Origin of the sequence: Microbacterium sp. T2.11-28 (assembly GCF_950097975.1) — a bacterium.
Taxonomy (GTDB): Bacteria; Actinomycetota; Actinomycetes; order Actinomycetales; family Microbacteriaceae; genus Microbacterium.
The window spans coordinates 1-228,002 of record NZ_CATNHF010000023.1 but is presented as its reverse complement, the minus strand read 5'-3'; the positions used below and the strand labels follow the sequence as shown (position 1 = coordinate 228,002).

General features: G+C 72.0%; 196 protein-coding genes, 1 tRNA gene, 1 pseudogene and 1 riboswitch (1 of these 199 running past the window's edge). Of the genes and pseudogenes, 76 read left to right on the top strand and 122 right to left on the bottom strand.

What is annotated here, in order from left to right:
* The 9 genes from QQZ13_RS10670 to QQZ13_RS10630 all read right to left on the bottom strand — a co-directional run.
* Window positions 1–858, bottom strand: the 5' portion of a protein-coding gene (locus QQZ13_RS10670) for an aldo/keto reductase family protein (RefSeq protein WP_284529053.1). 156 nt of this gene lie to the left of the window's left edge; the window shows 858 of its 1,014 coding nt (coding positions 1–858); the start codon lies at window positions 856–858; its stop codon lies off the left edge, out of view.
* A 29-nt stretch (window positions 859–887) separates the two neighbouring features.
* Window positions 888–2,111, bottom strand: coding sequence for a 23S rRNA (adenine(2503)-C(2))-methyltransferase RlmN (rlmN, locus tag QQZ13_RS10665; RefSeq protein ID WP_284529051.1), 1,224 nt, complete (start codon window positions 2,109–2,111; stop codon window positions 888–890).
* Window positions 2,112–2,140: 29 nt separating this feature from the next.
* Window positions 2,141–3,766, bottom strand: coding sequence for an ABC transporter ATP-binding protein (locus tag QQZ13_RS10660; protein ID WP_284529050.1), 1,626 nt, complete (start codon window positions 3,764–3,766; stop codon window positions 2,141–2,143).
* The gene (locus QQZ13_RS10655) at window positions 3,763–4,272 is read right to left on the bottom strand and encodes a GbsR/MarR family transcriptional regulator (RefSeq protein WP_284529049.1); all 510 of its coding nucleotides are present in this window, start codon (window positions 4,270–4,272) and stop codon (window positions 3,763–3,765) included. The genes QQZ13_RS10660 and QQZ13_RS10655 overlap by 4 nt, the downstream gene beginning before the upstream one ends.
* Before the next feature lie 5 nt (window positions 4,273–4,277).
* On the bottom strand, window positions 4,278–5,702 hold the full coding sequence (locus QQZ13_RS10650; protein WP_284529048.1) for a serine hydrolase: 1,425 nt from the start codon (window positions 5,700–5,702) through the stop codon (window positions 4,278–4,280).
* A complete protein-coding gene (locus tag QQZ13_RS10645; protein WP_284529047.1) occupies window positions 5,699–6,589 on the bottom strand; it encodes an ABC transporter permease in 891 nt (296 codons plus the stop codon). Before QQZ13_RS10645 ends, QQZ13_RS10650 begins: the two co-directional genes overlap by 4 nt.
* Complete coding sequence (locus QQZ13_RS10640) at window positions 6,582–7,514, bottom strand: ABC transporter permease (protein ID WP_284529045.1); 933 nt, start codon at window positions 7,512–7,514, stop codon at window positions 6,582–6,584. Before QQZ13_RS10640 ends, QQZ13_RS10645 begins: the two co-directional genes overlap by 8 nt.
* Window positions 7,511–8,857, bottom strand: coding sequence for a M14 family zinc carboxypeptidase (locus QQZ13_RS10635; protein WP_284529042.1), 1,347 nt, complete (start codon window positions 8,855–8,857; stop codon window positions 7,511–7,513). Before QQZ13_RS10635 ends, QQZ13_RS10640 begins: the two co-directional genes overlap by 4 nt.
* Window positions 8,858–8,929: 72 nt before the next feature.
* Window positions 8,930–10,516 carry an ABC transporter substrate-binding protein gene (locus QQZ13_RS10630; RefSeq protein ID WP_284529040.1) on the bottom strand — a complete coding sequence of 529 codons (1,587 nt, stop codon included), beginning with the start codon at window positions 10,514–10,516 and terminating at the stop codon, window positions 8,930–8,932.
* A 232-nt stretch (window positions 10,517–10,748) separates the two neighbouring features.
* Here QQZ13_RS10630 and QQZ13_RS10625 point away from each other — a divergent pair, with 232 nt between their 5' ends.
* From QQZ13_RS10625 to QQZ13_RS10615, 3 genes are all read left to right on the top strand, one after another.
* Window positions 10,749–11,663 carry a PRD domain-containing protein gene (locus QQZ13_RS10625; RefSeq protein ID WP_284529038.1) on the top strand — a complete coding sequence of 305 codons (915 nt, stop codon included), beginning with the start codon at window positions 10,749–10,751 and terminating at the stop codon, window positions 11,661–11,663.
* A gap of 199 nt (window positions 11,664–11,862) precedes the next feature.
* Window positions 11,863–13,728, top strand: a complete 1,866-nt coding sequence (locus QQZ13_RS10620) for a beta-glucoside-specific PTS transporter subunit IIABC (protein WP_284529037.1) — start codon at window positions 11,863–11,865, stop codon at window positions 13,726–13,728.
* A 100-nt stretch (window positions 13,729–13,828) separates the two neighbouring features.
* Entirely contained in the window at window positions 13,829–15,247 is a 1,419-nt protein-coding gene (locus QQZ13_RS10615; RefSeq protein ID WP_284529036.1) for a glycoside hydrolase family 1 protein, read from the top strand.
* Window positions 15,248–15,269: 22 nt separating this feature from the next.
* On the opposite strand, the gene QQZ13_RS10610 is transcribed toward QQZ13_RS10615, so the two are convergent.
* Window positions 15,270–17,243, bottom strand: coding sequence for a sigma-70 family RNA polymerase sigma factor (locus QQZ13_RS10610; protein WP_284529035.1), 1,974 nt, complete (start codon window positions 17,241–17,243; stop codon window positions 15,270–15,272).
* A 254-nt stretch (window positions 17,244–17,497) separates the two neighbouring features.
* Between QQZ13_RS10610 and QQZ13_RS10605 the strand changes: the two genes are divergently transcribed.
* Complete coding sequence (locus QQZ13_RS10605) at window positions 17,498–18,403, top strand: hypothetical protein (protein ID WP_284529034.1); 906 nt, start codon at window positions 17,498–17,500, stop codon at window positions 18,401–18,403.
* Window positions 18,404–18,440: 37 nt separating this feature from the next.
* Here QQZ13_RS10605 and QQZ13_RS10600 read toward each other — a convergent pair whose 3' ends face one another.
* Window positions 18,441–19,307 carry a helix-turn-helix domain-containing protein gene (locus tag QQZ13_RS10600; RefSeq protein WP_284529033.1) on the bottom strand — a complete coding sequence of 289 codons (867 nt, stop codon included), beginning with the start codon at window positions 19,305–19,307 and terminating at the stop codon, window positions 18,441–18,443.
* A gap of 121 nt (window positions 19,308–19,428) precedes the next feature.
* Between QQZ13_RS10600 and QQZ13_RS10595 the strand changes: the two genes are divergently transcribed.
* Both QQZ13_RS10595 and QQZ13_RS10590 read left to right on the top strand, forming a co-directional pair.
* A complete protein-coding gene (locus QQZ13_RS10595) occupies window positions 19,429–20,067 on the top strand; it encodes a LysE family translocator (RefSeq protein ID WP_284529031.1) in 639 nt (212 codons plus the stop codon).
* An 81-nt stretch (window positions 20,068–20,148) separates the two neighbouring features.
* Window positions 20,149–21,030 carry a Cof-type HAD-IIB family hydrolase gene (locus tag QQZ13_RS10590; protein ID WP_284529030.1) on the top strand — a complete coding sequence of 294 codons (882 nt, stop codon included), beginning with the start codon at window positions 20,149–20,151 and terminating at the stop codon, window positions 21,028–21,030.
* 126 nt (window positions 21,031–21,156) lie between these two features.
* Here the strand turns inward: QQZ13_RS10590 and QQZ13_RS10585 are convergent, their stop codons facing one another.
* The 3 genes from QQZ13_RS10585 to QQZ13_RS10575 are packed head-to-tail and all read right to left on the bottom strand — an operon-like array spanning window position 21,157 to window position 23,566.
* A complete protein-coding gene (locus tag QQZ13_RS10585) occupies window positions 21,157–22,020 on the bottom strand; it encodes an NAD(P)-dependent oxidoreductase (RefSeq protein ID WP_284529029.1) in 864 nt (287 codons plus the stop codon).
* Window positions 22,017–22,793, bottom strand: coding sequence for an enoyl-CoA hydratase/isomerase family protein (locus QQZ13_RS10580; RefSeq protein WP_284529028.1), 777 nt, complete (start codon window positions 22,791–22,793; stop codon window positions 22,017–22,019). Before QQZ13_RS10580 ends, QQZ13_RS10585 begins: the two co-directional genes overlap by 4 nt.
* 11 nt (window positions 22,794–22,804) lie before the next feature.
* Window positions 22,805–23,566, bottom strand: coding sequence for an SDR family NAD(P)-dependent oxidoreductase (locus tag QQZ13_RS10575; protein ID WP_284529026.1), 762 nt, complete (start codon window positions 23,564–23,566; stop codon window positions 22,805–22,807).
* A gap of 106 nt (window positions 23,567–23,672) precedes the next feature.
* On the opposite strand from QQZ13_RS10575, the gene QQZ13_RS10570 reads away from it, so the two are divergent.
* Both QQZ13_RS10570 and QQZ13_RS10565 read left to right on the top strand, forming a co-directional pair.
* On the top strand, window positions 23,673–24,398 hold the full coding sequence (locus QQZ13_RS10570) for an aminoglycoside 3'-phosphotransferase (protein ID WP_284529025.1): 726 nt from the start codon (window positions 23,673–23,675) through the stop codon (window positions 24,396–24,398).
* A gap of 23 nt (window positions 24,399–24,421) precedes the next feature.
* On the top strand, window positions 24,422–24,829 hold the full coding sequence (locus QQZ13_RS10565) for an MmcQ/YjbR family DNA-binding protein (RefSeq protein ID WP_284529024.1): 408 nt from the start codon (window positions 24,422–24,424) through the stop codon (window positions 24,827–24,829).
* A 43-nt stretch (window positions 24,830–24,872) separates the two neighbouring features.
* Here the strand turns inward: QQZ13_RS10565 and QQZ13_RS10560 are convergent, their stop codons facing one another.
* From QQZ13_RS10560 to QQZ13_RS10550, 3 genes are all read right to left on the bottom strand, one after another.
* A complete protein-coding gene (locus QQZ13_RS10560) occupies window positions 24,873–25,661 on the bottom strand; it encodes an energy-coupling factor transporter transmembrane protein EcfT (RefSeq protein ID WP_284529023.1) in 789 nt (262 codons plus the stop codon).
* A complete protein-coding gene (locus QQZ13_RS10555; protein ID WP_284529022.1) occupies window positions 25,658–27,139 on the bottom strand; it encodes an ABC transporter ATP-binding protein in 1,482 nt (493 codons plus the stop codon). Before QQZ13_RS10555 ends, QQZ13_RS10560 begins: the two co-directional genes overlap by 4 nt.
* Window positions 27,140–27,146: 7 nt before the next feature.
* Window positions 27,147–27,776, bottom strand: a complete 630-nt coding sequence (locus QQZ13_RS10550; protein ID WP_284529021.1) for an ECF transporter S component — start codon at window positions 27,774–27,776, stop codon at window positions 27,147–27,149.
* A riboswitch (TPP riboswitch) is annotated at window positions 27,769–27,878 on the bottom strand. (Overlaps the previous gene by 8 nt.)
* A gap of 39 nt (window positions 27,879–27,917) precedes the next feature.
* Between QQZ13_RS10550 and QQZ13_RS10545 the strand changes: the two genes are divergently transcribed.
* Complete coding sequence (locus QQZ13_RS10545; protein ID WP_284529020.1) at window positions 27,918–29,465, top strand: D-alanyl-D-alanine carboxypeptidase family protein; 1,548 nt, start codon at window positions 27,918–27,920, stop codon at window positions 29,463–29,465.
* Between the two features lie 42 nt (window positions 29,466–29,507).
* Here QQZ13_RS10545 and QQZ13_RS10540 read toward each other — a convergent pair whose 3' ends face one another.
* From QQZ13_RS10540 to QQZ13_RS10505, 8 genes are all read right to left on the bottom strand, one after another.
* Entirely contained in the window at window positions 29,508–31,103 is a 1,596-nt protein-coding gene (locus QQZ13_RS10540; RefSeq protein ID WP_284529019.1) for an SLC13 family permease, read from the bottom strand.
* Window positions 31,104–31,259: 156 nt separating this feature from the next.
* A complete protein-coding gene (locus QQZ13_RS10535; protein ID WP_284529018.1) occupies window positions 31,260–32,216 on the bottom strand; it encodes a DnaJ domain-containing protein in 957 nt (318 codons plus the stop codon).
* 3 nt (window positions 32,217–32,219) lie between these two features.
* Window positions 32,220–33,299 carry an enoyl-CoA hydratase/isomerase family protein gene (locus QQZ13_RS10530; RefSeq protein ID WP_284529017.1) on the bottom strand — a complete coding sequence of 360 codons (1,080 nt, stop codon included), beginning with the start codon at window positions 33,297–33,299 and terminating at the stop codon, window positions 32,220–32,222.
* A gap of 63 nt (window positions 33,300–33,362) precedes the next feature.
* Window positions 33,363–34,571, bottom strand: coding sequence for an FtsX-like permease family protein (locus QQZ13_RS10525; protein WP_284529016.1), 1,209 nt, complete (start codon window positions 34,569–34,571; stop codon window positions 33,363–33,365).
* Window positions 34,568–35,188, bottom strand: coding sequence for an ATP-binding cassette domain-containing protein (locus QQZ13_RS10520; RefSeq protein ID WP_284529015.1), 621 nt, complete (start codon window positions 35,186–35,188; stop codon window positions 34,568–34,570). The genes QQZ13_RS10525 and QQZ13_RS10520 overlap by 4 nt, the downstream gene beginning before the upstream one ends.
* Window positions 35,185–36,096: a hypothetical protein gene (locus tag QQZ13_RS10515; RefSeq protein ID WP_284529014.1), complete on the bottom strand. Its 912-nt coding sequence runs from the start codon at window positions 36,094–36,096 to the stop codon at window positions 35,185–35,187. The genes QQZ13_RS10520 and QQZ13_RS10515 overlap by 4 nt, the downstream gene beginning before the upstream one ends.
* Window positions 36,089–37,678, bottom strand: coding sequence for a hypothetical protein (locus tag QQZ13_RS10510; protein WP_284529013.1), 1,590 nt, complete (start codon window positions 37,676–37,678; stop codon window positions 36,089–36,091). Before QQZ13_RS10510 ends, QQZ13_RS10515 begins: the two co-directional genes overlap by 8 nt.
* Entirely contained in the window at window positions 37,675–38,169 is a 495-nt protein-coding gene (locus QQZ13_RS10505) for a hypothetical protein (protein ID WP_284529012.1), read from the bottom strand. The genes QQZ13_RS10510 and QQZ13_RS10505 overlap by 4 nt, the downstream gene beginning before the upstream one ends.
* 393 nt (window positions 38,170–38,562) lie before the next feature.
* On the opposite strand from QQZ13_RS10505, the gene QQZ13_RS10500 reads away from it, so the two are divergent.
* The gene (locus tag QQZ13_RS10500; RefSeq protein WP_284529011.1) at window positions 38,563–39,792 is read left to right on the top strand and encodes an ATP-binding cassette domain-containing protein; all 1,230 of its coding nucleotides are present in this window, start codon (window positions 38,563–38,565) and stop codon (window positions 39,790–39,792) included.
* Window positions 39,789–40,619 (top strand): ABC transporter permease, encoded by an 831-nt coding sequence (locus QQZ13_RS10495; protein ID WP_284529010.1) that lies wholly within the window; start codon window positions 39,789–39,791, stop codon window positions 40,617–40,619. The genes QQZ13_RS10500 and QQZ13_RS10495 overlap by 4 nt, the downstream gene beginning before the upstream one ends.
* A gap of 13 nt (window positions 40,620–40,632) precedes the next feature.
* Here the strand turns inward: QQZ13_RS10495 and QQZ13_RS10490 are convergent, their stop codons facing one another.
* The 6 genes from QQZ13_RS10490 to QQZ13_RS10465 form a co-directional block, all read right to left on the bottom strand.
* Window positions 40,633–41,109 carry a hypothetical protein gene (locus QQZ13_RS10490; protein WP_284529009.1) on the bottom strand — a complete coding sequence of 159 codons (477 nt, stop codon included), beginning with the start codon at window positions 41,107–41,109 and terminating at the stop codon, window positions 40,633–40,635.
* An 89-nt stretch (window positions 41,110–41,198) separates the two neighbouring features.
* A complete protein-coding gene (locus QQZ13_RS10485) occupies window positions 41,199–42,002 on the bottom strand; it encodes a uroporphyrinogen-III synthase (RefSeq protein WP_284529008.1) in 804 nt (267 codons plus the stop codon).
* A gap of 197 nt (window positions 42,003–42,199) precedes the next feature.
* On the bottom strand, window positions 42,200–42,517 hold the full coding sequence (locus QQZ13_RS10480) for a hypothetical protein (protein WP_284529007.1): 318 nt from the start codon (window positions 42,515–42,517) through the stop codon (window positions 42,200–42,202).
* Window positions 42,507–42,917, bottom strand: a complete 411-nt coding sequence (locus tag QQZ13_RS10475; protein ID WP_284529006.1) for a phage holin family protein — start codon at window positions 42,915–42,917, stop codon at window positions 42,507–42,509. The genes QQZ13_RS10480 and QQZ13_RS10475 overlap by 11 nt, the downstream gene beginning before the upstream one ends.
* Window position 42,918: 1 nt before the next feature.
* A complete protein-coding gene (locus QQZ13_RS10470) occupies window positions 42,919–43,359 on the bottom strand; it encodes a hypothetical protein (protein WP_284529005.1) in 441 nt (146 codons plus the stop codon).
* A 99-nt stretch (window positions 43,360–43,458) separates the two neighbouring features.
* On the bottom strand, window positions 43,459–44,898 hold the full coding sequence (locus tag QQZ13_RS10465) for an NAD(P)/FAD-dependent oxidoreductase (protein ID WP_284529004.1): 1,440 nt from the start codon (window positions 44,896–44,898) through the stop codon (window positions 43,459–43,461).
* 51 nt (window positions 44,899–44,949) lie between these two features.
* Here QQZ13_RS10465 and QQZ13_RS10460 point away from each other — a divergent pair, with 51 nt between their 5' ends.
* Together QQZ13_RS10460 and QQZ13_RS10455 are read left to right on the top strand one after the other, a co-directional pair.
* Entirely contained in the window at window positions 44,950–45,522 is a 573-nt protein-coding gene (locus tag QQZ13_RS10460) for an HhH-GPD-type base excision DNA repair protein (RefSeq protein ID WP_284529003.1), read from the top strand.
* Between the two features lie 119 nt (window positions 45,523–45,641).
* Window positions 45,642–48,044, top strand: coding sequence for a S8 family serine peptidase (locus QQZ13_RS10455; RefSeq protein ID WP_284529002.1), 2,403 nt, complete (start codon window positions 45,642–45,644; stop codon window positions 48,042–48,044).
* A gap of 68 nt (window positions 48,045–48,112) precedes the next feature.
* On the opposite strand, the gene QQZ13_RS10450 is transcribed toward QQZ13_RS10455, so the two are convergent.
* Entirely contained in the window at window positions 48,113–49,501 is a 1,389-nt protein-coding gene (locus QQZ13_RS10450; RefSeq protein ID WP_284529001.1) for a glycine--tRNA ligase, read from the bottom strand.
* A 159-nt stretch (window positions 49,502–49,660) separates the two neighbouring features.
* On the opposite strand from QQZ13_RS10450, the gene QQZ13_RS10445 reads away from it, so the two are divergent.
* Window positions 49,661–50,743, top strand: a complete 1,083-nt coding sequence (locus QQZ13_RS10445) for a class I SAM-dependent methyltransferase (RefSeq protein ID WP_284529000.1) — start codon at window positions 49,661–49,663, stop codon at window positions 50,741–50,743.
* On the opposite strand, the gene QQZ13_RS10440 is transcribed toward QQZ13_RS10445, so the two are convergent.
* Entirely contained in the window at window positions 50,736–51,059 is a 324-nt protein-coding gene (locus QQZ13_RS10440; RefSeq protein WP_284529171.1) for a DUF4870 domain-containing protein, read from the bottom strand. The genes QQZ13_RS10445 and QQZ13_RS10440 overlap by 8 nt on opposite strands.
* A gap of 234 nt (window positions 51,060–51,293) precedes the next feature.
* Between QQZ13_RS10440 and QQZ13_RS10435 the strand changes: the two genes are divergently transcribed.
* Complete coding sequence (locus QQZ13_RS10435) at window positions 51,294–51,902, top strand: hypothetical protein (protein WP_284528998.1); 609 nt, start codon at window positions 51,294–51,296, stop codon at window positions 51,900–51,902.
* Between the two features lie 16 nt (window positions 51,903–51,918).
* On the opposite strand, the gene QQZ13_RS10430 is transcribed toward QQZ13_RS10435, so the two are convergent.
* The 3 genes from QQZ13_RS10430 to QQZ13_RS10420 all read right to left on the bottom strand — a co-directional run bounded on the left by QQZ13_RS10430 (window position 51,919) and on the right by QQZ13_RS10420 (window position 54,578).
* Complete coding sequence (locus QQZ13_RS10430) at window positions 51,919–52,707, bottom strand: hypothetical protein (RefSeq protein ID WP_284528997.1); 789 nt, start codon at window positions 52,705–52,707, stop codon at window positions 51,919–51,921.
* A 142-nt stretch (window positions 52,708–52,849) separates the two neighbouring features.
* A complete protein-coding gene (gene menC, locus QQZ13_RS10425; protein ID WP_284528996.1) occupies window positions 52,850–53,983 on the bottom strand; it encodes an o-succinylbenzoate synthase in 1,134 nt (377 codons plus the stop codon).
* 37 nt (window positions 53,984–54,020) lie between these two features.
* On the bottom strand, window positions 54,021–54,578 hold the full coding sequence (locus QQZ13_RS10420) for a cysteine hydrolase family protein (RefSeq protein ID WP_284528993.1): 558 nt from the start codon (window positions 54,576–54,578) through the stop codon (window positions 54,021–54,023).
* A gap of 344 nt (window positions 54,579–54,922) precedes the next feature.
* Here QQZ13_RS10420 and QQZ13_RS10415 point away from each other — a divergent pair, with 344 nt between their 5' ends.
* A complete protein-coding gene (locus QQZ13_RS10415) occupies window positions 54,923–56,938 on the top strand; it encodes a PKD domain-containing protein (RefSeq protein WP_284528992.1) in 2,016 nt (671 codons plus the stop codon).
* 25 nt (window positions 56,939–56,963) lie between these two features.
* Here QQZ13_RS10415 and QQZ13_RS10410 read toward each other — a convergent pair whose 3' ends face one another.
* Both QQZ13_RS10410 and QQZ13_RS10405 read right to left on the bottom strand, forming a co-directional pair.
* Window positions 56,964–57,344 carry a hypothetical protein gene (locus QQZ13_RS10410; RefSeq protein WP_284528990.1) on the bottom strand — a complete coding sequence of 127 codons (381 nt, stop codon included), beginning with the start codon at window positions 57,342–57,344 and terminating at the stop codon, window positions 56,964–56,966.
* A 176-nt stretch (window positions 57,345–57,520) separates the two neighbouring features.
* On the bottom strand, window positions 57,521–58,237 hold the full coding sequence (locus tag QQZ13_RS10405; protein WP_284528988.1) for a GNAT family N-acetyltransferase: 717 nt from the start codon (window positions 58,235–58,237) through the stop codon (window positions 57,521–57,523).
* Between the two features lie 101 nt (window positions 58,238–58,338).
* Between QQZ13_RS10405 and QQZ13_RS10400 the strand changes: the two genes are divergently transcribed.
* Window positions 58,339–59,772, top strand: a complete 1,434-nt coding sequence (locus QQZ13_RS10400) for an MFS transporter (protein ID WP_284528987.1) — start codon at window positions 58,339–58,341, stop codon at window positions 59,770–59,772.
* 82 nt (window positions 59,773–59,854) lie between these two features.
* The gene (locus QQZ13_RS10395) at window positions 59,855–61,381 is read left to right on the top strand and encodes a peptide MFS transporter (protein WP_284528986.1); all 1,527 of its coding nucleotides are present in this window, start codon (window positions 59,855–59,857) and stop codon (window positions 61,379–61,381) included.
* 24 nt (window positions 61,382–61,405) lie between these two features.
* On the opposite strand, the gene QQZ13_RS10390 is transcribed toward QQZ13_RS10395, so the two are convergent.
* Window positions 61,406–62,632 (bottom strand): hypothetical protein, encoded by a 1,227-nt coding sequence (locus QQZ13_RS10390; protein ID WP_284528985.1) that lies wholly within the window; start codon window positions 62,630–62,632, stop codon window positions 61,406–61,408.
* 115 nt (window positions 62,633–62,747) lie between these two features.
* Between QQZ13_RS10390 and purU the strand changes: the two genes are divergently transcribed.
* Complete coding sequence (gene purU / locus QQZ13_RS10385) at window positions 62,748–63,629, top strand: formyltetrahydrofolate deformylase (protein ID WP_284528984.1); 882 nt, start codon at window positions 62,748–62,750, stop codon at window positions 63,627–63,629.
* Window positions 63,630–63,734: 105 nt separating this feature from the next.
* Here purU and QQZ13_RS10380 read toward each other — a convergent pair whose 3' ends face one another.
* The 3 genes from QQZ13_RS10380 to QQZ13_RS10370 all read right to left on the bottom strand — a co-directional run bounded on the left by QQZ13_RS10380 (window position 63,735) and on the right by QQZ13_RS10370 (window position 68,621).
* Window positions 63,735–64,631 carry a serine hydrolase gene (locus QQZ13_RS10380; RefSeq protein WP_284529170.1) on the bottom strand — a complete coding sequence of 299 codons (897 nt, stop codon included), beginning with the start codon at window positions 64,629–64,631 and terminating at the stop codon, window positions 63,735–63,737.
* Window positions 64,632–64,769: 138 nt separating this feature from the next.
* Window positions 64,770–66,755 carry a M13 family metallopeptidase gene (locus QQZ13_RS10375; protein ID WP_284528983.1) on the bottom strand — a complete coding sequence of 662 codons (1,986 nt, stop codon included), beginning with the start codon at window positions 66,753–66,755 and terminating at the stop codon, window positions 64,770–64,772.
* Between the two features lie 54 nt (window positions 66,756–66,809).
* Window positions 66,810–68,621 (bottom strand): lipase family protein, encoded by a 1,812-nt coding sequence (locus QQZ13_RS10370; protein ID WP_284528982.1) that lies wholly within the window; start codon window positions 68,619–68,621, stop codon window positions 66,810–66,812.
* A 134-nt stretch (window positions 68,622–68,755) separates the two neighbouring features.
* Here QQZ13_RS10370 and QQZ13_RS10365 point away from each other — a divergent pair, with 134 nt between their 5' ends.
* On the top strand, window positions 68,756–70,075 hold the full coding sequence (locus QQZ13_RS10365) for an MATE family efflux transporter (protein ID WP_284528981.1): 1,320 nt from the start codon (window positions 68,756–68,758) through the stop codon (window positions 70,073–70,075).
* Between the two features lie 210 nt (window positions 70,076–70,285).
* Here the strand turns inward: QQZ13_RS10365 and QQZ13_RS10360 are convergent, their stop codons facing one another.
* Complete coding sequence (locus QQZ13_RS10360) at window positions 70,286–70,927, bottom strand: TrmH family RNA methyltransferase (protein WP_284528980.1); 642 nt, start codon at window positions 70,925–70,927, stop codon at window positions 70,286–70,288.
* 159 nt (window positions 70,928–71,086) lie between these two features.
* Between QQZ13_RS10360 and QQZ13_RS10355 the strand changes: the two genes are divergently transcribed.
* Together QQZ13_RS10355 and QQZ13_RS10350 are read left to right on the top strand one after the other, a co-directional pair.
* Complete coding sequence (locus QQZ13_RS10355) at window positions 71,087–72,382, top strand: Nramp family divalent metal transporter (RefSeq protein WP_284528979.1); 1,296 nt, start codon at window positions 71,087–71,089, stop codon at window positions 72,380–72,382.
* Window positions 72,383–72,390: 8 nt separating this feature from the next.
* Window positions 72,391–73,029 (top strand): metal-dependent transcriptional regulator, encoded by a 639-nt coding sequence (locus QQZ13_RS10350; RefSeq protein WP_284528976.1) that lies wholly within the window; start codon window positions 72,391–72,393, stop codon window positions 73,027–73,029.
* Window positions 73,030–73,137: 108 nt separating this feature from the next.
* Here QQZ13_RS10350 and QQZ13_RS10345 read toward each other — a convergent pair whose 3' ends face one another.
* Complete coding sequence (locus QQZ13_RS10345) at window positions 73,138–74,091, bottom strand: SDR family NAD(P)-dependent oxidoreductase (RefSeq protein ID WP_284528975.1); 954 nt, start codon at window positions 74,089–74,091, stop codon at window positions 73,138–73,140.
* A 42-nt stretch (window positions 74,092–74,133) separates the two neighbouring features.
* Here QQZ13_RS10345 and QQZ13_RS10340 point away from each other — a divergent pair, with 42 nt between their 5' ends.
* A complete protein-coding gene (locus QQZ13_RS10340; RefSeq protein WP_284528974.1) occupies window positions 74,134–74,943 on the top strand; it encodes an HAD-IIA family hydrolase in 810 nt (269 codons plus the stop codon).
* 113 nt (window positions 74,944–75,056) lie between these two features.
* Here QQZ13_RS10340 and QQZ13_RS10335 read toward each other — a convergent pair whose 3' ends face one another.
* A complete protein-coding gene (locus tag QQZ13_RS10335) occupies window positions 75,057–75,959 on the bottom strand; it encodes an ROK family protein (RefSeq protein WP_284528972.1) in 903 nt (300 codons plus the stop codon).
* A gap of 83 nt (window positions 75,960–76,042) precedes the next feature.
* Complete coding sequence (gene pyrE, locus QQZ13_RS10330; RefSeq protein WP_284528971.1) at window positions 76,043–76,621, bottom strand: orotate phosphoribosyltransferase; 579 nt, start codon at window positions 76,619–76,621, stop codon at window positions 76,043–76,045.
* A gap of 133 nt (window positions 76,622–76,754) precedes the next feature.
* Here pyrE and QQZ13_RS10325 point away from each other — a divergent pair, with 133 nt between their 5' ends.
* Both QQZ13_RS10325 and pntB read left to right on the top strand, forming a co-directional pair.
* Window positions 76,755–78,308, top strand: a complete 1,554-nt coding sequence (locus QQZ13_RS10325) for a Re/Si-specific NAD(P)(+) transhydrogenase subunit alpha (protein WP_284528970.1) — start codon at window positions 76,755–76,757, stop codon at window positions 78,306–78,308.
* Window positions 78,305–79,720, top strand: a complete 1,416-nt coding sequence (gene pntB / locus QQZ13_RS10320; RefSeq protein ID WP_284528968.1) for a Re/Si-specific NAD(P)(+) transhydrogenase subunit beta — start codon at window positions 78,305–78,307, stop codon at window positions 79,718–79,720. The genes QQZ13_RS10325 and pntB overlap by 4 nt, the downstream gene beginning before the upstream one ends.
* Before the next feature lie 135 nt (window positions 79,721–79,855).
* Here pntB and QQZ13_RS10315 read toward each other — a convergent pair whose 3' ends face one another.
* Complete coding sequence (locus QQZ13_RS10315) at window positions 79,856–80,278, bottom strand: hypothetical protein (RefSeq protein ID WP_284528967.1); 423 nt, start codon at window positions 80,276–80,278, stop codon at window positions 79,856–79,858.
* A 96-nt stretch (window positions 80,279–80,374) separates the two neighbouring features.
* On the opposite strand from QQZ13_RS10315, the gene QQZ13_RS10310 reads away from it, so the two are divergent.
* Window positions 80,375–81,214, top strand: coding sequence for an exodeoxyribonuclease III (locus QQZ13_RS10310; RefSeq protein ID WP_284528966.1), 840 nt, complete (start codon window positions 80,375–80,377; stop codon window positions 81,212–81,214).
* A gap of 210 nt (window positions 81,215–81,424) precedes the next feature.
* Here QQZ13_RS10310 and QQZ13_RS10305 read toward each other — a convergent pair whose 3' ends face one another.
* The 3 genes from QQZ13_RS10305 to QQZ13_RS10295 all read right to left on the bottom strand — a co-directional run bounded on the left by QQZ13_RS10305 (window position 81,425) and on the right by QQZ13_RS10295 (window position 82,984).
* Window positions 81,425–82,051, bottom strand: a complete 627-nt coding sequence (locus tag QQZ13_RS10305; protein WP_284528964.1) for a dihydrofolate reductase family protein — start codon at window positions 82,049–82,051, stop codon at window positions 81,425–81,427.
* 49 nt (window positions 82,052–82,100) lie between these two features.
* Entirely contained in the window at window positions 82,101–82,361 is a 261-nt protein-coding gene (locus QQZ13_RS10300) for a hypothetical protein (RefSeq protein WP_284528962.1), read from the bottom strand.
* Between the two features lie 71 nt (window positions 82,362–82,432).
* The gene (locus tag QQZ13_RS10295) at window positions 82,433–82,984 is read right to left on the bottom strand and encodes an NADPH-dependent FMN reductase (RefSeq protein ID WP_284528961.1); all 552 of its coding nucleotides are present in this window, start codon (window positions 82,982–82,984) and stop codon (window positions 82,433–82,435) included.
* 114 nt (window positions 82,985–83,098) lie between these two features.
* On the opposite strand from QQZ13_RS10295, the gene QQZ13_RS10290 reads away from it, so the two are divergent.
* The 4 genes from QQZ13_RS10290 to QQZ13_RS10275 all read left to right on the top strand — a co-directional run bounded on the left by QQZ13_RS10290 (window position 83,099) and on the right by QQZ13_RS10275 (window position 87,156).
* Window positions 83,099–84,367 (top strand): sensor histidine kinase, encoded by a 1,269-nt coding sequence (locus tag QQZ13_RS10290; RefSeq protein ID WP_284528960.1) that lies wholly within the window; start codon window positions 83,099–83,101, stop codon window positions 84,365–84,367.
* A complete protein-coding gene (locus QQZ13_RS10285; RefSeq protein ID WP_284528958.1) occupies window positions 84,364–85,056 on the top strand; it encodes a response regulator transcription factor in 693 nt (230 codons plus the stop codon). The genes QQZ13_RS10290 and QQZ13_RS10285 overlap by 4 nt, the downstream gene beginning before the upstream one ends.
* A 127-nt stretch (window positions 85,057–85,183) precedes the next feature.
* Window positions 85,184–86,068, top strand: coding sequence for an ABC transporter ATP-binding protein (locus QQZ13_RS10280; RefSeq protein ID WP_284528956.1), 885 nt, complete (start codon window positions 85,184–85,186; stop codon window positions 86,066–86,068).
* Window positions 86,065–87,156: an ABC transporter permease gene (locus tag QQZ13_RS10275; protein WP_284528955.1), complete on the top strand. Its 1,092-nt coding sequence runs from the start codon at window positions 86,065–86,067 to the stop codon at window positions 87,154–87,156. Before QQZ13_RS10280 ends, QQZ13_RS10275 begins: the two co-directional genes overlap by 4 nt.
* A 201-nt stretch (window positions 87,157–87,357) precedes the next feature.
* Here QQZ13_RS10275 and QQZ13_RS10270 read toward each other — a convergent pair whose 3' ends face one another.
* Together QQZ13_RS10270 and rraA are read right to left on the bottom strand one after the other, a co-directional pair.
* The gene (locus QQZ13_RS10270; RefSeq protein WP_284528954.1) at window positions 87,358–87,738 is read right to left on the bottom strand and encodes a VOC family protein; all 381 of its coding nucleotides are present in this window, start codon (window positions 87,736–87,738) and stop codon (window positions 87,358–87,360) included.
* 97 nt (window positions 87,739–87,835) lie between these two features.
* Window positions 87,836–88,303 (bottom strand): ribonuclease E activity regulator RraA, encoded by a 468-nt coding sequence (gene rraA, locus QQZ13_RS10265; protein ID WP_284528953.1) that lies wholly within the window; start codon window positions 88,301–88,303, stop codon window positions 87,836–87,838.
* 97 nt (window positions 88,304–88,400) lie between these two features.
* Here rraA and QQZ13_RS10260 point away from each other — a divergent pair, with 97 nt between their 5' ends.
* Entirely contained in the window at window positions 88,401–88,982 is a 582-nt protein-coding gene (locus tag QQZ13_RS10260; RefSeq protein WP_284528951.1) for a nitroreductase family protein, read from the top strand.
* Window positions 88,983–89,114: 132 nt separating this feature from the next.
* Here QQZ13_RS10260 and QQZ13_RS10255 read toward each other — a convergent pair whose 3' ends face one another.
* Window positions 89,115–89,657, bottom strand: coding sequence for a transcriptional regulator (locus QQZ13_RS10255; RefSeq protein WP_284528950.1), 543 nt, complete (start codon window positions 89,655–89,657; stop codon window positions 89,115–89,117).
* A gap of 56 nt (window positions 89,658–89,713) precedes the next feature.
* Here QQZ13_RS10255 and QQZ13_RS10250 point away from each other — a divergent pair, with 56 nt between their 5' ends.
* The 5 genes from QQZ13_RS10250 to QQZ13_RS10230 all read left to right on the top strand — a co-directional run bounded on the left by QQZ13_RS10250 (window position 89,714) and on the right by QQZ13_RS10230 (window position 94,786).
* Entirely contained in the window at window positions 89,714–91,102 is a 1,389-nt protein-coding gene (locus QQZ13_RS10250) for an MFS transporter (RefSeq protein ID WP_284528949.1), read from the top strand.
* A gap of 70 nt (window positions 91,103–91,172) precedes the next feature.
* Window positions 91,173–92,330, top strand: coding sequence for a type III polyketide synthase (locus tag QQZ13_RS10245; protein ID WP_284528947.1), 1,158 nt, complete (start codon window positions 91,173–91,175; stop codon window positions 92,328–92,330).
* Window positions 92,327–93,031 carry a methyltransferase domain-containing protein gene (locus tag QQZ13_RS10240; protein ID WP_284528946.1) on the top strand — a complete coding sequence of 235 codons (705 nt, stop codon included), beginning with the start codon at window positions 92,327–92,329 and terminating at the stop codon, window positions 93,029–93,031. The genes QQZ13_RS10245 and QQZ13_RS10240 overlap by 4 nt, the downstream gene beginning before the upstream one ends.
* Window positions 93,024–94,202 (top strand): NAD(P)/FAD-dependent oxidoreductase, encoded by a 1,179-nt coding sequence (locus QQZ13_RS10235; RefSeq protein WP_284528945.1) that lies wholly within the window; start codon window positions 93,024–93,026, stop codon window positions 94,200–94,202. The genes QQZ13_RS10240 and QQZ13_RS10235 overlap by 8 nt, the downstream gene beginning before the upstream one ends.
* A 5-nt stretch (window positions 94,203–94,207) precedes the next feature.
* Entirely contained in the window at window positions 94,208–94,786 is a 579-nt protein-coding gene (locus QQZ13_RS10230) for an NAD(P)/FAD-dependent oxidoreductase (RefSeq protein ID WP_284528943.1), read from the top strand.
* Window positions 94,787–94,836: 50 nt separating this feature from the next.
* Here the strand turns inward: QQZ13_RS10230 and QQZ13_RS10225 are convergent, their stop codons facing one another.
* The 7 genes from QQZ13_RS10225 to QQZ13_RS10195 form a co-directional block, all read right to left on the bottom strand.
* Window positions 94,837–95,676, bottom strand: coding sequence for a UbiA family prenyltransferase (locus tag QQZ13_RS10225; protein ID WP_284528942.1), 840 nt, complete (start codon window positions 95,674–95,676; stop codon window positions 94,837–94,839).
* Window positions 95,677–95,837: 161 nt separating this feature from the next.
* On the bottom strand, window positions 95,838–96,296 hold the full coding sequence (locus tag QQZ13_RS10220) for a hypothetical protein (RefSeq protein WP_284528940.1): 459 nt from the start codon (window positions 96,294–96,296) through the stop codon (window positions 95,838–95,840).
* 124 nt (window positions 96,297–96,420) lie between these two features.
* The gene (locus QQZ13_RS10215) at window positions 96,421–98,586 is read right to left on the bottom strand and encodes an ATP-dependent Clp protease ATP-binding subunit (protein WP_284528939.1); all 2,166 of its coding nucleotides are present in this window, start codon (window positions 98,584–98,586) and stop codon (window positions 96,421–96,423) included.
* Between the two features lie 178 nt (window positions 98,587–98,764).
* Complete coding sequence (locus QQZ13_RS10210) at window positions 98,765–99,748, bottom strand: GlxA family transcriptional regulator (RefSeq protein ID WP_284528937.1); 984 nt, start codon at window positions 99,746–99,748, stop codon at window positions 98,765–98,767.
* Between the two features lie 375 nt (window positions 99,749–100,123).
* Window positions 100,124–101,218, bottom strand: coding sequence for a glycosyltransferase family 1 protein (locus tag QQZ13_RS10205; protein ID WP_284528935.1), 1,095 nt, complete (start codon window positions 101,216–101,218; stop codon window positions 100,124–100,126).
* A gap of 7 nt (window positions 101,219–101,225) precedes the next feature.
* Window positions 101,226–102,434, bottom strand: a complete 1,209-nt coding sequence (locus QQZ13_RS10200) for a glycosyltransferase (protein ID WP_284528933.1) — start codon at window positions 102,432–102,434, stop codon at window positions 101,226–101,228.
* Between the two features lie 118 nt (window positions 102,435–102,552).
* Entirely contained in the window at window positions 102,553–103,770 is a 1,218-nt protein-coding gene (locus QQZ13_RS10195; RefSeq protein WP_284528932.1) for an endonuclease/exonuclease/phosphatase family protein, read from the bottom strand.
* A gap of 30 nt (window positions 103,771–103,800) precedes the next feature.
* On the opposite strand from QQZ13_RS10195, the gene QQZ13_RS10190 reads away from it, so the two are divergent.
* On the top strand, window positions 103,801–104,406 hold the full coding sequence (locus QQZ13_RS10190; protein WP_284528931.1) for a hypothetical protein: 606 nt from the start codon (window positions 103,801–103,803) through the stop codon (window positions 104,404–104,406).
* A 5-nt stretch (window positions 104,407–104,411) separates the two neighbouring features.
* Here the strand turns inward: QQZ13_RS10190 and QQZ13_RS10185 are convergent, their stop codons facing one another.
* Window positions 104,412–105,389: an FUSC family protein gene (locus tag QQZ13_RS10185; RefSeq protein ID WP_284528930.1), complete on the bottom strand. Its 978-nt coding sequence runs from the start codon at window positions 105,387–105,389 to the stop codon at window positions 104,412–104,414.
* Window positions 105,390–105,478: 89 nt separating this feature from the next.
* Here QQZ13_RS10185 and QQZ13_RS10180 point away from each other — a divergent pair, with 89 nt between their 5' ends.
* A complete protein-coding gene (locus tag QQZ13_RS10180) occupies window positions 105,479–106,204 on the top strand; it encodes a potassium channel family protein (protein WP_284528928.1) in 726 nt (241 codons plus the stop codon).
* 4 nt (window positions 106,205–106,208) lie between these two features.
* Window positions 106,209–107,558 carry a DUF2252 domain-containing protein gene (locus QQZ13_RS10175; protein WP_284528927.1) on the top strand — a complete coding sequence of 450 codons (1,350 nt, stop codon included), beginning with the start codon at window positions 106,209–106,211 and terminating at the stop codon, window positions 107,556–107,558.
* A gap of 84 nt (window positions 107,559–107,642) precedes the next feature.
* Here QQZ13_RS10175 and QQZ13_RS10170 read toward each other — a convergent pair whose 3' ends face one another.
* From QQZ13_RS10170 to dnaK, 4 genes are read right to left on the bottom strand one after another with little or no spacing between them, the layout of a single operon-like run.
* On the bottom strand, window positions 107,643–108,080 hold the full coding sequence (locus tag QQZ13_RS10170; protein WP_284528925.1) for a heat shock protein transcriptional repressor HspR: 438 nt from the start codon (window positions 108,078–108,080) through the stop codon (window positions 107,643–107,645).
* A complete protein-coding gene (locus QQZ13_RS10165; RefSeq protein WP_284528923.1) occupies window positions 108,077–109,063 on the bottom strand; it encodes a DnaJ C-terminal domain-containing protein in 987 nt (328 codons plus the stop codon). The genes QQZ13_RS10170 and QQZ13_RS10165 overlap by 4 nt, the downstream gene beginning before the upstream one ends.
* Before the next feature lie 7 nt (window positions 109,064–109,070).
* Window positions 109,071–109,670, bottom strand: a complete 600-nt coding sequence (locus tag QQZ13_RS10160; protein ID WP_284528921.1) for a nucleotide exchange factor GrpE — start codon at window positions 109,668–109,670, stop codon at window positions 109,071–109,073.
* 2 nt (window positions 109,671–109,672) lie between these two features.
* Window positions 109,673–111,532, bottom strand: a complete 1,860-nt coding sequence (gene dnaK / locus QQZ13_RS10155) for a molecular chaperone DnaK (RefSeq protein ID WP_284528920.1) — start codon at window positions 111,530–111,532, stop codon at window positions 109,673–109,675.
* A gap of 324 nt (window positions 111,533–111,856) precedes the next feature.
* Between dnaK and QQZ13_RS10150 the strand changes: the two genes are divergently transcribed.
* A complete protein-coding gene (locus QQZ13_RS10150) occupies window positions 111,857–112,438 on the top strand; it encodes a GNAT family N-acetyltransferase (protein ID WP_284528919.1) in 582 nt (193 codons plus the stop codon).
* Window positions 112,439–112,523: 85 nt separating this feature from the next.
* Window positions 112,524–113,918: an MFS transporter gene (locus tag QQZ13_RS10145; protein ID WP_284528918.1), complete on the top strand. Its 1,395-nt coding sequence runs from the start codon at window positions 112,524–112,526 to the stop codon at window positions 113,916–113,918.
* A gap of 132 nt (window positions 113,919–114,050) precedes the next feature.
* Here QQZ13_RS10145 and QQZ13_RS10140 read toward each other — a convergent pair whose 3' ends face one another.
* Window positions 114,051–114,653 carry a MarR family winged helix-turn-helix transcriptional regulator gene (locus QQZ13_RS10140; protein ID WP_284528917.1) on the bottom strand — a complete coding sequence of 201 codons (603 nt, stop codon included), beginning with the start codon at window positions 114,651–114,653 and terminating at the stop codon, window positions 114,051–114,053.
* Window positions 114,654–114,795: 142 nt separating this feature from the next.
* Between QQZ13_RS10140 and QQZ13_RS10135 the strand changes: the two genes are divergently transcribed.
* The gene (locus tag QQZ13_RS10135) at window positions 114,796–115,488 is read left to right on the top strand and encodes a MarR family winged helix-turn-helix transcriptional regulator (protein WP_284528916.1); all 693 of its coding nucleotides are present in this window, start codon (window positions 114,796–114,798) and stop codon (window positions 115,486–115,488) included.
* 84 nt (window positions 115,489–115,572) lie between these two features.
* On the opposite strand, the gene dcd is transcribed toward QQZ13_RS10135, so the two are convergent.
* The 3 genes from dcd to QQZ13_RS10120 are packed head-to-tail and all read right to left on the bottom strand — an operon-like array spanning window position 115,573 to window position 118,970.
* Window positions 115,573–116,178, bottom strand: coding sequence for a dCTP deaminase (dcd, locus tag QQZ13_RS10130; RefSeq protein WP_284528915.1), 606 nt, complete (start codon window positions 116,176–116,178; stop codon window positions 115,573–115,575).
* A 9-nt stretch (window positions 116,179–116,187) separates the two neighbouring features.
* Window positions 116,188–117,975: a glycoside hydrolase family 2 protein gene (locus QQZ13_RS10125; protein WP_342395265.1), complete on the bottom strand. Its 1,788-nt coding sequence runs from the start codon at window positions 117,973–117,975 to the stop codon at window positions 116,188–116,190.
* Window positions 117,972–118,970 carry a LacI family DNA-binding transcriptional regulator gene (locus QQZ13_RS10120; protein WP_284528914.1) on the bottom strand — a complete coding sequence of 333 codons (999 nt, stop codon included), beginning with the start codon at window positions 118,968–118,970 and terminating at the stop codon, window positions 117,972–117,974. The genes QQZ13_RS10125 and QQZ13_RS10120 overlap by 4 nt, the downstream gene beginning before the upstream one ends.
* Window positions 118,971–119,125: 155 nt before the next feature.
* On the opposite strand from QQZ13_RS10120, the gene QQZ13_RS10115 reads away from it, so the two are divergent.
* The 4 genes from QQZ13_RS10115 (at window position 119,126) to QQZ13_RS10100 (ending at window position 123,627) form a co-directional block, all read left to right on the top strand.
* Window positions 119,126–120,457, top strand: a complete 1,332-nt coding sequence (locus QQZ13_RS10115) for an ABC transporter substrate-binding protein (RefSeq protein ID WP_284528913.1) — start codon at window positions 119,126–119,128, stop codon at window positions 120,455–120,457.
* 82 nt (window positions 120,458–120,539) lie between these two features.
* Entirely contained in the window at window positions 120,540–121,505 is a 966-nt protein-coding gene (locus QQZ13_RS10110; RefSeq protein WP_284528912.1) for a carbohydrate ABC transporter permease, read from the top strand.
* Window positions 121,505–122,386 carry a carbohydrate ABC transporter permease gene (locus tag QQZ13_RS10105; RefSeq protein ID WP_284528911.1) on the top strand — a complete coding sequence of 294 codons (882 nt, stop codon included), beginning with the start codon at window positions 121,505–121,507 and terminating at the stop codon, window positions 122,384–122,386. Before QQZ13_RS10110 ends, QQZ13_RS10105 begins: the two co-directional genes overlap by 1 nt.
* Before the next feature lie 29 nt (window positions 122,387–122,415).
* Entirely contained in the window at window positions 122,416–123,627 is a 1,212-nt protein-coding gene (locus QQZ13_RS10100) for a family 1 glycosylhydrolase (protein ID WP_284528910.1), read from the top strand.
* 28 nt (window positions 123,628–123,655) lie between these two features.
* Here the strand turns inward: QQZ13_RS10100 and QQZ13_RS10095 are convergent, their stop codons facing one another.
* Genes QQZ13_RS10095 through QQZ13_RS10080 form a run of 4 tightly spaced genes read right to left on the bottom strand, consistent with a single transcriptional unit; the run spans window position 123,656 to window position 128,949 of the window.
* Window positions 123,656–125,794 (bottom strand): glycoside hydrolase family 2 protein, encoded by a 2,139-nt coding sequence (locus tag QQZ13_RS10095; protein ID WP_284528909.1) that lies wholly within the window; start codon window positions 125,792–125,794, stop codon window positions 123,656–123,658.
* Window positions 125,795–125,800: 6 nt separating this feature from the next.
* Window positions 125,801–126,667 (bottom strand): carbohydrate ABC transporter permease, encoded by an 867-nt coding sequence (locus tag QQZ13_RS10090; protein ID WP_284528908.1) that lies wholly within the window; start codon window positions 126,665–126,667, stop codon window positions 125,801–125,803.
* Window positions 126,668–126,670: 3 nt separating this feature from the next.
* Window positions 126,671–127,579 carry a carbohydrate ABC transporter permease gene (locus tag QQZ13_RS10085; protein ID WP_284528907.1) on the bottom strand — a complete coding sequence of 303 codons (909 nt, stop codon included), beginning with the start codon at window positions 127,577–127,579 and terminating at the stop codon, window positions 126,671–126,673.
* 5 nt (window positions 127,580–127,584) lie between these two features.
* Window positions 127,585–128,949 carry an ABC transporter substrate-binding protein gene (locus tag QQZ13_RS10080; protein ID WP_284528906.1) on the bottom strand — a complete coding sequence of 455 codons (1,365 nt, stop codon included), beginning with the start codon at window positions 128,947–128,949 and terminating at the stop codon, window positions 127,585–127,587.
* Window positions 128,950–129,026: 77 nt separating this feature from the next.
* Between QQZ13_RS10080 and QQZ13_RS10075 the strand changes: the two genes are divergently transcribed.
* A complete protein-coding gene (locus tag QQZ13_RS10075) occupies window positions 129,027–130,040 on the top strand; it encodes a LacI family DNA-binding transcriptional regulator (RefSeq protein ID WP_284528905.1) in 1,014 nt (337 codons plus the stop codon).
* A 45-nt stretch (window positions 130,041–130,085) separates the two neighbouring features.
* Here the strand turns inward: QQZ13_RS10075 and QQZ13_RS10070 are convergent, their stop codons facing one another.
* The 9 genes from QQZ13_RS10070 to QQZ13_RS10030 all read right to left on the bottom strand — a co-directional run bounded on the left by QQZ13_RS10070 (window position 130,086) and on the right by QQZ13_RS10030 (window position 140,048).
* Window positions 130,086–131,018 (bottom strand): phosphotransferase, encoded by a 933-nt coding sequence (locus QQZ13_RS10070; RefSeq protein ID WP_284528904.1) that lies wholly within the window; start codon window positions 131,016–131,018, stop codon window positions 130,086–130,088.
* On the bottom strand, window positions 131,015–131,932 hold the full coding sequence (locus tag QQZ13_RS10065) for a hypothetical protein (protein WP_284528903.1): 918 nt from the start codon (window positions 131,930–131,932) through the stop codon (window positions 131,015–131,017). Before QQZ13_RS10065 ends, QQZ13_RS10070 begins: the two co-directional genes overlap by 4 nt.
* The gene (locus QQZ13_RS10060) at window positions 131,929–133,353 is read right to left on the bottom strand and encodes an amidase family protein (RefSeq protein WP_284528900.1); all 1,425 of its coding nucleotides are present in this window, start codon (window positions 133,351–133,353) and stop codon (window positions 131,929–131,931) included. The genes QQZ13_RS10065 and QQZ13_RS10060 overlap by 4 nt, the downstream gene beginning before the upstream one ends.
* Entirely contained in the window at window positions 133,350–134,069 is a 720-nt protein-coding gene (locus QQZ13_RS10055) for an HAD family phosphatase (RefSeq protein ID WP_284528898.1), read from the bottom strand. Before QQZ13_RS10055 ends, QQZ13_RS10060 begins: the two co-directional genes overlap by 4 nt.
* A complete protein-coding gene (locus tag QQZ13_RS10050; RefSeq protein ID WP_284528897.1) occupies window positions 134,066–135,424 on the bottom strand; it encodes an aspartate aminotransferase family protein in 1,359 nt (452 codons plus the stop codon). The genes QQZ13_RS10055 and QQZ13_RS10050 overlap by 4 nt, the downstream gene beginning before the upstream one ends.
* Window positions 135,425–135,493: 69 nt before the next feature.
* Window positions 135,494–136,534, bottom strand: coding sequence for an ABC transporter permease (locus QQZ13_RS10045; protein WP_284528896.1), 1,041 nt, complete (start codon window positions 136,532–136,534; stop codon window positions 135,494–135,496).
* Entirely contained in the window at window positions 136,531–138,000 is a 1,470-nt protein-coding gene (locus QQZ13_RS10040; protein ID WP_284528895.1) for a sugar ABC transporter ATP-binding protein, read from the bottom strand. Before QQZ13_RS10040 ends, QQZ13_RS10045 begins: the two co-directional genes overlap by 4 nt.
* An 84-nt stretch (window positions 138,001–138,084) precedes the next feature.
* A complete protein-coding gene (locus tag QQZ13_RS10035; RefSeq protein WP_284528894.1) occupies window positions 138,085–139,062 on the bottom strand; it encodes a substrate-binding domain-containing protein in 978 nt (325 codons plus the stop codon).
* A 209-nt stretch (window positions 139,063–139,271) separates the two neighbouring features.
* Window positions 139,272–140,048 carry a GntR family transcriptional regulator gene (locus tag QQZ13_RS10030; protein ID WP_284528893.1) on the bottom strand — a complete coding sequence of 259 codons (777 nt, stop codon included), beginning with the start codon at window positions 140,046–140,048 and terminating at the stop codon, window positions 139,272–139,274.
* A 155-nt stretch (window positions 140,049–140,203) separates the two neighbouring features.
* Between QQZ13_RS10030 and QQZ13_RS10025 the strand changes: the two genes are divergently transcribed.
* Window positions 140,204–140,274, top strand: a tRNA-Gly gene (locus QQZ13_RS10025).
* Window positions 140,275–140,593: 319 nt separating this feature from the next.
* Here QQZ13_RS10025 and QQZ13_RS10020 read toward each other — a convergent pair.
* A complete protein-coding gene (locus QQZ13_RS10020; RefSeq protein WP_284528892.1) occupies window positions 140,594–142,225 on the bottom strand; it encodes an amidohydrolase family protein in 1,632 nt (543 codons plus the stop codon).
* A complete protein-coding gene (locus tag QQZ13_RS10015; RefSeq protein ID WP_284528891.1) occupies window positions 142,215–142,886 on the bottom strand; it encodes a hypothetical protein in 672 nt (223 codons plus the stop codon). The genes QQZ13_RS10020 and QQZ13_RS10015 overlap by 11 nt, the downstream gene beginning before the upstream one ends.
* Window positions 142,887–143,054: 168 nt before the next feature.
* Here QQZ13_RS10015 and QQZ13_RS10010 point away from each other — a divergent pair, with 168 nt between their 5' ends.
* From QQZ13_RS10010 to QQZ13_RS09995, 4 genes are read left to right on the top strand one after another with little or no spacing between them, the layout of a single operon-like run.
* A complete protein-coding gene (locus QQZ13_RS10010; RefSeq protein ID WP_284528890.1) occupies window positions 143,055–145,811 on the top strand; it encodes an MMPL family transporter in 2,757 nt (918 codons plus the stop codon).
* Window positions 145,808–147,805 carry a YhgE/Pip family protein gene (locus tag QQZ13_RS10005; RefSeq protein WP_284528889.1) on the top strand — a complete coding sequence of 666 codons (1,998 nt, stop codon included), beginning with the start codon at window positions 145,808–145,810 and terminating at the stop codon, window positions 147,803–147,805. The genes QQZ13_RS10010 and QQZ13_RS10005 overlap by 4 nt, the downstream gene beginning before the upstream one ends.
* A 12-nt stretch (window positions 147,806–147,817) precedes the next feature.
* Entirely contained in the window at window positions 147,818–148,516 is a 699-nt protein-coding gene (locus QQZ13_RS10000) for a response regulator transcription factor (RefSeq protein WP_284528888.1), read from the top strand.
* Window positions 148,513–149,904 (top strand): cell wall metabolism sensor histidine kinase WalK, encoded by a 1,392-nt coding sequence (locus QQZ13_RS09995; RefSeq protein WP_284528887.1) that lies wholly within the window; start codon window positions 148,513–148,515, stop codon window positions 149,902–149,904. Before QQZ13_RS10000 ends, QQZ13_RS09995 begins: the two co-directional genes overlap by 4 nt.
* A 256-nt stretch (window positions 149,905–150,160) precedes the next feature.
* On the opposite strand, the gene QQZ13_RS09990 is transcribed toward QQZ13_RS09995, so the two are convergent.
* From QQZ13_RS09990 to QQZ13_RS09970, 5 genes are all read right to left on the bottom strand, one after another.
* Complete coding sequence (locus tag QQZ13_RS09990; RefSeq protein ID WP_284528886.1) at window positions 150,161–155,509, bottom strand: polysaccharide lyase family 8 super-sandwich domain-containing protein; 5,349 nt, start codon at window positions 155,507–155,509, stop codon at window positions 150,161–150,163.
* 195 nt (window positions 155,510–155,704) lie between these two features.
* A complete protein-coding gene (locus tag QQZ13_RS09985) occupies window positions 155,705–157,006 on the bottom strand; it encodes a sugar ABC transporter substrate-binding protein (RefSeq protein ID WP_284528885.1) in 1,302 nt (433 codons plus the stop codon).
* 258 nt (window positions 157,007–157,264) lie between these two features.
* Complete coding sequence (locus QQZ13_RS09980) at window positions 157,265–158,341, bottom strand: glycosidase (protein ID WP_284528884.1); 1,077 nt, start codon at window positions 158,339–158,341, stop codon at window positions 157,265–157,267.
* A 51-nt stretch (window positions 158,342–158,392) separates the two neighbouring features.
* Window positions 158,393–159,148, bottom strand: a complete 756-nt coding sequence (locus tag QQZ13_RS09975; protein ID WP_284529168.1) for a carbohydrate ABC transporter permease — start codon at window positions 159,146–159,148, stop codon at window positions 158,393–158,395.
* Between the two features lie 158 nt (window positions 159,149–159,306).
* On the bottom strand, window positions 159,307–160,278 hold the full coding sequence (locus QQZ13_RS09970) for a carbohydrate ABC transporter permease (RefSeq protein ID WP_284528883.1): 972 nt from the start codon (window positions 160,276–160,278) through the stop codon (window positions 159,307–159,309).
* Between the two features lie 278 nt (window positions 160,279–160,556).
* On the opposite strand from QQZ13_RS09970, the gene QQZ13_RS09965 reads away from it, so the two are divergent.
* Genes QQZ13_RS09965 through QQZ13_RS09950 form a run of 4 tightly spaced genes read left to right on the top strand, consistent with a single transcriptional unit; the run spans window position 160,557 to window position 163,825 of the window.
* Window positions 160,557–161,570 carry a LacI family DNA-binding transcriptional regulator gene (locus QQZ13_RS09965; RefSeq protein WP_284528882.1) on the top strand — a complete coding sequence of 338 codons (1,014 nt, stop codon included), beginning with the start codon at window positions 160,557–160,559 and terminating at the stop codon, window positions 161,568–161,570.
* 19 nt (window positions 161,571–161,589) lie between these two features.
* On the top strand, window positions 161,590–162,354 hold the full coding sequence (locus QQZ13_RS09960) for an HAD-IIB family hydrolase (protein WP_284529167.1): 765 nt from the start codon (window positions 161,590–161,592) through the stop codon (window positions 162,352–162,354).
* Complete coding sequence (locus QQZ13_RS09955; protein WP_284528881.1) at window positions 162,355–162,540, top strand: hypothetical protein; 186 nt, start codon at window positions 162,355–162,357, stop codon at window positions 162,538–162,540. It begins immediately after the preceding gene.
* Between the two features lie 34 nt (window positions 162,541–162,574).
* Window positions 162,575–163,825: a sugar MFS transporter gene (locus QQZ13_RS09950; protein ID WP_284528880.1), complete on the top strand. Its 1,251-nt coding sequence runs from the start codon at window positions 162,575–162,577 to the stop codon at window positions 163,823–163,825.
* Here the strand turns inward: QQZ13_RS09950 and QQZ13_RS09945 are convergent.
* The 6 genes from QQZ13_RS09945 to QQZ13_RS09920 all read right to left on the bottom strand — a co-directional run bounded on the left by QQZ13_RS09945 (window position 163,794) and on the right by QQZ13_RS09920 (window position 168,367).
* On the bottom strand, window positions 163,794–164,255 hold the full coding sequence (locus QQZ13_RS09945) for a hypothetical protein (RefSeq protein ID WP_284528879.1): 462 nt from the start codon (window positions 164,253–164,255) through the stop codon (window positions 163,794–163,796). The genes QQZ13_RS09950 and QQZ13_RS09945 overlap by 32 nt on opposite strands.
* Before the next feature lie 17 nt (window positions 164,256–164,272).
* Window positions 164,273–165,010, bottom strand: coding sequence for an SDR family oxidoreductase (locus QQZ13_RS09940; protein ID WP_284528878.1), 738 nt, complete (start codon window positions 165,008–165,010; stop codon window positions 164,273–164,275).
* Window positions 165,011–165,123: 113 nt separating this feature from the next.
* Window positions 165,124–166,104, bottom strand: a complete 981-nt coding sequence (locus tag QQZ13_RS09935) for an aldo/keto reductase (protein ID WP_284528877.1) — start codon at window positions 166,102–166,104, stop codon at window positions 165,124–165,126.
* A complete protein-coding gene (locus QQZ13_RS09930; protein WP_284528876.1) occupies window positions 166,101–166,592 on the bottom strand; it encodes a MerR family transcriptional regulator in 492 nt (163 codons plus the stop codon). The genes QQZ13_RS09935 and QQZ13_RS09930 overlap by 4 nt, the downstream gene beginning before the upstream one ends.
* Window positions 166,593–166,660: 68 nt before the next feature.
* A complete protein-coding gene (locus QQZ13_RS09925) occupies window positions 166,661–167,377 on the bottom strand; it encodes an SDR family NAD(P)-dependent oxidoreductase (RefSeq protein ID WP_284528875.1) in 717 nt (238 codons plus the stop codon).
* A gap of 153 nt (window positions 167,378–167,530) precedes the next feature.
* Window positions 167,531–168,367, bottom strand: a complete 837-nt coding sequence (locus tag QQZ13_RS09920; RefSeq protein ID WP_284528874.1) for a sugar nucleotide-binding protein — start codon at window positions 168,365–168,367, stop codon at window positions 167,531–167,533.
* A 65-nt stretch (window positions 168,368–168,432) separates the two neighbouring features.
* On the opposite strand from QQZ13_RS09920, the gene QQZ13_RS09915 reads away from it, so the two are divergent.
* Entirely contained in the window at window positions 168,433–168,690 is a 258-nt protein-coding gene (locus tag QQZ13_RS09915; protein ID WP_284528873.1) for an RNA-binding S4 domain-containing protein, read from the top strand.
* A gap of 22 nt (window positions 168,691–168,712) precedes the next feature.
* Here QQZ13_RS09915 and QQZ13_RS09910 read toward each other — a convergent pair whose 3' ends face one another.
* The 4 genes and pseudogenes from QQZ13_RS09910 to QQZ13_RS09900 all read right to left on the bottom strand — a co-directional run bounded on the left by QQZ13_RS09910 (window position 168,713) and on the right by QQZ13_RS09900 (window position 173,649).
* On the bottom strand, window positions 168,713–169,201 hold the full coding sequence (locus QQZ13_RS09910) for an FBP domain-containing protein (RefSeq protein WP_284528872.1): 489 nt from the start codon (window positions 169,199–169,201) through the stop codon (window positions 168,713–168,715).
* Between the two features lie 1,368 nt (window positions 169,202–170,569).
* Window positions 170,570–170,752: pseudogene (locus QQZ13_RS16330) on the bottom strand (hypothetical protein); the annotation flags it as partial.
* 516 nt (window positions 170,753–171,268) lie between these two features.
* On the bottom strand, window positions 171,269–172,585 hold the full coding sequence (locus tag QQZ13_RS09905) for an Nramp family divalent metal transporter (protein WP_284528871.1): 1,317 nt from the start codon (window positions 172,583–172,585) through the stop codon (window positions 171,269–171,271).
* Between the two features lie 128 nt (window positions 172,586–172,713).
* The gene (locus tag QQZ13_RS09900; RefSeq protein ID WP_284528870.1) at window positions 172,714–173,649 is read right to left on the bottom strand and encodes a dihydrodipicolinate synthase family protein; all 936 of its coding nucleotides are present in this window, start codon (window positions 173,647–173,649) and stop codon (window positions 172,714–172,716) included.
* Between the two features lie 155 nt (window positions 173,650–173,804).
* Between QQZ13_RS09900 and QQZ13_RS09895 the strand changes: the two genes are divergently transcribed.
* Window positions 173,805–174,818 (top strand): LacI family DNA-binding transcriptional regulator, encoded by a 1,014-nt coding sequence (locus tag QQZ13_RS09895; protein ID WP_284528869.1) that lies wholly within the window; start codon window positions 173,805–173,807, stop codon window positions 174,816–174,818.
* 209 nt (window positions 174,819–175,027) lie between these two features.
* Entirely contained in the window at window positions 175,028–175,645 is a 618-nt protein-coding gene (locus QQZ13_RS09890) for a dihydrofolate reductase family protein (RefSeq protein WP_284528868.1), read from the top strand.
* Here the strand turns inward: QQZ13_RS09890 and QQZ13_RS09885 are convergent.
* From QQZ13_RS09885 to otnK, 7 genes are all read right to left on the bottom strand, one after another.
* Window positions 175,615–176,934: an ROK family transcriptional regulator gene (locus tag QQZ13_RS09885; protein ID WP_284528867.1), complete on the bottom strand. Its 1,320-nt coding sequence runs from the start codon at window positions 176,932–176,934 to the stop codon at window positions 175,615–175,617. The genes QQZ13_RS09890 and QQZ13_RS09885 overlap by 31 nt on opposite strands.
* 17 nt (window positions 176,935–176,951) lie before the next feature.
* On the bottom strand, window positions 176,952–178,379 hold the full coding sequence (locus QQZ13_RS09880) for a glycoside hydrolase family 5 protein (protein WP_284528866.1): 1,428 nt from the start codon (window positions 178,377–178,379) through the stop codon (window positions 176,952–176,954).
* Between the two features lie 13 nt (window positions 178,380–178,392).
* Window positions 178,393–179,247 (bottom strand): carbohydrate ABC transporter permease, encoded by an 855-nt coding sequence (locus tag QQZ13_RS09875; protein WP_284528865.1) that lies wholly within the window; start codon window positions 179,245–179,247, stop codon window positions 178,393–178,395.
* A complete protein-coding gene (locus tag QQZ13_RS09870; protein ID WP_284528864.1) occupies window positions 179,234–180,112 on the bottom strand; it encodes a carbohydrate ABC transporter permease in 879 nt (292 codons plus the stop codon). Before QQZ13_RS09870 ends, QQZ13_RS09875 begins: the two co-directional genes overlap by 14 nt.
* A gap of 73 nt (window positions 180,113–180,185) precedes the next feature.
* Window positions 180,186–181,433, bottom strand: coding sequence for an extracellular solute-binding protein (locus QQZ13_RS09865; RefSeq protein WP_284528863.1), 1,248 nt, complete (start codon window positions 181,431–181,433; stop codon window positions 180,186–180,188).
* A 142-nt stretch (window positions 181,434–181,575) separates the two neighbouring features.
* Window positions 181,576–182,250, bottom strand: a complete 675-nt coding sequence (locus tag QQZ13_RS09860) for a class II aldolase/adducin family protein (RefSeq protein WP_284528862.1) — start codon at window positions 182,248–182,250, stop codon at window positions 181,576–181,578.
* Window positions 182,247–183,506 carry a 3-oxo-tetronate kinase gene (gene otnK, locus QQZ13_RS09855; protein ID WP_284528861.1) on the bottom strand — a complete coding sequence of 420 codons (1,260 nt, stop codon included), beginning with the start codon at window positions 183,504–183,506 and terminating at the stop codon, window positions 182,247–182,249. Before otnK ends, QQZ13_RS09860 begins: the two co-directional genes overlap by 4 nt.
* 96 nt (window positions 183,507–183,602) lie before the next feature.
* On the opposite strand from otnK, the gene QQZ13_RS09850 reads away from it, so the two are divergent.
* On the top strand, window positions 183,603–185,066 hold the full coding sequence (locus QQZ13_RS09850; protein WP_284528860.1) for a GH1 family beta-glucosidase: 1,464 nt from the start codon (window positions 183,603–183,605) through the stop codon (window positions 185,064–185,066).
* A gap of 33 nt (window positions 185,067–185,099) precedes the next feature.
* Here the strand turns inward: QQZ13_RS09850 and QQZ13_RS09845 are convergent, their stop codons facing one another.
* The 6 genes from QQZ13_RS09845 to QQZ13_RS09820 form a co-directional block, all read right to left on the bottom strand.
* On the bottom strand, window positions 185,100–186,851 hold the full coding sequence (locus QQZ13_RS09845; RefSeq protein ID WP_284528859.1) for an ABC transporter ATP-binding protein: 1,752 nt from the start codon (window positions 186,849–186,851) through the stop codon (window positions 185,100–185,102).
* 4 nt (window positions 186,852–186,855) lie between these two features.
* Window positions 186,856–188,733, bottom strand: coding sequence for an ABC transporter ATP-binding protein (locus QQZ13_RS09840; RefSeq protein WP_284528858.1), 1,878 nt, complete (start codon window positions 188,731–188,733; stop codon window positions 186,856–186,858).
* A gap of 10 nt (window positions 188,734–188,743) precedes the next feature.
* On the bottom strand, window positions 188,744–191,269 hold the full coding sequence (locus QQZ13_RS09835) for a hypothetical protein (RefSeq protein WP_284528857.1): 2,526 nt from the start codon (window positions 191,267–191,269) through the stop codon (window positions 188,744–188,746).
* Window positions 191,270–191,335: 66 nt separating this feature from the next.
* A complete protein-coding gene (locus QQZ13_RS09830) occupies window positions 191,336–192,721 on the bottom strand; it encodes an ABC transporter substrate-binding protein (protein WP_284528856.1) in 1,386 nt (461 codons plus the stop codon).
* Between the two features lie 160 nt (window positions 192,722–192,881).
* Window positions 192,882–193,826 carry a carbohydrate ABC transporter permease gene (locus tag QQZ13_RS09825; protein ID WP_284528855.1) on the bottom strand — a complete coding sequence of 315 codons (945 nt, stop codon included), beginning with the start codon at window positions 193,824–193,826 and terminating at the stop codon, window positions 192,882–192,884.
* Window positions 193,826–194,701 (bottom strand): carbohydrate ABC transporter permease, encoded by an 876-nt coding sequence (locus QQZ13_RS09820; RefSeq protein WP_284529166.1) that lies wholly within the window; start codon window positions 194,699–194,701, stop codon window positions 193,826–193,828. The genes QQZ13_RS09825 and QQZ13_RS09820 overlap by 1 nt, the downstream gene beginning before the upstream one ends.
* Window positions 194,702–194,968: 267 nt before the next feature.
* On the opposite strand from QQZ13_RS09820, the gene QQZ13_RS09815 reads away from it, so the two are divergent.
* Window positions 194,969–196,501, top strand: coding sequence for an FAD-dependent oxidoreductase (locus tag QQZ13_RS09815; protein ID WP_284528854.1), 1,533 nt, complete (start codon window positions 194,969–194,971; stop codon window positions 196,499–196,501).
* Between the two features lie 10 nt (window positions 196,502–196,511).
* On the opposite strand, the gene QQZ13_RS09810 is transcribed toward QQZ13_RS09815, so the two are convergent.
* On the bottom strand, window positions 196,512–197,264 hold the full coding sequence (locus QQZ13_RS09810) for a DeoR/GlpR family DNA-binding transcription regulator (RefSeq protein ID WP_284528853.1): 753 nt from the start codon (window positions 197,262–197,264) through the stop codon (window positions 196,512–196,514).
* An 83-nt stretch (window positions 197,265–197,347) separates the two neighbouring features.
* Between QQZ13_RS09810 and QQZ13_RS09805 the strand changes: the two genes are divergently transcribed.
* The 4 genes from QQZ13_RS09805 to QQZ13_RS09790 are packed head-to-tail and all read left to right on the top strand — an operon-like array spanning window position 197,348 to window position 201,891.
* On the top strand, window positions 197,348–198,928 hold the full coding sequence (locus QQZ13_RS09805) for an FGGY family carbohydrate kinase (protein ID WP_284528852.1): 1,581 nt from the start codon (window positions 197,348–197,350) through the stop codon (window positions 198,926–198,928).
* The gene (locus QQZ13_RS09800) at window positions 198,861–199,760 is read left to right on the top strand and encodes a hypothetical protein (RefSeq protein WP_284528851.1); all 900 of its coding nucleotides are present in this window, start codon (window positions 198,861–198,863) and stop codon (window positions 199,758–199,760) included. The genes QQZ13_RS09805 and QQZ13_RS09800 overlap by 68 nt, the downstream gene beginning before the upstream one ends.
* A complete protein-coding gene (locus QQZ13_RS09795) occupies window positions 199,757–200,419 on the top strand; it encodes an aspartate/glutamate racemase family protein (protein WP_284528850.1) in 663 nt (220 codons plus the stop codon). Before QQZ13_RS09800 ends, QQZ13_RS09795 begins: the two co-directional genes overlap by 4 nt.
* The gene (locus tag QQZ13_RS09790; protein WP_284528849.1) at window positions 200,416–201,891 is read left to right on the top strand and encodes an alpha-amylase family glycosyl hydrolase; all 1,476 of its coding nucleotides are present in this window, start codon (window positions 200,416–200,418) and stop codon (window positions 201,889–201,891) included. The genes QQZ13_RS09795 and QQZ13_RS09790 overlap by 4 nt, the downstream gene beginning before the upstream one ends.
* Here the strand turns inward: QQZ13_RS09790 and QQZ13_RS09785 are convergent, their stop codons facing one another.
* Window positions 201,892–203,463, bottom strand: coding sequence for a beta-N-acetylglucosaminidase domain-containing protein (locus QQZ13_RS09785; protein WP_284528848.1), 1,572 nt, complete (start codon window positions 203,461–203,463; stop codon window positions 201,892–201,894).
* A gap of 29 nt (window positions 203,464–203,492) precedes the next feature.
* Between QQZ13_RS09785 and QQZ13_RS09780 the strand changes: the two genes are divergently transcribed.
* From QQZ13_RS09780 to QQZ13_RS09750, 7 genes are all read left to right on the top strand, one after another.
* On the top strand, window positions 203,493–205,271 hold the full coding sequence (locus tag QQZ13_RS09780; RefSeq protein WP_284528847.1) for a hypothetical protein: 1,779 nt from the start codon (window positions 203,493–203,495) through the stop codon (window positions 205,269–205,271).
* Window positions 205,268–207,127, top strand: coding sequence for an MBL fold metallo-hydrolase (locus tag QQZ13_RS09775; RefSeq protein ID WP_284528846.1), 1,860 nt, complete (start codon window positions 205,268–205,270; stop codon window positions 207,125–207,127). The genes QQZ13_RS09780 and QQZ13_RS09775 overlap by 4 nt, the downstream gene beginning before the upstream one ends.
* Entirely contained in the window at window positions 207,124–208,143 is a 1,020-nt protein-coding gene (locus tag QQZ13_RS09770) for a LacI family DNA-binding transcriptional regulator (RefSeq protein WP_284528845.1), read from the top strand. The genes QQZ13_RS09775 and QQZ13_RS09770 overlap by 4 nt, the downstream gene beginning before the upstream one ends.
* Window positions 208,144–208,320: 177 nt before the next feature.
* Window positions 208,321–209,283 (top strand): ROK family protein, encoded by a 963-nt coding sequence (locus QQZ13_RS09765; protein WP_284528844.1) that lies wholly within the window; start codon window positions 208,321–208,323, stop codon window positions 209,281–209,283.
* Window positions 209,276–209,854: an SIS domain-containing protein gene (locus tag QQZ13_RS09760; protein WP_284528843.1), complete on the top strand. Its 579-nt coding sequence runs from the start codon at window positions 209,276–209,278 to the stop codon at window positions 209,852–209,854. Before QQZ13_RS09765 ends, QQZ13_RS09760 begins: the two co-directional genes overlap by 8 nt.
* The gene (locus QQZ13_RS09755; protein WP_284528842.1) at window positions 209,851–212,442 is read left to right on the top strand and encodes an alpha-mannosidase; all 2,592 of its coding nucleotides are present in this window, start codon (window positions 209,851–209,853) and stop codon (window positions 212,440–212,442) included. Before QQZ13_RS09760 ends, QQZ13_RS09755 begins: the two co-directional genes overlap by 4 nt.
* Window positions 212,439–214,301, top strand: coding sequence for a hypothetical protein (locus QQZ13_RS09750; protein WP_284528841.1), 1,863 nt, complete (start codon window positions 212,439–212,441; stop codon window positions 214,299–214,301). The genes QQZ13_RS09755 and QQZ13_RS09750 overlap by 4 nt, the downstream gene beginning before the upstream one ends.
* Before the next feature lie 363 nt (window positions 214,302–214,664).
* On the opposite strand, the gene QQZ13_RS09745 is transcribed toward QQZ13_RS09750, so the two are convergent.
* The 4 genes from QQZ13_RS09745 to QQZ13_RS09730 form a co-directional block, all read right to left on the bottom strand.
* Window positions 214,665–215,684: a Gfo/Idh/MocA family protein gene (locus QQZ13_RS09745; RefSeq protein WP_284528840.1), complete on the bottom strand. Its 1,020-nt coding sequence runs from the start codon at window positions 215,682–215,684 to the stop codon at window positions 214,665–214,667.
* Window positions 215,685–215,702: 18 nt separating this feature from the next.
* The gene (locus QQZ13_RS09740) at window positions 215,703–216,701 is read right to left on the bottom strand and encodes a Gfo/Idh/MocA family protein (RefSeq protein WP_284528839.1); all 999 of its coding nucleotides are present in this window, start codon (window positions 216,699–216,701) and stop codon (window positions 215,703–215,705) included.
* A 121-nt stretch (window positions 216,702–216,822) separates the two neighbouring features.
* A complete protein-coding gene (locus QQZ13_RS09735; RefSeq protein WP_284528838.1) occupies window positions 216,823–217,692 on the bottom strand; it encodes a DMT family transporter in 870 nt (289 codons plus the stop codon).
* Window positions 217,689–218,909, bottom strand: coding sequence for a serine hydrolase (locus QQZ13_RS09730; RefSeq protein WP_284528837.1), 1,221 nt, complete (start codon window positions 218,907–218,909; stop codon window positions 217,689–217,691). Before QQZ13_RS09730 ends, QQZ13_RS09735 begins: the two co-directional genes overlap by 4 nt.
* A 137-nt stretch (window positions 218,910–219,046) precedes the next feature.
* Here QQZ13_RS09730 and QQZ13_RS09725 point away from each other — a divergent pair, with 137 nt between their 5' ends.
* Window positions 219,047–219,358 carry a DUF2470 domain-containing protein gene (locus QQZ13_RS09725; RefSeq protein ID WP_284528836.1) on the top strand — a complete coding sequence of 104 codons (312 nt, stop codon included), beginning with the start codon at window positions 219,047–219,049 and terminating at the stop codon, window positions 219,356–219,358.
* Window positions 219,359–219,425: 67 nt separating this feature from the next.
* Window positions 219,426–220,082, top strand: coding sequence for a heme oxygenase (biliverdin-producing) (locus QQZ13_RS09720; RefSeq protein WP_284528835.1), 657 nt, complete (start codon window positions 219,426–219,428; stop codon window positions 220,080–220,082).
* Between the two features lie 16 nt (window positions 220,083–220,098).
* On the opposite strand, the gene QQZ13_RS09715 is transcribed toward QQZ13_RS09720, so the two are convergent.
* Window positions 220,099–221,484: an ATP-dependent RecD-like DNA helicase gene (locus QQZ13_RS09715; RefSeq protein WP_284528834.1), complete on the bottom strand. Its 1,386-nt coding sequence runs from the start codon at window positions 221,482–221,484 to the stop codon at window positions 220,099–220,101.
* Window positions 221,485–221,528: 44 nt separating this feature from the next.
* Between QQZ13_RS09715 and QQZ13_RS09710 the strand changes: the two genes are divergently transcribed.
* On the top strand, window positions 221,529–222,644 hold the full coding sequence (locus tag QQZ13_RS09710) for a hypothetical protein (RefSeq protein ID WP_342395264.1): 1,116 nt from the start codon (window positions 221,529–221,531) through the stop codon (window positions 222,642–222,644).
* On the opposite strand, the gene QQZ13_RS09705 is transcribed toward QQZ13_RS09710, so the two are convergent.
* The gene (locus tag QQZ13_RS09705; RefSeq protein ID WP_284528833.1) at window positions 222,551–224,692 is read right to left on the bottom strand and encodes an MMPL family transporter; all 2,142 of its coding nucleotides are present in this window, start codon (window positions 224,690–224,692) and stop codon (window positions 222,551–222,553) included. The genes QQZ13_RS09710 and QQZ13_RS09705 overlap by 94 nt on opposite strands.
* 81 nt (window positions 224,693–224,773) lie before the next feature.
* On the opposite strand from QQZ13_RS09705, the gene QQZ13_RS09700 reads away from it, so the two are divergent.
* Window positions 224,774–225,277, top strand: coding sequence for a MarR family winged helix-turn-helix transcriptional regulator (locus tag QQZ13_RS09700; protein ID WP_284528832.1), 504 nt, complete (start codon window positions 224,774–224,776; stop codon window positions 225,275–225,277).
* Between the two features lie 6 nt (window positions 225,278–225,283).
* Here the strand turns inward: QQZ13_RS09700 and QQZ13_RS09695 are convergent, their stop codons facing one another.
* Together QQZ13_RS09695 and QQZ13_RS09690 are read right to left on the bottom strand one after the other, a co-directional pair.
* Window positions 225,284–227,254 carry a cytochrome c oxidase assembly protein gene (locus QQZ13_RS09695; RefSeq protein WP_284528831.1) on the bottom strand — a complete coding sequence of 657 codons (1,971 nt, stop codon included), beginning with the start codon at window positions 227,252–227,254 and terminating at the stop codon, window positions 225,284–225,286.
* A 133-nt stretch (window positions 227,255–227,387) separates the two neighbouring features.
* Complete coding sequence (locus tag QQZ13_RS09690) at window positions 227,388–227,666, bottom strand: HU family DNA-binding protein (RefSeq protein WP_284528830.1); 279 nt, start codon at window positions 227,664–227,666, stop codon at window positions 227,388–227,390.
* Between the last annotated feature and the right edge of the window lie 336 nt (window positions 227,667–228,002).

The following is a 228,002-nucleotide window of genomic DNA, read 5'->3' as shown; positions in this document are numbered from 1 at the left end:
GCCGACGAGCGCGGCGGCGACGTTCGGATTGTGCAGCACCCACGCGATCGCCAGCTGCGGCATGGTGAGGCCGGCCTCCTCCGCGATCGGCTTCAGCTTCTGCACGGCGGTGAGCACGTCGTCGTCGAGGAAGCGCTGGATGAAGTTCGCGCCGCTCTTCTCGTCGGTCGCGCGCGACCCCGCCGGCACCGGCTGGCCGGGCAGGTACTTGCCCGACAGCACGCCCTGCGCCATCGGCGACCAGACGATCTGCGAGATGCCGAGCTCCTCGGAGGTCGGGATGACCTTGCCCTCGATCACGCGCCACAGCGCGGAGTACTGCGGCTGGTTGGAGACGAGCTGGAAGCCCAGCTCGGTCGCGAGGGCGTGCCCCTCGCGCAGCTGCTCGGCCGTCCACTCGCTGACCCCGATGTAGAGCGCCTTGCCCTGGCGGACGATGTCGGCGAACGCCTGCATCGTCTCCTCGATGGGGGTCTCGTAGTCGTAGCGATGGGCCTGGTAGAGGTCGACGTAGTCCACTCCGAGGCGACGCAGCGACCCGTTGATGCTGTCGAAGACATGCTTGCGGGAGAGGCCCTGATCGTTGGGGCCCTTCTTGCCCGTCGGCCAGTAGACCTTCGTGAAGAGCTCGAAGTCGGGGCGGTCGAGCCCCTTGAGCGCCTTGCCCAGCACGACCTCCGCGGCGGTGTTGGCGTACGCGTCGGCCGTGTCGAACGACGTGATGCCGAGATCGAGCGCCTTGTGCACCGTCGAGATCGCGGCGTCGTCGCCGACCTGCGAGGCGTGGGTCACCCAGTTGCCGTAGGTGATCTCCGAGACCTTGAACCCGCTGTTGCCGAGATAGCGATAATTGACCATGTCTCCACGCTAGTGGCGGTGGAGGGCACTCAGGCCGTGGCAGCCGCCGCGCGATCCTCTTCGGTCGCGACGAGCTGCCCGCAGGCGCCGTCGATCTCCTTGCCCCGAGTGTCGCGCAGGGTCGTGGGGATCCCGGCGTCGTTGAGCCGTCGGACGAACTCGTTCTGCACCGGCACCTCGGACGCCGTCCACACCGAGCCCGGCGTCGGGTTCAGCGGGATCGGGTTGACGTGCACCCAACCGCGGCCGCGTGCGTTGAGCTTCTCGGCGAGCAGGTCGGCCCGCCAGGCGTGGTCGTTCATGTCCTTGATGAGCGCGTACTCGATCGAGACCCGGCGACCCGTCTTCTCGAAGTAGCCGCGGGCAGCGTCGAGGGCCTCATCGACCTTCCAGCGCGAGTTGATCGGGATCATCTCGTCGCGGAGGCCGTCGTCGGGGGCGTGCAGCGACAGCGCGAAGGTCACGGGGATGTCCTCGGCGGCGAGCTTGTTGATCGCCGGCACCAGGCCGACCGTCGAGACCGTCACTCCGCGCGCGCTCATGCCGAGGCCGTGCTTCTGGTCGACCATGGTCCGCACCGCCTGCATCACACGGTTGTAGTTGGCCAGCGGCTCGCCCATCCCCATGAAGACGATGTTCGTCACCCGCTCGCCCTCGTGGTGGGCCGGGCCGAACGAGCCGTCCGCGATGAGGCGGTTGGCGCGGACGATCTGCTCCACGATCTCGGCCGCCGACATGTTGCGGGTGAGCCCGGCCTGTCCCGTCGCGCAGAAGGGGCAGTTCATGCCGCACCCGGCCTGACTCGACACGCAGAGGGTGATGCGGCCCGGGTAGCGCATGAGGACGGACTCCACGAGTGCGCCGTCGTGGAGCTTCCAGAGGAACTTGATCGTGTCGCCCTTGTCGGTCTCGAGCCGGCGCACCTCGGTGAGGAGCGGGGGCAGCATCGCCCCGACGAACTCCTCGCGCCCGGAGGCGGGCAGGTCGGTCATCGCGGCCGGGTCGGACGTGTAGTGCTGGAAGTAGTGCTTCTCGAGCTGCGCCGCGCGGAAGCCCGGCATGCCGAGCTCCTTGAGGCGCTCGACGCGCTGCTCGGGGGTCAGGTCGGCCAGGTGCGCCGGCGGCATCCCCTTCTTGGGGGCCGCGAACTGCAGGAGCGGCTTGCCGTCGGCGTCAGTGCGCTGCGTCCACCCCTCGGTGCGCGGGCGCACCTGGCGGGGTCCGGTGGCGCGCACGGGCGTGGATTCGGTCATGGATCCAGGGTAGACGAGCCGCCTGAGGATCAGCCTGCGAGGGCGGCCTCGCGGCGGCGCGCCTGCTCGACAGGGTCGGGCACCGGCGCTGCGGCGATGAGGGCACGCGTGTAGGGGTGCCGCGGGCGCCGCAGCACGTCGCCCCGGGAGCCCTCCTCCACGATGCGGCCGCCCTGCAGCACCACGATGCGGTCGCACAGCTCATCGACGACGGCGAGGTCGTGGCTGATGAACAGGCAGGCGAAGCGCAGCTCGCGCTGGAGGTCGCGCAGCAGGTCGAGCACCGTCGCCTGCACCGAGACGTCGAGGGCGCTCGTGGGCTCGTCGGCGATCAGCAGACGCGGCCGCAGCGAGATCGCGCGGGCGATCGCCACCCGCTGCCGCTGACCGCCCGACAGCTCGTGCGGATAGCGACGGTGCCACCCCGACGGCAGGCCGACCGCGTCGAGCAGCTCGGCGACCCGGGCGTGGAGCGTCGCGCCGCGGAGGCCGCCGTGGACGTGCAGCGGTTCGGCGATCGAATCGCCGACGGTGCGGCGCGGGTCGAGCGCGGCGGTGGAGTTCTGGAAGACGACGCCCACGCGCCGCTTCACCGCCACGGCGCGGCGGCCGCGCACCCGCGCGAGGTCGACGCCGTCGATGCGCACGGCACCCGCCGAGATCGGCGCGAGGCCGAGGGCGCATCGGCCGATCGTCGACTTGCCCGACCCCGACTCGCCGGCGAGGGCGACGATCTCGCCTTCGCCGACGCGGAGGCTGACGCCGTGCACGGCGGCGACCGCGCGTGCCCCGCGCCCGTAGACGACGGAGAGGTCGTCGACGTCGAGCACCGCCGACGCGGGGATGGGCGCGGGTCGCTCGGGAGCCCCCAGCCGGGGGACGGCGGCCAGGAGCCGCTGGGTGTATCCCGCCTGCGGCGCCGCGAACAGCGTGCGCACCGCCGCCGCCTCCTCGACACGGCCCTCCCGCATCACGACGACGCGGTCGGCGATGTCGGCGACGACCCCCATGTCGTGGGTGATCATGATGATCGAGGTGCCGATGCGCTCGCGCAGCCGGCGGAGCACGTCGAGCACCTCGCGCTGCACGGTGACGTCCAGCGCCGTCGTGGGCTCGTCGGCGATCAGGATCTCCGGCTCGCACGCGAGCGCGATCGCGATCATGACCCGCTGGGCCTGACCTCCCGACAGCTGATGCGGATAGCTCGACATCCGCCGCTCCGGGTCGGCGATCTCGACCTGCTCGAGGAGTTCGATCACCCGTGCGCGCCGCTCGGCCCGGGTCATCTCCGGCCGGTGGACGATCAGCATCTCCTCGATCTGCGAGCCGACCGTGAAGACGGGGTCGAGCGCGCTCCCCGGGTCCTGGAAGACGACGCCGATGCGGGTGCCGCGGATCCGCGCCCGCGCGGGTGCGCTCATGGCCAGGAGGTCCTCGCCGTCCAGCAGCGCCTCGCCGCGCACGCGCGCGCCCCGCGGCAGGAGGCCGACGAGCGAGAGCGCCGTGACGCTCTTGCCCGAGCCCGACTCGCCCACCAGAGCCAGCACCTCGCCGCGATCGAGCGAGAAGGAGACGTCGCGGACCGCGCCGACCGTCTCGGTGCCGACGACGAAGTCCACGGACAGGCGGCGGACCTCCAGCAGCGGCGTGCTCATGCGTCCGCGTCCTCGTCGGCGCCGGAGTCCCGGTAGGCCTCCCAGTCGCTGAGCATCTTGCGGTGATAGCCCACGAGCCAGATCATGTACCGCCGCGCGTTGTTCAGTCGCGTGCGCGGGCCGACGGCATCCTCCGAGACGACGTCCAGACCGTAATCGATCGTCGAGGTGATCCGGCGGGCGTAGTCGCGCTCCCCGGCCAGGAAGCTCCCCCACACGTCCTCCTCCACGCGGAAGTAGCGGCTGCGGTCTCCGGGGAGCGAGTGGGGCTTGAGGAACCCGAGGCTCACCAGCGCACGGGTGGACATGGAGACCGCACCGGCGCTCGCGCCGAGCATCTCGGCGATCTGGGCCGACGAGAGGAACGGCCGGTCCACGATCAGCAGGAGCCCGAGCACGCGCCCGTCCATCCGGGGGTTGCCGGCGGCGCCCCACGCGAAGGCGAAGTCCTCCACGAAGGTGCGCAGCTCCTCGGCGAGGTCGAGCGCCGCGTCGTCCTTCTCCACGTCCGTCACAGTGCCATGCCCTCCAGGATCCGTCCGGGGTCCGGCTGAGCCATCGCCTCGGTGAACACGTCGAACGGCCACATCGACATGCCGCTCCACGTGATCGATTCCACCGCACCCGACCCGTCGCGCGCCACCTCCACCTGCTCCCCCGCCGCGCCGAAGCTGGCGCGGGAAGGCTGGCGGAGGGTTCCGTCGGCAGCGGTCTCCACCTTCTCGGCCAGGCGCGCCGGGTCGTCGAGCTGCGGGTGGAGGGCGAAGGTCGCCCCGCCCAGGTGGGCGAGATCGAGCACCGACCACAGGCTCGCGTAGCGACCCTCGACGCCCTCGATGCGGTCGTCGTCGTCCGCGTGGGCGAGGGCCAGACGCAGGAGCGCGATGGCGCCCGTGGCGAGGAGGTCGGCGGGCCCGTCGATCGCATTGGTGAAGACGCTGACCACGAGGTCGTTCTCGGGGTCGAGCCAGGTCCGCGTGATGTGGCCGGGGTATCCGCCGCTGTGACCGACGAGCAGCGCGCCGTCGAGCTCGAACAGCTCGAACCCGAGGCCGTAGTGCCGGTGCGCGCCGCCGATCTCGATGCGCGAGACGCGGTACTGGGCCTGCCGCTTGCTGTCGTCGCCCAGGAGCCGGTCGTCGCCCAGCGCGTGCGCGGCCAGGTACGCGCTCGTCTCGGTCGCCGTGGAGAACCAGCCGGTGGCCGCCGCCATGGCCCGCGTGTCGACGTGGGGGATCACCCGCCGCCTGCCGCCGAGGGCGAAGCGCGCCGTGTGGCCCGACGCGTACTCGTCGGCGCGCGCCGCCTGCCACTCCGAGCCCGAGCGCTCCAGCCCCAGCGGCACGCAGATGTTCTCGCGCGTGAACGTGTCGTAGTCGGAGCCCGACGCGGCCTCGACGACGAGACCCAGCACCGAGTAGGCGATGTTGGAGTACTTGAAGTGCTCGTTGCGCGCGAAGATCCGTCCCTCGGTGCGACAGATGTCGACGATGCGCTGCCGGTCGGGGAAGGCCGCACCCCGCTGCCAGTAGTCGGCGTCTCGGCCGTCGCGCACGATCCCGCCCTGATGGGCGAGCAGCTCCCGCACCGTGACGGCGGCCAGCTCCGACTCGGCCAGCTCCGGCACCCACTGCGCGACCGTGTCGTCGAGCCGCAGCGCTCCCCGCTCGGCAAGCTGGAGGACCGCGGTGGCGGTGAAGGTCTTGGAGTGCGAGGCGATGCGGAACAGGCTCCGGGAGGTCAGCTCCTCCCCGGTCTCGAGGTCGGCGCGACCCCACGCGAACTCGCTCACGAGCTCGCCGCGGTAGCGGATCGCCGCCTGGATGCCGGGCACCTGGCGGGTCTCCCCGGCGAACGCGAACCACCGCTCCGCGTACTGCGCCGCGTCGCGCACGGCGTCCCGTCGACGGGCATCCTCGGGAGGGCTCACGGTCACAGTCGGCGTCCTTTCGGGTCGAGCGCATCCCGCAGGATGTCGCCAAGGGTGATCAGCGCGAACACGGTCACGCTGAGGAAGAGGGCGGGGAAGACGAGCATGTGCGGCGACGAGCCGAAGTACGACTGGGCGTTCGCCATCTGCAGCCCCCAGGAGATCGACGGCGAGCGCAGCCCCACTCCGAGGAAGGTGAGCGTGGATTCGGCGACGATGATGCTGCCGACCATCGTCGCCGTGATCGCCAGGACCGGGCCGATCGCATTCGGCACCACGTGGGTGAGGAGCGTGCGGGTGTGGGAGATCCCCATGGCGCGGGCGGCGCTGATGTAGTCCATGTTCCGCACCGTCCGCACCGAGGTGCGCACGAGACGGGCCAGGGTCGGCCAGCTGAAGGCCGCGAGCACGACCGCCACCATCAGCGGCGTCCGCTCCCCCACGCTGTTGAGCACGATGATGGCGCCGAGGATGAAGGGGAACCCGAGGAACACGTCGGTCAGTCGCGAGACGAGGACGTCGGCGAAGCCGCCGAAGTAGGCGGCGATCGTGCCGACGACGATCGCGATGGCGAGCGCGATCAGCGTGGCCGTCACACCGATGAACAGCGACGTGCGCGCACCGTGGATGACGTTCGCGTAGATGTCGCACCCCTGCAGGTCGGTGCCGAACACGTGCGCGGCGCTCGGCGGCTGCGTGCTGTCGCGCAGCTCGCACGCGCGCGGGTCGGGCTGGCCGAACAGCCCTCCGACGACCTCCGGCAGGAGGGAGATCACCGCGAGGACGGCCAGGATGGCCGCGCTGATCCAGAACAGGACGCGGCGTCGCAGGCTCGTCCACACGCCCCGGCTCACCGTGACGTGCTCGAGGGCGGCCGCTGCGGTCTCAGTCATGACGGCTCCGGGGGTCCAGCAGCGAGTTGAGGAGATCGACCACCACGTTCAGCACGAGGAAGATCAGGATGAGCGTGGTGCCCACACCGACGACGGTCGGGCCCTCGTGGGTGCGGATCGCGCTGAAGAGAAGCTGCCCGATTCCGGGGAGGTTGAAGATCCCCTCGACGACCACGGCGCCGCCGAGGAGGAAGCCGAGGTCGATCGCGACGAAGGTCAGCACGGGCGCGACGGAATTGCGCATGACGTGCAGCCCGACGATGCGCGAGCCCGGCATGCCCTTGGCGCGGAGCGTGCGCACGAAGTCGGAATCCATCGAGTCGATGACGCTCCCGCGCATGAGACGCGCAATGGAGGCGAGACCGAAGAGTGCGATGACGGCGGCGGGAAGGAGGTACGCCACGGGCCAGCCGGCGTCGGTGCCCGCGATCGGCAACCACCCGAGGTGCAGCCCGAAGAGCAGCTGCGCCGAGACGGCGACCACGAAGATCGGGATCGAGGTGGCGAGGATGGTGCCGAACAGGACGGTGCGATCGATCGCGCTGTCGCGGCGCAGGCCGGCGATGAGCCCGAGCGCGACGCCGAGCGCCACCTCGATCACCCAGGCGGTGAGCGCCAGCGTGATCGTGACGGGCCAGCGGGAGGCCATCCGGTCGGCGACAGGGACGCCCGAGAACGTCGTGCCGAGGTCGCCGGTGAGGAGTCCGCCGAGGTAGCGCAGGTACTGCTGCCACAGCGGCTCGTCGAGGTGGAACTGCTCGCGCAGCTGTGCCACGACGTTCTCGGGCAGCGGCCGGTCGCCCCCGAGGGCGCCGATGGGGTCGCCGGGCAGCGCCCAGACCGTCGCGTAGATGATGAAGGTCACGCCGAGGAAGACGAGGAGGAACTCCGCGACGCGTGCGCCGATCCGGCGCGCGAGGATCATCCGTTCCTCCGTCGCACGGTCGCCAGCACCGCGGCGAGCTGGACGCCCACGAGCGCCGAGACCGGCGCCGGCACCAGCTCGGTGTCGGCCTCGGCGGCCAGCCATCCCCGGAATGCGGTGTCGATCTCGGCCCACGCCGCCCGCACCGGCTCGCGCGCCACGCCGGCGTCGATCTCGGCGGCGAGCGCCCGGCGCAGGATGCCGCCGAAGCGCAGCCGGAAGGTGCGGGCCACCTCGCGGTTGCCGAAGACCTCCGCCACCGTCGCGGGGCGCTGGAGAGCCGGATCGCGCAGCCGCGCCCGCTCGGCCTGCGCGGCCTCGCCCATGCCGGGCACGAACGCCTCGCTGGCCCGGCGGAAGGGCGTGTCGATCGTGAGCGCCGGACGGACGTCGTCGAGCACCCGCTGCAGCAGCAGGTGGAGTTCCTCCAGCTCGTCCGCCTTCTGGGCGACGACGTCGCGGTAGCTGCGCGACGTCGGGCTCGTGTCGGCGGCGTCGGGGTGCGTCCAGTACGGGAGCTCGGCGATCATCGTCGTCGTTCCGTAGCGCTCGAGGTAGTCGGCGGTGCCCGCGCCACCGGAACGGGTCTCGGGGGGAAGGCCGCGCGCCTCGCGATGGTCGTACCGCTCGCGGGCGAGCGGCGCACGGAAGACCGCGTCGTCGAGACGCGCCAGGCCGTCCATCTCCGGCTCTCCCACATCCAGCGGCAGCCCGAAGGCGGCGGGCAGATCGCGCAGCTCGCGGGCCAGAACCGCGTCGTCCTGGTTGAGGTAGAAGTACACGCCGCCGAACTCGGCGTTGTGGAGGCCCACGAACACGTCGGGCCGCACGCGGTCGAACAGCGCCATCAGCGCGCGCGTCTCGGGGATCGGACGGTCGAACCACGCCTCCTTGTAGTCGAACGGGAACGACCACTCGACCTGCTCCCCCGGCGCCGGGCGGTAGAAGCCCGTGAAGTACGCACGGCGGTCGGCTGTGGCGAACCAGGACTCGTTCAGGCGTGCGCCGTCGGGGTCGACGCACGGGACGATGTGCCAGGTGGCGTTCAGCGCGGTCAGCTCGGGGGCCTCGAGCAGCAGCCGGACGAGCTGCTGGACCGTGCGGAAGCCGATCGGCTCGTTGGGGTGGACGCCCCCGGCGACGACGACCTGCAGGGGTCCGTCGCCGACGGCGACGTGGTCGATGGGACCGCCGAGCCGGGAGCGGCCGATGACCGCGTGGCGCAGCCGATCGGGGTGCGCGTCGCAGAGGGCGAGCAGATCGGCTCGCAGCTCGTCGACGGTGGGGAAGCCGTCGATCGCGGGCAGTCGCTGCGCGAGCGAGAGGAGGGGATCGTGCGTCATGGAAGCTCTCGTGGCTGGGTGGTCACGGGGGGTGCGGAGCGCCCCGGGGGGTGGACGCTCCGCACCGCGGTGTCAGTCGTCGAGGACGATCGACCGGTAGGTGGGGTTGCCGACCGGTGACGTGACCAGATCGGCGACCCGCTCCGACGTGACGTAGGAGTACTTCTCGAAGAACAGCGGCACGGCCGGGAACTCCGCCTGGATCAGCTCCTGCACCTCGGCGTAGGCCGAGCCGTCGGTGGACAGATCCGCGTCGGCGGCCGCGATCGCATCGGCGACCTCGTCGCTGTACCAGGGGATGCAGTTGGTGCATCCCCCGCCCTCGATGAAGAACACGCGGAGGGTGGCCTGCTGGCTGGGGTACAGCGCACCCCAGCGCGAGAAGAACGGCCCGTCGATGTTCTCGTCGTTGCGGTTCTGGAGGAACTCCGCCCAGTCGGCGCTCGGCTTCGCGGTGGCCTCGATGCCGAGGTTCTGGCGCAGCTGGTTGGCGATCGCCTCGTACAGCGGGTCGAGTCCGCCGCCACCCGGGAAGTAGATCTCGAGCGAGCCGTCGAAGCCGCCGGCCTCGTCGAGCAGCGCCTTGGCCGCCTCCGGGTCGTACTCGCAGTACTCGCCGCAGATGCCGGTCGGCGTCCCGGGCTCGATCGCCGGGGTCCATGCCGTGGCGGGGTCGTAGGTGCCGCCGTAGATCACGTCGATGATCGCCTCGCGGTCGATGGCCATCGAGATGGCCTGACGCACGCGGATGTCGTCGTACGCGTCGTTCCACAGCGGGAGTCCGAGGAACGAGATCCCGGGGGCCTCGAACGAGTACAGCCGGTCGCCGAAGTCGCCGCCGGCCTGGGTGAGCTTGGAGGCGGGCACGCCCGCCACGTCGAGATTGCCGGCGAGCACGTCCGTGTAGGCGGTCTCGCTGTCGGTGTACGGGACGAAGGTGATGCGGTCCACCGTGGGCTTCTCGCCCTGGTAGTCGTCGTAGGCCTCGAGGACGATCGGCTCGTTCTCGACGTAGTCCTCGGCGAAGGCGAACGGCCCGTTGCCGATCGGATGCGTGTTGTAGGCGTCGAAGTCCTCGAGCGCGGACTCCGGCATCGGGAACATCGCGGTCTGGGCCTGGGTCACCTGCAGCGGGAACTGGCTGTCGGCGCCCGTGAGCTCCACGGTGAAGGAGAGCTCGTCGACGACCGCGAGACCCGACATCTCCTCGGTCGACGGCTCGCCTTCGGCGGGGTTCAGGTCGGCGTAGCCCACGATGTTGGCGAGCTGACCGGAGTTCTCGAACGCGTTGGGGCCGTAGGCGACGGCGTTCCAGCTGTCGACGTAGGCCTCGGCCGTCACGGGCGTGCCGTCCTGGAACGTCCACCCGTCGCGGAGGGTGACGGTCCAGGTGATCGCGTCGTCGGACTCGATCGACTCGGCCTGGACGTAGTCGAGCGTCCCGTCGGAGTTCAGGAACGCCAGCGGGGCCCACACCGCCATGTTGACGTCGTAGGCCACGGACTGACGGCCGGGGATGATGAGCTGCGGATCGGTCGCCGCGACGCGGATCTCCGTGGGGGCGTCGCCCTCGGTCGGAGTGGTGCCGGCGCTGCAGGCGGAGAGGGCGAGGGCGGTGACGGAGGCGGCTGCTGCCGCCGCGAGGAGCCTCTTTTTCATTTTTCCTCACAAGGAATCGCTGAAACACGGATGGTGCGGGAAGAGGGTGCCGGGTTGGAGCACGGGCCGGGCTGCGCGGGCCTGGCGACGGTACGGGTGAGTACGTACGCTCACCATAGGGGCTGAGCTTTTCGAACTTTCAGTACGAAATGAAACCTTTACAATCCGGAAACGCGACCTGGATGTCGCGGCGCCGGCTCCCCTGACGCGGCGACCTCCTAGACTTCTGCGCATGAGCACCCCCGGCGAGGCGGCCCGACGGGCGCCCGCCGTGCGCCCCGTGCCGGTGCATCGGGTGCTCAACAACAACGTCGTCATCGCCATCGACGAGTCCGGCAGGGAACGCGTGCTGATGGGCCGAGGGCTCGGGTTCCAGCTGAAGCCCGACGACGTGATCGACCCGGCGAAGGTCGAGAAGACCTTCATCCTCGACGGCGGGGCCCAGGGCGAGCGGGAGCGCCGCCTGCTCGTCGACGTGCCGTACGCGACGATCGAGGCCGTCACCCGCGCGGTCGACGAGGCCGAGCGGATGCTGGGGCGCCATCTCGACCGGCACCTCACGATCGCCGTCATCGACCACGTGCACTACGTGATGGAGCGTCTCGCGCAGGGGCTCCGGATCCCGACGACCACGATGCCGGAGCTGCGCGTGCTGTACCCGCACGAGTTCGCCGCCGCCGACCGCATGGCCGCTTCGCTGGCCGACTCGCTCGGGCAGGCGCTGCCGCCCGAGGAGGCGGTCTTCCTCACGATGCATCTGCTCAACGCCACCCGCGACGAGCCGAACGGCACCGCCGCCCTGCTGCTGCGGCGTCTCCAGCACGTCGTCGACGTCGTCGAGCAGCGCCTGGGGGTGAAGCTCGACGCCGACAGCGCCGACTACGCGCGCTTCATCCTCCACGTGCAGTTCCTGCTGCAGCGCCTCGTCAACCGGACCATGCTCGTCGGCAACGACAGCTCCTTCTTCGAGTTCGCCAAGCACAGCTACCCCCAGGCCCACGCGATCGCCGAGGAGGTCAAGCGCTACGTGTTCGCCGCGACCGAGGCGGCGCTCACCGACGAGGAGGTGCTCTACCTCATCGTGCACGTCGAGCGGCTGCGCACGCATGTGACCAGTGGCGACGCCGGTGAGCCTGTGGTAGGTTGACCTCCGCAGGACCACCGTCCTGCCGAGATCTCCGGATCGTTACCGCGACTGCGGGCGAAACCTGGACTCACATCACCACCGATTCCCGATCGGTGGGGTGAACGAGTCCAGGTCTTTTTTTTGCCCTGACGCGGGCGATCGGACCTCGCGAGAACCACAGAACTGCCGCAGAGCTGCGGCGAGAGGAAGGCGGATCCCAATGGCGGATTACGCGAAGACCGCGGCCGGCGTCCTCGCCGGTGTCGGCGGCGAGGAGAACGTGCAGTCGCTCGTGCACTGCGCGACGAGGCTCCGTTTCGTCCTGAAGGACGAGGCGAAGGCGGACGCCACGGCGCTGAAGGCCACGCCGGGCGTCATCACCACGGCGCAGTCCGGCGGCCAGTACCAGGTCGTGATCGGCAACGACGTGCCCGAGGTGTTTGCCGAGATCGGCAAGATCTCCGGGATCGGCGGCGGCTCCGCGGAGGCGGCCTCCGGCCCGAAGGGCAGCCTGTTCAACCGCTTCATCTCCATGATCTCGGCGATCTTCACCCCGCTGCTGTGGGCCCTGGCCGGCACCGGCCTGCTGAAGGCGTTCCTCGCCGCGGCGGTGACTTTCGGCTGGATCGATACGACGACCACCACCTACGTCATCCTCAACGCGCTCTCCGACGCGTTCATCAACTTCCTGCCGCTCGCCCTGGCCTTCACGGCCGCGCGGTACTTCAAGGCGAACGAGTTCACCGCCTTCGCGATCGCGGCGGCGCTGCTGTACCCGACGATCACCCCGCTCGTGGGCCAGCCCGACCTCACGTTCTTCGGCATCCCCTTCACGATGGTCACCTACGTCTCGAGCGTCATCCCGATCATCGTCATCGTCTGGCTGCAGTCGCACGCCGAGCGCTTCCTGTACGCCACGCTCCCCGGCGCCGTGCGCCGCTTCGTGACGCCGATGATCGTCGTCCTGGTCGGCGTGCCGATCGTCTTCGTCGTCATCGGCCCGATCTCCGCGGTCGTCAGCGGCTGGCTGGGAGGCGGCATCGGCTGGCTCTTCGAGTACCTCCCGTGGCTGGGCGGCGCCGTGATGGGCGGTCTCTGGCAGGTCTTCGTGATGTTCGGCCTGCACTGGGGCCTCGTCCCCCTCTTCACGCTCGAGTACCAGACCACCGGCCAGATCATGCTCATCGGTCCCGTGTTCGCCGCCGTCCTCGCGCAGGCCGCCGCCGTCGCCGGCGTCTGGGTGCGCGCGCGGAACAAGAACCTCAAGTCGCTCGCCGCGCCGGCCACCCTCTCGGGCTTCCTCGCCGGCATCACCGAGCCCGCGATCTACGGCATCAACCTGCCGCTGAAGCGGCCGTTCGCCTTCGGCATCGCCGGCGGTGCGCTCGGCGGCACGATCATCGCCCTCGGCGGAGTGTTCTCGACCGCGTTCGTCGTGCCCTCGGGGCTCGCCCTCCCGGCGCTCTTCGGCAACGGCAACATGCTGATGCTCGTCCTGGGCCTCGCCGTCGCGATCCTCCTGCCGTTCCTGCTCACCGCCATCGTCGGGTTCCGGGAGCCGGAGGAGGTCGCCGCGCCGGCGCCGGCCGCGGCGAACGACGTCGCCGTGCTGAGCCCGGTCGACGGCACGGTCGTGCCTCTCAGCGAGGTGCCCGACGCGGCCTTCGCCGACGGTTCGCTGGGTCGCGGCGTGGCCGTCCAGCCGCGCTCCGGCGCCGTCTACGCCCCGTTCGACGCCACGGTGGTCGCCGCGTTCCCGACCGGGCACGCGTTCGGACTGCGCCACGCCGACGGCGCCGAGGTCCTGATCCACATCGGCATCGACACCGTCAAGCTCGGCGGTCAGCACTTCACCGTCAAGGTCACCGCGGGCCAGCAGGTGAAGGCGGGCGACCTGCTGGTGGAGTTCGACGGCGACGCGATCGAGAAGGCCGGCTACGACCTGACGACGCCCGTCATCGTCACGAACCTCGACCTGTATCCCGAGATCGCCGCCGCGGCCACCGGCCCGATCGCCCACGGCGACTCGCTGTTCACCGCCGTGTCGGTGGACTCCCTCGCCACGGCCGCACCCGCGGCGAAGTAGCACGTCGCGCCCCGCAGCCGGCAGCAACCGGTGGGCGGGATGGCCGGCACGACGCGTGCGCGGCATCCCGCCCGCCCCCGAACAGGAGACACACCCACCCATGAGCACCACCCGATTCCCCGACGGCTTCCTCTGGGGCGGCGCGACCGCCGCGAACCAGCTGGAGGGCGCGTACCTCGAAGACGGCAAGGGCCTGTCGATCCAGGACGTCATGCCGAAGGGCATCATGACGCCCCGCACCGAGGGCCCCACCGACGACAACCTCAAGCAGGTCGGCATCGACTTCTACCACCGCTACGCGGAGGACATCGCCCTCTTCGCCGAGATGGGCTTCCGGACCTTCCGCTTCTCCATCGCGTGGAGCCGCATCTTCCCGAAGGGCGACGAGACCGAGCCCAACGAGGCCGGCCTCGCCTTCTACGACCGCGTGCTCGACGAGCTGGAGAAGCACGGCATCGAGCCGCTCGTCACGATCTCGCACTACGAGACGCCGCTCCACCTGGCAGAGCAGTACGACGGCTGGGTGAACCGCGACCTCATCGGCTTCTACGAGCGCTATGTCCGCGTGCTGTTCGCCCGCTACGGCGCGCGCGTGAAGTACTGGCTGACCTTCAACGAGATCAACTCGGTGATCCACGCGCCGTTCATGTCCGGCGGCATCAACACGCCCAAGGAGCAGCTGTCGAAGACCGACCTGTACCAGGCCGTGCACCACGAGCTCGTGGCCTCCGCGCTCGCCACCAAGGTCGCCCGCGAGCTCGCGCCCCACGCGCAGATCGGCTGCATGGTGCTGTCCATGCCCGTCTACCCGCTGACCCCGGACCCCGACGACGTGTTCGCCGCGCTCACGACCGAGCGCGTCAACCTCGCCTTCGGCGACATCCACGTGCGCGGCGAGTACCCCGGCTACTACCTGCGCAGTCTGCGGGAGCAGGGCGTGGAACTCGACATCAGCGACGAGGACCGGGCGCTGCTCAAGGAGCACACGGTCGACTTCGTGTCGTTCAGCTACTACTCCTCGATCTGCGAGACCGTCGACGAGAGCAAGCGCGTGGTCGGCGAGGGCAACCTGTTCGGCGGCGTGAAGAACCCCACGCTCAAGGAGTCGGAGTGGGGCTGGCAGATCGACCCGGTGGGGCTGCGCCTCGTGCTCAACCAGTTCTGGGACCGCTGGCAGAAGCCGCTGTTCATCGTCGAGAACGGGCTGGGCGCGAAGGACGAGCTCGTCGAGGTCGACGGGGTGAGGACCGTGATCGACGACTACCGCATCGCGTACCTGCAGGCGCACCTCGACGCCGTCGGCGAAGCGCTCGAGGACGGCGTCGACCTGCTCGGCTACACGACGTGGGGCTGCATCGACCTCGTCTCGGCATCGACCGCCCAGCTGAGCAAGCGGTACGGCTTCATCTACGTCGACCGCAACGACGACGGGTCCGGCACGCTCGAGCGCTACCGGAAGAAGTCGTTCGACTGGTACGCCGAGGTCATCCGCACCAACGGCGCGAGCCTGCGCGCCTGAACGGCGCACAGGCTCGGCGAGGTCACGGCCCGTCCACTCCGGCGGCCACGATGAGGATCGTGACCTCGCTCAGCCGGCCCAGCCGCCCCGAGTCCGGATCGACGTAGCGCACGCCGAGGGTGTGCTCGCCCAGGGCGACGTCGGGGATGTAGCGGTTCAGCGGCTCGCCGGTGAGCAGATGGCGGCGTCCGGTCGACACCCCGTCGACCGCGATGACGACCGACAGACCGGACTCGCCCGACAGCACGACCGCCGCATCGTCGGCCTCGCCGTCGCCGTCCTCGTCCGTGCGGGCGACGGTGAGGCCCTCGCGTCCGGTGACATCGGGCGCCGGCAGGGCGTACGGGCCGACCGGGCCGGCCGTCGAGTGCTCCGCGCCGTCGACCAGCTGACTCACGCGCACCGTCGATTCCCGGTCGAGCAGGTCGACGTCGAGCGGGATCGCCCAGGTACCGTCCGCCGCCACGACGGACTCCCCGACGCGCGCTCCGCTCGAGGACACCGCGGCGACCGCCGCCCCCGGCTCGCCCGTTCCGCTCAGCGGAGCGGGCACTGCGGCGGCCGTGTCGACGGGGCCGAGGGCGACCGCCACCACCGGCGTCGGCGTCGGAGTCGGCGTCGGTGTCGGCGTCGGTGTCGGCGTGGGCGTCGGAGTCGGCGTCGGCGTCGACGTCGGGGTCGGCGTCGGGGTCGGCGTCGGGGTCGGCGTCGGCGTGGGCGTCGCGGTCGGCGTCGGCGTCGCGGTCGGCGTGGGCGTCGGCGTCGGAGTCGGAGTGGGCGACGCGGTCGGCGTCGGCGTCGCGGTCGGCGTGGACGTCGCGGTCGAAGTCGGCGACGGCTCGGCGGTCGGCGTCGCGGCCGGCTCAGCCGTCGGAACCGGTTCGGCGGACGGAGAGCTGAGGGGTGCGACGGGGAAGGGCGGAGCGGGCGTCGCGGACGGGCTCTCGGTGATGCTCGGCGTGAGCCCGGGGACAGGCGTTCCGACGGGCTCGACGGCGGACGGGGAGACGGTCGCCGGGATGGGGCCCGGGCCACCCGCGCCCGCGACGGGGCGGCCGGCGCCCGGTCCGGCGACGGAGGCGCTCCACACGATCGCCGCAGCGGCCGCTGCCACCACGACGACTCCCCCCACCGCCGTGAGGACACCGGCTCCGCCACCCAGAGGCGCCGGAGCTGCGGCGGCCGAGGCGGGCAGAGGATGCAACTGAGCGTAAGCTGCGGCGGCCGCGCCGCCCAGCACGCCGACCAGCAGCACGGCGCGCAGGTTCTGACGGGCATCCGCCCCCGCGCCCGCGACCACACGGCACGACGCGCAGTCGTCGAGGTGCTCGTCGAGGCGGCGGCGGGTGGAGCGGGACAGCGGCTCGCCCTCCGCCCTGCCGAGCTCGCCGGTAACCCAGCGGCACTCGGCCGGCCGGTCGCCGTCGTCGACGTGCTGCGCCAGCCAGGCCTTGCGGAATCCCTCGCGCGCGCGGTACGACAGCGCGGCGACGGCATTGGGCTTCATGCCGAGCATCGGGGCCATCTCACGGGGAGAGAGCCCCTCGACCTCGAGATACCAGAGCACGGTGCGCCACCGCTCGGGCAGCGTCGCGAACGCACGACTCAGCGAGGTCCTCTCGGCGATAAGCGATCCGGGATCGGGGATGCTGTCGTCGGCGCTGTCGTCGAGGGTGTCGATCGAGACGGTGCGCTGGTCCTTGCCCCACGTGGTGGCGATGTTGCGGATCGTGGTGAACAGATAGGGGCGGAAGGCCTCGGTCGGCCCGCCGCCGGCGGAGGTCGCGCGCAGGATCCGCGTGAACGCCTCGGACACGAGGTCGTCGGGCTCGCTGGTCCAGGCGACCGCCCGGGCCACCCGGTGGGCGGCGTCGGCATGACGCGCCCAGAGCGCGGCGAAGGCGGAGCGATCGCCGCCGCGCGTCGCCTCCACGAGCTCGGCATCGGACACGTCGGCCGCACGCCATCCCCTGCGCAGCGAAGGCTCATCCGTCATGGCGTGTGTCGTTCCTCGGGTCGGAGCGGATGCGCCCGTGTTCGGGAGAAGGCGCATCCGAGCGCGTGACATCCGGCACCGGCCGGAATCGCCCTGTGATCCGGGCGGTACAGATAGAGACGCCGCCGGGACGCGATGATGACGGGGCGCGGCGAGAATCTTCTTACCGACCCGCGGCGCGTCATAGCGCGACGGGAGCGGAGTCCCCCAGGCGACGGATCGGACCCGAGATCCCGCCGGAAGGGAGGCCCTCGATGCCGGATGGCGACGCGCCGACGCACTCGGACGCACAGCTCACGCGGCTGGTCAGGAACGGCGATGCGGCAGCCTTCGCCGCGCTCTGGGCACGTCACGAGGGCGCTGCGCGACGCGCGATCGATGCCGTCGGAGCCGCACCGGACGAAGACCTCGCGCTCGTGCGCGCCGCGACGGCGACGGCCCTGCGCCGCCGCGCCGACCCGGCCGATCCGGTCCGCCGGCACGTGCTGCGGATCGTCGGCCGACTGATCCTCGCGCAGGGCACGTTCGACCGGCGGTCGCCGATCCTCCGGGCCTACGCCGCCCTGCCCGCCCGCTCGCGCACGCTCCTCTGGTACACGGCCGCCGAGCACCTCGATCCGTGTGAGCTCGCCGTCCTGCTGGGGATCCCCGAGTCCCGCCTCGCCCGCCGGGTGGCGGCCAGCCGGCGGGCGCTCTACCGGCGCTGGCTGACCCTCGCCCGCGAGCGCGGGCTTCGCGGGGAGTGCGCACGGGTCCGCCGGCACGAGCTGCTGACCCCGCGCGGTCCGCTCGCGGCGCGCCTGCGGGAGCACGCGTCGGGCTGCCCGCACTGCGTCATCGCGGCCGGGTGCGCCGGCGCACTCCTCGCCCACCTCGGGGTGCTGCTGGTGGACGCCGAGATCGGGCCCGAGGCCGGCGTGCGCTACCGTGCGGGCGCGGCGCCGGCGCGGGCGCGGCGCCCGACGACGGCCGCCGTGTTCGACGACGTGCGCTTCACGGGGAGGTCACCGGAGGAGCTCCCCGCTCCCGGTCTCACGCGATCGGCCCTCACCGTGCTCGACTGCGACGGGTTCGAGTACTCCCTCGGGCCGGTGCTCGTGCCCGAGCACCGGGTGCGCCACCTGCTGGCCGACCTCGCGGCGGCCGAGGAGTCCGTCTGATCCCTGTGCCGGACGCCGCCGGCGGCGACCGCAGCGGTCAGAACTGCCACCACAGCGAGTGGGCGCCGCGCCGGGGGCGCTCCAGCGCCAGCAGGGCGCTGCCCGCGCGCGACAGCGGGACCGCCCGCACCGCGCGACGCTCGGCGAAGGGCTGGTTCTGGGTGCACTGGTGCACGCGCTGCGGGAGGGCGTGCACGTCGAAGCGCACGCGCAGGGTGTACAGCTCCGTCGGGGTCTGGAATCCGCACCCCGCGTGATCCACCGCGGGCGCCGCCGCCTGCGAGGGCCGGCGCAGCTGCGTGTACGAGAGCGTGAAGACGTCGTGCTCGCGCGTCGGCGACTCCAGCGCCAGACGCACCACCCGCACGCCGTTGCCCGCGGTCTCGTCGGCGCTGACGGCGCACCCGTCGAGGTCGGCGAGATCGAACACGGCCGGACGCGGATCGGGCTCCGCCACGAAGTAGGCGTGCGTGACCGTCCCCCACCGGACGCGCCCCGTCAGCCGCGTCGTCGTCGCGAGCTGCGTGCGCAGCGGCCCGACGCTCACGGTCTGGTCGACATGCAGCAGCGTCACCGCCGACGAGAACCGCCGCGCCTCGTCGAGCAGCGACGACCGGCCGAACGAGAACGGCTCGACCCCCGGGTCGTTCCGGTGGCCCCAGGCCGCCATCACGCGCCCGCGGCTGACGGCGTCGAGGTCGAGGGCAGACGCGATGCGCGACAGCGTGTCGGCGCGCGGGCTCTCGGTCGCCGACAGCTCGAGCGAGCGGATGGTGCGCACGCTCACCCCCGCCCGGCGCGCGAGCCGCTCCTGGCTGAGTCCCAGGTGCTCCCGCGTGCGCCTCATCGCGTGCGCGGCCTGTGCGCGTTCGGCGGTCGCCGAGCGCGGCGTCGTCTCGTCCACATCTCCCCCTGTCGACCCGTCCGGATCGGTCGCGCGGTGCCGGTCTGCGCGCGCGCACCTGAAAGGACTCCGAACCGTCGGACGTATGACGCCGCCGGGAGTGCGGTCTACGCTGAGCGCTGTGGTCCCGCTCGACAACCTCCTCGCCTTCACGCTCGCCGCGATCGTGCTGATCGTGATCCCCGGCCCGGCGGTGCTGTTCTCGGTCGGCCGCACCCTGGCGCTCGGCCGCACGGGGGGCCTGCTGAGCGTGGCCGGGGTGACCCTCGCGCTCGTCCCGATCGTCGCGCTGGTCGCCCTCGGGGTCGGCGGCATCGTGGCCCGTTCCGTCGAGCTGTTCACCGCGCTGAAGATCGCCGGGGCGCTGTACCTCGTGTATCTCGGCGTGCAGGCGATCCGTCACCGCAAGGACGCCGGCCGCGAGGTGGAGATCGCAGGCCTGCCCCGTTCCCACGGCCGTCAGCTGTGGCAGGGGTTCCTCGTGGGTGTCACCAACCCCAAGACCATCGCGTTCTTCGTGGCCGTGCTGCCGCAGTTCGTCGACGTCCGCGCGGGCGGCGTGCCGTGGCAGATGATGGAGCTCGGCCTCGTCTTCGCGGTGCTCGCACTCGTCTCCGACAGCGTCTGGGTGTTCGCGGCCGCAGCGGCGCGCACCTGGTTCGCGCGGTCCCCGCGACGCATCGAGACCCTGACGGCGACCGGCGGCGGGATGATGATCGGTCTCGGCGGCGTCCTGCTGGTCACCGGACCCAGGCACTGAGCCCGTTCGCCCTCCGCCGGGTGCGGCCGGGAGCCGCCCGCGTGCAGGAGCCGTTCATCCGGGGCTGAGAGGATGGAGCATGTGACTTCCCCGGCATCCCCCTCGCGCATCGTGTTCATCGACGTCGACGGGACGATCCTCGAGCACGGGACGGTCATCGCCCCCTCGACGGTGTCGGCGATCCGCGCCGCCCGGGCCCGGGGGCACCTCGTCTACCTGTGCACGGGACGCTCGGACGGCGACATCCATCCCGACGTGCGCGCGATCGGGTTCGACGGCGCCATCACCAACGGCGGCGGGTTCGCCACCCGCGGCGGCGAGCTCGTCCTGCAGCACACCATGCCGCGCGAGGACGTGGAGCGACTGATCCGCACCTTCGAGGAGGGCGGCATCCAGTACTTCCTGCAGTCGCACGAGGGCGTGTTCGCCAGCCCGGGCATCCTCTCCCTGATGTCCGGCTTCCTGCGTCAGCGCGCCGCGCGCCGAGCGGAGGACCTGCAGCACCTCGGCGTCGACGACGACGACCTGCTCGACGCGGTGCTGCGCGAAGCCTCCGACCGGTACCGCCCGCTCGCGGAGGCGCCGATGGACGCGATCGCGAAGGCCGTGTTCGTCAGCGAGCGCTCCGACAGCGTCGACCACATGCAGGCGGAGCTGGGCGAGCGCTTCCACGTGATCCCGGGGAGCATGCCGATGCCCGGGGGCTCCAACGGCGAGATCTCGCTGCGCGGCATCAACAAGGGCGCGGCCATCCTCGAGATCCTCGATCAGCTCGGCCTCGACGCCGCCGACGCGGTGGGCATCGGCGACAGCTGGAACGACGTCGAGATGTTCCAGGTGTGCGGCACCTCGGTGGCCATGGCCGGAGCCGATCCGCAGCTGCAGGCACTCGCCGACCACGTCACGACGGGTGTGCTCGACGACGGGGTGCACAACGCGCTCGTCGCACTCGACCTGATCTGAGCACCCCGGCCAGCCCGCGACGTGGCAGTCGTCGTCGCTTCCGGCGCGCCGAGGCGGCAACGACTGCCACCACCTCACGTCGAGGCGGCAACGAGTGCCACCCACTCGAGCCGAGTCGCCGCGCGGTCAGAGGAAGATGTCGGGGAACAGCTCCGAGTCGGGGGTGCCGGGCGTCGCGGCGTAGCCGGAGAAGTCGGTGACACCGGCATCCCGCAGCACGTCCTCGACGATCAGCGTCTGACCGGTGTACTCGCGCGACGGCCGGCGCAGCACTTCGTAGGCGGCGTCCGCATAGATCTCAGGGGTGCGGCTGACCTTCATCATCCGGTCGCCGCCGAGGGCGAACTGCACGGCGGCGGTGGCGATCGTCGTCTCGGGCCACAGCGTGTTGGCGGCGATGCCGTCCTTCGCGAACTCCGCGGCGATGCCGAGGGTCGCCATCGTCATCCCGAACTTCGCGAGCGAATAGCCGGTGTGCGCGCCCAGCCAGCGCGGGGTGGTGTTCAGCGGCGGCGAGAGCGAAAGGATGTGGGGGTTCTCGGCATCCTTGAGGATCGGCAGCGCCGCGCGCGACAGCAGGAAGGTGCCCCGCACGTTGACGTCCTGCATGAGGTCGTACTTCTTGGCGGCCAGCTCGAGCGTGCCGGACAGATCGATGACCGAGGCGTTGTTGACGACGACGTCGATCCCGCCGAACTCGCCCTGGGTCTTCAGCACCGCCTCGGTGATGTCGTCGTCGTTGCGGACGTCGCCGACGATCGGGAGCGCCTGGCCGCCGGCGGCGCGGATCTGCTCGGCGGCCGTGTGGACGGTCCCCTCGAGCTTCGGGTGAGGCGTGTCGGTCTTGGCCAGCAGGGCGATGTTGGCGCCGTCGCGCGCCGCGCGCAGTGCGATCGCCAGGCCGATGCCGCGGCTGCCGCCCGACATGAGGATCGTCTTGCCGGCGAGGGATCCGCCGGTCGGGGTGCTGCTCGGGGTGCCGCTGCTCATCGGTTCTCCTTGGGGGTGCGGGATGCCGCGGCGAACGCCGCCACGCGCACCCGGGACTCGTCGGTGTCGAAACGGGTGCCGATCGAACGCGCCTCGTCGTCGAGGTTCTCGGCGAAGTCGCGCCCGGCGCCCGCGCGCACGAGGCGCTTGGCCTGCCCGAACGCCGCGGTCGCCCCCGACAGCCAGAAGCGCGCCACCTCCTCGGCACGGGCGTCCGGGTCGGCTGCCACCTCGGTGACCAGGCCCCACTCCTGCGCGGTGCCGGCATCGATCGTCAGGTCCTGCAGGAGCAGGCGCAGCGCGCGACGCTGTCCGATCGCGGCCGGCAGCAGGGTCGAGACGCCGAGGTCGGGCGTGAGCCCGATGTTCGCGTACTTGCTCACGAACTTGGCGTCCGGCGACGCCACGATGTAGTCCGCGGTGAGCATGAGGCCGAGCCCGCCGCCGGCGACGGCGCCGCGGACGGCGGCGACGATCGGCTTGTCGGAGGAGACCAGTGCGCGGATGCCGTCGTGGATGGTGCGGGCGGCATCGGTGACGTCGGTCCCCGTCGCCCCCGAGGTCGCCATCTCGACCACGTCGCCGCCCGCGCAGAACGCCGGGCCGTTCGCGCCCAGGAGGACGGCACCCACCGACGGGTCCGCGGCGATCTCGTGCGCGAGGTCGCGCCAGCGCCTCCCCATCTCGAACCCCATGGCGTTCAGCGACGCCGGCCGGTTGAACGTGAGGCGCGCGAGCGCCCCGTCACGGGTGTACAGGATGGAGTCGCTCACGGTGTCCTCGCTCACTTGGGTGCCATGCGGATCGCGCCGTCGAGGCGGATGGTCTCGCCGTTGAGATAGCCGTTGTCGACGATCGACATCACGAGGGCGGCGTACTCGTCGGGACGCCCGAGCCGTGCCGGGTAGGGCACCTGCTGGCCCAGGGAGTCCTGCGCGGCCTGCGGGAGGCCGGCGAGCATGGGCGTCTCCATGATCCCCGGCGCGATCGTGCAGACGCGGATGCCGTGGCGCGCCAGCTCGCGGGCGATCGGCAGCGTCATCGCGTGCACCCCGCCCTTGCTGGCCGCGTAGGCGGGCTGGCCGATCTGACCGTCGAACGCGGCGACCGACGCGGTGTTCACGATCACGCCGCGGTCGCCGGACGCCGTCGGATCGGTGGCCGCGACCGCGGCTGCCGCCTGGGCGACGACGTTGTAGGTGCCGACGAGGTTGACGCGGACGATCCGCTCGAAGTCCGCCAGCGGCGTCGGCGTGCCGTCGCGGTCGAGGACCTTCGCCGGCGGGGCGATGCCGGCGCAGTTGACGACGACGCGGAGTGGGCCGGCGGCCGACGCGGCGGCGACGGCGGCGGCAATCTGCTCGGCGTCCGTCACGTCGGCGGGGGCGAACGTGCCGCCGAGCTCTTCGGCGATCGCCCCGCCGGCGGACGAGGGGAGATCGACGATCACGACGTGGGCGCCTGCAGCGGCCAGCCGCCGGGCCGTGGCGAGGCCGAGGCCGCTCGCACCGCCGGTGATGAGGGCGGAGGTCCCGCTGATGTCCATGCGCTCTCCTTCGAACGGGTGAAACCGCATCCCAGTCTAGCCGGGACTGCGTCCCGCGCGAGAGAGCAGCCCCCTCGAGCGGGTGCGGCAGTGCAGGATGGGTGCCATGTCGATCCCCACGGAGGCTGTCCCCATCCCCGATCGCGTGCGAGAGCTGGCCGCGGGCGCCGGTCTGGTGCCGGTGTGGCGCAATGGCCTGGGCGGGCGCACCTATCGCTCCGACGACGACCGCTACATCAAGCACGGACCCCGGAACCCCGAGACGACGATGGCCGGCGAGGCCGAGCGGCTGCGGTGGGCCCGGCCGTACGCCGTCGTCCCGGAGGTGCTCGAGACCGGCCACGACGCGACCTCCGAGTGGCTCGTGACCCGCGCGCTGCCCGGTCTCTCGGCGGTCGACCCGCGCTGGGTCGCCGAGCCCGCCGTCGCCGTCGCCGCCGTCGGTGCGGGCCTGCGGGCCCTGCACGACGCACTTCCCGTGGACGCGTGCCCGTTCGACTGGACGGTGCCCGCGCGCCTCGCGAAGGCCGCCGCCCGCGGCATCCGGGTTCCCGACGCGCTCGGCTCAGCCCCGCCCGTCGATGTGCTCGTGGTCTGCCACGGCGACGCGTGCTGCCCCAACACCCTGCTCGACGATCGCGGCGCGCCGCTCGCTCACGTCGACCTCGGCGCACTCGGGGTCGCCGACCGCTGGGCCGACATCGCCGTCGCCGCGATGAGCACCGAATGGAACTACGGCCCCGGCTGGGAGGACGCCCTGCTCGCCGCGTACGGGGTCGAGCCCGACCCGGAGCGCCTCGCCTACTACCGCGATCTGTGGAACGCGACCTGAGCAGCGGGGAGGACGGACCGCGCATGAGTGATACCGGCAGCAGCCACCCGAGGATGTTCGACGACGACGATCCCGTGCTCGCTCGCGTGCGCGAGCTCGCCCTCGCGCTTCCCGAGGCGGACGTCAAGGTCAGCCACGGGCGACCCGCGTTCTTCACCAGACGCGTCTTCGCCTACTACGGCGGGACGGAACGCAGCGACGACGACCGGGGGCGTCACGACCAGGCGATCATCATCCGGGCCGACCCCGACGACGAGCCCGCGCTCCGACAGGATCCGCGCTTCTGGGTGCCCGCGTACCTCGGCCCCTCCGGCTGGCTGGGATTCGACGTGGCCGAGCACAGCGACTGGACGGAGGTCGCCGAGCTCCTCGACGCGTCGTACCGGGTCACCGCGACGCCGCGACAGGTGCGGCTGCTCGACGAGCGCTGACGCGGCCGCCGACAGTGCGCGATCAGGACGGGTCAGGGCGGGGTCAGGACGGGCCGAGGATGAAGTTCCAGGTTCCGGCGAGCACCGCCGCGCTGATCGCGATCGCCGAGATCGCCGCCCCGACGGCGATGAGCGCCCACTCGCGTGCCCCGAACCGCGACTCGCGGGCCCAGGTGCGGGCACCGGGCGCGCCGAACCCGCGCGCCTCCATCGCCGTTGCGAGCTTCGCACCGCGGCGGATGGAGAGCACGAGCAGCGCGAACGCCATGCCGACGAACCGGCGCACGCGTCCTCGATCGGCGACCCCGCGGGCGCGGCGGGCGAGCTCGAGGGCCCGCCAGTCGTCGAGGAAGAGCCCGACCATCCGCAGGCCCGCGAGGGCGCCGAGGACGAAGCGGGCCGGCAGACGGACGATCTGGGCGAGCCCGTCGGCCAGGTCGGTCGGATCGACGGTCACGAACAGCACCACCGACGGGAGGGCGACGGCCAGTACCCGGACGAGGGTCGCCCCGGCCAGCGCCAGCGACCCCTCGCTGATCCGGACGACGAACCACTCGACGTAGACCTCGCCGGCGGCCTCGCCGTAGAGGGCGATCGTGACCGCCGTCAGCGGTGCCGCGAGCCACACCGGCCACGTCCGCAGCCAGAACTCCCGCCACCCGAGGCCGGCGAAGAGGAACAGCACGCACTCCAGGGCGAGGGCGACCGCGGCCGACACCACGTCGAGGGTGAGGATCAGCGGCACCGCGATCAGGGCGCTCGCGGCGAGCTTCGCGACGGGGTTGATCGCGGCGACCGCACCGGTGCGCGCGCGGGACTCGAAGAGCGTCACGAGGCCTCCTCCCGCCGAGGGAGCGCGAACCGCCGGGCATGCAGCGCCGCGACGACCGCCTCGTCGTGGGTGATCGCGACGATCGCCGCACCGTCGTCGCGGAGCCGTGCGAGCAGGCCCACGAGCTCGGCCCACGTGCGGGCGTCCTGCCCGAACGTCGGCTCGTCGAGCACCAGTACGCGCGGGGCCGTCGCGAGGGCGGCGGCGACCGTGAGCCGCCGCTTCTCGCCGCCCGACAGCGTGTACGGGTTGGCGCGGGCGAGCGGTGCCAGCCGCAGGCGGTCGAGCAGCTCGTCGACACGGGCCGCGGTCGCCGCGGCGTCGAGGCCGAGCGCGCGCGGGCCGACTTCGAGCTCCTCCCGCACGGTGCGGGCCAGGAGCTGGTGCTCGGGGTCCTGGAAGACGGTCCCGATGCGGGTGAGCAGCTCGCGGGAGCGCCAGCGGACCGGGGAGGGGCCCGCCCCGGCGGCGAGCGGATCGGTCGCGGTCAGCTCGCCCGCCGCCGGCGGCAGCAGCCCGGCGATCGTGAGCCCGAGCGTCGACTTGCCCGCCCCGTTGGGACCGACGACGGCGAGCGCCTCACCGGCGGCGACCGAAAGGTCGATGCTGTCCGCGACGCGGACGCCCCGCACCCGCTCGACGGCCAGCCCGTGCGCGGACAGCAGCATCTCTCCGGCCGCGCGCGCCGGAGGCGGAGGCGAGGCGGGCGGGATGCCGGGGACCCACACGCCCGCCTCCGCGAGCTGCGTCCGGCGACTGCCGGCCCGGTCGCCGAGCACGTCGCCGGGAGCGCCGTCGGCGATCACGCCGGCGGGTCCGATGACGATCACGCGGTCCACCAGCGGCAGCCACACGTCGACCCGGTGCTCGACCACGACGAGCGTCGCGCCCGTCCTGTCGAGCACGCGACCGACCGCTTCCCGCACCTCGACGACGCCCTCCGGGTCGAGATTGGCCGTCGGCTCGTCCAGCAGCAGGAGCCCGGGCTGCATCGCGAGCGCCCCCGCGAGCGCGAGCCGCTGCTTCTGACCGCCGGAGAGCGCCTTGGTGGGCCGGTCCAGTGGCACGTCGAGGCCGACGGCATCCAGCGCCGCGCCGACCCGTCGCCAGATCTCGTCGCGGGGAACACCGAGGTTCTCGCAGCCGAAGGCGACGTCGTCGCCGACGCGGGCGAGGATCACCTGCGAGTCGGGATCCTGCAGCACGAGACCGGCGCGGCCGCGCGACGCGGTCGCCGGGCTCCCGTCGACGAGCAGTTCGCCCGCCGATTCGCCTTCCTCGTCTCCGCCGAGCACGCCCGCGAGACCGTGGAGGAGGGTCGACTTGCCCGCGCCCGAGGCTCCGAGCAGCAGCACCCGCTCGCCCGTCCCGATGCGGAACTCCACGCCCGAGAGCGCCCACGCCCGCCGGGACGCATGCCGCCAGCCCCAGCCGCGCGCCTCGACGGCGGCGGGAGCGCCGACGACGCCGCCTGTCATCGCCGCGTCAGACGCGTTCGCGTCGCTCGCGCCCCGCGGCGAAGCGGTCGAGCGCGCCGGTGGACGCGAGTCCTCGGGCGAGCACCCACGACAGAGCGCCGGCGATCACCGCCCCCGAGACGATCGTGCTGATGAGGTAGACGACGATGAAGGTGAGATCGGCGCCCGGCCACCACAGCAGCAGGTTGTTGATCCCTCCGGCCAGCGCCGCCCCCGCGCCGGCGAGGACGGCGACCGGCAGCGTCCACGCCCGGTAGAGGAAGAGCAGGAAGACGAGCTCCGCGCCCAGTCCCTGGACGAGCCCGGCCTCGATGGTGAGGAAGCCGCCCCATTGGTTGCCCACGAGCGCCGACAGCACCGCGGCAACCGTCTCGGTGTAGAGCGCGGCGCCCGGCTTGCGGATGATCAGCGCGCCGAGCACGCCGGCGAACAGCCAGGGCCCGTCGAGCAGGCCCTGGAGCCCCGGCAGGAGCGGCTCCAGCAGCAGCTTGGGGCCGACGTAGCCGAGACCCCACGCCCAGAAGATCAGACCGGAGGCGACGCCGAGGACGCTGGCGACGACGATGTCGACGACGCGCCAGCGGAAGCGACTCCCTGCGACGGGACGGACGGTGGATGTGGACGCGGACGCGTGCATGTGTTCTCCTCCCTGCGCCGGCATGATCCGGATCAGGTTCGACGGTCGAAGCGTGGATCGCTTCCTCTCAGCCCGGCTCACCGGACTCCCGTGGTTCTGTCGATGAGTATAGTCAGCCGGCGCCGGGGTACGTTGGAGTGCGTGAGTTCGTCCGACGCACCCCCCACGTCGCGGCGCGAGATGCGCGCCCAGGCACAGGAGCGCGCGCGCACCGAATCGGCGCCGATCCCCGCCGTCCCGGCCGCTGCCGAACCGATTCCGGCCGAAACCGTCCCGGCCGCACCCGTCCCGGCCGCGAGGGCCGTTCCGGCAGAACCCTCCTCGGCGGAGCGTGCCGTTCCCGCGCGACCGGTGGCGCTCGCGTGGGTCGACGACGACGCGGTCGGCCTCCGACGCGCACCCGGAGACCTGACGGCGGCGACGAGCCCGTACGTCCCCGTGCTGCCCGACCTCCTTCCCGCGCGGCGGCGGCGCTCCGTCGTGCCCGCGCTCGTCGTCCTGGCGATCGTGCTCGCCCTCGTCGGCGGCTACACCGCGGCGACCCAGCTGTGGACCCTCGACAACGTGGCCCCGGCGGCCGCCCCCGCCGAGGCTCCCACGGTGCGCGCACCGGACACCGAGATCTCCTGGCCCGCCGAGGGCCTGGGAGCCGTCGGCATCGGCGGCGTCACGACGGTGGAGGCATCGTCGGGCGACGTGGACGCCATGGCGAGCATCACCAAGCTGGTCTCCGTCCTGATGGTGCAGGACCAGGATCCGATCGCCGAGGGCGAGGAGGGTCCCGCGCGCGAGATCGCGTACGCCGACCGTGTCGACTACTGGAGCTTCCTCGGACGGGGCGAGTCCGCCATCGATGTGCCCGTCGGGGAGACCCTCACCCGCTACCAGCTGATGCAGGGGGCGCTCATCGCCTCGGCCGGCAACTACGCCGACATGCTCGTGCGGGAGTTCTGGCCCACCGACGAGGAGTTCGCCGCCGCCGCGCGCGAGTGGCTCGACGCGCACGGGCTGAAGGGGATCACCGTGGTCGAGCCCACCGGCATCGATCGCGGGAACACGGCCGACGCGGCCTCGCTCGTCCGCCTCGGCGAGGTCGCCCTCGCCGACCCCGTCGTGGCCGAGATCGTCGCCACCCGCACCGCGGAGCTGCCGGGCGCCGGGGAGATCGACAACACCAACCCGCTGCTGTCGGACGACACCGTCGTGGGGATCAAGACCGGCGGGCTGTTCGGCCACTACAACCTCCTGGCCGCGCGCGACGTCGCGGCGGGCGACACGACGGTGCGGGTCTACGCCGCCGTCGTCGGGCAGCCGACCGAGCAGCTGCGCGCCGACGAGACCGCGGCGCTGCTCGACCAGATCGCCGCCGAGGCGTCGGTGCGCCAGACGATCCCCGCCGGGACGCGCGTCGGGAGCGTCACGACCGCCTGGGGCACGACGGCCGGCATCGTCACGGCGGCCGACGCGTCGGTGCTCCTGTGGGACGGCGCGGGCGCGACCGGCTCGGCCGAGCTCGAGCTGGGTGACGCGCGCGCTGCGGGAGACGTCGTGGGCACCATGACCCTCGCCGGCCCGCTCGATTCCGCGTCGACCGACGTGACCCTCACCGCCGCTCTCGGCGAGCCCGACGCCTGGTGGCGCTTCACCCATCCGCTCGAGCTGTTCGGCCTGGCCGGCTCGTCGTCCTGACCGGCGCCTCCGGCGCGTCGTCGTCGCGACCGCCGTCGTCCGTCAGAACGGCCAGACGAGCGGGACGTAGAGCACCGCGACCGCCAGGAACACGGCCATGAGCGGCAGCCCCAGCCGCCAGTAGTCGCCGAACCGGTAGCCGCCGGGCTGCATGACCATGAGGTTCACCGGGGTCGCGATCGGCGTGAGGAACGCGGCGGCCCCGGCCACCGTGATCGCCATCATGAACGGCAGCACGCTGGCGTCCAGCTCGGCGGCCACGGCCACCGCGATCGGCGCCACGACCAGCACGGTGGCGATGTTGGAGATGAACTGGCCGAGCACCATGGTCAGCAGGCACAGCACGAGCAGGGCCAGATGCGGCGACGCCGAGCCGATGACGCCGAGCACGCGGTCCGCGATCATCCCGGCGGCACCGGTCGTCACGAACGCCGACGACAGCGGCACCATGCCCGCGATGAGGATGACGGTCGTCCACGAGATCGCGCGGTAGGACTGCGGGACCGTCAGCACGCGGGTGAGCACGATGGCGCCCGCCGCCAGGAGCCCGGCCACGACCGGCGGGACGGCTCCGGTGGCGAGGAGGACGACCATGAGGGCGAGGATGACGAGGGCGCGTCGGGCGCCGCTTCCGAGCGGGACCGCGCGCTGCAGCGACTGGGGCGGCGTGACGGCGATCACGTCGGGCGAGGCGGCATAGCGCTCGAGCGCGTCCCACGGTCCCTGCACGAGCACCGCGTCTCCGGCGCGCAGGGTCAGCGAGCCGGCGACCGCGGTGCCGCGGGACGCGTTGGGGCCATCCTCCTCGCCGCGGCGCAGCGCGAGGATCACGAGGTTCTCGTCGCGTGTGGTCATCCCGGCGCACACCGTGCGGCCGATCAGCGGCGACCGCGGAGCCACGAGCACTTCGAGGGCGCCCTCCCGCGCGCTGAAGAGCGTCCCGGTGTCGAGGTCGACGTCGTACGAGGAGCGCAGCACGCGGGCGTGGTCGCGCGGGTCGGGTGCGGCCGACAGCAGGCGCTCGGCCACCCGGACGGGCAGGAGCCGGTCGCCGAGGAGCACGACCACGACGGTGGTCAGCACGACCAGCGGAAGGCCCACGAGTGCGAACTCGAAGAAGCCGAACGCCCGCCCGCCGGCGGCGGCCGCGGCATCCGAGACGACGATGTTCACGGGCGTGCCGGTGAGCGTCAGGAGCGATCCCGCACTCGCCGCGAACGCGAGCGGGATGAGCATCTTCGACGGCACGATCCCCGCCCGCACCGCGACGACCACCACGACCGGCAACAGGGCGGCGACCGCGCCGTTGATGCTGATGAACGCCGAGAGCGCGGCGGCCAGCAGCACCACGATCACCGTGAGCGTGCGACGTCCCGTCCCCGCCCGGGTGATGACCTGGTGGCCGAGCCATGCGGTGACCCCCGTGGCATCCAGCGCCTCGCTCACGACGAAGAGGCTCGCGATGAACAGCACCGTGGGGTCGCCGAAGCCGGCGAGCGCCTCGGGGAGCGTGAGCACCCCGGTCGCCCACAGCGCGACGGCGACCCCCAGCGCGACGACCGCCAGCGGGATCCGCGAGCTCACGAAGGCGACGACGGCGGCGCCGAGGATGACGAACGTCCAGGCTGCCGGGTCCATGCCCCGACTCTAGGCGCTGAGGCACCCCGCCACCGGTGCCTCCCTCGTTCCGCCGAGCCGACATGTTTTCGCCGAGCCGACACGCTCCATGCGGTGCGTAGCGTGTCGGCTCGGCAAAAGCGTGTCGGCTCGCGGAGGGGGAAGCCGCCGCGGGCGCTAGACGAAGCGGACGGTCTGCTGCAGCCGGGTGCGCACGTCGAAGAGCTCGTTGCCGCCGATCTCGCGGGCGCCCTGCACGCCGCGGCGGAGCACGGTCGCCAGCGCCGAGCGCGACACCACCGCGACGGCGATCCCGCGCACCCGGCCGAGCTCCTCGATGGCGGTCGTGACGTCGTCGTCGGGCAGCACCACGAGCGCACCGCTGAACTTCACGCGCGCGGCGCGTCCGACCGCGCGCGTGCGGGCCACGAGGGATGCCACGGGGGCGCCCCGGCCGACGGCGTCGCCGATCAGCTCGCCACGACGGGTGCGCACCGGCCCGCCGAAGTCCTCCGAGAGCACGGAGTACAGCCCGCTCGGACCGAGCACGATGTGATCGAGCTTCGCGTCGGGCTCGCGGGGGTCCGCGGCCACGTCGTGCCACACCGTGTAGCCCATGCCGAGATCGCCGACGATCCGCGCGGTCGCCTCCTCGGCGAGGGCGTCCGCGAGGAGGCGTCGCAGCTCACGCGGGGCGGTGCGCACGAGCGCCGGATCGTAGGGGTTCTCGAGCGCGACCCCGCGGCCCACCCACTCGCGCATCAGCGTGAGGTAGCGCTCGCGGCGCCAGCCTCCGGGCTGCCCGAACGAGCGGGCGCGGGGGCGCGTGTCGGCTGCGGCCGACGGCGGGCGCCACGTGGGGGCCTCGCCGCCCGCGCCGCCGGCACCTCCCGGGGCGAACGACCGCGGCGCGTCGCCGAACCCGTGCCCGCGGTCGTAGGCGGCCCGCGCCTCCGGCGTGCCGATCAGCTCCCACGCCCGCTGCACCTGCACGAATAGTGCGGCGTCGCCGCCGGTGTCGGGATGGGTCTGGCGCAGCCGCAGGCGGTAGGCGCGCCGGAGCCCTTCCTCATCGACGTCGGGCGCGACGGCGAGGACCTCGTACGCCGAGGCGGACAGGGGGCTGTCGAACACGGTTCAGCTCCAGAGCGCCACGTCGGGCCGGTACGCGAGCGCCTGGGCGCCGATGTCGGACGGCAGCTCGGCGAGGGTCGGCGGGTTCCACACCGGCGACCGGTCCTTGTCGATCAGCTGGGCGCGGATGCCCTCGACGAGGTCGGGCTGGCTGGTCGCGAACCACATCACCAAGCCGTACTCCTGCGCCAGCGCCGCCCGCAGACCGGGAAGCCCTCGCGCCGACCGCACCGCGGCCAGGGTGACCGCCAAGCCCGCGGGGGCCAGCGCCGAGAGCGTGTCGGCCGTCGCCCGCGCGTCGGCCTCGGGTCGTTCGCGCAGCCGGTCGATGATCTCCGCCACCGTGGCGGCCGAGAACGCGTCGTCGATCCACGGGCGTGCCGCCTCCAGCGCCGAGGCGGGCGCGGTCTCGTCGAACAGCAGCACCAGCTCGGTCGGGGTGTGCGGGTCGGCGCGGGTGACGAGGGCGTCGTGGAGGTCGCCGAGGCGCTCGGACGGCACGAGGTGGTCGGCGAAGCCCGCGTAGATCGCGTCGGCGGCGTCCATCGTCGCACCCGTGAGCGCGAGGTACTCGCCCGTCCGGCCCGGGGCGCGGGCCAGGAGCCAGGATCCGCCGACATCGGGGGTGAAGCCGATCCGGGTCTCGGGCATGGCGAGCTTCGAGCGCTCCGTCACCACTCGTACGGCGGCGTGGCCGGCGAGGCCGATCCCGCCGCCCATCGTGATGCCGTCCGCGATCGCGACGATCGGGCGGGGGAACTCGGCGAGCCGTGCGTTCAGCGCGTACTCCGCGCGGAAGAAGGTCGCGGTCTCGTCGGCACGGCCCGCGACGATCTGCGCGTGCAGGCCGCGCACGTCACCTCCGGCGCAGAATCCGCGCTCGCCCGCACCGTCGAGCAGTACCACCTGGATGTCGGGGTCGCGCTCCCACCGGTCGAGCGCTGCATCGATCTCGTGGATCATCGCGAGATCGAGCGCGTTGATCGCCTCGGGCCGATCGAGGGTCAGATGACCGACGCTGCCGTCGGCGTGCGCCCGCACGCGGGAGGGAGACGGATCGGCGGTCGTGGCGGGTTCACTCACTCCGCTCACGCTACCCGAGCCGGCCCGGCGGAGGCCGACCGCGGCGCCGGGGGAACGGGGTCGTCACGCTCCGTCCCGGCCGATCACGAGGTACGGGTCGGTGCGCAGCGAGCGACGCGCGGCCAGGCGTGCGACCACGGCGCTCGCGCCGACGCTCAGGAGGACGACGACCACCGAGACGACCGCCGGGCGCCACGCGAGCGCGGCGATCCCCGGATCGCTGCCGAGGAGTTCCGCGGCGGCGGACGCGACGAGAGGTGTCGCGAGGGCCGCGAGGACCCCTCCGGTGAGCGCTCCCCCCACTGTCGCCAGGACGCTCTCGGCGACGACGAGGCGGCGGATGTCGGCGACGCTCCAGCCGTTGACGCGCAGCAGGGCGAGGTCGCGCACCTGCCCCCGCACCATGGTCGCGATGCCGGTGGCCGTTGACGCCAGCAGGATGAGGAGGCCCAGCCCGGCGGCGACGCCGGCCGCGAGGGGCAGGAGCGTGAAGACGGCGGGGAGTCGCCCCAGCCGGTCCGCGAGGGGGCTCGCCGCGAAACCGAGCGCGCGGAGCTCCGCGGTGAGCGGGCCCACCTGCGCAGGGCTGCGCGCCACGACGAGCGCCGAGACGACGCCGGCGCTCTCGAGGTAGCCCTCCGGCGTCATGCCTTCGCGAGCGGCCACGATCTCCAGCGCGGTCTCGAACGACAGGAGGGCCACTCCGGGTCCGTAGACCTGCCAGGCCGGGTCGTACGCGCCGGACAGCGTGAGGGCGATCGGGGTCGAGGCCCCCTCCTCCGCTCCGGTCCGGGTGGTGATCTCGAGGTCGAGCTGCTCCCCCACGCGGGCGGCGAAGTCGGCGCCCTGCGCCCGGGCGGGTGCCAGGAAGGCACCCGGCCCCGGCGGCTCCGTCACGCCCGGTGGCGGCTGGGACGCCTGGAACGCCGCGATCGGGAGCACCCATCCCCCGTCGGCCGCGTAGAGCGACGCGCCGTCGAGTGCCGGTTCGACGGAGCGGACGCCCTCGAGCTCGGCGATGGCGCCGAGCGCCGTGGCGGTCAGCGGGCGCGCGTCTGCGGCGTCGGCGCCCACGTCGATGACGGCGAGACTGCCGTCGACGAGGTCGCTGGCGATCGTCGCCTGGAGGTTCCAGGCGAGGCCCCCGAGCGCGGCGACCAGCAGGGTCGTCGCAAGCGCGGCGACCATCGGTGCGGCGCGCTGGGTGCCCCGCCGGATGCGCAGCAGCGCCCACGCGAGGATCTCGCCGCTTCTCCGTCGCTGCCCGTTCATGCCGTGCCTCCCGGGGTGAGTTCCACGACCCGGTCGCACCGGAGCCGCACGTGGTCGTCGTGCGTGGCGACCACGACGGCGCGTCCCCGGCGGGTCGCCGCCTCGAGCGCGTCGAGCACGCGGGCGGTGTTGACCGCGTCGAGGCTGCCGGTCGGCTCGTCGGCGACGATGACATCGGCACGCGATGCGACCGCCCGCGCCACCGCGAGCCGCTGGCGCTGACCGCCCGACAGCTCGTAGCCGCGACGATCGGCGAGGGCGCCCAGGTCGAACGCGGCGAGGACGCGCTCGGCGCGCGCCCACATCGCGCGGCGGGGAAGCCCCCAGGCCGTCGCGACGTTCTCCCAGACCCTGAGGTAGGGATGGACGGCGTGCGTCTGCAGCACGTATGCGGATGCGACTGACCCGCGGGACGTCCGCACGCCCGCGGTCGGCTGGAGGAGGCCTCCGATCAGTCCCAGCAGTGTGCTCTTCCCCGCTCCGGAGGGGCCGGTGACGCCGACGAACTCACCCGCGCCGAGCGCGAGGGTGAAGGGGCCGAGAACCGGCGCGCCCGGGCCGCCCGGGTACTCGAAGAGGACGTCGTCCAGTCGGACGAGGCACGACGATGGCGTCACGTCAGCTCCACACTCAGATCGAAGGACACCTGGCTCAGCATCCGGGTCACGTCGACGGCGCCGCGGCCGCTCGCTCTCGAGCGGTACCAGCCACCGGACGACCGAACGAAGCCGGCGGAGACCGCGGCGTCGAAGGGCTCCTGGAGCCAGTCCTCGTCGCGCTCGGGGGTGGCGCCGGCGGCCGCGGCCGCGAGCCCGGAGCGGCACAGCGCCTCGTCGACGTCTCCCCGCCTCAGCGCGGCGAGCACGGCGTCGGCGAGCGCGCGCGGGTCGGCGACCGTCCGGCGCTCGCCGAGGCGGTCGAACCGGACGAGGTGACGGATCACCGCGCTGCGGACGCAGTCGTCGTCGGTCTCGCGCGCCAGCGCGCGGTGCAGCGGCGTGCCCGGGACGCCGTCGAGCACGCCGAGATCGGACGCCGTCTCGATGAGGCTCACCGGGTCGGCGGTGTCGAGGACGTCGGCGTCGGGTTCCCCCAGCAGCCTGGTGGCGGCCGACACCGCCGCCCGGCACCCGCCCGAGTCCCGCGACGACAGGGCGCACACCCTTGCGGCGCCGAGCAGCCGGTGCGGTGCGTGCGTCGTGACGGAGGCGGCCTCGGCGACGTGGTCGATGCGGGCGGCGGTGTCCGCGTCGAGGCGCGGCTCGATCCCCTGGGTCTGCAGGAGCCTCACCGCCGCCGCCGTCGTCCAGAGCCCCTCGTCGAGACCGCCCTCGGCGAGGACGGCACCGTCGAGGCCGCGCACGTCGTGGTCGTGGAGCAGCCCGTCCTCACTGCGGAAGCGGTCGAGGCTCGACGCGTCGAACGCGGGCGCGGGAGCGCAGCCGCCCAGGAGGATCGTCGCGAACAGCGCGGTCACGGCGGCCACGGCGGTCAGGGCGCGAGGCCGCCGGGTCGGGTCAGTCATCGTCGGGTTTCCCTTCGTACAGGTCGAGGTCCGCGGCGGCCGCAGCGACCGACAGCGGGGCGGGCTCGTCGCCCCACAGCAGGAGGCCGCGGGCGCCGGCCCGGACCGGCTCCTCCGGCTGCCCGCCGGCGAGCGCGGCGCTCGCGGTGCCGGCGTCGCGCGGCGCCAGTCGCGCGGCCCAGGAGAGGTCGCAGTAGCCGGTGAGGTCGGCCGCTCGCGCCGCCTCGCGGAACGCGGCACGTGCGGCGGTCCGCTCCGCCGGCGGCCAGGTGCCGATGGTCGCGACCTCGCGGAACACCGCGATCTGGACGCGCGCGCACCCGTCGAAGGGGCGTTCCGACAGCGAGGCCACGATCGCATCGACGCGCTCCGGGCCTGCCGGACGAGCGAGCGCGAGGGCGGCGAGCAGGCCGTCGAGCGCCGTGGCGGTGAGAGGGGTGCCCGCCGCGACCGCCTCGCCGGCGCGGAGTCCCGGCTCGACGAGCGCACCGCACGTGCTGCGCAGCGTCGCGCAGGCCGCGAGGACGAGCAGCGCGTCTCCGGATGCGGCACGGGCCTCGCGCGTCATGAGGTCCAGCACCTCGGCGGCCTCAGCATCGCCGAGGGCGCGCTCGCCGGCGGTCAGGAGACGCAGCCCCGCGAGCGTGCCGTTGAGCGAGCCCGAGACCTGCGCCGGACGACGGTGGGTGCCGTCCGCGGCACGACGCTCGGCGACGACCGTCGTGATCGCCCGGACCGCATCGGCACGCCGCCCGGATTCGTCGCGCGCCGCCACGCGCAGCGCGGAGAGGAGCACCTGGGGGTCGTCGCTGTCGAGCGCGTCGTCGATCGCGCAGCGCTCGAGCGCCCCCATCGCCGCGGACGGCGTGAGGAGGAGCGCGGCGGCGGCCTCGAGGGAGGTGCGGTCGTCGCACTCCTCCGGCGCGCCGCCGGCGAGGTAGGCGCTGGCCACCTCGATGCGGGCCGGCGACCGGTCCATGTCCGTCAGGACGTCGACCCACTGGAGCGCGAGCGCGGCGTTGGACGACACGGCGGCGAGGATCCGCTCGACGGACACCCTCCGGCCGTCGAGCAGGTCGTCGTCCGCCAGGCACCACGCGACGTGGACGGCGGCGAGGACGTCGAGTGAGACGGCCGCCTCGTCGATCCGCGCGAGTCCGGCGCCCTTCGCCCGCGCGTCGGCGACGATCGCGGCGGCCTCTGCGTCGATCACGGCGCGCGCTGCGGCGGGCCCGAGCGCCGAGCACACCGCATGCGCCTTCCACAGCGGGTCGTCGGCATCGTCCCGCCACAGCTGCCGCCAGCGAGCGAGCGAGGGCGCGTCGTCATCGTCCGTCCGGCGCCGGTCCCGGAGGTCACTCGGAGTCAGCCGGTCGATGCGCACGGCGTAGGCGGTGTCGGCGACCGTCGCCGCGTCGAACGCCGCCACAGCGACGTTCGACAGCAGTCCGTTGCCGCCGCGGTACGCGTCGAGCTCCGCCAGAGAGGCTGTCCGGGCGGGCCCCGCCGCGGGCGCGCATGCGCTGAGCGCACCTGCGATCACGACGAGGCCGGCGCACAGCGCACCGGCTCGGGCTCTCACACCCCGACGCAGGCGCTCGAGCTCGCCCGCACCCCGGCCACCTCGGCGTACGCCCCCGAGCAGAGCCCCAGCGCCACGATCGACCAGGTGGCGGACGCGGAACCGGAGTGGTCGGAGATCCAGGTGTTGTAGTTGGTCCACACGAGGTTGCGGGCCGTGCCGCTCGTGCCGGCGACCGTCACTCCGCCGACAGTGACGGTGCCGACCCCCCAGGCGTTGAAGTCGGCCGTGTTGCGGATCTTCGAGACCTTGTAGGCCGACCCGGACTTCAGCGCCTTGGCGGACGTCTGGAAGCCGCACGACGTGGTCCAGGTGTTGCAGAGCCAGACGTTGGCCTGGATCACCGCCCCGGTGTTCGGCAGCTTGGACGACGAGGAGGAGCTCACCGCCGAGGCCGGCAGCGCCGTCGTCGCGGCCAGCGCGGCGGCCATCAGCACCCCGGCGAGCGCCTTCTTCCATGACGTCGACTTCGACGACCGATTCCCGACCATGTCTCACTCCATCCTCTGCAGCGCCGCGGCGCTTTCGCGGGAGCGGTGCGGCCGGCCCCGTTCGAGACCGGCGCCTTCACACGCGCTCATTAATGAACACTGCTCAAAGTAGTGCGGACCGAGCGCGCCCGTGCGAGTTCTCCACAGGGTGCATGACCCCCATCGTGCGCACGGGCGTGCCGGGACCGGTGCGCAGACGACGTCGAGCCGTGCACCGCGTCGCGATGTTCCGCGTCGGAGCCGCGCACCTCCGTGCCGAGCCTCCGTGCCGAGCCTCCGTGCGTCCGTACCGGGAGCGGGCGGAGGCGCGCCCGCGGAATCACCTCCGTCGTCGGGCGCGGCGTCGTGCGATCCGACAGGATGGGAGGACACCGCACCGACGAGAGGTTCGCCATGCCCGACGGACATGTCCTCGAGTTCGCCGGGGTCACCAAGCGCTTCGGCCCCGTGACCGCCGTCGACCGCTTCAGCGCCCGCGTGGAGCCCGGAGTCGTCACCGGCTTCCTCGGTCCCAACGGCGCCGGCAAGACCACCTCCCTGCGGATCCTCCTCGGGCTCATCACCGCGACCGAGGGCACCGCGACGATCGGCGGCCGGCGCTACTCGCAGCTCGACCAGCCGCTGCAGACCGTGGGAGCCGCGCTGGAGGCGTCGAGCTTCCACCCCGGTCGCAGCGCCGCGAACCACCTGGCCGTCTACGCCCGCGCGGCGGGGCTGCCCCTCACCCGCGTCGACGAGGCGCTCGGCACCGTCGGGCTGGCCGACGTCGCGGGGCGCAAGGTCGGCGGGTTCTCGCTGGGCATGCGCCAGCGGCTGGGCCTCGCCTACACCCTGCTCGGCGACCCGGGCGTGCTCGTCCTCGACGAGCCCTCCAACGGCCTCGACCCCGAGGGGATCCGGTGGATGCGCGGCTTCCTGCGCGAACTCGCGCGGCAGGGCCGCACGGTGCTCGTGTCCTCGCATCTGCTCACCGAGATCCAGCAGACCGCCGAGGCGCTGCTGATCATCGCGCGCGGACGGCTCGTCTTCCAGGGCGCGCTCGCCGACCTGACCGCCCAGGACGAGCAGGTCGCCGTCGTCGACGCGCCCGACCGCGCCGCCCTCGGCGACGCGCTGACCGCCGCCGGGATGAGCTTCGACGTGCTGCGCAGCGGACTGTCGGTCCGCGGCGCCGACACCGCCGCGATCGGCGCCGTCGCCGCAGCAGCCGGTGTCGCGCTGTCCGCACTGCAGCGCCGCGGTCCGGCGCTCGAGGAGGTGTTCCTGGCGCTGGTCGACGGGACCGCGGAGCACGCCCTTCCGCGCCTCGCCCTCGGCACCGCCCCGGACCCCGACACTGCTGCGGACGTGGCCGCACCACCGCCGGAGGCCACTCCGGACGACGCCGCACCACCGCCGGAGGCCACTCCGGACGAGCCCGCGCCGCCCGCGGACGTCGACCAGACCTGGGACGCGGGGCACACCCCGACCGACGCCGACCTCGAGGCGGATCGCTTCTTCGCCCGCTACGACGCGGCTGCGGCAGGCGAGGCGGCTGCGGCAGACCACGCGGCTGCGGCACCCGCCGACGAGGCCACCGACGCCGCCCGCACCGATGACACCCAGGGAGGTGACCCGCGATGACCCTGGTCCGCGCCACCCGCTCCGAGCTGACCAAGCAGTTCACCACGTCGATGTGGTGGGTCCTGGCCCTCGTCCTCGTCGTGTACGTGGGCAGCACCGCCGGCGGCCTCGCCGGACTGTTCGCCGCCCTGTCCAACGGCACGCTCCCGGCCGGCGGCGCCAATGCACCTGCGATCCCCGCCGATGCGCTGCCGCCGATCATCTACAGCCTGGCGACGGCGGTGGGCTACATCTTCCCGCTCCTGATCGGCGCCCTGCTGGTCACCGGCGAGTTCCGTCACAAGACCCTCACACCGACCTTCCTCGCGACCCCCCGCCGCGGCGTGGCCCTGGCCGGCAAGGTGCTCGCGGGCGTCCTGATGGGGCTCGTCTTCGCCGTCGTCGCGCTCGTGGCGACCGTCGGCCTCGGGGCGACGGTGCTGGCGCTGATGGGCATCGACACGCAGCTCGGTGAGGCGGACACCTGGGCCATGCTCGGCCGCATCGTCCTCGCCTTCGTGCTGTGGGTGCTGATCGGGATCGGGGTGGGGACGCTCGTGCGCAATCAGGTTGCCGCCGTGGTCGGCGTGATCGCGTTCACCCAGTTCCTGGAGCCGATCCTGCGCACCGTGGCGGGCTTCGTCGACGGGGTCTCGGGCGCCGCGCAGTTCCTCCCCGGCGCCACCTCCGACGCGCTCGTCGGAGCCAGCTTCTACTCCACGCTGAGCGTCCCCGGCGGCGGATCCGACGCGCTCGAGTGGTGGGCGGGCGGTCTGGTGCTGCTGGCGTACGCGCTGGTGCTGATCGTCGTCGGCTACCTGGTCAGCTGGCGACGCGACGTGAGCTGACGGGATCCCGCGATCAGGTCGCGGCGGGGACGATCTTCGGCGTGCGCGCGCGCCGCGGCTTGACCACCGGCGCCGGGATCGCGCCCGTCACGATCTCCGTGACCTCGACGGCCTCGGCGTCGGTCTCGAGCCGCAGCGCCTGCACCAGGGCGAGACCGTGACGCGTGGTGAGCACCACGCGCTGGAACTCCGCCGCCGCTCCCGCCCCGGCGCCGGGGTCGAGATCGATGACGACGGCGGGCTTGCGGCGCTTGACGACGATGAAGTCGTCGCCGCCGGCCGACTTCCACGTGCCCATCGCGACGACGCCGCGCACCTGCGTGCCCGGACTGGGCACTCCGCGCAGCCACGTCCACGGGTCGTCGGTCAGCTGCACGCGGACGATGTGGGCGCGCTCGATCCGCAGCCTCGAACGACGGAACGAGAGGGCGCGCTCGAGCGGCGACAGCACGACTTCGAGCTGCGCGGAATCGAGCAGCAGAGTCACCATGCCTCCCAGTCTGCCCGGTTTCCGCTGCGCGTTTCCTCACAGAGCGGCAACGATCCGCACGGGTCGTCCCGTGCCGCCCGCGCGCGCTGTCAGACGGCGAACTCGTCCGTGGCGTGCGGGAGCGGGAAGCCCGAGACGGCGGCGATGAGGCCGTCGACGGTCTGCTCGCGTGCGACGACGCTGACGCCGAGGCCGGCGCGCTTGGCGTCCTTCGCCGTGCGCGGACCGATCGCCGCGATCACCGTCTCGGCGGGGATGTCGGGGAACTGGAGGTGCACCTGCTCGGCGACCGAGCCGCTCGTCACGAGGATCGCGTTGATGCGGCCGGAACGGACGTCGGCGGCGATGCGCTCGGTCACCGGTACACCGACCGTCCGGTAGGCGACGACGCTGCGCACGTCGTGACCGGCGGCGCTGAGCTCGCGGGTGAGCACGGGCTTGGCGATCTCGCTGCGGAGAGTCAGGATGCGGCGCGGCTCGGGTTCGAGGGCGATGAGCTGGGCGGCCATCCCCGCGGCGGAGTTGTCGTCGTCGGGCACCAGGTCGACCCGGTAGCCGACCGCCGTCAGCGCCGCCGCCGTCGTCTCGCCCACCGCGGCGACCTTCGTGGTCGCGGGGATCGCGGCGCGGTAGGCGTACAGCACGTCGACCGTCGTGGCACTGGTGAGGGTGACCCAGTCGAACGCGCCCGCCGCCAGGTCGGCCAGCGCCTCTTCGAGCGTCGCCTGATCGGTGGACGGGGCGAAGTTTATGAGCGGCGCGATGACAGGGGTCGCACCCTGGGCGCGCAGGGTGGCGGCGACCGAGTCTCCCCAGGGCCCGCCGCGCGGAACGAGCACACGCCAGCCCTTGAGGGGCTTGTGCGGCGCGGCGGCCGTGCTGTGTGCGTTCATCGTCGACTCTCGTGGTGCAGGGATCGGACGCACAGGGCGCCCGACAACGCGATGCCCTGTCGCGCGGATGAGCGCGTGCCTCGGGCGTGCATCGCCGGCAGCATCCGCCTCATTGCCACTGCCTGTAGATGGATACTACCCCCGGCAGCGGCATGCGAAGCCGGGCCTGCGCGAAGCGGATACCGGCCCGACGTGACTCAGCGCGTGTACAGGCGCACCAGACCCCAGACCGCCAGGCCCGCCGCCGCGGCCACCCCGACCGCTGCGGCGACCGCTGCCGACGGGTTCTCGCGGTGGAACCTGCGCACCGCCACGACACCGCGTTCGGTGGCCCGGGCGACCCGCTTGGGCACGTTCGCCTTCTCCTCGATGGCCGCCAGGGCGGCCTTGAGCTCGGCACGGGCCTTCTCGACGGGGTCGGTGATGCCCAGGGGCACGGCGGTGCGGGGAACGACCGCCCCTGCCACGGGGGCTCCGGTCACGGCGGTGCGGGGGCGCGAGGTCTCAGAACTCATCGAAGACGTCCTTCACGATGCGGGTGTCGGTGGCGAGGGCCTTCTTGGGACCCTCGGAGCTGCGGAGGTGACGGATGCGCCGCAGGCCCAGCAGGGCGAACACGACGGCGGCCAGCAGTCCGACCACCAGCACGATCAGACTCGCCAGCCACGCGGGGATCCACGACGAGAGCCCGATGATCGCGAAGGCGCCCAGCGCCGGCAGCGACCAGAACAGGAAGAACAGGGCGACGATGAACCAGACACCGCCCATTCCGACGTCCTTGCCCGCGCTGGCGGCCCACTTCTTCGCCGAGTCGACCTCGGCGACGACGAGGTTGCGCACCAGCTCGGGCACGTCGCCCAGCAGGGTGAGGAGTCCGTCGTCCGCGCGATCGCGGAAGCCGCGAGGCGTGGTCATCTCAGCTCTCCGCCGCCTTCTTGGTCCGCGTCGATGTCGAGCTCTTGGTCCCGCTGGACGTCGAGCCCGTCGACTTCTTCGCGCCGCCGGCCGCGCCCTCGGTCGCCTTCTTCACCTCGGCGGCGGTGGTCTCCGCTCCGCGGCTGACCTCCTCGGCCGAGTCCTTGCCGGCGCTGATGACGGCGTCGAGGCGCTGACCGGGCGTGCCGTTCTTGGTCGCCGCCTTGGTCACCTTGACCGCGCCGTCCCAGATCGCGCTCGGCAGGGCGAGGGCCGCCGACTTGCCGAGCCCGGCCACCTTGTCGACCTGCTTCTGCACCGGGTCCGTGTTCCAGACCTTCAGGAAGCCCGACTTGATCTGGTCGTACCGCTCACGTCCGGCACGCGACCCGAGCACGTAGCCCGCTGCGATTCCGACGACGAGTCCGAATTTGCCCCTCATGGGGTCTCCTCACGCTGGTGGCGATGTTGCGTCCTTCGCTCCAGGGTAGCCCCGTATGCCGATTCCGGCATGCCCCCTTCTCTCTGGGAGTGAGGAGTGCTAGAAGGAGCCCGCCGCGTCATCCCCCCAGAGCACCCGGCGACGGAGTCTCACGGCCTCGTCGATCGCGTCGGCCACGGCGTCGGCGCGTCCGCCTCCGCTGATCCACGGCGCGGCCAGCCCGAGCCCCGGGGTCGCCTCGACGGCGGCGTGCAGCGCCGCGGCCTCCTCCGCCGCGCCCAGCCGGACCGCCGGGAACGCACCGTCGCGGCGCACCCGCCGCGACGCCACGACGGCGGACGCCGCGAGCGGCACCCCGAGCGCGACCGATGCGGCCGCCTGCGCCGTCGCCGCCGTCGCCGCGTCGTCGGCATCCGACGCCGCAAGGGTCACGTGCAGCACGCGCTCGCCGTCGCCCACCGCCGCGGCGAGCGAGGGGTGCGTGGCCGTCAGGTCGACGACGCGACGGACGCCTTCCCGTGAGGAGACGACCTCGGACGGGGCCGCGCCGGAGATCGAGGGCGCCCGGACCCGCAGCAGGACGACGTCGACGGGCGGCGTGGCCTCGGCCGGCGGCAGCTCGACCAGTTCCGCCAGCAGGCTGCGGGTGCGCGCCTCCTCGGCGGCGACGATGACGATGTCGGCCGTCACGACGGACGATGCGGAGTCGTCCGCGAGATCGTCCGCGGCCGGCTCGCCCACCTCGATGCGCCACTCCCCGCCCTCCCGCGAGATCGACCGCACGCGCGTGCCGGTGCGCACCTCACCGCCGAGGTCGCCCAGTCTCGTCGCCAGAGCGGACGGCCACGCGGCGGGGTCGTCGAAGACGAGGGCGCCCGCCTGCGGCTGCGCCGCGACCTCCGCCACCGCGCCGCCGAGGGAGCCGCTGCGGGTGAGCGCGCTGTTGAGGCCGCGCGCCGCCACCTCGACGTCGACGTCGGACGGGTCCAGGCCCCACCGCGCCCGCGTCACCGGCGCGACGAGTCGGTCGCACACGCGATCGCCCATTCGCGAGCGCACGAGGGCCGCGAGATTCCGCTCGCGTCCGATCGTCAGCGGCGGGCGTACGCGATCGAGGTAGGCCCGCCAGGTGCCCGCCCAGCCGATCACCCGGCGCACGGCAGGATCCCACGGGTTCGGCGGGATGCCCAGCAGGGCGCCCTCCGGAAGCGGCGCGACGGGCGCCGGGGCGGCTGCGGAGAGGTCGGCGATCCCGGTCCGCGCCGGACGCAGCACCTCCAGGCGATCGGCGAGGCCGAGCTCGGAGACGAGCTCGGTGAACGCCGGCACGTCGGCGCCGAACCCGTCGGCGTCGACGTCGACCGTCACACCGCCGAGGTCGACCGTGTCCGCGACCGGGGCGCCTGCGCCGGCGTCGTCGAGGACCGTCACCGCCATGCCCACCTTCGCGCACTCCAGTGCCGCGACCGCCCCCGCGGCGCCGATCACCACCACGCGGGTCTCGCGCGCGTGGGCGACCAGTTCGGCGGCGTCGGGCATGACATCCATCCTTCCACTCCGTCTCTGCGCGTTCGGTGGGACGATGGCTCCATGGCTCTGCACATCACCGGCGACCCCGATGCCGACCGCCTGCTCACCGACGACCCGCTCGCGCTGCTGATCGGCATGCTGCTGGATCAGCAGATCGCGATGGAGACGGCTTTCAGTGGCCCGCGCAAGATCGCCACGCGCACCGGATCCGGCGACCGCCTCGACGCCGCCGCCCTCGCGGGGTACGACCCCGATGAGCTGACGGCGGTGTTCACGCAGACGCCGGCGGTCCACCGGTTCCCGGGATCGATGGCCGGGCGGGTGCAGTCGCTCTGCCAGAGCCTTCTCGACGACTGGGACGGCGACGCCGCCGCGATCTGGCGCGATGCCGACGGCCCCACCGTGCTCAAGCGGCTGAAGGCGCTGCCCGGGTTCGGCGATCAGAAGGCGAGGATCTTCCTCGCCCTGCTCGGCAAGCAGTACGGCTTCTCGGGCGCGGGCTGGCGGGAGGCCGCGGGCGCGTACGGCGAGGAAGGGTCGTTCCGCTCCGTTGCCGACATCGTCTCGCCCGAGTCGCTGGCGAAGGTCCGCGAGCACAAGCGGGCGATGAAGGCCGCCGCCAAGGCCGGCTGACCGCTCGTCGATTCGTGCTTGCCCCGCGGCGTGCGGTGCGGGAGGGTGGACGGGACGCCTTGCGGGAGGCGTCGCCGACATGGCGCGGCACGCTGCGCACTGGGGACCTGGGAGTCACAATGAAGCTTCGCGCTGCCGCCGTCTTCGCCGCCTTCGCCGTCGTCGCCGGGGCACTTTTCGCACCGGCGGGCGGTGCACCGTCCACCGCTGAAGCCGCCGGGCCGGCGGCATCCGCTCCGCCGCTGGCGGTGCCGGCAGCCGACGATCGCCCGGCGCCGCCGAGCTCCGGGCGTCGCGACCTCACCGGAGCCGCACCGAGCGAGGAGGCCGGCGTGGTGGGCAACGGCGCCCTGTCGAGCCTCGTCGAGAGCCTGACCTCGGGCGACGGCGTGCCCGATGAGCTGGTCGGCGCGGTGACCGTGCGGGGCGACGCGATCCGCGTGGAGGTGACCCACACCGACGAGGCCGCAGCGCGCGCGGCGATCGCCGCCGCCGGCGGGTCCGACGTCGTCTCGATCGTCAGCGGGCTCCTCGCCGCCAGCGTCCCCGCCCGCGGGATCGCCCGTCTCGAGGCTGCGCCCGCGGTCACCGCCCTCACCCTCCCGGCCTTCGCAGCGCCGGCGCCCGACAGCATCCCCGTCCCGCACGCCGCACAGGGCGTCAACGGCGGCGACGTCTACGCGAAGACCCTCGTGCAGCAGTGGCACGACATCGGGATCACGGGCAAGGGCGTCTCGGTCGGCATCATCGACTACTTCGATCGCGCCACCTGGCGGGATGCCAGGGCCGGCGGTGAGGTGCCCGACGTCGCCGGCACCTTCTGCCGCTGGGGCGGCCTGAGGTGCGACGTCTTCGCCTCGCCGAGTCCCGACATCCACGGCGTCGCCGTGGCCGAGGCGATCCACGACATGGCGCCGAAGGCCACGATCTACGTGGCGACGGTCCAGTCGAACGAAGACCTGAAGGGCGCGATCGACTACTTCGCCTCGAAGAAGGTCAAGATCATCAGCCGTTCGCTCGGCGGCTTCTACGATGCCGCCGGTGACGGCTCGGGCGCCTCGGCGAAGCTCGTCAACTACGCCGTGAGCAAGGGCATCACGTGGTTCAACTCCGCGGGCAACTCCGGCGCGTACAACCAGACGTACTCGGACGGCTCGACCGAGTGGGTCGGCGGCTACTGGCGCCAGAAGTGGCGGGACACGAACGCGAACGGCTGGATGGACTTCGAGACCGTCGTGCGCGACGCCGACGGCGTCCCGACCGGCGCCAAGACGTACTCCGAGACCATGTGGATCTACTGCACGCCGTATTTCCGCCTGCGCTGGAACGACTGGGGCACCGGAAAGCGCACCGACTACGACATCTACCGGATCAACGGCGACGGCACGGTCCGCGCGCCGGGCTACACGCCGAACGATCAGTCGGAGAGCGGCGTGGTACCCCTGGAGCTCCAGAACGGCAGCTCGAACTACTTCGGGTGCACCTCGGACTGGATCGAGGTCGGCATCTACCGGCACTCGGCGGGCGACGGGTCGTCGGACGACGTCCTCGAGCTCGCCGGGAACTCCGGCGACATCGCGCTGACCGCCTCCTCGACCGGAAGCGCCGGGGCCGCCTATGTCGACAGCCGCAACAAGGGGATGGCGGCCGTGGGCGCCGTCGACCCGGTCGAGGGTGTCGCTATCGCCGGCTACAGCTCGCAGGGTCCCACGAACGACGGCCGCATCAAGCCCGAGATCAGCGCCGGCTCCAACTTCACGAGCCGCGCCTACACGTACGCCGGCAAGGGCGGGCACTTCAACGGCACCAGCGCGGCGACCCCGGTGGTGGCCGGACTCGCCGCGGTCGTGCTCGAGCGTCACGACCACCTGACGCCTGCGCAGCTGGTGAACTACCTCCGGAAGAGCCAGACCACTGACCGCGGAGCCGCCGGCGCCGACAACGTCTTCGGTTCGGGCGAGCTCATCATGAAGCCGATCTCCGTCGTGCCGTTCACGTCGACGCCCGCCCCGACGATCAGCGGCACACGCGCGGTGGGCTCGACCCTCACCGCGGTGGCCCGGTGGTCGCCCACAGCGAAGTTCACCTACCGGTGGTACCGCAGCGGCACCCTCATCTCGGGGGCGACGAGGGCCACGTACACGCTCACGGCCGCCGACGGCGGCAAGCGCATCCGCGTGATCGTGCGCGGCACGCACGCCGGCATCACACCAGCGGAGAACCACTCGGCGTACACCGCGGTCATCGCGAAGCTGTTCGCGAAGTCGCCTGCTCCGAAGATCACGGGGACGGTCAAGGTCGGCCGGACGCTGACGGCCTCGGTCGGCACCTGGTCGCCCCGGCCCGCGTTCACCTATCAGTGGAAGCGCAACGGCAAGAGCATCAGCGGCGCGACGAAGTCGAGCTACAAGCTGACCTCGAAGGATGCCGGCACCCGCATCACGGTGACCGTCACCGCGAAGAAGTCCGGCTACAAGACGACGGTCCGCACGAGCGCGAAGACCGCCACCGTCAAGCGCTGACGGCGGCCACCCGTGCGCGTTTCCTCCGGTGCCGCGCGGCGGTCACGGGAGCGGCGGCGCCGCGCGGCTCAGGCGCCGCGGAGACGCTCGGCGAGGTAGCCCTGCAGCGCGTCGAGGGGCACGCGCTCCTGCGCCATGGTGTCGCGGTCGCGGACGGTGACGGCCCGGTCGTCGAGGGAGTCGAAGTCGACGGTGACGCAGAACGGGGTGCCGACCTCGTCCTGCCGGCGGTAGCGGCGGCCGATGGCGCCGGCGTCGTCGAAGTCGACGTTCCAGCCCTGCGCACGCAGGGCGTCGGCCGTCTCGCGGGCCAGCGGCGACAGGTTCTCGTTGCGGCTGAGCGGCAGCACCGCGACCTTGATGGGCGCCAGGCGCGGGTCGAGCTTCAGCACGGTGCGGGTGTCGGTGCCGCCCTTGGCGTTGGGCACCTCCTCCTCGACGTACGCGTCGACGAGGAAGGCCATCATCGACCGCGTCAGACCGAACGACGGCTCGATGACGTACGGCACGTACTTCTCGCCGGACGCCTGGTCGAAGTACGTGAGCGACTGGCCGGACGCCTCGATGTGGCTCGACAGGTCGAAGTCGGTGCGGTTGGCGACGCCCATGAGCTCGCCCCACTCCTTGCCGGGGAACCCGAAGCGGTACTCGAAGTCGATGGTGCCGGCGGAGTAGTGCGCGCGCTCGTGCTCGGGCACGTCGAACTGCCGCATGTTCTCGGGGTTGAGGCCGAGGTCGAGGAACCAGTCCCAGCACGCCTGCACCCAGTGCTCGAACCACTGCTGCGCCTCGGCGGGCGGCGTGAAGAACTCGATCTCCATCTGCTCGAACTCGCGCGTGCGGAAGATGAAGTTCCCGGGCGTGATCTCGTTGCGGAACGCCTTGCCGACCTGGCCGATGCCGAAGGGCGGCTTCTTGCGCGACGCGGTCAGGACGTTCGAGAAGTTCACGAAGATGCCCTGCGCCGTCTCGGGGCGCAGGAAGTACAGGCCCGACTCGTCGTCGACGACGCCGAGATAGGTCTTCACCAGACCGGAGAAGGCCTTCGGCTCGGTGTACTGACCCTTGGTGCCGCAGTTCGGGCACGGGATGTCGGCGAGGCCGTTCTCGGCGGGGCGGCCCTTGCGCGCCTCGAAGTCCTCGACGAGGTTGTCGGCCCGGAAGCGCTTGTGGCAGTGCAGGCACTCCACGAGCGGATCGGTGAACGTCGCGACGTGGCCGGAGGCCTCCCAGACGCGCTTGGGGAGGATCACCGAGGAGTCGAGCCCGACCATGTCGCCGCGGCCGCGGACGAAGGTCTGCCACCACTGCCGGCGGATGTTCTCCTTCAGTTCGGTCCCGAGGGGTCCGTAGTCCCACGCCGACCGCGAACCGCCGTAGATCTCACCGGCCTGGAACACGAACCCGCGGTGACGGGCGAGGGCGATGACTTTGTCGAGACGGGACTGCTCGGCCACAGGTGGCTCCAAATGGTCGGATTCGCGAAGGCGAGGAGGGCGGATGACGGCCCGCGGGTGCGGGATCGGCATCCGTCAAGTCTAGTCGCGAGGCGTCCGCCCCACTCCCGCTCCGGCAGGCCGGGGACTAGCATGGCGCGCGTCGAGCGAGGAGGCGCGATGGATGACGCGGAGGCGTTCGCCGGCGAGCTGTTCGGCCGGCTCGTCGGCGGCTTCGAGATCCTGTCGGTCTACGTCGGCGATCGGCTGGGACTCTATCGGGCGCTGGCGGGCGGACCGCACACCGTCGATGGGCTGGCCGAGGCCACGGGCATGCATCCGCGGTACGCGAGGGAGTGGCTCGAGCAGCAGGCGGTGGCGGGCATCCTGACCGTCGACGGCGACGCGTTCGTGCTCCCCGCCGCGCACGCGCGCGTGCTCGCCGATCCGACGTCGCTCCTCTTCTCCGCGCCCCTGGCCCGCATGATGGTGGCCGCCGCCGCGCGGCTTCCCGACCTGCTGACCGCCTACCGCGCGGGAGGAGGGGTGAGCTGGGCGCAGTTCGGCGCCGACGCCCGCGACGCCCAGGGAGACATCAACCGACCCTGGTTCACGCAGGAGCTGGCATCCGCGCTGGCCTCGGTGTCCGCGCTGCATGCCGCGCTGTCGCGGCCGGGAGCACGGATCGCGGACGTCGGCTGCGGTCACGGCTGGTCGACGCTGGCCCTCGCGGCGGCGTACCCGGCGGCGCGGGTCGAGGGCTTCGACGTGGACGCGCCGTCGATCGAGGCCGCCCGCACCCACGCTGCCGAGGCCGGAGCCACGGGCACGGTGTCGTTCACCCTGCTGGACGGCGAGCACCTCGACGAAGGTCGCGAAGGCGCCTTCGACGCGGCGTTCGTCTTCGAGGCGCTGCACGACATGCCCGACCCGGTCGCCGTGCTGAGCGCGATGCGCCGCGCCCTCGTGCCGGGTGGCGTGGTCGTCGTCATGGACGAGGCCGTGGCCGACGCGTTCGCAGCGCCGGCCGAACCTCCCGGCGACGGGATCGAGCGCGTGATGTACGGCTACAGCCTGTTCCTGTGCCTGCCGGACTCGCTCTCGACACCCGGCTCGGTCGGCACCGGAACCGTCATGCGACGGCCGACGCTGGAGCGCTACGCGTCGGAGGCCGGCTTCGCGTCGGTGGAGGTGCTCCCCATCGACGGCTTCGCCGCGTTCCGCTTCTACGCGCTCACCCCGGACGTGCCAGCCGTCAGCTGAGGAAGGTGATCGACAGCGGGTACTTGTACCACTGACCCTGGTTGGCCTTCACCGCGGCGATGATCGAGAACACGATGCGGACGATGTAGACCGCGAACACGATGAAGAAGCCGATGAGCAGCCAGCTGGTGAGCCAGCCGACCACCTCGGCGATCAGCAGAGTGAGCTGGAAGTTGAGGGCGGTCGATGTGTGCGAGCGCACGAACGGACCGCGGTCCTTCATCACGAGGTAGCCGATGAGGGCCGGGAGGAAGCCGAAGAAGATGCCGCCGACGTGGACGAGGGTCGACCAGAGCTTCTCGTCAGCCGGGTTCAGCGGCTGCGGGGGCACGGGACCGCCGTACGGGGGCTGGACGGGAGGCTGCTGCGGAGGCTGCGGAGGCGTGGTCACGGGGTCAGCCTAGGGGCACGACGACGACGATCGCATCCGGTTACCCCGAAATTCCGCGCGGTCACAGAATGCGGCAGCGGCCACCCGAGTAATCCACAGGGTCGGAGTGCCACAGCATCGGCGACCTCGCGGGCTGGCGATCGGCGAGTTGGAGGAACAATGATCGGTGAGATCTCCCGCACGGAGCTCGAATGGTTCGAGCGGTGGGTCGAGCAGGATCACCCCGTCCGGTATGCAGAGGCGGCGCGGCGGGTCGTGATCCTCCACCCGGGCACGCGGTGGCGGGCCCGCCAAGCGTCACCCGGAGAACTCCCCTACGAGAACGGTCCGGACGATGCGCGTGCGTCGGACGAGCAGCGGCGTCTGCTCGAAGCGTGCCTGCGCGAAGCAGTCGGACCGTACGCGCGGTGCTCGTTCGCGCTGTACGCGGGGTTCCTCACCGAGAGCGATGACGGCCGCTCCGACGGCTTCGACGAGCCGAGCGGGACCTGGTATCGGGGTCGGCTGAACTACGTGCTCTTCTCCGGAGAACTGCACGAAAGCGCCTACGCCGGCGTCGACCTCCGGTGGGGGTCTGGGCGACCTTTCGTCGCGGGGGCACCCATCCCGATGGTCGAGCTCAGCTACCTTTGGAGCGACGATCACTCGGTGCTCGTCGCGTCACCGCCCGATACCGCCGGGACGATCGTCCTCGGTCCGGATACGCTGCTCGATCGGCTGATCTCTCTGCCCGAGCTTCACGCGCGGGAGTGGCGTGCGTCGGCATGATCCACCGGCGAACTGCTCAGAACCCGCACCACTCGGCGATCCAGCCGAGGATCTCGCCGCGCAGCTCGGGCGTCGCCGCGAGGTCGAACGACCCCGCCCGGCCATCGACCTCGACGAGCACGCGGAACACGGTGCCGCGTTTGTCCTCCTGCACCGCGTGCGCGTCGCAGCGGGCGGGCAGGATCGGCAGCTCCACCGTCGCGGCGGAGCGATCGGGCCCCGTCTGATCGATGTCGAGCGGGTGGACGGAGTCCTCGACGTCGGGCGTCGTGAGCAGGTTCGTCTCGCGGATGCCGACGATGCGGAGCGCGCCGGTCCCGGCCGTCGGCGTCACCACCATCTCGAGGCGTGCGGGCTCGCCCGGAGGCGACGGGGTGAACCGGCCGAAAGCGACGCGGGCGGATCGCTCCGCCTCCGCCTGGAGGCACTCGTTCGCGTGGAGGGCGGCGACGAACGGCACCGCGTCGACGATGGGGACGGTCGCGACGGCCTCCGCGTCGTCCTCACCCCAGCGGTAGTGGAGCGTGACCGTCGCCGCGGCCTCGTCGGGAACGTCGCAGGCCACGTCGGCCAGCTGCACCCGCACGTCCACGGACGCGCCGGGCGCGATCCTCGATGCGCGGTCGACGACGCGCTCGGCCGGCGCGGCGAAGCGCGGGTCGGCCACGGAGACGTCCGCCACCACGAGCGGCTCAGCGGTGGCGTTGCGCACCTCCACCGCGGCCTGGCGGAAGGCGACGTCGGCGCGGGTCTGCCGGAGCTCCACCGTCACACCGGCGGGGAGTCCCGTCGAGGGGGTAGCCACCGGATCAGCCGGCGCCGCGCACCCCGCAAGCAGGACGATCACGGTCGCCAGCGGTGCACAACTCCGGAAGAGCCGGCGCGATCGGGCCGCCCGAGCCCTTCCCGGCCCGTCGACCGCACGAACGTCCGGAGTGGTGAACACGTCAGCGCCGCACCTCGACCCGGTCGACCGTGACCTCGTCGAGGGCGGTGGCGTCGATCTCCACGCCGATGCCGGGGCCGGAAGGCACGCGCACGTGACCGTCCTCGAGCACGATCGGCTCGGTCACGATGTCGCGGCGGTAGAACCGGTCGGATGCCGACACGTCGCCGGTGAGGGTGAAGCCCGGCAGCGCGGCGAGCGCGGCGTTGGCGGCCCGGCCGATGCCCGTCTCGAGCATGCCGCCGCACCACACGGGCACGCCGGCGTCGCGGCACAGGTCGTGCACCCGCACCGCTTCGAGATAGCCGCCCACGCGGCCGGCCTTGATGTTGATGACGGACGCCGCCCGCAGCGCCAGCGCATCGGCGGCGGCCTTGGCCGAGACGATCGACTCGTCCAGGCACACGGGCGTGCGCAGCCGTGCGGCCAGGGTCGCGTGGTCGACGATGTCGTCCTCCTGCAGGGGCTGCTCGATGAGCAGGAGATCGAACCGGTCGAGCGCGGCGAGGGTGTCGGCGTCGGCGAGCGTGTAGGCGGAGTTCGCGTCGACCTGCAGGGGGATGGCGCCGAACGCCTCGCGCACGGCGGCCGTGTCGTCCACGTCCCGCCCCGGCTTGATCTTGATCTTGATCCGGACGTATCCCTCGTCGAGGTACGCGCCGACGGTCTGGACCAGGGTCGCGGGATCGCGCTGGATGCCCACCGACACCCCGCTCGGGATCCGCTCGCGCACCGCCCCGAGGTAGTCGGCGAGGGAGCGGCCGTCGGCCCGCAGCGCCGCATCGAGCACGGCGAGCTCGATCCCGGCCTTGGCCATGCGATGCCCGACGAAGGGAGCGAGGATGCCGGCGACCTCCTCGGGGGCCACCCGCCCGCGCGACAGGAGCGCGGGGATCAGGAAGCGCTGCGCCACATCCCACGCGCTGTGCGTGTACTCGGACGAGTACAGCGGCGCGTGCTGCGTGACGATCTCCCCCCAGCCGTCGCCGTCGGTCGTGCGCGCCCGCACCACGATCACTTCGCGCACGGTCTCGGTGCCGAACGACGTCGTGAACGGCGAGACGAGGGGCAGCTGCAGCACGCGCAGCTCGATCGCCTCCAGGGCGACCGACGCGGCGGGACGGACGATCGGCATGCGGTCAGGCTAGCGGCGCACGGCCGCGGGCGCGCCGTCAGCGGGCGGCGAAGCTCACCTCGTCGGTGGCGGCGACGGTGCCCTCGGCGTGCGGACTGCGCGCGAAGGTCCAGTAGAGGTTGGCGTACCCGATCGACTGCTCGGGGCTGATCGGCGAGCCCCACTCCCGAAGGTCCTCGGTGGTGTGCGCGTCGGAGACCAGCGTGACGTCGTAGCCCCGGGTGAGCGCGCCGTGGAGGGTCGAGCGGATGCACGCGTCGGTCTGCGCACCCGCGACCACCAGGCGATCGACGCCGAGCGCAGCCAGCCGGGCCTCGAGGTCGGTGTCCTCGAAGGAGTCGCCGTAGACCTTGTCGATTTGCGTCTCGCCGTCGTGCGGGACGAGCTCGTCGACGAGCTGCCACTCGGGCGAGCCCTTCTCGAGCTCGTTGTGATCCTGCACCCAGACCACCGGCGCGCCCTGCTCGCGTGCGCGGTCGACGAGCGCGGCGACGTTGCGCGTCACGCGCTCCACCTCGTGGTTGCCGGCGATGACGCCGCGCTGCATGTCGATGACGACGAGGGCCGTGCCCTCACGGTCGGGGAAGTTGCTCATCGGTTCCTCCTGGGCTGTCCCGCACAGCATGCCACCGGGTTGCGACATCGACCAGTGACTCGGGCGACGGGCGCCGCGGCGGGGGCCTCAGCGGAGCGCGCGGGCGAGCAGGCGGTCGCGCTGGGCGACGAAGGTGGAACGCCGGGCGCGGGACGGCCGCGGCGTGCGCAGCCGCCGCACGAGTGCGTCGATGAGCGTGTGCATGGCGCCCTCCCTTCGGTCCACAGATGAGACGGAGAACCCGCCCGGTTATGACGCGACTTCCGCTCCCTGCCCTGAAGAGCGCAACGCGACCGGCCTGATACCGGGCACCCCTCTTGACGGCGGCCCCCCGGAGGCACACGATGAACGCGAGCAGCGGTCGGGGGGCCGCGGATGCTCCGATCTCCGGGGGGACGATCATGGCCGACCGCGCCGCACGCCCGAGCTCCATCTCCGGCGTGCGCCGGCTGGCCGCCGCCGCCATCGCCGGCGCCCTGCTCTTCACCGCGGGCACGGCGATCGGCGGCCCGCCCACGTCTGCGGCAGACCCGTCCGTGAGCTTCAGCGCCGCCGGCGACTACGGCATGAACGTGAACGGCGACGCGGTGCTGCGGGGCATGCGCACCTCGGGCAACGACCTCACCCTCGCCCTGGGCGACATGCTGGGCGCCGGCGGGGTCACGGGCACCGAGCAGACGTTCTGCGACTACGTCACCGCGCGGGTGGGCGCCGGCTATCCGTTCGAGCTGATCGCCGGCAACCACGACAACGGCAGCAACGGCAACATCAACGACTTCTCGGCCTGCCTGCCCAACCAGCTCCCGGGACTGGTCGGCACGTACGGCCGCCAGTACTACGTGGACTATCCGCACGACGACCCGCTCGTCCGCTTCGTCATGGTGTCGCCGAACATGGCCTTCAACGGCGCCTCGGCCTGGTTCTACGGTGCCGGATCGGCCCGCTACGCCTGGACGGAGGCGGCCATCGACGGCGCGCGCGCCGCCGGCATCCCGTGGGTGGTCGCGGGGATGCACTACCAGTGCCTCTCGGTGGGGATGTACGACTGCCCGATGGGCGCCGACCTCGCCGACCTCTTCGTCGCCAAGCGCGTCGACCTCGTCCTCACCGGCCACGAGCACCTCTACCAGCGCACCAAGCAGCTCGCCCACGGCGCCGGCTGCACGCGACTGACGATCGGCGGCTACCAGGCGGCGTGCGTCGCCGACGCCGACAGCGCCCTCACGAAGGGCGCCGGCACGGTCTTCCTGACGGTGGGACTCGGAGGCGTGCAGAACCGCACGGTGAACCAGGCGGACCCCGAGGCGCCCTACTTCGCGGCGCTGAGCGGGCAGAACCTGGAGTCCTCCTACGGCTTCCTGTCGACGACGCTGACCGAGACCACGATGACGGCGCACTTCGAGAACGCGGTCGGGCCGTTCACCGACGCGTTCACGATCGGCGCGGGCGGGGAGCCGCCCAACATCGCCCCCACCGCCCGCGGCGACCTCAGCTGCACGGGGCTGACGTGCCGCGCCGACGGCTCCGCCTCGTCCGACCCGGACGGCACCATCGCGTCGTACCTCTGGGACTTCGGCGACGGGACCGTGGCCACGACCGCCGTGGCCGACCACACCTACGCCTCCCCCGGCATCCGCACGGTCACCCTGACCGTCACCGACGACGACGGCGCGAGCCATACGCTCACCCGCACACTGACCGTGGCCGATCCGGGCGCGGTGACGGTGCACGCGGCCGACGCGTTCGACCGCACCCTCACCGGGTCGTGGGGCACCGCCGACACCGGTGGCACGTGGAGCGGCGGCTCGGCGCTGTCGGTCGCCGGCGGGTCGGGCGTCATCACCTCGGCGGCGGGAGCCGTTCCGTCGGCGACGCTGTCGGCGGTGTCGGCCGCCGACGTCGACGTGCGCACGTCGTTCGTCTTCGACAAGATCCCCGTCGGGGGGACCACCGGCACGACCGTCTCGACGTTCGTCCGTCGCACCGCCGACGGGCGCTACTGGGCGAAGATCCGCGTCGCACCGGGCGGCGCCGTGTATCTGACGCTCACGCGCGTCTCGGCGGGTGGAGCGCAGACCTCGATCGCGTCGGAGACGCGGATCGCGGGACTCGTCCTCACCGCCGGCACACCGCTGAACCTGCGGCTCACCGCGTCCGGGGCCTCCCCCACGCAGCTGAGCGCGCGGGTGTGGACCGGCTCGACCGAGCCCGCCGCGTGGCAGCGCAGCGCGAGCGACTCCACGGCCGGTCTCCAGGGGCCCGGAAGCCTTGGATTCGAGGCCTACACCTCGACGAGCGTCACCAATGCGCCGCTGCGGATCTCGGTCCCCGACCTGCGGGTGGTCGACAGCACGCCCTGAGCGGCGGCAGCCCCGGACCTCGGCGTCAGCGGTCGATGACGAAGGCGTCGGGGTCGCCGGGACGCGGAGGACGCAGGCGCGCGGGGATCGGCCAGGGCAGCTCCCACCGCCGCGTCAGCGCGTCGACAGCGCCGAAGTCCTCGCCCTTGACGACGATGCGCTGCGGGGTCACCTCCACGAACCGCACCCGGACGGGGCTCTCGCCCTCGCCCTCCAGCATCCACGGCTCGGCGAGGTAGGCGATGCCGAGGGCCTCCAGCGCCGCCTCGGCATCCAGCCACTCCGTCGCCCCGGACGCCGGACGCCCGAGCAGGTCGACGGCCGCCCAGGCGTCGCCGTCGGGGCGGATCCAGCCGAGCATCTCGCCGTCGTCGCGGCGGTGGGGCGTCCAGTCCGCGCCGATCACGTCAGCTCCGCGTACGCGCGGTCGAGCGGGTCGAGATGGCGCATGGCCCTCAGCCTACGACCGCGCCCGCGCGGGCTGCGCCGGATTCGGAGAATGGCACCGGACTCGGACCGGATGGCAGGTAGTGCTCCGAATGCGGGGCGCGACTCCGAATCCGACGCGCGTCGCGGGCGGCGTCAGGCGCGGACGAAGAGGTAGCCGCGGTCGTCGAAGCCGCCCACCGCGAAGCCGTCGGCGAGCAGCCCCTGGAACGCGTCACGGACGCGGTAGCGCCAGTCGAGCGCCTCCGCCGGGTCGTCGCGGCGCAGCTGCTCGATGTCGCGAGGCACGGCGACGGTCGTCACGACGTCCTCCTCGCGGGGCGGGGCCGCCGGTGCGGCGAGCGCCCACGAGATCATGAGCCGGTCGGACTCGTCGCCGCGGTTGACGCCGTCGTCCATCGGCCCGTAGTGGTCGACGAGGTACTCGGTGGCGCGCGCGCCCAGCACGTAGAGGTTGAAGTGCGCGTTGCGCGCCACGAGCGGGTCGTAGGTCCAGGTGATGTGTCCCACGTCGTGGGCGAACGCCCAGGCGCGCTGGTGCTGCTTGAGGACGCGTCCGAGCCCCTGCGAGCGGTAGCCGTCGAGTACGCCGGTGATGTGCGAGTGCATCGACCGCGCCGCCGGTGCCGCGAAGAAGGCGACCGACGCGCCGATCATCCGGTCGCCGTCGTACAGTCCGACCGCGTAGTTGCCCGAGTGCGCCAGCGCCCGCAGCAGGTTCGGCGGCATGCCGGTGCGATCGCCGCCCCACACCCGGGAGAGCACGTCGGAGGCGGCGAACACCTCCTCGACGGTGTCGAGCGCACGGATCTCGATGCCCTCCGGGGCGGCGGCGTCTTCGAAGTCGGCCATGCCAGCACCTTAGCCCGCGCACCCGCGGAGGCCGCACCCGCCCGGGGACCGAACCCCGGCGCGCGGCCCCGGCACCCCTGGGGCGCGGATAGCCTGAATCGGTGAACCGCGATGAGGATGCCCGCCGACGCCTCACCCGGAAGCCACCGCAGGGCGCCGTCGTCGCCGTCCTCGCCATCGCGGGCCTGAGCTCCTCGTTCATGTTCACGCTGGTCGTCCCGATCCAGGCGCGGCTGCCCGAGCTCCTCCACGCGAGCCGCGAGGACACCGCGTGGGTCGTCACGGTGACCCTGCTCGTGGCCGCCGTCGTGACCCCGATCGCCGGCCGCCTCGGCGACATGTACGGCAAGCGCCGTATCGTCCTGGTGCTGCTCGCCGCCCTGGTGCTCGGATCGGTCATCGCGGCGCTGTCGCCCGGCATCGTGGGGGTCATCATCGGCCGCGGCCTGCAGGGCGCCGTGACCGGCGTGGTGCCGCTGGGCATCTCGATCCTCCGCGACATCCTCCACGAGGACCGCGTCGACAGTGCGATCGCGCTCATCAGCGCGACGCTCGGCGTGGGCGGCGCCCTCGGGATGCCGCTCAGCGCACTGGTCACCCAGTACGCCGACTGGCACGCCCTCTTCTGGATGTCGGCGGGTCTCGGCGCTGTCGTGTTCGCGCTGGTGGTGTGGATCGTCCCGGTGAGCGTGCTGCGCACCGCCGGGAGGTTCGACTACGTGGGCGCCGCGGGACTGGCCGTCGGGCTCACCGGCATCCTGCTGGCCATCTCGCGCGGCAACGAGTGGGGATGGACGTCGCCGGCGGTGCTCGCCTTCGGCCTGGGCGGCATCGCGGTGCTCCTCGTGTGGGGATGGTACGAGCTGCGCATCGACGAGCCGCTGCTCGACCTGCGCGTGGCCGCCCGGCGCCCCGTGCTCCTCACGAACATCGCCTCGGTCGCCATGGGGTTCTCGCTGTTCTCGTCGAACGTGTCGTACCCGCAGCTGCTGGAGCTCCCGCCGCCGGCCGGGTTCGGGCTGTCGCTCCTCCTGGCGAGCCTCGTGATCATGCCGGCGGGCCTCGTGATGATGGTGCTCTCGCCGTACTCGGGCCGACTGGCGCGCACCGTCGGGCCGCGGCGCCTGCTGGTCCTCGGCGCCGTGGCGCTCATCGTCGCCTACGGCTTCACCCTGCTGTTCTCGTCGGAGGTCTGGCACCTGCTCGTCGCCAACATCCTGGTCGGCGTGGGCATCGGCTTCGGCTACGCCGCGATGCCGATGCTCATCATGCGATCGGTGCCGCAGAGCGAGACCGGCGCCTCCAACGGGCTGAACGCGCTGTTCCGCTCCCTGGGCACGAGCACGGCGGCCGCCATCATCGGCGCCGTGCTGGCGACGATGTCGACCACGCAGGACGGCGTGCAGGTGCCCACCGCGGCCGCGTTCCAGCTGTCGTTCGTCCTCGGCGGCGGCGCGGCCGTCGTCGCGCTCGTGGTCGCCGCCTTCATCCCGACCCGGCCCGCCGCCGAGGCGCATCCGTCGCTGCCGTCCTGACGGCAGCCGCCCGGCCCGCCTTCCCACGCGCGGGCCGCCACCCGACCTGACAGGGCGCCCGCGCCGGGGATAGCCTCGAAGGATGGATGATCCTCGTATCCAGGAGCCCGTCGGACCGGAGCCGGGCGCTGCGACCGCCCCGGCACCGGGGACCCCCTCCCACGACACCCGCGACCACGACACGCGCTTCTTCGGGCAGCCCTGGGCGCTGGCGCACGTCTTCGGCGTGGAGATGTGGGAGCGCTTCAGCTTCTACGGCATGCAGGGGATCCTCCTCATCTACCTGTACTTCTCGGTCGCCGACGGCGGACTCGGCGTGGACCAGACGATCGCGGCGAGCATCGTCGGCGCATACGGCGGCGCCGTCTACCTGTCCACGATCCTCGGAGCATGGATCGCCGACCGCCTGCTGGGCGCCGAGCGCGTGCTGTTCCTCAGCGCCATCGTCATCATGGCGGGCCACATCGCCCTGGCGCTCCTGCCCGGCTTCATCGGCGTCGGCGTCGGCCTGGTGCTCGTCGCCATCGGCTCGGGCGGCCTCAAGGCCACGGCCACGAGCGTCGTGGGAACGCTGTACCGGCCGGAGGATCCGCGGCGCGACGCCGGGTTCTCCCTCTTCTACCTGGGCATCAATCTCGGCGCCTTCGCCGGCCCCCTGCTGACCGGCCTCCTGCAGGACCGCCTCGGCTTCCACTGGGGCTTCGGGCTCGCCGCGGTCGGCATGGCCGCCGGCCTCCTGCAGTACTCGTTCGGCCGCCGAGGGCTCCCCGCCGAGGCCGGCGTGATCCCGAATCCCCTCCCCCGCAGCCGCTATCCGCTCATGATCGGGATCGCCGTCGGCGCGCTCGCACTCATCGTGGTGCTGGTGCTCGTCGGGGTGATCCGCGCCGACAACCTCGCGCTCGTGGTGATCGTCGCCGTGATCGCGGCCGCCGTGGCCTACTTCGCGGTCATCCTCTCGAGCCGCCGGATCACGACGGTCGAGCGCTCGCGCGTGTGGGGCTTCCTGCCGCTGTTCCTGACCTCCGTGGCGTTCTGGTCGCTCTACCAGCAGCAGTTCACGGTGCTGACGTTCTACTCCGACCAGCGGCTGGACCGGAACCTCTTCGGCTGGGAGATGCCCGTCCCCTGGGTGCAGTCGATCAACCCGGTCTTCATCATCGTGCTGTCCGGCGTCTTCGCCTGGGTGTGGACGAAGCTCGGCGAGAGGCAGCCCTCGACGCCGGTGAAGTTCGGCCTCGGCGCCATCGTGATGGGAGCCGCGTTCCTGCTGTTCCTGCCGTTCTCCGGCGGCGGGGCGAACTCCACGCCGCTGCTCGCGATCATCGGCATCCTGCTCGTGTTCACCATCGCCGAGCTGCTGCTCTCGCCCGTCGGGCTCTCGGTGACCACCAAGCTCGCCCCCGAGCGGTTCCACACGCAGATGGTGGCGCTGTTCTTCCTGTCGGTGTCGCTCGGCACGGCGGTCGCGGGACAGCTGGCGACCCTCTACGACCCCGAGAACGAGGTGCCGTACTTCGCGACCCTCGGACTCATCGCGGCGGGCGTCGGCGTGGCGCTGCTGGTGGCGGTCAAGCCGGTGCTCGCGCTCATGAAGGGCGTGCGCTAGCGGCGTCGTCTCGCAGAGCCCCGCTCAGGCCGTCGTCCTCAGCCAGACCATGACGGGCAGGTGGTCGGAGGCGAGCCGCGTGTACTTCGAGCCGGTCATCTTCTGCACGTTGGCCCACTTCAGGACCACGGTCTTGCCCGGCTGCACGAGCACCTTGTCGATGTGGTCGCCCCATTTGATGCCCAGCGGCGGCGTCGCGAGCATCTTGGGGTTCATGCTGTTGTGGTGCTGCCGGACGAGCACCCGGGCCTGATCGAACGCGTCGTGCCAGCCGGCGGCGGCCAGCCTGTCCAGCGTGGCGTCACCGGTGCGCGACTTGTGGGTGTTGAGATCGCCCGCGACGAAGGTGGCCGCGGTGTCCCAGTCGAGCGACGGGTGCTCCATCCGCAGCACGGCCAGCGTGCTGCGCACCAACGCGACCATCCGGGTGCTCTCGTAGATCCGCTGATTGACGTCGCGCGAGGTCGCCCCGGTGCGCAGGTGCGCGTCGAACACGACGGCGAGGCGTCCCGTCGTCCGGTCCTTCAGCGCAGCCCACGAGACGCCGTTGCCGCCGCTCGCGTACTTCGAGGAGAACAGGACCTGCTCGCCGGTGGCGGCCAGGCTGAAGACGTCGGTGTCGTACAGGATCGCGTTGTTGCCCTTGAAGGCGAACCGGTAGCCGCTCGGCGCCGCGGTGTACTTGATCGCCTCCTGCAGTGCGACCATGCTGGGCTGGGTCTCGACGATCCTCGCGTTCACGAGCTTCTGCCGCGTGGCGATCCCTGCGCACTTGTTCGAGCAGACGTTCCACGTCATGAGCTTGTAGGTGCTCGCCGCGCCGGAGCCCTCGGCGACGATCGTGCGGTGGCCGACGCGGTACGACTTGTACCCCGCCTTGCCCGCGGCATCGACGGCACGGACCTGGACGAAGTAGTCCTTGCCGCGGGCGAGACCGGGGATGACGGCCTGGGGCTCGCGCACCGTGACCCGCGGCGTGGTGACCCCGGCCACGCCGGTGAAGCTGCTGCCCACGAAGACCTCGTACTTCACGGCCGTCTTCACCGGCGCCCACCGGATCGTGAGCGACGCGCTGTCGGAACCGGTCAGAGCGGCCCCGACATAGCTGACGATGCCGACCTGGGCCGGTCTCGAGGTCGCCGCGGTCGCCGGGCTCACGGCGGCGACCGACAGGAGGAGGGCGAGCAGGATCGTCAGCGCGGCAGCGGGACGTCGCCGGGACGCGGGCAGGGGGTACGCGGTCGAACGCATCTGCGTCGCCTTTCGTCGGGGGGTGCCGAGAATGCTACCGGCGAACCGGGGAATCCGCGCGGCCGGTGCGGCCGCCGATGCCGTGGCATCGGTCCGGACACGGCAGAATCGATGCATGCCTCCCGTGCACAACCCGCACCTGCTCCCTGCCCACGCCTGCCTCATCGTGCACGGCAAGGACACGCCCGGCATCGTCGCCGCCGTCTCGGCGATGATCACGCGCATCGGGGGCAACATCGTCGCGTTCGACCAGTACTCCGACGATCCCCGGGGCGGCGCGTACTTCCAGCGGGTCGTGTTCCACCGCCCCGACTTCGCGGCGGACCGGCCGCAGATCGAGGCGGAGGTCGATCGCACGCTCGCCGAGTTCGAGCTCGAGTGGTCGCTCACCGATCAGTCGGTCCCCAAGCGCATGGCGATTCTGGCCTCCAAGCAGGACCACTGCCTGCTCGACCTGCTGTGGCGCCACCGCCGCGGCGACCTGCCGGTGACGATCCCGATGGTGATCTCCAACCACACCACCACCGCCGAGGACGTCCGCAGCTTCGGCGTGCCGTTCTTCCACGTGCCCTCGGTCGCCGGACCCGACAAGTCGGCGTCGGAGGCGGAGATCCTCAAGCTGCTCGTCGGCAACGTGGACTTCGTCGTGCTCGCCCGCTACATGCAGATCCTCTCGCCCGACTTCCTCGAGCAGCTCGGCGTGCCGGTGATCAACATCCACCACTCGTTCCTGCCCGCGTTCATCGGCGCCGAGCCGTACAAGAAGGCGAAGGAGCGCGGCGTGAAGCTCATCGGGGCGACGAGCCACTACGTCACGAGCGACCTCGACGAGGGCCCGATCATCGAGCAGGACACCATCCGCGTCACCCACGCCGAGACGACCACCGAGCTCGCCCGCCGCGGTGCGGACGTCGAGCGGCAGGTGCTCTCCCGCGCCGTGCTGTGGCACGCGCAGGACCGCGTGATCCGCCACGGCAACCACACCATCATCTTCTGAGTCCCCCTCGGCCATGTCCCACTGTCGGCTGGTTCGGACCGGCCGGAACCGCCGAAAGTGGGACATGCCCCGCCGAGTGTGGGACACGGTGGGAGACGGCCAGCGTCAGTAGACGTACTCCATCAGCTCGAGACCGAGGGTGCGGAACGCCTCGTGCGCGCGCAGCCGGTGCGCCATCGAGAGGTCGTCGAAGCAGACGATGAGCGCGTAGGCGACGCCGGCGCGCGGACCGGCCAGCACCCCGGCCTCGGCGCGGACGCCGTCGGCGCGCCCGGTCTTGTTGACGAACAGGAGCTGGTGCCGGTCGTCGTCGTGGGCGAACGGGTCGAGGCCGGTCGCCGAGGCCACGAGCGACAGGTCGTGGCCGAGGCTCAGCCATTCCGACACCTGCGCACTGACGGCGGGCGAGACGACCTGCGCGTTCACGAGCGCGCGGAACAGCGTCGTCAGCTCCCCCGCGGAGGCGAGCGCGACGTGCGGGGCGTCGTCGGGGCCGCGGCGGTCGCGGAAGCCGTCCATGAGCGCGGTGCGCACCAGTCCGATCCGCTCGATGCGCTCGCGCACCGCCTCCAGCCCGACGCGGGAGAGGAGCGCGTTGGCCGCGATCGCGTCGCCCGTGGCGGCGGCGAGCACGGCGAGGTCGCACACCGGCAGGGCCGGCGCCTTCAGGTGCCGCCAGAGCCCGCCCACCTCGACCGGGTCCACCGAGGAGCGCTCCACGATCTCGAGCGCGTCGAGGGTCCCCCGCTCCAGCTGCGAGGCGGTCTCGATGAGAAGCGGGACCACGCCGATGCCGCCCACCGGCAGCGTCAGGTGGTCGTCGCCGGCGAGCACCTCGGTGCCGCGGTCGAGGTCGGACACGTGCACCGAGACCTGGGCGCCCGAGGCGGCGAGATCGTCGAGGGCGCGCAGCGTCGCGGTGAACGACCGCCGCCCGGCTCCGGACCGACGGGGGCGGGAGCCCGCCCGGAGGTCGCCTCGGGCAGCGGTGTCGCGCCGCAGCCCGGCGGCCGCGACGGCGGGAGCGTGGGACTCGAACGGCTCGGCCGCGTTCACGCTGATCCTTCCGCTGGGGGTTCGCCCCGCTCGTCCGGCACGTCGCGTGCCCGGGGCCGGAGTGTGCCGCTCACGCGGCGCTCGTCACCAGATGGTGACACGCTTGTCGGCGTCGAGCCAGAGCCCATCGCCTTCGCTGACATCGAACGCCGTGTAGAACTCGTCGACGTTGCGCACGATCTGGTTGCACCGGAACTCGTTCGGCGAGTGCGGATCGATCGTGAGCAGGCGGATCGTCTCGGCGTCGCGCCCCTTCTGCTGCCAGATCTGGCCCCAGCTGAGGAGCAGCCGCTGGATGCCCGTCAGCCCGTCGATGACCGGACCGTCCGCGTCCTCCCCGGTGGCGGCGAGGTGGAGCCGGTAGGCCTTGATCGCGATGCCGAGCCCTCCGAGGTCGCCGATGTTCTCGCCGATCGTGAGGGCGCCGTTCACGGTGTGCTCGGGGGCCAGCCCCAGCGGGACGAGCGCGTTGTACTGCTCGATGAGGGCCGCCGTCCGCTCCTGGAACGCCGCCCGGTCCTCGTCGGTCCACCAGTCGTTGAGCGCGCCGGTCCCGTCGAAGGCGCTCCCCTGGTCGTCGAAGCCGTGACCGATCTCGTGGCCGATCACCGCGCCGATCCCGCCGTAGTTGGCGGCGGCGTCGCGCTCGAGGTCGAAGAACGGGTACTGGAGGATCGCCGCCGGGAACACGATCTCGTTCATCAGCGGGTTGTAGTACGCGTTGACGGTCTGCGGGGTCATGTACCACTCGTCGCGGTCGATCGGCCGGCCGAGCTTGGCGAGCTGACGGTCGTGCTCCCACGCGTTGGTGCGGCGGACGTTGCCGATGAGGTCGGCGGCATCCACCGTCAGGGCGTCGTAGTCCTTCCACTTCACCGGGTAGCCGACCTTCGGCGTGAAGGCGGCGAGCTTCTCGAGGGCGCGCCCCCGCGTCGCCTCGGTCATCCACTCGAGCCGGGAGATCGACTGCCGGTACGCCTCGATGAGGTTCGCGACGAGCTCGTCCATCGCCTCCTTGGCCGCGGGCGGGAAGTGGCGCTCGACGTAGACCTTGCCGACCGCCTCGCCCATCGCCGCCTCGACGAATCCCACCCCGCGCTTCCAGCGCTCCCGGTTCACCGGCACGCCGGTGAGCTCGGTGCCGTAGAAGGCGAAGTTCGCCTCGACGAACGCGTCCGACAGGAAGGGCGCCGACGAGCGGACGACGTGCAGGCGCAGCCACGCCTTCCAGTCGTCCAGGCGCTCCTCGGTCAGCAGCCCGCCCAGGCCTTCGAGGTAGCTCGGCTGGTTCACGTCGATCTCGGCGAAGCCGTCCTCGTGCCCGGGCGCCACGGCCGTCAGCCACGGATCGAGGTCGACGCCCACCAGGTCGCCGACGGCGTCCCACGACATGAGGTTGTAGGTCGCGACGGCGTCGCGGCTGCGGACGTTGTCCCAGTGGTGCGAGGCGAGCTCGGTCTCGAGGGCGAGCACGCGATCGGCCTGAGCGTCGGCGTCGGCGTCGGCGGCTCCGGCCAGGCCGAGCACCGTCTGCACGTACGAGCGGAACGCGACGCGCGTCTTGTCGAAGTTCTCCAGCCGGTAGTAGCTCTCGTCGGGCAGCGACAGGCCGCCCTGCACGAAGAAGACGACGTAGCGCTGCGGGTTGCCGGGATCGGGCTCGATGTAGGTGCCGAGGAACCCGCCGACACCCTCGCGCTCCAGCTCGCCGACGGTCCGCAGGAGCGCGGGGATGCCGTCGATGGCGTCGACGCGGGCCAGCTGCTCCTGGAGCGGCGCGGCGCCGAGCTCCTCGATCCGCGCGGTGTCCATGAAGCTGGCGTACAGGTCGCCGACCTTGCGCGCCTCGGTGCCGGGCTCGGCCGACTGCGCCTCCTCGATGATCGCGCGGACATCCTTCTCGGCCTGCTCGGCGATGAGGTGGAACGAGCCCCACCGCGCCTTGTCGTCGGGGATCTCGGTGCGCTCCAGCCACGCCCCGTTGACGTGACGGAACAGGTCGTCCTGGGGGCGGATCTCAGAGCTGAGTTCGGCGAGCACGATGCCCGAACGGAGGGAGGTATCGGTCATGGCATCCAGGATACGGCGCCGTCTCCCCGGGTCCGCCGCTCGCGGGGTGAATCGTCACGGCGACGGGATCACGCTCTCCTGGCATCCGGACTCCACGGGGACGGCCGCGAAGCGGTCCGCCGTCCACGCGAGCAGATCCTCGCGCAGGGGCGAGGACTTCAGCTCGACGATCTGGGTGTGGCCGAACCCCTCGTAGAGCCGGTAGTCCAGCAGCTGCCCGGCGGCGCAGAAGCGCTCCACGAGCGGACGCTGGGTCGCGGGGCGCACGATCCCGTCGGTGCCGCCCTGAGCCACCAGCACCGGGGCGCTCACCGTCGGCGGCGGGGCGTTCTCGCGCAGGTGGCGGCCCAGCGGACCGGTGGCGGGCGAGGTCGCGAACAGCCGCGGGTCGGTCGACAGGCCGATGGAGGCCACGGCCGACACCAGCGTGCCGGGGTCTGCCAGGCAGCGCTCCGACATGGCCCGCACCGTCACCTCCGCTCCCGGGCGGATGTACTCGCGGTAGGTGACGTCGTCGTAGATCGCCTCGTACGACGCGAACGCGAACGAGGTGAAGATGCTCCCCCCGACCACGCCCGTGAGGTGGGCGACGAGCGCGGCCGGCTCGGCGGCGGGAGCCAGCGCCGCGACGCCGCGGAGGAACAGCTCCGGTGCGTACGAGCGCGCCAGCGCACCGGTCCACAGCGCCGCCCCGCCGCCCTGCGAGTGCCCCCAGACCACGGTGTTCACGCTCAGGTGCGCGTCCTCCAGCTCGTGGGCGGCGCGCACCGCGTCGAGCGACGCGTACGCGCTCGCCGGCCCGACGAGGTACGGATGCGGCCCCTCCGTGCCGAGCCCGATGTAGTCCGTGGCCACGAGCGCCCAGCCCTCGTCGATCACCTGCGGCAGCTGGAAGAGCGCCCCCGCCCAGAACGGGCGCTCCATCAGCGAGGGCGCGCAGTGCTGCGCGAATCCGGTCGTCCCGTGGTTCCAGTCGATCACCGGCCACGGCCCCTCGCCCTTGCGGGGCACGACGACCAGCCCGCTCGCCACCCTGACCTCGCCGTCGACACCGGTCGTCGTGTAGAGGATGCGCCACGCCGTCGCGTCGGCGGGGATCTGGTTCGTGAACGGCTCGGCTCGGATCAGCCGTCCGGGCTCGTCCGGCGCGTCACGCGGCGCGGCGTAGAACTCGTCGACGACGGTCGACCCCTCGCTGAGCGGAGCCGTCACGAGCGCAGTGGTCACCGCGAGGGCGACCGCCCCGAGCGCGACCACGGTGCGTCCCCACCGGCGTGCGGGCCGGCGCCGATCCGCCGCGCCGCGCCCCCGGCGATCGCGCCGTTCGCGCAGGAGCGTCCACAGCCCCGCGATACCCTGCGCCAGGAGCCACACGCCCGAGGCGGCGGCCGCGACCAGCAGGGTGATGTCGGGCCAGGCGAGCGCCACCGCGCCGAAGATCAGCCCCGACGTGCCGAAGGCGGCATCCGCGATCCGGGCGTCGAGACCCCGTCCCCGCCGGAAGGCGCCGACGACGCCGAGCAGTCCCGCCAGCAGCAGCGAGCCCCCCACGAGCACCGCCGCCACCCGCACGGTCAGTCCCGGCCACAGCAGCACGAACAGTCCCGCCGCCAGCCAGACGCCCACGAGCGCGAACCGCCAGCGCACCCGGGGCGGGTCGGCGCCGGCATCCTCGAAGAACAGGAGGATCCCGGCGAGCACCATGCCGCCGCCCAGCAGCAGGGCGAGCACGTCCAGCGCCGTCGTCGGCCGGACCGCGAGCACGGCGCCGAGGACGACGGCCGTGATGTCGAGGGCGACCCGCATCCACACGGGCAGGCGTCCGCGCAGCCGGTTGAGGCGCGGCGCGATCCTCGGCAGCGTCATGCCTCCTCCTGCGGTCGTCGGGGTTCGTCCGTCGGTCCCCCCAGCCTAGGCGGGGGCCGACCTTGCGGCCGCGGGGCCCGGCGCCGGGCGCGATGACGGCGAGGGTGTCGTCCGGCGCCCCTAGGCTCGGAGTCATGGCCGCGCTCACCCTCAACCGGGAGATCCTGCGCCTGGCCGTCCCCGCCCTCGGCGCGCTCGTGGCCGAGCCCATGTTCCTGATCGTCGACGCGGCCCTCGTGGGGCATCTCGGCGTCGTGCCGCTGGCGGGCCTCGGGATCGCCTCGGCGGTGCTCCAGACGATCGTCGGGCTGATGGTGTTCCTCGCCTACTCGACGACACCCGCCGTCGCGCGTCGCTTCGGCGCCGGCGACCACACCAGCGCCGTGCGGGCGGGCATCGACGGCCTCTGGCTGGCCCTCGGGCTGGGCGCCCTCCTCGCCGTCGCCGGATCGGTGCTCACCCCCGGCCTCGTCGGGCTGTTCGGTGCGACGCCGGACGTGGCCGAGCAGGCGCGGATCTATCTGCAGCTGTCGATGTGGGGCCTCCCGGCGATGCTCATCGTGTTCGCCGCCACCGGGCTCCTGCGCGGCATGCAGGACACCGTGACCCCGCTGTGGATCGCGGGTCTCGGCTTCGCCGCCAACGCCCTCCTCAACTGGCTCTTCATCTACGGCTTCGGATGGGGCATCGCCGGCTCGGCGGCCGGCACGGTGGCGGCGCAGTGGGGCATGGTCGGCGCCTACGCGCTCGTGGTGGGGCGGCTGGCGCGCCGGCACGCGGCATCCGTCCTGCCCCAGCGCGACGGCATGCGCGGCTCCGCGCGCTCGGGAGGCTGGCTGTTCCTCCGCACGGTGTCGCTGCGCGTCGCCTTCCTGGCCACGGTGGTCGTCGCCACCGGCCTCGGCACGGCCGAGCTCGCCGGCTGGCAGGTCGCGTTCACGATCTTCTCCACCGCGGCGTTCGCCCTCGACGCGCTCGCGATCGCGGCCCAGGCGCTCATCGGCCGCGGCCTCGGCGCCGGCGACGAACCGTTCGTGCGGCGGGTGCTCGGACGGACGGTCGCCTGGGGCGCGTGGTTCGGTGTGCTCGTCGGGGCGGCGATCGCCGCGCTCTCGGGCGTCATCGGCCTCGTCTTCACCGGCGACCCGCTGGTCGCCGCCCTCGTGCAGCCGTCGCTGCTCGTCCTCGCCGTCGCGCAGCCGGTGTGCGGCGTGGTCTTCGTGCTCGACGGCGTGCTCATGGGGGCGGGCGACGTGCGGTACCTGGCGATCGTCGGCGCCCTGAACCTCGTTCCGTACACGCCGGCGCTGATCCTCGTCGCCCTCCTGGGGCCGACCGGCGCCGCGGGTCTGGCGTGGCTGTCGGTGTGCTTCTTCGGCGTCTACATGCTCGCCCGGCTGGTCACGCTCGGCTGGCGCGTCCGCCGCTCCGAGTGGCTGAGCGTGCCGGTCTAGCCCCGGCCCGCGCCTGCGTCGCGGTTGCGGTCGCGGTTGGGGTCGGGGTCGCGGTCGGGCATGTCCCACTTTCGGTCGAATCACCCGCCGCAATCGGCGGAAATGGGGACATGCCCTGCAGAGAGTGGGACATGCCCTGCAGAGAGTGGGACATGCCTGTGGGGAGGGGGACATGCCCTGCAGAGAGTGGGACATGCCTGTGGGGAGGGGTCATGCCCAGCGGCGGCACCAGTCGTACATCACGACGGCCGCCGCGGCGCTCGCGTTGATGGAGCGGGTCGAGCCGTACTGGGTGATCTCGACGACGAGCTCGGCGGCCGACAGCGCCTCGGCCGACAGGCCCGGCCCCTCCTGTCCGAACAGGAGCACGCAGCGCTCGGGCAGGTCGGCACGATCGACCGGCACCGACCCCGCCACGTTGTCGACGGCGACGACCGGGATGGCGGCGTCCTCGGCCCAGGCGGCGAACGCGGCCACATCCTCGTGGTGACGCACATGCTGGTAGCGGTCGGTGACCATCGCGCCCCGCCGGTTCCAGCGGCGCTTGCCGATGATGTGCACCTCTGCGGCGCCGAAGGCGTTGGCGCTGCGGACGATCGAGCCGATGTTCATGTCGTGCTGCCAGTTCTCGATCGCGACATGGAACGGATGCCGGTGCGCATCGAGGTCGGCGACGATCGCCGCCATCGTCCAGTACCGGTAGCGGTCGACGACGTTGCGCCGGTCGCCGTCGGCGAGCAGCTGCGGGTCGTAGCGCGGATCGTCGGGCCACGCGTCGGGGCCCCCGGGCCAGGGACCGACGCCGATGGGGAGCTCCGGCTCGGTCGCCGCCTCACCGTCTGCCGTGGTCACCGGACCAGGGTAGCCGCCGTCGCGGTTCACAACTCCGGACGATCGTCGAGTGGCATCCCCGCGTCGGTGGTGTCGAGACGTTGCACGCTCAAAAGTCCGGAGTTGCGAACCCTCGGCCGATCTTTCGGCTCACCGAAATCTGCGGCTATAGTTTTCGGTATGCCGAAATCATCGGATGCCCTCGCGTCGACGCAGACCCCGCCACCCCCGGGCGCCCGGACGCCCCGCCGGCCGGGCCGCGCGGCGTGGCTGCTCGGTCCCGCCCTCGTCGCCGGCGTCGCCTATCTCGATCCGGGCAACGTCGCCAGCAACATGACCGCCGGAGCCCGCTACGGCTACCTGCTGGTGTGGGTCGTCGTGCTGGGGAACGTCCTGGCCTGGCTCATCCAGTACCTCTCCGCCAAGCTCGGAGTGGTCACCGGCCGGAGCCTCGCCGAGACCCTCGGCGAGCGCATCCGCAACCGGTGGGGCCGCCGGGCTTACTGGCTGCAGGCCGAGCTCGTGGCGATGGCGACCGACATCGCCGAGGTGATCGGCGGCGCCGTGGCGCTGTGGCTGCTGTTCGGCGTCCCGCTGCTGTGGGGCGGCCTGGCCACGGGCGCCGTCTCGCTCGCCCTGCTGCTGGTGCAGCAGCGGCGCGGGGCGCGCAGCTTCGAGTTCGTGGTCATCGGGCTGCTGCTGATCATCGCGTTCGGCTTCACCTACGGCGTGTTCGCGTCGCCGCCGGATGCTGCGGGCGTGGCCGCCGGGCTGCTGCCGCGGTTCGAGGGCACCGACTCGGTGCTGCTGGCCGCGTCCATCCTGGGCGCGACGATCATGCCCCACGCCATCTACGCCCACAGCGCGCTGGCACGCGACCGCTTCACGGCCGACACCGCCGCCCCGGCCGACCGCGGCATCGCCACCCCGCGCCTGCTGCGGGCCACCCGCTGGGACGTCACGATCGCGCTGGCGATCGCCGGCACGGTGAACCTGGCGATCCTGCTGCTGGCGGCGTCGGCCCTCGCGGGTGTACCCGGCACCGACAGCCTCGAGGGCGCGTATGCCGCCCTGCGCGACGGCATCGGCCCGGTCGTGGCGACGCTGTTCGCGGTGGGGCTGCTGGCGAGCGGCCTGGCGAGCACCGCGGTCGGCGCCTACGCCGGCGCGGAGATCATGCACGGCCTGCTGCGGGTGCGGATCCCGCTGCTGGCCCGGCGCCTGATCACCCTCGTGCCCGCGCTCGCGATCCTGGCCGCCGGCGTCGATCCGACCCTCGCGCTCGTGCTCAGCCAGGTCGTGCTGAGCTTCGGCATCCCGTTCGCCCTGGTGCCGCTCGTGGCCCTGACGGCCCGGAGGGATGTGCTCGGCGCGTACCGCAACCGCGTGCTGACGACGGCGGTGGGAGTGGCGGCGTCGGTCTTCCTCATCACCCTGAACCTCGTGCTCCTGTGGCTGGTGTTCTCGGGCGGATAGCCTGGAGCGTGCCTTCCGCCGCGATCGACGACTACCTGAAGACGATCTACCACCACACCGAGTGGCAGAGCGCGCACATCACGCCGTCCCAGCTGGCCGCCGAGCTCGGCCTGGCGCCGTCGAGCGTGACCGAGATGGTGCAGAAGCTCGCGGCGCAGGATCTCGTCTCGCACCGGCCATACGGGCCGATCGCGCTGACGGATGCCGGCCAGCGCCGCGCGGCGGCCATCATCCGCCGTCACCGGCTGATCGAGACGTGGCTCGTGCGGGAGTTCGGCTACGCGTGGGACGAGGTGCACGACGAGGCCGAGGTGCTGGAGCACGCGATCAGCGACCGCCTGCTCGAGGGCATCTCGGTGCGGCTCGGTCATCCCCGGTTCGATCCGCACGGCGACGCCATCCCCGATGCCGAGGGGCGCGTCGAGCGGGTGCCGTTCCTCCGCCTGGACGAGGCGGGCGACGGCCACGCGGGCCGCGTGCTGCGGGTGAGCGACCGCGACCCGGCGCTGCTGCGCTCGCTGGAGCGGGCCGGCATCGACGTCGGCCACACCGTCACGGTCACCGCGCCGGGCACGGTCGCCGTCGACGGCGGCACACCGATCACCCTCCCCGCGGGCGCCTCCGCGGCGGTCTGGCTCACCGCCTGACCAGGCCCCGACCGGGCATGTCCCACTCTCGGCGGGGCGTGTCCCACTTTCGGCTGCTTCCGACCGCGCAGAACAACCGAAACCGGGACACGCGCGACAGCAACCCGCTCAGCGGCGGCGGGCCTTGCTGGCCTTCAGGTACGGCCAGACGGTGCCGGTGGCGTGCTCGCAGTAGTTCCACAGCCGCGCGGCGAGCTCCGGATCGCGCGTGCCCCGGGCGGGGGTGGCCGGCCGCGGCGGTCCGCTGACGCCCCGCGAGGGTCCCCAGAACTGCCCGCCCTCGACGGCGGGGTCCACGAGGGCGCGGACGAGGGTCCAGGCGCCCTGCTCCTTGGACTGGGTGATGGGCGCCTGCAGGTTCGCGGTGAACCGCTTCAGCCGGCCGGGCGCATTGATGCCGATGATGCCGCGGGTGCGGCCGCTCAGCGAGTAGCCGGGATGGGCGACGACGCTCGAGATGGGCACGTGCGCGGCCCGCAGGCGCCGGTCGGCCTCGAACCCGAGCGCGGTCGTCGCGATCTTGGACTGCACGTAGGCCCGCCACGGGGTGTACTCGTTCTGGAGCTCGGGGTCGATGAGCTCCATCGGCGTGAGCGACGTGGACATCGAGCCGACCCACACCATGCGTCCCCGGCCGGCGGCGAGGGCCAGCAGCAGCTCCCCCGCAAGCGCATAGTGGCCGAGGGCGTTGGTGGCGAAGACGATCTCGTGGCCGTCGTGGGTCTCCTCGCGCTCCCGCGGCGGGTGCACGATCCCGGCGTTCAGGAGCAGGCCGTGCAGGCCGGTGCGGCCGCGGGCGGTGGCTGCGGCCGCGCGCACCGATCCGAGGTTGCTGGTGTCGAGCAGGAGCGTCTCCACGTCCGCCTCGCCGTAGTGGCGCTGCACGGCGGCGCGGGCGGCGGCGAGGCGGTGCGGGTTGCGTCCGGTCATGATGACATGGGCGCCGGCGCCGGCGAGCTGGAGCGACGAGAAGAAGCCGAGTCCGGCGGTCGCGCCGGTCACCAGGTACCGTCTGCCGGAGAGGTCCGGCAGGCGTTCGGGGTCCCACAGGTCGCGCGCCACGGAACCGACACTAGAGCGGCTCGGCCCGGATAGGCTGGCCCCATGCGGACACGCGCCGATATCGAGTGCTGGCTCACGGACATGGACGGCGTTCTCGTCCATGAGAACCGTCCGATCCCGGGGGCGGCCGAGCTTCTCGCGCAGTGGCGCGACACGGGGACGCCCTTCCTGGTGCTGACGAACAACCCCTTCTACACGCCTCGCGATCTGAGCGCCCGCCTGGCGCGGTCGGGCCTGAAGGTGCCGGAGGACCGGATCTGGACCTCGGCGCTCGCGACGGCGGAGTTCCTGAAGTCGCAGCATCCCCACGGCACCGCGTTCGTCATCGGTGAGGCGGGCCTGACCACCGCCCTCCACGAGGCCGGCTTCGTCATGACCGAGACCGATCCCGACTACGTGGTCGTCGGCGAGACGCGCAACTACTCGTTCGACCGGATCACCCAGGCGATCCGGTTCATCAACGCGGGCGCGCGGTTCCTCATCACCAACCCTGATGCCACCGGCCCCACCCCCGAGGGCGTCGTCCCGGCGACCGGCTCCTTCGCCGCCCTCATCACGCACGCGACCGGCAAGGCGCCGTACGTGGTCGGCAAGCCGAATCCGATGATGTTCCGCTCCGCGATGAACCGGATCGGCGCGCACTCCGAGAACACGGGCATGATCGGCGACCGGATGGACACCGACGTCATCGCGGGGATCGAGGCGGGCCTGCACACGATCCTCGTGCGCACCGGCATCTCGGACGACGCGGAGATCGAGCGCTACCCGTTCCGCCCCGACGAGATCCTCGACTCGGTCGCCGACCTGCTGGTGTCCGATCCGATCGAGTCGGAGATGCCGGAGCTGCTGTGAGCGAGTTCGAGCAGACCCTGCTGTTCGCCGCGACCGGCGTGGTGCTGGTGGGCACGCTGGTCGTGTTCGTGGTGCAGTACGTCCGCGGCCGGGGCCGCAAGGACGACTGACGCTCAGCCGCGACGGAGGATCAGCGCTGCGGCGCCGATGAGCGGCCCTTCGTCGCCCAGGGCGCTGCGCACGACCCGCACCCGCCGGGCGAACTCGAGCACGGCGGCCTCGCGGAGGGCGGTGCCGACGAGCTCGATGTAGTCGTCCGACACGTGCGAGAAGCCGCCGCCGATCGAGATGACGTCGAGGTCGACGAGCGTCGAGGCGTTCGCGAGGCCGATGCCCACGGCGCGGGCCGAGCGCTCGACGGCGGCCCGGGCGATCGCGTCGCCGGCGGCGGCCGCTGCGCCGAGCTCCATCCCTGTCGTGCCCGACCAGCCCTGCGCCCGCGCCCACGCGATGCTCGCCGGACCGGAGGCGATCTCCTCGAGGGTGGTGTCGCCGACGAGCGTCTGGCCGAGGTGGCCGGCGTTGCCCGACGCGCCGGTCATGAGCGCGCCGCCGAGAACGAAGCCGCCGCCGATCCCGGTCGAGACGACGATCGACAGGGAGGCCACCGCATCTGCGGCGGCGCCGATCCACGACTCCGCGAGCGCGAGCGCGCCGCCGTCGTGACCGAGGACCACGGGCACGTCGAGGCCCGCGGCGCGGACGGCGCGGGCGACGGCCGCGGCCAGGTCGAACCCGACGAGCGCGGGCATGTTCACGGGGAGGATGCCGCCGCTCGGGCGATCGACCGGACCGGCGCTGCCGATCCCGGCGCCGACCACCTGGGCGTCCGCCGGCAGCGCCGTCAGCGCTTCGGCGACGACCGCCGCCAGCGCTTCGTCGAGGGCGGCCGGGGTGATGTCGCGGCCCGTGGCCCGGCGCGCGCGCGAGCCGGCGAGCACGGTCCCGGAGGGATCGACGAGCGCGGCGTCGAGCTTGGTGCCGCCGAGGTCGAGGGCGAGGGCGAACGTGGTCACGGGGGCTCCTGGGGGTGTCGGCCGGCGCCGCGTCACTGCGGCGTGGGGATCACGGGGTTCTGGGGATCACGAAGCTCTGGGCATCACTGGGGCTGGAGGCCGAGGTCGTCGAGGTCGATCGCGGCCAGCCACTGCAGCCCGGCGTCCTCGACGGCGGCCTGCGCCCCGGTCTTGCGGTCGACGATGACCGCCACCGCGACCGGCTCGGCGCCCTCGCGACGGAGCGCCTCCACGGCCTTCAGCGCGGACTGCCCGGTCGTGGACGTGTCCTCGACGACGACGACGCGCTTGCCGACGACGTCGGCGCCCTCCACCTGGCGGCCGCGGCCGTGGTCCTTCGGCTCCTTGCGCACCACGAACGCGTCCAGGGGCGCGTCGGTGCGCGCCGACTCGTGCATGACGGCGTTGGCGATCGGGTCGGCTCCGAGGGTGAGCCCTCCGACGGCCACGATGCCGTCGACGTCGCGGATGAGGTCGAGCATGATGCGGCCGATCGCCGGCGCGGCGCGGTGGTCGAGCGTGAGCTTGCGCATGTCGACGTAGTACGACGCCTTCTTGCCGCTGGACAGCGTGAAGTCGCCGTGGAAGACGGCCTCGTCGCGGATGAGGCCGATGAGGGCCTGACGGTCGGCTTCGAGCGCGGGCGTGGAGGCGGCGGTCATGACTCAGAGTCTACGGATGCGGGAACCGCGGTTTTTCACGCGACTTTTCCCCCGCACGCTCCCGCCCGGGCCATAGAGTCGGGAACGTCGCCCCGGCCCGTCCGGCGGGCGGCAGCGAACCCGAAGGAGCACCATGGCCCGTATCGCCGTCGTCGCCGAGCAGCCCGGGGAGACGCGGGTGGCAGCGACTCCCCTGACGGTCGCGAAGATCCGCGCGCTGGGTCACGAGGTGATCGTCGAGTCGGGCGCGGGTGCGGCCTCGTCGTTCCCCGACGCCGCGTATGCCGAGGCCGGCGCCGAGGTCCGCGGGCACGCCGAGGCCTGGGCGGCCGACGTCGTGCTGACCGTGGGTGCTCCGTCCGAGGACGACATCGCGCTGCTGCGCCCGGGCGCGACCCTCATCGGGATGCTGAGCCCCGCCTTCCGTCCCGAGCTGCTGGACCGGCTGGCCGCGCACGGGGTGACGGCGCTGTCGATGGACGCCGTGCCGCGCATCTCGCGGGCGCAGTCCATGGACGTGCTCAGCTCGATGGCGAACATCTCCGGATACCGCGCCGTCGTCGAGGCCGCCCACGAGTTCGGCCGCTTCTTCACCGGCCAGGTGACGGCCGCCGGCAAGGTCCCGCCGGCGAAGGTGCTGGTGGCCGGCGCCGGGGTGGCGGGCCTCGCGGCGATCGGCGCGGCATCGAGCCTGGGCGCCATCGTGCGGGCGACCGATCCGCGGCCCGAGGTCGCCGACCAGGTGCGCTCGATCGGCGGCGAGTACCTGGAGGTCATCGTCCCCGAGGAGCACACGGAGGTCTCCGCCGACGGCTACGCGAAGGCGACGAGCGAGGCCTACGACCGGAGGGCGGCCGAGATCTACTCCGAGCAGGCCGCCGACGTGGACATCGTCATCACCACCGCCCTCATCCCGGGGCGCGCGGCGCCCGTGCTGCTCACCGCCGCCGACGTCGCCGCGATGAAGCCCGGCTCGGTCATCGTCGACATGGCCGCAGCACAGGGCGGCAACGTGGCCGGCTCGGTCGCCGGCGAGCGGGTGGTCACCGACAACGGCGTCGTCATCCTGGGGTACACCGACCTTCCGGGCCGGCTCCCCCAGCAGGCCTCGCAGCTGTACGGGACCAACCTCGTGAACCTGCTGACGCTGCTGACCCCCGGGAAGGACGGCGAGCTGGTGCTCGACCTCGACGACGTGGTGCAGCGCGCCGTGACCGTCACCCGGGAGGGCGCGGTCACCTGGCCGCCGCCGCCGGTGCAGGTGTCGGCGGCCCCGCCCGCCGCCGCGTCGGCGGCTCCCGACCGGCCGGCCGCCGCCGCGCGCACCCCGCTGTCCCGCGGCGCACGGACCGGGCTCATCGTCGCCGGGATCGCGGCGCTGTTCCTCGTCTGCGCCGTCGCGCCGCCCCCGCTCCCGCAGCACTTCCTGGTGCTCACCCTGTCGGTCGTCGTCGGCTTCTACGTCATCGGCAAGGTCGCCCACGCCCTCCACACCCCGCTCATGAGCGTGACGAACGCCATCAGCGGCATCATCGTGGTCGGCGCGATGGTGCAGATCACCGCCGACGACCCGCTCGTCCGGGTGCTCGCGGCGGTCGCGGTCCTGGTGGCGTCCATCAACGTCTTCGGCGGCTTCGCCGTCACCCGGCGCATGCTCGCCATGTTCCAGAAGGGTGCGGGCCAGTGACCCCCGACGTCGCCTCCTCCGTCTCCGCCGGCGCCTACGTCGTCGCGGCGCTGCTGTTCATCCTGAGCCTCGCGGGGCTGTCCACGCACGACACCGCCCGACGGGGCGTCGCATTCGGCATCGCCGGCATGGCGATCGCGCTGGGCGCGACGGTGTGGCTCACCGCCTCCGACGCCTGGGGCACGCCGGGGGCGACGATCGGCCTCGTCCTGCTGGTCGCGGCCGTGCTCGTCGGCGGCGCGATCGGGCTGTGGCGCGCGCGGGTCGTGGAGATGACCGGGATGCCCGAGCTCATCGCGCTGCTCCACTCCTTCGTGGGACTGGCGGCCGTGCTCGTCGGCTGGAACGGGCACCTGGACGCCGGCCACGTCTCGGCGGAGCTCATCGACATCCACCACGCCGAGGTCTTCATCGGCGTGTTCATCGGCGCCGTCACCTTCACCGGCTCGATCGTCGCCTTCCTGAAGCTCTCGGGCCGGATGAGCTCCCGGCCGCTCATGCTCCCGGGGAAGAACATTCTCAACGTCGGGGCCCTCGTCGCGTTCGTCGCGCTCACCGTCTGGTACGTCGTGACGCCGTCGATCTGGCTGCTGGTCGCCGTCACCGTGCTCGCGCTCGCCCTGGGCTGGCACCTCGTGGCGTCGATCGGCGGCGGCGACATGCCGGTGGTCGTCTCGATGCTCAACAGCTACTCCGGCTGGGCCGCCGCCGCGGCGGGCTTCCTCCTGAACAACGACCTCCTGATCGTGACCGGCGCGCTCGTCGGCTCGTCGGGCGCGTACCTCTCGTACATCATGTGCAAGGCCATGAACCGCTCGTTCCTGTCGGTCATCGCCGGCGGCTTCGGCATCGAGGCACCGCGCTCGGGTGACGAGGAGCACGGCGAGCACCGCGAGATCGATGCCGAGGGGGCGGCGGAGCTGCTGGCCTCCGCACGCTCGGTCATCATCACGCCCGGCTACGGGATGGCGGTCGCCCAGGCCCAGTACCCGGTCGCGGAGCTGACCTCGGCGCTGCGGGCGCGCGGCATCGAGGTGCGCTTCGGCATCCACCCGGTCGCCGGCCGGCTGCCGGGGCACATGAACGTGCTCCTGGCCGAGGCGAAGGTGCCCTACGACATCGTGCTCGAGCTCGACGAGATCAACGACGACTTCGCGGGCACCGACGTGGTCCTCGTGATCGGCGCCAACGACACGGTCAATCCCGCCGCCGCGGAGGACCCGGGCTCGCCGATCGCCGGCATGCCCGTGCTCCACGTCTGGGAGGCGCGCGACGTGATCGTCTTCAAACGGTCGATGGCCTCGGGGTACGCGGGCGTGCAGAACCCGCTGTTCTTCCGCGAAAACGCCCAGATGCTCTTCGGCGACGCGAAGGACCGCGTCGACGACATCCTCCGCGCCCTCGCCTCCTGACCCCGCGCCCTCGCCCGAGCCTCGCCCCTCGCCCCCTCGCCGAGCCGACACGCTTTCACCGAGCCGACACGCCCCGCGCGGTACGCGACGTGTCGGCTCGCACGCGACGTGTCGGCTCGGGCGGCAGGGGCAGCGTCAGCGGGGGGCGCGGGCGAGGAACGGGTGCGGCCAGGCGCCGAGCGCCAGCACGGCCAGCACCACCTGCGCGAGACCGGCCACGAAGTAGACGCCGTGCAGCGGCGACCACACGAGCATGATGGCGATCTCCACGAAGATCCAGATCATCATCACGAGTCCGGCGGCCGCATGGAGCCCCGCGGCGAGCGCGTACCGGCGGTGCTGGGCGACGAGTGCGAGGGCCTGCGCGCCGCCGACGACCACGCCGAGGATCACCCCGGGCCACGCATACGAGTCGAACACGCTGTTGTCGATCCACTCGTGCGGCAGCCCCATCCCGCCGCCGATCGTGAGCCCCGCCATCCCGATCAGGGCGGAGACCAGGCTGAACCCGGCGACGACCCGCAGGCCGATCGCGACCCACCGCGGTGCGCGCGTCATGCCCCGACGGTACGCGCGGGCGGGCCCGCCGTCATCGGCCGCCCGCCGTGACTATCGGCGTGCGGGAGCGTCGGCGGCGGCCAATACGCTGGATGCATGCGCCTCGCCACCTGGAACGTCAACTCGATCCGTGCCCGCGTCGCCCGCACCGTGGAGTTCGCCGTCCGCGAGCACATCGACGTGCTGGCGATGCAGGAGATCAAGTGCAAGCCGGAGCAGTTCCCGTACGAGGAGTTCGAGGCGGCCGGGTACACCGTCGAGGCGCACGGGCTGAACCAGTGGAACGGCGTGGCCATCGCGAGCCGGGATCCGATCGAGGACGTGCAGATCGGGTTCCCCGGCATGCCCGGGTTCGCGAAGGGGCACGACGGCCCGGATGCGCCGCAGGAGGCGCGCGCGATCGGCGCGACGATCGGCGGCGTCACGGTGTGGAGCCTGTACGTCCCGAACGGCCGCTCGCTCGACGACCCGCACTACCGCTACAAGCTCGACTGGCTCGAGGCGCTGCGCGGATACACGGCCGATGCGCTCACCGCCTCGCCCGACCTCGCGCTCGCCCTGACGGGTGACTTCAACATCGCCCCGACGGATGCCGACAACGGCGACCCGACCGTCATCGAGGGCGTCACGACGCACGTCTCGCCGCCCGAGCGCGCCGCGTTCCAGGCCCTCCTGGACGCCGGTCTCGCCGACACCGTCCGTCCGCTCGTGCCGACGGGATACACCTACTGGGACTACAAGCAGCTGCGCTTCCCGCGCAACGAGGGCCTCCGCATCGACTTCATCCTCGGCTCGCACGCGTTCGCCGACGCCGTGACCGGCGCGGCGATCCACCGCGAGGAGCGCAAGGGCGAGATCCCGAGCGACCACGTGCCGGTGGTCGTCGACCTCGACCTCGAGGGCGCGGACGACGACGACCGTCCGATGATCTTCTGACCCGGCTCTTCTGATCCGATCACCTGAACCGAGGGAACTTCTCGCTCCGGTCATCAGCTGATGCCTACGGCGAGTCATGTCCCAGATTCGGTCGATCTAGACGGGGTGAAGCCACCGAAAGTGGGACAACACTCAGCCAAAGTGGGACAAGGCGGGACGGTTGCAGGCTGCGACCGGCACCGGCGGGACCGTGATCGCGCCGGTGGGGAATCAGTCGCGCGGGTCGATGTCGGCCAGCCGCGGCCGGCCGGCCGGGCCGTAGCGCAGCAGCACCGCACCGGTGCCGGCGACGAGCGGGGGCTCGAGCAGGGCGAGCCGCGCGGCCTCGACGCCCTCGGGGAAGACCCGCTTCCCCTCGCCCAGCACCACGGGGAACACCCACAGATTCAGGACGTCGAACAGCTGCGCGTCGAGCAGGGTGCGGGCGAAGTCCAGGCTGCCCACGACGTGGATCTCCCGGTGCCTCTCCCGCAGCGCCGCCACCTCGGCGAGGGTGTCCGGGCCGAGCTGCTCCGACCCCTGCCACTCCAGCGACGGCCGTCCGCGTGAGGCCACGTACTTCGGCACGCTGTTGAACTTCGCCGCGATGGGGTGCGCAGCGCCCTCCCCGTAGGCGGGCCAGTAGGGCGCCCAGATGTCGTAGGTCCTGCGGCCCAGCAGCAGCGCGTCGAGCGCGTCGATGCCGGCCATGATCTCCGCGCCGACCACGTCGTCGGTCACCGGGCCCTGCCAGCCGCCGTAGCGGAAGCCGCCGGAGGTGTCCTCCTCGATGCCGCCCGGCGACTGCCCGACGCCGTCGAGCGTGCTGAAGATGTCGATGTGGATGCGCCCGGTCATGACCGGCTCCTTTCCCGCACGCGCGCCGCCCGGTCGCCCGCGGCGGAGGTCAGACGGCGCGCGACCGTCGCCAGTCGCGCGTGAAGCTCGTGCCGACGGCGAACATCGCGATCCCGAGCAGGCCGAGGATCGGGGCGAACCACCAGAACGGGAAGCCGCCGCCGCCGTCCACGCCCCAGGGGACCATGCCCCGCACGGTCCAGGTCACGGCCAGCACGACCGCGATCACGACGAACACCGCCCCCGCCGTGTCGGCGACGACGGCGCCCACGAGCGACATCGTGCGGCGCGCCCTCGGCTGCTCTGCCATGACCAGACAGTATCGGCTCGGGCGGGCGGGTCGCTAGGAGTGCGTCCGAGTGACCGATCGTGTCGCGCGCGTCATGCCCACCGGTCGATGAGCTCGCGCAGCGCGTCGAGGAAGCCCGCGAGGAACTCGCGGGTCCCCTCGCTCGCGATCGAGCCGTCGTCGGCGAAGAAGCCGTCGCCGACGCGGATGTACGCCTCGGGCACGCCGACGAGAGGGACGCCCTGCGACGTGAGGATCGACTTCAGGTGCGCCTGCGCCACCGCGGTCGACACGGCGCCCTTGGTGGCCCCGATGACCGCCGTCGGCACGCCCGGCAGCGAGGACGCTCCCCCCGGACGGGTCGCCCAGTCGATCGCGTTCTTCAGCACGCCGGGGATCGAGCGGTTGTACTCCGGCGTGACGATCAGGAGGCCGTCGACGTCCTCGATGGCCCGCTTGAACTCCCAGCCCACCTCGGGGAAGTCCTTGTCGAACTGGGTGCCGTAGAACGGCAGGTGCGCGATCGGGATGTCGACGAACGTCAGCCCCGCCTCCTCGGCCAGCGGCGCCAGCCCCTCCGCCAGCCGCCTGTTCAGCGACGCCTCCGATGCCGATCCGACGATGACTCCGACGCGATGGCCCATCCTGTGCCTCCTGACGATCTGCGGTCCCCCCATCCTGTCAGCCGGTCCGCCGGGTGGGGCCGGCTCCCCCTCGCGGGGGATGCCGCCACCATCTCTCCCCCGTAGCGTGGAGGGATGACCGCCAACGCTCCCCTGCGCGCGCTCGCCGACCCGCAGGTGCGCCGTGACCTGTGGCTGGCCGCCGGTCTGTGCGTGGCCGCGATCGTGAGCGCCTGGCTCGGCCAGGTCGCCGGCTTCTACGGCGAGGAGTCGCCGCCGTTCACGTGGGCGCTCCTCTACGCGGCGGCGCTGACGCTGCCGCTCGCGCTGCGTCGCCGGGCGCCCGAGATCGTGCTCGTGGTCGTCGCCGTGGCGTTCTTCGTGGGCGTGACCCTGCGCATCCCCGAGGTGTACGTCGCCAACGTCGCCCTCTTCCTGGCGATGTACACGGTGGGCGCGTACGTCGCCGATCGCCGCCGGGCCACCGTCGTGCGGCTCCTCGTCATCGTCGGCATGTTCGTCTGGCTGCTGGTGACCACCTTCCAGACGGCCACCGACCCCAGCGACGACGGCCTGTCGCGCGCGGGCCTGTTCTCGCCGTTCGCAGCGTTCATCCTCATCCAGTTCCTCGTCAACGCCGCCTTCTTCGGCGGCGCGTACTTCTTCGGCGAGCGCGCCTGGGCCGACGCGCAGGCGCGCCGCGTCCTCGAGGAGCGGACCGTCGAGCTCGAGCTCGAGCGCGAGCGGACCGCCGCGCAGGCGGTCGCCCTCGACCGGGTGCGGATCGCGCGGGAGCTTCATGACGTCGTCGCCCACCACGTCTCCGCCATGGGGGTGCAGGCCGGGGCCGCCCGGGCGGTGCTCGACCGCGATCCCGAGGCCGCGCGCGCCGCGCTGTCGGGCGTGGAGGACTCGGCGCGGGGCGCCCTCGCCGACCTGCGGAACCTCCTCGATACGCTGCGCACCCCGGACGCCGAGACCGCCGGCGACGCCGCCGGGGCCTCGACGCTGCGGCTGACCGCGCTCCCCGAGCTCGTCGCGCATGCGGCCGCGAACGGGCTGCCGACCGAGCTCACCGTCGTCGGCGAGCCGGTCGCGGCGTCGGAGCTCGTGCAGGTGAACCTCTACCGGATCGCCCAGGAGGCGCTGACCAACGCCCGCCGCCACGGCGGTCCCGATGCCACCGCCGACGTTCGCGTGCGCTACGGCGCGGAGACGATCGAGCTCGAGATCGCCAGCACGGGGGCCGTGCGCGGCGGGGGCCGGCCCGGCCTCGGTCTCGTCGGCATGCGCGAGCGCGCCACCGCCTCCGGCGGCACGCTGGAGGTCGGACCGCGCCCGCGCGGCGACGGCTGGCTCGTGCGTGTGCGGGTGCCGGCACCGCAGGCGGTGGGAGCACGATGACCGACGTGCGGGTGCTGCTCGTCGACGACCACGCCGTCATGCGCGCGGGGTTCCGGATGATCCTCGAGAGCCAGGACGGCATCGCCGTCGTCGGCGAGGCGGCCACCGGGGTCGAGGCGGTCGCCGCGGCGCGGGACCTGTCCCCCGACGTGGTGTGCATGGACGTGCAGATGCCCGACATGGACGGGCTCGAGGCCACCCGGCGGATCGTCGCCGACCCGGCGGTCACGGCCTCCGTCGTCATCGTGACCACCTTCGACCGCGACGACTACCTCTTCCAGGCGCTCGCCGCCGGGGCGAGCGGGTTCCTGCTCAAGAACGCGGGACCGGAGGAGCTCATCGCCGCGGTCCGCGTCGCCGCCGACGGCGACGCGCTGCTGGCCCCGGCCGTCACCCGGCGGGTGATCGAGAGGTTCGCGGGCGGCTCGTTCGCCCCGTCCGCCGGTGCGTCCGCGTCCACCGCCTCGCCCGGTGGCGCCGACGACGCCGGCGCGGCCGCGGACCTGACCGAGCGCGAGGCCGAGGTGCTGAAGCTGCTCGCCCAGGCGCTCAGCAACGCCGAGATCGCCCAGCGGCTCTTCATCGGCGAGGCGACCGTGAAGACGCACGTCTCGAACGTGCTGCAGAAGCTCGGCGCCCGCGACCGCGTCGCCGCCGTGGTGTACGCCCACCGCCACGGTCTCGCCTGAACGCCGCCCCTCGTCCCCCACGGGGAGGAAAGAGCGATCTCCCCCGGGGGGTGGAGGCGCCCGCCGACCCGCCTGCCTAGCGTGGAGGCAGAGGGTCGGGAGCGGCCCGCCACCTGAGGAGGAGCGCATGCTCGAACTGAACGGGATCACCAAGAGCTACGGCGGACGCCGTGTGCTCGACGACGTCGGGTTCCACGTCGCGCCCGGCCGGCTCACCGGCTTCGTCGGGGGCAACGGAGCCGGGAAGACCACGACGATGCGCATCGTGCTGGGCGTGCTCGCTCGCGACGGCGGCACCGTCACCCTGAACGGCTCCCCCGTGACGGCCGCCGACCGCCGCAGCTTCGGCTACATGCCGGAGGAGCGCGGCCTCTACCCCAAGATGCGCGTGCTGGAGCACATCGTCTACCTCGCCCGGCTCCACGGCTTCTCCAAGCCCGACGCCACGGGCCGCGCGACCGCGCTCCTCGAGGAGCTGGGGCTCGGCGAGCGCCTCACCGACAACATCGAGACGCTCTCGCTCGGCAACCAGCAGCGCGCGCAGATCGCCGCGGCGCTCGTCCACGACCCGAAGGTGCTGATCCTCGATGAGCCGTTCTCGGGCCTGGACCCCCTCGCGGTGGACGTCGTGGCCGGCGTGCTGCAGGCACGCGCCGCCCAGGGCGCGGCCGTGCTGTTCTCCTCGCATCAGCTCGACGTCGTTGAGCGGCTCTGCGACGACCTCGTCATCATCGCCGGCGGCACGATCCGCGCCGCCGGCACCCGTGACGAGCTCCGCAGCCAGCACGCCCAGCGGCGCTTCGAGCTCGTGTCGGCCGGTGACGCGGGGTGGCTGCGCGACGAGCCCGGGATCGAGGTCCTGGAGTTCGACGGCGGCTACGCGCTGTTCGACGCCGACAGCGACGAGTCGGCGCAGCGCGTGCTGCGCCGAGCCGTCGACACCGGCGACGTGGCGAGCTTCTCGCCGCGGCATCCCTCGCTCGCCCAGATCTTCAAGGAGGTCATCCAGTGACCGCGTCCGCCCCGTCCTTCGCCCAGAGCGTCTGGCTCGTCACCGAGCGCGAGATCGGCTCGAAGCTCCGCAGCAAGGCGTTCCTCATCTCGACCGGGATCCTCTTCGTGATCGCGCTGGCCTCGGTGCTGTGGGGCGGGTTCACCGCCGGCAGCGACAGCCGCATCCCCGTGGCGGTGACGCCCCAGACCGCGAGCGCGCTGCAGCCCTACGGCGACGCGGTCGAGGTCACCGAGGCCGCCGACGCCACGGAGGCCCGCGAGCTCGTCCGCTCGGGCGACGTCGACGCGGCGCTGATCCCCGGCGGCGCCGATCCGTTCGGCTTCACCGTCGTCGCCGACGAGTCCGCGCCGGGCGGCCTGCTCCAGCTGCTGAGCATCACTCCGGCGGTCGAGCTGCTCGACACCGGCGGCGTGGACTGGGCGCTGCGCTACTTCGTCGCCCTCGGATTCGGGCTCATCTTCTTCATGGCGGCGCTGACGTTCGGCTCCACGATCGCGCAGAGCGTCGTCGAGGAGAAGCAGACCCGCGTGGTCGAGCTGCTCATCTCGGCGATCCCGACGCGGGCGCTGCTGGCGGGCAAGGTGCTCGGCAACACCATCCTCGCCATGGGGCAGATCATCGGACTGGCCGCCATCGCGATCGTCGGGCTGACGGTCACCGATCAGGGGGCGCTGCTGACGGGCCTCGGCGCGCCGCTGGTGTGGTTCGCCGTCTTCTTCCTCTTCGGGTTCATCCTGCTCGCGTCGCTGTTCGCGGCCGCCGCTGCGATGGTCTCGCGGCAGGAGGACATCGGATCGACCACGACGCCGCTCACGTTCCTCGTGATGGCGCCGTACTTCCTCGTCATCTTCTTCAACGACAACCCCGTCGTCATGTCGGTCATGTCGTACGTGCCGTTCTCCGCCCCGGTGGGGATGCCGGTGCGCGTCTTCCTGGGCGAGGCGCAGTGGTGGGAGCCGCTCGTCTCGCTGGCGATCCTGCTCGCGACCTGCGCGCTGGCCATCGTGATCGGCGCCAAGATCTACGAGAACTCGCTGCTGCGGATGGGCGCCCGTGTGAAGCTCGCCGAGGCGCTCAAGGCCTGAGCAGGCGCGGCGTTTCGTCTCTGCGTTTCGTCTCTGCGTTTCGTCTCTGCGTTTCGTCTCTGCGTTTCGTCTCGCTTCGCTCGCTCAACGACCGGTCGGGGTGGTGCTCCGGCCGGTCGTCGAGCGAGGAGCGCAGCGACCGGTCGGGGTGCTGCTCCGGCCGGTCGTCGAGCGAGGAGCGCAGCGACGAGACGAAACGCCTCAGCCGACGAGCACCGACAGGACGTTGCCGGCCGGATCGCGGAACCAGGCGATGTCGGGTCCGCCGTTGCCGCGGGCGATGCCGCGCTCGTCGGTGGGCAGGTCCTCGCGGTCGTAGACCTTGGTGGTCACCCCGACGGCGTTGAGCTCGTCGACGGCGGCGTCGATGTCGTCGACGACGAGGTTCAGGATCGTGAAGGTGGCCGGCTCGTGATCGTCCTTCGGGTACGCGATCACGTGGCCGCCGCCGGGGAGGGAGATCTCGAGGATGCCCATCCCGTTCCGCTCGACGGCGAGGCCGAGGGTGTCGCGGTAGAACGCCTCGGCGGCGGCGAGGTCGTCCACGGAGAATCCCGCGAACGCCGAGCTGATGGTGACCATGGCTGCTCCTGTGGATCGGTGCGGAGGATGAGGCGGGGCTCCGCCGTGACCTCAGTCTTCTTCTCCGCGCGGCGTTGCGCCAGGGGTCGCGGCGGCGTCAGCGCTCCACGAGGATGCCGTCGGCATCGGCCCAGACGTGCGCGCCCGGACGGAAGCGGACGCCGCCGATCTCGACGGGGACATCCACCTCGCCCGCGCCGTCCTTCGCGCTCTTGCGCGGGTTGGAGCCGAGGGCCTTGACCCCGAGCGGCAGGCGGCCGATCGCGTCGCGGTCACGGATGGCGCCGTGGACGATGATGCCCGACCAGCCGTGCGCGACGGCCGAGGCCGCGATGAGGTCGCCGACGAGCGCCGACTCCAGCGATCCGCCGCCGTCGATCACGAGCACCGCGTCCTCGCCCGCCGTGGCGAGGACTTCCTTCACGAGCGCGTTGTCACGATGGCACTGCACGGTGCGCACCGGACCGTCGAACGCGGTGCGCCCGCCGAAGTCGTGGAACTGCACCGCGACGGAGTCGAGCTCGTCGCCGCGCTCGTCGAAGAGGTCGGCCGTGGCGATCGTCATCCCCCCACGGTACTGCGGGAACAGATGGGCGTCGTATGCGGTTGCATGCATCAGGACGATGGCGTCCCCATCCGAGAAAGCCGAACGAGGAGACGCCATGAGCATCACCACCGTCCACACCGCCCAGACCGACGCGCCCATCCTGGACGTCCTGGCCGAGCGCTGGAGCACCCGCGTGTTCGACGCCGAGACCCCGGTCGACGAGGAGGCACTGCACAGCGCGCTCGAAGCGGCCCGCTGGGCGCCGTCCGCCAACAACACCCAGCCGTGGCGCTTCGTCGTCGCGCGCCGCGGCAGCGCCGAGCACGCGGCCATCGTGGCCGCGCTCATGGGCTTCAACCGCTCGTGGGCCGGCGACGCGGCGGCACTCGTCGTCTTCGCCACGACCACCTCGGTCGACGGCAAGCCGCTGGCCTGGGCGTCCTACGACGCCGGCCAGGCGGCCGCGTACTTCACGATCCAGGCGCACGCGTCGGGCCTGCACACCCACCAGATGGGCGGGTTCGACCGCGAGGCGATCGCCCGCGCGTTCGGCTTCGGCGCCGACCTGGCGGCGGTCACCGTCATGGCCGTCGGCGCTCTCGGCGACATCGACGCGGCACCCGAGGCCCTGCGCGAGCGCGAGCTCGCCCCGCGCACCCGCCTGCCGCTGGAGACGACGGTCGTCGCGAACGCCTGACCCCGCGCTGCGCGCAGCGGCTCGGGCGTCGAGCCCACCCCTTGCCACCGAGCGGGCCCCTTGTGCACCCGACACAGGGGGCCCGCTCGGCGTGTAGGGGTGGGTTCGGCGAGCGAGGGCGAGGTCCGCCGGTCAGGCGGCGGGCGGGTTCAGGTCGGGATGGAGCACCGTCACGAGCGAGAAGGTCTCGCCGTCGACGTCGGGACCGCGCTGCTTGAACTCCTCGAGGAGGCCGTAGAGCCGGTCCCGGAGCTCGTCGACGTGCTCCTGATTCAGGCGCAGGCCCAGCCAGGTCGTCTCGATGTCGGCGGGATCCACGCCCACGATCTGCTGGCGCATGGTCTCCAGCAGCACGATCGACTGGTTGGGCACCCGCGGCGCGCGCCACGAGCGGCCCGTCGCGCGGTACGGCACCTCGCGGGCCCCTCGTGCGCCGGCCCGCGCCGGCTCGGCGGCGAGCAGCCCGGTGTCGACGAGCGTGCGCACGTGATGGAGCATGGTGCCCGGGTTCACCTCGAGCAGATCGGCGAGCTCCTTGTTGGTCCGCGCCTCCCACGCGCACAGCCGCAGCATGCGCAGGCGCAGCGGCGAGCTGAGCGCGCGGGCGAGCGCCTCCGACTCGGCCTCGGAGGGCACGTTGGCGCCGTCGTCCCGGGTGTCGGTCGTGTCGGCCATGTCCGCAGTCTAGCGCCCGATTGACAATTCCCAATCGGTGATCGACACTGATTGGCATGTCCCAATCGGAACAGCCTCCGGAGGTCGTCGCGGCCGCCCGCGCCGAGTCGCCGTCCGGCATGTCGCGCGCCGACGCCGCCGACGCGGTCGAGTCCGAGCAGGGCGCGCCCCCCGCCCCCGCCGCCCGCGGATCGCTGTGGCGCGACCGCAACTTCCTCACCATGTGGGGCGGCCAGGCGCTCAGCCAGTTCGGCTCGCAGATCACCGAGCTCGCCCTTCCCGTGCTCGCCGTCCTGGTGCTGCAGGCCACCGAGGCGCAGGTCGGTTACCTCAATGCGGCCGCGATGGCCGCGTTCCTCGTGGTGGGCCTTCCCGCCGGCGCGTGGATCGACCACATGCGCAAGCGGCACGTCATGATCTGGGCGGACGCGGTGCGCGCGCTCGCCCTCGCCGCCGTCCCGGTGCTGTTCCTCACCGGCGGGCTCGAGATGTGGCATCTGTACGCGGTGGCCCTCGTGGTGGGCGTCGCGACCGTCTTCTTCGACGTGTCGTACCAGTCGATCGTCCCCTCGCTCGTGCGACCCGACCAGATCGCCGAGGCCAACGGCAAGCTCGAGTCCACCCAGCAGCTGGCGGGCCTGTCGGGCCCGGCCGTCGCCGGCGGCCTCGTGGGGCTCATCACCGCTCCGCTCGCCGTCCTGGCCACCGTCGCCACCTACGTGGCGTCGCTGATCGCCCTGCTGCGCACACGCGACCACGAGACCCTCCGGGCGCCCGAGGATCGCGCGCCCCTGCACCGGGAGATCGCCGAGGGGCTCGCGTGGGTCTTCGGCAACCGATTCCTGCGGCGCATCGTCGCCACGACGGGGATCTCGAACCTCTTCAGCACCTTCATCTTCACCCTCATGCCGATCTACTACCTGCGGATCATCGGGTTCACGCCCGCCGTCATGGGTCTCGTCTTCTCACTGACGGCCGTCGGCGGGCTGCTCGGCGCGATCGCCACACCGCGCATCGTGGCCCGGGTCGGCGAGGCGCGGGCGATCCCCCTGAGCGCGATCGCCTTCAGCCTGTCGGTGATCCCGTTCCCGCTCGCGGTGCTGCTCCCCACCCCCGCCGCCTTCGCCCTGGTGGTCGCCCAGGGGTTCGTGATGAGCTTCGCGGTGCTCGTCTACAACATCACCCAGGTGACCTTCCGCCAGCGCATCACACCGCCGCGTCTGCTCGGCCGGATGAACGCGTCGATCCGGTTCTGCGTCTGGGGGGTGATGCCGCTGTCGGCGCTGGCCGCGGGATGGCTGGGCACCTGGCTCGGCACCGTGCCGGCGCTGTGGATCGGCGCGGCCGGGTCGGTGGCGTCGGCGCTGCCGGTCGTGCTCGGGCCGTTCTGGCGGGTGCGCGACCTGCCGCGCGCCGAGGATCCGTCCGGCGACGCCGCCGCCTGAGCGAGGTCACCTCCGCGGCGTCTGTCCGCAACCCCCATCGGGAATCCGCCGATGCCGGTTACGGTGAACCATGCCCGCCAGCATCCTGTCGATCGGAACCGCCGTTCCCCCGACGCGCCTCCCGCAAGAGCACGTGCGCGACCTGTTCACCGCGCAGCCGGGGGTGGACCGATTGACGTCGCGGCTGATCCACGCCGCCTTCGACGCCGCGGCCATCGACACCCGGCACACGGTGCTCGCCGAGCTCGGCGAGGGCGCCGCCCGCACCTCGGCCGACCGGGCCCCCGGAACGCTGCCGGTGATCGGCGCCGACGGGGTGCTCCACGCTCCCACGACCGCCGCCCGCAACGCCGAGTACGTGCGGCTCGCGCCGCCCCTGTTCGCCGGGGCCGCCCGCGCCGCGCTGGCCGGCGCCGCCCTGGAGCCGGCGGCGATCACCCATGTCGTCACCGTGTCGTGCACCGGCCTGTTCGCCCCCGGCCCGGACTACCGTCTGATCCGCGACCTGGGGCTGGCGCCGACCGCCGAGCGCTTCCATCTGGGATTCGTCGGCTGCGCCGCCGCCATGCCCGCGCTGCGGCTGGCCGACGCCCTGTGCGCCGCCCAGCCCGACGCCGTCGTCCTCGTCGTGTGCGCCGAGCTGTGCACCCTCCACTTCCGCCCCTCACCCGACCCCGAGCAGATCGTCGCGGCCTCGGTGTTCGCCGACGGCGCGGCCGCCGCGATCGTCAGCGCCCGCGCCGACCTGCGAGATCGCGCCGGCGCGCGGCTCGACCTCGAGCGCTTCGGGACCACCGTCACCGACGACGGCGAGCGCGACATGGCGTGGACCATCGGCGACCACGGCTTCGAGATGACGCTCACCGCCGAGGTCCCGCGCATCATCGGGAGGGAGATCCGCGCCGCGGTGGGCGCGTTCCTCGCCGGCGACACCCCCGCGGTGTGGGCCGTGCACCCCGGGGGCCGGAGCGTCCTGGACCGGGTCGAAGCGGGACTCGATCTGCCGGCCGACGCACTGGCGGCCTCGCGCGCCGTCCTGCGCACGCACGGCAACATGTCCAGCGCGACGATCCTCTTCATCCTCGCCGAGCTCCTCGCCGACGAGACCGGCGCCGGGGGCGGGTCCGGCACCGGCGGCGGCTCCGCCTCCATCGCCGCCCTCGCCTTCGGCCCCGGCCTGACCGTCGAGTCCGCCCTGCTCACGCGCCGCCCCGGCCCCGCGTCATGAGCCTGCGCGAGCGCGACACGGCCGTGCGCGAACTGATGGACGATCCGGACTGCGATCCCGACCGCCTCGCGGCGACGCTGCGCCGCTTCCGGATCGTGAACCGGCTCGTGGCGGCGTGGGGCGGGGTGTACCGCGACCACCTCCGCCCGCACCTCGTCGCCCGGCAGCGCGAAGGACGGGGCGCCGCGCGCGTGCTCGACCTGGGATCGGGCGGCGGCGACGTCATCGCCCGGCTGGCGGGCCTCGCGCGCCGCGACGGCCTGGACGTCGAGTGGGTCGGTGCCGACCCCGACCCCCGCGCGCATGCGGTGGCCTCGGCGGCGGCGATCCCCGGTGCGCGCTTCCGCTGCACCGACTCCGGCACCCTCCGCGCCGAGGGGGAGGTGTTCGACGCCGTGCTGTCGAACCACGTGCTGCATCACCTCGCGGCCGACGAGCTCGCCGCCTTCGCGGACGACTCCCTCGCCCTGACGGACGGGCCCGTGCTGCACGGCGACATCGCCCGCTCGCCCGCCGCCTACGGACTGTACGCCGTGGGCATCACTCCGCTCGCGCCCGGGACCTTCCTGCGCACCGACGGCCTCCGCTCGATCCGGCGCAGCTACCGCACGGAAGAGCTGGCGCAGGCCCTCGGACCCCGGTGGCGGGTCGAGACGCCGGCGGCGTTCCGCGTGCTCGCGGTGGGGACCGGCCGTGCCTGACGTCGTCGTGGTGGGTGCGGGACCGGTGGGCCTCCTGCTCTCCGCGGAGCTCGCGCGCCGCGGGCTCGATGTGCTCACCCTCGAGCGCCGCGCGGAACGGGGCTCCCGCTCCCGCGCGATCGGACTCCACGCGCCGGTGCTGGCCGCCCTCGAGCCGAGCGGGATCACCGAGCGCCTCCTCGCCGGCGCCGTGCGCGTCGACCGAGGGGAATGCCGCGCCGACGGGCGGGTGCTCGGCGTCGTGCGGTTCGACGCCCTCTCGACGCGGTTCCCGTTCGTGGCGACCCTGCCGCAGCCGGTGACCGAAGCCGCCCTCGCGCAGGATGCGCCCCCCGTGCGGCGCGGGGCCCTCGTCACCGGCATCCGCACGATCGCGGGCGACGGCCGGCGGCGCGTGCGCGTGCAGGCCGTGACGGCGGACGGCGCGCGCGAGTGGGACGCCGCGGTGGCGATCGTCGCGTCGGGAGCGGGCGGGCGGGACCTCGTCTACCGCCCGGGTGGCGTCGCGATCCACGCGTACGCCGACCGCTACCTCATGGCAGATGCCGACGTCGATCCCCGGCCGGACGCCGACGTGGCCGTCGTGACCCTCGCGCGCGACGGCGTGCTGGAGTCGTTCCCGCTCCCCGGGGGCCGGCGGCGCTTCGTCGCGTGGGACGGCCTCGGCGACGACCCCGACACCGGACCGGAGACCCGCGACGAGCGCCTGCGCGCGGCGATGCGTCGACGCGGCGAGGCGGCGGCCGCGGAGCGCGTGACCGGCGCCACATCGTTCCGGGTGCGCCGGGCGGTGGCTCCGCGTCTGCGCCGCGGGCCGGTCCTCGTCGTCGGCGATGCCGCCCACGAGGTGAGCCCGATCGGCGGCCAGGGCATGAACCTCGGACTGCTGGACGCCGTCGGCCTGGCCCCGCTCGTCGCCACGTGGGTCCGCACCGGTGCGGCCCCCGATGCCGAGCTGGAGCGGTGGGAGCGGTCGCGGGTGCGGTCGGCCCGGGTCGCCGCCGCCATCGCGAGCGTCAACACGGCTCTCGGCCGGCCGCGCAGTCCCGTGCTCCATCGCGTGCGGTCGAGCGTGCTGGGGGCCGCGATCTCCGGTCCGGGCGGGCGGCTCCTCGCGCACGCCTACGCGATGGGGTTCGACAGCGGCCGACACCCCACCGCGGCAGGGTAGCGGCCGTGCGGGTCGTCATCGTCGGGGCGGGACTGGGTGGGCTCGTGCTCGCGCACGCACTCCGTCGCCGTGCCGACGTCGTCGTTCTCGACCGGGATGCGAGCGCGGCGGACACCGGCGGCTATCGCATCGCCCTCACCCCCGAGGCGGTCTCCGTCATCGAGCGGCACGTCCCGGGGTCTCTGGTGGACCGCATCCGCGCCGTCTCCGACGGGCCGGACACGTTCTCGCAGTTCACGATCGCGAACTCCCGGCTGCGACCGATCGTGATCGCTCCGGAGCCGGCGGGACAGGATCGGATGCTCTCCCAGCGCCGCGCGCTGCGTCAGATCCTCGCCGAGGGGCTGCGCGACGAGCTCCGGTTCTCCTCGACGGTCGTCGCGGCCGACTCCAGCCCGACGCAGGCCGTCGTCACGAGGTACCAGTCGCAGGTCGACGAGTGGGCGGTGCCGGCGATCGTCGAGTCGCTCGGCCCCGTCCGCGTCATCCGGGCCCTGCGCCATCCGCTGCTCCAGCTCGCGGCCGGTCCGGCGCTCGCCCTCGCGGGCGCCGCGGGGTCCGCCGCCCACCGCGGCCGCCGGTAGCCGCACGCCGCGCGAAGGGGGCGGGCGCCGTCGCGGTGCGGGTGCCGCCGTCAGACGCTGGTGGCGACGAGCTGCGCGGCGAGCACCAGCGCCGCGAGCATCGTCAGGCGGAAGAGCACCCGCGCGGGCGGGCGGCCGACGGCGAGGTACAGCGTCGCCGCGGCCACGAGCACGGCGAGCGCGAAGAACAGCCAGGAGAGCACCGTGATGTCCGCGCCGTCGAGCAGGACCGGTCCGACCAGCACGGACACGGCGCCCACGAGGATGCCGGTGACCGCCAGCATCACGGAGGTCCGCACGCCGAGGCGGTGCGGAAGCCCGCGCACACCGGTGCGGGCGTCGTCCTCGAGGTCGGGCAGCACGTTGGTGAGGTGCACCGCGGCGCCGAGGGCCGCCCCCGCGACCGCGGCCCACGGGGCGGCGAACGCCGGCTCGGCGGCCGACAGCGTCGCGAGGGAGGGGAAGAGTCCGAAGCTCACCAGGAACGGCGCGATCGACAGCGGCGTGTTCTTGAGCCCTGCGTTGTAGGCCCACGCGGACGCCAGGGCGGCGGCGTGGGCCAGCGCCATCACGGGCGACAGCGCCAGCGACAGCGCGAGCGATCCGACGACGAGCGCCGACGCGACGATCCACGCCGTCCGCACCGACACGTCGCCGCGGGCGATGGGCTTGTCGGTGCGGCCGACCGCGCGGTCGCGGGCCGCGTCGATCGCGTCGTTGGAGATCCCCACCGACAGCTGACCGGCCAGCACGGCCACGCCGAGAAGGACCACCCGCCACGGCCCGAGGCCGGCGGCGATGCCGAGGGCGACCGCGAGCGCCGTGACCACGAGGGAAGGCCCCGGGTGCGACGCACCCCAGAGGGCGAGCGAGCGCGAGGGTCGTGGCATCCCTCGACGCTACCCCGTCCCATCCGCTTCGCTCGCCCCGGCCCCGCTTCTCTGCCGAGCCGACATGCTCGCGCCGAGCCGACACGCTGCTTACGCGCGAAGCGTGTCGGCTCGGCAGAAGCGTGTCGGCTCGCGGGCAGGGGTGGGAGGCGAGGGGCGACTCAGGCGGGGCGGCGACCGAGCTGGGCGCCGCGGACGGCGACGACGATCGCGGCGATCCAGGCGAGCACGGCGACGCCGGCTCCGGCCGTGAACAGCGATGAGGAGAACTCGTACGAGGCGCCGGTCCACGCCGACACGGCGGAGGTCAGGTGGCCGCTGTCGCCGGAGTCGGGGATCGACACGCCCGCGAGCAGCAGCCCGAACCACAGGAGCGCCGTGAAGATCGCGTACAGCTCGCGCACGGTGCCCGCCTGACGAGCCGCGGTGTCGAACAGCGTGATCACGGGCGGGATCAGCAGCAGCGGGATGGTCACCCAGCCGTAGACGATCCCGATCACCGCCATCCAGCCGAGCTCGGCTCCGACGAACCCGCGGCCGAGGAAGACGAAGGCGGGCAGCAGCACGGCCAGCACCCACTGGGCGACGACCACGATGCGACCGGAGGAGGCGAACTGCATCCTCCGACGCTAGCCGACCCGCCCTCGCCGAGCCGACACGATTCCGCCGAGCCGACACGCTGCGTGCGGTCCGAATCGTGTCGGCTCGCGCAGAACGTGTCGGCTCGGCGAAATGGGGGAAGGATCAGGCGGGGCCGGCGCTGGTCAGCACGAGGGCCGAGCCGTCGGCGGCGACGTCCACGCGGACGAGGTCGCCGTCGTGCACCCCGCCCGACAGCAGGGCCATCGCGAGGCGGTCCTGGATCTCGGACTGGATGAGGCGGCGCAGCGGCCGCGCGCCGAAGATCGGGTCGTAGCCGCGCTCGGCCAGCCAGGCCCGGGCGTCGGGGGTGACCGCCAGCGTGAGGCGCCGGTCCTTGAGCCGTCGCTGCAGCGCGTCGACGGAGAGCTCCACGATCTGCGCGAGGTCGTCCTCGCTGAGCGCCTGGAACATCACGATGTCGTCCAGGCGGTTGAGGAACTCGGGCCGGAACGCCTGGCGCACCAGAGCCATCACCTGCTCGCGCCGGCTCTCGGGCGACAGGGTCGGATCGATGAGGATGGGCGAGCCGAGGTTGCTCGTGAGGATCAGGATCGTGTTCGTGAAGTCGACGGTGCGCCCCTGCCCGTCGGTGAGCCGTCCGTCGTCGAGCACCTGGAGCAGGATGTCGAACACCTCGGGGTGGGCCTTCTCGACCTCGTCGAGGAGCACGACCGAATAGGGCCGGCGCCGCACCGCCTCGGTCAGCTGTCCGCCCTGCTCGTAGCCGATGTAGCCCGGAGGGGCTCCGACGAGGCGTGCCACCGAGTGCTTCTCGCCGTACTCGCTCATGTCGATGCGCACCATGGCGCGCTCGTCGTCGAAGAGGAAGTCGGCGAGCGCCTTGGCGAGCTCGGTCTTGCCGACGCCGGTCGGGCCGAGGAAGAGGAACGATCCGGTCGGCCGGTTCGGGTCGCTGATGCCCGCGCGCGAACGGCGCACCGCGTCGGAGACCGCCTTGACGGCGTCCTTCTGACCGATCAGGCGCTTGCCCAGCTCGGCTTCGAGGTGGACGAGCTTCTCCCCCTCGCCCTGCAGGAGGCGCCCGACCGGGATGCCGGTCCACGCGGCGATGACCGCGGCGATGTCCTCGTCCGTCACCTGCTCGTTGACCATCCGGCCTTCGCCGTCGGGACCCGCGGACGTGTCGGCGCGCTCGGCGTCGGCGACCTCCTGCTCGAGCCGCTTGATCGTCTCGTACTCCAGCTTGGAGGCGCGGGCGTAGTCCGCCTCGCGGAGGGCCCGGTCGCGATCCGTGTAGGCCTGGTCGAGCTGCTTCTTCAGATCGCCGACGCGGTTGAGCTCGGCGCGCTCCCGCTCCCAGCGGGCCTCGAGCACGCGCAGCTCGGACTCGGCGGCATCCATCTGCTCGCGCAGCGCCGCGCGGCGCTCCTTGGACGCGTCGTCCTTCTCCTTCTTGAGCGCGAGATCCTCCAGGCGCATGCGGTCGACGCGGCGACGGAGCTGGTCGATCTCGACCGGGCTGGAGTCGATCTCCATCTTGAGGCGGCTCATGGCCTCGTCGATGAGGTCGATCGCCTTGTCGGGCAGCTGACGCGAGGGGATGTAGCGGTTGGACAGCGCGGCGGCGGCGACCAGCGCGCTGTCGCTGATGGTGACGCCGTGGTGCGCCTCGTAGCGCCCCTTGAGTCCGCGGAGGATCGCGACGGTGTCCTCCACCGACGGCTCACCCACGTACACCTGCTGGAAGCGCCGCTCCAGCGCGGCGTCCTTCTCGATGAACTCGCGGTACTCGTCGAGGGTGGTCGCCCCGATCAGGCGCAGCTCACCGCGGGCGAGCATCGGCTTGAGCATGTTGGACGCCGCGACCGAGCCCTCGCCGCCGCCGGCCCCCATGAGCACGTGCAGCTCGTCGATGAAGGTGATGACGCGACCCTCGGACTCGGTGATCTCCTTGAGCACGCTCTTGAGGCGCTCCTCGAACTGACCGCGGTACATGGCTCCGGCCACGAGCGCCGAGATGTCGAGAGTGACGAGCTCCTTGTCCTTGAGCGACTCGGCCACGTCGCCCGCGACGATGCGCTGCGCGAGCCCCTCGACGACGGCGGTCTTGCCGACGCCGGGCTCGCCGATCAGGACGGGATTGTTCTTCGTGCGGCGGGTCAGCACCTGGCTGACGCGGCGGATCTCGCTGTCGCGTCCGATGACGGGGTCGAGCTTGCCCTGGCGGGCGCGATCGGTGAGGTTGATCCCGAACTGCTCGAGGGCGCTCTGCTGCTCCTCCTGCCCGGGTGCGGGTTGTGCGTTCATGTGTGCTCCTGAAAGTCGATGGGACTCAAACTTGAGTCGCTCTGGCTCAACTTTACCACGGACGTTGAGGATGGTGGAGGCGTTTCGTCTCGTCGCTGCGCTCCTCGCTCAACCACCGAGCACCTCCCCGGCCGTCGAGCGAGCGCAGCGGGACGAAACACCGCACCCACCCCGTGACTCAGGAGGCGAGCGCGCCCATCGGCTCGGCGGGGACAGGACAGGCGAAGCGGGCGCGATACGCGGTCGGCGTCGTGCCGAGGGCGCGCGCGAAGTTCTGCCGCAGCACCGCCGCCGAGCCGAAGCCGCACTCGTAGGCGATGGCGTCGAGCCCGAGCTCGGTCTGCTCGAGCAGGCGCTGCGCGTGGATGATGCGCTGGCGGCCGAGCCACGCCGCCGGAGTGGTGCCGAAGTCCGCCTTGAAACGACGGGCGAAGGTGCGCGGCGACATGTGGGCGCGGGCGGCGAGCTGGTCGACGGAGAGGTCCAGGCGCAGATTCGCGAGCATCCAGTCGGTGACGGGCGCGAGCGAGAGCGAGGCCGTCTCGGGCAGGGGCTTGTCGATGAACTGCGCCTGCCCGCCGTCGCGCTGGGGCGGGACCACCATGCGCCGTGCGATCTTGTTGGCGAGCTCGGCGCCGAGCTCGATGCGCAGCAGGTGCAGGCACGCGTCGATGCCCGCGGCCGTGCCGGCGCTCGTGATGATCCGGCCGTCCTGCACGTAGAGCACGTTCGGGTCGACCTCGATGGCGGGGTACATCTCCGACATGGTGTCGGCGTAGCGCCAGTGGGTCGTCGCGCGGCGCCCGTCGAGCACGCCGGCGGCGGCCACGACGAAGGCGCCGCTGCACACGGTGAGCACCCAGGCGTCCCGCGCGACGGCGCGACGCACCACGCCGACCACCCGCTCGTCGACCGCGGACCACGAGGCGCGTGGGATCGGTGCGAGCACCACGAGGTCGGCCTCGTCGGCGAAGGAGAGGTCGTGCTCGACGTTGATCGAGAAGCTGAGGTTGCTCTCGACGGCCCCCGGGTCGGGGGTGACGATGCGGAAGTCGAAGTTCGGGATGCCGTCGTCGGAGCGGTCGAGGCCGAACGCCTCGCAGGCGAGCCCGAACTCGAAGGGCGCGAATCCGGGGAGGACGACGAGGGCGACGGTCTTCATGGCAGAAATCCTACCCTCATGTGCAGTCCTGCCACTAGTGGCGGGATACCTGCGTCCGTAGTGTTTCTGCCATGTTCATCCTTCTGCTGATCGCGGGCCTCGCGATCGTGGGCGCCGTGGCCACGCTGCGCGCGCTCCCGACCGACGGCTACCGCGCCGTCCCCACCGATCCCGCGCGCCTGCCCTGACGTCGCCTTTCGACGTCGCGGCCGACGCGCGCGGACCGTGCACACCGCACCTCCGCCTCCGTCACCGTCACCCACTCGCCGAGCCCACCCGTTCGAGTCGACCCCACCCCGCCGCACCTCGCCGCAGAGGGTGGGGTCGACGAGAACGGGTGGGCTCGGCGCGCGAGGGAGGGTCGGCGCGGGGAGATCAGCGCGCGAGGTCCGCGACCGTGTCGAGGAGGATGCCGGCCGAGCGAGCCCAGTCGAAGCGGGCGATGTGCGCGGTGCCGGCGGCGACGACGCGGGAGAGCTCGTCGGGGTCGTCGAGGGAGCGCACGGCCCGGGCGAACGCCGCCGCATCCGTGCCGGGTGCGTACAGGGCGCCGCCACCGGCGACCTCGCGGAAGATCGGCATGTCGGTGACGACCGCCGGCACGCCCAGCGCGAGCGCCTCGGCCAGCGGAAGCCCGTAGCCCTCGTCGAGGCTCGCGCTCACGAGCACCGCCTCGTCGGCCAGGAGCGCGGCGTACTCGGCATCGCTCACCCCGCCGTGGAACACCACATCGGCGCCGGCGGGGACGAGGGCCTCCAGCTCCGCCCGGCGCTCCGGCGAGATCCGCGAGAGCAGGTGCAGGGTGCGCCCGGGAAGGTCGGCCATGGCGCGCACGAGGGTCTCGACGTTCTTGTAGGGCATGAACGAGCCCATGTAGACGAGGTGGCGGGCGCCCGGTTCGACGGAGCCGCCCTCCGGAAGGAGCTCGGCCAGCCGCTGCGGGGCGTTGGGCACCACGACCACGGGCCGGCGCGTCAGCCGCACGTCGGCGAACTGGCGGGCGCTCGTCTCGCTGACGGTGGCCACGACGTCCGCGGCGTTCAGGGTGAGCCGCTGCGGCACGTACGACAGGTGGAACAGCCGCCACGCGACGCGCACGAACCAGGGCAGGTCCTTGGGCGGCGTGCGGTGGCGGTAGTAGATGGTGTCGTGGAGGGTGAGGATCTGCCGGTAGCGTCGCCCCATCGTGCCGATCGTCTGCATCGGCGAGAACACGACGTCGGGTCGGTGGCGGTTGAGCTCGCGCGCACGCAGGGGCTCGGTGAGAGTGGTCGGCGCCCCGATCAGGAGCGTCGCCGCCCCGTCGGGCAGGAGCGCGCGCTGGCGCTCGTCGAAGACGAGGAAGGTGACCTCGACCCCGCGGGCCGGCGCCTGCGCGGCCACCGCCGCCGCGAGCTCGGCGGTGTAGCGGCTGATGCCGTCGTGGAAGTCCGTGCGGAGGTAGCGCGCGTCGAAGAAGAGCCGGGTCACACGCCGCTCACAGCGGTTCGCCGCGGTAGAGCTTCTCGAAGGTGTCGAGCGTCTTCTCGATGTCGTGGACGTTCACTCCCTCGAGCGACGCCTGCTGCATGCGCAGGTACTCGTCGGGCGCCGCAGTCAGCACGCGACGCAGCTTGTCGGCGAGGTCGTCGACGTCTCCCGGCTCGAAGAGGTAGCCGTTCACGCCGTCCTGCACGAGGTGCGGGAGGGCGACGGCGTTGGCGGCGACGACCGGGAGACCCGACGCCATCGCCTCCATCGTGGCGATCGACTGCAGCTCGGCGATCGAGGCGATCGCGAACACGTCGGCCTTCGAGTACGAGGCGCGCAGCTGCTCTTCGTCCACGCGGCCGTGGAACGTGACGCGGTCGGCGATGCCCAGCCGCTGGGCGGTCTGCTCGAGATTGCGGCGCTGGTCGCCGCCGCCGACGATGTCGAAGGTGATCTCGGGAAGCTCGGGCGCGAGCTTGGCGACCGCTTCGAGGGTCACCTCGACGTGCTTCTCGGTCGTCAGCCGGCCCACGAACAGCACGCGTCGATGAGGTCGCGGCGTGAAGTCGGGCGTGTAGTTGCGCTTGTCGATGCCGCAGCTGATGGCGATGACGTTCTGGATGTCGATGGTCGACTCGAGGAACTCGGCCGCACGTCGCGTCGGGGTCGTCACGGCCTGCGACATCTTGAAGGTGCGCTCGGCATCGTCCCACGCCAGCTTGAGCGCCACCTTGTCCAGCAGCGGCGGAAGCGTCGTGAAGTCGATGATGTTCTCGGCCATCACGTGGTTGGTGGCGATCACCGGGATGCCGCGCTGGCGGGCGATGCGGGTGAGGCCGCGTCCTATCACGATGTGCGACTGGCTGTGCACGACGTCGGGCTTGACCTCGCTGAGCACGCGGCGGGCGTAGTGCTTGCTCATCCACGGCAGGGCGAAGCGCAGCCAGTCGTGGGGGTACCAGCGCCATCCCGGCAGCCGGTGCACGGTGAGGTCCTGTCCCTCGATGCGCTCGGTGAAGGTGCCGTGCTGGGAGTGGGTGACGCTGGGTGTCACCACGTGCACGGTGTGGCCGCGCGCGGCCAGGCCCGCCGAGAGGCGCTCGGCGAACCGCGCGGCACCGTTCACGTCGGGAGCGAAGGTGTCGGCGGCCATCACGATGGTCAGCGGGCTGCGGGCGGGTTGCGGGTCGTCGGCAGGGCTCGCGGATTCGGTCACGGGGTGCGGGGCCAATCTGTGCGGCGGAGGAACGCGGTCGCGTGCGCGCCGCTGCGAGTCTACCGGAGCGGCCTCGTGCGGCCGGGAGCGGGCGCCGCGGCCCGCGGGGAGTGCGGGATCAGCGCAGTCCGACGTCCACGAGGAGGGGGTGGTGGTCGGAGCCGAGCGGGGTCACGTATCGGCCGTTCACCATCTCGCCCGCGTTCGCCCAGCGGTACACGACCGAGCGCGACGGACGCACGAGCGCCTTGTCCACGTGCGCGCCCCACGTGACGCCGATCGTGGGCTTGGTGCTCCACTCGGGGTTCGCCGTGTTGTGGTGCTGCCGCGTGAGGGCGTGCGCCTGGTCGAAGGTGTCGTACCAGCCGCGCTTCTCGAGGATCGCCATCGTGTCCTCGCCCGTCCGCGACTTGTGCGTGTTGAAGTCGCCGAGGATGAGGACGTGCGCCTTCGTCCAGTCGGTGAGGGACCCGTGCGTCTTGGCCAGCCGGTTCATCGTCGCGGAGATGTAGGTGTTGAGGCGGCTCGCCTCGTACTCGCGCTGATTGACCTGCGCGCGCGAGGTGCCGGTGACCAGGTGCACGTCGAAGACCAGCACGTAGGAGCCCGACCGGTGCTTCAGGGCGGCGTAGGCCAGGCCCTTGCCCGACGTCGCGTACTTGCTCGCGAACCGGGCGGTGCCGCTCGTGGGCGCCGAGGTCTTCTTCGCGACGAGGGAGAACTGCCCCGTGCGCACGAGGATGTCGTTCTGCCCGTTGACGACGTGACGGTAGCCGACGGGAGCCTTGGTGTAGCGCGACGCCTCCTGGAAGCCCAGGATGTCGGCCTTCAGCTCCTTCACCCGCGTGTTGATGACCCGTGCCCGGGTGGAGATCGACGAGCACGCGTTGGAGCAGATGTTCCAGCTGATCGCGCGGTAGCGCGGGGAGTCGGAGGTGAGCTTCGCCTCGGTCAGGATCGTGCCGTGGCCCACGCGGGCCGAGCGCCCGCCGAAGCCGACGCTGTTGACGGCGCGCACCTGCACGAAGTAGTCGCGGCCCGGGGTGAGGCGGGTGAGGGTCGCCTTCGAGGAGGTCACGGTGAGAGAGGGCGTGCGCTTGTCGGCGACGCCCTCATAGGTCGTGGCCGCGAACACCTCGTACTTCCGCGCACCGGACACGTCGGCCCAGTCGACGGTGAGCGTGGCTCCGGAGGAGGTGAGCGACGCGCTGACGAAGCTGACGAGGCCGACCGGCGCGGGACGCGAGGCGGCGGAAGCGGAGGCGACGGGCGTCGCGACGACGAGGGCGGCGGCGGCCAGGACGGCGACGGCCCCCCGGGGGGAGAGGAGGCGCATGCGGGGATGCTAGCAACTTACGCTGGGGGAATGGTGAGACTCTCTGCGGACGCCGACCGACGGCGATGGGTCCCGGTGACGGGCTCGTTCGGATTCGGCAGCCGCCGCGCCCGCAAGAAGGCGATAAGGATGCTGCTGACGCAGGCGAACGCGTCGTTCGGCGCCGCCGCGCGCCCGGGCAGCGGCTTCGCCGCATGGGCGATGAGCCAGGCCGCGCCCGCCCTCATGCGCAGGGCCGCCGGACGGGTGCTCGTGTGGGTGTGGAAGGACGAGCCCGATCTGCTCGTGGTGATGGCGCAGGTGCAGCAGGCCACGACGCAGCTGCGGGCCGCCCGGGCGATGATGCCGATCGAGTACGACGACACCGAGCCGTTCCGCGGCACGCATCTGGGCATGGGCGAGCGGCTCGTGATGCCGCTTCCGCCCGTGCGCGCGGACGGCACCGGCGGCCCGCCTTTCGCGACCTACACCTGGGACACCGGGTCCCTGTTCGTCACCGTCACCGCGGTGTGCGCCGATCGCGAGCGGTTCGGCACCCTGATCGGCGCGGTCGACGATCTCGCGCGGTCGCTCCGCGTGATCGAGGACATCCCCGCCGGCGAGGGGCCGGACGTGCTGCGCCTCGATCCGAGCTGACCCCGCTACGCGCGACGACGGCCGGCGACGGCCGGGACGAGCGCGCCGAGCACGAGGGCGATCCCGATCCCGATTCCGGTCTCGACGACCCGTTCGACCAGACGCCTCGCGGGGTCCTCGCCGGGGAGGGCCAGGATGAGCGTGAGCACGACGAACGTCGTGAAGGCCGGTGCGACGTACCAGCGGCTGCCCGCGGAGGCCGCCAGCGCGGCGACCGCGACACCGGCGGCCAGAGCAGTCAGCGCCGGCGGCGCCGGGACCGACCCCAGCAGCGCCGCCGCCAGCGCTCCGATGCTGACGCTGATCGCCCGCCCGACGCTGCGCGTCAGCAGCTGCTCCCGCGCCGGGCGCATCACCAGGAGCGCCGCGCCCGTCACCCAGCCGACGTGCTCGAGGTGCAGCGCGAACCCGAGCCCCGCCGCCGTGGCGCCCACCGCGCCCAGCACGAACGCGTAGACGAGCAGCCGGGCGCGATCGGGCGTCGGCGCGGCGGGCGCGGCGGGCCGCTCTCCCTGCGGCCAGAGCAGCGACACGAGGCCGGCGTACACGGACCCTCCCACGATGAGCGCGGCGGCCACCGCCGCCGGCGCCGGATCGAAGCTCAGCCCGATCCCGATCAGAGGAAGGCAGAACGTCATCGCCGCGCGGCCGGTCGGCGCTGCACGCGCCCACAGTCCCGCTCCGACGCCGAGGACGAACATGGCCGCCACCGCCACGGCCGGGTGGGGTGACAGCAGCGATCCGAGCAGCAGCGACGCCGCACTGAGGAGGCCCACCAGCGGCAGCACCCCCCGCCGGCGACGACGCGCCGGCAGCGGGAGGGCGGCCACCGGGATCACGCCGACCGCCAGGGCGATCCCGAGAAGCGGCCAGACGCACCCGACGACCATCGCGGGAAGCGCGTAGACCGCGCCCCGCACGAAAGACGCCCATCGCCACGACACGGGAGCGGCGGGGGCGACGGAGGCTCCGGTGTCAGCCATGCCGCCACGCTAGCGCCGGCGGGGGGCGGACGCAGCAGGGGTCGCCCAGACGCGTGCGGCGGCGCGGGAGCGGTGCCAGGATGGGCCCCATGACGCCGCGGACTGCGCACAGCGGGGGCATCTCCCCGCGGACCCTCGCGTGGGAGGACCGCACCGCGTGGCCGCTGTTCGTCCTGTCGCTGGCGTTCTTCGCCGCCTGGGTGTGGGTGCTGGCCGACCTCGGCCCGGCCACACCGTGGCGCACCGCGATGTGGACCACGATCGCCGCCACCTGGATCGTCTTCGCTGCCGACTTCGTCGTCCGCTGGGTCCTCAGCGGCGATACGCGCGCCTTCTTCCGCACGCGGTGGTTCGAGGCGGTCTCCCTCGCCGTCGCCTACCTCCGGCCGTTCGTGATCATCGCCTACGTCTGGCGTCTGCCGTGGTTCCGGGTGACGCCCGCCCGGCAGCGGGCCCGGCTGGTGATCCTGGTGACGATGTTCACCTTCCTCTTCGTCTTCACGGCGTCCACCCTCGTGTGGCTCGCCGAGCGCGGCGACCCGCGCGCGAGCATCGTGGATCTGGGAGATGCGATCTGGTGGGGCTTCTCGACGATCGCGACCGTGGGCTACGGCGACTTCGTGCCCGTCACCCTCGCGGGCCGGACGATCGCCGTCGGCCTGATGATGGGAGGCCTCGTCGTGCTGGGTGTGACGAGCGCGACGGTCATCTCGGCGCTGAACGACCAGATCCAGCGCACCGCCCGCGTGCGCGAGAGCGAGCGGGCCGGCATGCCGGCGTCGCACGAGTCCCCGCGGCCCCCGATGTCAGGATGACGACATGACCGGACCCGCCTGGGAGCCCCCGCCCTCCCGAGAGCAGCGCGTCGCCGAGGGGCGAGCGGCACGACGGGCCGCGCCCCGGCGAAGCCTCGCCGAGCTCGCGACCGACGGCCGCGATCCGCTCGGGATCCTCGCGTCGCAGAACGCCGGACGCGTCGCCGAGCTGGTGCCGCTGCGGGCCGAGCGGATGGCGGCGAGCCCGTTCGCGTTCTACCGCGGGACCGCCGCGCTCATGGCGGCCGACCTCGCCCGGAGCCCCGGCAGCGGCATCCCCGTCGCATCCTGCGGCGACGCCCACGTCGCGAATTTCGGCCTCTACGCGTCGCCGCAGCGCAGCCTCGTCTTCGATCTGAACGACTTCGACGAGGCCGCGTGGGCGCCCTGGGAGTGGGACGTCAAGCGCCTCGTGACGAGCGTCGTCATCGCCGGGCAGGCGACGGGCCGCGACGAGCGGGTGGTGACGGATGCCGCGCGCGTCACGGTGCGCGCCTACGCGCAGGCCATCGCCGCCTACACGCGCCGCAGCGCGCTGGCGCGCTACTACGAGCACTTCGACGTGTCGGGCGGGCGCGCGGTGCGCGACAAGGCCGGGCGGCGCGTGGTGCGCGCCGCGATCCGGCATGCGGAGCGCCGCACCGCAGAGCGCGCCGCGCGCAAGCTCACCGAGGCCGATGCCACCGGCAGGCTCCGCTTCGTCGAGGAGCCGCCGGCCATGACGCACCTCGACGAGCTCACGGCAGCCCTCGTCGAGGGCGCGTTCGCCGGCTATCGGGCGACCGCCGGGGTGGACATCCGCCTCCTGCTGCGGCACTACCGCGTCTCGGACACGGTCCGCCGCGCGGTCGGGGTCGGCAGCGTGGGAACGCGCTGCTTCGTCACCGTGCTGCAGGACGGCGACGGCAGCGCCCTGCTGCTCCAGACGAAGGAGGCAGGCCGGAGCGTGCTCATCGAGCACGGCCGGTGCCCGCAGCCCGAAGGCCTCGATCAGCAGTGGGCGGAGAGCGGCGAGGGATCCCGGGTGGTGTCGATGCAGCGGATCCTCCAGGGCGTGTCCGATCCCTTCCTCGGACACCTGCGCGGCCGGACGGGCGACTACTACGTGCGCCAGTTCCGCGACATGAAGGGCGGCATCGACATCGAGACGCTCGAGGACGGGCCGTTCGCCCTCTACGCCCGGGCCTGCGCGGTCACGCTCGCCCGCGCGCACAGCCAGTCGCCGAACGCGACGAACGTCGCCGGATACGTCGGCAGCGGGCGCACGCTGGCCGAGGCGCTCACCACCTGGGCCTACGCGTACGCGGACCTGTCGCGCGCCGACTACGACGCGTTCCTCGCCGCTCGGGCGTAGCGGATTCGGAGGATCACCGCGGATTCGGAGGATCCGCGTCGTGTGCTCCGAATCCGGCGACATGCTCCGAATCCGGTGCGGGGGTCAATCCGCGTCGGAGGCCGGTGGGCGCCAGACGACCACCTCGGTGGCCCTCCGCACCCGCGTGCCGTGGCGCAGGGTCACCACCGAGCCGGAGGCGCCGGCGGCGAAGACCCGGGCACCGCGGCGCTGGTCGACCTCGTCGCGCAGGCGCTGCTCCAGCTCGCCGACCTGCCGCTGCAGGGAGCGCACGCTGTTCTCGAGCTCGATGATGCGCGAGATCGCGGGAAGGCTGATGCCCTCCGCGGACAGCGCCGCGACCTCGCGGAGCTGCTTCACGTGGCGCAGCGAGTAGCGACGCGATCCGCCCTGGGTGCGTCCGGGCACGACGAGGCCCAGCCGGTCGTACTGGCGGAGAGTCTGCGGGTGCATGCCCGCGAGCTCGGCGGCGACCGCGATCGCGAAGATCGGGGTCTCCTCGTCTACGTCGGGATCGCTCATTCGCGTGCCCTGCTCATCAGCTCGGCGCGCGGGTTCTCCTTCGGCTCCAGGTCCTGGAACCGCTCGAGCGCCTCGCGCGCACGGTCGTCGAGATGTGCGGGAACCGCCACCTGCACCTCCGCGAGGAGGTCGCCGGTGCCCTTGCTGGACTCCACGCCGCGCCCCTTGACGCGCAGGACGCGTCCCGAGGGCGTGCCCGGCGCCACCCGCAGCTTGACGGGATCGCCGCCGAGCGTCGGGACCTCGATGGTCGCCCCGAGAGCCGCCTCGGTGAAGGTCACCGGCACGGTCACGCGCAGGTTCAGTCCGTCGCGGCTGAACACGGGATGCGGACGCACGGTCACCGACACCACGATGTCACCGGCCTCGCCCCCGTCGGGAGAGGGACGACCACGACCGCGCAGCCGGATCTTCTGGCCGTCCGAGACACCCGCGGGGATCTTGACCTTGAACGGCTTGCCGTCCTCGCCCTGGAGCGTGATCGTCTCGCCCTTGACGGCGGTCTGGAAATCCAGCGTCGTGCGCGCCGAGACATCGGCGCCGCGCTGCGGTCCGCCGAAACCGCGGAACCCCCCGGTCGGCTGCCCGAACCGGCCGGAGCCGAAGCGGCCGCCCGACTGCTCGCCGAACATGGCGAACAGGTCGTCGAAGTCGGCCTGCTGCGTGCGCGTCCCGCCGCCGAAGCGGCTGAAGACGTCCTCGAAGCCGCCGCCGGACGAGCCCGGCGCCTGGAAGCGGGCGCTGCCCGATCCCATCGCGCGGATCTGGTCGTACTCCTGGCGCTGCTCCTTGTCGCTCAGCACGGCGTACGCCTCGCTGATCTCCTTGAACTTCGCCTCGGCGACCGGGTCGCCCTGCGTCGAATCGGGATGGTACTGGCGCGCGAGCTTGCGGTACGTCTTCTTGAGATCGGCGTCGGAGACGTCCTTGGCGACACCCAGGACCTTGTAGAAGTCCCTGTCGAACCAGTCCTGACTGGCCATACGTCTCCTAGTCGGTCCCTGAGGTCGACGCCGGAACGGCGACGACGACCTTCGCCGGCCGCAGCTCGATCGCGCCGAGGCGGTAGCCCACCTCGACGACCTCGAGGATGGTCGGCGTCTCGGTGCCGAGCGTCGGGGCCTGGAAGATCGCCTCGTGCTGCTGCGGGTCGAACGTGTCGCCGGCCGCGCCGTAGGTCTCCACGCCCAGGCGCGCCACGACGGCGCGCAGCTTCTCGGCGATCGCGGTGAGCGCCGAGCCCTCCACCAGGTCGCCGTGCTTCTCGGCGCGGTCCAGGTCGTCGAGCACCGGCAGCAGACCCTTCGCGACCGCGCCCTTGGCGCGCTCGATCTCGACCTCGCGCTGGTCCTCGGTGCGACGGCGATAGTTCGCGTACTCCGCCTGCAGGCGCTTCAGGTCGAGGAGCAGGTCGTGCTCCTCCGCGGGGGCGTCGGCCACGGCGGCGTCATCGTTCTGGGCGGCGCCCAGGATGTCGTCGATCGTCAGCTCGTCCTCTTGCGACTCAGGGTCGGATGCCGTGGCATCCGACCCCTCCTCGCCGAGGACCTCGTCGCCGTCTTCAGGCTTGTCGAAGTCCTTGTTCGTCATGCTTACTTCTTCTCGTCTTCGTCGTCGACGACCTCGGCGTCCACGACGTCCTCCTCAGAGGATGCCGCATCGGCCGCCGGCTCGTCCTGCGCCGGAGCGCTCTGCTCGGCCTGCGAGGAGGCGTAGATCGCCTCGCCCAGCTTGCCCTGCGAGGCGTTGAGCTTGTCGAACGCGTCCTTGACGGCGTCGTCATTGTCTCCGGCGAGCGCGGTCTTCAGCGCGTCGACGTCGGCCTGGACCTCGGACTTGACGTCCTCGGGCAGCTTGTCGGCGTTGTCGGCGATGAGCTTCTCGATCGAGTACGAGAGGGTCTCGGCCTGGTTGCGGACCTCGGCGGCCTCACGGCGCTTCTTGTCCTCGGCCGCGTGCTCCTCGGCCTCGCGCACCATCCGCTCGATGTCGTCCTTCGGCAGCGACGAGCCGCCGGTGATCGTCATCGACTGCTCCTTGCCGGTGCCCTTGTCCTTCGCGGACACGTGCACGATGCCGTTGGCGTCGATGTCGAAGGTGACCTCGATCTGCGGGATGCCGCGCGGCGCCGGCGCGATGCCGGTGAGCTCGAACGTCCCCAGCGGCTTGTTGTCGCGGGTGAAGTCGCGCTCGCCCTGGAAGACCTGGATGGCGACCGACGGCTGGTTGTCGTCGGCGGTCGTGAAGGTCTCGCTCCGCTTGGTCGGGATGGCCGTGTTGCGCTCGATGAGCTTGGTCATGATCCCGCCCTTGGTCTCGATGCCGAGGCTCAGGGGGGTGACGTCGATGAGGAGGACGTCCTTGCGCTCGCCCTTGAGGACGCCGGCCTGGAGAGCGGCGCCGACGGCGACGACCTCGTCCGGGTTCACGCCCTTGTTGGGCTCCTTGCCGGTCTCCTTCTTCACGAGCTCGCTCACGGCGGGCATACGCGTCGAACCGCCGACGAGGACCACGTGGTCGATGTCGGACACCTTGATGCCGGCCTCGCGGATGACGTCCTCGAAGGGCTTCTTGGTGCGGTCGAGGAGGTCCTTGGTGAGGTCCTCGAACTTGGCGCGGGTCAGCGTCTCCGACAGCGACACGGGGCCGGAGTCGGTCAGCGACAGGTAGGGCAGGTTGATCGAGGTGCTCGTCGAGCCCGACAGCTCCTTCTTGGCCTGCTCCGCCGCCTCCTTGAGGCGCTGGAGGGCGATCTTGTCGCCCGAGACGTCGACGCCGGTCGTGTCCTTGAACTGCTTGATGAGGTAGTCCACGACGCGCTGGTCCCAGTCGTCGCCGCCGAGGCGATTGTCACCGGCGGTGGAGCGCACCTGGATGGTCGAGAAGTCGTCGTCCTTGCCCACCTCGAGCAGCGACACGTCGAACGTTCCGCCACCGAGGTCGAAGACGAGGATGAGCTCGTCCTCCTTGCCCTTGTCGAGGCCGTAGGCCAGCGCGGCGGCGGTCGGCTCGTTGATGATGCGCAGGACGTTCAGGCCCGCGATCTCACCCGCGTCCTTCGTCGCCTGACGCTCGGCGTCGTTGAAGTACGCGGGGACGGTGATGACCGCGTCGGTCACCGTGTCGCCCAGGTACTGCTCGGCGTCGCGCTTGAGCTTCTGGAGGATGCGCGCCGAGATCTCCTGCGGCGTGTAGTTCTTGCCGTCGATCGACTGGGTCTTCCAGTCGGTGCCCATGTGGCGCTTGACCGAGGTCAGCGTGCGGTCGACGTTGGTGACGGCCTGGCGCTTGGCGGTCTCGCCGACGAGCACCTCGCCGTCCTTGGTGAAGGCGACGACCGACGGGGTCGTGCGGAAGCCCTCGGCGTTGGCGATGACCTTCGGCTCGCCGCCCTCGAGGACGGAGACGACGGAGTTCGTCGTGCCGAGGTCGATTCCCACTGCACGTGCCATGTGTGTTTCTCCTTTGTGGAACGGATCGGGGTGAAGTCTGTCGAGATTGAGCCGTCGCGGCTCAAGTTCGCTCTGCGTCCACGATAGACCGCACCGCCGGTGCTGTCAAACCAAGTTGATACGACTCTTATCAACTTTTCAGGTGCGGTGCCGACTGCTGGGCGTCGGCCGGCGGCGGCCGGCGTGGGCCTCTGCACCGCGGACGGGGGCGAAAGCAGGCTGGATCGGCCGGAGGCGTCCCCGGCGGCGCCCACCCCGGCAGTCGGGCCTGCTTTCCGCACGTCTGCCCGCGCCGGACCCCGCCCGGCGGGCAGGATGGATGCCATGTCCCTGCCCGCCGTCTTCACCCGCCTGGTCGGCCCCCGCGTCACCCTCGACCCGCTGCGCCCGGACGACATCGAGCCCCTCTACGCGATGCAGTCCGACCCCGAGGTGTGCCGCTACCTGCTCTACGAGCCCCGCACCCGGGAGAAGGTCGAAGAGGTGCTCGCCCGCGATGCCGCGGCGCTCCGCCTGGCCGAGCCGGGCGACTACCTGCAGCCCACCATCCGCGACGAGCACGGCGACTTCATCGGGACGATGTACCTCGACCTCAAGAGCGTCGACGACCGCACCGCCGAGATCGGCTGGATCCTGCTCCCGGCGGCGCAGGGCCGGGGATACGCCGCCGAGGCGGCGCGCCTGCTCCTCGCCTACTGCTTCGACGACCTCGGCCTGCACCGCGTGTACGCGGAGCTCGATCCCCGCAACGACGCCTCGGTCGCGCTGTGCCTGCGCCTGGGCATGCGCCACGAGGGACACTTCGTCGAGGACATGTTCCTCAAGGGCGAGTGGACCGACACCGGCCGCTACGCGATCCTGGAACGCGAATGGGCGGGGCGCCGGGGCACGGCGCCGGTAGCCTGAGCACACCCCCGCACCGCCGCGGGGGTGCAGCACCCGTCGCGGGTGCGGCACCCTCCGTTCACGGAAGAGTCCTAGCGTGACCCACATGTCGCTCCCCGACCAGCCCGCACCCGACTCCGTCCACGCCGCGGCGGCGGGCACGACCGAGGCCACCCGCAAGCCCGGCGTCCTGGCGTGGGCGCTCTGGGACTGGGGTTCGGCGGCGTTCAACGCCGTCGTCACGACATTCGTCTTCAGCACCTACCTCTCCAGCAGCTACTTCATCGATCCGGCGATCGTCGAGGCCGCGGGCGGCAACGCCGAGGACCCCGCCCTCGTCGCCGCCGAGGCGTCCAACGCGTCGCTGATCGGCGTGGCGCTGATGATCGCCGGCATCCTCATCGCCGTCCTGGCCCCCGTGCTCGGCCAGCGCTCCGACGGCTCGGGGCGCCGCAAGCTCTGGCTCGGGATCAACACGGGCGTCGTCGTGCTGGCGATGGCGGCGATGGTGTTCGTCGAGGGAACGCCCGGGTACCTCGTCCTCGGGGCGACGCTCCTGGCCGTCGGCAACGTCTTCTTCGAGTTCGCGGGCGTCAACTACAACGCGATGCTCGTGCAGGTCTCCACCCGCGAGAACATGGGCCGCGTCTCGGGCTTCGGGTGGGGCATGGGCTACGTCGGCGGGATCGTGCTGCTGATCATCCTCCTCGTCGGCTTCATCGGGCTGGGCGACGAGCCAGGCCCGCTCGGGATCACCGAGGAGGGCGGACTCAGCATCCGCTTGGCGGTGCTCGCCTCGGCCGTGTGGTTCGCCGTCTTCGCGATCCCGGTGCTGCTGCGCGTTCCCGAGATCCCCGCCCGCGCCCGCGCGAACCGGGTCGGCTTCTTCGCCTCCTACCGCGTGCTGTTCGGCACGCTCCGCAAGCTCTGGCACGGCAATCGCCAGGTGCTGCAGTTCCTGCTGGCGAGCGCCGTGTTCCGCGACGGCCTGGCCGGCGTCTTCACCTTCGGCGCGATCATCGCCGCACAGGTGTTCGGCTTCACGTCGACGCAGGTGCTCTATTTCGCCGTCGCCGCCAACGTCGTGGCGGGCGTCTCGACGATCCTCGCCGGACGCCTCGACGACCGCTTCGGTCCGAAGAACGTCATCATGGCCTCGCTCATCGGGCTCGTGATCGCCGGCACCGCGGTGCTCTTCATCGGCACCGCCGCGGTCGGCTTCTGGATCGTCGGGCTCATCCTGTGCATGTTCGTGGGGCCGATCCAGTCGGCGTCGCGATCGTTCCTGGCGCGGATCACGCCCGAGGGGCGCGAGGGCGAGGTCTTCGGCCTGTATGCCACCACCGGCCGCGCGGTGTCTTTCCTGGCGCCCGGACTGTTCGCCCTCTTCGTCGGACTGTCCGGCGATACGCGCCTGGGCATCCTCGGCATCGTGATCATCCTGCTGGCGGGCCTGCTGCTCATGCTGCCGGTGAAGACCCAGCAGGTCGCCATCGACTGACCGGTCGAGCCGGTCGCGCGTTCACAACTCCGGAAGCGCCTGGCGCTCGAGGGGCGGAAGCGGCCGATGCGTCGCCCTGCGGCCCGGATGTCCGGAGTTGTGCACCGGGCGACGCGCCCAATGGGAAGTCGGTCAGGCCTGGGGCCACGCCGCTGCGAGCTTGGAGAGCAGACGCGCGAGCTCGGCGCGCTCGGCGTCGCTGAATCCGGCGAGCGCGGTCTGGATGCGCTCCCGCCGCTCGCCGCGGAAGCCACGGGCGATCCGGCTCCCCTGCTCGGTGAGGGCGACGCGGGTGCGGCGCGCGTCGTCGGGATCGGCCTCGCGCTGCACGAGGCCGAGGTCGACGGCCTGCTGGATCAGACGGGAGGCCCGCGGCTGGTCCACCCCGATCGCCTCGCCCACCTCGCTCACCGAGAGGGGGTGGGAGGCTGCCGCGAGGGCGTCGAGCAGGCGCAGTCGCGCCGGTCCGCCGCCGAAGCGCGCGTGGGGAGCGAAGGGACCGTGGCCCCAGCCAGGTCCGCCGGGGCGCCCTCGCCCGCCCGGGCCGTCGCCGCGGCCGCCCGCGTCGTGGGCGTCGTGACCGCCCCCGCCGTGGCTCCCGCCGCCGCCGTGCCCACCGCCGCCGTGCCCGCCGGGTCCGAACGGACCACCCGGCCCGAACGGCGGGCGAGGGGGACGGCCGCGCAGCTGCGAGAGGGCGGCGACGATCGCGTCGAGGTCGGCAGCATCCGTCATGCCTCCACGGTACATGCCACTTGACATGTTTCTCAGATGCATGTCACACTACATACGCATGCACATGTACATGCATCTGCGACGCTCACCGCAGCGACAGACGACCCGGCGGGATCAGATCCCGCCCACGAAAGGACTTCTCATGGAGAACCCCACACCCCACCCCGAACACCCGCAGCCCGCGTCCCGGCCCCTCGGCTTCTGGCTGCGCGCCGTCGACCGGCTCCTCACGCACGAGTTCGCCGCGGCCTTCGAGACCGAAGGCGTGACGCGACGCGAGTGGATGATCCTGAACGTCCTCGACGGATCCGTCGAGGCACCCGAGATCGCCGCCCGCATCGCGCGCGGCAAGAAGCTCCGCTCGCTCGCCGAGCGCGGCTGGGCCGTCGAGACCGACGGCACCTGGACGCTCACCGACGAGGGACGTGCCGCCAAGGCGCGCCTGTCCGAGACGGTCGACGGCATCCGCTCCCGCGTGGCCGGCGCCGTCTCGGAGGCCGACTTCGCCACGACCCTCGCGTCACTGCAGGCGATGGCCCGGGAGCTCGGCGGCGACGACCTCGCCGCCGGACTCGGCCGGCCCGGCCCCGGCCGTGGCTTCGGCCGCCGCGGATTCCGTCCCGGGTTCCGCCCGGGCTTCGGCGACGTGCCCGGATTCGGCCCGAACCGCTTCGACGGCCAGCGGTTCCCCAGCGCCCTCCACGGCGGACACGGCCCCTGCGGTGGCCCGCGCGGGCACCGCCACGGCCACCACCACGGCGACGGCGGCGAGCGCGCCTACGAGCGCGGCTTCGATGCCGGCTTCGCCCGCGGACGCGAGGAGCGCACGGCCTGACCCGCACGAGCCGACCTGCACGACCAGACGGCCGCTGCCCTTCCGGGGAACGGCCGTCTGGTCGTATCGGGGCGCGAGATCGGGTCAGTGACCGGGCGCGCCCGCGTCGGTCGTGCCGACGTCGGTGCGGTGGAAGTTCTGGAAAGAGCGGGAGGCGGTCGGTCCGCGCTGCCCCTGGTAGCGGTTGCCGTACGGACCCGATCCGTAAGGCGACTCGGTGGCCGACGACAGACGGAAGAAGCAGAGCTGTCCGATCTTCATCCCGGGCCACAGCTTGATCGGCAGGGTCGCGACGTTCGACAGCTCGAGGGTCACGTGCCCCGAGAAGCCCGGATCGATGAAGCCGGCCGTCGAGTGGGTCAGCAGGCCCAGACGACCGAGCGAGGACTTGCCCTCCAGGCGGGCGGCGACGTCGTCGGGCAGGGTGACGAGCTCGAACGTCGATCCGAGCACGAACTCGCCCGGGTGGAGCACGAACGGCTCGTCGGGGTCGACCTCGATGAGGTGGGTCAGGTCCGGCTGGTCCTCCGCCGGGTCGATGAACGGGTACTTGTGGTTGTCGAACAGCCGGAAGTACCGGTCGAGACGGACGTCGACGCTCGAGGGCTGGACCATCGCCGGGTCCCAGGGGTCGAGCCCGACCCGTCCGAGGTCGATCTCCCGGCGGATGTCGCGATCACTGAGCAGCACGCGGCCAGCCTACTGGCCGAGGACGGCCGCCCGGATCGCCGCGACGGGCACCTTCGGCGACCTGTCGTCATACAGCAGGCCGTTGGTCTCCTGCCCGGTGTCGGTGAGCTGGGTGTAGCAGAACCCGCTCAGCGGCGGCGCGGCCTCGGCGGCGGCGATGAGGGCGCACACCCGGTCGCCGAACTCCTCCGGGGTGTCGGCCGTGGAGTAGCCCCAGTCGGTGCCGTTCGCGGGACGCAGGCTCACTCCGCCGAACTCGGTCAGCATGATCGGCTTGACGCCCGTGTCGCCGTCGACCGAGATGCGGCGTCCGGCCGGCCCGAAGCCCGAGATCATGGCGTCGAGCGAAGCGGCGTCGCCGTAGCGGGCGGCGAGGACCTCGGGGCGCGCCTCGTAGTCGTGGATCGTCCAGATGTCGGAGCGCGTGTGCTCCCAGCCGTCGTTGGAGATGACGGGCCGCGAGCCGTCGAGGGCGCGGGTGATGTCGGCCACCGAACGGCTGAGCGCGCGCTGACGCGGATCGTGGGCGATGTGCTGCACGCCCCAGCTCTCGTTGAGCGGAACCCAGACGATCACACTGGGGTGCGATTGGTCGCGCCCGACGAGGCTCGTCCACTCGGAGACGAGGTTGGTCACCGCGCGCCGATCGAACGCGTAGGCGCTGGCGGTCTCGGCCCACACCATGAGGCCGAGCCGGTCGGCCCAGTAGAGGAAGCGGGGATCCTCGGCCTTCTGGTGCACGCGCGCTGTGTTGAAGCCCAGCTCGCGGATGAGCTCGACCTCCCGGCGGAGCGCCTCGGCGCTCGGAGCGGCCAGATGCGACTCGGGCCAGTAGTTCTGGGCGAGCACCGCCCGGAGCCTGGTCGGCCGGTCGTTCAGGAGGAAGGCCGTGCCGTCGGTGCCGACGCTGCGCATGCCGAGGTAGCTCGCCACGGCATCGGACGAGGACGGCGACGCGAGGCGGACCACGGCGTCGATCAGCTGCGGGCTCTCGGGGCTCCACAGGAGCTCCTCGTGCTGCTGGCCGTTCGTCTGACGCGGCAGCGTGAGCCGCAGCGTCTCGAACCGGGACAGCACCTTCGTCCGCGCCTCGGCGAGGATCTCGCCGTCGTGCCGCAGCTCGACGTGCAGCCACGCGTCGTCCTCGACGGGGCCGGACAGCTCCACCTCGACGCTCACGCCGGCCGTGGGGATGTCGGAGTCCCACCCGAGCCGCGCGATCGCGGTGCGCGGCACCACCTCCAGCCACACCGGCTGCCAGATGCCGGTCGTGCGGTGATACCAGATGGCATGCGGCTGATCCCGCCAGTCCTGCTTGCCACGCAGGATCGATACGTCCTCGGGGTCGTCGACGGCGTGGACGACGATCTCATCGCCGCCGTCGGCGCGCAGCACCGCGGTGATGTCGGCGGTGAACGGGGACTGGCCGCCGCGGTGGGTGGCCACCACCACGCCGTTGACCCAGACGGTCGCCTCCCAGTCCACGGCGCCGAAGTGGAGCAGCACCCGTCCGTCGCCGGCGTCGCCGCCCGCCGCCGCGAGGTCGGCCGCCGTGATCGCGCGGCGGTACCAGACCGAGTGCAGCATCCCGGACTCCGCCAGCCCCGAGGCGGCGGACTCGGGCGGGAAGGGCACGGTGATGGTGCGGTCGAAGGAGACCTCTGCCGGCTGCGCGTCTGGCGCGCCGAGCGCGAAGTCCCACGGCCCGGTGAGGTCGGCCCAGTCCGGCCTCATCAGCTGAGGGCGCGGGTAGGTCCCGTCCTGCGTCGATGCGACGGGAAGCGGGGTGGCGCTCACGTGTGTCCTCCTGTGCTCGCCCGGTCGGCGATGGTGAATGGGATCGCCGGCGACCCTGCCGACGAGGGGGTGATCAGCAGGTCGATGGCGGCGCGCGCGAGTGCCCGCGTGTCGGGCGCGACCGAGCTGAGCGACGGTGTGCTGTAGCTGGCCTCGTCGATGTCGTCGAAGCCGATCACCGCGACCTGCTCGGGCACGCTCACGCCGCGCGCGCCGAGCACGTGGAGGGCGCCGAGGGCCAGCAGATCGTTGAAGGCGAAGACGGCGTCGAACTCCACGCCGGTGTCGAGCAGGTGTGCGGCGGCGGCGGCGCCGTCGGCGCGGTGGTAGCCGTCGACGACGCCCACGAGAGCGGGATCGAACGGGATGCCCACCGCCTCGAGCGCGGCGCGATATCCCGACAGGCGGAGCACCGAGGTCTCGTTCGGGCCGTCCTGCTGCATGCCAATCGCGGCGATGCGGCGGCGGCCCCGGGAGAGCAGATGCTCCACCGCGGCGCGCGCGGCGGCGGTGTTGTCGACCGCGACGTGCGGGAGCGAGGTCTCGCCGATGTGCTCGCCGAGGAGGATGAGGGGCGTCGGATCCTCGCGGTGCTCGAGGTCGGCGGCGGTCAGCGCGAGGGGGCTCAGGATCAGCCCGTCCATGAGGGGGAGGTCGATGCCGTGGGCGATACGCTCCTCGGCATCCTTCCGACCGTCGGTCTGGTTGATGAGAACGGTGATCGAGCGCTCCTGCGCAGCGCGCACGAGGTCGGACGCGAGCTCGGCGAAGTAGGGCTGACTGAGGTCCGGAAGGGCGACGGCGACCATGCCGGTGCGGCCGCTGCGCAGGTTGCGGGCCGCGACGTTCGGTCGGTAGCCGAGGTCGACGATGGCGGCCTGGACGCGGGCCTTCAGCTCGTCGGTGACCCAGCCGGTGCCGTTGACCACGTTGGAGACCGTCTTGGCCGAGACGCCCACGCGCTCGGCGACGTCCTTCAGGGTCGTCCTGCCCACTCGGTCCACCTCCTTCGATGCGTTCGTGCGACTCACAGTGTCACACCCGGGTTCATCATTCAACGATTACCAAAAGGGTCTTGTTCAACGATTACCACGTCAGGTATAACAGATTGCACCCCGCACGTTCAACGTTGAACTAGAAAGGAAGATCGATGGAGACACAGCACTCACCGCGGCGCCGCCTCACCCGCGGCCTCCGCCTCGCCACCGCCGGCGCCGGCATCCTGGCGCTCGCGCTCACCGGCTGCGCCGGACAGGGGACCACCGGCAACGGCGACAGCGGAGACGGCGGAGACGGGGGCAAGATCTCGCTCACGTTCTGGAACGGATTCACCGGACCCGACGGGCCCGCGCTCGAGAAGGTGATCGAGGACTTCAACGCGTCGCAGGACGAGGTCGAGGTGAAGGCCGAGATCATGCCCTGGGACACGCTGTACCAGAAGGTCCTCACTGCGGTCGCCGGCAACGACGGTCCCGACATCATCGCCATGTCGGCGGCGCGCATGCCGCAGTTCGCCAAGCAGGGGATGTTCCTGCCGGTGGACGACTACTACGAGGACGCGGGCAACGACTCCGCCGCCCTGGCCGAGGCGGCCATCAACGCCTCCGTCTTCGACGGCGTGAACTACGGGGTCCCCGTCAACTACACGCCCATGATGATGTACTACAACAAGGACCTCTTCGAGGCCGCCGGGCTCGACCCCGAGGCGCCGCCCACCACGTGGGAGGAGTTCGCCGCGATGGTCCCGAAGCTCACCGTCGACGAGAACGGCGACGGCAAGCCCGAGCAGTACGCCACCGCCCTCGGCGACCACGAGACCGTCCCCGTCTTCCCCGCGCTGCTGTGGGGCACCGGCGGTGCGGTCGTCTCCGACGACGGCACCACGTCGATGCTCGGCGACGACGCGAGCCTCGAGGCGCTGAACTTCTGGGTGGACCTCGTGAAGAACCAGAAGGCATCGCCGATCGGGCTGTCGGGCGCCGACGCCGACAAGCTGTTCCTCACCGGGAAGGCCGCGACCGAGATCGTCGGACCGTGGATGACCACCGGCTTCGAGGACGCGGGCCTGAACTTCGGCATCGCTCCCCCGCCCGCAGGTCCCGACAGCGACGCCGTGCTCGCCGACGTGGTCTCGATGGGCCTGCCGGCCGGCACCGACGACGCGACCAAGGAGGCCGCGTACGCGTTCTTCGCGTACTGGAACTCCGCCGAGGGGCAGACCACCTGGGCCGACGGATCGGGCTTCCCCCCGAACCGCGCCGACGTGGCCGACAAGGTGACCGCCAGCCCGTACCCGGCGATCTTCGGAGACGCCGCCGTGGCGAGCCGTGCGAAGATCCTGCTGGCAGGGGTCGCCGCCGGCGGCACCATCACGGAGACCATCTTCTGGCCGTCGCTGCAGAAGGCCCTCAACGGCGACGGGACGGTCGACTCGATCTTCCCCGCCGCCTCCGAGCAGGTCCAGGCAGAACTCGACAAGTGACACCCGCGCGCGGGTCGGAGCGCGTTGCTCCGGCCCGCGCGTCCGGCCCGCCCGCGCGGGTCGCACCCCAAGGAGATCCCCGATGACGGTCACCGATCCGGCCCCGTCCGCCCTGTCCGCCGCATCCGCCCGCTCGTCCGCGCCGACCGCCCTGTCGCGGCGGCGGCGCCGCGGTCCCGCATCCCGACGGCAGCTCACCGCGTGGCTGTTCCTCGCCCCCGCGCTCATCGTGCTCGTGGCGTTCACCCTCTACCCGATGGCGCAGGCGGTCTACCTGTCACTCACGAACTACAACCTGATCGCCGCCGCCGAGTGGATCGGGCTGGACAACTACGTCGAACTCGCCGGCGATCCGGCGTTCTGGAACGCGTTCTGGAACACCGTCCTCTACGCCGTCGTGGTCGCCCCGGTCACCGTCGTCCTGGCGCTGGTGTTCGCCGTGATGCTGAACCAGGCGTTCTTCGGCCGCACGTTCGTGCGCACCGCCATCTTCCTGCCGTTCATCGTGTCGCTCGGGATCATCGCCATCGCCTGGTCGTTCCTGCTCGACCCGAACATCGGGCTCCTCTCCTACTGGTTCGGCCAGCTCGGCATCGTCACCGAGCAGGGCTGGCTGAGCGACCCGCGCTTCGCGATGCCCGCGGTCATGATGGTCGGCGTGTGGAAGTTCGTCGGCTTCTACATGGTCATCTACCTCGCCGGCCTGCAGTCCATCCCCGCCGAGCTGTACGAGGCGGCCAAGATCGACGGCACCACCGCGTGGCAGCGCTTCCGCAACGTGACCCTCCCGCTCCTGTCGAACCAGACCCTCCTCGTCTCGGTCCTCGCGCTCATCGCCACCCTGCAGGCCTTCGACCAGATCTACGTCATGACCCGCGGCGGCCCCTACTTCAAGACGGAGACACTCGTCATGCTCATCTACCGCGAGGGGTTCCAGGAGCTGCGCTTCGGGTACGCCTCGGCGATCTCGTTCGTGCTCCTGCTGTTCGTCTTCGCGCTCTCGATGGTCCAGTACGGCTGGCTCCGGCGCCGGGCGGTGACGTACTGATGACCACCACGCTCGACCGTCCCGTCACCCGCGACCTCGGCGCCCTCGACCGCCGTCGCCTCACCCTCTACCGCGCATCGAAGTGGGCGCTCGCGATCGTCGCGATCCTCATCGCCCTGCTGATGCTGCTGCCGATCGTGTGGCTCGTCTTCACGGCGTTCAAACCGGAATCCGACATCGTCACCTACCCGCCGACGCTGTGGCCGCGAGAGTTCACCCTCGAGCACTTCGTCGACGTGTGGGAGCGGATCCCGTTCGCCCAGCTCTACGTCAACACGATCATCTTCGCCGGCGGCGTGACGATCATCTCGCTGCTGCTGGACTCGATGGCGGCCTATGCGCTGGCGCGGCTGCCCTTCCGCGGCCGCGGCGTCGTCATGGTGCTGATCCTCATCCTGCTGATGCTGCCGTTCCAGGTGACGCTCATCCCGCTCTACGACATGCTCAACGGGTTCGGACTCACCAATACCCTGCCCGGCATGATCATTCCGCGGATGACCAACGCCTTCGGCATCTTCTTCCTCACGCAGTTCTTTCTCTCGCTCCCGCGCGACCTGGAGGAGGCGGCACGGGTCGACGGCGCGTCGGAGTGGCGCATCTACCGTCAGATCGTGATGCCGCTGGCCAAGCCCGCCCTGCTCACGTTGGGTCTGTTCCACTTCCAGTACAACTGGAACGACCTCCTGTGGCCGCTGGTCATGTCCTCGAGCCTGGAGTCCTCGACGCTCCCCGCCGGCCTCGCCCTCTTCATGGGCCAGCACGTCGTCGAGTACGGGCTGCTCATGGCGGGATCGCTCCTGGCACTGCTGCCGGTGGTCGTCTTCTTCCTCCTCATCCAGCGCAGCTTCGTCGCCGGCATCGCCACGACCGGGCTCAAGTGACGCGATCCTCCCCCGAACGAAAGGCATCCATGGACCGCTGGTACGACGACGGCCGCCTCCGCTACGGCGTCGGCATCGAAGACACCTTCATCCCGCAGATCCGGCCGGGTCACCGCAAGCTCGACGAGTACGAGCTCACCCAGCACTACACGCACTGGCGCGAGGACCTCGACCTCGTGGCGGAGTCCGGTGCCGAGTTCGTCCGCTGGGGCGTGCCCTGGTACCTCGTCGAGCCGGAGCCGGGCGTCTTCGACTGGTCGTGGACCGACCAGGTCGCCGAGCACCTGAGCGCGCTCGGCGTCCGCTGCATCGTCGACCTCATGCACTACGGCACGCCGACGTGGCTCGAGAACTCGTTCCTGAACGCGCAGTATCCCGAGCGGGTCGCCGCGTACGGCCGTGCGGTCGCCGAGCGCTACCGCGGCGTCTGGACCGACTACACGCCGCTGAACGAACCCATCGTCAACGCGGAGTGGTGCGGCGAGATGGGCAAGTGGCCGCCGTACCTCACCGGCGTCGACGGCTTCCTCACCGTCACGAAGGCCCTGGCCAAGGGCATGGTCCGCACCCAGCAGGAGATCGCCGCCGCCGATCCGGATGCCGTCTTCGTCCACGTCGACGCCGGCTTCCGCTACGAGGGCGAGACGACGCCGCTCCCCCGCGCGCTCCTCGAGGAGCGCCGGTTCCTCGCCCTCGACCTCATCACCGGCCGCGTGGACGACGCGCATCCGCTGCGCTCCTGGCTCGGTGAGAACGGCTACACCGACGCCGACCTCGCCTGGTTCGCCGACAACGCCGTCACCCCCGACGTGCTCGGCGTCAACTACTACCCGGCGTTCACGACGATCCGCATGGACGACGACGGGACGAAGTCGCCCGTCCAGGCGGGCACCTCGGGACTTCGCGACCTCGTGCAGCTGTACAGCGAGCGCTACAGGCTGCCGATCGTCATCACCGAGACGTCGCTCGTCGGCACCCCAGACGAGAAGATCGCGTGGCTTCACGAGTCCGAGCAGGAGGTCGAGGTGCTGCGCGCCGACGGCATCCCGATCGTCGGCTACACGTGGTTCCCTTTCCTCGACCTCGTCGACTGGCTCTACCGCTTCGACGACAAGCCGGTGGATGACTGGATGCTCGACTTCGGCCTCGTGAACCTCGTGCGCGGCGGCGACCAGCAGCTCGCCCGCAGCAAGAACGCGGCCTTCGACGTGTACCAGGAGATCGCCCGCCGCCACCGCTGAGAGGCGGGGCGGGCGGGGCGGTCCCGCCTCAGCCGCGCGTCCAGCCCGGCTGCGCGTGCCCGGGAAACTCCCCCGGGCGCGCGCCGCGGCGGTTCGCCGACTCGACCTCCGCAGCGTCGAGGTAGGCGCGCGCTCGCACCGTGCCGGCGCCGTCCACGAACCAGAGGCCGAAGCGGCCCGGGGCGGGGTGCGTCGGCACGGCGATCGACACGGCGTCCGACAGCCGGAACGGCACCGCCTGTACCTCTGCGGACTCGGCGCCGGCGTGCGGCGCCTCCGCCGGCAGCGGCGCGTACGCGGCGAGCCACGCACCGACGACGGTGCCGCGGACGGCATCCGTCCCGTGATGCGAGATGTGCACGTCGACGGTCGTCTCCGCGTCGGGCGGCACGATGTCAGCGCCGGCCGCACGCGGGACGAGGTCGATGACGATCACCGTCTCCGCGTTGACGTCGCGAGGCACCAGGCCCGCGCCATCCTTCAGCCGCCGGTCGGTCGTCAGCAGCCCGGCCGCCTCGTGCTCGACGTCGGCGAACTCCGTGTACACGTAGCCGGCGTACCGGTCGTGCCTGCGGAGCTCCTGCGTCTCCCAGCGAAGGTGCCAGATCCGCTCGAGGCTCGTGAACCCTTCGCCGTACTCGCTGTTGATGAGCGGGATGCCGGTGCGCGGCGTGTCGTCCGAACCGTACAGCGACTTGTCGACGACGAAGTCGGGACCCAGCCGCACCGGGAAGGTCTCCTGCTCACCGCTCGCGAGCGCACCGACGGCGCGCGCCCACTCTCCGAGGTCGGGTTCGTAGTAGTGCCAGTCGAGGAGGTCGGTCTTCACGTGCGACCAGCCGGAGTTCTCCACGATCAGCCGCGAGTCGTCGAGCGCCCGGAGCCGGTCGTACGCGTGACGCGCGGCCTCGGCGCGCGCGGGGCTCCCCGGGATGTCCCAGTCGAGCCCCCACTCCTCGTTGTAGAGACCCCAGATGACGATGCTCGGGTGGTTGCCGTCGCGCTCGACCATGCCCTCGAGCTGCGCCTCGAACGCGGCGGCGGACGCCGGCGAGTACCGGCTCGGGCAAGCGGGTTCCGCCCAGACGAGCATCCCCGCCCGGTCGGCCTCGGCGAGCCACAGCGGCTCCTCGAACTTCAGGTGCTTCCGCACCAGGTTGTAGCCGAGCTCCGCCGCCCAGGCGACGTCGCCGAGGAGGTCGTCGACCGTCGGCGCCGTGAGTCCCGTCTCCGGCCAGTAGCCCTGGTCTAGCACGCCGCGGACATAGAGGCGCTCCCCGTTGAGATGGAGCTCCTCGCCGCGCGCCTCGATGCGACGCAGTCCGCCCGTCACCGTGACGAGGTCGTCGCCGGTGCGGACGCGAAGGCGGTAGAGGTGCGGGTCCTCGGGCGACCACAGGTGCGGTGCGGCGATCGGTATCCGGCCCTCGGCCACGCCCTCGGGGTCCGCGACGAGCCGGATCCGCTCCTCCGCCCCGTCGAGCTCGACCTCGACCTCGGCGCCGGCAGGATGGTCGCCGTCCAGCACGACGCGCACGTCGAATCCGTCGAGGCTGTCGCCGCGCATCGCGACCGATTGAGCGTACGTGCGTCCCCGCGCCTCGAGCCACACGCTCTGCCAGATGCCCGACGTGGGGGTGAACGACACTCCGTCGTAGTCGTCGCGCGGGATCGAGCGCTGCTTGCCGTGCGGGATCTCCCGCTTGTCGGCCGGCGCGTGCACGGCGACGGCGATCTCGTCTCCCGCGCTCGACGCCTCGTCGGTGCGCCGGTCTGCGGACGCGCGCAGGGCGTCGGTGATGTCGAACTCGAAGTACTCGTAGCCCCCGCGGTGCTCCCCGACCCGGATGCCGTTCACCTCGACGACGGCGTGGTGGTGCACGGCGCCGAAGCAGAGCACGACGCGCGCGCCCGACCAGGACGCCGGCACCTCGATGCGGCGGCGGTACGTCGCCTGCTCCAGCCAGGTGCGTCCGACGCCGGACGCCGCCGTCTCCCAGGCGAACGGCACGGTGATGCGCTCCGGTGCGCCGTCGGCCTCGAAGCCCCATGCGCCGTTGAGCGACAGCCAGCGCTCGGAGCGGTCCCGATCGGGGCGCGGGTACTCGGGGCGCGGCACCGTCGCGGTGCCGACGCTCGTCGTCTCGTCGGGGATGGTCGTCGTCATGTGTGGTCAGCCCTTCACGCTGCCGGCGAGGATGCCGTTGATGAAATGCCGCTGCAGAGCCATGAACAGGATCAGAAGCGGGATGAGTGCGACGGAGCTCGCCGCGAGGAGTTCTGCCGTGACCGTGGCGTAGTCGGCCCCGACCCGGTTGCCGCTGATCGTGGAGGCGAGGCCCGAGAGCACCACCTGGATCGTCGCCATCTGCTCGGTGTTGGCGACGATCACCGGCCAGACGAAGTCGTTGTAGATGTTCATGATCGTGAGCACCGCCAGGCCCGCGAGTCCGGGGCGGATCACGGGCAGCACGATGCGCGTGAAGATGCCGAACTCGCTGCAGCCGTCGACGCGCGCGGCGTCGATGAGCTCATCGGGCACGGCGGAGATCACCTGTCTCATCCAGAAGATGGCGAACGCATCGATCGCGCCGGGGAGGATGAGCGCCTGGTAGGTGTTGATCCATCCGAACGCCTTCATCTGCAGCAGGAGCGGGATGATCAGGACGATCGTCGGGAGCATCAGGGTGATGAGCACCGCGCCGAAGATGAGGTTCTTGCCGCGGAAGTCGTACTTCGCGAACGCGAAGCCCGCGAGTGGGGCGAAGAACATCGTGATGCCGCCCTTGAACAGGAGGACGATCCCCGTGTTCAGGAAGCCTGTCGCCAACGGGACATCGTGGAACACTCGCACGAAGTTGTCGACCGTGAACGTGGACGGATCGAACAGCAGGGGGTAGCGGATGATGTCGGCGGGCTGCTTGAACGAGGAGAGCAGCGCCCAGATCACCGGGCCGAGGAAGCCCAGGAGCAGCAGGACGAGGAAGAGGTGCGAGACGGCGCCTCGGACGCGATCGGGACGGGTGCGTGTCGTGGCCATGGCTCAGTCCTTCGCTCGCAGCAGCCGGACGAAGCCGAGCGACAGCGCCAGCACCAGGATGACGAGCAGGAACGAGTTGGCCGCCCCGGTGCCGAGGTCGGCCCGCGTGATGTGGTTGTACAGGTAGTAGCCCGCCGTCGTGGTCGAGTTGTAGGGGCCGCCCTGGGTCATCACGTACGGCTCGGCGAACATCTGGAAGACCGCCAGGGTCTGCAGCACGACGCAGAACATGATCGTGCGGCGCAGCAGCGGCACCGTGATGCTCCAGAGCTGCCGCGGGCGGCTGGCGCCGTCGATCGCCGCGGCCTCGTAGATCGAGCCGTCGATCGACTGCAGGCCCGACAGCAGGATGATCACGATGAAGCCGGTCGTCTTCCACAGGAACAGGAGGGCGAGGGTGGGCTTGGCCCACATGGTCGTCGTCAGCCAGCCGACGTCGGGGATGCCGAAGAGGTTCAGCACGGCGTTGACCGCTCCGTACCCCTGGTCGAAGAGCACGATCCAGATCTGCGCGATGGCGACCAGCGGCGTCACGAACGGGACGATGTACGCGATCCGGTACATCCCGCGGAACTTCAGCGTGGCCGAGTTCAGCAGGACCGCGATCACGACACCGATGACCAGCTGGATCGGGACGATGAGCAGCCACAGCACCGCGGAGTTGCCGATCGAGGACCAGAACTGCGGGCTCGTCAGCAGGTAGGTGTAGTTGCCGAGACCGACCCACTCCGCCGCCCCTGATCCGCGCCAGTTCGTGAAGCTGAGACGGAACGTGTAGATCAGGGGGTACACGCTGAACGCGAGGAAGATCGCGATGAACGGCAGCACGAACAGGTACGGGGCGGAGAGCCTCCGGACGCGTGCGCCGGACAGGCGTCGCCTGCGGGGCGTGAGGGCGGAGCGGGTGGTCACGGCGGTCACTGTCGGTCGATGAGGTTCGTCTGGATCTGCTCGGTGGACTGCGAGATCACCTCGGCGGGCTCGAGATCGCCGTCGAGCATGCGCTGGAGGTCGTTGCCGAGGTAGTCCACGGCGCCGCCCCACCAGGTCGGGATCGGGCCGGCGGCGGGGATCTCGGCCCCGGCCGACGTCGCGACCTCCCAGAGGTCCTGACCGCCGAGCGCCTCGACCTCGCCGAACAGCGGGCTGGCCGGGTCGGCGGCGGGCAGGTAGCTCGGGATCGAGGTGTTCAGCCCGTTCGGGTAGACCTCGTTCGGCCCCCATACGGCCGAGTAGCCGGCCTCGTCGAACATCAGGAACTCGTAGAACAGCCACGCGAGGTCGGAGTTCTCCCCGTCCTTCGGCAGCACGAACGACGAGCCGCCCATCGCGCCGCTGCGGGCGCCGCCGGCCTCCCACGCGGGAAGCTCCATCGCCCGCCAGTCGCCGCTCGTCTCGGGGAGGAGCTGCTGCGGCGCGAAGCTGAACCAGATCGCCCACGGGTAGAACACCTGGTTGCCGTTCTCGAGCTCGCCGATGTCGGTCGGGCTCAGGTACTCGGCGCGGGTGCCGAGACCCTCGTCGTTCACCGTGTCGAGGAACGTGAGGATGCGCTCGTACTCCGGGCTGTCGAGCCGCAGCTCGCCCGCCTCGTCGCCGAGCGAGGTGCCGAGCTGGTTGGCGTACATCTCCAGCTGGAGCTGGGCGAGGAACGGCGCCTGCTCCAGGTGGATGGGTCGGGCGCTCGGCACCTTCTCCTGGTAGGCCCGGGCGGCGTCGAGCAGGTCGTCGTACGTCTCGATCTGCGTGGCATCCACTCCCGCCGCCGTCAGCGCCGCCTCGTTGTAGTAGAGCAGCCCAGGGTCGAGGTCGAACGGGATGCCGTAGATGCCGTCCGCGGCGGTGTTCACGGCGAGCTTCTGCGGCGCGATGTCGGCCGCGTAGGGCTCGAGGACGTCCGAGAGGTCCCAGAGGAAGTCGGTGAAGCTCGACACGCGCGCGTCGTCGAGGAACACTCCGTCGGGCACGTCGGTGCCGGTAATGAGGGTGTTCTGCAGCTTCGCGTCGATGTCGACCGCGACGTGGTTCACCGTGATGTCGGGATACTTCTCGTTGAACGCGGCGATCGTGTTCTCGAAGACGGTGAACAGGTCGCCCTCTCGATCCCAGATCGTGATCTCGCCCGACGGGCTCTCCTCGGAGGGAGCCTGGAGGACGTTCGGGTCCGATGATTCGGCGGGCGCCGAGATGTCGGGACCGCAGGCGGTCAGGGCCACGGTGGCCAGGACCGCTGCTGCGCCGGCTGCTGCCGTGCGCACCGTTGCTGTGCGGGTGAGGTGCATCTCACACTCCTTCGTGTTTGCCAACGATGCAAACACTAGCCTGACGTTTGCACACGTTGCAAGCCTAGAATGTGAGCATGCCTGCCACGCTCCGTGACGTCGCCGACCGCGCCGGGGTATCCGTCCGCACGGTCTCGAACGTCGTGAGCGGGTACACCCACGTCAGCGAGCAGATGCGCGAACGCGTCATGCGCGTGATCGAGGAGCTCGACTACCGCGCGAACCCCGTCGCCCGCACCCTCCGCACCGGCCGGACCGGTGCCCTCGCGCTCGTCGTGCCCGAGATCGACGTCCCCTACTTCAGCGAGCTCGCCCGCGACGTGATCGACGCCGCCGCCGTTCAGGGCTACCGGGTCATGATCGATCAGACCGGCAACGACCACCAGCGCGAGCGCGAACTGCTCCTCGGCGAGGACCGCACCATGCTCTTCGACGGCATGCTGTTCAGCCCGCTCGTCACCTCGTCCGAGTTGCTCGAGATGAAGCACTCCCGCAGCGGCGTGCCCCTCGTCCTCCTCGGCGAGCACGAGTTCGACGGCCGCTTCGACCACGTCGCGATCGACAACGTCGCCGCGGCCCGCGAGGCCGTCGCGCACCTCGTCGCGATCGGTCGCCGCCGCATCGCCGCGATCGGCGCCCAGCCCGAGGAGGAGTACGCCACGCCCCGCCAGCGGACCGCCGGCTACGAGGCGGCCCTCACCGACGCAGGCCTTCCCGTCGACCCCGAATGGATGCTTCCTGCCCCCCACTACAGCCGCGCCGACGGCTACCGCGCCACGATGGAGCTGTGCGAGCGGCCGACGAGGCCCGACGCCATCTTCTGCTTCTCGGATCTGCTCGCCGTCGGCGCGATCCGCGCGATCTTCGACGCGGGCCTGAGCGTCCCCGAGGACATCGCCGTCATCGGCATCGACGACATCGAGGAGGGGCGGTACGGCCGTCCCTCGCTGAGCACGGTCTCCCTCGACACCCCGTTCATCGCCCGTGAGGCGATCGGCAGGCTCCTCGCCAGGATCGACGACCCGGCCGAGTCCGCGCAGCGCATCGTCGCGCCACACCGCCTCGTCATGCGGGAGAGCACTTCGGCCTGATCGGCGCAGCGGCGGCTCGGCGTCGGCGTCGGCGTCCAGCCCGGACTACAGCGCCGCGACCGCCCGGACGCACGCGTCGCTCTTCAGCATCGTGAGGGCGCCGAGGAGCATGCCGGCGCCGTACTTCTCGTAGTCGAAGTCGATGTCGCGGACGACCGAGTTGTAGAGAGCCCAGTGCCCCCACTTCACGAGCGTGCCGATGCCCGAGAGGTAGAGGCGCGCGAGCTGACCCTCGGTCGGCTCCGCGCCGGCGTACGCCGCGAAGAGCCTGCGGCGCACGTCGCCCGGGATACCCATGATGGTGAGGTACGCCCCGAGTTCGTAATACCGATCGGTATTGGCGGCGTAGTCGAAGTCGATGAGCATCATGGGCGCACCCGGCTTGACCATGAAGTTCGGCGGGTTCGGGTCGTTGTGCCCGGGGACCAGCTCGAGCCCTCCGGCGACGTAGCGCTCCTGGATCGGACGCCACCGCTCCTGCACCTCGCGCTGGTACGGCTGGAGCGGACGCCCCGTCTCGGCGATCTGCGCCTGGTGCTCGTCGATCATGTCGAAGAGCGTCTTGGTCACCGAGAGGAGTTCCCCGCCGTGGAGCTGACGGTAGAGCCGCATGACCTCGGTCATGCCCGTCGGCGACAGCAGGTCTCCCGCGCCCGAGGAGCGGTAGCCGTCGAGGAACGCGCTCACCTCGATGCCGGTCGCGTCGTCGAAATAGAGGACGTCAGGCCCCACTCCGGTCGAGGCGGCCACGACCGCCGCCTCGTGCGCCGCCTGCCGGTCGACGAAGGCCTCCGCGCCCTGACCCGGAACCTTCAGGAAGCGGATGCCGTCGGGCGCGATCATCCGCCAGTTCACGTTCGTCGTTCCCGAAGAGATCCGCTCCATCCGCAGGTCGCCGCCGAACGGCCAGCCGGGGAGTGTCTCGACCGCCTCGGCGAGGGCGCCGGGCCCAAGTGCGTGCCAATACGTGACGGTCATTCCCATCCCTCCTCGGCCCGCATGATGAGCGCGTCGATCTCGCCGGTCAGCACCGGGTACTCGGCGTGCCACGTGCGGAACATCAGGTACCCGGGGTAGCCGACTTCGGACTCGGGATCGAGCGCGTGCGCCTGCATCGCGCGCAGCAGCACCCAGAGGTCGACGATGACGCCCCACAGACGTGCGCGGGCGAGGGCGCCGGCGTGCGGGCTCCCCCAGATGATCTCGAACGCCTCCTCCGCCGGGAACACCGTCGGGGCCAGCTCGGTGAGGAGGCTCCCGACGTCGGCGAGCGGGTCGGCCAGGCCCGCCGTCGTGCCGCCCGTGAGGAGCACGGCGCCGTCCGGACCCAGCTGGATGTCGGACATCTCCGACGAGAGCCAGCACGGCATCGGTGCCGGACCGCCCGCCACAGCCGCCCGCACGCGCGGCAGCACGACGGCGAGCGGTGCGATCGTGAGGGGCAGCTCCGCGCCCGCGGCGGCGAACCCGTCGATCATCGCCTGCGCCTCCGCGCCGAGATCCCGCGGGGGAAGGTCGGCGCCCGACTCCCGGAACGCGCGCCGGGCCGCCGCCACGGCGGCCACCGCGCCGGGGGCCTGCAGTCGCAGTCCCGTCGCGACGCGCCAGTCCGGGCCCAGCGCCTCCTCGACCGAGATCCCCGACGCCGCGTCGACGACGAGCATCCGCGGACCGACCCCGGCCCGTGACGCCGCCGCACGGGCGACGGCGGCCGCGCTCGCGGCGGCGTGCGGGCGCGGCGCCTTCCCGATCACGCCGACCCCGGCAGCCGTCGTCGCGCGCCAGCTCTCGTGCGAGGCGCCCTGCCAGCTGAGGAGCGCCGCGCCGATGCCGGTGGGCTGCCAGTCCAGGCTCGCCCACTCGTCAGGAAGGCCGCTCAGCCGCGCGCTCATGCGCCGGCGACCCCCGCGAACGGGAAGGCGAGGTCGAACGAGCGCTCCTGCTCCAGGAGCGCGAGCACGGCGAGCACGCCTGCGTCGTCGAAGCGTCGGCCGCCGATCTGCACCCCGATCGGCATCCCGCTCGCCGACATCGCGACCGGCACCGTGCCGGCGGGGAGGCTCGTGAGGTTGTACGGCGAGGTGAAGACCATGTGGTCGAGCGAGTAGTCGTTGCGCACGGGGGTGACGTTCTCCGCGGGGAACGAAACGACCGGCGTCACGGGCGAGAGGACGTAGTCGAAGGCGTTCAGGACGGCCGCGATCTTGGCGCGGACGCCGTCGAGCTTCTTCTCGTTCGCGACGTGCTCGACCGCCGTGATGTCGGTGCGGCTGAGCAGCTGCTCGAGCAGCTGCGGGGGCAGCAGGGGCCACAGTTCCTCCGGCACCGCCAGCAGCTCCGGAAGGCCCCGGGTCGAGAGCACGGTCATGAAGCTCTCCCGATCGACCGCGGTGGTCAGCGGCTCCTCGATCGGCACGACGGTCGCGCCGTGGGCGGAGAGCACGGCCGCCTGTGCGAGCACCGCCTCAGCCACCTCCTCGTCGACGCCGCCGGGGACGTCGGTGGCCAGGAGGAGACCGACCGTCACCCCCGTGAGGGATGCCAGGGCGGCGCCGTCGCCCTCGAAGGCTCCGGGGAGGCTCAGGTGGTCGGTGAGGTCGGGCTTGCCGATGACGCGCAGGAGCGTCGCGGTGTCCGCGATCGTCCGGGCCATGGGGCCGGCGCTGCCGATGAGCTTCGGCGGGTCGTAGGCGATCCGCCCCTGCGTGGGCTTCAGGCCCGCGAGGCCGCACAGCGCGGCGGGAAGTCGCACCGAGCCGCCCATGTCCGTGCCGATCGACAGCGGTCCGGCGCCGAGCGCCACGAGAGCCCCCGATCCGCTCGAGGAACCGCCGGGGTTGAGCGCCGGGTTCCACGGGTTGCGGATGATGCCGAACTGGGAGCTGACCCCGGCGCCGATGAGCCCGAAGTCGGGCATCGAGGTCTTGGCGAACAGCGTCGCGCCGGCCTCGCGGAGGCGGCGCACCGGAGCCCCGTCGTGGGCGGATGCCGGAGCGGCGTCGTTCAGCTTGCTCCCGTGCCAGCGCGGCAGCCCCACCATCGGGAAGCTGTCTTTCACGGAGACAGGGACGCCGTCGAGGTCGCTGAGCGGCGTGCCGGCGGCCCAGCGCGCGGCGCTCGCGGCGGCATCCTCGAGCGCCTGCTCGGCGTTCATCACGGCGACCGCGTTCAGCTCGACGCCGGCCGATGCGGCGACGTCGATGGCGGCCTGGGTCGCGTCGACGGGCGAGACGCTGCCGTCGCGGTACCAGCCCGCGAGGTCGGCGGCGCTGGCGCTCGCGAGCGAGGCGGTGGTCGGGGTGTGAGTGGTCATCGTTCCTCCGTGATGAGAGTGGGCGTGGGGAGCAGGGCGGTGTTGTCATCGGACGGAATGGACGGCGGACTCGACCGCGGCGCCAGACGTTGCAGGTCTGTGAGCGTCCGCCCCTCGAGCGCGTCCCATTCCGCCGCCGCGGCCGATGCGTCGACGGGCAGGTAGAAGGGGACCGCGACCGCGACGGCGCCGCTGGCGACCCCGGCGGCGAGACCGGTCGCGCTGTCCTCGAGGACGATGCAGCGCTCGATGGCGACGCCGAGCCGCGCGGCCGCCGTGAGGTAAGCCTCGGGGTGCGGCTTGCCGTTCGCGACATCGTCTCCCGCGACCGAGGCCAGGGCCACCGGAGCGACCGCGATCACGTGGTCGACGATCCTCCGGTTCGACATGCTGACGATCGCCTGCGGGATACCGGCGGCCGCCACCTCTGCGGCGAGCGCGAGCGCGCCGGGCCGGAAGACGAGGTCGTCGACCAGCCCGATGCGCACCCGCTCGGTGAGCTCCGCGATGATCTCGTCGGCGTCGCCCGCCACCCCGGCCGCCTGGAGAACCGCGGCGGTCGTCGCCATGCTCGCTCCGACGAGGCGATCGAGGTCGGCCCGCTGCAGGGTGACTCCCGAGCGCGCCGCAAGGGTGCGGGCGCCGTCGAGCCACGCACGCTCGGAGTCGATGAACGTCCCGTCCATGTCCCACAGCACGGCATCCGGCCACGTCATCGCGGCGCGACCTCCTCCAGCACGTCGTCGAGGGTGGTCAGCAGGAGCTGGGCCTCCCGCTCGCCGAACACGAGAGGCGGCCGGATCTTCAGCACGTTGTTGCCGGGGCCGGCGACGCTGATGAGGACATTGCGCTCGCGCAGGGCGTTGACGATCCCGAGGGCGGCCGGCGAGTCGGGGTTCTTCGTGTCGGGGTCCGAGACGATGTCGACGCCGATGTAGAGGCCGGCGCCGCGGACGTCGCCGATGAGGGGCCGGCCGACGGCGAGCGCCTCGATCCCCTCGCGCAGGAGCGCTCCCGTGCGCGCCACGGAGCTCATGAGGTCGGTCGACTGGATGTAGTCGAGCACTGCCTGCGCTGCGGCGATCGACACCGAGTTGCCGCCGAACGTGTTGAAGTAGGGCACCTCCTTGCCGAACCGGGCGAGAATCTCGGGGCGGCCGGCGAGGGCCGCCACCGGCACGCCGTTCCCCATGGGCTTCCCCATCGACACGAGGTCGGCCTCGACGCCGTGGCGCTGGAAGCCCCAGAAGGTGGCCCCCGTCCGCGCGAACCCGGGCTGCACCTCGTCGGCGATGAAGAGCGCGCCGTACTCGTGGACCACGTCGATCGCCGGGGCGAGGAAGCCGCGCGGGTCGGGGTAGATGCCGTCGGAGGAGAAGATCGAGTCGGCCAGGAACGCCGCGGGCTGGATGCCGTGGGCCCGCAGGTCGTCGAACGCCTCGCGGACACGATCGGCGAACCACGCGCCGATGTCGTCGGTCTCGACCCGGTAGGGGTCGGGCGCGGGGATGATCCGCACGGTGTCGTCGTCGGGGAACCCGCCGGATATCGCCGGCGAGACGCGGCTGAGGAGCTCCGTCGTGCCGTGGTAGGCCTCGGCGGTCACGACGATGCCCTGACCTCCCGTCCACAGGCGCGCGATCCGGATCGCGAGGTCGTTCGACTCCGAGCCGGAGTTCGTGAACATGATCGACCCGACGTGGTCGGGAAGGGTCGCCAGCAGCTGCTCGGAGTAGGCGACGATCCCGTCCTGGAGGTACCGCGTGTGGGTGTTGAGCTTCCGCATCTGGGTCGTCACGGCGTCCACGACCGCGGGGTTCGCGTGCCCGACGCTCGGGACGTTGTTGTAGGCGTCGAGGATGCGGGTGCCGTCGGCGTCGTAGAGGTAGGCGCCGGAGCCCGACACCGCGTGGACGGGCGTCCGGTAGAAGAGGCGGTAGCTCGGACCGAGGCTTGCCTGCCGGCGGAGCACGAGCTGCTGCGCGGCAGGGGCGAGCCGGTCGAGGTCGGCGATCCGGAAGCTGTTGCCGTCCATGATCGAAGAGAGGGAGACGGGCGCGTCGGTGGTCATGTGGGGTTCCTTGTGGTTCTCGGGGGGTCGTTCGGCGGGCCGGCTGGGGCGCAGTGGGAGCGGGCCGGCTCAGTTGCGGACGGGCTCGGGGGTCTCGGCCGCCGCCTCCTCGACCGACGCGGTCTTCTGCGTCGTCCGCTGCTTGGCGAGGTTGTTCCACGCGGACTTCAGCACCCGTTGGAGGGTCTCGTCGAGCGAGATCGCGACGACGAGGGTGAGGCCGACGATCATCGTCTGCAGGAACTGGCTGACCCCGAGGATCACGAGGCCGTTGCGCAGCACGCCGACGAACAGGAGACCGGCGATCACGCCGCTGATCCGGCCCGCCCCGCCGGCGACCGCGACTCCGCCGAGGAGCACCACGGTGAGGGCGCTGAACTCGAGCCCCTGGCCCGTGGTCGGGGAGCCGGCCTGGAGCTTCAGGGTCATGAGAGCGCCGGCGAACGCGGCGGCGACGCCCGCGAGCACGAAGAGGCGCAGGCGCACGGAGCGGACGTTGATGCCCATGAGGAACGCCGCCCGCTGGTTGCCGCCCGCGGCCAGGAGCTGCCGGCCGAAGGGGCGGTAGTTGAGCACCCACCACGCGGCGACCGTCACGATCAGGAGGAGCAGCATCGGCAGCGGGACGACGCCGAAGAGGGCGAACCCGGCGATGTCGCGCGACTCGGCGGGCAGTCCCGTGATCGTGCGTCCGTTCGTGAGGAAGAGCGCGAGTCCCGCCCACACGTTCAGGAGACCGAGCGTCACCACCAGAGGGTTCAGCCGCAGGTGCTCGACGAGGACGCCGGTGATGAGCCCGGTCACGAGGCCCGCTGCGGTCCCCGCCCCGATCCCCAGCCAGATACTGCCCGTGCCCGTCGCCACGAGGCCGCAGACGACCGACCCGAGACTTGCGACCGAGCCGACGGACAGGTCGATCGATCCGCTCATGACGAGGTAGGCGAGCGGGATCGCGATGATCCCCACCTCCGCCATCGACAGCACGATCGTGATGAGGTTCCCCGGCTGGACGAACCGCGGGTTCAGCATCGTGAAGACGATCACGAGCAGGATCAGCGCGACGATCGCGCCGTTCTTGGCGAGCAGGATCTTCAACTGGGTGAGGTTCATGCGAGGACGCCCTTCGTGGGAATGAGGTCGAGCAGGGTCTGCAGCAGCGCTGCGTCGAAGTCGGGGGTGCGCGCGAGCTCGGCCATGCCGCCGCCCGAGAGCACATAGCTGCGGTCGCAGAGGCCGGCGATCTCGTCGCTCTCCGCGCTCGCGACGAGGACCGTCGCCCCTTCGGCGGCCGCCTGCCGGACGGCCCGGCGGATGTCGGCCTTCGCGCCGACGTCGACCCCCTGGGTGGGCTGGGCGAGCAGCAGCACGGTCGGCACCGCGGGGTACAGCCACGCGGCGAGAAGGTGCTTCTGGCGATTGCCGCCGGAGAACGCCGAGATCGGCGACTCCGGCCCGGGGCCCAAGATGCCGAGACGGCGCCGCGCGTCGGCGTAACCGGCGACCCGGGAGCGCTGCGTCGGGGCGACCTTCGCGCCCGCCACCTTCCGTCCCCGCCACGGCAGGTAGACGTTGTCGCGCGCGGCGAGGCCCGCGATGAGGCCGTCGCGGTCGCGGTCGGCGACGACGAGGTGCACGCCCTGCCGGATCGCTTCGAGCGGCGTCCGCGCTCGATACGGGTCGCCGTTCAGCGTCGCCTCGACGCCGCCGGCGCCGTGCAGCGCGTTCAGGAGCTCGAACTGCTCCCCCGCCGCCACACCGAACAGGCCGACGACCTCGCCCGCACGGAAGGTCAGCGGGTGAGGCGCGGTGATCTCGAGGACCGGGGCGCCGACCGTCGCCGCGACGTGCTCCGCCTCCTCGAGATCGGGGACGAGCGCGGTCGCGAGTGCTCTGGCGCTGAGGCCCGTGACGGCGTGCTCGCCGGCCACCTTCCCCTCGCGCAGGATCGCGACGCGGTCGCAGACCTCGATGATGTCGGGCAGACGGTGGGAGACGTAGATGACCGTCGTGCCCTTCGCGGCGAGCCGGCGGATGAGCGCGTGGAGGGCATCGGTCTCCGCCTGGCCGAGCGCGGCGGTCGGTTCGTCGAGGAGCAGGACCTTCATCTCGCCGTGGAGCAGGCCGCGGGCGAGGTCCACGACCTGGCGCTGACCGAGCTCGAGAGTCGCGACCATCGTGTCGAGCGTGAGGTCGTCCCCGCCCACCTCGGCGAGCGCCGCGCGCGCCTCCGTGCGGTCGGCCTTCGCGCGTCCGGTCCGGTCACGGCCGAGGTAGAGGTTGTCGAGGACCGTCAGGTTGCCGACGAGCGCGGGCGTCTGGTGGATCACGGTGATCCCGAGCTCGGCGGCCTGACGGGGCGTGTCGGCCGCCACGTGCTCGCCGTCCACCAGCATCCGGCCCCCCGTGGCACGGACGGCGCCGGTCGCGACGTTCACGAGCGTGGACTTCCCGGCACCGTTGTGACCGAGGAGGCCGACGATCTCGCCGGGGGCGAAGGACAGGTCGACGCCGTCAAGTGCCCGGGTGACGCCGAAGTCGACGGTCACATCGTCGAAGGCGAGGCGTGCGGTGGTCATGCTCAGCTCCTGGATCGAGAGGGGGTCCGTTGCGGCGGCGATGCCGGGGCCGGCGCGGGTGGGCGCCGGCCCCGGCGGGTACGGTCAGCCGACGTAGTACTGGTCGGCATCCTCGGCGGTCACGAGAACGCCCGGGACGACGATGTCGCTCGTCTCCTTGCCCTCGGCGCCGTCGATGAGCAGCTTCGCGTTGGCCTCGGCCAGCGCCTGAGCCGGCACCACGAGCGAGGTGCGGTAGATGGAGCCCTCGATCTTGATGAGGTCGAGCGTCTCGTTCGTCGCGTCGCGGCTGGCGAGGTAGAAGTCCGGGTCGTCCGCGGCCACACCCTCCTCGATCAGCGCCTGGTAGACACCGAGGATGTTGTCGTTGGACGCGCCCAGCCAGACGTGGCTCTCGGGGTCGGCCGTCATCTGCGCCTTGGCGATGTTGTAGCCCTCTTCGCGGGTGGTCGCCGTCTGCTCGACGATCGAGGCGTCGGGCATCACCGAGGTGAAGCCCTCGATCAGTCCGTCCATCGCGTCGGCGCCGAAGTCGCTGTCGCGGCTGCCCACGATGACCACCGTGAGGTCGTCCTCGGCGCCGGACGCCTGGAGTTCCGTCGCGGCGTTCGCGGCGAGCTCGAACCCGCCGTCGTACGAGTCGACGACCGTCGTGCCGGCCGTTCCCTCCCAGCCGATCAGGTAGCCGAACACCGGGATGCCGGCAGCCTCCGCCTGCTGGGTGACGGGCACCATGGCATCCGGAGTCACCGGGTAGCCGGCGATCGCCTTGACGTCACCGCGGTTGATCCACGCCTGCCAGCTCGACACCTGGCGGTTGACGTCCCACTGCGGGTCGTCGGTGAGGAACTCGTAGCCCGCGGCCTCGACGATCGGGCGCATGATCTCCAGCTGGTCGTTCCAGATGGTGATGTCGGCGCCGGCGAAGCCCATGGCCACGGCGCCCTTCGGCTCGTCGGCGCCGGCGGTGGTGCCGGTGTCGGTGGTGCTGCAGGCGGTCAGGCCCAGCGCGGCGATGACGACGCCGGCGGCCAGGATCCGCTTGGTGACGGTGCTGTTCACGCGAAACTCCTCGGAAGTGGTGGGCTGCTCGGGTGAGGCAGCCGGGGACGACTCTTCGAGGTCAAGACTCGACGTGGACCATTTCTGGTCCGGCGGGTCCCCGTGAACGCCGTGTTAAACATGCAGCCGCATACGGGCCAACCATTTCTGGTAGGCACACGCGGGGGCTCGGCGGCGGCCCCGAAGCGACCCCAGGGGTGCGCTCGGCGTCAGTGGTCGCCGACGACCGTGCGCACGACGAGCCGGGTGAGCTCGGGGCGGAAGAGGTCGATCGACGCCTCCACGGGTGTCCCGTCGTCGCGGCGGCTCACCCGGCGCAGGGCGAGGAGCGGCGCCCACGGCTTGATGTCGAGGAGGCGCGCCACCTGCCGCGATGCCTCGACGAGCTCGATCTGCTCCTCCGCGGTCGCCACGGTCACCCCGTACTCCTCGCGCAGCAGAGCGTAGAGCGACCCGATCGGGCTGTGGCTCAGCAGGTCTGGAAACCGTTCGGCATGCAGGAACATGCGCTCGAGCGACAGCGGGGCCCCGTCGGCGAGCCGCAACCGCAGGAGCGAGATGACCGGAGCCCCGGGCTCCGTCCCGAGCGCCGCGGCGATCCCCGCCGATGCCGGCTCGATCGACTCGGCCAGCACCCGCGTGGTCGGCTCGAATCCCTGCTCCACGAGCATCTGCGGGATGCCCTTGATCGCGTTGAGGTCGCGCGCGAGCTTGCGCGAGGGCGCATCGAACAGCGCCGGCGGCACCGGCGGCGACTCGGTCACCGCGGTGATGAACGCCCCGCCGCCCCGGCCCGGCGAGCGAACGATCGCGTGCTCGGCTTCGAGCACCTCCAGTGCGCGGCGGAGCATGTTGCGCGACACGTCGAGCTTCTCGGCGAGCTCCCGCTCGGCCGGCAGCTTCTCAAGCCCCTGCGAGACCGCCACGGCGAGCATCGCGTGCAGAGCATCGACGACGCGGGCGAGGTCGGGCGACGGCGTGGTCACGCGCACCTCCTCGCGGGTCCGTTCGGTCTCCGTCTCCGACGGTAGGCGGTCGGGATTTCCGCCGTGTTTCCGCGGCTTGTGGGGCCGCCGTCCGGAACGGGCGACGCCGCCTGGTTATGATGGATCTCGATGTGCCGGGTGACCGGCCACATCACGGGGCTGTAGTTCAATGGCAGAACTTCTGCTTCCCAAGCAGACAGCGCGGGTTCGATTCCCGTCAGCCCCTCCGTTTTGTTGCCTGTCACTTCCGGAGCTAGTTCGGACTTTCCGGAGTTAGTTCGGACTGATAGTCCGTGGAAGATCGCCGATGCAGAGCGCTCGACACCGACAGCGGCGGCGCTGGCTCACCAGATCCGCCTGAACCAGAATCGCTAGGTGGTGCGAGGCGCGAACGGCGATAGTTCCCGCGCGGCGACCGATCCCGGCGACCGTCCGCGACGCCCACATAGGAGTGAACGTCTCAAGAATGCGCCAGCCGAGTCGCCGGAAAGAGGCATTCGTCGCCACTCCATCGTGGAATCCCGGCCTCACGCCGCCGGCGCATCTCAGCAGCAGTCGTAGACCGAGGGCGCGGCAACGGGGCGCTCGGCACCCTGCGCCGAGCCAGACGAAACTACCTGCTCGATACGCGCGTGCAGTTCCTCGACCGCGAGATGCTGGCCGCCGCGGACGACGGCGGTGACCGAGCCGAGATTCGCGACATCGGTCGTCGGGTCGGAGCCGAGTAGAAGCAGATCGGCGTCCGCCCCCGGCGAGATGACTCCCATCGTCGCGGGTCGCCCGAGGAAGCTCGCCGGAGCACTCGTGGCCATCCGCAGAATGTCGAGCGGTGCGATGCCGGCCGCGCCCAGTTCGCGGAACTCCTGTTGCAGACTCTGGCCGGGCACCTTGCCCTGTCCATCGGTGGCGGCCATCATCGGCACGCCTTCCTCGTGCAGGATCCCCGTGAACCGTTTCGCCATCGCGTAGACCCGGCGGTACCCGTCACGGGTTGCGGCCGGCAGAGCAGCGAAGGTGGCGAGCACGTCGGCGTATTCATCGCGGCTCCCGGCGTCCATTCGGCCGAGCCAGGCATCGTCCCGATACGCCGGGTCGTCCATGAGGTACTGCGTGCGCAGCCGAACGAGGGTGGGCGTGTGCCACGTACCGTGGCGGGCGAACGTGGCCGCCACGGAGTGCGCTCGGGCCTCGTCGAACGAATCGACGGCGTCCGTGAGCAGCGCTGCCACCGCGGGACTGTTGAAGGCGGCGGGGTTGATGAGCGTCGTGGCCGTGCGAGCCGTCATCGCATCCTCGACGAACGGAAGCCCGCCCACCCACGCCGGGAAAGGCAGCGACGTGTCATCGCGCGCCCGCAGGTCGTCGCGACGCGACGAGATCTCGATCCACATGCCGCGCGAGGCACCGAGGTGCTCTATTCCGTCGTAGCCGGCCGCCGCCGCGTCGGAGGGCGACACCCCTTCCGGCAGGTGTCCGACGATGCGGAGCCCACGACGGTGGGCATGCTCGACCGCCGCGAAGAAGACCTCCGGCGAGGTGAGCACCATCTTGACGAAGTCGGCACCCGCCTCGTACTGGTCATCGATCGCGCGCCGCACATCGTCGACCGACGCCGCGGAGAACGGCGTGAGGATCTCGCCCGGCATTGCCAGCAGCCGCGGGGTGAAGGTGCCCAGGGGCAGGCGCTGCTCGGCACGGTCCGCGAGCATTCGCGCGGTGCCGGCCATCTGACGCATCCCCGTGACGCCCTCGGCGAGCATCGTGATCATCATCAGCGTGGGATCGGCAGCCTGCAGCGCGTGGGTGTGCATGTTGTTGTAGCCGGGAACCGCGTAGCGGCCGGCGCCGTCGATGACCCGCACGCCCGTTCCCGTCGCGGACGCTGCCTGTGGTCCCACCGCGGTGATTCGCCCGTCTCGCACGAGGATCGAGGTGTCCTCACGGCGACTGCCGTCTCGAGGGTCGATCACCGTGACGTGATCGATCCGCATCGACCCGGCAGCCGGCGGGGGCACTCGCGGCGTGGTCTCAGCCGTCAGCATCCGCAGCAGGGGCATCCCGGCGGCAAAGGCGAAGCCGGCGCCGAGAGCGCTGACTCCGGCCACCTTCAGCACCTGCCGACGCGACCGCTGTGGCGCGGCGCTCGGTTCGTCTACGTGAGGCTCGTCACCGGTCATGATCTTCTCCGTCACACGAGAGGAGTCCGGTCACCGCGCCGGCTCCGGCGGTGCCCGCGCCGTTCACAGCCACCTCGGCGGTGATCACCGTCGCCCCTGGGCGGATGCGCACGCCGGTCACGGTGACTCCGCCGTGCGAAGGGAGGGGGATACCATCGGCCAGCTGCGCGGAGAGGTCATTCCCCGAGCCTTCGTCTCCGCCCGACCGGCTGAGCAGCGCGAGCGCGCGGTCGGCGGGCAGGATCATCCCCGCAACGGCCACCGTGTCGACCTGGAGGCGCCAGCCGGCAGCATCCGAGGCCGCGCGCAGCCCGACCTCGATCGGGATCACCGTGCCGAAGGCAGGGCGCTCCAGAGACACGATCAACTCATCAGGCGCCGTCGTGACGACCGCCTCCGCTCCCGAAGAACGGCACGCGGCGTAGGAGGTGAGGGCCCCGTCCGTCAGCTCGACGTCGATCGACAGACGTCCGGTCATCACCGCGAGAAGCGCGGGTCCGCCCGACCGCGTCACCGATATCCCCGATGCCGCGTCGTCGCGGGCGGCGAGCCGCGCATCGATCTGCGCCGCCGCGACCTGCTCGGCCACCACCGCCGCTCCGGCGGCCACCAGAGCGAGCGCGGAGAGCGCGATGATCCATTTCCTGCGTCGATGAGCCACCCGATCATCCGATCGCGCGCGCCTCGCCGCTTCCCGACGCTCAGCTGACGGTCACCTGACGGCCCCGCCGGTCACCGTCAGACGACCGTCAGGATCATCGCCCGCACGCGATCAGGTCGCCTTGCTGGCATGGAGATCGCCTGTCCGCCTGCAGCTTCGGAGATACAGATGTCGCTCTTCCTCTACCGCCTGGGACGCTGGGTCGGCGGTCACCGCCTCACCGTGATCGCTGCCTGGGTGATCCTCCTGACGGCGCTCGGCGGCAGCTTCCTGGCCCTCGGGTCCGCTTTCGAGGACGACTACTCGATCCCCGGCACGGAGTCTGCTCGGGGAGAGGAGATCCTCGCCGACCGGTTCGGCTCCGATGCGACCGGAGCGCAGGCGCAAGTGCTCTTCCGCGCGACCGACGGGTCGATCGACTCCGCCGAGTCCGAGACCGCCGTCGATGCACGGCTGTCTGAGCTGGCCGCGCTTCCGGGCGTGGCCGAGGTGAGCTCGCTGGACGATCTGAAGCAGAGCGACGACGGGTCGGCCGCTCTGGCCACGGTGCGCTTCGATGTCGAAGATCCCGATGACGCCGCGATGGATGCCGTGCGCGACGCCGCCCTGCAGGAGAGCCCCCACATCACGACGACGATCGGCGGCGGCGCCTTCAGTTCGGGCGCACCCGAGGCGGGGCACGTCGCGGAGATCGTCGGCATCCTCGTCGCCCTCGCCGTGCTCGTCCTGACCTTCGGCTCGTTCATCGCCGCCGGACTGCCGATCGTCACGGCCGTCGTCGGCGTCGGCGCGACCATTTCCGCGCTCTCCCTCTTGTCGCTCACGACCTCGATCACCACGACCTCACCGTCGTTCGCATCGATGCTGGGCCTTGCGGTCGGCATCGACTACGCGCTGTTCATCCTGGCGCGCCATCGGAGCCAGCTGTCGGCGGGTCTCGACCCACACGAGTCCCTGGGTCGTGCGCTGGCGACCGCGGGAAGCGCGGTGGTGTTCGCGGGACTCACGGTCGTCGTCTCTCTCGCGGGCTTGGCGCTGGCGGGTGTTCCCGTCCTGGCGGCGCTTGGGCTGGCGGGCGCGCTGGCGGTGACGGTCTCGGTGCTGGTGGCTCTTACCCTGGTTCCTGCCGTGGCCGCCCTGTTCGGCCGCGCGCTCACCCCCTCCACGCCACGACGCCGCCGAGGCTCCGAGGCCGCGGCGTCGGCAGCTCCACGGATCACCCTGGCCGAACGGTGGGTGCGCGCCATCACCCGGCGCCCCGCGGTCACCGTTGCCGCCACCGTGACCCTTCTGGCGGTCATGAGCATTCCCGCGTTCTCGCTCACCCTGGCCCTCCCCGATGCCGGGACGCGTGCCGAGTCGGATCCGTCGCGCCAGCACTACGACGCCGTGAGCGACGCGTTCGGCGAGGGCTTCAATGCACCGCTGCTGATCACCGCCGACGTGCTCGCCAGCGACGATCCGCGTGAGGCGGTCGACGACCTCAAGGCCGAGCTGCGGGAGTTCCCCGGCGTCGTGGACGTGTCGATGGCCAGCCCGAACGCGGGTGGAGACACCGCGCTGCTGCGCGTCATCCCTGAGGGCGGGCAGAGCGACGAGCGCACCATCGCGCTCGTCCACGACCTTCGCGAAGATGCGCCGGCACTCGAGAAGGCCAGCGGGGTGACCGACCTGCGCGTCACGGGCACGACCGCAGTCAACATCGACCTCTCGGAGCGGCTGGCGGCGGCCCTCCTCCCGTTCGGGCTCACGGTGGTCGGACTCTGTCTCATCCTGCTCGCCGTCATCTTCCGCTCCGTCGCGGTGCCCATCAAGGCGGCTCTCGGGTACGTGCTCTCGGTGGGTGCCGCGTTCGGTGCCACGGTGGCGGTGTTCGGATGGGGATGGATGCCCTGGCTCAGCGGCGGTCAAGAGCCCGGAGCCGTCGTCAGCTTCCTACCGATCCTGCTGATGGGCGTGCTGTTCGGCCTTGCGATGGACTATGAGATGTTCCTCGTCAGCCGCATGCGCGAGCACTACGTCGAAACCGGCGACGCACGGGAGTCAGTCTATGCCGGCTTCGGCCACTCGGCCGTCGTGGTGGCTGCGGCCGCCGTGATCATGGTCGCCGTGTTCGCCTCGTTCGTCCCCACCGGCAGTAGCACCCTCAAGCCGCTCGCGTTCGGTCTGGCCGTCGGGGTGTTCGTCGACGCCTTCATCGTGCGCATGACCCTCGTGCCGGCCGTGCTCATCCTCCTCGGCGACCGCGCGTGGTGGCTGCCGCGCCACCTGGGACGCCTGCTTCCCCGCGTCGACGTGGAAGGCGAGGCGATGCAGAAGGTCATCGAGGCCACGGAGTTCGAAGACCGCCACGGCGATGTGGTGCTGCGCGCGCACGGACTGCGCGTCGCCGAGCACGACCAGCCGCTCGACATCATCGCGCGACCCGGCCGTGTCACCAACATCCCGGTCACCGACGCCGGCCACGCCGGCCGTCTGATGGCCGCGATCTCCGGCCGCACCGCGGTGAGCGAAGGAACCCTCGTGGTCTGCGGGGCGACCATGCCCGAACAGCGCGCGACCGCCGTGCAGCGCGCCGCGATCGTCACCACCGCGTCGATCCCTCCCCACTCGACCGTCGGCGCCGTCACGCGCGACGGCCTCGCCTGGAGAGGCGGAACGCGGGCGGAGAAGCGGCGGCGCCGCGCGCGCGTCGCTCAGCTCGCCGCCGACCCGGGGCGGTCGACCGTCACTCTCGACGCCGACGAGAAGCAGCTGCTGGCCGGAGCGATCGCCCTGGCCGGCGGGGCACGGCTCCTCGTCTTCGCCGAATCCCCCACCGACCACGTCACGGCGACCCTGCTGCGTCACGGCGCGACGATCGTGCGCTTCGCACGGGTCGAGGTCGCCGCCGCGCCCACCCTCGTCCTGGAAGCAGCCCGATGAACCTCCGCTCCCGCCCCGTCCGCCGGTTCGCCGCCATCTGCGCGGTCGCCCTCGTCCTCCCCATCGTCGCGGGCGGCCTGCTCGCGGCAAGCATCGCCGGCCGCAGCGGGTCGCTGGATGCCATCCCCGTCGCCATCGTCAACGACGACGAGATCGTCACCGGCGAGACCCCGATGGCCGCCGGACGAGCCCTCTCGGCGGCACTCGTGCACCCGGATGACGACGCGACGCAGTTGGATTGGACCCTGGCATCCGCGGATACTGCCGCCCAGGGCCTCGCCGACGGCGACTACCAGGCCGTGCTCACGATTCCCGAGGAGTTCTCCGCCGACGTGCTGTCGATCGCGACCGACGATCCGCGCGCGGCGCAGATCACCCTGCAGACCACCGCGACCGCCTCGCCGGTCGGTGCGCTCGCGGCGGAGGCCGTCACGGCGGCGGCCGCCGCCGAACTCGGCGAGCAGATCACGGTCGCCTACCTCACCGAGGTGTTCGACGGGTTCGACTCCATCGCCTCGGGCATGGCGTCGGCCGCAGACGGCGCCGCCTCCCTCTCCGACGGGGCGACCCAGATCAGCTCGGGTGCGGACTCGTTGGGCAGCGGCGCCGCCGAGCTCGCCGACGGGCTGGACACTGCCGCCGGCAGCGCCGCGTCGCTCGCCGACGGAGCCGAGCGGGTCGCGGACGGCGCCGCGTCTCTCGCCGACGGGGCGGACGACCTCTCCGGGGGCGCCGGCGAGGTCGCTGCGGGTGCGCGCGCCCTCGGCGAGGGAGCGCAGACGCTGTCCGCAGGGCTCGACGACACGGCATCCGGAGCGGCACGTGTGACCGAGGCGACGGCATCCGTGGCCTCAGGGGCCGGAGAGGTCGCCGCCGGTCTCATGGATCTGTCCGCATCCTGTGCGGCGGCGGGGGCGGCACCGACATTCTGCGCAGCCCTCGCACAGACCCGCGACGGGGCGGGCGCCGTGCACGACGGCGCCACCCAGGCCGCCGACGGCGCCGCGACGGTATCCAACGCGCTCACCCAGCTTTCGGGCGCGGGGTCGTCTCTCGCCGACGGGACCGCCTCGGTCGCCGACGGGGCCGCGTCGGTGGAGTCGGGGGCCGCCTCGCTCGCACGCGGCGCGGTGTCGGTCGCGGACAACACAGTCCAGCTCGCGGACGGCGCGGCGGCGCTGGCCGACGGGATCGCCTCTGCGGCCGACGGCGCCGCGCAACTCGGCGACGGAGCAGCCCAACTCGCGGACGGCGCGACGAGCCTCGACGAGGGCGCGGCGACCCTCGCCGATGAACTCGACGACGCGGCCGCGCAGGTGCCCCAGAGCGACGCTGACGACAACGCCGCGGTCATCGCCACCCCGATCGTGGTCGATTCGGCGGCCGACATCGACTGGTCGGGGTGGAGCTGGGCTCTCGTGGCCGCGCTGGCGCTCTGGCTGACGGCCCCGGCGGCGCTGCTGCTCGGCCGGCGCGCGCTGAGCGCGGCCGCCGGCGCGAGCACCGCGACAACCGCCCGCCTGGTCCGGGCCCTCCTCGCACCCCGGACGGCCGTGGCGATCCTGCAGGCCGGCGTCGTGCTGACAGTGCTCCTCCTCGCCGGCGCCGACCTCGGCTCCGGTCTCGGCTCGGGGGCGGCCTTCGTCGCCCTCGCCGTGCTGGCGAGTCTGACGTTCACCCTGGTGATGTCGGGCATCGGGGCCGCCTTCGGCCGCGCCGCCGTGCCAGTCATCCTGGCGCTCTCCGCCCTCCAGATCGCTGCGGTCGGGGGCATCGTTCCCCTCGAGACGGCACCGGCCGCCCTGCAGCCCTGGTCGGCGCTGCTCCCAGCCACGCGCTACCTCGATGCAGCCGCGGCTCTCGCCGTCGGCGATGCGACCGGAGCTGCGGGCGCCACGATCGTGCTCTCGGCCTGGGCGGCCGTCGGTCTCGCGCTCACGGCCACCGGCGTCCGGCGCCGTCGCACGGCCCTCGGCGCCGTCGTCCTCGCGTGACAGGATGATCCCATGACCGGTCAGATCGTCCTCGTCGTCGACGATGACGAGGAGCTCCGCACCATGGTCGCCTCGACCCTCGCCTTCTCCGGATACACCGTGATGCAGGCGTCCGACGCCGCCACGGCCTTCCGAGCGATGTCAGAAACCGCTCCGGATGCGATCGTGCTCGACGTGATGATGCCCGACGCGGACGGCTTCGATGTCGTCCAGGTGCTGCGCCACCGCGGCAGTCTCACGCCGGTGCTCTTCCTGTCGGCGCGCGACTCGGTGGAAGACCGCGTGCGCGGGTTGACGCTCGGCGGTGACGACTACCTCACGAAGCCGTTCCGCACCGTCGAGCTGCTCGCCCGCATCCAGGCGCTCCTGCGCCGCGCCACCGCCACCGCCGCCGGCGCGGGTTCCGAGGGCGCACTCCGGGTGGCCGATCTCGAGCTCGACGAGGAATACCACCGGGTCAGCCGGGCTGGGCACGGAATCGACCTGTCGCCCACCGAATTCCGGTTGCTGCAGCTGCTCATGGAAAACGATGGGCGGGTGCTCTCGAAAACCCAGATCCTCGAGGCGGTCTGGCAATACGACTTCGGCGGCGACACGAACGTCGTCGAGCGCTTCATCTCCAACCTGCGCCGCAAGATCGACGACGGTCACACCCCGCTCATCACCACCGTGCGCGGATTCGGCTACAGCATCCGCTCCTCGCCCTCGTGACCGGCTCGATCCGCGCCCGCCTCATCGTGTCGCTCGCGGCCTCGGCGGCGATTGTCATGACGCTCGGCGCCGTTCTCACGGTGGCCCTCACGTCGCACTTCATCTCCCAACGCATCGACGCGCGCCTCACCGAAACCGCCTCGCGCGCGACGGCGCTGCTCACCGCTTCCGACACGGCGACCCTGTCACCCGATCTCTCCGCGATCCTCAGCTCGGACCTCACCGGTGTCATGGCGCTCGACGGCGGCGAACTCGTGCACACCGCACAGCTCACGGACGTCGATGCCGAGATGCTCGCGGCCGTCACGTCCCGCGACCCCGTCGCCGTCGCCGATTATCGTGCGGTGGCCGTCAGCCTCGACGCGGGGTCGCTGCTGTTCGAGTCGGCTTCGGAGGATCCCACGCCGGTGCGACATCTGGTCCTCGCCATCGATACCACCGCCCGTGAGGGCATCATCACCTCGATCACCACGGCTGCGGTGATCAGCGTCGGAGCCGCTCTCGTCATCCTCATCCTCGTGGCCGTGGTGATCGTCACGCGCGGGCTCCGCCCGCTGTCGACGATGGCCGACCGTGCCGCGGCGCTGGCCGGCGGCGATCAGACGACGCGGCTGCCGGTGGGCGAGCGAGACGACCCCTCCATCGCCCGCCTCGCCACCACCGTCAACGCGGCCTTCGATGCACAGGAGGACGCCCAGAACCGCGTGCGCTCCTTCGTGGCCGATGCCTCTCACGAGTTGCGCTCCCCGCTCACGACAGCCACCGGCTGGGTGGATCTCTTCCTTCAGGGCGGGGTGACCACCCGCGACTCGCTCAACGATGCGATGGGCCGCGTGGCGACGCAGCTGCACCGCATGCGGCAGCTGATCGAGGAGCTCGCCACCCTCGCCCGCACGGATGCCGGGCGTCCTCTGGATCAGTCGCCCGTCGACCTGGGCCCCCTCACCCGCGAAGTCGTCACCGACATGCGCATCGCGCATCCGACGCGCGACATCCGCCTGGCTCCCGACGGGGCCGAGCCCGCGCTGGTGCTGGGAGATCAGGCGCGCCTGGCCCAGGTCCTCCGAAATCTCGTGGGAAACGCGGTCTCCCACACTCCGGCCGATGCCGCCATCACCGTCGCCCGCTCCTCGCACGGGGGAAGACACCGGATCCAGGTCGCCGACACGGGCCCCGGCATTCCCGCCGAGCACCTGCCGCACCTGTTCGAACGGTTCTGGCGAGCAGACAGCAGCCGCACCACCGCCACCGCCGGCTTCGGGCTGGGGCTGGCGATCGCGCAGTCGCTGGTCGAAGCCCACGGCGGTACGATCACCGTCTCCAGCAGCGGCGAGCGTGGCACGGTGTTCGTGGTCATCCTTCCCGCGCTGAGGACTCCGGCTCCGTGATCGCATCCTGCATCACCGTTTTGCCGGGGTTCTCGCTAGGAGGCCCCGCCGCGGAATCCCCGTGATCCGGCTGTGTGAGACGGACTCCCCCGCCTGCCCAGGGCAGCCCAGGGCAGCGCGCGCAGCAGCGCCGCGATCCCGATGAGGCGAGTGGCGGAATGGGTAACGGTGAACATGCGATCCTCTTTCCCTCGATGATCAGAGGCACCGCGGGGGTGGCGGGGAACCCTCTGTCCGCGCCACTCCCGCGATGACCTCACCGGGCGATCTTCTTGGGCGTCGACGACGTGGTGACGCTCGCGTACCCCGCCTTGACACCTGTCGTCTTCACCACGACCGACTTGCCGCGGTCGGCCGAGCGCACCGTGTAGGTCGACGACGTCGCGCCCTTCACGGCCTTGCCCGACACGTACCACCGGTAGGTCACCTTCGTGCCTGCCGTCCACGTGCCCGTGACCGCGGTCAACTTCTTGCCGACCGCCGGCGTGCCGGTGATCCGCGGCTTCGACGACGTCAGCTTGCCCGCCGCGACCTTCTTCGCCGCCGACGTCTTCACCACCGAGGTGTAGCCCGCCTTCGAGCCGGTGACCGCTACCTGGACCGATCTGCCGAGGTCGGCGGCCTTCGGCGTGTACGTCGAGGACGTCGCCCCCTTCACCGCCTTGCCGCCCACGAGCCACTGGTAGGTGAGCGAGGTGCCCGCCGTCCACGTGCCCGGCTTGGCCGTCAGCTTCACGCCGACCCTCGCGGCGCCCGAGATCGTCGGCACAGCGGAGGTCAATGTGCCCGCGGCCACCGTCTTCGCCGCCGACGTCCTCGAGACCGTCGTGTACCCGGCGAGCGTTCCGGTCACCCGCACCGACAGGCTCTTGCCGTAGTCGGCGGCGACCGGGGTGTACGACGAGGAGGTCGCGCCCGAGATCGCCGTGCCGCTGCGCAGCCACTGGTAGCTCAGGTCGGCGCCCGGGGTCCACGAGCCCGCGGAGGCCGTGAGCTTCACACCGACCTTCGCCGTGCCCGAGATCGTGGGCACCGAGGACATCAGCTCCGCGGGCGCCGTCTGCACGGTGATCGACGCGACGTCGGACGTCACCGTCGCGAGTCCGTTCGACACGACGGCTCGGACGGCGCCGCCGTCATCCGCCGCCCGCACCGTGCGCGTCACGGTGGCACCGGTCTCACCGGCGATGTCCGCCCACGTGTCCGAGCCCGGACGGCGCTCCTGCCAGGTGATCGTCGGCGTCGGCGCGCCGGTCGCACCGACCGTGAAGGTGACGGTGGACGTCGGCGCCGCGGCCGTGACGGTTGCGGTGACGTCGGCCGGCTGCGCGGTGATGGCCGCCGCTTCTTCGGCGAGGGTCACGGGCGTCGCGGTCTCGAACGGGGCGAAGACCGCTCCGCCGCCGGCGAAGGTGTAGACGCCGTACTCCCCGTCCTCCTCGAACCGGCCCGAGGCCACAGCGAGCTCCACGCGGAAACCGCCGTTCTCGTCGACGACGACGCCACCGGCCTCCTCGCCTCCGATCGCCGCAAGGTCCTCCGCGTGAACGGCCCACTTCTCATCGATGACGTGGCGCCCCGAGCCGCCCTGGCTCGGCCGCCAGTCGTCCGAGAACCTGCCGAAGACGACGGCGACGCCTCCGAACGATCCCGCCAGCGGCCCCTCGGTCGCGGCCGTGTCCGTCCCCCGCGCGGTGAATCCGGAGCCCGTCACGACGATGGTCTCCCCGTCGGGATCCAGCCCCTCGGTCCGCGAGACCGTGACCGTAGGCACGGGGTCGACGGCGCTGACCTCCAGCTCATCGATCGCCGAGCGCAGCGCGGCGGTCGCCGCGTCGACCTCGGCCTGCGTGGCGCCGACTTCACCGCGGATCGCCCGCGCCCGATCCCGTGCCGGGATCACCGGCTTCCAGCTGTCGGCCGTGTACGTGGCGCTCTCCAGCGCGGCCGACCGGTCGAGCTGTGACGTGAGCCCATCCAGGTCGGCGGTCACGATGACGTGGCACCACGCGGTCTCGTTCCCCGCCGCATGGGTGAGGAGGATGTCCGTCGCACCGGGGGCGCCGGTCGCGATCTCGAAGTCGGTCCGTCCGGAGCCGGCCGCGCGACCGTCGCCCACGACGCGTGCGACGCTGTCGTCGAGCGAGACGGCGCGGATCACGTCGCCGTCCTCCGCGGGCTGGATCGTCGCCGAGACCGTCGCCGACCCGTCGGCGTCCGCGGTGAGCGCAGAGACGCACTCCAACGCGGAGCCGCCGTAGAGCTCGAACTCCCAGATGTTCAGCCCGTACTGCGTGGCGGGCAGACCGGTGAGCTTGACGTAGCGCACGTGGGCCGTCGAGAAGTCCAGAGTGTGCTGCAGAGAAGGCTGTGCCGACGTGACGCTGGTGAGCGTCGTCCACGTGGTCCCGTCGGCGGAGCCCTCGATGCGGTAGTTGTTCGATGTCCCCGATTCCCACTTCACGATCGCCCGTGACACCGAGAGCGTCGCCCCGAGGTCGACCTGGAGCCAGTGCTCGGTGGCCGCGCGTGCGGACGACCACTTGGTCGATCCCGCGCCGTCGGTCGCCTTCGAGGCCACGATCGTCGCGTTGTTGTTGTACACGCTGTCGGCGGTCGTCGGGCGGTTCAGAGCCAGGTTGCCCTTGTTGGTGGGGACCTTGGGAGCGTCGACGACCGTGCGGTCGGAGAACACCTCGAACTCCCAGAGCGACGGGCCGTAGTCCAGTGCACGGGTGAGCGTCTGCATACGGACGAAGCGGGCGCTCTGCCCTTCGATCGTGATCACGTCGATGTCGCCGTCGCTGCCGCCCGTCGGCGTCGTGTAGGCGTCCCGCCATGACGCACCGTCGTCGGACAGCTGGATCTTGTAGGTCTTCGCGTAGGCCGCCTCCCAGCGCAACCGCACGGCTCCGAGGGGGCGGGAGCTGCCGAGGTCGACCTGCGCCCACGCGCTGTTCGCGTTGTTGCCCCGCCAACGCGTGTTCGGGTCGCCGTCCGTCATCAAGTAGACGAGGTTGTAGCCGGCGTAGCCCGATGCGCGCGTCGCGGCGTCGGCCGCGAGGTTCACCCCTGAGGTCACCGTCAGCTCGCGGATGCCGTAGCGATCGCCGCCGCCGTCCCGCATGACGAGTCGGACATGGCCGGCAGCGGTCGGGGTGATCGGCACCTCCGTCACGCCACCCGAGCCGTCCACGATGTGCGCGTGGTCGATCCAGTCGACGCCGTCGCGCGACGTCTGCACGACGAAGTCCGTGGCGAACTCGTCCGCCCAGTCGATCGTGACGCCGGTCGCCCATGACCCGCGCGCGAGGCGGGTGTCCACCCACGCGACGGGGTGGCTGTCGGACGTCCAGAGCGTGTCGCGGTCGCCGTCGCCGAGGGCGGCCACGTCGGCTCCTGGCGCACTGCTGCTGGCGGAGTACGCCGAATCGTCGGGCAGCTCCCCGGCGACCAGAGCCGCGGTCACGGTCTTGCCCAGGTTCGCGCCCGCGCCGAGGGCGAACACGCCGGAGGCGGAGCGGTCGCCGTCGGCCAGCGAGACGCGCACCGTCAGGCCCGGTCGGTCGGGGTTGGCGACGCTCACCATCGGCTGCTCGCCGCTCTCGTCGAGGAGGACCAGGCTCGGCTGATCGACCGTGAGGGAGCGGCCACCGCCGAGGTCGAGCGATCCCGCGGCCGCGAAGGTCGCCATCGTGACGTCGAGCCCGGCGTGGCGGACGGCCTGCACTGCGGTGTCGTTCCGCAGGGTGACGACGTCGGGATCGGCGGCATAGGCCTCGACGTCCGCCGGCTCGGCAGCAGGGAGCACGGTGTAGTCGTAGGACCCGTCGCTCGGCGTCGTGCCATGGTCGATGAAGAGGCTGAACGCGTCGCGCGTGACGGGCTCCGCGCCGGGCCATGAGCCGCTCTGGGCCTTGTTCGAGACCTTCACGTCCTGGCCCGCGGCGAAGACGTAGCCGATCTCGTCGTTGTACGCCCAGCGGGCATCCCCCGCGCTCTGCGCATCGGTGCCGGCGGCGACCGTCGCACCCCCGACCGCGGCGTTCGCCTCCGCCACCGCCTGGTTGATGGTGGTGTGCACCGGGGAGGCGGACGTGGAGCGGATGTCCGTTCCGAGCGCCACCATCTCGTCGTCGAACGTGAAATAGCTCTTCTGCCCGGTGGTGCCGGCGGTGTCGAGGGTGAGCACGCTCAGCCCGTAGCGGCCGTTCGAGACGCCGCCGGTGAAGCTCCCGCCGTCGCCGTTGCGTCCGCGGTTCTCCACGCCGCGCTCGGTGCGCTTGACGTACGGAGCGGTGACGCCCGGGTAGTGGTACCAGTCGAACGTCGGTCCGAGGTCGAGATACTCGCGGTTGTCGACCTGGATGGCGGTGGAGCCCATCGCGTTCCAGTAGACGGGGTTGCCGATCGCGTCGTCGTACGCCGTGCGGAGCTCGGCGCCGAATGTGCGGGAGGAGTTCAGCCGGATGAAGATGCCGTACTCGTCGCGAAGGTGGGAGCTGAACTCCGACCGCCAGAAGTACTTGTCACCGGTCGCTCCGTTCGTCCGGGTCTTGCCGAGCACTCCATCGAGGACGGCCTGGTACGCCGTGCTGTAGAGAGGATCGGTGCGGGCCATCCGCTGGTACGCCTCGATGAACTCGGACGCGTGACTCGTGACGCCCTGGATCGTCTTGGGCGCTCGGTAGTTGAGGTAGAGCATCCCGATCTCGCCGCGGATCATCCACCGCGTGCCGTCGATGGCATAGAAGGCGATGGAGTCCAGCTGCTCCCGCGTGAAGGCGAGGGAGGTGCCGCGTGCGACGTCCGCCCACAGCGCGGCGGAGGTCAGCAGGACCATCCCGTATCCCTCGCTGTAGAGCTGCGCGCCGTGCGCCCAGAAGCTCGCGTCCGGCTGCACCGCCTCGTTGACGGCGCCGGAGCGATCGACGGCGATCGTGGCGACCATGGTCGCGAAGCCGGCGGCGATGTTCTGGGTGTTCCCGGTCGCGAAGGCCTCGAACAGGTAGTTCGTCGTGCGCCAGGCGCCGTTGGCGCCGGCCGGGTCGAGCTTTCCCGTGTTGTGGGTGAGAGCCACCGCGAACGCCTCCTCGCTGAGGACGTCGCGGAGCAGCAGCGAGAGCCGGCCCATGGCGATCGACTCGCCGATCTCCGTCTCCCACCAGTTCGAGTTGCCCGGATTGACACGATCCCAGTGCAGGAGCGCGCGTTCGATCGCGAGCAGCACCGTCGGGTCGTCGTAGCCGGCGGCGCCCGGATCGCGGTACGCGTGGGCGAGAGCGAGCATCCGGTAGAGCGCGATGTAGGCCGACCACGTGGCCCCGTTCGCAGAGCTCGTGCGGTCGGCGTAGTCGACGTCCGACCAGGATCCGTCGGCGTTCTGACTCTCCACGTACTCGAGTGCCTCCGAGGCCCGAGCCAGGTAGATGCCGTTCGCGATGATGATCTCGTCGCCCTGACTCAGGTAGTACCCCTGAAGCCGTGCGATCACAGTGTCCACGTCGTCATCGGCGGTGGCGGCGGGCGCCGGGCCGGCGACGATCCCCGCGACGCTGAGCACGAGGACGAGCGCGAGGGCGAGCAACGATCTGACGCGGTTCATGAGGGCTCCTTTGCCGACGGCGCTCCCACAGATCTGGGTCGCCGGAACATCTTCTGCGGTTGTCTGCGCACGGGCGGGCCCGGCGGGATCGGGATGCGGGAGGGATCTCGCCGGCCGGCGGTTCGGCACCGGCCGGCGAGACCTCGGGGGGGGGTGGTCAGCCCTGGGGCTGGGCGGGTCAGCCCTGGGGTGGGGTCAGCCCTGCGCGGCCAGTCCGTCGATCGTGTCCGCCGCGGTCTGCATGACCTCGGCGAGGTCGCCTTCACCGGACATCACGCCCTGACTCCAGGCATCGCGGAACGTCTGCCAGATCTCGACGGTGTTCGGGATGTTGGGCACGTCGACCGTCAGCGGCACCGAGAGCGAGAACGTCTCGAGCACGGGCTTCGACGCCAGGTAGTCCGCGGCGATCTCCGAGATGTCCGTGCGGATGGGGAACTGCCCGGTCGTCTCGAGGAGGGCGATGTCGTTGTCCGCGTTCATCGAGAACTTCACGAAGTCCCACGCGGTCTGCTTGTTCTCGCACGAGGTGTACAGGCCGACGTTCTTGGAGTCGCCGAAGGTGTAGGTCTGATCGGCGGCGGTTCCCTCCGCCGTGGGCAGCGGGACGATGCCGTAGTCGACCTTGCCGTCGAATGCACCGGCACCCCAGGGACCCGCGATGCCCATGGCGGAGACGCCGTCGGCGAAGGGGCCGGCCCAGGCGTCGCCGCTGTAGGCCTCCGCCGAGGCGTAGCCCTCGGCGTACAGCGTCTTCCAGAACTCGAGCGTCTCGAGTCCCTCATCGCTGGTGAACGCCGCCTTGTCGTCGACGACGAGCTGGGTCCCGCCGGAGTTGGCGAGGAAGAACGGGTAGAAGTCGAACAGCGAGTTCGTGTAGTCGCTCGATGCCGGCGGGTACAGCACGAAGTCCGTCGCGCCCGACTCCTTGATGGCCTTCGCCGCTGCGAGGACGTCGTCGTACGTGGCCAGCTGCGGGTTCTCGGCGTCCAGTCCGGCTTCGGCGAACGCGGTCTTGTTGTAGTAGAGCATGAACGGGTTGGCCTTCCAGGGGACCTGGTAGAGCCCGCCGTCCGGCGAGCGGAAGCCCTCCGCGGCATCTCCCGAGCGCTCGGCGATGAACGAATCGCCGTCCTCGAACGTCTCGGAGATGTTGACCAGGCCGCCCTGCTTCTGGAACGCGGGCACCGCTGCGGGTGCGGTGTTGTACACCAGGCAGGGGGTGTTGCCGGCGGTGATCGCCGCGGAGATCGCGTCCTCGGACGACTTGCCCGAGGGGATGGCCTCCGCGCTCACCTGCTCGTCCGGGTGCTCGGCGTTCCAGGCCTCGACGACGGCCTCGCCCCAGGCGATCTCCTGCTCGTTGGTGGAATACCAGATCTTGATCGGACCCGACGTGAGCTCGCTCGCCTCACCGGTCCCCGGGCTGGTCGCCCCGCACGCGGCCAGGGGCAGCGCGACGGCGACGAACATGACTGCAGCTGCGTAACGCTTCATTGCGCAGATCTCTCTTTCGTTGGGAAGTCGCCCACGGACTTCCGGCTGTGTTGGTCGGAGTGGACCGATGTCGTCGTCAGACGCGGCCGGTCGGGATCCGGTGCTTGCGTGATCAGTAAACCGGTTTTTGTCGGACCTGTCAATGGTGGCGACAGGACCGAGCCCTGAGCCGCGATATGCGCGGAATTACGGGCTTCAGCTGTGCACACCGCGCCCATCCGCCAACTAAACGAGAACTAAAGTTCTCGATCGACCTGCTCAGCGATCGGAGTGCACCAGTTCGGCGACGCCAATCGACGAGTCCGCCATGCCGTAGAACACGAAGTGACGGCCGGCGATCTCCTCGATCGCGGTCGGGAAGACGACGTTTCCGAGCGTGCCGCTCGTCTCTTCCGCCGTCTCCGGCGCCAGCAGGGGCTCAGGCGTGCGTGCGATCACCCGCCGCGGGTCCGACGCGTCGAGCAGGATCGCCCCCGCGGTGTACCGCGACCCATGGGCGAGCTCGAACCCCTTCGGCACCGGGCCGGAGACGCCGTGGTGAAGCAGCAGCCAGCCCTCGGGAACCCGGAGCGGTGCCGGTCCGGCGCCGATCTTGGCCTCTTCGTACGCCGCCTCCGGCGCGGCGATCATGGCGGAATGCTCGACGCGGGTCAGTGCACGCACGTCGCGCCGCGCGGCCTCGAGGTCGACGTAGCCGATCCAGATCGAGAGGCGCTCGTCGTCGATGCCGGCCGGCGTGCGGATCCCCTCTCCCGGCCGCAGCCAGTCGAGGTCCCACATGGGCCGGTGGAGGAGTACGAGAGCAGGCCGCCCGTCGGGGCCGGCGACCGCCTCGGGGAAGAACACGATGTCCTTGTTCGCGAACAGATTGAGGTCGGAGTCGAGGTCGGGCTGGTAGGCGAAGTGGAGGGGGCCGAGGCGCCGCCATGCGACGGTGTCCTCCGAGACGGCGAGCGCCGGCTTCGGCCCCAGGGGCCCATACGCGATGTACGTCATCACGTGGATGCCGAGGGGCTCGACGTAGGTGATGCGCGGATCCTCGACGCCGCCGTTCAGGCGGCCGTGCTCCCAGCCCTGGTCCGGAGCGAGCACAACTCCGAGACGCTCCACGCCGACGGGCACGCCGTCTTCGATGATGACGCGAGCACGTGCGATACGGGACACGTTCCCCTTCGCGACGATGCGCGGGTAGAGGTAGAGCTCACCGTCGGGCCCCCACGCCGTGCCGGGGTTGAGCACTCCCTCCGCTTCGAAGGGCTCGTGGGGGTCTGCGGTCATGATCGTCGCGATGCGGTGCAGCTGGTACGGGACGGTGCGGATGTCGAGGTCAGTCATGTCGTTTCCTAGGTCGAACGGGGGGCGTCGAGGGCGCCGGCTCGGCGGGCGTCAGCCCTTGATGGCCGAGCCCAGGTTGGCGGAGGTGAAGGAGCGCTGGAACAGCAGGAACAGCACGACCACCGGCACCGCCAGCACGCAGGCGCCGGCGAGCACCGCGCCCATCGGGTTGGCGAGGAACGATCCGTTCGTCTGTGAGAAGTTCGCCAGGCTCACGGCGAGCGGCTGCATGGCCGCCTCCTTGGTCACGAGGAACGGCCAGAGGAACTCGTTCCACGGTCCGATGAAGGTGACGAGCATCGCGGTGAGAACCGCCGGTCGCACCAGCGGCACTGCGATCGAGATCAGGATGCGCAGCTCGCCGGCGCCGTCGATGCGGGCCGCGTCGAAGATGTCGCGCGGGATCTGCAGGAAGTACTGACGGAAGATCAGGACGGCGACCGAGTTGATCGCGAACGGCAGGATCATGCCGAGGAACGTGTCGGCGAGGTCGAAGTAGCGCACGATCATCACGTAGAGCGGGATCATCAGCAGCTGGAACGGGATGGCCTGGACCAGCAGGACCATCGCGAAGACCACGCCGCGGCCGCGGAACGACAGGACGGCGAGCGCGTACCCGACCAGGAGGCCGAACACGAGGGTGCAGGCGACGACGCCCGCCGTCATGATGAAGGAGTTCAGGAGCGAGCGGAGCAGGTCGATCGACGCGTTGATCTCCGCGAAGTTGTCGAGCGTCAGGTTGCCGGGGAGGGGCAGGAGTCCGACGAGGCTGGTGTCACGTCTCTCCTGCAGCGCCCCCATGACCATGTAGTAGAAGGGGATGAGAGCGGCGAGGGCGCCGACGAGCAGCAGGGCGAACCGCAGCACCGGCAGGATGCCGCGCCGCACGCGTCGAGGGGATGCCGTCGCGGCGCCGCGCGCCTCGGCGGACGGGGGCGTCGATGTCTCGGCATCCGAGGTGATGGTCATTTGCTTCCCTCCGTGATCCGGCGCGACACGAGCGAGACGACCATGACCCCGACGACGAGGATCAGGCCGATGGCTGCGGCGATGTCGGGCTGTCCCTGCTGGATGCCCTTCTGGTACATGAGCAGCGCCGGCGTCATCGACGCGCCGTTGGGACCGCCGCCGGTGAGCAGGTACGGCTCGGTGAAGATCTGCCCGGTCGTGATGATCGAGAGGAGGACGACCAGTGAGGTCACCGGCCGCACGGCGGGCAGGGTCACCGAACGGAAGCGCTGCCAGCGACCGGCGCCGTCGAGCTGCGCCGCCTCGTGCAGCTCCGCGGGGACGTTCTGCAGCGCCGCGAGGTACAGGAGGATGTAGAACCCGAGGTTCTTCCACGTCACGTAGACGGCGATCAGCGGCATGATGAGAGCCGGATTCGCGAGCCACGAGGGTTCCGGCGCCAGCGAGCCCAGCAGGTTGTTCACGACGCCGTTGCCGTTGAACAGGAAGATCCAGACCGCGATGGTCGCGACGGACGCCGTCACATAGGGGATGTAGTACGACACCCGGAAGAACCCCTTCCAGTGCACCACCGCGTCCAGGCCCGACGACAGCAGCAGTCCGAGGACGACCGTCAGGGGCACGTTGATCACCAGGAACACGAGGAGGTTCAGGAACGACTGCCGCACGACCGGGTCGTCCAGCACGGCGGCGAAGTTGTCGAAGCCGACGAACGGGTGCGGCACCTCCACGCCGGGAGCGGTGAAGTAGAAGTCGTGGAACGCCATCCAGATCCCGTAGCCGAACGGGATCAGGAAGATCACGACGACGAACGCCACATACGGCGTGCTCAGCAGCAGGCCCAGGGGGTTCTCCCCGAGCCAGTGCTGAAGGCGTTGCTGCGGCGCCCGTCGAGGCGGGCGGGCCGTGCGCGGGGCCGTCGCCGCGGACGGGCTCGCCGTCGATGCCTGCACGTCGCTGCGCGCCATTGCGTACTCCTCGTCTCCTGAGCCGTCCGCCCGGCCATCGGGCCTGCTGATCCTGCGGGCGACACGGCTAGTAAACCGGTTTTGTTCGAACACGTCAATTTGATCGAGTGCGCGCCCTCACGACAGGGAAATCGTGGGCGATGGGATGCGCACGTCTCCTAAATCTCACCTAAACGCGCGCTATGATCGCGAGTGTGAAAGACGCAGCGAACGGCATCGTTCCCCCCGGGGGGCCTGGCCCCATCCGGCCCTCACGATCGGAGGCCCGGGAGCGACGGGTGACCATCGGCGATGTCGCCGCTCGGGCGAAGGTGTCCAAGAGCGCCGTGTCCTTCGTCTTCAACGGCCGCTCCGGTGTGGGCGAGGCCGCTCGTGATCGGATCCTGCAGGCAGCCGAGGAGCTCGGCTGGCGACCGGACGCACGGGCACGCGCACTCTCGCGCAGCCGTGCGCAGGCCTTCGGCCTGGTGGTTCGTCGCGAGGCCGAGCTGCTCAGCACGGACCCGTTCTTCCCGCAGTTCGTCGCCGGCGTCGAGAGCGGCCTGTCCGAGGTGAAGTACGCGCTCGTCCTCCAGGTGGTCGACAACGAGCAGACCGAGCGCGACGCCTACGTGCGGTTCGCCCACGAGGCGCGGGTCGACGGGGTGTTCCTCACCGACCTCCGTATCGACGACGAGCGGCCTCGGGAACTCGATGAGCTGGGTCTTCCCTGCGTCATGGTGGGCCCCACGGAGGCCGGCTCCGACGCGAGCCGGTTGATCGGACTCGACGACGCCGCCGGGATCCGGCGGGCCGTCCGGCACCTGTACGCGCTCGGACACCGTCGGATAGCCCATGTCGCCGGATCCGACCGGTACGTGCACTCGGAGGCGCGCCGTCGCGCGTGGCTCGATGAGATGGACCAACTCGGGCTCGAGCCGGGACCCGTCGTCGACGCGGACTTCACGGGGGCGTCGGGGGCGCGCGCCACCCATGAGCTCCTCGATCTGGCCCGCCCCCCGAGCGCGATCGTGTACGCGAACGACCTGATGGCGATCGCGGGCATGTCCGCCGCGAACGACCGCGGCGTCCGCGTGCCGCACGATCTGTCCGTCGTCGGCTTCGACGACATCCCCCTCGCTCCGTACGTGGTGCCGCCGCTGACGACGGTGCGACAGGACGTCTTCGAGTGGGCGCGCGTCTGCGCGAAGACACTCGTCGCCATCGTGGAGGGCACGACGCCCGAGGTGCCGGCTCTGCCGCCCGTGGACTTCATCGTCCGCGGCAGCACCGGCCCCGCGAAGCAGCTGTGACCGTCGCGGAGTGAGCATCATGGCACCGCTGCGCCTCGTCGCCTTCGACCTGGACGACACCCTCGCCCCTTCGAAGTCGCAGATAGACCCCCGGATCGGCGAGCTCCTCGCCGCCCTCGTGCAGCGCGTGGAAGTCGCGATCATCTCAGGAGGCACGCTCGGGCAGTTCCGCGCGCAGGTCGTCGACCACCTCCCGCCCCTCCCGGGCGCCGCCCTCGCCCACCTCCATCTGCTCCCCACCTGCGGAACGCAGTACTACCGGGTCGGTTCGGACGGCCCGGAGGAGGTGTACGCGAACCTGCTCGCCCCCGATCAGACGGCGCGCGCGCTCGCCGCTCTCGAGAGCGAGTCCCGGCGCCTGGGGCTCTGGGAGACCCACACCTGGGGACCCGTCCTCGAGGATCGGGGATCGCAGGTCACCTTCTCCGCACTCGGGCAGCACGCCCCCGTCGACGCGAAGAGCGCCTGGGACGTCGACGGACGCAAGAAGGACGAGCTGCGGCGAGCGGTGGCCGCCGTGCTGCCCGATCTCGAGGTGCGCTCGGGAGGCTCGACCTCGATCGACGTCACGGAGCGCGGGATCGACAAGGCCTACGGGATGCGTCGGCTCTCCGCAGCCACCGGCATACCGCTCGACGACATGCTGTTCGTCGGCGACCGCCTCGACGTGCACGGCAACGACTACCCGGTGCTCGCTCTCGGCGTCGCGTGTCAGGCCGTCGAGAACTGGGAGGACACCGCGCGGTTCCTGCAGGCGCTGATCCCGACGCTTCCGGCGCGCTGAGTGATGCACGCCGGCGGCGTCTCGTCACCCGCGGATGTTTACGACATCATGAAGGTGGGAGCGTCGGGAACCGGCTCGACCTCCGGTATCCTCGGCGCCCGGTCGCTGCGGGACGCCGCTGCCGAGTTCATCGAGGCCGCGCGTCGGGGCTTCAACGCCGCGACCGCCCGCCTCCCGGCTTCGTAGCACCCGTCCGAACGCCGCAAGAGGTCCCACCCGCGTGTACTCGCTCCTTCTCGCGATCATCTACTTCGCCTTCGTCAGCCTGGGGCTTCCGGACTCCCTCCTGGGTGCCGGGTGGCCCGTCATGCACCGGGATCTGGACGTCCCCATCGCCTTCGCCGGCCTGGTCGCCATGATCATCGCCGGTGGAACGATCCTCTCGAGCCTCGCGTCGGAACGCGTGACGCGCAGGTTCGGTGCGGGAGCAGTGACCGCGGTGAGCGTCGGGATGACCGCGGCCGCGCTTCTGGGCTTCTCCGCGTCCGGCTCCTTCTGGATGCTGTGCGTGTGGGCGATCCCCTACGGCCTCGGTGCGGGCGCCGTCGACGCGGCGCTCAACAACTACGTCGCCGTGCACTACGCCGCGCGCCACATGAACTGGCTGCACGCGTGCTGGGGGCTCGGTGCCGCCGCGAGCCCGTTCATCATGAGCTACGCGCTGGCGGCGGAGCACGGCTGGTCCGGCGCGTACCTCGCGGTCGGCGTGGTGCAGGTCGTCCTGAGCGTCGCCCTGTTGATCAGCCTGCCCCTCTGGGGCAGGGTCAACCCGACGAAGCCGGACTCGGCCGAGGAAGCCGCCGCACCGGGAGAGTCGGGGACCGGACGCCATGTGCGCCTGGTGGAGGCGATCCGCATCCCGGGCGTCGGGCTCATCCTGACCGCGTTCTTCGCCTACTGCGCTCTCGAGAGCACGGCGATCCTCTGGACGTCGTCCTATCTCGTCACGGACCGTGGCATCGACCCCGCCACGGCGGCGGCGTTCGCATCGCTCTTCCTCCTCGGCATCACCGCGGGGCGATTCCTGGCGGGCTTCGTCGCCGATCGGGTCGGCGACACCGTCATGATCCGCGGCGGTTTCATCGCGGCGGGCGCGGGGGTCCTCCTGCTCGCCCTCCCCCTGGAGGCCGACGCGCCCGCCCTCGCCGGGCTCGCGCTCCTCGGCCTCGGCTGCGCACCGATCTACCCGGCCATCATCCATTCCACCCCGGTCAACTTCGGCCGACGCAACTCCCAGGCCGTCATCGGCATCCAGATGGCTGCCGCCTACACGGGTTCGACGCTGGCACCGCCGCTGCTGGGTGCGCTCGCGGACGGCGCGGGGATGTGGGTCTTCCCGCCGTTCCTCGCCGGGCTCGTGATCCTCGGCCTCGTCATGTCGGAGATGCTCAACGCCCGAGTCCGCCGCGGACTCGCGTCGTCGAGCGAACTCGACGCGACTACCGACGCCCCTCACGACGCGGCGAGATGAAGAGCCCGGCGCCGAGGAGCCCGGCCAGCGCGAGCACGGTGATCTGACCGATCTGGTCGGACACCGTCATGTGCGCCAGGTGCGTCACGTGGTAGGCGAAATGGAGCACGCCGAACGTGGTCCACGCGACTCCCAGCAAGCGGTAGCCCACCTGGGAGCGACAGATCAGTCCGAACACGCTCGCCAGTCCCAGCGCGAGGTACTGGGCGCCGTGGTCTCGGATCAGGTGCTCGTTGAAAGGTCCGTCCTGCGAGATCCACTCCCCCAGCACGGCGGGGAACGAGTCGTAGAACTCGCGAGGGAACACGTACGCCCAGATGCCGACGACCGCCGCGATGACGATCGAGCCGATCAGCGCGGCGAGTTGTACGGCACCGACGCGTGCGTCGGTGGGGGCGGGTGAGGGGCTCGGGAAGCGGCCGTTCGTCATCGCCGTCACGCTCCGCATCAGTGCGCGACGGGGATGTCGCGAAGCGGGAAGAGCACCGTTCCGACGCGATACGCGCCGCGGGGGACCATCGCATCGATGGTGCCCGCACTCTCGACGGTGACCACCGGACGGGGGTCTCCGGACGCAGCGAGGGTGCCGCGCAGCAGGTCGTCGAGGTGGAAGCGCTCGGGCCCCGCGATCTCCACCTCCCCCCGCGGCTGCGCCTCCAGCGTCACCTCGACGAGGAGCGCCACGAGCTCGTCCAGGTCGACCGGCTGGATGTAGTCCCGCGGCGCGAGGACGGTGCCGTCCACGGTGTGCTGGTCTGCGAGCACGCCGATGTAGCTCTGGAACTGGGTGGACCGGACGATCGTGTACGGGATCCCGCCTGCCTTGACCGCCCGCTCCTGCGCCACCTTCCCCAGGTAGTAGCCGACGTCCGAGGCATCGCCCTCGCCCACGCCCACGATCGACAGCAGGATGTGGTGGGTCACGCCGGCACGCAGGCCTTCCGTCGTCAACGTGCGGGTCGAGCCCTCGAAGAACCCGACCGCGCCGTCCTTGTCGAACCGACCGGTGTTCAGCACGTTGATGATGGTGTCGACGCCCTCGAGCGCCTCTGCGACACCCGTGCCGGCGAGGTAGTCCACCCCGTCGTCCAGTCCGCCCGAGACCACCTCGACTCCACGAGCCTCCAGGGCATCCGCCACCTTCGCGCCCACTCGACCACGCCCACCTGCGATGAGTACCTTCACCGTTCCGAACTCCTCTCGAGCCGGCTGTTCCGGCCCTCTGCAGAGACGACGACGCGTGAGGGGGAAGTGTGAGGCGGATCCGGATGCGCAGCGGCTCCCGACGGGCCGTGCGGTCAGCGGTCGACGCCGGCGGGGGCGTCGATGCCGTCGCGCGAGCCGACGATCTCCCCGTCGGGGAGCGCGGACCGCAGCCGCTCGCGCTCCGCCTCGGTGAGCAGGATGCCGGCGGCGGCCGCGTTCTCGTCGAGCCGCGCCCGGTGGCGCGTACCGGGGATCGGGACGACTCCTTCGGCCATCACCCAGGCCAGCGCGATCTGCGCGACGGTCGCATCGTGCTCGCGGGCGATCTCCTCGACGCGATCGACGAGGGCGCGGTTGGCCGCGAAGGCCTGCGGCTGGAAGCGCGGAAGCGTGCGCCGGGCGTCGTCGGGCGACAGGTCGTCGAGCGAGCGGATGCCGTCGGTGAGGGTGCCGCGGCCGAGCGGCGAGAAGGCGACGACGCCGATGCCCAGCTCGTCCGCGGTGGCCTTCTCGTCGTTGCGGAGCATGTCGCGGGCGAACAGCGAGAACTCCGACTGCACCGCGGCGATGGGGTGCACCGCCTGCGCACGCCGTAGCGTGGGGGCCGAGGCCTCCGACAGGCCGATGTGCCGCACCTTTCCCTCCCTCACGAGCTCGGCCAGGCCGCCCACGCTCTCCTCGATGGGAACCTGCGGGTCCACCCGGTGCAGGTAGTAGAGGTCGATGACCTCCATGCCCAGGTGCCGCAGCGAGCGCTCGGCAGCCCTCCGGATGTACTCGGGGGTGCCGTTGCGGCCCAGGATCGTGCCGTCGTCGTCCATCTCGGCCGACGCCTTCGTGGCGATGGTCAGCTCGTCGCGGCGGTCTCCGATCGCGCGGGCGATGAGCTTCTCGTTCTCGAACGGCCCGTACGCCTCGGCCGTGTCGGTGAACGTCACGCCGAGGTCGAGCGCATGGCGGAGGGTCGCGATCGCCTCGGTCTCGTCGGTGGGACCGTAGTACGCGCTCATGCCCATGGCGCCGAGTCCGATCGCCGACACCGACAGCCCGTCGCCCAGTCGTGCGCTCCTCACGAGCCGCTCCTCTCCCCGCGGCCGGAGTTCTCCCCGCGGCCAGAGCTCTCCCCGCGGCCAGGGCTCTCCCCGCTGCCAGAGGCGGAGCCGACGACCTCCTCGTACACCGCGATCTTCTTCTCCAGGGCGGCCAGGTGCCGCCGCGTGCGATCGAGCTCCTCGAGGATGCGCCGGCGGTGCGCCCTCAGCACCGTGAGGCGTTCGGCCTCGGTGCCGTCCGTGCGCGACAGCGCGGCGAGCGCACGCATGTCGGAGATCGGCATCCCCGTCTCGCGCAGCATGAGGATCGCTGCGATCCACGACAGACCATCAGTGCCGTAGCGACGCCGCCCCGCCGGGTCGCGGGGAGCGGCCTCGAGGAGCAGCCCCTCCCGCTCGTAGTAGCGCAGGGTGTCGACGCTCAGCCCGGTGAGGCGTGCGACCTCGCCGATCGTGAGGCCGCCGGCGGGCACGTCGGCCGCCGGCTCGGGAAGGGTGATCGCATTCACACCCCCATCCTGCGAGCTGGAGTGTGCTCCAGGTCAAGTCGGCGGGAATGTCGGCATCGCCGGGTGCGCTACGCCGGGAGCGTGAGCCCGGTGCGCTCCTCAAGGGCGGCCACGAGCGCGCGCTGGAAGCCCGGGTCGAGCGCCGCGGCGTGCGGGCGCTGCGTGACGCGGTGATGCCAGTAGCCGCCGGTCCGCGGCTCGATGTCGTCGGCCGTCGCGAGCCAGGTCTGGGTCAGGTGGCCGGCCTCCAGATCGTCGGGTGCTCCGGCGCCGCCCATGCGCGTCGGCACCCAGCCGGGGTCGACGGCGTGGCTGAGGGTGTCGGGCCAACGCTCCGCGAACGCCATGATCAGCGCCGTCACCCACAGCTTCGTGTCGCTGTACGAGGCGTTCCCCCGCGCCATCCGCGTGAGATCCGTGGAGCCGCCGCGGTGCATGCCGCTGCTGAGGGCGATGATCCGGGACGGCCGCGTCATCAGCGCCGTGAGCGCGAACGGGGCGACGATGTTCACCTCGATCATCCCGGCGACGTCGAGGAGGCCGGCGTTGTGGATGACGGCGTCGAAGCGGCCGTGCTCCTCGGCCGCGGCCGCCACCTCGCGCACCTCGTCGAGGGATGACAGGTCGCCGACCACCGCACCCGCCCACGAGTGGCCCTCGGGCGGGGCCGGCAGACGGTCGGCGCGGCGGGCGTGGACGACCACGTCGTGCCCGTCGCGCGCCAGTTGTGCGGCGGCGTTCAGACCCAGTCCGCCCGCGGATCCCGTGACGAGAACAGATGCCATGGGTTCACGCTAGCCCGTGGCCGGGCGGGGACGGCCGTCCTCCGATGCGATCGACGTGCGAAAAGCAGGCTGGATCGTCGGTTCCGGGCCGGATCCGCCCGAAACGGCGGATCCAGCCTGCCGTTGCCACGGGATCGGCAGTCGCCGTCGCCGTCAGGGGCGACGGCCGAGCAGGTCGCGGTAGCCGCTGCGGTAGTCGGGGAACTCGAGCTCGCCCAGCACCGACCGCAGAAGGCGGCCGTCGAGCACGATCCCCTCGTGCCGCGCCGCGGCGCGGGGCGGGTGAGGGAGGCGCAGCTCGTCGGCGATGAACGCCACGACCTCGCCCAGGAGCGCGGGCGCGGAGTCCACCGCGTGGAGGACGGCGGGCGGGTCCGCCATCGTGAGGATGCGGTCGAGCGCTCGCGCGAGATCCGCCTCGTGAATGCGGTTGGTGCGACGGGAGTAGTCGACCTGCGCCCCGGTGCGGACCTGGCGCACGAGGTGCTCGCGTCCCGGCCCGTAGATGCCCGCCGGACGCACGACGACCGCCGCGAAGAGCTCCCGCGCCGCGGTCTCGCCCTCCCAGAGCTTCTGTCCGCGCGGCGACGTCGGCTGCGGCCGGTGCGACTCGTCGACGGCCGCCGCACCCTTCCGCTCGAACACCCCGGTCGAGGAGACGAACACCGTCCGCGCCGGGACGGCGGGGAGCGCCGCGGCGACATGATCCAGCCGCGCCCGGTAACCCGGCGAGCCCTCGCGTCCGGGAGGGAGGGTGATGACCATCGAGTCGACCGCGGGCAGCGCCGAGGGAAGCGGAGCATCGAGATCGTGCACGAGGGCGCGGAAGCCCGCCGGGAGGTCGCCCGCATGCCGTCGGACGCCGATCACCTCGTCCCCTCGCGCGGCGAGGCGGAGCCCGAGCCGGGTGGCCACCCGGCCGCAGCCGACAAGCAGCGTGCGCCCGGAGGCCCGGTCCGGTCGCGGCTCGGCTCCGCGCACATCGGTCATCGTGTCAGCCTACGAGCCCGCCGCCGGCTCGGATCGGCTCCGGCCCGGTGGCCTACCATTCGAGGGTGAGCACCCCGGCATCCAAAACCCCGGCATCCCCCGACTCGGCACCCATCGACGACATCTCGATCGGCGGCGACATGATCCGCCTCGGCCCGTTCCTGAAGTTCGCGGGCGTGCTCGACTCCGGCGGCGACGTGAAGGAGGCCGTCATCGACGGCCTCGTGACGGTCAACGGCGAGGTCGACCGCCGCCGCGGGCGGCAGCTCCAGCTCGGCGACGTCGTCGAGTTCGAGGGACGCCGGGTGCGCGTCGCACCCTGACGCCCCCGAACCATCGGACGCGTCAGCCGCGCAGCTCGCGGAGGAAGCCCTGCACGTGCTCCTGCAGCCGCAGGATGCGCAGGTCGCGCGCGGCCCCGCGGTCGTATCCCTCGTAGGCGAGCGGCGGCAGGCGCCGCACGTTCGCCGAGCACGCGAAGTTCGTGCAGATCAGCGTGCCGAGGACGTCGCCGCGGCGTCCGGCGGCACCGGCCTTGCGCGCCGCGAAGAACTGGACGTCGTTGCGGAGCGTGACGTCGTCGCACCAGGAGCACTGCGCCCGGGCGAGGGTGCGCTGCTCGGCCTGCTGCAGGAGGACGGCGACGGTGTCGCCCGCCTCGTCCTGAGCCACGACGTACGCGCGGCGCGGCATCTTCGGGTCGGACCACCCGAGGAAGTCGAGCGCGTCGACGTCGAGGTCGTCGAACCCTGCGGGAAGGGTGAGGGACGCGGCCTCCTTGCGGGAGGCGTTGAGGAACGACGCACGGATCGTGCGCTCGTCGACGGGGAGCATGATGGCTGCTTTCTGCCTCGGAAGAGGCGGGTGAGGCGGCGCACACCGGCGGATACCCGGGATACCGGGCAGCGTGGGCGCCGAGGAAGAGGAGACGACGGAAGAGCCGACGACCGGATCGGTGTCGGCAGGGGCGTCAGTCTGTGCCGCCGGCGCAGTGCGCGCCGGAGACCTCCTCCTGCACCTGCGAGGTGCGCCACACGGAAAGCATGCGACGAGTCTATGTCCGCTGCCTGGTATGTCGCACAGGCTGGGCGAATCGCCGGGCCGACATGAGAAGGACTGGTCGTGCCTGGGTGTTCGGTGCCGGCGATCAACGGCCCGTGCAGGGCTCCGGGGTACTACCCCGCCCCGAGGAGGTCGCCGGCGCGCGGCTCGTGCTCTTGCGCGAGGGCATCGCGCAGCTCGGCGAGCGATCCGACCCCTTCCACCTCGCTCGAATCGGAGATAAGCGGGTAGCGGATGGTCTCATCCGACTCGACAAGACCCAAGTACTCCGTTGATGTGCGCTGTATCGTGCGAACCACAGACAAGTGATGGCTTCGGATATCCCTGCTGGGTGCAGCTGGTATCCGTTCTATGCATAAGGCCAACCGTGTGTCCGAACTCGTGGCATGCAAGCCCGCGCCGATTCGACGTCGTGGTGGATGACGTGAACGGTTCTTGGTAGTAGACACTGTGTTTCGCGCAGGACGATCCCGAAAGACTGTCGCAAGTTGCCAGACCGACCAGCCCCCCCTGATGACGATGAGGACCACCATACGAATCCGCAGAGGCTCGCCCAGTTCGCATCAGCGACGACCACATTCGGCGAAGTGGTTGCGGATACGACCGACGTGACAAGGTCAGTGGGCTCCATAGCCTCTGTGCGGGCGTAGTTTGAGGCGCTCTGCATGACCGCGGTCTGTTCTCATCGGTGAACGCTCCCTCGCATTCGGTGGCCCGACCATAGCGGGTCGGATCCGAGCCGTCCACACGCCATTGCTAGGCATAGAGTGTCGCGAGGCGGCCCGACGTCTACGGGCCCACGGCACGGGGCCCCGCCTACCCGGGCTGGGCTACCGGCACTCGCCCAAGAACCCGAGGTAGCAGACGACCTCGCACGTGACTGCTTGGACGGTAGTCCTCGTTCGACACCTGCTTAGTGGCGAACTCCTCGACGAATGAGAGACGCCCGTAAGTGCCGAGTGAACGGACTTCACGCCGCCGGGGGCGGCGCCCGCCGCAGGCAGCGGAACGGCGGGGCGTCAGGGAATTGCGCGATTGCCGAGGTTCCCGGTGAGGTAGAGCGCCACAAGCCCTGCCACCACGACGATCATGAGCACCACAAGCACGACGAGCACTCTTCTACTCACGGGTATCTCGCTTTCATGCCGGCCAAGTCACCGTTGCCCAGCCTCCGCTGCGACGTCGACAGGAGTCCGTCGCGGGAGCCATGACCTGATAGGTCGCCTGTGCAACGTGATTGAGTCCGAAGAAGTGTCCGGCCTCGTGGGTCATTACGCCTTGGAGATCGAAGGTCGACGACCCCAAGCATCCAGTAACGGACGAACCGGTGTACCAGGAACGACTCTAGGAGAATGCACTGCCCCACCGCTCGTCAAGGTGCGCAGGACGAGCAGGCGTTTCCGGCCCTCTCCTGACAAGAGGAGGTTTGCTCGTCGGCGTTGTCCGTCACGACCACGCCTGCGAACTGAGCAGATGGATCGCCGCGGCGTCGCCGGTCGGGCACGGAAGTCCGCGCTCATCCGCGAGGCGTGGCACCGGTGTGGGCGGCCGGAGAGCTCTGCTGCTCAGTGCACCGCGAACGATCTCTTCGCCTCAATCGCGCCGGCATGGGTTCATTCAAGGCGCCGGGTTCTCCGCGCTTTTGCCGGCTTCATTGCCGCCTCGAGGAGGAATGCGGAAGAGGGCGGTGCTGGACAGGCGAGCATCACACCGGTGGCGGTTGACGCTGCATGAGAGCTCTCTCGATCACTCCGACGGGCTGCGCGGGACGGGCGCCGCACGCAGCGGAACGGCCCCCGCTCACCGTCGGGGGCCGTTCCGTGCACGTCTCGTCCGAGCTCAGCCGCCGACGAGGCTCACGATGAGGCGGACCGACAGGGCGAGCACCGAGACCAGGCCCAGCACGCCGAAGGCGTTCTGCCACCACCGGTTGCGCAGCCGGCCCATGAGCTTCCGGTCATTGGCCATGACGAGGATCAGCGCGGCCAGGATCGGTGCGAACAGCACGGTCAGCGCCTGGGCGATGATGATGAGCTCGACCGGCGACGACCCGGCGAACACGATCGTGATGGTGAGCCCGAAGGCGAGGATGAACGCGCTCCCGAGCCGGGCGGTGCGGGTGTCGGCAGAGGCGCCCTTCCCCAGCGCGTCGGAGAGCATCGTGCCGCCCGCGATGCAGTTCGGGATCATCGACGAGAAGGCCGAGCCGAAGAATCCGAGCGCGAAGATCCAGGCTCCGACGGGGCCGGCGACCGGCTCGAAGATCTTCGCGAGCCCGCCGAAGGCGCCCGGCGCATCGGTGCCGGTGGCGTTCAGCACGGCGGCGGCCACGACGATCACGAGCGCGGTCATGACACCGGGCGCGATGATGCCCGGCACGGTGTCGACCATCGTGATGTCGCGGTAGTCCGCCTCGGTGCGACGACGCGCCTTGGTGCCGTAGGAGGTGTAGAACGCGGCGTTGATCGAGAAGTTGGTGCCCACGAGCCCGATGATGAGCAGCCACGCGCCGTCGGGGATGACGGGGATGAGGCCGGCCCCGGCGGCCGCCCAGTCCGGGTTCGACACGAAGGCCGAGACGATGAAGCTCACCGCCATGAGGGCGACGATCACGATGAGGATCTTCTCGACGATCCCGTAGATGCCCTTCAGCAGCAGGATGGACGCCACGGCGACGGTGCAGATGACGGTCCACATGACGGGCGAGGTGCCGGGGATGAGCATGGAGAGACCCACGCCCGAGCCGACGGCGTTGCCGACCGAGAAGCACAGGGTGATGAGGAAGACGCCGAAGCCGGCGACGACGCCGACCCAGCCGCCGAGGCGCTCCTTGATGGACGAGATGAGGGAGACGGGGGTGCGGATGCCCAGGCGCACGCTCATGTCGGTGAGGAAGATCATGAGGATCGTGGAGACGATGATGACCCAGATGAGCGCGTACCCGTAGAGGGCGCCCGCGTTCATGGCGGTCGTCAGGTTGCCGGGGCCGAACTGCCAGGCGCCGGCGACGAAGGCCGGCCCGATGAGCGCGAGCTGGCGCCAGAGGGTGCGGCGCGTCTTCCGCGACTCGACGATGTTGCGCACCGTCTCAGTATCGATGTGGCCGTGGCCGGTGCCCGGGGTTGCGGGCGGTCGGGAGGTGACGTGTTCGTTCATTTCGTGTTGCTCTCCTTCGAGGAGGGCGGCCACTGGCCGCTCGGTCTTCATTGACGACGAGGGGAATGCCGCATCGGCGCGACGAGGAGGATGCCCGCGGCGGCGTGGTCGCCGCCGCGGGCAGGCGGTCACGCCGAGACGGTGACCGGTGCGAGCTCGGCCGACCGGAACGCGGCGGCGATCTCGGCCGACGCGCCGTCGGGCAGCGGCAGCAGGGGCGTGCGCACGGTGGCGTGGTCGAGGATCCCGCGGTTGACGAGACCCCACTTGAGCGCGACCGTGCCCTCCATGTGCGAGCCGCGGTGGTAGACCGCCTTCGTCACGGGGAGCAGCTTCTCGTGGATGGCGTGGGCGGCGGCGTAGTCCTTCCGCTTCCCGGCCTCGATCAGCTCGACGAGCGCCTCGGGGGCGATGTTCCCGTAGCCGACGAGGAGGCCGTCGACGTCGAACATCGTCGGCAGCAGGTACTCGTCGTGGCACGAGAGGACCTGCAGTTCGGGGTACGCCGCACGCAGGGCGGGGATCTCGGTGTACCACCGCTTCATGTTCCGCACGCCGTTCTTCGTGTGGTTGACGCCCTCCTGGCCGGCGATCTCCAGCTGTGTGTCGAGGTCGTACGACGCCTTCGTGTTGTCCGGGTACTGGAACAGGATCTCCTCGAGGCCCGACTCCTCCCAGATGGCGCGGTAGCGGGTCTGCGGCGCGCCGGGCTGGAAGCCGAAGCGGAGCCACCCGTGCGAGGGGTAGACCAGGGCGCCGACGGCGCCGGCGTCCGCGGCGGCCTTCGCCTCGAGGGCGGCCGTCTTGTTCCCCTCCTTCGTGATGCCGGCGATGATCGGCAGCCGGCCCTCGACCGAGTCCCGGAAGGCGCGGATCACGTCGAGTTGCTCGGGCTCGGTGAGGAAGGTGCCCTCGCCGGCGTGGCCGAGCACGACGAGGCTCTTCACGCCGTCGATCGAGCCGAGCCAGGAGCCCAGGCGCTGGATGGCGGCGAAGTCGACCTCGCCGTCCTCGGTGAAGGGGGTGACGGGGGCGGGGTTCAGGCCGCGGAGGTCGAGGACCATGATGTTCTCCTTGCGTTTCACGTCGATGTAGAAACGTTCACAATAACGTTTGCAGGAACGTTTGCAGGACGAGTATGCACGCGAGCCGCGCCGCGTGTCAAGAGCTCGATTGCAAACGTTCCCGAGCCGCCTAGACTCGGCAGGGAGGAGGAGCGATGGCCGAACGTCAGACCGTCACGCTGCGCGATGTCGCAGACGCGGCGGGCGTCAGCATCTCGACGGTGAGTCGCGTGCTCGACGAGCGCATCCCGTCGTCGCGCACGGCGACGGCGCAGAAGGTGCGCGACACCGCCGACCGGCTCGGCTATCGGCGCAACATGTACGCGTCCAGCCTGCGGCGGGGCGCGACGGCGACGATCGGCGTGCTCGTCCCCCGGCTGACCGATGCGGTGATGGCCCTGATGTTCGAGGCGATCGAGCGCACGGCGCGGCGCCAGGGCTACTTCGCCGTGGTCGCGACGTGCGGCGACGACCCCGCCGAGGAGCGCCGCGCCACCGAGACCCTCCTCGACCGCGGCCTCGACGGCCTCATCCTCGCGACCGCCCGCCTCGACGACGACCTCCCCGCCTCGCTCCGGGCCCGCGGCATCCCGCACGTCCTGGCACTGCGCACCGACCGGGTCAGCCCCTCGTCGCTCGGCGACGACGAGGCCGGAGGCTACATGGCCGTGCGGCACCTCATCGATCTCGGGCACCGCGAGATCGCCCTCGTCAACGGGCCCCTGTTCACCTCCACCGGCGTCGACCGCCACGCGGGCGCCCTCCGCGCGCTCGGCGAAGCCGGCTTGACGGTGCCCGACGAGCGCATCGTCTGGGCCGGCTACGGCGTGGACCACGGCGTCGAGGCCGGCCGTCAGCTGCTGACCGACCCCCGGCGACGGCCGACGGCGATCTTCGCGGCGAACGACAACCTCGCGATCGGGGTGGTGAGCGCGGCGCTGTCCCTCGGCATCCGCGTCGCCCGTGACCTCTCCGTCGTCGGCTACAACGACATCCCGCTCGCCTCGCGCCTGCCCACGCCGATGACGAGCGTCCACACGCCGTTCGACCAGATCGCCGCGTCGGCGATCGAGCTGCTGCTCGACGGCGCCGCCACCTCGGAGCCGCGCCGAGCGCTCCCCACCCTCATCCCCCGCGCGTCGACCGCCCGGCCCGGCCAGCCGCGCTGACAGGGCACGCCCGCCCGCCGATGGGCGCCGTCTCGGATCCCGTCCATCCCGGATTCGGAGAATCGTCGCGGATTCGGAGGATTCGGCCGGGCGGGTCCGATTCGGGTGCGATCATCCGAATCCGCGACCCGGCGGCGGTGCGACGCCGGCCTCGTGCGGCGTCGGCGGCGTGCGATACGGTGCGTGGGAATCCCACGGAAGGGGCGGCGATGGCGGACACCACCTGCCACATGTCCATCTCGCTCGACGGCTTCGTCGCCGGGCCGTCGCAGTCGCCGGAGGACCCGCTCGGCCGACGGGGGCTGGAGCTGCACCGGTGGCACCTGGGCGATCCACGGGCGACGGAGGCGGATGCCGAGGCGTCCGCGTGGCTCGGGCGACCGCGCGGCGCGTACGTGATGGGCCGCAACATGTTCGGCCCGATCCGCGGCGCGTGGGACGACCGGTGGCGCGGATGGTGGGGCGACGAGCCGCCGTATCACGCGCCCGTGTTCGTGCTCACCCACCACGAGCGCGCGTCGATCGAGATGGCGGGCGGCACCACCTTCCACTTCGTGACCGACGGATTCGACGCCGCCTACGCACGAGCGCTCGACGCGGCGGGCGACCGCGGCGTCGACATCGCCGGCGGCGCATCGACCGTGCGGCAGGCTCTCGCGGCCGGGGTGATCGACGAGCTCACCCTCGACATCGCGCCCGTGCTCCTCGGATCGGGTGAGCGGATCTTCGACGGCGAGGTGGCCTTCGACTTCGAGCCGGTCGAGGTGCTGCCCTCCGTGCTGGCCACGCACATCCGCTACCGGCGGGTCGTTCCCCCGGCCACCTGATCCACAGATCGACCCTGGTCTACTGAACGACCCTGGTCCACTGAGCGCCCCTGGTCTACTGAACGACCCTGGTCCACTGAGCGGCCCTGGGCGATGAGCTGCTCGATCGGCATGAGGGCGGATCCGAGCGCGACGGTGTCGCCGCCGAAGGTGGCCGGGACGATGTCGAACTGCTCGGACAGCCGGCGGAGGCTGCGGGCACGGGTCGCGGCGAGCACGTCGTCGGCGTGGCGCTCCATGAGCCGCAGACCCACCCAGCCGCCGATCACGATGCGCTGCGGGTTGAGGAGATTGACCATGCTGCCGAGCGCCGCGCCGAGCGCGTCGACGGCTCCCGCCACCACCCGGGCAGCCGCCTCGTCGCCCGAGACGGCCGCGTCGAGGAGCGCGCCGAGCGCGGTCCAGCCGCTGCCCTCGAACTGCCCGCCGGCTGCGCGCCAGGCGCCGAGCACCGCATCCGCCCCGACGTAGGCCTCGACGCAGCCGCGGTCGCCGCAGCGGCACACCTCCCCGTCGAAGCGGATCTTGGTGTGCCCCCACTCGGTGGCGCTGCTGAACGCGCCGTGCGCGAGCTGTCCGTCGCTGATGACGCCCAGACCGACGCCGCGACCGAGCAGCGCGACGAGCGCGTGCGCCGACCCGCGTGCGGCGCCGAACCACAGCTCCGCCCGTGCCTGCGTCTTCGCGCCGTTCTCGGCGAACACGGGCAGGTCTCCGGCGAGGTCCGTGGGGATGGTGTGTGCGTCCCACCCGAGCGACTGCGCGAAGAGCGTCTGGGTGCCGTCGGGGGCCGTTTCAACCACGCCGGGAAGACCCAGGCCGATCCCCAGCACCTTCGGCCAGCGCTCGAGATTGCGCACCCGCAGGGCCTCCAGCGCCTCGCGCAGGTCGCGGTGGATGTCGTCGGGCGACTCCTGGCGGGCGCCGCCGCGGAACTCGCGGTCGACGGGGTTGAGGCCGAGATCGAACAGCTCGACCGCGACGCCGCGCTCGCCGACGTCGGCGCCGACGGCGAAGGCGCCGTCGAGGCGCGGTCCGATGATGGCGATGGGGCGGCCTCCGCGGGAGGCACGGCTGCCGTACTCGGCCACGAGGCCCGCCGCCAGCAGCTCGGTGACGATGTTGGCGGCCGCGGCGGTGGACAGCCCGCAGTGCCGGGCGACGTCGGCACGCGTGGTCTCGCGCTCGCGGATGATGAACTGGAGCGCCGCCGAGCGGTTGCGCTGGCGCAGGTCGGTGACGGTCAGCGACTCCGCCGCGACGAGGTGGCGGCCGCCGGGTGAGCTCATCCTCCGAAGGTATCCGGTCATGGTCCCACGGTCACAGCGCGCACGACGACCGGGGCGAGCGCCGTCAGCAGGAGCGCCCCGTCCGCGCGCCGCACCTCGATCGCACCGGGATCGTCGGCGTCGACCGTCCAGGTGACGGGCCCCTCGGCGAGGGCATACCGCAGGGTGTCGCCGGCCGCGAGGCGGCTGCCCGGCACCTCGAGGTCGGCGTAGGGCGCTCCCGACGGGCGATCCCACACGGCGTCAGGGACCGGCGCCGTCGTGGTGTCGGCGATGGCCGCCTCGTCGCCCCGGGCACCGGCCCACCCGGGGAGGGTGAGGGGGGCCCGGGCGAAGAGGGCGTCGAGCACCGGCTCCCGCACGTCGCAGCGGTCCGCGGCCATCGCCGCCAGGTAGTCGTCGAGGATCGTCCACGCCCGGTCGCCGTCGGGGCCGGCGGCCGGGTCGGCGATGAGCTCCCATCCGGCCGGGGTGCGGATCGACAGCGGAGAGGTGCGCGTGTCGAGCTTCTTCCACGGCCAGAAGTTCCAGCCGATGTCGTGCCGCTCGTACAGCCGGGTGGCGGCGTAGATCCAGGCGGGCGTGTTCTCGCCGCCCTCCCCCATGTAGATCGGGGTGCGCAGCGCCTCGCGCGCGGCGAGGTAGGGGGCGATGCTCGTGCGGTCGGGCGCGCACCAGTAGCGATGGAACTGCAGCGCCTGGTTGGCGTCGAAACGGTCCGCCAGCGGCTGCCAGTTGGTCGCCCAGTGGCTGCCCTCGTACATCAGCAGGTGGCGTTCGTCGATCGCGCGGATCGCGTCGGTGAGGTCGCGGTACAGCGCGACCAGCTCGCCCTCGTAACGGTGCTGCCACGCGTTGGGCAGCGGCTCGTTCAGCAGGTCGTAGCCCAGCACGGCGGGCTCGTCGCGGTAGCGGCGCGCCAGCTCCTCCCACAGCGCGATCGTGCGGTCGCGGTACCCGCGTTCCATGAACAGCTCGGGCATGCCCCGGGGCGAGTCGTCGATGTTGGTCCCCGTCTGGCCGCCCGGCGCGCCGTGCAGGTCCAGCAGCACGCGCAGGCCGTGCGCGCGCGACCAGCGCACCGCACGGTCGACGAGCTCGAACCCGCGCTCCAGGAACGTCCCGTCATCGGCCTGGAGCACCCGTGCGTTCAGCGGCAGGCGCACATGGTCGAAGCCCTGCGCGGCGATCAGCGCGATGTCGTGCTCGGTGACGAAGCCGTCCTGGAACCGGCGCCAGAACTGGCCCGCGCGGTCCGCGCCGACCAGCGCCCCGATGCGCGCCTCGATCTGGCGCGGCGAGGCCAGCGCGTCGCCGAACCGCCACATGTATCCCTCGGGGAGGAGCCAGTTGCCGAGTCCGACGCCGCGCAGCAGGATCGGGCCCTGGTCGTCGACGAGCTGCGTGCCCTCGGCATGGACGAAGCCGGTGCGGGTCGTGGTCATCGGGGGGCGTTCCTCACTTGAGTCCGGAGAGGGCGAAGCCCTGCACGATGTAGCGCTGGAAGACGACGAAGACGACGAGGATCGGCACGACCATGAGGGTGGAGGCCGCCATCTGCAGCGCGGGGTTGGTGGCGATCTGCTGGTTCAGCAGCGACAGGCCGACCGAGAGGGTGTAGAGCCGCTGGTCGTTGGCGATGATGAGGGGCCAGAGGAAGCTGTTCCACCCGGCGATGAAGGTCAGCACCACCTGGACGGCGAGGATCGGCCCCGACATGGGCAGCACGATGCGCAGGAAGATCCGCCATTCCCCCGCCCCGTCCATCCGCGCGGCCTCGATGACCTCGTCGGGGATCGTCGTCATGAACTGGCGGAACAGGAACACGCTGAAACCCGAGACGAGCATCGGCAGCGCGATCCCGATCAGGGTGTTGGTGAGGTCCAGCCCGTTGAGGATCAGGTAGCTCGGGATCATCGTGACCTGCCCGGGGATCATCATCGTGACGAGCACCAGGAAGAAGAGCACGTCGCGCCCGGGGAACGAGAACTTGGCGAAGCCGTAGCCGGCGGCCGCCATGAGCAGCAGCCCGACCATGCAGATCGCCACGATGAGGAGCGTGTTGACGAGGTAGCGGCCGAAATCGAGCTTCGTGAAGAGCTCGACGAAGAACTCGAAGGTCGGCTCCTGCGGGAGCAGCTGCGGCGGATAGGCCACCGACTCGCTGCGCGGCTTGACCGAGCCGAAGATCATCCACAGGAAGGGGAAGGCGGTGAGCAGGGCCCCCGCGGCGAGGAGCGCGCCGAGCACGACGGTGCCGGGACGCACCCGGGACCGGGCGCGCCGTCGACGAACGGGATCAGTAGTCGACATCGGACCTCCGCGCGCGCAGCTGCACCACGGTGACGACCGCGATGATGACGAAGAGGACGACGGATCCGGCGCTCGCGTAGCCGAACTGACTCGCCGAGAACCCCTTCTGGTACAGGAAGAGGGAGATCGACGTGGACGCGCCGAGCGGTCCGCCCTTGGTGAGGACGAACGGCTCGTCGAAGAACTGGAGCCACGCGATGATCGTCGTGATGGTGACGAAGAACAGGGCGAACCGCAGGAGCGGGAGCACGATCGAGACGATCTGCCGCACCCGGGAGGCGCCGTCGATCGATGCCGCCTCCAGGTACTCCTTCGGCACGCCCTGGAGGGCGGCGAGAAGGATGATGACGTTGAGGCCGATGCCCCGCCACACCGCCACCCAGACCACCGAGAACTTCACCACCACCGGGTCGGACAGCCACGGCACCGGGGGCAGCCCGACGAGGGAGAGCAGGTGGTTGAAGAGGCCGAACTGGGTGTTGAAGAGGTAGCCCCACACGAGTGCGACGGCGACGATCGCAGTGATCGCGGGAACGAAGTAGAACGAGCGCAGCGCGCGGAAGAAGCGCCCCTGCGAGGCGTTCAGGCCGAGCGCGATGAGCAGCGACAGCCCCACGACGGCCGGGACGCCGACCACGGCGAACAGCGCGGTGTTGCCCATCGCCTGCCAGAACGCGCGGTCGGCGAACAGCGCGGCGTAGTTGTCGGCTCCGATGAAGCGGATCCGGGACCAGTCGCCGAGGCCGGCGAGATTCATGTCGGTGAGGCTCACCACCATCGCGACCGCGATGGGCAGCACCCCGAAGGTGATCAGCAGCAGCATCGCCGGCGTGATGAAGGCGTAGCCGGTGAGTCGGGTCTTCATGGCCCTCCGTGGGCTCGGTCGCGACGACGGGCGGGCAGGCGGGGCGCGGTGGTGGCCGCGCCCCGCCGTCGGGTCAGTTGACCGAGGTGCCGCTCGTCGCCTGGAAGAGGGCGTCCAGCGTCTGGTCGCGGTCGGCGCCGGTGAGCACGATGCTGTTCAGCGCGTCCAGCAGCGCCTTGCCGGTCTCGCCGTCCCAGTTCGGGACGAGCGGAAGGAGCCGGGCATCGGCCAGCTGCTGCGAGTAGACCTCGACGAGCGGATCTGCGGCGAGAGCGGGATCGGACAGCGCCGCCTTCACCGTGGGGAGCTGGCCGTCGGACTCGAACCACGAGACCTGGGTCTCGGGAGCCGACAGGAAGTCGAGGAGCTCGAGCGCCCCCTCCTCGTTCTTCGTGGAGCCCCAGACGCCGAGGTTGGAGCCGGCGAGCAGGGAGGTGCCGGCCGCCGCGGTCGGCAGCGTCGTCACCGTCCACTTCCCCTCGAGCTCGGGTGCGGCATCGGCGATGGCGCCGGCCAGGTACGGTCCGCTGACGAGCATCGGCGCAGCGCCCGAGACGAAGCCCTGCGTCTGGTCGAAGTCGCTGTTGGTGGGCACGCTGCCGTCGGCGTAGAGGCCCGTGTACAGGTCGACGGCCTGCTGGAACTCCGGGGTGTCGAAATCGACCATCCCGTCGCCGTCGACGATCTCGCCGCCCTGGTCCCAGGTCATGACCACCGGGAGCGCGCTGTCCCACTGCGGGATGTAGTAGCCGTACTGGCCATCCCCGCGGGCCGCGAGGGTCTTGGCGTCGGCGCGCAGCTCCTCCCACGTCGCCGGCGGTGCGTCGATGCCCGCCTCGGCGAGGATGTCGGTCCGCGTGAACAGCACGCGCGTGTCGGACACCCACGGCAGCGAGACGACCTTCCCGCCGATCGCGGTCGCCTCGCCGGCGACGCCGTCGAGGAAGTTGCCGGCCGCGAGGTTCGGGTAGTCGGCCACGGTGTCGGCGCCGAGCTCGAGCAGGGCGCCGCTGTCGGCGAAGGTGCGCAGCTTCGAGACGCCGATCTGCAGCACGTCGGGGCCCTCGCCCGAGGCGACGGCGGTGGTGAACTTCTGGTCGATCGCGTCCCACGGCACGGCGACCGTCTCGACGTCGACCCCCGACTGCTCCTCGAACGGCGCCACGAGGGCGTCGAAGTTCTCGGAGCTGTCGCCCATGATCCAGACGGTCAGGCTGCCCGGATCGGCTGTCTCGCCCGCCGGTTCCGACGTGGTGCAGCCGGCGAGCGCCAGTGCGCCCACCGCGATCAGCGCGGGTGCCGCCATGCGGATGCTCTTCATTGAGGTTTCCTTCCCGGAAGGGTTCTCGTGCGCGTGCGTCGATGCGGCGCGCATGCTGTGCGGGCTCGGACTCTCGCCCAGCCACAGTCTCCTGCTTATTCTTCACCTTTGTCAAGCACGAAGAATAAGTGCGCGACGAGGACTACGGAGCGGAGTCTCCGCCCCACGGCGAGCCGTAGGCCCGGGCGAGGTCCTGCGCCGCGGCGTCGTCGAGGAAGACGGCCGGAAGACCCGCGAGCCGCAGGACCGTGTCGGCCGCGCTCTCCAGCTCGACGGCGCGCGCGGCGGCCTCGGCGGGGCTCGCTCCGGTGACCACCGAGCCGTGGTTCTGCAGCAGCAGGGCACGGAAGTCCACCGGATGGCGCTCGACGGCCTCCGCCTGCGAGCGATCCCCCGGGTGCGCGTACGGGACGAGGGGCGTCTGCCCGACGCGCATGACGAAGTAGGGGGTGACGGGAGGAAGCGCGCTGCGGTGCGAGTGCGGCGGCAGGCACGAGGCCGCGACCGCGGCCGGCGAGTGCAGGTGCACGACCGCCGACACCTCCGGCGACCGCCGGTACAGCGCCAGGTGGAGGGGCCACTCCTTCGTCGGCCGCGGGCCGCGCACGAGCGCGCCCTCGCGGTCGAGCACCGCGAGATCGTCGGTGTCGAGCTCCGCCAGCGCGGCGCCCGTCGCCGACACGAGGATCTCGGATCCGACGCGGACGCTCACGTTGCCGGAGGTCCCCGGGCTCAGCCCGAGTGCCGCGAGGTGATGTGCCGACGCGATCAGATCGCCGATCACGGCGTCCGGCGCCGCGTCGCCGCCCGCGGTCATCGCAGCAGCTCCCACGCGTCGGTGAAGATCCGCTCGCCGCCGAAGTTGCCGGACTTGAGGGCGAGGGCGACCGGTGCCCGAGCGTCGCCCGCGGGCGACCCGGCCTCCGCATACGTCCACGCGACGCCGGGATCGATGACCTCGCCGAGGCGGAGCTCGTCGATGCCGAGCGCGGCCACGACGGCGCCCGAGGTCTCACCGCCCGCGACGAGGAGGCGTCGTCCGCCCGCCTCGACGAATCGGCGCGCGAGGAGACCGAAGGCGCGCTCGAGGGCGGCCGCGCGCTCGGCGCCCGCGCGGGTGGTCGCCTCGACGGGAGCGTCCGACGCCTCCGGGGCGACGGCGACGAGGGCGTCCGGATCCGCGGCCGCCTGCTCGGACAGGCGAGCGAGCGCGGCGTCCACGCCGGAGCCCGGGTCGTCGAGCGGGAGGCGTACGACGGGCACCCCCGACCGTTCGGCGTGTGCGAGCTGCGCGCGCGTGGCCTGCGAGGCGCTCCCGACCAGCACGAGCCGCGGGCCGACGAGCGCGGCTTCCGGCGCCGCGGCGGCGGCCGCCCCGGGACGGACCGGGAGGCCGAGGGCGAGGCCCGACCCGCCGGTGATCACGGCCAGCTCGCTCGAGGCATCGGCGACGGTCGCGAGGTCGTCGTCGGAGATCGCGTCGACGACCGCGTAGCGGATGCCGCGACCGGCGAGCGCGGCGAACGCCGCACGCACAGCGCGGCTCCCCTGGGCGACGGTCTGCCACGGCACGAGCCCCACCGCGGCACAGGTCTGCCGCTGCAGGACCCGCACGATGTTCGGATCGGTCATCGGCGTCAGGGGGTGGGTGGCGAGCGAGCTCTCGCTCAGCAGGACCTCGCCGACGAAGAGGTGGCCCTGGAAGACGGTGCGGCCGTTGGCGGGAAAGCTGGGGACCACGACGGTGAAGGATGCGCCGACGCGATCGAGGATCGCGTCGCACACGGGGCCGATGTTGCCCGCGGGGGTCGAGTCGAAGGTCGAGCAGTACTTGACGTAGATCCGGTCGGCACCGGCCTCGGTCAGCGCGTCGAGCGCCGCGGTGCTGAGGGCGACCGCGTCGGCGACGGGCGCCGTGCGCGTGGGGAGCGCGACGACCACCGCGTCCGCGTCGCCGGCGTCGACGCGCGTGCGGGGCGCCCCGAAACGCAGGCGCACGCGGTATCCGCGGGACACGAGGTTGCTGGCGAGATCGACGGCTCCGGTGACGTCGTCGGCGATGGCTCCGAGCATCCGGGGACTCCTCCCGTCCTGATCCACGGTCGATGTAGGATCGTTCCCACATTCTATCCGCCGCCGGTCGCAGACCGCAGCGCCGAAGGGCAGACGATGACGTTGCGCTTTCCCGAGCACGGTTCCCCCGAGGACCGTTCGGCCACGTTCCGCTTCCCGGAGGGGTTCCTCTGGGGAGCGGCGACCAGCGCGTACCAGATCGAGGGATCGCTCGAGACGGACGGCCGGGGGGTGTCGGTGTGGGACACGTTCGCGGCCCGTGAGGGCGCCATCGAGGGCGGCGGGGACGCGCGGATCGCCTGCGACTCGTACGCGCGGTGGCGCGAGGACCTCGACATCGTCGAGCACCTCGGCCTCAACGCCTACCGATTCTCCGTCGCCTGGTCGCGGGTCGTCCCGGAGGGGCGCGGACGCGTCGAGCCGCGCGGTCTCGATCACTACGAGCGGCAGATCGACGAGATGCTCGCGCGGGGCATCGCCCCGGTCGTCACGCTCAACCACTGGGACATGCCCGAGGCGCTGATGTCGGACGGGGGCTGGATGGGGCGGTCGAGCGTCGACGCCTTCGTCGAGTACGCCGTGGCTGTCGCCGACCGCCTGGGCGACCGCGTCCCCTGGTGGATCACGCAGAACGAGCCCTGGATCATCCAGCTCCTCGGCTACCAGCTGGGACTCCACGCGCCCGGCATCCGCGACCTGCGCGGGTCGCTGGCCGCGGGACACCACGTGCTCCTCGCGCACGGCGCCGCCTATGACGCGATGAGGCCGCTGACGAGCGGCCGGATCGGAGCGGGGCTCAACCTGCTGCCGTGCGTCCCCGCCTCCGACGACCCCGCCGACCTCGCGGCCGCCCACGGATCCGACGGCTACGTCAACCGGTGGTTCCTCGATCCGCTGCTGGGCGAGGGGTACCCGGACGACATGCGGGCCCACTGGGATCGCGCGATCGGCGGCGGCATCGACGACATCGTCCGCGCCGGCGACGAGGAGGCCATCGGGGGGCGATCGGACTTCCTCGGGGTGAACTTCTACACGCACCGGGTGATGGCCGCCGCCGAGCCGGGTCCCGGCAGGCCGTTCCCGTGGAAGGTGGTCGGCACCGCCGGGGAGGTCCCCCGCACCGACGAGGGCACCGAGATCGTCCCCGGCGCCTTCACCGACCTCCTGCGGCGGCTGCACCGCGAGTACCCCGGGACCCCGCTCCTGATCACCGAGAACGGGGCCATCTACGGCGACTCCCCCACCCACGACGGCGAGGTCCACGACGTCCGGCGCATCCAGTACCTCCGCGCGCACATCGAGGCGATGGGCACCGCGATGCAGGAGGGGGCGGACGTCGCCGGGTACCTCCACTGGTCGCTGCTGGACAACTTCGAGTGGGCACTGGGCTACCGGCCCCGCTTCGGACTGGTCTACGTCGACTTCCGCACCGGCGAGCGGATCCCGAAGGACAGCGCGCGGCACTACGCGGAGATCGTCCGCGCCGGCCGGGTCGTCGGGCGGGAGGGCACGGCGCCGGACGCCGGCACGCTCGTCGACAGCCTCGGCGCGTTCGGCTGAGCCCGCCGGCGGTCGCTCCCGCCGTCCGGCCGCTCAGTCGTGCGGCTCGGCCCCGCCGTGCCACGACGCCCACAGCGCCGCGTACTCGCCGCCGAGGTCGAGCAGCTCGTCGTGCGAACCGCTCTCGATCACCCGCCCGCCGCTCATCACGACGACGCGGTCGGCGTCGCGGGCCGTGTGCAGGCGGTGGGCGATGGCGATCACCGTCCGCCCTTCCAGCACGCGATCGAGGGCCCGCTCCAGCCCGCGCGCCGCGCGCGGGTCGATGAGCGACGTCGCCTCGTCGAGGACGAGGGTGTGCGGATCGAGCAGCACGAGGCGGGCGAGGGCGAGCTGCTGGGCCTGCGCCGGCGTCAGGACGACCCCGCCCGAGCCCACGACCGTGTCGAGCCCGTCGGGCAGGGAGCGCACCCACCCGAGGGCGCCCACGACCTCGAGGGCGGCGTCGAGGTCTGCGCGCCGGGCCGCGGGTGCGGCGAGCCGCAGGTTGTCCGCGAGGGACCCGACGAACACGTGATGCTCCTGCGTGACCAGTGCCACCCGCCCGCGCAGGACGGGAAGCGGAAGGCGCATGACATCGACGCCACCGAGCCGCACGCTGCCGCGCGTCGGAGCGGTGATCCCCGTCAGCAGGCGACCGAGCGTCGACTTGCCCGACCCCGACGGCCCGACGATCGCGATCCGCTCGCCGACGGCCGGTGCGAAGGTGACGTCGTGGAGCACATCCACCCCGGGACGGTAGGCGAACCCCACCTGCTCCGCCTCGAGGCGGTCGTCGGCAGGCTCCTCCGTCCCGCTCTCGCGGTCGGCGGGGACCTCGCCGACGCCGAGGATCCTCGCAAGCGCCGTCACGCCCACCTGGAGGCGGTCCATCCAGTTCACGAGCTCCTCGACGGGGCCGGCGAGCTGCATCGCGTACAGGGTGATCGCCGCCACCTGGCCGGCGGTCGCGAGCTCGAGCGACATCAGCGCGGCGCCGGAGAGCAGCACGAGGATCACGGGCAGGAGCAGTCCGAGCGTGGTGAGGGGGTACCAGATGCTCCGAAGACCGAGCGTGTGCCACTCGGCGCTGCGCCGCTCGGCGAGCGCGCGGTCGATCTTGACCTGCTGCGACTGCGCGAGATCCAGCGCGTCGATCGTCGGCGCCCCCTCGACCGTCTCGCCGATGACGCCCACCAGCCGCCCGTACGAGGCGAGCTGGCGCCGGTACGCGGGACCGGCCCGCCGGATGTACCAGCGCGTCCCGATGACCAGCAGCGGCGCCCCGGTGAGCAGCACCAGCGCGAGGAGCGGGTTGACGAGCGCCGCCGCCACCGCGGTCAGCAGGGCGGTCATCCCGGTGACGAGCACGCGGGGCACCCCGAAGCGCACGGTCTGCGCGACCGCGTCGACGTCGTTCGTCGTCCGCGAGAGCAGGTCGCCCGTGCCCGCCTGCTCGACCACCGAGAGCGGGAGGGCGGTCACCGCCCCCATGAAGTCCTCCCGGAGCCGGGCGAACACGGTCTCGCCGAGCTGCAGCGAGGCGAACTGGGCGAAGCGGGTGAGGACGGCCTGAAGGGCGACGGCGAGGACCAGCAGGAGGAACATCAGGTCGACGAGGGTGCCGTCCGCGGCTCCGCGCGAGATCGCGTCGATCAGGCGCCCGATGATCCAGGGCCCGGCCAGCCCGGCCACCGCCCCGAGGGCGTGGAGCACCAGGACGACGGCGAGCGCCCCCCGGTGGCGGGAGACCAGGGTGCGGGCGGCGCGGCGGACGCCGGCACCGTCGGCGATGGGGAGAGTCATGCGGTCACTCGCCGTCCTCGGATCGGTCGCGGACGACGGGGATCGCCCCGGTCTCCACGGCCCCCCGCCAGAGCGTCTCGATCGCGCCGGTCCAGGCCGCGTCGAGCGCGGCGTCGCCGGCGGGCTCGGCGTCGCTCACCGTGCGCGCCACGTGCGCCCGGTACGCCTCGGCGACCTCGTCGTCGCGCCGGAGCAGCTCGCCGTGCGATCCCGATCCGATGACCTCGCCGCCGCGCAGCACGCGGACGACGTCCATCTGATCGAGCAGCAGCGGACTGGAGGAGACGACGACGGTCGTGCGTCCCTCGCGCTCGCGACGCAGCCGGGCGGCGACCATCGCCTCCGTGGTCGCGTCGAGCGCGCTGGTGGGCTCGATGAGCACGAGCACCTCGGCGTCGGACAGGAGGGCGCGCGCGAGGCTCAGGCGCTGGCGCTGGCCGCCGGACAGCACGCTCCCGCGCTCGGGCACGGGCTCGTCGAGCCCCGCCGGGAGCGACGCCACCGCGTCGTGGGCCGCCGCGGCCTCGAGGGCGCGCTCCATCTGGCGCCGGCGGGCGTCCGCGGAGCCCGCACGGTGGGCGCCGCGCGTCCGCTGCACGTCCAGCCCGTCGCGCAGACGCCCGGTGAACAGGTGCGGAGTCGCATCGCTGACGACGATGCGGCTGCGGACGTCGCGCACGCGCACACGGGTGTGGTCGACACCGCCCCAGAGCACCGGGGCGTCGCGATGGTCGCGGTCGTCGAAGCGTCCGAGCCGTCGCGCCACGTGGGCGGCCGCGTCGCCGTCGACGTCGACGAGGCCGGTGAACAGCCCGGGCTCGATGACGACGCCGGAGGCGACGTCGACGAGCTCGGCCGCGGAGGCGGGGGCGGGCTCGGGGACGGGCGGGTCGGCGACGGCGCGGCCGACGCGGAGCACCCCGAGCACCCGGTCGGCGGCGACGAACCCGCGCGTGAACGCCATCGCCGCCTCGACCGTGGTCCGCAGCGGCAGGAGGAGGAAGACCGCGTAGCCGTAGAAGGTGACGAGCTCCCCCGCGGTGATCTCCCCCGCCAGCACGAGCCGCGCGCCCATCCAGACGACGCCGGCCACGAACAGACCCGGCAGCAGCACCTGGAGCCCGTCCAGCCAGGACGCCAGCCGCCCCACCGCGACGCCGCGATCGCGCAGCTCGTCCGAGCGGTGACGGTAGCGGGCGACGAACTGGTCCTCGCCGCCGATCCCGCGCAGCACGCGGAGCCCGACGACGGTGTCGGCGGCGAGGTCGGCGAGCGCACCCTGCTCCGAGCGCCACGCGGCCTGGCGCCGCTGCAGCGGGCGCACGAACAGCGTCAGGAGCGCCACCAGCACCGGCATGCCGAGGAGCACGAAGAGCCCGAGCGAGACGGAGGTGAACAGCGAGAGGATGCCGACGGCCACGTATGCGACGACGCCGCCCGAGAAGCGGGCGGTCACGTCGAACATCTCCCCGACCCGCAGCGCGTCGTTCACGACGGTCGAGGCGACCTCTCCGGCGGAGGTGTCGGTCTTGATGGCCGTCCCGGTGCGCGCGGAGTGGTGACCCACGAGCCGCGAGACGGCCAGCGACGAGGTGAGCCAGTTCGACACCGCCATCCGGTGGCGCAGCACCACGAACGACGCCTGCGCCACCGCGACCGCGGCCAGCGCCCCGGTCCACGGGGCGACCCCGCGCAGTCCGTCCGCCAGGCCGGCGTCGATCGCGCGGCCGAGCAGGTAGGGCCAGGCCACCTGGCACAGCATCCAGGCGACCCCGAAGACCACGCCGCCGATGAGCGTGCGGGGCTGGCGCGCGGCCTGCCAGCGCAGCAGGCGCAGCGCGGAGTCGATCGGGGGCACGGTCACGATCGGCGACGTGGTCACGGCGGGAGGGTCACTCTCCTTCGGCAACAGGACGGGGTCGCACGACGAGCTCCACGCTCCCGCGGGCCGGCACGTCGACCGCAGCGGCGTCGCCGGCGTCGCCGGCCGCCACGACCTCCCAGGGGGGGTCGAGCTCCACCCGGCCGACGACCGGCGCCCCTCCCGGGTTGCGCAGCGTGACGCGCACCTCGCCGGCGGGGGCGGGGGCGAGCTCCACCAGCAGCGCATCCCGCGGCTCGATGCGCAGCGGGGCCTCGGCGGGCCGGACGAGCGGACCCCGGTGGTGGCGGGCCTGAAGCGGCTCGAGGAGGTCGCGGCCGTACGCGCGCACGTGCGCCGCGGTCACACCCGGGGCGGGACGCAGCCGGTACCGGAACGTGCGGGTCACCTCCTGGCGGGCGGGGAAGTTCGTGAAGTGGAGGTTGTTCATGAGCCAGCTGTTCACCTGACCGCCGCGCACGTCGAGCTCCCGCGCCCAGGCGCCGGTGTGGATCCCGCCGAGCTGGACGAGCGGCGCATCGCGAGTGCCCCACAGCACGCCGGCGGCCGGATCGTCGCCGACCACCCCGACCGCGTGCTGGAGGGAGTACCAGTCCTTGCTCGTGTCGGGGAGCTGCTCCGCGTCGGCCTCGAAGACCGCACCGGCCGTCTCGACGAGGAACCGCGCACCCGGCACGAGGAACGGGAAGGCGACGAAGACGCTCTCCGGTCCGAACCTCTCGGGCTTGGTCAGCCACACGTCGAGGTCGACGTCGTCGTGATCGTCGGCGACGGTCAGCGTGGCGACGATCCCGGGGATGCCGGTCACCGCGCCGCGCCAGACGAGCTGGCTGACCGGACCGCTCCGCAGGAGCTCCACGCCGCCCTCGCCGGAGGAGGCCCGTCGCTCGAAGGCCGGGCCGGGGAAGTCGGGATGGAACAGCTTCGGGGATTCCGTGAGCATGGGGTGGTCCGCGCCGGGGGGCACGAGCTCCGTGATCACCGCGCCGAGTCCGTGTCCGACGGCGGGATCGACGAGCTCCCGGCCGGTCGGGAGGTAGACGAGCGAGACGATCCCGCCGCGTGCGGGGTCGATCTCCACCCGGTAGCGGCCCACGGTCACCGGGCCCGAGACGGGGACGGGGCTCCCGGGCTCGGGGGTCGGCACCGCGACAGAGCCGAACGCGGGGGCGTCGACGAGCGCCCGCGCCCGGCGGCTGCCGTCGACCTCGACGTCGACGATCTCGCGGCGGGCCCGCTCGGAGCCGTTGAGCGCGACGATCCGCGACGCCGGTCCGGCGCCGGGGTCCGCGTCGCCGGCGTGCACGGCGCGGAACCATCCCTCGATCGCGAGATCCCGGGCGTGATCGAAGGCGTCGTACGCGTAGCCCGAAGTGGCGTTGTGGTGGGAGTGCGTGAAGTTCGAGTGCGCCGCGGAATAGGTCTCCCAGCTCCCCCACGTGTGCTCGGCGTACAGCAGGAGCTGCTCGTCGACGTGCGCGAGATCGCGGTCGAGGGTGTCGTCGTCGCGCAGCCGCACCGGACCGCGGCGGTAGCCGAGCACCTCGGCCAGCGGCACGCGCGCGCCGTCGACCCCGTGCAGCCGCGCGAGCGCGAGCGCGGACTGGGCCTGGCGCTGGAACGTGCGGGCCTCGCGGTACACGGCCACCTCGCGGGCGGTCGATCCGTGGCCGTGGGCCCACCAGTCCGCCCACTCGCCGCCGAAGACGGGAAGGTCGGTGCCGTTCTCGCGCTCCAGCTCGTCGAGGGCCTCGTCCATCGTCGCCGAGCGCATGGGGAGGTCGGGGTGGCGGGCATTCCAGTCCCGGATGACGTCCAGGTACCGCGCGGTGGGCCAGCGGTTGTCGTTGCCGGCGTGCACGACGGCCGTGCTCCAGCGGTAGTCCTCGCGTGCGCCGAGCCCGTCGACGAACGCGGAGATGCGGCGCTCGGCGAGGTCGACGTCACCGTCGACGATGCCCCACTCCTCGCCGAATCCGTAGTGCGTCGACAGCCACACGAACACGTCGCGCCCGGTGGGACCGCGCCACCGGAAGCCCGACGGCTGGGTGAACGGCGGACGTCCGTGATCGGGGTTCAGTGCCATCACGAGCCGCGTGATGCCGGCGTCGCGCATCTGGTCGACCGTGCCCCAGGAGATCCCGTTCACGTCGCCGTGCTGCTGGGTGCGCGGGGCGATGCCCGCGTCTCGCAGCGGGCCGAGCGCCCGATAGGCGGCGTCGTACTCGGCGGCGCCCGGCAGCTGCGTCATGTTCAGCTGGCCGCCCGTGACGGCGAGCCGGCCCGACCTCACGAGGCTGATGAGCCGGTCCCGGCGGGTGGGCGCTGCGCCGGCGAGGAAGCGGAGCACGGGCCGGGCCGCCTCGAACGTCCAGCGGAAGGCGTCGGGGGCATCGGCGTCCGAGGCATCGGCGTCGGCGAGGTCGATCACGCGGTCGACGATCTCGGCGTGCATCCGGTCGATGATGCGCGGGCTGTTGGTGTACCCCACGTCGTGGTGGGTGTGGGCGACGAGCAGGATCTGTCGAATGGCCATGATGTGCCCGGACGAGTGGGCGGACCGGTCGGGTGCCGGCCCGCCCACTCGTGACGGTTGCGATCCTTACTCGGCGGTGGCGCTCTCGTAGGCCCGCATGGCCGCCGTCTGGGCGTCGGCCAGGGCGTCCTCGATCGACTTCTCACCGAGCAGTGCGGCGCCCACGGCGTTGTTCAGCTCCGTCTGGATGGTCTGACCCGCCGGCGAGGCGCCGAACGTCAGGCCGTAGCCGACGACGTCGTAGTAGGTCGAGATCACCTGGTCGAAGTTGTCGTTGCCCGACGGCTTCACCCACTGGTCGCGGATGGCCTCGTCGGCCGCCGGCGAACCGGTGAACAGGCCGGTGTTGATGCCGCCGTCGGCGGCACGGGTCTCGCCACGGGCGTCACCGGCTGCCAGCCACGCGTCCTGCGACGTGAGGTTGATCATCCAGGCGCAGGCCGCGGCCGGGTTCTTGGCGCCCACCGGGACGACGAACGACGTGCCGGAGGCCACGGAGAACGGCTGCCCGTCGGCGTCCTTGAACGGCACCGCCTGGATGTCGATCTTGTCGACGTACGGCGAGAGCACGTTCGGGTACCACTGGGCGTTCACCTGCGCGCCGACCTGGTTGGCGACGAACTGGTTGTTCTCGCCGAACGTGTCGAACGAGTCGGTCAGGCTCTTCACCTTCGCGAAGCCGCCCTGTGCGTCGTTGATGCGCTTCAGCAGCTCGAGGCCCGCCACGTTGCTCGGGTCGTCGAGGGTGGGGGCGCCGTTCTCGTCGGCGAGCTGGCCGCCCTGACCGAGCACCCAGAGCTCGGCCTGGCCGGTGGAGACCGGGTCGAAGCCCAGACGCGTGGGCACGCCGCCGCTCTCCTGGTACATCTTCTCCACGGCCGCGATCAGGCGGTCGGGATCGGAGGTGTCGATGTCCTCGGGCGTGAGGCCCGCCTCGTCGAGCACGGTCATGTTCACGAGGATCGCCGGCGGCTGGTAGAACTGCGGGACCGCCCACACCGAGCCGTCCAGCGTCACGTCGTCGACGACCGACTGGTACCACTGCTCGGACGGGTCGACGCCCTGCGCCTCGAAGCACGAGTCGAGCGGCTCGATGAGACCCTGCGACGCGTACTGGGCGACGTAGCGACGATCCATCTGGACGACGTCGGGGACGTCGCCGCTGGCGATGCGGGTCGTGAGCTTCTGCACGTCGAACGCCGTCGCGTCGAGCTCGATGTCGACGTCGGACAGCTGCTCGGCGGCGTAGTCCAGGCGGGACTGGCCGACGTCGTCGGCGTTCTCGAAGCCCCAGGCGTTGAGCGTTCCGGTGGGCTCCGCCGAGAAGTCGATGCCGCTCTCGGGAGCGCCCTCCTCCTCGCCGCCGCCACCACAACCGGTGAGGGCCAGTGCGGCAACCGCACCGATCGCCACCAGACCAACAATGCGCTTGCGCATCTCGTTCCTTTCCATCAGGGGCGGCTACTCCGCTGCCCCCGGTATCCGACTGCAAAATGTGGGAACCTTCCCACACAATGTAGCGAGATTTCCCGGGCTCTACAACGGGGATTCCGCGTGTTTATCGGTTTGTGATCTAGTCGAGCTGGAATCGATGCCACAGGGGCGAATCGGGTCAGCCCTTGGTTCCGGTCGTCGCGATGCCCTGGATGAAGTACCGCTGCCCGAAGGCGAACATGATGAGCATGGGCACCGTGACCACCAGCGCCGCCACCATGACGTACTGGTAGTCGCCCTGCCCGCCGTTGGTGGGGCTGTACTTCGTCATGGCATAGGCGAGCCCCAGCGGGGCGGTGAAGTCGTCGGGCGTGCCGGCGTTGAGGTAGATGAGCGCCGCCTGCAGGTTGTTCCAGCTGGCCTGGAACTCGAAGAGGAAGACGATGATGAACGACGGGATCGACAGCGGCATCGCGATCCGCCAGAACATCCCCCAGTAGCTGGCGCCGTCCAGACGGGCGGCCTCGAAGAGCTCCTTGGGGAGACCCAGGAAGAACTGGCGCTGCAGGAAGATGTAGAACGCCGACCCGAACAGGTTCATGCCCCACAGCGGCACCCACGTGCCGAGCATCCCCGTCTCCTTCCAGATCAGGTAGATCGGGATCATGGTCACGGCACCGGGCAGCATCATCGTCGCGATGACGAGCCCGAAGAGCAGATTTCGACCGGGGAAGCGGAAGTAGGCGAAGCCGAAGGCGACGATCGAGCTCGAGACGGCCACCGCTGTCGCCGCGAGCAGCGCGATCGCGATGCTGTTGAACATCCAGCTCAGCAGCGGCAGCTGATTCCACACGTCCACGTAGTTGCTCGGGAGGAACGTGTTCGGGATGAGCCGGTTGTCGAAGACCTCGCCGCGCGGCTTGAAGCTGGCCGCGACCAGCCACGCGAAGGGGTACAGGAAGAGCATCGCGACGGCGGCCGACACGATCCACAGGAGCACCTTGCCGAGGCCGGTCTGCGGCCCGCGCCAGCGGCGGCGACGCCGAGGGGGCGTCGGAGCGAGCGAGACGGCCGCCTCCGGGGAGGGCAGCGCGGCCCCCGGAGTCTGCTGGGTGATGGCCATCAACGGTTCCCCTCGTAGTACACGAATCGGTTGCCGAACTTCACCTGGATCAGCGTGATGATCATGATGATGACGAACAGCAGCCAGGCCATCGCCGCGGCGAAGCCGAAGTTGAACTGACGGAACGCCTGCTGGAACAGGTAGATCGCGTAGAACAGCGCCGCATCGGGCGACGAGTTGCTCTGGTCCCGCCAGAACACGACGTAGGCCTGGTCGAAGATCTGGAAGGCGGCGATCGAGAGGACGATGACGTTGAAGAACATCGCCCCAGAGATCATCGGCAGGGTGATCGAGAAGAACTTGCGGACCGCCCCGGCCCCGTCGATCGAGGCGACCTCGTACAGCTCCACGGGCACGTTCTTCAGGGCGGCGAGGAAGATCACCATCGTGCCGCCGACCGCCCACAGCGACATCAGCACGATGCTGACCTTCACCCACGCCGGGTCGATCAGCCACTGCGGCCCCTCGATCCCGAAGATGCGCAGGAACTGGTTGATGGCGCCGGTGTTGCCGTTGAGGAGCAGGAAGAAGAGGGTCGCCGTGGCGACGGCGGGCGTCATCTTCGGCAGGTAGTAGACGGTGCGGAAGAAGCCGGCACCGCGCGTCATGCGGCTGAGGAGCATGGCGAGCGCGAGCGCCACGACGATCTCCAGCGGCACGGCGAGCACGGCGTAGAAGAGCGTGTTGGCCAGCGACAGCGCGATCTTGGGGTCCTCGAACAGCTGGGCGTAGTTGTCGAACCCGACGGGACGGGCGCGATTGGTCGCGAGGTTGTAGTCGCTGAAGGACATGTAGAGGCTGTAGACCATGGCGCCCGCCGTGAAGACGAGGAACCCCACCATCCACGGAGCGATGAAGAGGTACCCCGCCACCACTTCGCGGCGGTTGTAGCGCTCCCGGGGACGCTTCGTCCTGGGTGCGCGCTCGCCGCGGCGGCGCGGTGCGGCCTCTGTCGCGAGCGCGTCGGCGGCTACGCCGGCCCCTGCGCTCACGGTCTCGTCCTCATCCCGGTCTCGACGCACATGGTGCTTCCTCCACTGGTCGTCCATGTAGTGTGGCATCGTTACCACATTGCACCGACTATAAGCCTGAACCCGCCCCTTGGCAACCGGGGTGACGGTCGGGCGGGAAGCGGGTACACCATGGACGCCGACGTCATCGTGTACGGCGGGACGGCCGCCGGGGTCTGCGCCGCGGTCGCCGCCGCACGGGTCGGCGCGACCACCGTCCTGCTGGTCGCGGGCTCGCACGTGGGCGGCATGATGAGCGGCGGGCTCGGCTACACCGACGTCGGCGACGTCCGTGCCCTCGGCGGCATGGCGGCCGAGTTCCGCGCCGCGGTCGCCGCACACTACGGGGTGGCGGTGGGCCGCTACGCCGGACCCGAGCCCCGGGTCGCCGAGGAGATCTTCCTCTCCTGGCTCGACGAGGCCGGCGTCGAGGTGGTCGTCGACTGCGAGCTCCGGGACGTCTCGCTCCAGGACACCCGGATCGACCGGCTCCGGCTGGGCGACGGCACGCTCGTCCGCGGCGCCGTCTTCGTCGACGCCTCGTACGAGGGCGACCTGCTCGCCGCGGCGGGCGCGACCTGCGCGATCGGCCGCGAGTCCCGCGCGCTGCACGGCGAGCGGTTCGCGGGCCGCCAGGAGCTCCTCCCCGGACGGCACAGCACGCCCGCGTGGATCTCCCCGTTCCGCGACGATGCGTCCGGGCAGGAGGAGGGGGCGCTCCTCCCGCAGATCGCACCGGGTCCGCCGGCGGAGGTCGGCGAGGGCGACGGCGGCGTCATGTCGTACGGGTACCGCGTCTGCCTGACGACGGCGGCGGACCGCATCCCCTTCCGCCGTCGCGAGGGCTTCGACGACGCGCACTGGGAGCTCGGGCGACGGCTGTTCCGCGATGCCGAGCGGCGCGGCGACGTGCAGCCGGCGGGCCGCTACCTCGGGCTCGAGCCGAACCTGCCCGGGGGGAAGGCCGACGGCAACTCCCTCGGTCCGTTCTCCCTGAGCGTGCTCGACCGGACGGCGTGGGAGTACCCCGCGGGCTCGGCGGGGCGGCGGGAGGAGATCCGCCGCCACCATCTGGCGCACACCGAGGACTTCCTCTGGTTCCTCGCGAACGACCCCGGCGTGCCGCGGGACGTGCGGCGCGAGATGCAGCGCTGGGGACTGCCGGCCGACGAGTTCGCCGACACCGGGCACCTGCCCCACCAGCTCTACGTGCGCGAGGCGCGCCGCCTCCAGGGCGAGGCGGTCCTCACCGAGCACGACCTCCGGGCGGGACGGCTGCCGCGCGACGTCGTGGCCCTGGGCTCGTACCACCTCGACATCCGCGAGGTCCAGCGCACGTGGCGGTGGGTGCACGAGCACCCGCGGCCGGTCGCGATGGTGTTCACCGAGGGCTACCTGTCGGTGCCGGTGCCGGTCTACGGCATCGGCTACCGCGCGCTCCTGCCCCGGCGGGAGGAGTGCGGCAACCTCCTCGCCGCCGTGTGCGTGTCGGCCTCGCACGTCGCCTTCTCGTCGATCCGCATGGAGCCGCAGTACCAGATGCTCGGCCAGGCCGCCGGGACCGCCGCCGCGCTGGCGTCGCGCACCGGCGTCCCGCTCCACGCCCTCGACGTGGAGCTGCTCCAGCAGCGCCTGCGCGACGACGGCGCCGTGCTGAGTGTGTGAGCCCGCCGTGTCAGCCGGCGATGCGCACCGCGACGCCCCGGGCGCGGATGCCGTCGAGCACCGCCGTGTCGGCGCGCGAGTCGGTCACGAGCACGTCGGCGCGCTCGACGTCCATGATGCGCACCGGCGCGCTGCCGCCGATCTTCGCCCCGTCGGCGACCACGACGACGCGGTCGGCCTGCTCGGCGAGGACCCTCTTGATGGCCGCGTCCAGCGTGCTGGTGCCCCACAGCCCGTCGGCGGTGATCGCGGTCGCCGACAGCACGGCGACCTGGGTGCGCACCGATCGCAGCGCGGCTTCGGCGATCGGTCCGGCGAACGCGCGCGTATCGGACTGGTACTCGCCGCCGGCGCAGATCAGGGCGTCGGGCCGGCGTCCGGCGAGCGCCGTGACCACGGGCAGGGAGTGGGTGACCACCGTGCGCGCGCGCACGAGCGCCGTCATCGCGGCCACGGTCGTGCCGGCGTCCAGGGCGACGACGTCGGCGCCCTCGAGCTCGGCGGCGGCGGCCTCGACGACCAGCCGCTTGAACGAGGCGTCGACCGCCGTGCGCCGTTCGAACGGCAGTGCGGCCCCGGCGAGGGTGGCCCCGCCCGCCACCCGGCGCACGCGTCCCGCGTCGGAGAGCCGCTGGAGGTCGCGCCGCACCGTCATCTCCGAGACGCCCATGCGCTCGGCCGCGTCGGCCGACGCGAGATACCCCTCGGCGGCGAGCATCCGCAGCAGCTCCGCGCGACGTTCGGGTGCTCCGGTGTAGCGCATGCGCCCATCCCAGCGGGTTTGTGCGCGATTGTCAAACGACGAACAATCTTGCAGATGTGTTCGAATTGTCACAGACTGACGCCGTGACGCTCTCCCTCGGCATCGACGTCGGCAGCACGACCACCAAGGTCGCCCTCGTCGACGTGCGCGGGGGGCGGGACGTCGATGCACCCCGCGTGCTCCGCGTCGCGCAGGTCCGCACCCCCGACACGTCCGAGGGGCTCCGCGACGCGCTGTCCGAACTGGTGCGCGGGTGCACGGCAGGCGCCGACGGGGCGATCGCCGCCATCGGCGTCGCCTCCATGGCCGAGACCGGCATCCCCCTGGGCCCGGGCGGCGAGCCGCTCGCGCCCTTTCAGCGCTGGGACCGGGCCGCGGGCCGCGAGCACCTCGACAGGTTGAGGGAGCAGCACCCTGATCTGCTGACGCGCACGGGCCTTCCCGCGACGCCCAAGCCGACCCTCGTCGCGCTCCACCGGCTGCGAGCGCAGCAGCCGGACGCCTTCGCGCGGCTGGCGCGCTGGCAGGGCGTGGCGGATCACGTGACCGCGATGCTCACCGGCGCCCATGCCACCGACCACACCCTCGCCGCGCGCACCATGCTCCGCCGCCGCGGCGCCCGCGAGTGGGACGCCGAGCTCGTGGCGGCCGCGGGCATCGGTCCCGACGTGCTCCCCCGCATCCTCGACACGGGAGAGGCGGCCGGACGGACGACGCGGGCCGCGGCCGCGTTCGGGCTGCCCGCCGGGATCCCGGTGCACATCGCCGGTCACGACCACGCCGTCGGAGCATGGGCCGCCGGGGTGCGCCGGTCCGGAGAGGCGGCCGACTCGCTCGGCACCGCGGAGGCCGTTCTGGTCCTCACCGACGAGGCCGCGCCGGCCGCCGTCGACGACGGCTTCAGCCTGGGCCGCTCGGTCGACGACCGCTACGACACGGTGATGGGCGGCAGCCCTGCGTGCGGCGCGCTGCTGGCGGACTGGCCGGCCGCCGTCGCGGACGTGCTGGCGGAGGCGGACCCCGGTCACTGGCCGACGAGCCCGGTCACCGTGCTGCCGTATCCGCGCGGCCGCCAATGCCCCGCGCCCGACCCCGGCGCGGTGCTCGAGACGATCGGCGGTGCCGGCCCGGGCGGGAGCACCCCTGCGGACCCGTCCGGCGCGTACGCCCTGCTGCAGTCCCTCGTCCTGCACTCCCGGTGGATGCGCGAGGTCGCCGCCGCCCACGCCGGTCGCCGGGTCGACCGGGTGGTCCTGCTGGGATCACTGGCGTCGCGCTTCCCGGTGTGGGGACCGCTCGCCGCCGCCGCCGCCCGTTCCGGGATGCGCGGCGGGACCGCGGTCGCCCGCTCCGCCACTCGCGAGCCGGTCGCCGCGGGGGCCGCCCGCCTCGCGGCGGTCCGCGCGCACCTCGCCGCCGACGATGCGGCGCTCCCCGTCGCAGAGGTCGCCCCGGCGACGGCTGCCGGATGGGAGGAGGCCTACGACCGGGTCGTCGCCGCCGCCCTCGCCTCGTCGGCGCACGCCGCCGCCCGCCGCGCCGGCCGGGTCCCCGACCCCCGACCCCCCGATCCCCCGTCCTCGATCCAGGAGCACCATGACGACCCTCGACAGCATCGCCCGGCCCACCGGCACCTTCGCCATGGTGGCGATGGACCAGCGTGAGAGCCTCCGCCACATGTTCGACCTCGCCGGACGGGGACGCCCCGCCGACGACGTGCTCATCGACTTCAAGTCCGCGGTGGCGACCGAGCTCGGCCCGCTCGCCTCGGCCTTCCTGGCCGATCGGCAGTTCGGCTTCGAGCGCGTGCGCCGCTCCCTCCCCCCGCAGACGGGCCTCATCCTGGCCGTCGACGCGCTGGACCAGCAGGACGGCGGCCCCGTCGAGGACACCGACATCGACGACGAGGCTGCGGCGGGCCCGCTCGACGGCGTCGACGCGCTCAAGCTGCTGATCATCTGGCGCCGCGACGCGCATCGCGAGCGACGCATCGAGCTCGCCGAGCGGTTCATCGCCCTCGCGCGCAGCAAGGGCGTCCTCTCGGTGCTCGAGCCCGTGGTCCGCGAGACGCCGGGCGAATCCGGATGGGATGCCGACGTCGCGATCCGCGAGGCCGCGCGCGAGCTCGGCGCCCTCGGCCCCGACCTCTACAAGGCCCAGGTGCCGCTCGCAGGCGAGGGCGACGAGCGCGCTCAGCGGCGTGCGAGTGCGGCGCTGAACGACAGCATGAGCGGCCCCTGGGTCGTGCTCTCGCAGGGCGTCGCCCGCGAGCGGTTCGAGCCGGCCGTGCGCGCCGCCTGCCAGGAGGGCGCGAGCGGGTTCCTCGCCGGCCGCGCCCTCTGGAGCGACGTCGTCGGGAGCGCCGACCTCGCCGCCGACCTCCGCGCGCGATCGGTGCCGCGCCTGGCGGCCCTCATCGACACCGTCGACGAGTTCGGCCGTCCCTGGTCCGAGGCGGGGCGTGGACGCGCCGCGGCCGGGGAAGTCCGCGCATGAGAGCGGGCGTGCTGCACACGGTCCCCGCGCTCGCGGCGTCCTTCCACGAGCTGCTGCTGGCCGAGCGGGAGGACCTCGACCTCGTCCACGTCGTCGATCCGTCGCTCCTCAGCGAGACGGTCGCCGCCGGCGAGGTCACCCCGCGCGTCCAGGAGGGCGTGACGCGCCACGTCGCCGCGCTGGCGGCGGCGGGGGCCCAGGCGGTCCTCGTCACGTGCTCCTCGATCGGCGAGGCGGCCGAGGCCGCCGCTCGCGCCACCGGGGTCGCCCTCGTGCGCGTCGACGAGGCGATGGCCCGGGAGGCGGTGGTGCGCGCCCGCGCCGCGGCGACCGGGGAGCGCCCGGGCAGGATCGCCGTGCTCGCGACGCTGTCCGCGACCCTCGGACCCACCGGGCGCCTCGTCGAGCGCGTGCGCGAGGAGGATCCGCGGGTGCGGGTGACCGCGTCGGTGGTCGCCGACGCCGCAGCGGCGCGGGCGGCAGGCGACCAGGCGCGCCATGACGAGCTCATCGCGGCGGCGGTTGCCGCGGCCGACGCCGACGTCATCGTGCTGGCGCAGGCCTCGATGGCCGCCGGGGCCGGCGACGACCCGCGCGTGCTCACCTCGCCCCGCAGCGGCGCCGCCGCGTTCGTCGCGGCGCTCGGAGCCGCCGCGTGAGCGGGGTCTCGCTCCTGGCGTATGCGGACCGCCTCTGCGACTCCGGCCGCGCCGTCGGCGACCTGACGACGCTGCGGAAGCTGCTCGCGGGCGAGCTCTCGGTGCTCACCGGGGTGCACGTGCTGCCCTTCTACACGCCCTACGACGGCGACGACGCCGGCTTCGACCCGGTCGACCACGCCACCGTGGATCCCCGCCTGGGCACCTGGGACGACGTCCGCGCCATCGCCGCGCACACCGAGGTCACCGCCGACATCATCGTCAACCACGTCTCGGCGCACTCTGCCGAGTTCGTCGACTGGCTCGAGCGCGGCGAGGCATCGGCGCACGATGGCATGTTCCTCACGTTCGACACGGTGTTCCCGCACGGCGCGACCGAAGCCGACATCACCGCCTTCTACCGGCCGCGGCCGGGCGTGCCGTTCACGCCCTATCGCGCCCGCGACGGCCGGCGGCGCCTCGTCTGGACCACCTTCATGCCCTCGCAGGTCGACATCGACGTGCGTCACCGGGCGGGGATCGCCTACCTGGAGGGGCTCGCCGACACCCTCGCGGCGGGCGGGGTGACCACGGTCCGGCTGGATGCGGTCGGGTACGCGGTGAAGACGCCCGGCACGGACTCCTTCATGACGCCCGACACCCTGGCCTTCGTCGCGCAGGCGGCCGAGATCATCCGCGCGCGGGGGCTCCGCGTGCTCGTCGAGGTGCACGCGCACTACTCGCAGCAGCTGGCCATCGCACCGCTCGTCGACCTGGTGTACGACTTCGCCCTTCCCCCGCTGCTGCTGCACTCCCTCGGCACCGGCCGCACGGACCGGCTCGCCCACTGGCTCGGCATCCGGCCCGCCAACGCCGTGACGGTGCTCGACACGCACGACGGCATCGGCGTCATCGACGCGGGTCCGGGCGCGGGCCTTCCGGGCCTCCTCACCGAGGAGGAGATGGCGGCCGTCTTCGCCCGCGCAGCCGACGCCACCGGCGGCCACTCGACCCTCGCGTCGGTCACTCCCACGTGGGCGAGCATGCCGCATCAGATCAACGCCACGTTCTTCAGCGTGCTCGGCGGCGACACCTGGCGGATGCTGCTGGCCCGCGCCGTGCAGGCGTTCGTGCCGGGCGAGCCGCAGTTCTACTACGTGGGCCTGCTCGGCGGCCTCGACGATCGCGACCGCTTCGCGGCGACGGGTCAGGGGCGGGAGGTCAACCGCCACCGCTACACGCGCGAGGAGCTCGATCGCGCCCTCGCGACTCCCGTGACGCGCGGGCAGCTCGCACTGGCCGCCCTGCGCCGGCATGCGGTCTTCGGAGGCGCGTTCTCGTGGTCGCAGCCCGACGAGGCCTCGCTCGAGCTGGTCTGGCGATCGGCGGCCGAAGGGGGGACTCCGACGCACGAGGCGCGGCTGCTCGCGCGGTTCGACGAGCCCGACTTCACGATCACTCTCGACGGCGCGGAGGTGCCGCTCGACGGGTGATCAGCCCTCGTCGGCGGCCAGGACCTCGCGCACGAAGTCGGGGATGACGTCGGTCGCGACCTTGGCCGGGTGCGACAGCGCGAGCTCCAGTGCGGCGCGCGTCCGCATCGGGTCGGCCCCCGGGCGCCCCTCGAGCAGGTCGAGGGCGTCGCGCCCCGCACGCGCCATGTGGGCCGCCGCTTCCGCCCAGGGCCGGAGCGAGCGGGCGGGCTCGGCGCCGGCGCCGGCGAGCGCGCGGTCGAGGGCGGCGAGCTCGTCGAGCCGCTCGCGCAGCGCGGCGGATGCCTCGGCGTCCCCCGCCAGGACGCCACGGGTGAGCGCGCGCAGCTCGGGGTCCATCGTCGCCGACGGCGGCCACGACGAGAGCGTCCGCACGAGAGGGGCGAGGCGTTCGGCGTCGGCGCCGCCGACCAGGTCCAGCGTGACGCGGGCGGCGCGGGCGGGATCGTAGCCCGCCGGGTTCCACGCCCAGTCGGCGAAGGCCGCGATGCCGAACCACCCGGGAGCGCACTCGACCATCGGATTGGTCCAGGCGCCGCGCAGCGCCGAGCCGGCGACGTCGCCCGTGCGGCCCGTGAGCGGCCCGAGGAAGGCGCGGCCCCGGTCGAAATCGTTGACCGGGAAGTTGTCCCAGAGCGCCAGGCGGTCGCCGAACACGTCCGCCGCGGCGTCGATGTCGTCGCGCGAGATCTCCCCCACCACGATGTCGCGGCCGGTCCACCACACGAGCACGTGGGCGGGGACGCCCGCGGCGAACGCCTCGCGGTAGTCGCTGCGGTGGATCCCGGCGTAGTCGGTGGGGACGACGATCGGCAGCGGGAGCCCGCGCGGCTCCTGCACGTCGCGCACGAAGCGCCGGACGGCCGCGGCATGGGCCGCGCCGAGCCCGGCGCCGCCCGCCCCGAATGCGGCGACGTCGGCGTCGTGCACGGGTTCGGGCGGCACGTCGTCGAAGAGCAGCGCGAACCGCCCGATGCCGGCGCCGACCAGCTGAGCCGCCTTCGCGGCGAGGAGCTCGTGCTCGGCATCGTCGGAGAACACCATCGAGCCGGCGGGGTGGAGGGCGAACACGAAGTCGATCCCCTCGGCGTGCGCGGCGTCGGCCAGGCGCTGCAGCCGGGCCAGCTCGGCCGCGGGATACGGCTCCCGCCAGCGCACCCGATGGTACGGGTCATCCTTCGGCGCGTAGACGTAGGAGGTGAGCTTCACCCGCCGCGCCAGGCGGAAGGTGGCGATGCGCTCCTCGTCGCTCCACGGCTCGCCGTAGAACCCCTCGATGATGCCGCGGTGGGCCAGGGTCGGGGCGTCGTCGATCTCGAGGTCGGGGATCCCTCCGAATCGCCGCGTCAGCTGATCGAGGGTGGTCTCGGCATGGGTCGTCCCGCGGGCGTCCGAGGCGGTGACCGTCACGAGACCGCGGGCCGCGTGCAGCCGATAGCCCTCGGGGGCGAGGCGGGGATCGAGGTGGCGGACCACGTCGCGGACCGGGTGCACGGCGCCTGTCGGCGACGGGCCGCCCACGGCGGCGGGCTGCGGCAGGAGCTCGAGCGGGACGCGGGCATCCTTGACCATATGGGAACGTTATCACATAGGATGACGGCATGAGCTCCAGCCCCTCGCTCACGCGCGACGATGCCCGGGTGACGATCACCGCCGATTCCTACCGCCTCTCCTGGAGGCCCGGCCCGGACGGCGTGCCGCGCTCGCCCTACGTGGAGCTCGCCGACGCGGAAGGCCGCCGGTGGACCCGGCTGAGCGTGCTGTCGTCGGTGCACACGGCGGAGGCCGCCGACGAGACGACCGCCATCGGCGAGCCGGAGGTCGCCGACGACGACGGCGACCTCGTCGTCCGCATCGCGACGACGTCCTCGCACTGGGGCGAGAAGGTGCTCGAGCTGCGCTGCACGCCCACGACGGTCGAAGCGACCGTCGGCGTGAGGGGCGCCGGGTCCGTGACCGACGTCACCGTCGCCGGCGGCGACGGCATCCTGCCCACCGGCGCATCGGGCACGTTCCGCTCGTCGATCGACGCCGCATCGCTGTACGTGCCGACCCCGACCGAGCCCGTCGCCTTCGCCCGCCCCGCGACCTCGTCCGCCGCGCTCGGCGTGGTGGGCGACGCCGATCCCGGCAGGCTGCACGGGATCTTCTCGCCGCCGCCGCTCGCGCTCGCACTCGGCCGGGAGCCGGCCGCCGATCCCGTCGAGCCGCCGACGGGAGCGTGGCTGGCGCTGACGCTGCGCGCGCCGGTGACCGAGCTCGGCTTCACCCAGCTGCGCTACGAGGCGCTCGACGGCGGATTCCTGCTGCGGCTGGACTACGAGGGGCACACCCGTATCGACGGCGACTGGCGCTCCCCGACGGTCGTGCTGCAGCCGGTGCCCGAAGCGCTGGACGCGCTCACGGCGCACCGCGACGACCTCATCGCCCACGGTCACGCGAGCGACGCGCACCCGCGCCTCGAACGCTGGTGGCGGGAGCCGCTCTTCTGCGGCTGGGGTGCGCAGGTCGCGCGCGGCGGCGCCCCCGCGCCGGACCTGTGCCGTCAGGAGATCTACGACGACTTCCTCGCGACGATGCGCTCGGCGGGCCTCGATCCCGGCACGATCGTCGTCGACGACCGGTGGCAGGCGGCGTACGGCACCGCGGAGCCCGACACCGGCGCGTGGCCCGATCTCGGCGGCTGGATCGCGCAGCGGCACCGCGAGGGCCGTCGGGTGCTGCTGTGGTGGAAGGCGTGGGATCCCGCGGGGCTGCCCGTGGAGGAGTGCATCACCGACGCCGCGGGCCGACCCATCGCCGCCGACCCCGGGAGCCCCGCGTACCGTGCGCGGCTGCGCCGGATCGTCGCGCGTCTCCTCTCTGCGGAGGGCCTCGACGCCGACGGCTTCAAGGTCGACTTCACGCAGCGCGCGCCGAGCGGCCGGTCGATGCGCAGCGCCGCCGACAGCGACGGCGTGTGGGGCATCGCCGCGCTCCACCGCCTCGTCTCGGAGCTGCATGCGGCAGCCAAGGAGGTCAAAGCCGACGCCCTCGTCATCACCCACACCGTGCACCCGTCGTTCGGCGAGGCGAGCGACATGATCCGCACCAACGACGTGCTCGAACGCGACACGACCGGCGCGCCGGTCGCCGTCACGCGCCAGCTGACCGCCCGGCACGCGATCGTCTCGCGCACGCTCCCGCACCACCTCGTCGACACCGACCAGTGGCCGATGCCCGACCGCGAGGAGTGGCTCGCCTACGCCCGGCTCCAGCCCGCGCTGGGCGTGCCCGCCCTCTACTATCTGGAACGGGTGCGGGACGACGAGCCGATCACCGACGACGACCTCGCAGAGATCCGCGCCACCTGGGACGCCTACCGGAGGACGCTCGCATGAACCCCGTCGAGATCGCCCGAGGCGTGTGGCGCATCGCCGACACCTGCGCCGTCTACCTCGTGGTCGATCTCGACGCGCCGCCCGGCCAACGCGACGCCGTCGCCGTGGACTTCGGCGCCGGACGGGCGCTGGATCATCTCGAGGCCCTCGGCATCCGCTCCATCTCGGACGTCGTGATGACCCACCACCATCGCGACCAGGGGCAGGGCCTTCCGCGCGCCGTCGCGCACGGGGCCCGCATCCACGTGCCCCCGGTCGAGGTGGAGCTGTTCGACCGGGTCGAGCAGATGTGGGAGAGCCGCCAACTCGACAACGACTACAACCTGCGCCAGGACCGCTTCTCGCTGCTCGCCTCGGTCCCGGTGCATGCGACCGTGCCGGAGTACCGCTCGCTCGCCCTGGGCGATCGCCCCGGCGGGGTCTCCCTCCGGGTCATGCCGACGCCCGGCCACACCATGGGCTCGGTCACCTACCTGCTCGATCGGGACGGCGAGCGCATCGCCTTCAGCGGCGACCTCGTCTACGCGCCGGGAAAGGTGTGGTCGCTCGCGGCGACGCAGTGGTCGTACACGCAGAACGAGGGACCGGCGATGACGGTGCTCAGCGCGATCCTCCTCGCTCGCGAGGAGCCGACGATGATCGCGCCGTCGCATGGCGAGGTCATGACCGACCCTGCGACGGCCCTGACGCAGCTCGCCGCCGCCATGCAGGACTACGTGGACAGCCGCCGGTCCTACCCGTGGGACCTCGCCACCCGCCTCGACGACCCGTTCGTCGCGCTCACCCCCCACCTGCTGCTCAACCGCACGTCGATGTCGTGCTCGTACGTGCTGCTGTCCGAGACCGGGGAGGCGCTCGTCGTCGACTACGGCTACGACATGACGACGGGCATCGTTCTCGGCCAGGAGCGCGCGGCGCGCCGGCCGTGGCTGGCCTCGCTCCCGGCACTGCGCGCGCGCCACGGGGTCACGCGCATCAGCGTCGCCCTGCCGACCCACTACCACGACGACCACGTGGCGGGCATGCCGCTGCTGCGCGACGTGGAGGGCACCGAGCTGTGGATCCCCGAGAACGTCGCCCCGACGATGGCCGACCCGTGGCGCGAGGACCTCCCCTGCCAGTGGTACGACCCGATCCCGGCCGACCGCGTGCTCCCGCTGGACGAGCCGTTCACCTGGAACGAGTACACGCTCACCGCCCACGCCCAGCCCGGCCACACGCTCTACGCGGTCGCCTACCGGGTCGAGGTCGACGGGGTCACGGTGGTGTTCACCGGCGATCAGCAGGAGGGGCTGGGAGGTCGCGACGGGCGCCGCGACATCATGAACTACCAGTACCGCAACCTCTTCCGCCTGGGCGACTACTCCCGCAGCGCGGCGCTGTACAAGCGGATCGCCCCGGGCCTGCTCGCCTCGGGGCACTGGGAGCCGCGCTGGGCCGACGACGCCTACCTCGACTACCTGGTGGAGTCCGGCGCGTACGTCGACGAGCTCCACCAGCGGCTCCTCCCGCTGGAGACCCTCTCGGTCCCGGTGACCGGTCAGCTCGCGACCATCGCCCCCTACCGCTCGCGCGTGGAGGTCGGCGAGGCGGCCGCATACGCGGTGCGCGTCCGCAATCCCCACGACGAGGCCGTGCTCGCCCGGGCGGAGATCGTGCTGCCGCTAGGCTGGCGATCATCCGAGGCCGTCCAGACGGTGCGGCTCGGTCCTCACGAGGAGGCGACTGTGGAGTTCAGCGTCGTCGCGACCACATCCGGCCGCCGCCAGCGCATCGCGGTGGACCTGTCGGTCGGAACCCTGCTGCTGGGTCAGCACGCGGAGGCGGTGGTCGATGTGACCCCGGGCGCCCCGTGAGCGGCGACCGTCCCTTCGCCCGGGCCACCATCAAGGACGTCGCGGCAGCCGCCGGCGTCTCCCGCTCCACCGCCTCGCGCGCACTGTCGGGCAACGGCTACGCCGCCCCCGAGGTGCGCGACAAGGTGCGCGCGGTGGCACGCGATCTGGGCTACGTCGTCGACGTCACCGCCCGCAGCCTGAAGCAGCGCACCAGCCGTTCGGTCGGCGTCCTCGTCTCGGACCTGCGCAACACCTTCTACGCGGAGCTCGCCTCGGGCATCGGCGCCGAGGCACGGCAGACGGGCCGGTCCATCGTGCTCGTCGACCTCCACGGCGAGCCCGACGACGAGCTCGAGGCGGCCGAGACCCTCGTCGCGTCCCGCGTGGCCGGCGTGATCGCCACCCCCGTCACCGACGCGCTCGCGCCCTTCCTCTCCCGGCTCGGCGTCCCGCTCGTCGAGGTCGACCGGCGCTTCGACCCCAGCGGCACCGACGCCGTGGTCGTCGACAACCGTGCGGCCGCCCGCGAGACGACCGCCCGCCTGCTCCAGCTCGGTCACACGCGCATCGCCCTGCTCATCGACGAGACCGAGTGGACCACCGGCGCGGAGCGCCAGCAGGGCTACATCGACGCCTTCGCGGCGAAGCGGATGCGCGTCGACGAGTCGCTCGTCGTGCGCGCCGGCTGGGACGCCGCTGCGGCCGTGGACGCCGCGGTCGCGCTCCTGTCGCGCGCCGACCCGCCCACGGCGGTCTTCGCCGCCAACAACGTGCTCGCCGAGGGGCTGTGGCGCGCGACGCAGCGACTGGGCCTCTCCGTGCCGGACGATCTCAGCATCGTCGCGTTCGACGACGCGCCCTGGATGAGCATGGTGACCCCCGGGCTCTCGGTCCGCCATCAGGACACGCTCGGCCTCGGCGCGGCGGCCGTCCGCACGCTCGTCGCGCGCGTCGAGACGCCCGACGCCCCCGTGCAGACGATGGTGCTGCCGACGACGTTCATCGACCGCGGCTCGGTGGCCCCGCCCCGCTGAGCCTCCGCCCGTCTTGCGGAGCCCCGCGGCCGTCCCGCGGATTCCGCGGCCTCGTGTGGCCCGGATACCGCGGCGCGCTGACGCGCCTTGCGATCGGACGACGGAACCGCTTACGATGTGGGAACGATGTCATACTCTCTTGCCGACGATGGTCGTCGTGCGGAGCCCGGAGGAAACATGCCACCTGTGATGCCGGTCCTGGCGCTGGACATCGGCGGCACCAAGCTCGCGACCGCCGTCGTGACCCCCGACGGCCGCACGCACGGCTTCCTGTCCGAGCCCACGCGCAAGGAGCGCGGACCGGAGGAGGTCATCGCCCACCTCTTCGACCTGGGTCACCGCAGTCTCGCTGCGGCGGAGGTCGCCGAGGTGTCGGCGGTGGGCATCAGCTGCGGGGGTCCGCTCGACGCGGCTCGCGGCGTGCTGACCGGCCCCCTGCACCTGCCCGGCTGGATCGACATCCCCATCGTCGAGCTCACCCGGCGCGCGTTCGGCGTGCCGGCGGTGCTCGAGAACGACGCCACGGCGGCGGTCCTCGGCGAGCACCGCTACGGCGCGGCGCGCGGCGCCGAGATCGCGCTCTACCTGACGATCTCCACCGGGGTCGGCGGCGGGGCGATCATCGACGGACGCCTCCACCGCGGCGCGGCCGGCAACGGCGGCGAGTTCGGCCACCTGACCGTGCGCCCCGGCGGGCGCCTCTGCCAGTGCGGGCGCCGCGGCTGCCTCGAGGCGTACGCGTCGGGCACGAACATCGCCGAGCGCGCCCGCGACCTGCTGGCCCGCGACGACCGCCCCTCAGTGCTGCGTCACGAGGATCCCGTGCGGGCCGAGCACGTCTCGCGCGCGGCCTCGGCGGGCGATGTCCTCGCACGCGAGGTCTGGGACGAGACGACCGCGGTGCTGAGCCAGGCGGTCACCGACCTCGTCAACGTCCTCGAACCCCACGTCGTCGTCCTCGGCGGCGGCGTGACGCGCTCCGGCGCGCTCCTGATCGACCCCGTGCGCGACGCCGTCCGCACGGGCGCCCTCCCCCCCGCCGCGGCCGCCCGCGTCACCCTCGCCGACCTCGGCGACGAGGTGTGCGTGGTGGGTGCCGCCGCCCTCGCCTTCGACCTCGCGGAGACCCTCCATGTCTGACTGGCTCGACGACCAACTGGCCGCCCACGTGCGCACCGCGACGGAGGCGGGCCCCCTGCTCGACACGGTCCGCTCCGTCGGCGACGTGCTCATCGACGCCTTCGCCGCCGGCGGCACGCTGTACACGATCGGCAACGGCGGGAGCGCCGCCGACGCCCAGCACTTCACCGGCGAGATCATCGGGCACTACAAGCGCGACCGCCGGCCGCTTCCGGCGGTGACCCTCACGACCGACGCCACGGTGTCGACCTGCATCGCGAACGACTACGCGTTCGAGGACGTCTTCTCGCGGCAGGTGGAGGCGCTCGCGCGGCGCGGCGACGTGCTCGCCGCCTTCACCACCAGCGGCCGCTCGGCGAACATCACCCGGGCGCTCGAGGCGGCGCGCGCCAACGGCGCCACCACGCTGCTGTTCGCCGGCGGCGACGGCGGCCCCGCGCTGGGGCTCGCCGATCACGCGTTCCTCGCGCCCTCCAGCGAGACCCCGCGGATCCAGGAGCTGCACACCTTCCTTCTGCACGCGCTTTCGGAGATCCTCGATGCATGGGCGGCCGGAGAGGACCCGCAGTGACACCGAGCGACCCGGCATCGGCCGCACCGATCGCCAACGCGCCCTCGGGCGTGCAGCCGGCGGGCCGTCCCGCCACGCAGCGGCCGGCGGCGACCCCCGACCGGACCCTCCACATGATCGGCAACGCGCACCTCGACCCGGTGTGGCTGTGGCCGTGGCAGGAGGGCTACCAGGAGGCGCGCGCGACCTTCCGCAGCGCACTGGACCGCATGGACGAGTACCCGGACTTCGTGTTCACCTGCGATCAGATCGTGCTGCTGTCGTGGGTCGAGGAGCAGGATCCCGAGATGTTCGCGCGCATCCGCGAGCGCGTCGCCGAGGGCCGCTGGGTCAACGTCGGCGGCTGGTGGGTCGAGCCCGACTGCAATATGCCGATGGGGGAATCCCTCGCCCGCCAGGGCCTCTACGGGCAGCGGTACCTGCAGGAGAAGTTCGGCACGATCGCCACGGTCGGCATGAACGCCGACCCGTTCGGTCACAGCGTCACCATCCCGCAGATCCTCCGCGGCCAGCGCATGGACTCGTACTGCTTCCTGCGCCCCGGGCCCCACGAGAGCGACTTCGGCTCGACCCTGTTCCATTGGGAGGCGCCCGACGGATCGCGCGTGCTCGCCTACCGCATCCCGTTCGAGTACTGCAGCGGCCCCGCCGACGTGTCGTTCCAGACCGAGAAGTCCATCGCGCAGCTCGACCGCTCGCTCGGCGAGGGGATGGTCTTCTACGGTGTGGGCAACCACGGCGGCGGCCCGACGAAGCTGAACATCGAGTCGATCCACCGCTACGACAGGATGGGCACTTTCGGAAGGATGACGATGTCCTCGCCCCGCGCCTACTTCGACGAGATGCTCGCCCGCGGTGAGGCGTTCCTCGACCGCCTCTCGGTGCGCCGCGACGACCTCCAGCATCACGCCCCCGGCTGCTACTCGGCGCACTCCGGCATCAAGGCCTGGCAGCGCCGCGCCCAGCACGCCGCGCTCTCGGCGGAGCGCTGGGCCGCCGTGGACGCCGTCCTCACCGGTGCGGACTACCCGCGGGGCGACCTGGAGCGCGCCTGGAAGCAGATCCTCTTCAACCAGTTCCACGACATCCTCCCGGGTTCGGCGATCGAGCCCTCGTACGACGACGCCCGCGACCAGCTCGGCGAGGCGGTCGCGATCTCCAAGCGCATCCTCACCCGTGCGCACAACCGCATCGCGCGCCGCGTCGACATCCCGATGGACACCGCCACGCAGCCGGTGCTCGTCTTCAACCCGCACCCGTGGACGGTGTCGGCCGACGTCGACATGCAGTACGGCGCACAGCCGCGCGGGGTGCGCGTGGTCGACCACGACGGGACCGCGGTCCTCTCCCAGGCGACCCAGTCCACCGCCACGACCGGCGACATGAGCCGCGGTGCGGTGACCTTCCGCGCCGAGGTGCCGGCCCTCGGCTACGCGCTGTACCGCATGCTGCCCGGGTCGGACCCCGCGGCGACATCGGAGCTGTCGGTCAGCGACGACGGGACGGTGCTCGAGAACCCCTACCTCCGGGTGGAGCTCGACCCCGCCACGGGCGACGTCGTCTCCCTCCTCCACAAGCGCACGGGCGTCGACCCGCTCGCCGGCACGCGTGGGCAGCCGCGCACGGCGGTGTGCGAGGACCCCACCGACACCTGGGGCCACCGCGTCATCAGCTACGCGTGGGAGGGCGCCGCCATGACCCTCGACCGCATCGTCGTGCGGGAGACGGGCCCGCTCCGCACGCGCGTGCGGGTCGAGCGGTCCTGGGGCTCCAGCCGGCTGATCGAGGAGCTGCTGCTCACCCACGACGCCGAGGCGCTGCGGATCGACGTCACGCTCGACTGGCGCGAGAAGGCGCACCTGCTCAAGCTGCGATACCCGGTCGGCCTGGAGTCCCCCGCGGCGACCTACGAGGTCCCCTACGGCGTCATCGAGCGCCCGGTGGACGGAGCCGAGGAGCCCGCGCAGTCGTGGGTCGACCTCACCGGCACGATCGACGGCACCCCGGCCGGACTGACCGTCGTCGCCACCGACAAGCACGGCTGGGACGTCTCCCCCGCCGCCTCGGCGGGGATGGACGTGCCGAGCATCGGGATCACCGCGGTGCGCAGCCCCGTGTACTCATGGCACGACCCGCGCCTGCTCGACCCCGAGGGCGTCTACGCCTTCCAGGACCAGGGTGTGCAGCGGTTCCGCGTCGAGCTGATCCCGCACGCCGGAGACTGGCGGGAGGCTCAGCCGACCCGGCGGGCCGCCGAGCTGGGCCAACCGGTGCGCGCGCAGCTGGAGTCCTTCCACGACGGCGACCTGCCGCCGCGGCACAGCTTCGCGGGCGACGGCGCGGGCGCCGTGATGGTCACCGCGCTGAAGGGCACCGAGGACGCCGGATCGACCGACATCGTCGTGCGCGCGATCGAGACCCGGGGCGAGCCGGCAACGGCATCCATCGACCTCGGCCTGGCGGATCGCACCATCGACGCCGAGTTCGCGCCGTTCCAGCTGCGGACCTTCCGGGTGCCGCTCGATCCCGACGGCGCCGTGGTCGAGGTCGACCTGCTCGAGTGGCCGCTCGGCGACCCGGTGCCGTGACCTCCGGCGCCTCCCCCGCTCCCCGGGTCCGGGCCGCGATCCTCGATGCCGATCCGGAGGCGTTCGACCTTCGGATCGACACGTCGGCGCACGACGGCGCCGACACCACCGTGACGGTGTCGGTCGTGCATCGGGGCGCGGAGCCGTGCGAGGCCGCCGTGCGCGTGTGGATCGAGATCGACGACGCCGACGACCCGTGGTGGATGATCCCGGGCGTCTTCTACGGCGAGAACCGGCTGGAGGGCAACGACCGGCTCTACCCCCGCTTCGTGCCGGGAGCCTCCACGGCCGCCGACCACGCCCGCTTCGACAGCGACGAGTGGCACTTCCGCTCCGACCGCACGGCCGTCCCGGCGGTCTTCTGCTGGCCCGCGAGCGGCCGCGGAGGATGGGCCCTGTCGGCCGCGCCCGAGACCGGGTTCGGCCTCACGGGGCTCGGCTTCGCCGGAAGGAGCGGGACCGCCGTCCTCGCCGTGACCTTCCCCGCCCGCGAGCACCCGGTCACCTACTACGGCGACGGCGACCCCCGGGAGCCGCTCGTGGAGCGGCACCGGTTCGCGCCCGGCGAGCAGGCCACCGTCGACGTCACCCTCCACGAGCTCTCCGCCGATCGCCACGACTACGCCCGCGTGCTGCGCTCCCTGCACGCCCGGCTGAGCGGCGACGCCCCGCTGCGCCCATGGGTGGGGATCGCGGAAGCCGCCGAGCTGGCCGCCGAGGGGCTGCTGCGGTGGCACTACGACCCGGACCCCGGCATCCTCCGGGAGACCGCCGGGTTCGATCGCGAGATCTCCGGGCAGGACGGCAAGCCCGTCGACCGGCAGGCGATGCACGTCGGGTGGGTCTCGGGCATCCCCTGGGCCTACGCCATGCTCCGCCACTCCGTCCGCGTCGACGACGCCGCCCTGGGCGAGGCGGCCGCGCGCGTCATCGACTTCTGCACCGCGGAGCTGTCTCCGAGCGGCACGCTGTGGGGGGTCTGGTACCGCGAGTCGGGGTGGACGCAGAGCTGGACCCACCACCGCCGCGGCCTCCACAGCCGCACCCTCGGCGAGGCGACGCAGTTCCTCGCCCGGGCCGCGCAGCTGAAGGGCCGGGAGGACTGGGCGGCCACCGCGCGGGCCAACCTCGACGTCGTCGTCGCCCGGCAGCGGGCCGACGGCAACCTCGGGAGCATCCACCACGCCGAGACCGGCGAGGTGCTGTCGTGGAGCGGCTCCGCCGGACTCGCCTGGGTCGCGGCGCTCGCCGACGACGGCGATCCGGTGCGCCTCGCCGCCGCCGAGCGGGCGGGGCGGTACTACGCGCGGTTCGTCCACGACGAGTACCTGCACGGCGCTCCCGAGGACGTCGATCTCGCCGTCACGAGCGAGGACGGCTACGTCGCACTGATGGCCTACCTGGCGCTGCATCGCGCGACCGGCTCGGCCGAGTGGCTCGACCTCGCCCGGCGTGCGGCGGACTTCGCCCTCACGTTCCGCTACGTCTACGACGTGACCTTCGCCCCCGGCACGCTGCTCGCGATGTACGACTTCGGCACCCGAGGCGCCGACCAGGCATCGGCTTCCAATCAGCATCTCCACGCGTACGGGCTGATCTGCACGCGGGAGATGCTGGAGCTCGCCGAGGCCACCGGCGACATGCACTACCGCGAGCGCGCGCTCGAGACGCTGGCGTGCTTCCGGCAGTTCGTCGCGCGCTTCGACGGCGACTTCAACGCCTACCGCGGCATGGTCACCGAGCGGTACTACCAGACCGAGTGCTTTCAGCCGAAGGGCATGCTGCTCACGCTCTCGCACGCGTGGAGCGCGGGCGTGCTCCTCCTCGGCTGCGAGGACGCCCTCGCCCTCCCCGCCTGACCCCCGCCCCGCCCGAGTTCCGCCCCGCCCGTTCGCAACTCCGGAAATCCGGGCTCGGATCAGGGCCCGCGGGGCAGTTCAGCCCTCCGAGCGGCCGATCTTCCGGAGTTGTGACCACCCACCGCGGCTGAACCTCCTCCCGGCGCCGCCGGACCCGGGTCCGGCCCGCGGCCGCCCCGCACGTCCACAACTCCGGAAATCCGGGCTCTAGTCGGGCCCCGCGGGGCGGTTCAGCCCCCGGGACGGCCGATCTTCCGGAGTTGTGACCACCCGCTCCGCTTGACGCCCACCTCGGCTGACCTCCGCCCCGCCGCCACCTGACCTCCGCCCCGCCCGGCGCCGAGCCCGACCGGGCACCGGGGGTCAGTGCACGGGGGCGGCGATGCGGTGGACCGGGGCGACCGCGCGCGTGCGGTCCGACTCGTACGCGGCCAGGATCACCCCGAGCACGTCGATGCCCTCCACGTGCGTGTGCAGCGGGCGGCTGCCGGTCAGCAGGCTCCGCGCGAAGTGCTCCACCTCCGCCGCGATGTCGTGCACGGGCTCGAACTCCGACGTGACCGGCTCCTCCCCGCGTACCCGATAGGTGAGGGTCACCCCGTCGGAGGTGAGCGAGCCCCGCTCGCCGACGAGCGAGAACTTCTCGGTTCCGGGCGCCGCCTCGTATGCCCAGCTCGTCGTCACGTGCCCGACCACGCCGTTGTCGTAGCGCACGAGCACCTGCGCGGAGTCCTCCCCCTCCATGAACTCCAGCCGATGGCGCGACAGCATCGCGGTCACCTCGGTCGGCACCCCGCCGGCGAGGTGCTGCAGCAGGTACAGGGGGTGATAGCCGGTGTCGATGAGCTCGCCGCCTCCGGCGGTCGCGGCGTTCGCGCGCCAGCCCATGCTCTCGGGGGTGAAGTCGTTGTAGAAGCTGTCGGTCGTGCGCACCTCGTAGACGCGCCCGAAGGTCCCCTCGTCGATGAGCCGCCGGGCTTCGGCGACGGTGGGGAGGAAGAGCTGGTTGTGGGCGCACATGATGGTCACGCCGGTGCGGGCGGCCACCTCGGCGATGCGCTCGGCCTCCTCCTTCGTCATGCAAAGCGGCTTCTCGCACAGCACGTGCAGGCCGGCCTCCGCCGCGGCGACGATGGCCTCGGCGTGCAGGTGGTGCGGGAGGCAGATGTCCACGGCATCCAGGTCGGCTTCGGCGATCATCGTCCGGTAGTCGTCGTAGATCGTCACCGCCTCGTCGTCGCCGCGGCGACGCTCGGCGCTCTCGCGCACGGGGTCGGCGATCGCGGCGAAGACCACCGTGTCGGGATTGCGGCGATAGCCGGCGACGTGCGCCCCGGCGATCCCACCCGCTCCGATCAGTCCGATGCGGACCTTGCCCTCCATGCTGCTCTTCTCCCTGTCTCAGTTGTCGCCGACGGCGACGATGCGGTGGTCGGATGCCGACGCGTTCGCGGCGACGACGAATCTGGTGAGTGCGACGGCGGCGTCGAGGTTCGCCGTCACGGCCGCCGACGAGCCGGTCCGGATGGCGTCGACCCAGAGGTCGAACGGCGCGTCCGCCGCCGCGTCGAGTGGCTGCGGCGTCCACGAGTCGCCGAATCCGTCTCCCTTGGCGATCAGCTCGTCGCCTCCGAAGCCGTACAGCAGGCTCGCCCGGGTTCCGCGGAGCTCGAGGGCGAACGCCCCCGGCGTCGTGACGAAGCTCGCCTCGGCGACGCCCACCGCGCCGTTCCCGTATCCGGCGACCACGACCGCGTTGTCCTCGACGGCGTGACCGGTGTGAGCGCCGTAGGTGGCGCTCACCGACTGCGGGACCGGCCCGAGGAAGAGCTGCACGAGGTACGCGGGGTGGCAGCCGAGGTCGGCGAAGGCGCCGCCGATCGCCGCCACGGGGTCGCCGAACCGCTCGGGGAGCCAGCCGGCGAGCCAGCCGTCGTGCGCCATGCGCACCCGCGCATAGGTGACGGTGCCCAGCGCGCCCTCGCCGATCAGGCGGGCGGCGGTGCGCACGACGGGCTCGCTCAGCCGCGGGAGCGAGACGACGAGCTGCAGCCCGCGGGCGGACGCCTCGGCGATCAGCGCCTCGCACTCCGGCGCTGTGGGCGCCAGGAGCTTCTCCGAGAACACGTGCTTCCCGGCACGCAGGGCGCGGCCGATGACGTCGGTGTGGTCGGCGGTGGCGGTGGTGATCGTGACCGCGTCCACGTCGGGACGGGCCAGCAGCGCGTCGAGCGACTCCTCGAACGGGATGCCGAGGGCGGCCGCGCCCTCGTTCCCGAGCTGCGGGTCGGCATCCCATCCCGCGACCACCCGGGTTGCGGTGTGACGTGCCGCGTCGTGTGCGTAGTCAGCGGCGTGGACATGCCAGAATCCGACGATCCCGACTCCGATCGAGGTCACGAGCTCTCCTTCGGCGGTGCATCGCCGAATCTCGACGATGAGATGTGGCAACGTTACCACATTCACTCCGCCCGCAATCGGCGACCCCGAGGTCGATCACCCGGAGCGGCAGCACCGCGGGTCAGCCGACGGGCTCCGCCGCCTCCCGCGCTCTGCGCCCCGCGGCGCGGACGGCCCCGATCGACGCGGCGATCACGAGGCCGATGCCGAGCACCTCGAGCACCGTCAGGCGCTGGCCGAGCAGCACCAGTCCAGCCAGCGCCGCGGTCGCCGGCGCCAGGCTCATGAGGATGGCGAAGGCCGATGCCGGCAGGCGCCGCAGCGCCACGAGCTCGAGCGCGTACGGGATCGTCGAGCTCAGCACGGCGACGGCCGCCCCCAGCGCCAGGAGATCCCACCGCAGGAGCGCGGTGCCCGCATCGGCGATCCCGAACGGGAGCGCCAGCACCGCCCCGCAGGTCATCGCGAGGGCGAGCCCGTCGAGCCGCGGGAACGCGGCCCCCACCCGGGCCGACGCGAGGATGTACAGCGCCCAGCTCACCGCCGCCCCGAGGGCGAACAGCACCCCCCAGGGGTCGAGCCGGTCCCACCCTCCGCCGCCGAGGGCCACGACGCCCGCCAGCGCCAGCCCCGCCCACAGCCACGCCGAGGCCCGGCGGCTAGCGATGATCGAGAGCACCAACGGGCCGAGCACCTCGATCGTGACCGCGATGCCGAGCGGAAGCCGCTGCAGGGCGAGGTAGAAGAAGCCGTTCATGACCGCCAGGACCGCGCCGAAGCGCAGCACCGCGATCCACGACGCACGGCTGTGACCGCGCCAGCGGGGCCGCGCGATGGCCAGCAGGACCGCCGCCGAGAACACGAGCCGCAGCATGACCATGCCGAGCGGTCCGGCCTGCGGGAAGAGCTGGAAGGCCAGCGCGGCGCCGACCTCCTGGCAGGCGAGCCCGGCGACGACGAGCGCGACCGCCGAGGTCGAGCGCGGGTTCACGGAAGCGGGCAGATGGCGTCGTCGACGATCGCGTCGCCGAAGGTCGCCGCCTCCCACGGGAGCCCGCCGGCCTCGGGAGCGCTCTGCCCTTCGGCGGCCGGGGCCTTGGAAGCGAGTGCGGCGAGCTGCCAGGCCAGCTGTCGCGGGACGGCGCTGCCGGCACGCGAGTTGTTGAGGACGACGACGACCGACAGGCCGGTCTCGGTGTCGGCGTACGCCGCCGTCAGGTATCCCGGGACCGCTCCGGAGCTGCCGACCAGGCTGCCTGCCTGGAAGGCGCCGCCGGTGACGGTGAACCAGCTCGGCGCGTCGCTCGAGATCGGCAGCGGGTCGGCGAACCGACTCTCGACGTCGTAGGAGCGGGCACCGAGCGCGACGGACTGGATGTAGTCGCTCAGGTCGCCCACCGTCGACACGGCTCCACCGGCGGTGAAGGCGGTCGTGGGCGAGAGGCTCGTGAGGTCGGCGGGCGCGGCGCAGTCCAGCTTCCCCTTGGTGTCGCCCGATCGCAGGCCGTTCAGCCACGTCTCCGAGCCGTTCGTCGTCGAGGGCAGCGAGCTGGAGTCCATGCCCAGCGGCTCGAACACGTACTCCGAGAACAGCTCCGCCGCCGAAGCCCCCGCCGCGCGCTCGAGAGCGAGGCCGAGCAGAAGGTAGCCGGTGTCCGAGTCACGGTAGGCCGCGCCGGGCTCGCCGGCGACGCCCTTGGCCACCCCGTAGGCGACGAGCTCCTTCGGCGCCCAGACGCGCGGCGGGTTGATGTACCAGCGGGACGAGATCTCACCGGCGTAGACGCCGAGACCGCTGGTCCCGTCGCAGAGCTGGCCGAGCGTGATCGTCGCCAGGGAGGGGTAGCCGGTGAGCCAGTCGCCGAGCGCGTCGTCGACCGACACGATGCCGCGGGCGGCCATGCCGTAGAGCACGTCGCAGGTCATGGTGCGGGTGACGGGGCCGATGCGGAACCTCATGTCGGCCGAGACGGCCGGACCCTCGGGCGTGGTGGTGCCGAGCGCCTGCGTCCAGACCCCCGACCAGGGGGCCCGGACCTCGACGATGGCGCCCGTCGATCCCGTGGCGGCCATCGCCGTCTGCACGGCGCTCTGGAGCTGCTCCTGCATCTCGCCCGGGAGCGCGCCGTCGACCTGGGGGATGGGATCGAGGTCCACCGAGGTGCCCGGGGCGCACGCCGTCATGCCCAGCACCGCGACGGTCAGCACAGCGAGCAGACTGCGTCCACGATGTCTGCGCGGCATCCGTCACCCCCCGATGAGTATCGCTCTCCAGCCTACGACATGCCCCCGCGGGTCCCCGCGGCGGGGGCGGCGGCGCGGCGCGGGTCTGGCACAGTGTCCTCATGACCCACGTCTTCGACGAGGCGGCCCTGCGGGGTGTGCTCGGCCACATGAACAACGACCACACGGACGACAACATGCTCATCGCCCGGGCCTTCTCGACGGTGCCGGACGTGGTCGCCGCCGAGATGACGTCGTTCGACGGCGACGGCGGCGACTGGCGGATCGTCACGGCCCGCGGCGACGAGGACGTCGTGCGCATCCCGTGGCCCGGCGGACCCATCACCGAGCGGCCCGAGGTGCGACGCGAGATCGTCGCACTGTACGACCTCGCGTGCGTCCGGCTGGGCGTGACACCGCGTCCGCACGAGTGAGCGCGGCCCCGCGGATCCGTACGAAACCTTCAGGTTAGCTGTACCTAACTTCCGCTATGCTCTGGCCATGGCCGAGCTGATCCCGTTCTCCACCGTTCTGCGCGAGCGGTCGTCCTCCGCCCACGCCGGCAGCGAGCACGCCGGCTTCATGGCCGACCTCATGCGCGGCGAGGGCACCCGCGACGACTACATCGCGCTCGTCGTGCAGCACTGGTTCATCTACGAGGCCCTCGAGGCGGCCGCCGACCGGATGAAGGCCGACCCGGTCGCGGCGACCTTCATCAGCGACAAGCTCACGCGCCTGCCGGCGCTCGAGGCCGATCTCGCCTTCCTCATCGGCGACGACTGGCGGGAGCGCATCGAACCGCTCCCCACCACCCGCCGCTACGTCGACCGCATCCGCCAGGTCGCGGCGACCTGGGCGGGCGGCTTCGTCGCCCACCACTACACGCGCTACCTCGGCGACCTCTCCGGCGGACAGTTCATCGGACGGATCATGGCGCGCCGGTTCGGGTTCGAGACCAACGGCATCGGGTTCTACCTGTTCGCCGACATCGCCGACCCGCAGGCCTTCAAGGAGGTGTACCGCGAGCAGCTCGACGCCGCGCCGTGGGATGCAGCCGAGCAGGCGAGGGTGATCGACGAGGTGCTCGTGGCCTACCGGTTCAACACCGATCTGTTCACCGACCTCGCCGCCGCGAAGTCCGCCGCCGCGTCGGCCTGAGCCGGCCGGCGATCCGTCAGCCGCCCGCGGCGCGGACCCCCGCCATGAACCGGCGGACGTCGGGGTCGACGAGGATGTCGCTCGGCCGGAGCGGACGGGAGAGGTAGAGCCCGTCGAGGCTTGTCAGGCGGGACAGCGCGACGTAGGTCTGCCCCGGCGCGAACGCGCCCGAGCCGAGGTCGACGATCGCGCGGTCGTACGTCTTGCCCTGCGACTTGTGGATGGTGACCGCCCACGCCAGTCGCAGGGGGAACTGCGTGAACTCGGCGACGATGTCCCGCGTCAGCTTGCGGCTGCCCGGGTCGTAGGCGTAGCGGAACCTCTCCCACACGGCCGGCTCGACGTCGTGCTCCTCGCCGTCGATCTCCACCCGGACCGTCCCGCCGGCGATGCGGGTCACGGTGCCGATCGATCCGTTGACCCAGCGCGGCCCGCCCCCGGCGGCCGGCCCGCGTGCGCCCAGGTCGTTGCGCAGGAACATCACCTGCGCCCCGACCTTGAGCTGCAGCTCGGCGTCGGCCGGGTAGTTCTCGCCGCGCCCGAAGTCGCCGCTCACGTCGGCGCGCGCCCGCTGCACCGGGCCCGGGAGGGCGTCGAGGTGACGCTGGTTGATGCGGTTGACGATGTCGTTGCGCGTCGCGAGGGTGATGATCGGCGGCTCGCCGTCGACCGGCTCCGGGACCGGGCGCGCGCCGGCCGCGTTGAGCTTCTCGGCGATGTCGGCGGTGACGATGCCGTGGCGCACCGCGTTGAGCATCGCCTTGAAGCCGTCGTCGGACTGACGGTGGATCTCCCGGAGCTCCTTGATGTGCAGCGGGGCGCCGACCCGGCCCAGGTCGAGCAGCCCGTCCGAGCGGATCGCCCCGGCATCCCCGCGGGGGCCGGCCCACACCTGCGCGTCGAAGAACCAGAAGGATCGGTAGTGGTCGTTGATGTAGCGCAGCTCGTCGCCGCGCGGCGGCACGGGCGACAGCTGGTACGGGTCGCCGAACATGACGATCTGCACGCCGCCGAACGGCTCGGCGCGACGGCGGCGGGCCTGCCGCAGGGAGCGGTCGATCGCATCCATCAGGTCGGCGTTGACCATCGAGATCTCGTCGATGACGAGCGTGTCGATCGCGTTCATGATCTTGCGCGCGGGCTCCGACTGCTCCAGCTCGCTGTCGGCGATGAGCCCGATCGGCAGGCGGAAGAGGGAGTGGATCGTCTGGCCCTCGACGTTGAGCGCGGCCACGCCCGTGGGAGCGCACACGGCGATCTGCTTGTGCGTGTTCCACGCGAGATGCTGCAGCAGCGTGGACTTGCCGGTGCCCGCGCGGCCCGTCACGAACACGTGCTCGCGCGTGTCCTCGATCAGGCGGAAGAGCTCCTCCTGTTCGGGAGACAGGGCCGGGATGCTCACCGGATCCATGCTAGTTGTCAGGGTGGGTTTCCTAGACTGACACGGTGGAGGATGCGACGAGCGAGCGGACGGACGCCGTGACCGGCGTGCCGTCGGCACCCGTGCCGGTCCGTGGGGGGCGCCGTCGCGCGCGCACGCGCCCGCTCGCGTTCGACCTGACCGCGCTGGCGGTCGTCGGCGTGCTCCTGGTGGGCGCTCTGGCCGCCACCGGCGCCGTCCTCTACCAGCAGCTCTACAGCCCCGCGGCCTTCGTCGGGCGCTACCTCGACATGCTCGCGCAGGGCCGCGCGGCCGACGCGCTCGAGGTGCCGGGGGTGCGCGTCGACGCCGCCCAGCTCGAGGAGGCGGGCCTACCCGCCGACGCGGCCGACGCCCTGCTGCGACGCGACGCGCTGGCGCCGCTCGGCGAGATCGAGATCGTGTCGACGACGGAGAAGGACGGCATCGCGTCGGTCACCGCCGAGTACGACGCCGGTCCGCACCGGGCGCGGTCCACGTTCGCCGTCGAGCAGGCCGGCATGATCGGCGTGGTCCCGGCCTGGCGCTTCGCGACGACGCCGCTCGCGGTCATCGACCTGACGGTGCGCGGGGCGATGCAGTTCTCCGTCAACGGGTTCGGCATCGACAAGCGGCAGGTGCATCCGGCAGGCACGGAGGCCGATCCGCTGGAACCGGTGTCGCTCCTCGTGTTCTCCCCGGGGCTGTACTCGATCGCCGTCGACACCGCGCTGTCGGCGAGCCCCGGCGTGGCGGTGCTGTCGGACAAGCCGCGCGCGGAGATCCCCGTCGACCTGCAGACCGAGGCGACCGACACCTTCGTGGACGTGGTGCAGGAGAAGGTGGACGCCTTCCTCGACGAGTGCGCCACCCAGCGCGTGCTCCAGCCCACGGGCTGCCCGTTCGGCTTCCCGGTGCGCAACCGCATCGTCGACGAGCCGACCTGGTCGATCGCCGAGCAGCCCGTCGTCTCGCTCGAGCCCGACGGCGCGGACTGGCGGATCCGGCGCACCCAGGCGGTTGCGCACATCGTCGTGGACATCCAGTCGATCTACGACGGATCGATCCGTCACGTCGACGAGGACGTGCCCTTCTTCATCGACGGCGACATCGTCGTGCTGCCCGACGGCACCGCGTCGATCACCGTGTCCGCCGCCGACTGAGCGTCGCTCACGGCGGGACGGCGCGGCCACCAGAAGCGGTCGCCGGTGAGGAAGGCGAGCGCCGGCACGATCACCGTCCGCACCAGGAGCGTGTCGATCAGCACGCCGATGCAGACGATGATCCCGATCTGCGTCAGCGTGATGAGCGGCAGCACGCCGAGCACCGCGAAGACCGCCGCGAGCAGGATGCCGGCGCTCGTGATCACGGCGCCGGTGGCCGCGAGGGCCCGGATCATGCCGCGGGTGGTGCCGAGCCGGTGCGACTCCTCCTGCGCCCGTGTCACGAGGAAGATGCTGTAGTCCACTCCGAGCGCGACCAGGAACAGGAAGCTGAAGAGGAGCACGTTGACGTCGATCGCCGGGAATCCGAACAGCGGCGTCTGGAAGAGCCACCAGCTGGCGCCGACCGCCGAGAAGAAGCTCGCGACGACCGCGATCAGCAGCAGCAGCGGGGCCACGAGCGCGCGCAGCAGCACGATCAGCACGAGCAGGACGAGCACCAGGATGAGCGGGATGATGAGCGCCTGGTCCCTGGACTGCGCGTCCGAGACGTCGAGGGCGCGGGCGTCGAGCCCGCCGACGAGCGCCGTCCCGGTGCCCACTCCGTCGAGCTCCGCGCGCATGGCGCGGACTGCGGCGAACGCCTCGGCGGTCTCGGCGTCTGCCGACAGGGTGACGTCGATGCGCACGAGGTCGCCCGACTCGTCGCCGGCCAGCGCCGTGTCGACGCCGTCGAGGGCGCGGAGCGCGTCGACCGTCTCGGTCGCCTCGTCACGGGGCGCGACGACCACCGCCGGGGAGGTCGTGCCGGCCGAGAAGGCCTCGGCGAGGATCTCCTGGCCGAGGACGGCCTCCGGCTTCTGCAGGAAGCGGTCGTTCTGGGACAGGCCCGTCTGCACGAAGAACATGCCGCTCGCGAGGGCCGCGAGCACCACGAAGCCGGTCGCCGCCACCACGGCAGGGCGGCGCGACACGGCGCGGCCCAGCCGTCCCCAGGGGCTCCGGGAGATCGCGTCGGGCGAGCCGAAGCGGGGGACGTAGGGCCAGAAGAGGCCGCGGCCGAACAGCACGAGCGCGGCGGGCAGGACGATCAGGGCGAACGCCATCGCGACGACCACGCCGACGGCGCACGCGAGGCCCAGCGCACGGTTGCCCGCCAGTTCGCCGAGCAGCAGCGTGGCCAGCGCGAGAGCGACGGTCGATCCGCTCGCGAGGATCGCCGGACCGGCCCCGCGCACGGCCCGGCGCATCGCTTCGCGGCGGTCCTCGTGCAGGCGCAGCTCATCGCGGTAGCGGGCGATCAGCAGGAGGGCGTAGTTGGTCCCGGCCCCGAAGACGAGGACCGAGAGGATGCCGGTGATCGACGCGTCCAGCTGCACGCCCACGGCCGCCGCCACGCGACGGGCGACGATCCCCGCCGAGGCGTCGGCGACGCCGATGACCGTCAGCGGGACCAGCCAGAGCCAGGGGCTGCGGTAGGTGATCAGCAGCAGCACGGCGACGACGATGACGGTGGTCAGCAGGAGCGTGAAGTCCGCGCCCGCGAACACCGCGGCGACGTCGACCTCGAAGCCCTCGGCGCCGGTCAGGTAGACGCGCACGCCGTCGAGGTCGTCGGCGGCGAGGTCGCGGATCTCCTGGGCCCGCTCGGCCTGCTTCTCGACGTCCGGCTCCGGATCCAGCGGCACGACGAGCAGGGCGACCTCGCCGTCCTCGGACACCTGGGGCGGGGGGATGAAGCCCTCGGGGGTGAGGTCGGTCAGCTCGCCGAACGCCTTGGCCTCGATGGCGGCGCGCTGCGCTTCGGTGAGGGCACCGTCGTCGGCGGCGAACACCAGCAGGGCCGAGGTGGTGTCGGCGCCGGGGAAGTCCTCCAGCAGCCGGTCCACCTGCACCGACTCCGCGGAGTCGGGGAGGCCGACGGCGGGCGCGGTCTCCGCCTCTTCCGCCGAGCCCCAGGCGAACAGCGCGGCGACGGCGCCGGCGGCCAGCAGCAGGATGATCCACGACGTCTTCGCCGAGGTGATGAGGCGCAGGAAGGAAGCCATGTCGAATCTTTCGCTCGAGGACTTTTCACTAGATTATCTAGCTACCAGCTAAACTAGCGTACAAACCCCTACAATCGGAACGTGGCGGAAAACAGACCGCGCCCCGTCGACGAACATCCCGACGAGTTCGTCCGGCCGGAGGGGATGCCCCTCCGGCCCGCCACCATGCTCCTGAGGGACTTCCTGGAGGTCAGCGAGGCCTTCGAGCGGATGATGCGACGGGAGCTCGAGGTCAACCCCACCGACCTCGAGATGATGGAGCACCTGATCTCCTCGGGCCCGCTGCCGCCGTCGGAGCTCTCCGACCGGCTCTCCATCTCGACGGCGTCGATGACGACCGCGATCGATCGTCTCGTCGCCCTCGGCCACGTCACCCGCGAACCGCATCCGACCGATCGGCGCCGGATCCTCGTCGTGCCCACCGAGTCCTCGCGCCGGCACGCGATGTCGCTGCTGATGCCGATGATCCAGGCCATCGACGCCGAGATCGACCACTTCGACGAGGACGAGCAGAGGGTCATCACCGACTACCTCACGCGGGTCGTCGAGACCTACCGGCGCCTCGCCTCGCAGGGCGACGCCTGACGCGCGTCAGCGGCGGGCGTCGCGCTCGGCGAGCGCCGCGAGGTGGGCGTTGTACGCCTCGCGCTCGGCGTCGCCGGTGCGATCGGCCTGCCGGTCCGACCGGCGCTGGGCGCGCTCGTCGGAGCGGCTCCACTGCACGGCGACCACGATCGCGAGGATGAGGGTGGGGATCTCGCCGATCGACCACGCGATCCCGCCGCCCGTGTACTGATCCACCAGCGGCGGATCGCCCCAGGTGCGGCCCATCGCCCCGAACCACTCCGCGACGAACAGCCCCGACGACATCATGATCGCGATGCCGAAGAACGCGTGCATGGCCATGATGCCGATGAGGGTCACGAGCCGGAACGGATACGGGAGCCGGTACGGCACCGGATCGATGCCGACGAGCGACTGCACGAAGAGGTAGCCCGAGATCAGGAAGTGCGCGATCATCCACTCGTGGCCGAGGTGGTCGTAGAGCGACCACCGGAAGAGCTCGCTGTAGTAGAACGCCCACAGCGACCCGATGAACATCGCCGCGGCGAACAGCGGGTGCGTGATGACGCGGGAGAACGGCGTGTGAACCGCCCACAGCACCCACTCGCGGGCTCCCCGGGTACCGTCGTCGCGCTTGCGGACGGCGCGCGCGACGAGCGAGACCGGGGCCCCGAACACCAGGCAGAGCGGGATGGCCATCGACAGCAGCATGTGCCCCACCATGTGCACGCTGAACAGGTAGTCCTGGTAGGCGTTCACGGGTCCGCACGTCACCCAGAGCAGCAGCAGCAGCCCCGCGACCCACAGGACCGTCCGGTAGAGCGGCCACCGGTCGCCGCGACGGTGCAGGCGCCAGACGCCCGCGAGGTAGAAGAAGAGGCCGAATCCCACCGCGAAGGCCCACAGCGGGTCGATGTCCCACGCGGTGAGCCAGCGCTCGGGAGTCAGCTCGGGCGGCAGCGGCGCCCCCGTCAGCACCTGCGCGGGCGTCTGCACCTCGGGGAGAGTGGTGTCCACGGCCGGGGGCGTGCGCGCGAGGGCCGCCGCGGCGCCGCTCGCGATGCCCATGAAGGCGATCTCGAGCGCGATCAGGCCCCAGAACACGCGCGACGCGGCACCGGTCGCGAGGCGTCCGATCAGCCGGCGGCGGTAGGACGCTCCGAGCACGCCCATGGCGACGAGGGCGACGATCTTGACGAGCAGCAGGATGCCGTAGGGGGTCGCGAGCTGCGCGAGCCCGATCCCGCCGGCCAGGGCACGGAGGGTCCCCGAGACGGCGACGACGATGAAGGCCGCCAGCGCGATGCTCGAGTAGCGCTGCAGCACGACGGTGAGCTCGGCCCGCTCGAGCGCGGGGCGGACGATCACGAGCAGGAGAAGTCCGCCGAGCCAGACCGCGGCGGCGATGATGTGCAGCGCGAGCGCCATGACGGCGGTGTTGTGGTTCGCCTCCTCGCCCGAGTGCCCCTGGGAGGCCATCGGGATGAGGGCGGCGACGGCGAGGCCGGCGACGACGAGGGTGGTCGTCCAGCCGCGCACGGCGAAGGTGAGCACCGTCAGCACCGCGCCGGCGATCGTCGTGAGCAGCCAGGCGCGACCCAGATCGGTGTCGACGAGGAAGCGCCCGAGCTGCTGTCCGAACTGCGCGTCGGCGCTCGGGGTGGCGTTGAAGATGCTGAGGAAGGTGAAGTACGCGGTGAGCGCGGAGCCGATCGTGAAGCCGGCCGCCGAGACGGACGCGGTGTCGAGGGCGGCGTCGAAGGCGCGCTCCCCCGCCCGCAGGGCGAACAGCGCGAGCACGAGCGAGCCGACCATGCCCGCGGCGGTCAGGTTGACCAGCAGCTTGACCGCCGGCAGCCCCCAGCGCACGAGCGGGCCCGGGTCTCCGACGACGAGAGGGGCCGCGCCGCCGCCGTACGCGAGACCCAGGAGGAGGGTCACCAGCGCGGCCGCGACCAGGATCACCGGCCCGGCGAGTCGGAGCGCGCGGGTGTTCACCTCTCCAGCGTAGTTCGGCGGGAGGAGGGCGCCGCACCGGGCCCGGCGTCGGAGGCGCGCGGGCGCGGGGACGACGAAGGGGGATGCCTGTCGGCATCCCCCTTCGTGCAGCAGTCGGGCTGCGGCAGCGGTCTTACTTGACGGCAGCCTTGAGCTTCGAGCCCGCGGTGACCTTGACGCGCTTGCCCGCGGGGATCTTGATCTCCGCACCCGTCTGCGGGTTGCGGCCCGTGCGCGCCGACGTCGCGACCTGCTCGAACGCGATCCAGCCGGGGATCGTGACCTTGTCACCCTTGGCGACGGCCTCGGAGACGGTCGAGAACAGCGCGTCGAGCACGCCCGAGACAGCGGACTGGCTCTGTCCCGTCGCGGATGCGATGCTGGCGACGAGCTCGGTCTTGGTGATAGCCATGGGGTTGTCCTCCAGACGGCGATGGCCGCCTTCAGTTACTTCGGACCGGAGGCTGACACCCCCGGCTGGTCGGTTGGACCGCCCCCGAATATACCCACGATCCGCGTGATTCCGCGGATTTCGCGCCCGGATGCGGCTGTTTGGGCGGCGTGTCGCGTCCGATTGGTCGTTCTGTGACGTTTTCGGCCCCCGTGCGCATGCGACCGCATGCTCCCCGCCACCCCGCCGAACCGACACCATTTGTGCGAGCCGACACCGTTCGTACCGCGATTTCCGTGTCGGTTCGCACGAAACGTGTCGGCTCGCGGGGGTGAGGTGGGGGGAGGGGGTGGGTGC

Coding starts and splice junctions, on each gene's coding strand:
- rlmN (WP_284529051.1), bottom strand. CDS start 2,111: ATGACCGAATCCACGCCCGTGCGCGCCACCGGACCCCGCCAGGTGCGC.
- QQZ13_RS10660 (WP_284529050.1), bottom strand. CDS start 3,766: ATGAGCACGCCGCTGCTGGAGGTCCGCCGCCTGTCCGTGGACTTCGTC.
- QQZ13_RS10645 (WP_284529047.1), bottom strand. CDS start 6,589: ATGACTGAGACCGCAGCGGCCGCCCTCGAGCACGTCACGGTGAGCCGG.
- QQZ13_RS10640 (WP_284529045.1), bottom strand. CDS start 7,514: ATGATCCTCGCGCGCCGGATCGGCGCACGCGTCGCGGAGTTCCTCCTC.
- QQZ13_RS10635 (WP_284529042.1), bottom strand. CDS start 8,857: ATGACGCACGATCCCCTCCTCTCGCTCGCGCAGCGACTGCCCGCGATC.
- QQZ13_RS10630 (WP_284529040.1), bottom strand. CDS start 10,516: ATGAAAAAGAGGCTCCTCGCGGCGGCAGCAGCCGCCTCCGTCACCGCC.
- QQZ13_RS10625 (WP_284529038.1), top strand. CDS start 10,749: ATGAGCACCCCCGGCGAGGCGGCCCGACGGGCGCCCGCCGTGCGCCCC.
- QQZ13_RS10620 (WP_284529037.1), top strand. CDS start 11,863: ATGGCGGATTACGCGAAGACCGCGGCCGGCGTCCTCGCCGGTGTCGGC.
- QQZ13_RS10615 (WP_284529036.1), top strand. CDS start 13,829: ATGAGCACCACCCGATTCCCCGACGGCTTCCTCTGGGGCGGCGCGACC.
- QQZ13_RS10610 (WP_284529035.1), bottom strand. CDS start 17,243: ATGACGGATGAGCCTTCGCTGCGCAGGGGATGGCGTGCGGCCGACGTG.
- QQZ13_RS10605 (WP_284529034.1), top strand. CDS start 17,498: ATGCCGGATGGCGACGCGCCGACGCACTCGGACGCACAGCTCACGCGG.
- QQZ13_RS10585 (WP_284529029.1), bottom strand. CDS start 22,020: ATGAGCAGCGGCACCCCGAGCAGCACCCCGACCGGCGGATCCCTCGCC.
- QQZ13_RS10575 (WP_284529026.1), bottom strand. CDS start 23,566: ATGGACATCAGCGGGACCTCCGCCCTCATCACCGGCGGTGCGAGCGGC.
- QQZ13_RS10570 (WP_284529025.1), top strand. CDS start 23,673: ATGTCGATCCCCACGGAGGCTGTCCCCATCCCCGATCGCGTGCGAGAG.
- QQZ13_RS10565 (WP_284529024.1), top strand. CDS start 24,422: ATGAGTGATACCGGCAGCAGCCACCCGAGGATGTTCGACGACGACGAT.
- QQZ13_RS10555 (WP_284529022.1), bottom strand. CDS start 27,139: ATGACAGGCGGCGTCGTCGGCGCTCCCGCCGCCGTCGAGGCGCGCGGC.
- QQZ13_RS10550 (WP_284529021.1), bottom strand. CDS start 27,776: ATGCACGCGTCCGCGTCCACATCCACCGTCCGTCCCGTCGCAGGGAGT.
- QQZ13_RS10540 (WP_284529019.1), bottom strand. CDS start 31,103: ATGGACCCGGCAGCCTGGACGTTCGTCATCCTCGGCGCCGCCGTCGTC.
- QQZ13_RS10525 (WP_284529016.1), bottom strand. CDS start 34,571: ATGAACGGGCAGCGACGGAGAAGCGGCGAGATCCTCGCGTGGGCGCTG.
- QQZ13_RS10515 (WP_284529014.1), bottom strand. CDS start 36,096: ATGACTGACCCGACCCGGCGGCCTCGCGCCCTGACCGCCGTGGCCGCC.
- QQZ13_RS10505 (WP_284529012.1), bottom strand. CDS start 38,169: ATGGTCGGGAATCGGTCGTCGAAGTCGACGTCATGGAAGAAGGCGCTC.
- QQZ13_RS10500 (WP_284529011.1), top strand. CDS start 38,563: ATGCCCGACGGACATGTCCTCGAGTTCGCCGGGGTCACCAAGCGCTTC.
- QQZ13_RS10495 (WP_284529010.1), top strand. CDS start 39,789: ATGACCCTGGTCCGCGCCACCCGCTCCGAGCTGACCAAGCAGTTCACC.
- QQZ13_RS10490 (WP_284529009.1), bottom strand. CDS start 41,109: ATGGTGACTCTGCTGCTCGATTCCGCGCAGCTCGAAGTCGTGCTGTCG.
- QQZ13_RS10485 (WP_284529008.1), bottom strand. CDS start 42,002: ATGAACGCACACAGCACGGCCGCCGCGCCGCACAAGCCCCTCAAGGGC.
- QQZ13_RS10480 (WP_284529007.1), bottom strand. CDS start 42,517: ATGAGTTCTGAGACCTCGCGCCCCCGCACCGCCGTGACCGGAGCCCCC.
- QQZ13_RS10475 (WP_284529006.1), bottom strand. CDS start 42,917: ATGACCACGCCTCGCGGCTTCCGCGATCGCGCGGACGACGGACTCCTC.
- QQZ13_RS10470 (WP_284529005.1), bottom strand. CDS start 43,359: ATGAGGGGCAAATTCGGACTCGTCGTCGGAATCGCAGCGGGCTACGTG.
- QQZ13_RS10465 (WP_284529004.1), bottom strand. CDS start 44,898: ATGCCCGACGCCGCCGAACTGGTCGCCCACGCGCGCGAGACCCGCGTG.
- QQZ13_RS10460 (WP_284529003.1), top strand. CDS start 44,950: ATGGCTCTGCACATCACCGGCGACCCCGATGCCGACCGCCTGCTCACC.
- QQZ13_RS10455 (WP_284529002.1), top strand. CDS start 45,642: ATGAAGCTTCGCGCTGCCGCCGTCTTCGCCGCCTTCGCCGTCGTCGCC.
- QQZ13_RS10445 (WP_284529000.1), top strand. CDS start 49,661: ATGGATGACGCGGAGGCGTTCGCCGGCGAGCTGTTCGGCCGGCTCGTC.
- QQZ13_RS10435 (WP_284528998.1), top strand. CDS start 51,294: ATGATCGGTGAGATCTCCCGCACGGAGCTCGAATGGTTCGAGCGGTGG.
- menC (WP_284528996.1), bottom strand. CDS start 53,983: ATGCCGATCGTCCGTCCCGCCGCGTCGGTCGCCCTGGAGGCGATCGAG.
- QQZ13_RS10420 (WP_284528993.1), bottom strand. CDS start 54,578: ATGAGCAACTTCCCCGACCGTGAGGGCACGGCCCTCGTCGTCATCGAC.
- QQZ13_RS10415 (WP_284528992.1), top strand. CDS start 54,923: ATGAACGCGAGCAGCGGTCGGGGGGCCGCGGATGCTCCGATCTCCGGG.
- QQZ13_RS10405 (WP_284528988.1), bottom strand. CDS start 58,237: ATGGCCGACTTCGAAGACGCCGCCGCCCCGGAGGGCATCGAGATCCGT.
- QQZ13_RS10395 (WP_284528986.1), top strand. CDS start 59,855: ATGGATGATCCTCGTATCCAGGAGCCCGTCGGACCGGAGCCGGGCGCT.
- QQZ13_RS10390 (WP_284528985.1), bottom strand. CDS start 62,632: ATGCGTTCGACCGCGTACCCCCTGCCCGCGTCCCGGCGACGTCCCGCT.
- purU (WP_284528984.1), top strand. CDS start 62,748: ATGCCTCCCGTGCACAACCCGCACCTGCTCCCTGCCCACGCCTGCCTC.
- QQZ13_RS10375 (WP_284528983.1), bottom strand. CDS start 66,755: ATGACCGATACCTCCCTCCGTTCGGGCATCGTGCTCGCCGAACTCAGC.
- QQZ13_RS10370 (WP_284528982.1), bottom strand. CDS start 68,621: ATGACGCTGCCGAGGATCGCGCCGCGCCTCAACCGGCTGCGCGGACGC.
- QQZ13_RS10365 (WP_284528981.1), top strand. CDS start 68,756: ATGGCCGCGCTCACCCTCAACCGGGAGATCCTGCGCCTGGCCGTCCCC.
- QQZ13_RS10355 (WP_284528979.1), top strand. CDS start 71,087: ATGCCGAAATCATCGGATGCCCTCGCGTCGACGCAGACCCCGCCACCC.
- QQZ13_RS10340 (WP_284528974.1), top strand. CDS start 74,134: ATGCGGACACGCGCCGATATCGAGTGCTGGCTCACGGACATGGACGGC.
- pyrE (WP_284528971.1), bottom strand. CDS start 76,621: ATGACCGCCGCCTCCACGCCCGCGCTCGAAGCCGACCGTCAGGCCCTC.
- QQZ13_RS10325 (WP_284528970.1), top strand. CDS start 76,755: ATGGCCCGTATCGCCGTCGTCGCCGAGCAGCCCGGGGAGACGCGGGTG.
- QQZ13_RS10315 (WP_284528967.1), bottom strand. CDS start 80,278: ATGACGCGCGCACCGCGGTGGGTCGCGATCGGCCTGCGGGTCGTCGCC.
- QQZ13_RS10310 (WP_284528966.1), top strand. CDS start 80,375: ATGCGCCTCGCCACCTGGAACGTCAACTCGATCCGTGCCCGCGTCGCC.
- QQZ13_RS10305 (WP_284528964.1), bottom strand. CDS start 82,051: ATGACCGGGCGCATCCACATCGACATCTTCAGCACGCTCGACGGCGTC.
- QQZ13_RS10300 (WP_284528962.1), bottom strand. CDS start 82,361: ATGGCAGAGCAGCCGAGGGCGCGCCGCACGATGTCGCTCGTGGGCGCC.
- QQZ13_RS10295 (WP_284528961.1), bottom strand. CDS start 82,984: ATGGGCCATCGCGTCGGAGTCATCGTCGGATCGGCATCGGAGGCGTCG.
- QQZ13_RS10290 (WP_284528960.1), top strand. CDS start 83,099: ATGACCGCCAACGCTCCCCTGCGCGCGCTCGCCGACCCGCAGGTGCGC.
- QQZ13_RS10285 (WP_284528958.1), top strand. CDS start 84,364: ATGACCGACGTGCGGGTGCTGCTCGTCGACGACCACGCCGTCATGCGC.
- QQZ13_RS10280 (WP_284528956.1), top strand. CDS start 85,184: ATGCTCGAACTGAACGGGATCACCAAGAGCTACGGCGGACGCCGTGTG.
- QQZ13_RS10270 (WP_284528954.1), bottom strand. CDS start 87,738: ATGGTCACCATCAGCTCGGCGTTCGCGGGATTCTCCGTGGACGACCTC.
- rraA (WP_284528953.1), bottom strand. CDS start 88,303: ATGACGATCGCCACGGCCGACCTCTTCGACGAGCGCGGCGACGAGCTC.
- QQZ13_RS10260 (WP_284528951.1), top strand. CDS start 88,401: ATGAGCATCACCACCGTCCACACCGCCCAGACCGACGCGCCCATCCTG.
- QQZ13_RS10255 (WP_284528950.1), bottom strand. CDS start 89,657: ATGGCCGACACGACCGACACCCGGGACGACGGCGCCAACGTGCCCTCC.
- QQZ13_RS10250 (WP_284528949.1), top strand. CDS start 89,714: ATGTCCCAATCGGAACAGCCTCCGGAGGTCGTCGCGGCCGCCCGCGCC.
- QQZ13_RS10245 (WP_284528947.1), top strand. CDS start 91,173: ATGCCCGCCAGCATCCTGTCGATCGGAACCGCCGTTCCCCCGACGCGC.
- QQZ13_RS10240 (WP_284528946.1), top strand. CDS start 92,327: ATGAGCCTGCGCGAGCGCGACACGGCCGTGCGCGAACTGATGGACGAT.
- QQZ13_RS10225 (WP_284528942.1), bottom strand. CDS start 95,676: ATGCCACGACCCTCGCGCTCGCTCGCCCTCTGGGGTGCGTCGCACCCG.
- QQZ13_RS10220 (WP_284528940.1), bottom strand. CDS start 96,296: ATGCAGTTCGCCTCCTCCGGTCGCATCGTGGTCGTCGCCCAGTGGGTG.
- QQZ13_RS10215 (WP_284528939.1), bottom strand. CDS start 98,586: ATGAACGCACAACCCGCACCCGGGCAGGAGGAGCAGCAGAGCGCCCTC.
- QQZ13_RS10210 (WP_284528937.1), bottom strand. CDS start 99,748: ATGAAGACCGTCGCCCTCGTCGTCCTCCCCGGATTCGCGCCCTTCGAG.
- QQZ13_RS10195 (WP_284528932.1), bottom strand. CDS start 103,770: ATGCGCCTCCTCTCCCCCCGGGGGGCCGTCGCCGTCCTGGCCGCCGCC.
- QQZ13_RS10190 (WP_284528931.1), top strand. CDS start 103,801: ATGGTGAGACTCTCTGCGGACGCCGACCGACGGCGATGGGTCCCGGTG.
- QQZ13_RS10185 (WP_284528930.1), bottom strand. CDS start 105,389: ATGGCTGACACCGGAGCCTCCGTCGCCCCCGCCGCTCCCGTGTCGTGG.
- QQZ13_RS10180 (WP_284528928.1), top strand. CDS start 105,479: ATGACGCCGCGGACTGCGCACAGCGGGGGCATCTCCCCGCGGACCCTC.
- QQZ13_RS10175 (WP_284528927.1), top strand. CDS start 106,209: ATGACCGGACCCGCCTGGGAGCCCCCGCCCTCCCGAGAGCAGCGCGTC.
- QQZ13_RS10170 (WP_284528925.1), bottom strand. CDS start 108,080: ATGAGCGATCCCGACGTAGACGAGGAGACCCCGATCTTCGCGATCGCG.
- QQZ13_RS10165 (WP_284528923.1), bottom strand. CDS start 109,063: ATGGCCAGTCAGGACTGGTTCGACAGGGACTTCTACAAGGTCCTGGGT.
- QQZ13_RS10160 (WP_284528921.1), bottom strand. CDS start 109,670: ATGACGAACAAGGACTTCGACAAGCCTGAAGACGGCGACGAGGTCCTC.
- dnaK (WP_284528920.1), bottom strand. CDS start 111,532: ATGGCACGTGCAGTGGGAATCGACCTCGGCACGACGAACTCCGTCGTC.
- QQZ13_RS10150 (WP_284528919.1), top strand. CDS start 111,857: ATGTCCCTGCCCGCCGTCTTCACCCGCCTGGTCGGCCCCCGCGTCACC.
- QQZ13_RS10145 (WP_284528918.1), top strand. CDS start 112,524: ATGTCGCTCCCCGACCAGCCCGCACCCGACTCCGTCCACGCCGCGGCG.
- QQZ13_RS10140 (WP_284528917.1), bottom strand. CDS start 114,653: ATGACGGATGCTGCCGACCTCGACGCGATCGTCGCCGCCCTCTCGCAG.
- QQZ13_RS10135 (WP_284528916.1), top strand. CDS start 114,796: ATGGAGAACCCCACACCCCACCCCGAACACCCGCAGCCCGCGTCCCGG.
- QQZ13_RS10115 (WP_284528913.1), top strand. CDS start 119,126: ATGGAGACACAGCACTCACCGCGGCGCCGCCTCACCCGCGGCCTCCGC.
- QQZ13_RS10110 (WP_284528912.1), top strand. CDS start 120,540: ATGACGGTCACCGATCCGGCCCCGTCCGCCCTGTCCGCCGCATCCGCC.
- QQZ13_RS10105 (WP_284528911.1), top strand. CDS start 121,505: ATGACCACCACGCTCGACCGTCCCGTCACCCGCGACCTCGGCGCCCTC.
- QQZ13_RS10100 (WP_284528910.1), top strand. CDS start 122,416: ATGGACCGCTGGTACGACGACGGCCGCCTCCGCTACGGCGTCGGCATC.
- QQZ13_RS10095 (WP_284528909.1), bottom strand. CDS start 125,794: ATGACGACGACCATCCCCGACGAGACGACGAGCGTCGGCACCGCGACG.
- QQZ13_RS10090 (WP_284528908.1), bottom strand. CDS start 126,667: ATGGCCACGACACGCACCCGTCCCGATCGCGTCCGAGGCGCCGTCTCG.
- QQZ13_RS10080 (WP_284528906.1), bottom strand. CDS start 128,949: ATGCACCTCACCCGCACAGCAACGGTGCGCACGGCAGCAGCCGGCGCA.
- QQZ13_RS10075 (WP_284528905.1), top strand. CDS start 129,027: ATGCCTGCCACGCTCCGTGACGTCGCCGACCGCGCCGGGGTATCCGTC.
- QQZ13_RS10070 (WP_284528904.1), bottom strand. CDS start 131,018: ATGACCGTCACGTATTGGCACGCACTTGGGCCCGGCGCCCTCGCCGAG.
- QQZ13_RS10065 (WP_284528903.1), bottom strand. CDS start 131,932: ATGAGCGCGCGGCTGAGCGGCCTTCCTGACGAGTGGGCGAGCCTGGAC.
- QQZ13_RS10060 (WP_284528900.1), bottom strand. CDS start 133,353: ATGACCACTCACACCCCGACCACCGCCTCGCTCGCGAGCGCCAGCGCC.
- QQZ13_RS10055 (WP_284528898.1), bottom strand. CDS start 134,069: ATGACGTGGCCGGATGCCGTGCTGTGGGACATGGACGGGACGTTCATC.
- QQZ13_RS10050 (WP_284528897.1), bottom strand. CDS start 135,424: ATGACCACCGACGCGCCCGTCTCCCTCTCTTCGATCATGGACGGCAAC.
- QQZ13_RS10045 (WP_284528896.1), bottom strand. CDS start 136,534: ATGAACCTCACCCAGTTGAAGATCCTGCTCGCCAAGAACGGCGCGATC.
- QQZ13_RS10040 (WP_284528895.1), bottom strand. CDS start 138,000: ATGACCACCGCACGCCTCGCCTTCGACGATGTGACCGTCGACTTCGGC.
- QQZ13_RS10020 (WP_284528892.1), bottom strand. CDS start 142,225: ATGACCGGTGACGAGCCTCACGTAGACGAACCGAGCGCCGCGCCACAG.
- QQZ13_RS10010 (WP_284528890.1), top strand. CDS start 143,055: ATGTCGCTCTTCCTCTACCGCCTGGGACGCTGGGTCGGCGGTCACCGC.
- QQZ13_RS10005 (WP_284528889.1), top strand. CDS start 145,808: ATGAACCTCCGCTCCCGCCCCGTCCGCCGGTTCGCCGCCATCTGCGCG.
- QQZ13_RS10000 (WP_284528888.1), top strand. CDS start 147,818: ATGACCGGTCAGATCGTCCTCGTCGTCGACGATGACGAGGAGCTCCGC.
- QQZ13_RS09990 (WP_284528886.1), bottom strand. CDS start 155,509: ATGAACCGCGTCAGATCGTTGCTCGCCCTCGCGCTCGTCCTCGTGCTC.
- QQZ13_RS09985 (WP_284528885.1), bottom strand. CDS start 157,006: ATGAAGCGTTACGCAGCTGCAGTCATGTTCGTCGCCGTCGCGCTGCCC.
- QQZ13_RS09980 (WP_284528884.1), bottom strand. CDS start 158,341: ATGACTGACCTCGACATCCGCACCGTCCCGTACCAGCTGCACCGCATC.
- QQZ13_RS09975 (WP_284529168.1), bottom strand. CDS start 159,148: ATGGTCATGGGGGCGCTGCAGGAGAGACGTGACACCAGCCTCGTCGGA.
- QQZ13_RS09970 (WP_284528883.1), bottom strand. CDS start 160,278: ATGGCGCGCAGCGACGTGCAGGCATCGACGGCGAGCCCGTCCGCGGCG.
- QQZ13_RS09960 (WP_284529167.1), top strand. CDS start 161,590: ATGGCACCGCTGCGCCTCGTCGCCTTCGACCTGGACGACACCCTCGCC.
- QQZ13_RS09945 (WP_284528879.1), bottom strand. CDS start 164,255: ATGACGAACGGCCGCTTCCCGAGCCCCTCACCCGCCCCCACCGACGCA.
- QQZ13_RS09925 (WP_284528875.1), bottom strand. CDS start 167,377: ATGGCATCTGTTCTCGTCACGGGATCCGCGGGCGGACTGGGTCTGAAC.
- QQZ13_RS09920 (WP_284528874.1), bottom strand. CDS start 168,367: ATGACCGATGTGCGCGGAGCCGAGCCGCGACCGGACCGGGCCTCCGGG.
- QQZ13_RS09910 (WP_284528872.1), bottom strand. CDS start 169,201: ATGCTCCCCGTCGACGAGCGCACGATCCGTGCGTCGTTCCTCAACGCC.
- QQZ13_RS09905 (WP_284528871.1), bottom strand. CDS start 172,585: ATGAACGAACACGTCACCTCCCGACCGCCCGCAACCCCGGGCACCGGC.
- QQZ13_RS09900 (WP_284528870.1), bottom strand. CDS start 173,649: ATGGTCCTCGACCTCCGCGGCCTGAACCCCGCCCCCGTCACCCCCTTC.
- QQZ13_RS09895 (WP_284528869.1), top strand. CDS start 173,805: ATGGCCGAACGTCAGACCGTCACGCTGCGCGATGTCGCAGACGCGGCG.
- QQZ13_RS09890 (WP_284528868.1), top strand. CDS start 175,028: ATGGCGGACACCACCTGCCACATGTCCATCTCGCTCGACGGCTTCGTC.
- QQZ13_RS09885 (WP_284528867.1), bottom strand. CDS start 176,934: ATGAGCTCACCCGGCGGCCGCCACCTCGTCGCGGCGGAGTCGCTGACC.
- QQZ13_RS09880 (WP_284528866.1), bottom strand. CDS start 178,379: ATGACCACGACCCGCACCGGCTTCGTCCATGCCGAGGGCACGCAGCTC.
- QQZ13_RS09875 (WP_284528865.1), bottom strand. CDS start 179,247: ATGTCGACTACTGATCCCGTTCGTCGACGGCGCGCCCGGTCCCGGGTG.
- QQZ13_RS09870 (WP_284528864.1), bottom strand. CDS start 180,112: ATGAAGACCCGACTCACCGGCTACGCCTTCATCACGCCGGCGATGCTG.
- QQZ13_RS09865 (WP_284528863.1), bottom strand. CDS start 181,433: ATGAAGAGCATCCGCATGGCGGCACCCGCGCTGATCGCGGTGGGCGCA.
- QQZ13_RS09860 (WP_284528862.1), bottom strand. CDS start 182,250: ATGACCGCGGGCGGCGACGCGGCGCCGGACGCCGTGATCGGCGATCTG.
- otnK (WP_284528861.1), bottom strand. CDS start 183,506: ATGCTCGGAGCCATCGCCGACGACGTCACCGGAGCCGTCGATCTCGCC.
- QQZ13_RS09850 (WP_284528860.1), top strand. CDS start 183,603: ATGACGTTGCGCTTTCCCGAGCACGGTTCCCCCGAGGACCGTTCGGCC.
- QQZ13_RS09845 (WP_284528859.1), bottom strand. CDS start 186,851: ATGACTCTCCCCATCGCCGACGGTGCCGGCGTCCGCCGCGCCGCCCGC.
- QQZ13_RS09835 (WP_284528857.1), bottom strand. CDS start 191,269: ATGGCCATTCGACAGATCCTGCTCGTCGCCCACACCCACCACGACGTG.
- QQZ13_RS09830 (WP_284528856.1), bottom strand. CDS start 192,721: ATGGAAAGGAACGAGATGCGCAAGCGCATTGTTGGTCTGGTGGCGATC.
- QQZ13_RS09825 (WP_284528855.1), bottom strand. CDS start 193,826: ATGGCCATCACCCAGCAGACTCCGGGGGCCGCGCTGCCCTCCCCGGAG.
- QQZ13_RS09815 (WP_284528854.1), top strand. CDS start 194,969: ATGGACGCCGACGTCATCGTGTACGGCGGGACGGCCGCCGGGGTCTGC.
- QQZ13_RS09810 (WP_284528853.1), bottom strand. CDS start 197,264: ATGCGCTACACCGGAGCACCCGAACGTCGCGCGGAGCTGCTGCGGATG.
- QQZ13_RS09800 (WP_284528851.1), top strand. CDS start 198,861: ATGACGACCCTCGACAGCATCGCCCGGCCCACCGGCACCTTCGCCATG.
- QQZ13_RS09795 (WP_284528850.1), top strand. CDS start 199,757: ATGAGAGCGGGCGTGCTGCACACGGTCCCCGCGCTCGCGGCGTCCTTC.
- QQZ13_RS09785 (WP_284528848.1), bottom strand. CDS start 203,463: ATGGTCAAGGATGCCCGCGTCCCGCTCGAGCTCCTGCCGCAGCCCGCC.
- QQZ13_RS09780 (WP_284528847.1), top strand. CDS start 203,493: ATGAGCTCCAGCCCCTCGCTCACGCGCGACGATGCCCGGGTGACGATC.
- QQZ13_RS09775 (WP_284528846.1), top strand. CDS start 205,268: ATGAACCCCGTCGAGATCGCCCGAGGCGTGTGGCGCATCGCCGACACC.
- QQZ13_RS09765 (WP_284528844.1), top strand. CDS start 208,321: ATGCCACCTGTGATGCCGGTCCTGGCGCTGGACATCGGCGGCACCAAG.
- QQZ13_RS09760 (WP_284528843.1), top strand. CDS start 209,276: ATGTCTGACTGGCTCGACGACCAACTGGCCGCCCACGTGCGCACCGCG.
- QQZ13_RS09745 (WP_284528840.1), bottom strand. CDS start 215,684: ATGGAGGGCAAGGTCCGCATCGGACTGATCGGAGCGGGTGGGATCGCC.
- QQZ13_RS09725 (WP_284528836.1), top strand. CDS start 219,047: ATGACCCACGTCTTCGACGAGGCGGCCCTGCGGGGTGTGCTCGGCCAC.
- QQZ13_RS09720 (WP_284528835.1), top strand. CDS start 219,426: ATGGCCGAGCTGATCCCGTTCTCCACCGTTCTGCGCGAGCGGTCGTCC.
- QQZ13_RS09705 (WP_284528833.1), bottom strand. CDS start 224,692: ATGGCTTCCTTCCTGCGCCTCATCACCTCGGCGAAGACGTCGTGGATC.
- QQZ13_RS09690 (WP_284528830.1), bottom strand. CDS start 227,666: ATGGCTATCACCAAGACCGAGCTCGTCGCCAGCATCGCATCCGCGACG.